This is a genomic window from Kosakonia sp. YIM B13571, from assembly GCF_042788095.1.
GTDB classification, from domain to species: domain Bacteria; phylum Pseudomonadota; class Gammaproteobacteria; order Enterobacterales; family Enterobacteriaceae; genus Kosakonia; species Kosakonia quasisacchari.
Genome location: NZ_JBHZPL010000003.1, coordinates 230687 through 459279 on the forward strand (window position 1 = coordinate 230687; position 228593 = coordinate 459279).

Consider the following 228593-nt stretch of genomic DNA (forward strand, 5'->3'; position numbering starts at 1 on the left):
CATTGGGCTGCGCGTCAGCCAGGGGTGCATCCGTTTGCGCAGCGACGACATCAAATACCTGTTCGACAATGTACCAGTGGGAACGCGGGTGCAGATTATCGACCAGCCGGTCAAAATAACCACCGAGCCGGATGGCAGCAGTTGGGTGGAAGTGCACGAGCCGCTATCCCGCAATCGCGCCGAATTTGAGTCCAGCAACAAAGTGCCGCTGCCTGCCACCCCGGTGCTACATGCGCTGATGAAAGGCGAAGGCATTGATGCTAACCGTGCAACCCAGGAACTGGAGCGCCGTTCCGGTATGCCGGTAAATATTAGCGTGGCTGGTGTGAATACCCCGATTGATAAACAACCGCTATAGAATGGTTAATCAATTAATTTGAATCATTAGGTTAAACAATCGGTATTTATTCTTCGCATGGAGTGCGTAGAGTAGGGCAATCTTGGGCGGGAAACGACACTCCGTCTGCTGATTACCTCTCTGAACAGAAGGACAACAACGCCATGAAGAAGATCGGATTTTTGTCATTTGGTCACTGGACACCTTCGCCGCAATCCGCGACGCGTTCGGCGGCTGATACGCTGCTGCAATCTCTCGATCTGGCGGTTGCCGCTGAAGAACTCGGTGCGGACGGCGCGTATTTTCGTGTCCACCACTTTGCCCGTCAGCTCAGTTCACCCTTCCCGCTGTTGGCTGCTATTGGTGCCAAAACGCACAAAATAGAGATTGGCACCGGCGTTATTGATATGCGCTATGAAAACCCGCTGTATATGGCAGAAGATGCCGGTGCGGCGGATTTGATTTCTGGCGGGCGTTTGCAACTGGGTATCAGCCGGGGTTCACCGGAACAAGTTATTGATGGCTGGCGCTATTTTGGCTATCAGCCGGCGGAAGGCGAAACCGATGCGGATATGGCGCGCCATCATACGGAAACGTTTCTGGATGTGCTGCGCGGAGAAGGGTTTGCGAAACCTAACCCGCAACCGATGTTCCCGAACCCGCCTGGGTTGCTGCGCCCGGAACCTTGGTCTGAAGGTTTGCGCGAACGCATCTGGTGGGGCGCAGGCTCGAATGCGACAGCGGTTTGGGCGGCGAAACTGGGGATGAATCTGCAAAGCTCGACGCTGAAAGATGATGAAACCGGCGAACCGTTCCATATCCAGCAGGCGCAGCAGATTCGTGCCTACCGTGAAGCCTGGAAAGCGGCAGGACACCTGCGCACACCGCGCGTTTCTGTCAGTCGCAGTATCTTTGCGCTGATGAACGATCGCGATCGGGCTTACTTTGGTGGCAGCCGTGACGATAGCGATAAAATCGGCTTCCTTGATGAGAAAACTCGCGCTGTTTTTGGCCGCAGCTACGCCGCAGAACCGGATAAATTGATCGAACAGTTGAAAAAGGATGAAGCCATTGCTGAAGCGGATACGCTACTGCTGACAGTGCCGAATCAATTGGGCGTGGATTATAATGCGCACGTGATTGAGTCGATTCTTAAGCATGTGGCACCTGAGATGGGCTGGCGTGATTGATTTGAAACTCTGCGCGAGTTCACAAATTAACGTCGCCATGTATTACGAGACTTGTCAGTGAATTAAAAGCCAGTATTCTGTGGCAAGACAAGTTGGATTGTAACCGTATTCGTTATTACCCGATGCGGGCAAAACCTGAATCATTTTCTGAGCGTAACAGCGCCGGAAAGCGATTCAGGTTTTTTTTTGCTTGCTTAATGGCGGCAAACAATTTTTAGGGGATAAACAGTCATCCTGATGGCGGATTTGTTATGCAAAAAATTTAAGCGGTAACACCACTGTAAAATAACCGGTGCGGGCATCGCACTGGCGATGAAAAAATAATGAATAACCGGATACGAATTCAACGTGTCAGGCGGAATTTTATTGCTCAAAAAAACTCAGTCACCTTACTTTATCGGGGCTTTACTTATGGAAAAAAAGATAATAAATAAAAAATACCAGTTGAAATGGATTGTCGTGTTAATCACCTCGGCGATTATCTCTAATAGTGCGATAGCCGCAAAATTAACCGTTGAACAACGGCTGGAATTACTGGAGAGACAACTCGCGGAAAACCAGCAGGAATTAAAAGCCACGAAACAAGAACTACTGCAATATAAAAAATATGTTGATAAAGAGTCGCAGAGTAGTGCTTCAGGCATAGTGGCAAATAACAGCATTAAAAGTGTCGATAAAACACCGACTACCTTATCAACACATGTGGTTCCTGCTAGTGCGACGAAAGTCACTGGCGCAACGCCCGCGCAGGACGTGACGCTGGCGGATATCAGTAAATATGTGAAAAACGATATCGGTTTTGAATATTCAGGCTATTTTCGTTCGGGTTGGTCAACCGGTACGCGTGGCGCGCCAAAATCTTATGCGATAGGGTCTTTGGGCCGTTTTGGACAGGAAAACAGCGCCTGGTTTGATCTGCAATTATCGCAGAAGGTTTACGATTCTGGCGGTAAAGTGGCGAAAGCGGTTGTGATGCTGGATGGCAACGTCGGCCAGCAATATAACGCAGGCTGGTTTGACAGCACCTCGGAAAACGTATTGCAGTTCTCCGATATCTATCTGACAACGAAAGGTTTTCTGCCATTCGCCCCTGACGCCGATTTTTGGGTAGGCAAGCATAACTTGCCGGTGTACGAAATCCAGATGCTGGACTGGAAAAGCCATCGCACCAATGCGGGTTCTGGTTTGGGGATTGAGAACTGGCAGCTTGGTCCGGGTAAGCTGAATATCGCGGTAACACGAGAAGATGTTAAAGCTCACGCGGTGGATTACACTACTTCAGGTTATTCTCAACAGGTAAACGCCAATAGCGCGGAAGTGCGTTATAAAGAAATTCCCTTGTGGGAGAAAGCCACGCTGGAGGTCTTTGGTCGTTATGCCATGCCGAACGAAACCGATGATAATCATAAAAACGAGAATGACGGCAGTTATTACAGCGTGAAAGACGCCTGGCATGCTGGGCTTATTCTGCGGCAGAATTTTAACAGCGGGGGATTTAATGAGCTGACACTGCAGGGAGCGGATAATTCGATCGCCAGTGGCTTTGCGCTTATTTCTGACTCGAACCCGACCTATGGTTATAACGATCAATACTATGGCGAGCACACCAACGGTAAAGCATTTCGCGTTGTTTCACAGGGCGAGAATTACTTGCGCCCGGATGTCATTATGGCGCACGCTTTGGTTTATGCACACGGCAATGATATTTACGACTATAACACCGGTGCGCATACTGATTTTAATTCCGTACGTGCCGTCGTTCGCCCGGCCTATATCTGGGATAGCTTTAACCAAACCGGTGTAGAGCTTGCCTGGTTCGATCAAAAAAATAAAGCAGGTGGGGATGAATTTCATGAGTCAGGCTATAAAACCACGCTTTATCACGCCTTGAAGGTGGACACTAGTTTATTGACCTCGCGCCCGGAAATTCGTTTCTACGGAACATACCTGAAAGTGAAGGATAACGGCATTAGTCAGTTTGAATTCGCCGATGCGAAAAGCGACCAATTTACTGTCGGTGTACAGGCAGAAGTGTGGTGGAAATAATCGGTCGCTAAAACATGAGACCTGTACAATGATTTGAACCCATCATTCACGCGGGTATGTATCACCTGAGTTTGGCCGTGTGCCAGACTCAGTTTTTTATGCCTTTCAGATTCTTCCTGGTAGTATATTTTCATCGCCCCCTTTTTTTGGTAGCTAAATGTATTTTCTATCATTTTGCTTAAAGAGCATAATTGTGCCGAAATGCAGGATTAATACTTACTGGGGATACAAATGCACAGAGTGTTAACGCTATTGCTGTCGGTTTTACTTGCCGGGTGCATCAGTTCCCCGCAAAAAGCGCAATATAACGCAGAATACGCGAACCGCCAGGATATCCGGGCGCATGACACCTACCGCTTCATGACGAAACCTGTCAAAGCCAGTGGGGAAAAATATTGGGGCGCAGGGGACTTAGCCCAACTTTTCTATGTTATTGATGATAAAGCGGTAGTGGTTGATTTACGCTTTAACTATCCGGCGAAGTCAATGCAGGTCACAGCACGCGACGCGCAAAACAACGTGTTGCGTGAGAGAACGTTTATCCTGCTGGATGAATCAGCGAGTAAACCGGCTGACACGGATATGAGCTACTTTTATCTGGCAAAAGAGGGTGAGTTATTCACTAAGTCCCGAAATTGCACCCCCGATATGAGTGCGGGTTGCCGGTGGTGGAACTATAAACTGTTTATTACTCACAACGCAGACCTGGCGGTGCAATATGAGCACGGTGCGGCGGGTTTAGCTTTTTTAGTTTTCCCTATGTACGATGTCAGCCAAAACCTTGAGATTTTCCCGAAAGCGACGGGCGGCTGAACCTGGCTGCCGTTAAAAGTATAACCTTCCGATTGTGCGGCTCTTTTATCAAGCGCCGCACTCCGCTTTGCAGTGCAGAAATTTATCACCAACACTTAAGCCAAAGACGTAGTCGGCGCAGGCATTGTGTTTTACACTGCGCGCAGCAAAAACAGAGCAAATGAACGATTAAGTAGGTGGTAAGGCGATGAACGGAAAGATCACAACCTGGTTTAAAGATAAAGGTTTTGGATTTATCAAAGATGAAAACGGGGAAAACCGTTACTTTCATGTGATTAAGGTCGCCAACCCTGAGTTGATAAAAAAAGATGCGGCGGTAACTTTCGAACCCACGACAAACAACAAAGGGTTGTCTGCTTATGCAGTGAAAGTGGTGCCGGAAAGCAAATACATTTTTATCGCAGGTGAACGAATTAAGCTCACTTCGATCAAATCTTATCTGGTGTACAGCGAGGAAGTTTCTGCCGATACCCGCATCGATAAAGAGAATGCGGTGCTGTCTGTTGGCGCGCTGATGGGGAGTATAAGACCGAAATCGGATACTAAGCCTGGTGAAATGCGCTCGCTAAAAAAACTGGCAATCACCACCTTTCAGGGAACGACCTTCATCTTTTCTGAAGACGAGATAGACGTGGATGCAACGGTCAAGCTGCTTAAAGTCTAAAAGCAGATTGGTTTGCTGCCGAAACCGGCGTTTTTATAAACCGTGTTTCGGCATCGTTTACTGTGCGCCATGCGCCATGGTATCCACTTTTCTGCTCAATCTGGCCCGCCAGGGCAAAGCTTTCGCGCCATGGTGTATGTGGAATGGCGAGCGCAATGTCTGCTCTTCGCGGGTAATGAGTAGATTCCGCAATCTGGTCTCCTGGCAGTAATTACAGCTATAATCCGACACATTGTTCAACCGGTTTACAGACGAAAATGACAAAACTCACCTTACAAGAGCAGATGCTCAAAGCGGGATTAGTAACCAGTAAGAAAATGGCCAAAGTCCAACGCACTGCCAAAAAATCACGCGTCCAGGCCCGTGAGGCAAGAGAGGCAGTGGAAGAAAATAAAAAAGCACAGCTTGAGCGCGATAAGCAGTTAAATGAGCAACAAAAACAAGCTGCGTTATCAAAAGAATATAAAGCGCAGGTGAAACAACTTATTGAAATGAACAGGATCACCATTGCCAAAGGCAATATTGACTTTAATTTCACCGATAATAAGTTAATTAAAAAAATAGCGGTGGATAAAAATACACAGGCACAACTGATCAGTGGCCGCCTTGCGATTGCTCGTTTAGTTGTGGATACCAATGGTGAGAGTGAATACGCGATTATTCCTGCAGTCGTAGCCGATAAAATCGCCCAGCGGGATGCGAACAGTATTGTATTAAACAGTGCGCTCAGTCAGGAAGCGCAAGATGAAGATGATCCGTATGCCGATTTTAAAGTGCCCGATGATTTGATGTGGTAATAACCACTGTACAATATCTACCTCTGGGGGAATTTATGAATAACGAAGTACCGCTTAAATTTTATGACATCGTGGATGAGTATTCGACGGAAACCGAAAAAACGGTAAAAGAATCAGAACGCGATGCGCTGGCACACTATTTCCAACTGCTGATTACCCGTTTGATGAATAACGAAGAAATCAGCGAAGAGGCGCAGCAAGAGATGGCTAATGAAGCGGGTATCGACGCGCTTCGTATTGATGAGATTGCGACGTTTCTGAATCAGTGGGGCAACGAGTAAGTAACCTCTATTACTGTGATTTCCGAAAGCACGAAAGTGCATTTTTTATGTCCGCTCACAGCTGGAAGCGGACATCGCAAACATCCCCGAACGTGGAAAACATTAGTAGAGGATATTTGCCATCGCTTTGTACCGTTCGGGTAACGCACTGTTTAGCGCCAGGACTTTTTCAAGAATAGAGAATGTCGGTGTCCCTTTAGCGCGTTCGCAATCGACAATCGCGGAACGTATTGTCGCCGCCGCCGAAGAAATGTTGTTGAAATAGTCCTCTGATTCCGCGGTTTGTAATTCGCCTGAAACAGCGTAGCGGACAATTGGCCAGTCTGTAAAATCAATTAATGGGAACGCTTCTTTGTCGGGTGATATGTTGGCTAACAACATCTCTTCTGCTTTTTTTGCATCTGTTTGTGCAGTTGAAAGTAGCTGTAAGCGATATTTCATTTTTGACAGAATATCGGCATTTGCTTTTTTTGACGAGAATGCCGAAATAAAGGCGGATAACTCATCATCAGGCGGGCTGTGATCATAATGCGTTTTTTTCTGTTCTTCTGAGAGAGGTGTGGTGTTATTTGATGCGATCTGAATGAGATAATTTAAAATTTCTAACGTCATTTGATTGGCCTTATAATTTCTCTTGTCGCGATCTGCGTGCGCGGAAGTAAAAATGGTGATGACAGCTTTTTATTGCTGTTAATAAAGCCCCGAATTAAAAATAACTCATAGCATGCGATAATATGTCAGGTTCTTTATATAAACGTTTTTAAAAACGTCCATCAGATCCTATTTCATATTTAAATAGCGTCGCTCAACCAGGCTTACAATATGAGTATCATTGATGGTGTGTCGTTTGAAAAACGAAAAATAGTGCTGCCTGGTGTGAGTTCAACTCAACATGGCTAACCACAATGGGGCTTCCTCTGCTGACGAGCGACTGCCCCTGCGAGAGGTGATACCACCGGTATTCCACTGTTTTGTTTTCATCAACTACGTCCCGGTGTTTCGCAAGCCGCAAGCATTTTGTGGCTTAACGGTTAACGAGGCAGAAGCGCCTCAAAAGGAGGGCTTAGCTCACCAGGATAGCGCAGCAGACTAGCCCCAATCATGAGGCATTGTGCGATAAGAACCGTTAGTCACCGCGCTGCTATGCCTTATTTTGCGGCTGCAGTTGATAAATCCATGCCGTCACTTGCTTGCCATCGAGCGTCTTCACATCCACCTGAACACGATCGTAGCCCGCTTCAAATTCGTCCAGCATCGGCCAATGCCCCGCCAGGTTAGTGGACAAAAACAGATAACCATCAATCCGGGGGCCATCTTTATCCAGCACAAGGCCAGGGTAATCAGCGGCGGCTCCCCAGCCAAATTCGTAAAACGTTCCCGTAACGTAACCCGGTACCCACTCTCCACCGATATTTTCCAGAATATAAGCATTCGCATGGCCGGGGCGAAGTGTACCGTAAACAAATAATGATTCCATTTTTCCTCATTATCTAACGCAATGAATAACCAGCAGAATGATTATCAACATACGTTTAAGTGATGCGGTTCGCAACTGTCTGGAATCGGGCAAGCGGTAGTGGCATAGCGGGGAAATGATTAAGATAATTACCGGGATGGGGAAAGTACTTACTAATAGAATCATTATTTATGCAGGATCAACTGATAGTGTGCTCCTGAAAATCCGCAAGCCATGGCAAACGGTCTATCCTCTTTCCTCAGGATCAGAGTCTTACCCACGTTATTAACCTTACCGGCGGGATTATGAGGCTGACACAAAGCGAAAAGCAAAATTTGCGGCAATGGGATGGGCAGTATGAAAATTGATGTGTTAATGCGCCTCGGACCCCGTTTCTTCTTATTACAGACAGGTACATCGCTGGGCATGGTTTCGGGGCATATTTTTCGCCTGGCCATGGCCTGGTGGTGCCTGCAAGCCACGCACTCGGCAGTCGCTTTTTCTTCACTGAGTGCGATATCCGTGGCGGCAGAGATTTACCTTAAACCGTTTCTGTCGTCATTTGGCGATCACTTCCATCGAATCAAGTTTATTATCGGTTGCCAGTTCGCTGTTTTAGGGGTAATCGCGTTATTCTGCCTGGCAAGTTATCTGGGTTATTTCAACCTGGTGGCTATCACCTCGGGGCTGGTCGTGATGAGTGCTATCTCATCTGTGCGTGAACCGACAATTATGGGGTTAATTCCCGATCTCGTTGCAGAAGGGGAAGTAACGCAAGCCGTATCGCACCGCTCGACCATCAATTCCCTTATTATGTTGATAGGCCCAGTGATTGCGGCTTCGTTTATTTCGCTTTTTTCAGCAGGCGTCGCACTGTCTATTTCGGCGTTGTTTTATGTTTTGTCCTGCATTGCATTTGTTATTTTATTCTTTAAATATGATATTGACGCCATTTCAACGGGTGAAAAGGAGACCTGGTTTCATAAAACGAAAGGGGCATTTAAAGCGATTTATCATGTTAAATCCGAGTTTCATATTGCATTGGTCTCTTCTGTCATTAACTTTACAATGTTCCCTTTCTTTTCCGTGACGATACCATACTGGATTAGCTCTGAATTAAAGCTTCCCGCCAGCTATCTTGGCGCATTCGAATTCTCATTTGCTCTGGGGCTGATTGTTAGCAGTCTTTATATTAACGCCATTGTAAGAGAGTGGGTGGGGCGGCTCAATAATGTTTTATTCGGCTTTATCCTGTTGGGCTGTAGCGTTATGGCGATTGTATTGATGGGAAATATCTATATTTCTATTGTGCTGGCGTTCTTGTGCGGCATGTCGTTTATTTTTATTAATGTCAACCTCAGTACGCTGCGTTCAACGGCCACACCGCGGGATTACCGAACGAGAATGAGCGCTATGGCCGGCTTTTTATCCAGCCTGGCGAATCCTTTTGGCGTGGCCATTGCTGGCTGGTATATCAGTTTATTGGGCGTGGTTCCGTTTACCGTGATTTCCGCTGCCGTTGTGGTGTTCATTGCCCCCGTTATTTTATGTTCGTTTCATTTGCGTCAGGCTCTTTCACTTGATGAAGGTGAAATGAAAGGGTATTACGAGAAAACTTATCCGGCAGCATTTTATAAACGTGGGTCACGCAAACAAGATGCATAAACGATATTCAATAGAAGCACCTTCGGGTTATGACCAGACACCGAATGGGTTGCTGTTCTGGCAACCCATGGTGAATGCGTTTTCTCTGCGACGAGGTTCTGTTCGGGTCTAAGGCGTCTTTTCGGTTACGACACGGTTATTAATGGCGTACACCTTGCATTTTGCTGCGCCCGGACGTTGCTCCTGTTGACAGATACTTAGCGCCGTTTTTGCGGCTTCATGGCTATTTCTGGCCCAGTACGCAGCGCCCCAGTCACCGTCCTCGTCCGTGGCAAAGGCTTTTTCATAGCGTTGTGCTGCTGCATATTCTGAGAACGCCTTCTTCCCGGTGGCATTGAGTGCGGGCGGTGCAGCCAGCTGCGTTTTGGGTAGAGGCACAGCTTCGCTGACCGGTAAATGCTGCTGTTTTAGAAAGGCGGCCACCGTCTGCCACCAAAAATTCTCCGGCGCTGAATCCATAAAGACATGGCCGTTATTGCCGAAAGCGGGCATCGTGATGAATTGCGCCGTATGGTTTTCTTGCTGATAGGCATCGAACATCTCTTTACCCATCGCCGGCGGGAAGGATTTATCATTTTTAGCATACAGCCACAGGGACGGGATCTGCGCTGTTTTCCCGTAACGTGCGTAAGCTTGCAGCAGACCGGCTTTATCGCAGAGTGATTTCCCGTCAATTGCGCCCCTTCCGCCGTCGAAATTAATTAACGCCTTAACGCCCGGTGGATTAGCCGCGCCAGCGGCAATCACCGCAAAACCGCCTGCGGACATCCCGGCGAGGATCGCGTTATCGGGTGCAGCCCACGGCTGGCGGCGCACAGCATCGAGGGCGGCAAGCAGGTTACGGGTGTCTTGCTCCCCAGCCTGCTGATGTAAAGGTTGCGCGCATGAGCCATCGGCATACTCCGCCGCACCGCTTGATTGCCCGTAGCCCTGGCGCAGAACCACAACCGCTGCATAACCGTGGCGCGCAAAGGCGATAGCCGTTGCGGCATAACGGTTCGGGTTGATTATCCAGCGATCAAATTCTGCAGTGCCAACGGTTCCATTAGTGATTAACACCACAGGCTGAGGCGTTTGGCTGGTCATGCGGGTCACAAACGCATCCAGCACGGCCGGCTGACCATTATCTAAGGTCACCGTAAGCAAAAGCGGCTCTCTTACCAGCCCGTCAATCTGTTGGTATTCCGGGGGGTGCCCAATAACATCAGCATGGCCTGCAACAGTAAACAGGAGGAGTGCGGTGGCGAAAAAACGTTTTGCCAGACGAGTCGTAAAACGGTTGTGCATGGTGGTTAACCCTGAAATGTTTGGCCTTGATAGACGCTGCGTGATTGGCGAGCAACTTTACCTGTCGTGCTGGTCACACGTTTTTGTCGTTCTGTCGCGCGGTATTGATTACGCATGTCGATAATTTCTGCAAGCAGTGAGCACTGGATTAAGGTAAGTAAAAATTTTTCAATAGATTACGTTACAGATTCAGCGCGAGGTTGCGCAGGTGGCATGCGCTTTCTGGAAGGGGGAAAACCTTATCGCTCTGCTTAGCGGAGCGATAAAAGCAAAAAGCCTGCTTAAAAGCAGGCTTTTCTCAATCTGGCTCCTCTGACTGGGATCGCCTTTACCAGTAACTGGCTAATAAGTAAACTAAACCTGAATTCCTTTTCTGTCAAGACCACCAGAATGACCACTAATTTCTACGTCAATGGACTGCATGAACCGGTGCGCTGGAGTGGTGTCAAAGGCCGCCTGAATCGCGAGATGAAAGTGACATTTGGATGTGAGGATTATGTTTATGAGGAATTGATTGCCGAGTTGGGAAGCGCGTTTCTGATGGCGGATCTGGGGATTGTCGAAGAGGTCCAGCACGAAATATTGCTTCCTAGTTGAAAGCACTTAAAAACGACAAACGCTATGTATTCAAGGCAGCCAGTGCCGCATCAAAAGCGCAAAGGTTTTTGTTCGTAATGAACTGATTCCACTTCAGGAACGGAGCAGCGAAATTAACAAATGGTTTGGCGACGACATCGTTAAGTTTAAAAATATGCACTTCAATAGAAGTGTATGAACAACTGTCGAATTTTTCATCGGCGGTTATAACTAGACAATTTCGACCGCAATAATTGAATAGTTATCCTTAGTTTTCATTTCTTCAGTACGCTTTGCAAGCTCGGCACCAAAATCATCAAGATTTTGGTGTTTTTTAGAGATATCTCTAAGCTCTCGCTTACTAAGAACGGAAGAAACCCCATCCGAGATCAGCACAATTCTATCATCTGGCTCAAGTTCGAAAAGTGTTTGGTACAATTTCAATGGCTTATGCGCACCTAAAGCACTTTCAAGTATGTTCTTTCTTGGATAGTCAACTGCGGCTTCCGCTGTTAGGCGGCCTTCCCTAAGCAACCTTGCGACCTCACTATGGTCTTGAGATAATTGCATAAGTCCATTTCCTCGGAGAAGATATGTTCTCGAATCGCCACAATTTATAGCCTCTAGCTGCATGTCTTTTATGATGACAGCAGTAAGGGTTGTGGCCATTCCAGCTAATTCTCCATCTTTTTCAGCGGCATTAAGTATCTCCTCGTGGGCGAAGCGCACTACATCTGCGAAAGCAACCGAAAGATCATTTTCAAGAGTTTTACTGATAATATCTACTGCCATTTTAGACGCAGTTTCCCCGCCCTGATTACCTCCAACACCGTCAGCAACACAGCATAGAAGACCTCTGTCAGGTATGTCACAAACTAAGATTGCATCTTGGTTTGTAGCTCGGGGTCCAGGTGACGTAAATGAGTAAATGTTAATCAATGGCACACTCTTAGTATCATATCCGCAATCACAGGGTGTAAGTCACGATAGGTTACACCGATTGAGCGTTCAAGATGACCTATCGCACCACACATCTTCCTTTCAAGTATACTCAATTCTAAAGCTAGCCGCCTAGCTAAATCGGGATGCATGGATGCTCCACATTCAGACACAAATTTCCGCTCAACATACCAGCGATTATGAGATGTTCCCATTAGCAACATTGAAATTAAGATCTCTGATTTACAATTAAGGCTTTCAAGATTTAAAAACTCACTTAATCGATTACAAACACCATCGCACTGCTCAAATGGGAATGAGTAATCAGATGCCCATTTAGCATATGCTTCGCCTAAACGAGTTGCAGCAGCGCTATCTAGCTGAATGATTTTTTGTATTGCTCCTAGAGTTAGTCTCTGGAAAATTGCAGTCGAATTATCATTGGTTATGTTGTCCTCGACATAATCGACTAATTGACGACATACCTGAGAGGCTAAATTCGCTTCATTGGCAAGTGCGTTAATATATGTTGACGCCTCTGCATTTATATTCGTTATTACCGAAGGGTCTATACTAAGAATCGCATCTCTAAGCATCGCGACAGATTGGAAGCGTCGTGAGGGATCTCTTCTGGTGCATACACGCATTATGTGGGCATAAGGACCGGTGTCATTATCAATCTCGCCGCAGGGTATACGGTCTGCTGTACCTACGAAATCATGAAGTATGCATCCGACAGAGTATATGTCAGAAAGCGAACTTGCTTTCTTCAAATCAGAAACTATTTCAGGGGCTGTGTAATAATCAGAGCCCATTTTCATACCCGTATGGGTTAGAGCAGATATTTGAGTATCTTTTACGGACATTAGTCCGAAATCACTGATAGCGTAATAAGACCCTTCAGGAGTATTAAAACCAAGAACGTTTTGTGGTTTGAGATCTCTGTGGTAAATTTGCATTGAGTGTATTTCTTCAAGTCCAGATAATATGTCCATAATGGCCCGAAGAAAATTACCATTTAAGTTTCGATTGATGGCAATGTCTTTATCTAGGCTTGACGTCGCAACTGGCATAAGAAACGATGGCGGATTACTTGTGAGATCTTTAAATAAAACAGGGACTATGTTTTTATGCTTAAGTTGATATTGAATGCTTGCTTCTCTAATAAATCGTTTTCTTACATTTTCTGCTAACTCAGGTGGTAATTCTTGGGGTTGGTTGATTGAAAATGTTTTCCTTGCATATTGGTTTCCATTAGCAATATCTTGAACTAAATCAACATTTCCGAATCCACCACTACCAATACGTTTGATTTCGCTGATCACCATGCAACATTCCTTAGTGGTTATCTTTGAACACAGTTTTAATGCTACTACCGTATCTTATAAAAGGTATGAGAAAGAAAAAAGACCCTCGTTGCGCGCAATGCTATCGCCGCCACGCCTGCCTGCTTTATGGGGCGCTGTATAATGCAACTGTAACAATCCTCTCTCCCCGTATCTAGTGGGTCGGTGAGGGGATCGTCAGGTGATCAATAGAACATGTGGATCCATGCACATTATAGATGCGTGGCTAAATTAATTGAATAATCGTGATCTGGGTGGGATTTTTTAACGCCTCTTGGAGCGAGTTGTTCTGACCTGCTCCCCATTGATTGTCACACCTTGATGTCAGTAGTGTCCGCTCTTGGCTGTTTGCAGACATGCCTCAAGGCTGACGTCGGTCTCGATGAGTTCTTCCCGCAGTTGTGGTACAAATGCATCTGGCGCGGGGTGAGGTTACTGGCAGTGGCCAGTTAGGAACCTAGCAGTAAACGCTGCAGTTCATGTCGTGAAATCAATGACAATCTGATACTGGCCATACAAACATGGATATGCCCCAGCTGTGGCTCCGGACATTACAAGTGGGTCCTACTTAATTCGGGAATATGTAATGCCATCGATTACCCTGATAACCTGCTCAACATCCTTCGCCCCAATACGAGTAAAAATCTCCTCTGCTGAGAATTCTTTCGCCAACTCTCGGATTGCACGTACCTGCTCTACGGACAATCTGCCATCTTGACCACAAATCTGGGCGATAGCCCAGTCATTATCGCGCCATTTTTCCGCAACCCAAGGCGCCGGCAGCCCCTTTCTCGGATGTTCCTTGAGCCATGTACTTATGATGCCATCACGCTCATCCGTCATTGGGGCAATTGACGATTTAATCATGCCATTTTCACGCAGGTAACGCAGCCCTGATTTTCCTCCTGGGATCATGTTTAGGCGACGCTGGTCGTCCCAGTGACCCTCAACCATAAATTCTTCGGCGGCGTAGAGTTTTTCAAGATCATCAGTGATTGCCATTACCTTATGATGCAAATAGGAAACACGCCCCTTCTGCTTTTCTTCCCGAAATTTGCTATGGAAAAGAAGTGGACTTCCATTATTGATGGCGCGCTTATGTTCAGACCATCGTTTCTGCCAACTGCGGGTTGTCACCCCAACATAAAAGAAACCATCAAAAGGATACGAGCCTCCATTACCAAAAATATGCTGGTAAAGGACATAAGCATTAGTCGGGAAGAGCTTGGGAGATAACAGGTAATGCGCCGGAATGGAGAAAAGCAGGCTGGGTTGTGTTATCAAGCTTTCATCAATACGTGTTTTACCTTGGGCAGAGGCTTGAATGAGCAGCGGATCGGTAGCAATATCGATAGAAATCATCGGCTGAAGCGCAAATTCATCCGCACCAAGTGCTTTTCCCGACTCGTATTCGGAAGCTTGCCTAACAGTACGATGCCCATTCCTTAGCTTGTCAAACGGGGCAATAAAGCCAGGACGTTTTCCGACAAACACCATATGTAGGCTAGGGACGACCTGGCCAGGTTCCACCCGAAAAATACCATTCGGTTGTTGGGCTTGCTTGAACCATGCGGCACCGTAACTTGAATAACTTATAAAATCATTGATGAGAAATTCAACTTCATGGCGGCGACAGATAAGCTGCTTTGGAACTAAATGTTCCCACCATGATTTGTTTAAGGTGACAGGTCTGCTCATGTCTGACAAGTCCTCTGAATTGATGTTAGTAACTGTTCCGGTTACTTAATTTTTGTTTGCCGCTGTAATTATCATATAGTCTTAGGCGGCCATCTCGTTTAGTGCAAATCAGTGTCAGTGCTGATGTGGTTAGGGGGTAATTTGGTGATGACCAAATTAAAACCGAAACTTGATTTGGTACGTCCGAGCGTGTTTTGCCGAACGGCCATAGCAGTAAGCGCTGTAGTACATGCGGTGAAATCAATGCCGATCTTACTGATAGCCCTTCACATATCGGGGAATCCTTGTCGAGTTTGTGAAGGATTGAGCAAGCCCATCGGCGTGGTAGCGTTTTTCACCTCTGGTCAGTAATTGTCCCCAGGAAGGCCATTTACCCTAGACTACTCTGCATCAATAGCTAACCGATACATGGTCGCCAGTGCAGCAGGGGATTTGAGCACCATTCTCTGTTGATCATAAGCCACCTGGCCAAAGTTCTACATATCTGGACTCATACATAGCCTGCCAGAAGTATGTACCGTGTAAACGGTATTGCTCACGAGCATAGGCCGTAGCCATCACGAGTTGGTTAAAGGGGTTTCATGTTTTCATAAAATGTTATCTGAAATCCCGAGGGAGAATCTCGCGTCTTCCAAACAAATCCTATTATCACGACGTTTCTTTTACCAACAAAACAATCAGGACCCAACCGAGCCTAATTTGAAACTGCAATCCTCAGGGTAGTGGGTGCATTTTAGTAACGCGTGCAGATGTTTAACTCATTAGGCTTCACCCAATAACGAACCAATGCGTTACTTTAAAAGCTATAAAATTCATAATGTTAATAATATTTTGATATCAGATCGACATTAGTAACGCATATGAGTTACTATTCATCATGTTCCGAGTATACAGAAACTCATCATTGCTGAAACGCAGTGACATGGTGGCTCTCTGTGGCCACTCTATTTAGTGGCCATGATTTGTTCAACCCAATGCATCGCACAGTTGAATGCTACAGTTCCTAATATTCGTACATAAGATAAGTAACGCATAACTCTGTGTCATGGTTGAAAAATATCTCATAAAACCTCAAATGAGTTACGATAAAACACATAATATTCAAATGGTTACAATGTTTATTCGGTCTCTTTTGTCATAGTAACGCATATGGGTTACTATGGCAAAATGACTATGAAATAAGATGAAGAGGCTTTAAATGGAGAAATTGATCACTGACGCAATGGAGTACCTTTCTTCATTCTTTCTGGTAGAAACAGAGGTTCGACAGGGCATAGAAGACATTTTGCCTTTCCAAATAAGGCAAAAGGCATCTGCCTATATAATAAGAATAGAAGGCACCGATTTCATATGTATAGCATCTGATAAGCTATCTGTGCTTACTTCAAACAACTTCCTCTACATTAGAAAGATAGTTTCAAAAATTGACCTTCCGTTAATTATAATTAGCGAAGAGTTAGATTTTGAAACAAGAAGGATGATTAAAAAAATAGGTGGTGGCTGGATTATACCTAATAAGTATTCCTTTATATCATCTTTATTTATTCATAAAGAAGCAAATGAATTAAAAGAAAAGAAAATCACTGTTGATAATGAAAAAAAATTTGGTGTCATTCCATCATACTTAATGGCGTATTATCTATGTGGTTATTTTGATGATGAATTTGTTAGTTTTGATATTATAGATACTTTAAAAGTATCAAAAATGGCCGTGTCGAGAGCAATTAAAGAGTTAATAGAAAGAAATATTATTGTTGAAACAGGTGAGGGTAAACTTCGCTCGTTTGAGTTCTCCTGCGACAGGCAAACACTTTGGAATCGACATCGAAATAATATAGCAGAACTTTCTACCGGTTTCATTCCTGTCAGAAATGGGAAGATAAAAAATCTTGACACATTTTTGACAGGCGAGTCGGCGTTATCTAAATATACACTAATATCCCCTCCGTTCTACCAGCAACTGGGAATATCGATGAGCGACACTGATAGATACATGAGACCAATTACGCCAGCAACTATTGAGGGTGATTATTTTTTCAAAGCTTTGAGTCTACTTGAGGAAACCGACGAACATGTAAGTGACGATGTTTGCTTATTACAAATATTCCCTTATGCACCTGTGGTTAATAATGGTTATCTTGACAAGATATTTTTATCTCTGTCTAGAGTTAATAAAAAAGAAGTTCGCGTAAAATCATCATATTTCGAACTGGAAACGGATATATTTCAAAATCTTAAGAATGTAAGGAGTAAATCATGATTGGCATTGAATTTCTTTCTGACTACATGCGAGATTACTCAGATGGTTATATATTGATCGGCGGGAATGCCTGTGCATTACATTTTGAAAAACTCGATGTACAGTTTCGTGAAACTGTTGATCTGGATATTGTTTTGATTATAGAAAGTAATGACGAAAACTTTTATATCCACTTAAGAAACTACATTGAAGAGAATGGATATAAAGGTAAGGTTTTCAATGGCAGTAACCCCGGTGGTTCAGCCTATAGGTTTAAGTTACCTGATGACTTGAAAGGCGGGAATAAGCCGGGTCAAATAGAGCTATTTTCAAAGAAACCAGATTACTTTGATGCAGCCGAGTCAGAAAAATTACATATCACCCCCATTGAAGCTGGCGAGGGAGTTTCAAACTTCTCTGCTATATTGCTCGACGACGAAATTTATAGTTTCATTTTGGGTTCAAAACAAGAAATTAAAAATGTATCAACAGTAAATCTGGAGTGTTTGTTAGGGTTGAAATCAATTGCATGGCATGGTAATCAGGAGTTATACGATAAAGAGGAAATAAAGAACTACGGTGATGTGATTAAACATCCAGATGATATGCTATCAATTATAGCTGTTATTGACATCGAGGAAATGTCATGTCCAAAAATTGTGTTCGATAGTCTTGAAACATCAAAAAAGTTATTTTCTGAGGACAGAATACGCCAAGAACTTTCAGCTCGTGACGCATCTGAATTCGAGGGTGCAATCGAGTTTATAAATGAGTTTGTCAAACAAAAAATCAGTTGAGAAAACCACTATAAACATACCCTATGCATATATAAGCACCATAGATGTGCATAATGAAGACGCCATCTTTAGTGGTTTTTTTATGCCTTTTATCTAGATAGTAAACGGTTCTGAACGATAGCAGCTAGAAAGGATGTGGTGCCAATGGTAGGTTAGGTATCTCTGCGTAGGATGTATGTAACAGGTGGGGAGTTATTAAACGGCTTTCATCTCCACGACGCTTTAATTAGCTTTGCCTGGATATACAAAATTATAAGAAGGGGAACCGTAAGATTCCCCTTTTGTCTTTATTGCTTTGGTATCATCGCATTGCGCGTATACATTCTTGTCAACCATTCTTCAACACATTCCAGATCAACAGGCCTGTTTTGAAGTCCTTCAGAAGGGCTAACGTTGAAATGCCAGTAATCTCCATCGTCAAGCATACTTTTGCTTTGCCAGGACAAATAGCCTGTTGCTGCGTATGAGACACCGGGGATGAACTCTTCAAAACGATAGTCAATGCCTCCATTTCCATTCACGTTTGGACTAAAACGAAAACGAACTACTTCTTCTGTCAGTAAAACAGGTAGAGTTGAACTTGGTTCTTGCTCAGCACTGTTCTTGAAGCGGGGAACCTTATGCACAATTGAGAACGTTGGCACCGGGAAAGAAAAGAGATCTGCTTTTTCCTCTTTCAAAGGAGAATGACACAGCAGGTTTCTTTCACCAGTGAAAACGATGCTAAAGCCTAAACTGCTGTAACGTGTGATTACCTGGCTTAGTATCTTGAAAAGAAGGTTTTGTCGGTGGGTAAGCTCGTTTCTGCGGCGCTCACAGCGATTGTCTTTATCCATCAAGCTGGTAAGTCTTTCCTTCAAAAGGCCGACTTTCACATCTGTTTTCACTAGTAATTCCTTCTTTTTCGGTGGTAGACTGATCCTACCCGCGTAATATGGACACGGCCCTAAGTGAAGTTCTGGTTTTCAAATTGTTCAGGGCTGAGACCGCCACAGGCACTGTGACGTCGTCAGTGATTGTAATCACACTCGATATAATTAAACACCGTCATCCGCATTATTTCCCGGCTGGCAAAGCGTTCTCCATGGATACATTCCACCTTCAGCGAGTGGAAGAAGCTTTCCGCATAGCCATTATCATAGCAGCACCCTTTCGCGCTCATACTGCCCCGCAGATTATGCCGTTTCAGCAGTCCCTGATAATCCGCTGAGCAGTACTGGCCGCCACGGTCGGTGTGAACGATAACATTCTGTGGTCGCTTACGTCGCCAGAGCGCCATCTGTAGGGCGTCGCACGCCAGTTGTGCTGTCATCCGCGATGACATTGACCAGCCGATAACAGCCCGTGACCACAGGTCGATGACCACGGTTAGGTAGAGCCAGCCTTCATCTGTATGTAAGTAGGTGATGTCTCCGCACCACTTCTGGTTAGCGCCGCTAGCATAAAAATCCTGCGGCAGCAGGTTCTCTGACACCGGCAGGCCATGCTCACGGTAGCTGACCGGGCTGAACCGCCGCGAGGCTTTTGCCCGCAGCCCCTGATGGCGCAGGCTGGCGGCGATGGTTTTAACTTTGTACTCCGGCAGTTCATCAGCGAGACGAGGTGCGCCATAAAGCTGTTTTGCCTCAGTGAATGCCTTACGGACAGCAGCATCACAGATGAGCCGGAACTGCTGGCGCTGGCCGGGCTGATGGCGGCGCAGACGCCAGGCATACCAGCCGCTGCGGGCAACCCGCAGCACACGACACATGGTTTTGATGCTGAACTCAGCCCGATGCTTTTCGATAAAGACATACTTCATTTCAGGCGCTTGGCGAAGTATGTCGCGGCCTTTTGGATAATGGCCAGCTCTTCTGCCTGCTCCACCGATTGCCGTTTCAGGCGGGCAATTTCAACAGACATTTCCTGCTCACGTTTGGAAGAGAAATGTGCATTCTTCAGCTTGTTGCGCCAAGCATAAAGCTGTGATTCATACAGACTGAGTTCCCGGGCAGCAGCGGCAACACCGATACGCTCTGCAAGCTTGAGAGCTTCGTTGCGAAATTCAGGCGTGTGCTGTTTACGGGGCTTTTTGCTGGTTAATGCTGGTTTTGTCATGAGTCAGCTCTGATTGAGAGTTTACTCACTTAGTTGCGTGTCCACTATTGGTGGGCAGGATCAGGATACAGCCCTCATGAAATCTGCAAATTGTACTCAGATTATCAGCTGGCGCTGTTTTTGATATACCACGCTGCATGCGGTGGGATTACGTATTTCTAGAGATCTTACTTAGTAAGATATGTATGTGTACTGGAAAATCGAAATAAATATAACCCAGCATTTGTCTATATGATAGATAGGCAGATGCTGAATTATGTTAATACTGAAATGTATAATTTTTTCACTGTGACTTATAGTCGTTGATTAAACCATAATCATAATTTGAATCATGTTTGCTGAAACGTTTTGCTATATGGAACTCATGTGGTCTATTTGCAGCAAACTCGGCAAGATCATTATCAACAATGATAACTTGAAATTTACGCGATTTTTTATTAGCTAGTTCATTAATTTTAGATAGTTGTTCATATACTCTTTCATATATTTTTTGATCAGAGGCTATTTCATCTCCATTGGTATTGACTGTACGATAGCGGCCAATGTTGTTACCTGGGGTATCTATCATCAGAAGCGAAGGTATGTTAGAGTCATTAGTAATAGAAAATATTAGGAATGACATATAAGTACTAAGAGATGTTATGGTTCTTACTCCACCGGATGTTAATTCTGTTAAAATTTTATCGCGTACAATGAAATCAAGATTATCATTGACTTGTGAATTACTTACATTTTGCAAAAGGCTATTTTTCATTAACCATCGGAATATTTTGCTTAACTTTGATATTATTTTATCTTTCCCTTCACTTTTTTCTTTGGCCTCTATAAGTCTTACATTCAATATATCTATTGCTTTTTGAAGATTTTTTTCCTCGGAAGATAACATGTCAATTTTATTTTGTATTATAGTGTCTCGCTCTTTTATTTTATTCTCTGCTATCAAGTTTGCTTTATAATTTTCGAGGAGTGAAATGGTTTCAACTAGTTCAGAAACTTGCCTTGCATAACTATCATCAAATGAATATTGTAAATCATGTATTTCGCCCCTTGTTTTCTGGAGGGTTTTTATGTTTGTCTCCAATTTATTCCTGGTTTTTTCTATGTAATCATTAAGGCTCAATATTTTTTTATTTAACGAGGATTTTTCAGAATTCATATATTCTACAGATATGGTACTATCAACTTCGTTGGAGCGTTGGATGTGCTTGCAAAGTGGGCATTTGATATCAATATCAAGTGGTGTATGAAAATCCTTATGTAATTTTAATGATAAGGTGATTGATTGTTTCTCCTCATTATAACTATTTCTTAGTTTAATGAAATTAGACAGATCATCATTCAAATTTGAAATAACTTCATTACATGTAATGACTATATCATTCAATTCTTTTAGCCTTCTCTCGACTAATTCTGTAGTTCCTGAGGCGGAATTATAGTCATTTTTTATTTCCGTTATTTTCTTCTCTAAATCAGTCAATTCAATTTCATATGATTCGTTAACGAAAGTATCTTCAGAAAGCTGTTCGAATCCTATATTACCTAAAAATTTAAGTATATCCTTTCGTTCGTTTTTTTTTGAATTTAATTCCTTTTGATTCTCAGCTAATTCCGCCTCAATTTCTGAGATAAGATCATTGTGAATGTTTAGAAGAAATTTTAATATTTCTTTATTTTTCACATATCTATATTTTTCACTCATATTTAACATTGTATCTGACGCTATTTCTTTTTGCTTTAAATACAGAAATTTAAGAACATCTTTAAAGCTGACTCTATTAAGGGTTGAGTCTGTTTTACTTGGTGATACCTTTATTTTTGCTATAGGGAGTCCCATTAGACCCATAATGTAAAAAGCAATGTATCCGTCAGGGGCGTCCCCATCTAAATCCGGAGATAAGATCACGGATGGGCCTGCAGGGTTAATTTTTTTCTTGAACCCTTTAATATACGAGTCCGGGTTGAATAGACTCCTTTCAAATATATATTTATCGCCATTAATTGTCACACTAACGCGTGCAGAATGTGCCTTTGTTTCAAGTTCCTCATAAGAATCTAGGTTTGAAGCTCCAAGGCAATAGGCTATAATTCCTAAAATACTACTTTTCCCACAATCCAAATCTCCCCATATTATATTTATACCATCCTTGAAAAAAATCTCATAAGATTTTGTAAGACCCATAATTTCAAGTTTATCTATAATTAGCGTAGGTGAGTTATTCATAAATCAATCCTATGAGCAAATTAAATAGTTCTCGGTCACTTTTTTTTAAGCAAAATCGTATTAGATTAATGTTTTTAAGCCATTTGTCAGTCAAATCATATCCATCATAAAAAACCATGTCTTTTTTTAAATTAAGATAGAGATCATGGTTTACATTTTCAACAGATACTTGTTCTAAACTCGATAGTTTTAATATCATATCACGAATGCTTTCCCCTTCAAAAGCCTCCCGGAGATGCTCTTTATTATGATATGAGTAACCTTCATCATAATTGTCATCATCTATCCCTACAACGGTATCTCCATAATATCTAAGTACTGAATCTGTTAAACTATCACTGACGATAATAGCATTGAAGAAACAAAGTTTATTGATAGTCAACTGCTTTCGCTTTAACTTATTATATTGCAACTCTCTGATAATAATGCATAACCGTAAAGTATTAATGTGTGGTTCTGATAAAACATCGTGATAAATATTCATCTTAAACCTCATAACGGGTTTCTGGAATATCGTTTTCTCCCCAGTAAACCTTACTTTCTTTCTTGTTTGCTAATTGATGTAACATGCCAATCTTTTCAAGAAAAGAAAAGTGTTTTAAGGCCATCTTCAACGCTGAGTCGTTGTTATCTTTTATTTCTTTATGCACCTTGTACACTAATTCAGAACTAGTTATTTCGCCATTGCGTCGTCTGTAATATTCTTGCTGATATAAAAACTTTATCTTATCATAAATATCTTCTAATACTTTCGCTTCTTTTCTGTGAAGTCTACATGCTATCTCTGCTCGGAAAAAAGAATCCTTTGATGAATCAATGAGACCTTCATCAACATCGGCTAATATTAGCTTTATAACAAAAACCTCTTTCTCGTATAATGTTAGTTTCGTGGATTTCTCATCCAGCAAATAAGCATGCTCTAACATAGAAGTTATTTTATCTAATATGAAATTCTTAATGATGATAAAGTTTGTTTTTGTTATGTCCTCTGGTTTACATATGGAAGTATGATCTTCATCATTTATTTCGTAGCAAATACTCCTGTCAATTCCGGCAGGAATAGCGCAATGAGGTAATACAACTTCATCGTCCAAAGCTATCAAATATAATGAGTCAGGATGTGATTGGTTGTTTTTCATCCACTCAGTGTCTAAGTTCATAGTCTGTTCGTTTAAAGGCTCAAGTTCTTTGGCATGCTTGTTTTTGCTAAATTTGGTGAATAAAGCTTTAAGTGAACCATGATGAGGAGTTGCTATAGATATATAACCAGTAACGTTGTTAAGATTTCCATCCTCAATGCGTTTGAGTATTAGTTTTTTGGCGACAAGGCCTCCGAGACTGTGCCCAATCAAGATAATTTCACTGTGATCGTTGAAACGTACTCGTAACTCTGTTTCAAGACCACTTGCTAGATGAGAAATTGTTTTATTTTTTCTGTTCTTTTTCTCGCTCAATTTTTTGGGCACGAATGGGATTTTACTTAACAGATTACTTCCATATTTCGCAACTATGCCATCCATGAATTCTATTAATTTACTATAATAATTATATTCATAAAACTCACAGTGTTCCTCAATTCTTTTGTCACTTGTTTTAAGTAGTTTTTTTAGAGAGTTGCCATTGCTATGCACCCAAGTTTCATCGTTACCTGTTAAGCCATGTATGAGAACAACTGCGATTTTATTCATCTTCTGAATGTCCATTCACTGTGTCATCAGTGGTGGTTAATAATTTCCAGATATTTTCAATAACTTAAGTAATCTAATATCTGAACAGTAGAAGGATTTTCTATCATTTATGATGGTACCACATCAATGAATAAGTACTGCATTCTTATCTATCTGAGCTGCCGATATGCTGCTTGCTCTCCGACTCAACACCACCAATCTACTTTTCACCGCTGCGGAGCAAAGGGCGCTACGTCTGGCTATTCAGTGTCTAGTTTTTCTCCCGTGAGCTTTCCGTTCCCGTATCTACTTCCGGTTAATCGTTTCCCGACACAACCCGTCCCGCAAGGGTGAAGTGCACGCATGCTGCGCCCTTGCGGGACAGAACGAAGCCGGGAAAGCGAACCGTCAGGCGATACGAAGACGAAAATCACACCACTGACGGAGAAAAACCATGACGACTTCCCTACATACCCAGACCAGCGCCCCTAACACCGCAGCGACGACCAGCGTATCCCCGCTGGACCTGTCAGGCTCCTCAAAAACGAAATTTTCCAGAACCAAAACCGACATTTATCAGACCATCACCGACAGCATCATTGCCGCACTGGAAGTAGACGTTAAGCTCTGGGCGTGTCAGTGGCAGCGTGTAGCGGGTATGTCCGGATTACCCTCCAATTACGCCACCGGAGCGGCTTACAGCGGGATGAATATCATGTTGCTATGGTGCAGTGCGTCAAAGCAGGGTTTCAGCGATTCCCGCTGGATGACGTACAAACAGTCGCAGGCAGCAGGCGGACAAGTTCGCAAAGGTGAGCACGGTACGACTGCCATTTTCTACACCACGCTGGAGAAGGAAAACGACGCCGGAGACACTGAGCATATCCCGATGCTGAAAACCTTTACTGTGTTTAACGTCGAACAAATTGATGGTCTCTCACTGACGGCGGAAACTGTTGCCCCGGAAGTGACGTTTGACCCGTTGCCGCAGGCCGAAAACCTATTCCGTAACAGCGGCGCAAATATCATTGAGAAAGGACAAAATGCCTTTTTCAGACCCTCAACAGATGAGGTCTGGCTACCGGAGCGTCACCTTTTTTCTGATGCCGCTAATTTCTACGCCACCGGCCTGCATGAGCTGGTGCACTGGAGCGGTGGTAAAACACGTCTTAACCGTGAAATGAAAGGAAGATTCGGCAGTGAGGATTATGCTTTTGAAGAGCTGATCGCCGAGCTTGGAAGCGCGTTTCTGATGGCGGATCTGGGGATTGTCGGAGAGGTTCAGCATGAAAGCTATATCGCTTCCTGGCTGAAAGCACTGAAGAACGACAAACGCTATATTTTCAAGGCTGCCAGTGCGGCATCAAAAGCGCATCGTTATTTGATGGATAAAGCTTGAGGGCAGGGGGTAAGAAGCCGCAAAAGAATGCGGCTTTAACCTTATATTACAGTGGGCAGAGTCGCGGTGGTGCTATGGGTATAATCCCCTGCGAATTTTTAGTGGCACTGGTGTCAGGAAAAATTCACAGGTTGCGGGGGCGGGCGGCAAAGAGCCCGCTCATCCCTTTTGGATGTATTGGCTCAGACTTGATATGGCAGTATTCTCTGTTAGAACACGATTCAATCTGACAGTCTGCAACGAGCGATCAACGGTCATTGCTAACAGCGTTCTGTGTGAATCAACGGGGAGCAGGTCACCTGGCTTCCAGCTTATTGTCACTGAACACGCTAACCTTCGTGACGAGTGGTTTCAGAATGCATTGGTTGAAGACCCCTGGACTAAACCTCCAGCCCTTGTTCCTGAACACTGGCCATCTGAACCTCTTAATTGACCCGAAGTATAGCGTGCGCCTTTTTGTCCTGATGCTTCCTTATTTTCAGAAGGGGGGGCTAAGGGACCCAAAAAATATGTAGCTGAATTTTAGAATTAAATTTTCAAAAATTCAGCTGCCGTATATTCATGTCGCTCCCGCCTATATGCCCCGACTTCATCGGTCACCAGAACTTTGGGCTAACATCTGCAATGATACTTAACCGGGAGTTGTTCATCATGGGTAAGAGGAAGAAGGGCGCGCGGATCGGGAATCCGGTAGCACGCGCAGCTGCTGAAGCTGCTGAACGCAAGCGTAAGGCAAACACTCAGATAATGGCAGCCAGCAACAGCAACCGCGAGTTGGTTGAGAATGATCCGCTGAATGATGAGAATTTAGACGAATCAGATGATCTTATGGATGCTTTCATGGTGGAGTATCCACAGTGGTCAGTCGAAGTTAACCCTGATCAGCCGTGGGTAGTGACATCACAAATCATACGGGCGTTTGACAGCTTTGTGATGTGGCGTAACCAGGCTGCTGAGGATGGTAAGGCATTAGATCTCGAACAATGCTTTGAGGTAAATAAGGTTACTGACGTAGCGTCAGACGTGCGTGAATTTCTCATTAAGCACGATCACATCCAGGCTGAATAAATCCGGCGAGCCGTATATTTGCCATCGTCTGATGATCGTTTTTACGAATGGCTCCTCTCAGAAACAGACTTTCCTGAATCGGGTTGTCGTCCGAACGTCCTGTCGACGTGTTCCGGCCTGAGTGATCATTACAGACCGGATGTTGACTGCGTTTAAAGACGCCAATACCCCGTCACTTTTGAATTAACAGAACCCAGTACGTTTTCGCTAAATCTTCAGGATTTGAGGGGATCTGACCGGGCTTAATTGCGGACAATGCAGACGTGTCTGCCTGTTCAAGTACATTGGTCATCTGCCAGCCTTCCTGAGCAAGTGTCGGCACGGTGCCGGTCAGCCCGCCTCCGCAGGTAAATGATGTTGTGTCAGATAGCCCCGATTCCTTGTGAGATTGCGGCAGAGCTGCAGAACGGCAAACATGAGCTTCATTCGCAAGTGCTGTGGTGGAGAACATTCCAAGCATCAAAAGTAAGGCAAGGGGTTTTGACATCTTCATGGGTAGTATTTCCTTATAGGAGATTCGGATCATTGACACAGGTAACCGTGATTAGAGGCAGCGCCTCTCTCTTACGGTGAGGGCTGCAGCTAAAGACCCTAGCGAAGAACAAAGGGTACCGCCAGGGTAATTTCTGGTACCCCTTGTAGAGAAGCCTGAAACGCCGAAGTGGGGTTGTCGTTTTCCCTGATCAGATCAATTGATGTATACCCATGTGTGGCACCCCTCCGGCTTCCCGTCTGGCCGGGTCGTCAGCCCGACGGCGCTAACCGGCAAAGCCGGCAAGCTCTGCCGAATCGCCAACCTCGGCGTTTCGGGCCTGTCGGCTGGGGTCTGATTGAAACGTCCACACCCACTCCTGCAGCCAGCTGAGGCTGGCGCATTCACTGGCCACAGACGACAGTGGCCGCTAATGACCGGACCGGCATAACGCCGCCGTCCGGGGCTGTGCCCTGTTCATCTTCTGCTGTCCTGTTTTGTGCATCGAGTTTACCCGCCGTGCAGAAATCTGCCACCCGGGCGGCCTCCCGCAAAGGCCGCCTGGCTAAATGTCTGCACCTGTTCCTCCAGTCCGCGGCTTTGTCGTTACCCGCTGCTTTTACCCGATTTCCGCGCGTACGTTCTCCTGCGGGGAGTAGCGAGTTTGCCGAATGACTGAATTAACAAAAAAGACGTTGAGGTTTTCATTGAAACCGTGGTTAAAATTTATTAAGTATATTGAATAAGAATTATCTGTAATTATCATATTGGAAACTGGATTTAATAGAACGCTAGCGTGAAGTGAGAAATAAGTTAACTAACTGATCCGTAATTTAATTCGTCTGGGTAGGGATACGCATGAAGCTTGAAACGATTCGTTTATCTGGTTTTCAGTCTTTTGGACATGAACCAACCGAACTGAGCCTTGAAGATATTACATATATCATTGGTCCTAATGGTTCAGGTAAAACCGCAGTTCTTCAGGCTTTATGTCGGCTTTTTGCATTCGACCCCGCGTTAAGGCGGGTCCAGCGTTCAGATTTTCACGTCCCCTTTAATGAGGAGGAAGTTCCGCTTGAGCGCCAGCTGTGGATAGAGGCTGATTTTCTATTCCCCGAACTGGAAGAGGACGAGGACAACAGTACCGTGGCTCCTCATTTTAGTCATATGCGACTGGATGAGGCGGAAGGGATTCCACGCGTGCGTTTCCGCCTCACAGCAACTATGGGAGTGGATGGCGATATTGAAGATGATCTGGCTTATGTCCTGGAAGTTGATGAAGATGACTTGCCAGTGAGTTTTTCTAAGGTTCCACGCGCTGAACGTAATCATATTCAGGTACACTATTTGCCTGCCAGACGCGATCCCGCTGACCATATTACTTATGGTGCGAATGCCTTGCTCGGACGTTTACTTCGTGCTGTGCGCTGGGATGCTGAGCGCGAAACGATTAAAGGGCTGACAGATCAAATAAGTGACAGTCTTGCGGCAAATCCTTCAGTGAATGCTTTCAGTGAGAGTTTGAAGGCAACATGGGCAACGCTGCATAAAGGTAATTTTTTTACCGATCCTAAAATTACCTTTGTCGCATCAGAAATTGAATCGCTGTTAAGGCATCTGTCGGTTTCATTTACCCCCGGTCACGACGGCTCACTTGTCGATTTCTCCAGGCTTAGCGATGGCCAAAAGTCCATGCTTTACCTTTCTCTTGTCTTATCGTCTCAGGCAATTGGCAGGGCAGTTCTTGCAGAAGAAGTTGCATCATTTGATCCCGATAAATTACGTCCTCCGGTTTTTACACTGGTAGCCCTTGAGGAGCCAGAAAACAGCCTTTCTCCGCATTACCTGGGGCGCATTGTAAGCTCCCTAAACGCCATGACACAGAATCTGGATGCGCAAGCTCTCATTGCGACACATGCACCCACAATGCTGCGCCGGGTAGCTCCTGAGCGAATACGTTATCTTCGTCTCGATGGGTCACGAGAGACGTGTGTAAGATGTATCAAATTGCCTAAGACATCTGATGAGGCACATAAATTTGTGCGGGAAGCCGTACAGGCATTTCCGGAAATCTATTTTTCACGGCTGGTCGTGCTTGGTGAAGGTGATAGCGAAGAAATTGTGTTGCCACGCTTGCTTCAGGCCAAGGGTGCGCCCGTTGATGAGTCCGCGATCACGATTGCTCCACTGGGAGGGCGGCATGTAAACCATTTCTGGCGTCTGCTCGCAACATTAAGAATTCCTTATTTCACACTGCTTGATCTTGATGTTGCCCGCTATGCGGCAGGGTGGGGACGAATTAAGTATGTGAATGACCAGCTTTCGTTACACCAACGGCGTAAAAAACTTCCCGATGATTACGTAATACCAAAATGGAATGATGGTGAACATAGAATTAGGAACTCCGAAAATTACCTCGACATGCTTGAAGAGCGCGGCGTGTATTTCTCCTTCCCGATGGATTTAGATTTTTCAATGTTACTCGCCTTTCCGAAAGCCTATGGCGTTAAGAAAGAGGCGCCAGACGCGACAACGCTTAAAGCTGTTCTTGGAAAAAGTCATAACGATTCATCTCAATACAGTGAAGATGAATTAGCGCTTTTTAACACCTACCATCAGCGCTTTAAACTTGGCAGTAAACCCGCAGCACATATTGAGGCGTTAACTAATTTAGACGATGCTGATTTGCTGACAAGCATGCCGGATTCACTGAACAGGCTGGCTGATGCGGTTATTGCTAAACTCACGGAACTGCCAGAATGATTACTGTAGATGAATGGCAACCTGCGGATGGATTGACGCTTGAACCTAATGCGAAACGAGCAGCAAAAGCGCGTAAACGTTGCCTGGCATTAACTGCCGGACCGGGCGCGGGGAAGACGGAAATGCTCGCACAGCGTGCTGACTTCCTTTTGCGAACAGGAACGTGTCGATACCCCAAAAGAATTCTGGCGATCTCATTTAAGGTTGATGCCAGCAGAAACCTTGCAGAGCGCGTTGAACGCAGGTGTGGACAGGATCTGGCTTCACGCTTTGACAGTTATACCTTTCACGCATTTGCCAAGCGCATCATCGATAGATTCAGGCCGGTACTCACAGGAGAATATGCCCTGGATGCCGGTTACACGCTTGTGGACAAGAAAAGCGGGGCGTCTCGTAGCGAAATAGTATTCGCCGACCTGGTTCCCTATGCAATTAAGATATTAAGAACCTCAAAAGTAGCCCGAAATGCAATCCGGCAAACTTATAGTGACATTTTCCTTGATGAATTTCAGGACTGCACCAATCTACAGTATGACCTGGTAAAGCTAGCATTCCAGGGAACCCAAATTCGGCTGACTGCAGTCGGTGACACAAAGCAGAAAATTATGGGCTGGGCAGGTGCTCTGGACGGTATTTTCAAATCCTTCACTCAGGATTTTGATGCAGTTCCGCTCAACATGTATCGCAATTTCCGCTCAAAACCAACATTGCTGCGTGTTCAGAATGAAATTATTCGCAAGTTAGATCCTGACTCGGTAATGCCTGACGAGCAAATTGAGGGTGATGAAGGGGAGGTTTTTGCATGGGAATTTCATGATAGCCAAAGTGAAGCTATCCATTTGGCTGATTTAATTGGAAAATGGATAAACACAGAGAAGTTACCTCCAGCAGAAATCGCAGTCCTGATTTCTAAGCAGCCAGATTTATATGCTGACCATCTTTTCAAAGAATTAGAGCAACGCGGAATTCCTTACCGCAATGAGCAACAATTGCAGGACATCACGGTCGAACCTGTGGCTCGACTGATCGTTGATTACCTCTCCTGTCTTTATGGGCAGCGGGAACCTAAAGCCTGGATTCGCCTGATGAATCAGTTGGTTCCTTTTGCTGATGAAGAAATTCAGGCCAGCGCAAGAAAAGATTTAGATCAACTAATAAGAAAGCAGCGTAAGCAAGTGTCTGAAGCAAAAAAAACGGACGCTCCTTTTTCTGAATGGTGGACATTCGGTCGCGCTTTCTTAAACCATGTAGGCTTACAGACGATTGTTGCATTATCGCCGGACTATGAGTCCCAAGAGCGTCTTAAACAGGTTGTTCGCGATGCCCGAGCTCGCATCACAGAATTGCTTGAGATTGAATCTGATTTACCCCTCGCATTAAAGCTTTTTTCTGATGATCAAGCTGTACGCATTTTGACCATTCACAAAAGCAAAGGATTAGAGTTTGATTCGGTTGTCATTATGGCTGTAGAAAATGAGATTTTCTTTGGCGATAAAGATGAAAACCGTTGTGCATTTTTTGTCGGTGTTTCGCGAGCAAAGAGACGCCTCATTTTAACGCATACTAATAAGCGTGATGAACCTGCCAATGCCAGGCGATGGAAAGTTTCTCGGACTGCTCATTTAGAGTATTTCGATTATGTTACTCCGTTCGTAAAGTGACGACAGACCCAGTTTTTCCTGAGTTTGGGTTCATCTTCACAAACTTCAAGGGATTGATGAAGGGCGGTGAATCATACGTTATTCAATGAACAGTTCGGAGCGTTGCTGGTATCGCTGGCAACTCATATGTAGCTGAGAATCATAATTACGGCACTGCTGGCCCCCTCCAGCTCCCCGTTCATGGCGGGTCGTCAGCCCGACTGCGCTACCCGTTAAAGCTGGCAAGCTTCGCCGAACCGAGAAGGGATGCGTTTCGGGCCTGCGGCTGGGGTCTGATGGCAACGCCCACACCCATTCTGACCTGCTCCCCGTCGTTACACTCAGACTGCTGTTAGTTGCTTCCGCTTTTGGCACAAAGCTGCCTGTCAGATTAGGTTATGGCCTTGAGTCATAAAAGTGTTAGTTCAAATCTGAGCTAACACTGTTAGAGACATTTAACCCAACTTCAACAATTAATGTGCCTTTCTGCATCACTAGAACGAATCATGGTACTACGTGCTGCCGCAATACGCCTGCGAGCAATGTTCACATAATCCTCTTCTCGTTCGATACCGATGAAACAGAAACCTTCGATCGCCGCAGCTTTACCGGTGCTTCCACTCCCCATAAAGGGATCAAGTACAGTGCCGCCCGGAGGGGTAACGAGACGGCAGAGGTAACGCATCAGCTCTGTGGGCTTTACACATGGATGATTGTTACGCTCACCACGGTCCTTTCTGCTGGCTTTCGCACAATAAAAGAACCGACTGGCGTTACTAATTTCTGCCTGCTGAGGCGTATACGGAAACATAGCAATTACTGTAGCACTGCCATCATGGATAAGATTGGCAGGCCAGCGACCATCAGGGCTTCCTTGTTTGGCGATACCGCCATCACCTTTATTTTTGCCTCGCCACATGTGGTTGGGATCGGAACCTCCCGGTCCATTCGGATAATCATAGGGTGGTTCTCCTTCTGCCAGAGGGATCCTGCATTCTTTGACATTCAGAGCGCCGGTACCATACACGCGCACATTCGATGCCATGGATCCCCTCAATGGCTTACGGGCAAGGGTAATGGGCTCCAGTGCCGGTTTTAATGCGTGGTGAGATTTCGGAAAACCCGAGCCGTATATCCAACCCAGCATTCCGTCATGTCCAAATACCGCATCCAGCAATTTGAGCTGGTCCGGCGACAAACTTTCAATGAGGACCTGAGCAGCAGTGCTGGTCTCATAGAGAAATACAATCAGGTCACGTATTTCAAAGCCCGCATCCTCAATACGCGCGGCCATCCGGTGTTGAGTGCGGGAGCCCGCGAAGGACAGCAGATGACCACCGGGTTTGAGTACGCGCAGACATTCTTGCCAGATGGCCGGTGAAGGGACATCGTAGTCCCATGTCTTCCCCATGAATTTAATACCATAGGGCGGGTCGGTCACGATGCTGTCCACAGAGTTGTCCGGCATACTGCGCAGAACGTCGAGGCAGTCGCCATGAGTCAAAATGTCATGCATGGCGTTCCCTCCCGTTATCACCACCAACTGTTGAAGAGGGGGCACTCTGTTTATCACTGTTTTTTTCTTCCAGCTCATCTATGGTGCGTAAGAGAAACATTTCCCGGTTCTTCGCATCAAACGGGGCGGGAACGTTGTTCCTCATCACCGTTCTGATGCTGCCAAACAGCCTGACCAGCGATTCTTTCGTTTTATCATCCGGCATAACATACATCGCATAGTGCCAGCGTCCGGCGTCGCTGGCGGCCAGATGACTGTTAATGATGCTGATGTAACGGGCGCGGGTTTTCAACGTTCGCTCTGTTTCCACCGCAACGATGGCACCGCTACTTAAGGTAATAATGCCGTCCGGTCGGTGTCGGACACCCGTATATCGCGCTATAAACTCTCCCCGATCGCCGTTAAGCCAGCCCGTACCGCCTTTTTCCTCCAGGGCGATTCTGACCCGCTGGTTTAACAGGCGATGCTCCAGCGTCCAGTGTCTGAGTTTGCCCGGCTCAAAATAGGCAGGGAAAACCTTGTCATTAGCGCTAACCACCATCGCGAGTCCCTGCATGGTGATCCCCCACAATGATTTTTTCCCGGTCAATACCGGGTATTCGTGTTTATTCAGGAAGCCCGTCGCAACTGCTTTATTAAGCAGGTTATACATCGCATGGTTATGTTTTCCTTTATATCCGACAACTCTTTTTAAGGTCCGGAAATCAGAGAATGTTTCTTCCTTGAGGAAATACAGCAATGTCCGCATTCTCCGTTTTGCGGCTTCATTTCTTTCAGCAACGTTATGAACAAGCATTGATAGCCTCACAGGTTGATGGACGGTTTATGAGTATGGTTTTCTTTTTCGGTATGCAGAGGGGGTTTATGCTCAAATGAAAACAGGTCGATATATTGCTTCTTCGCCGGTATGTGGAATAGTTTGGTTGCCTTCGCCAGATCGTTCTGAGTAAAAACAAAACCAACAAATTGGGGTAGGTTAATCAACATGTTGCTGTCTATATAATATCTCTCAGCCTGGCGGATCATCCTGTCCGTTTCTATTTTCTCCGTCAGGGATATATCCGTTTTAACTTTCCTCATTTCATCGTCTACCAGAATAGAGCCGGTCATCCTTGCCACCCAGTCGGCGGTGTCCGGATCGCGAAGGCGATAAACCAGCATAAACTTGCAGTTCTCAATCACCGAACCGGCAACGGCATCACCCTCCAGGTCTGCCGGGCAGTCATACAAATCTTTTACCGACTGGTGAGCCATGATGATATGCACGCCTTTATCCCTCGCTGCGCCAAGTCCTTCAAGCGCAGGGCGGGACAGGTGATACTTGAGTTCATCAAGGAAAATAGCGATCGGGCGAGGTTTGCCTTTTATTCGATCACGCGTTTCGGCTATCTGAATCAGGCGAGTTAAAATCATTCTCTGAGCCGATATGATTTTCTGATTACGCATCGAGCCGATGATGTAACAGCATCCACCTCCATCAAAAATGGTCTTTAAGGAAAATCCCTTATTGGCATTAATGGAGTTCACTAAAGCGATTTCCTCAAGCTCGCCATAAAAAGCAGGCACATCTTCACTGAGGGATTTCACAAAGTCAGTGTTAAATAAGTTGCGTAACGTCATTTCCTTTTCATAAATAGCTGCCGTATTTCTGGCTGCACGACGGTCGGCAATACGATAAAAGTCAGCACCTTCGCCTTTTTTACCCAGGCTGAAACCTGCATTAAACAACTCCTCCAGCTGTTCATGAGAAATATCAGCCAGTAAATCAAGCTGAAAATTAAGGTCATTCAGGTTAATAAGAACAAATTGTTTTCCCGCTTTCTGACAGGCTTCCCGCAAAACATGTGGTGCCCACTCATCATTTTTGGGATCTTCGACAAATACGCCTTCACCTGAAAGTATTGCCTGATAAAGCAGCACACAGGCACTGACGCCTTTACCGGAACCTGTGGTGCCGATAAGGTCGGCGTGCTGAGTTTGAAATTCTTCGGGGGTGATATATTGCGGATGATTATCTTTATCCAGCCCGATAAAGATACCTTTACTCAGGTCAATATAATCCAGCGGGTTATACGCAATACTGTCAGGTAACATGTCTCTGACTTCACGAACATCCGTTCTGACATTTCTTTCCAGTTTGCTTTTTTTAATCATCCTGTGTTTTAGACTGTCGACTTCTCCGGCCAGCAGTCTTCGGGCAGTAATATGAAAAGCCAGACCGGCAAGCGTAAATCCGACAGTCAGTATCCAGAGTGATAATCTGAGCAGAATGTTATTGTCGAGTACTTTAAAGAAAAAACTCAGCCCCTGAATGGTTAGCGGTGACAGGGTGCCAAATATGAGAAAGAAGGTGGATACACCCGCCACCAGTTTTAACCAGAAGGTGGCATTTTTTCTTTCTTCACGTGGCAGATGAAAAATAAATGGCAGTGTCAGCCCGGCAAATATGGACAGTATTACCGGGTTTTGTTGCAGCCAGAGCAGAAAAACAGAAAAGGCATCCGAAAAGGCATTCAGCCTTTGCATCAGATGAGTTCCCATTGCAGTGATCTCCGGTCTGATTTCGGTGTGGCGGGCGCATCATATGGGCGTCACCGATGGACGTTAAACCCCACGCCCATTCGCGACGCCTATTGATGACGCCCATAAAAGGATGAAAAGCACTGAACGTCTCCGACGCTCATGCCCATTATCCGCGCTTTCAGAAAACAGTCGACGCATGGTCGTCAGTCCCCTGAAACGCCCGAATGACGGGCAACGGAGTAGGACATTACGCTCGGGCTGGACGCTCTCACTGCATGTCACATGAGGGTAATGTCGTGGCTGGACGCCGCGCCAAAACCCCCGACGTCAACGGCGGCACACCGTCGTCCGCTACGCGCGACCACCCCCTTTAAGACGTTCGCTTTGGCCTTTTTATTCTCTCTGCTCGTTCCTCTCAGGGTGAATAAAAGGGAAGCTGAACTTTAAAGGGGGTGGTCGCGCCACGCTACCGGCTTTTGGCCGGAGACTCAGGTGCGACGGTGTGCGGGGCTTAAGCCCCCCAAATAAACCGACGCGTGGGCGCGTCTTTTTGCTCGCTGGGGCGGCAAAATTTATTCGGCTCCCCCCGGCCTGCAAAATCCGCGTGGGCGCGGCTGTTTGCAGATGGGTTCGGTGACGCAAATTAGCAATTTCTGCGAAATTGAATTTACTCGCCTCACGCCATTTTTTCATTCCAGCTATTTGCCGGAATGAAAAAGCCTGAAAACCGCCACGCCCCGAGCGAGACTCGCCAAAATTGTTTGCACAATTTGCCCTCCTGAATGGGCAGTTTCACCATCCTTTGCAGAGCAATTGCATGCGGAATTCTGATTTATGGGGGAAATAACTATCTGAGCTCGATTTTATTTGCACATTAATATTGGCTCTCCTGTATTTCACATAGAGTTTTCTGATAACTCAGGCGGATATTCTCTGTATTGAAATTGTCGAGAATAAAACCACGCCTGGTAGCCTCTTCTCTGAGCGTTGCCCGGTCAGTAGTATTAAGTTTTTTTAGTATTTGTCGTAGCTGTATTGTGACTCTGTAATGGAAAATTTCGTAATAAAGGCCACATCCACGCATGGTTTGGCTTTCAATGTGACGGATAACGCTGTCGGCACGGATGGAGTCACCCCGTTGATTTGACCATGGATGCTGAATAAATCTCGGTTTTGTCATATTGGATACCTCGAAGTCTAACCACGAATGCGACCAAATTTGCTGATTATCTTGTTAATAATGTCTGGATCCACCGATTTACAGCCGAGTAAAAATGACTTGCGGGCATCGGCAGTATGACCGGGAAGAAAACCATTTTTGTCTCTTTTGACGATGTCAAAGAAGGCACGTTCAGCGGTATGACAATGATTTCCGCCGCTGCTCCCAGTTGTTTTACCGTACATACACAAAACAACTTCACAGGCATCTGAGGCTATGACTTGGGCGGAAAATAATGCTATTGCGCAAAGCAGACTGGTGGGAAGAAGTGCCTTATTCATCTGTATCACCTTTATCAATAAAACAATTCAGAATTCTTCTTTCATCTTTTCTAAATGGAGTGGTTTGAAGTAAATATCGCTTATTCGACGAGTGTCTCCGTGAATATCCAGACTGATAATGATATCTACGTTTTTGAGCACCTTGCGTAACAGCACGGCAAATGGGATGTTTTTACAATCAGGGTTCTCGTAGCAGCGGTCGATAATCCCTGTGATACATTCTTCAGGGCTACCCGCGTGCATTGAGGTTATAAGCCCTTTGTGACCTGAACCTATGATCTTGAGTGCATCCCAGGCTTCACCCCCGCGAATTTCCGCCAGCAGAATACGATCAGGATTCATTCGGTAATTTGCGCGAATAAGTTTACTGGGAGTAACAATGGCATCGCCCCCAGCATCGGCGGGATAAAACAAATGTACGTAGTTGGTATGACAGTAAAAACGGATCTCCGGGTTGTCTTCAATGGTCGTCACCCTGAGGTGCTGCGGAATATAATGCAGTAACGTTTTCATATAGGTGGTTTTGCCGGAACCCGTTTCACCAACGATAAAGATTGTCTTGCCGTACTCTACGGCTTTTTCAAGGAAGTGAGGGATGTCTCTATTGCAGTAATACCGGGTTAATTCTGCATCATTGCTTTCCGAATACTCGTTACCGGTGAACCGCTTATAAAAACCAGCATCGATCCAGGACTGATGCGTTTTCTGCTCGAATGACGGTTTTCGCAGCGTGATGGATATGGTGTTGCGCTCGCATGCCGGAGGAAGGATTGTCTGGAGGCGTTCACCTGACTCTAATGTTGCCGAAAGAATAGGGGACGTATCATCAACGTTATCCTCATTCCAGGAAGCCAGCGCTTTCGCAAACGCATGGCATTGGCGCAGTGTCACCGGCGAATCGTGCATTTGCCATTGTCCCTGTATCTTTGTGTGGATTTCGCCGGGTCGGTTAATGGCAATTTCGGTCAGATTATCCAATGCCAGGAAATCACCGAATAACTGATTTTTCATGAAATCGAGAGACAGATTTTCAGCGCTCATACCACCTCTTTTTCAGTCGCAGTTGCCATACCGAAGAGAAATCGATATCCGAACCGGTCATGATGCCAATGACGTCGCCCTGGTTGAGATACATGGTGGGTGGAATATTGATACTGTTTTCCAGAGTAGTTCTCGCCATCTCCGATGCTGCTGCCCGTGAATTCTCGGTATAATCGATATTGCGATCTTTTCCGGGGGACGAATTTGTTACTCCCGCAGCTACATCCTGAATGGTACTCAGCATCAAAGCATTGCCGAACCGTTCCCAGAAATGGGTATCAACCCAGCCCGCAACCCCAGCCTCGCCCAGTGGGCCGCTGGCCTCTGTATCGATTAGCGGGATTTGTAGGCTATCAGGTTCAGGTGTTCGTAATTCCGTCCACAGTACGAGCATACGACTGCGACCATGTTGCAGCGCCCCGGTTTGGTAAATCCCCCTGGCTATTGTTCCCTGCGGAACCAATTTCACATTTCCGCTGGCGCTGTAGACATCTTCGCTGATGAGGCAGGATATTCGTCCGCCAACATCAGAAACGAATCGCTGCATCATTGAACAAGGAATATAACGATCCACTGGAAGATAGAGATCCGGATTGAGACCGAGTCGCTGGACGCTGGTGATTTTCGCAACGCCATCGTTTTCCTTTTGGGCTATATCTCCAGAAGCAGAGGCTTGTACTTCTGTACCTTGTTCATCATGCGCCGGTTGTGCGTTGTTTCTCTGGGGTACAGCTGATGCACCGTTTAGCCCATCAGCGAGTGCTGCTGCTTTGTTTAAGGTTGAGGGGGGAGGTGATGGTGAAGGAATCTGAGTATTGTCCGTGACTGCATCCGGTTCAGCCAACCCAAATGGGTTATGATCCATACCGAGGTTTTTACGCTCATGCATAAGATTGCCTGTTGACGAGTTTGGCAATGTTCCTGCCGCTTCACCATCACTTTGTTTTAATGCTCCAAAAAGGTGATCGCCACTTAGTGCCAGCACAATTAATCCCGCAAAACTCAACAAAGTGACCAGTATTGTCCGGCGATTAGAGGGTTTCCTGAATCGGGTCACTTCAGGCTGACCAATATGCGAGTTCTGCTCGGGCTGCGGTGTTGCCACCGTTGACCGTGCTCGTTCCCGGGCTTCTGTCTCAAGTTCAGCCATGGATTTTTCCTGACTGGAATTGTCAGTCATTTGGCCTCCAGCGTGATGTCTGGAGAAATCGTGTCACCATTGGTGATTATGGTTTTGCCAAATGCGGTGTTATCAATACCGACCACCGCGTTGCCGTAGCGCAACACCAAATGTGGTGACGTGGCGCGTACCGCCATCACGCTGTAATCTCCTTGTCTGGTGATTCGGGGAGTAACTGTCTGTTCCTCTTTGTTAATGACATAAAAAATAGATGGAAGGCGCTTGAGAGGTGAAAAACCGAAGAAGATAAAACGGCCATCATCGTAAGTAAAATCAGGTGCAATGAAGGCCGAGCCGGTTGAGACCCGTTTGGTATAACGCCAGTTACGTGGCGCAGTAGTTTGTTGGAATCGTGCAGCTATCTGCTGTTTCTGTTGGGCTTGATGCAGTAACTTTTGGCGAGCTGCGCGGGCGTCTTCTGATTCGTGCCTGACATCATCTGGGTAGAGGTAACGGATAACAAACGCTTGAGATGGCGAATCGTTATCCAGTACGTTCAGTTCCAGACTGTAATCATGTTTTGATGTCACCACAAAAAGGTTCGTCTTCCAGTCCCTGGCTGTTGGCAGAAATACTTTATTAGTGTTGTTACCGCTGCTGTCCGTCACCGGTTGGGTTATTGGATTTGGGCTGATACCAACCCGGTTATTGCTTTTTGTGACAGTCCAGCCTTTTGGAAAGCCTGCTTGCGCGTCGATAACCTCTTCGCTGCCGCCAAACAGCAGTGTGGTGATATAGCCGGGGCGGGTATTAACAACGGCGGTGTTTTGGCTTTGGTAAACGACGGTCTGCATCCGGCTATCATTGGTGCTGCCATGAGGAACTGTTGCTCCCCAGACAGTGCAGGATGCCATGAGAATGCAGAGGGAAAGTATTCGTTTGAGCATCATTCACTCCTTAGCTCTTTATCGCGTTGGTAACTGGTCACGATGAAACCCAGTGGGTTTATTTCACGCTGGCTATCCGTCAGCTGTTTGCGGGGCAGATAACGATAAGTGAGGCGGATATTCCAGAAGTCCGTTTTGACGGAGTTGTCAGCAATGCGGCGGATAGTACGTTTGATACGCAGAGTTGCCAGATGATCAGGGGCGGTTGCGGTGGCATGAACATTGGAAATAATGTCGATATACACGACATATTCCGCTTGATTGAAAACGGTGTCGGGAGCCAGGTCGCCGTTAAACCAATCGAGATACTCTTTATTGACGTTGTCGCTGTTAAATAACTGAAGATCGTCGTAATCTCGCTGGAGGGCGAAATAGTTATAACCCTCACGTAACGTGACGTAATGTGCGGCAAGCGCATGCGCCAAACTTTCCTCGCTGGCGATATCTCTCTCTTTAATGCGCGTCATGTATTCATAGCGCCCGGTTTGCTTATCCACAGACCAGAGTTCGATTTCTGTTGTTTTCAGCGGTAAGAGGATAATTAGCGCGACAACCGCCATCGCGGCCAAAATAAATCCAACTGCTGCCATTAACCACGCACCCTTTCTTGCACGCTCATCTTTTTCCAGAATGACGGATTCAAAGGTTTGCGATGAGGCAATAAGTTTTTCAGTTTCAGACATGTGGAGTCAGCTCCTGAATTATTGCGGGAGTATTAACCGGTTCGGGATCACCTGAAACAGATGGAAGGTTGTGTTGGCGCTGTATGCAGCCCGCAAGGGCGCACACAATCAGAACGATAATGCTGATTTTCATGGAAAGGCCTTCAAGGTGTGGAATAGGGAATATTGCAGTGATCAGCGATATGGCACTATAAGGAGAGGGAGCGCCCGTGGCGGATCAGCGGAGATGCTGGTGGTTGGCGCGCTTCATACCTTCGATAGCAGCGGCACGTTTTTGCCATGCTGATGTCATGTGGTTAGTTGATTCGGCATTTCTTCTCGTTGCTGATTGGCTTTCCTGCCTTTCGGTTTTGACGATGTCCTTGGCGGGAGGATAGGTTTTTTTGACCAGCCCTTTCATGCCGCTTAAAGCCGCGCTTTGTAGTGCAACCTGAACGGATGCAGCGCCTAATTCGCTGGCAACCTTTGCGGAGAACCAGATGATGACACCCGAAACGACTCCGGCAACACAGCATTGGACGCCTAGCGTGATGATATTGGCGCTATCAGCGAAATTTACCGCTTTATCTAATATGCCATTGAGGTAATTAATGACGATCCTTATCGATAAAGCTGAAAACATAATCGTCAGGATCACCGTAAAGATGACTTTCAGCCAGTTGTTAAACATCGGTGTCAGGAAACCATACAGCAGGCAGAAGATGAATAGCGGTGCCGTAGTGGTCATTAATACCATGATAATTTCCGCCAACAGATTTACCGCTGAACCAAATAACAGGGTGACTATGGCACCAATCCAGACCAGGATCTCAGCAAAACCTCCGTTGAGTTTGACGTATGTGGAATCATCTTGTTGATAGAGTTTTTGTCCAATGGTTTGGGCTTTCGCCCAGACCGTGTCCAGTAACACCCAGACATTGTCATCGCCACTGACACCTTCCTTTAAACCATTGATAGCTGAAATGGTTAAATCCAGCCAGCCATCAAGGTTTAAAACGAACGTCATGATCAACAACAGTCGCCCAACGTCCCACATAACATCTTCTAAGGGAGTGCGAAGTTTTCCGGCCAGAGTTTGATAACCGCGATACATCACAAAAAGAGAGAAGGAACTGACGGCGATTGTGCTTATCATGCTGCCGTATACGGAAGTTTGCTCGTATAACAGGCTCTGTAAACCGTCAGTGATAGTACTGTTCATTCCAACAAACATACCATCCGACATGGAGCGCCCCTTTAATTTAAATCGGGAATTTTGGCATTTCCCTGGCGCTGCTCGAATCGTGCTTGTCGTGCATTTTTGCAGTCCTGGTTATCATCACCTGATGACTCGCACGATATATAGTGCTGGTTCATTTCTTGCGGATGTTCTTTGTACCATTGTATTGATTTCGGGTTATCGCACCCCGTCAGCAATAATATGCCCAGCATGACCGAAAAAGTGAAATGTGAGATTTTCATAACGATCCTTTCAATTATTAAAGTTAGATACCGGTGCGGTGAGTTGCTGCTTATTGAAGGCTTTTTGTCTCTGCTGAGCCAGCATCGTGGTACGTTGTTCCGCCTGTTTGGTTGACATCTCCCACTGGTTTGTCAGTGCATTTAATTGAATGCTTTTTGCCGCAACTGCGTTGGTAAGATCTTGGGATTCTTTCGTGTCTCTTGCGCTGGCAATACGGTCGGATAGGCTGGCTATGTCGTCGAGTGTACTATTGATTTTATCTTGCACATCGTTGGTATTTTCAATTGATATCGCCTGGTTAAGTACAATTTGCTTACAGCTTTCTAAATATCGGGGTGAGGAGTTCGAAGGGTTACAAATATCGAACGACTTATATTTATCGTATAAATTATTTAGCTCGGAAGAATAACTTTCATTAGTATTTGTTAACAGGTTATCCAGTGAAATACCGCTCTTGCGAAGGTTCTCAATATCAGTTTTTAAACTTTTTGCATCGTGGAGAAATGTCTGAATATCTCGTACGCCTGTTGCAGTCGCTAATTGCTGCTTATAAGCATTGAGCTCACTTTTGTAGTGAGTGACAGTTTCTTTCCACTGCTGGAGTTCTTGTGTCCATTGTTTAATAGATTCGGTGTTACCCACTGCATCGAAGACCGGGATCCCGGCCCCTATTGCCTGTGCAGAAAGGCATAGTGATAGCGCCAGAATGATGTTGCTGGTGTGCATAGTTGTTACCTCGACAGTGTTTACTAGATGGATTTTTGCAGAAAGGTCTCTTTCCATTCATCAGGCTGCATACCGTCCTGATAAATGGCATCGAAAATTTTCAGGTTATCCTCACTGCCGCTCAGGATTTTGGTCAGTTTCCCGAGGCCTGATAAATCCATTTTGGCCATAGCGATGAAATGGCGTGTTTCACCACTGCGTAGTGGTGTTTTAACTATAACCATGTATCGCTCTGCTGGATCCAGACTTCTTACTACCTGATAAACGTTCTCCGGGATCTTCATTTTCTCGACATAATCCGCACGGCTCGCTTTCGGATTCGCGAGGAAAATTTGCGTGCTGCACTGCTCAATGATTGCTGGAGCAATGGGGTGTCTGACGATCTCATCGGGAGATTGTGTGGCGGGGATAAATATGCCGTTGAGTTTACGGATCACCTTCAGCATATTGAGTGAGAATTTGGAAAACTCGATGTCGGCCAGCCATTTCCAGAACTCATCCATAAACATTACCAGTCGGCGACCATCTAATAGGCTGGTGACACGGTATAACAAATAAAACGTAATAGGGCCGCGAATGTCTTCATCATCAAGAAACTCCGTGCCATCAATGCCGAAGTTATCGATATCACCAATATTAAATGTGTCCTCTTCGTTATCGAAAACCCAACCGAATTCTCCACCCTGAGCCCACTGTTTTAACCGAATGCGTAACCCGTTGGTTCGGGCTTCTTTGGTTGGGGGCTCAGGCAAGACTTCCAATAAGCGAGTGATACCATAGCGCCGGTATTCCGCAGGGTAATCCAACATGATGGTATCGACCGCCGTACTGATACGTTCCTCATCCCTGGGATCAAGCGGTTTGCCATTACGGCGACATAACATCCGTATCAGCCGTTTTACAAAGCCGATGTTCCGCTTGGTTGGCGCAAGTGAAAACGGATTGAACCCCGTGGGAACGCCTGTTCTAATGCGAAAGTAGCGCCCGCTCATTTGACGAATCACCATCTCTGCCGCCCGGTCTTTATCAAAGTAAACAGTCGTCAGCCGCTTAACAGTAGCCGCAGCGGAGAATGTCTGCGGGTTACGGTATTTCTGCATTAGCTGAGCCATTATCGCCATCAGCATCGTCTTTCCCGAGCCCGTTTTACCGATAATCGCCGTATTGCCCGGCGTTTTTTCGTTGAAGTCATCCCGTCCGACCTGGCTGTCATGCAGATTCAGATAATAAGCACCACCGCTGGAAGATTTCATAATGGCAATTGCCTCACCCCAAGGATTGTGGTTGCGTTTATGTGGATGAAAATTATGCAGGCTTGCCAGTTCGGCATAGTTCTGGCTACTAACCACGACTAAGCGAGGACGTAAGGTATACACGCCCGGGAGTTGGGCCAGATAAGCGGCGGGAAGGGATAATGTGGATAGTGATGTCATGATCCCGAGATCACTAAAAGGTTGGGCCAGCGTATTGGTCTCTTTTACTACCTGTTCTGCATCGTCTGAGGATATCAGTAGGGAAAAATGGTATTTGCCACATGAGACATGCCCGGACTGGAGCAAGTCGCGCAGTACAATCAGTTCTTCTCGTTGCGATATGGCATCATCAGCAGTCGAGTTCAGCCGTTTCTCTGCCAGCCGGATATAATTTTGTGCTTCATCACGTGCCATGCAGGTGAAAGACTGCGTCAGTACGTACTCGCTTTCAGCAAACAATAGTGCATCCAGCAAACCGGTATAGGTTTCCGGCGAGTAATCTTTAATTTCAAGACTGCGAAAGAAGCGGGAACCGGAGACGGTCTGGCATTCGGCGGTGTCCGTCGTAAAAAAGATATCTAGTGTGCTGAGCGTGCTATAGAACGGTGCGCGAGTCACCGCCACTTTTTGCCATTTGCCAGTTATCAGCCGGTGGTAGAACGCCAACTGTGAAGAGTAAACACGCCCTTTGTCCTCATATGTCCCAAGAGGTGTTGCCATGTAACGTGACAAGGCAGAGCTTAGCGCTTCATGCTGCTCCAACATCATCTTAAGTGCGCCATCAAGTGCCGCTCGCTGCTTCCATGCTGGTTGTCTTTTCATGGTTTTTTTCTCCAGTATGGAGAACGGTGCATAGCAGACGGTGAAAAAAAGCCGGTGCCGCCAGAGTGGCTTATCTCTCAGAGTTTGGTAATAGCGCCCAGCAATTTCATCTGCAAAAGGGATGCCTGAATTTGCATCGAATGTATCTTGGTGTTTCTCTCGGATGCGGTGAATGTAAAATGTGACTGGCTGTCCTTCATAGGCGCGGATAAGGTTATTGAGATGGGAGACCAGCAAAGTGAGGTGATGCTCATCCTCACATTCGAAAACAGTTCCGCCCAATTCCCAGGTAGCAACGAGATCGCCATGGCGGTTTCTGATGATGTGGGGGTGAATATGCGAGGAGTAGGGAATATATCTATCCAGCGTGATGCGTTCGTTTAATTTCATCTTGTCGATAAACTCCGAAACATCAATGGCGTCATAATGACTTGCCAGAATGGTATTTGTGCCGAAATGCTTATTGGTGGGAAGCCGTCCCCGGGTTTTAAACGCCAGCCACAACAAGCCAAAATAATGAATATCCGTTCTGGCCTTTGCCTTCATTTCTATCCATGCTGGGATCAGCAGTAACGCCAGATAGTAGCTGGTATAGACAGAAAGCAGGACAATGGCTCCGCTGATGATCACGAATGGTATGAGTGGGATCCCCATGATGGCTGCGGGGCGGGTAAGAGCTTTATTCAGGGTAGTCATCAGTTTCCCCTATGCAGCCCAATAGGCACCAAAGCCTGATGCACCAGCAATCAAAATGGCTCCGATAATAACGTTGCGCATCTCATGCAGACTCTTGCCGTCATACAGCACTTTGTAACCAATCCACATTGTTGCCAGCGTGATGGTGACGCCAACCAGCCCCAGCAAACCGGTAGCGGTATTACTCAGTGTCTCGTTGGTTTTATCAAATCCACTTTCCGCTGCCAGCGTTCGGAAGGGTAGAAGAAAAAGAGTCGTCGCTGACGGATATTCGAGCTTGCGCATGTCATTTCTCCTCATTAAGAACAGGGATGGATAAATCGCCGCGCATAACAGCGTTGGGATATTTCAGGGATGGCAAAGCTTGTTGAGGGGGATCAGCAAAGACCCCACGTATGATGAAGGATGGATAGCGAATATTCAGTATGGGGCGGCTGGTAGTATAGCGTTCAATTTTTTGCCGTGTTGACGGAACGGCATAGCCAATTCGCTGGAGATAGCTGGTCTGGTTAAAAGCGGGTTCTGGCTGTTGACCTGTTTCAAAATTGCCGGAGTAGTAGCAACTGAGCGCTCTTGGTAACGTGCCGCCTCTGCGGTAACAGTCGGTAAGGATGCGTTCAAAAATGGACAGATTTATGCAGGGATCTAACAGGTCTTTGGCTGCTACGCTAAATTTCTGAAAATTGGTACTGGTAATTTGCATCAGACCGACTGAATAGCGGCGTCCTTTTGCTGCGATTTGCTTCGCAATGTTGAGAGCGGCTAAGCGGCTGGTGGGCTGATGAGAAATAATGACGGATTTACCTGGCGTTATCTCACTCTTTGGTACAATTTCAGCAATAGCGTAAGGGTTGAAACCAGATTCCACCCTCGCTACGTCGAATGTTGTGGATGGGGGAATGCTTGCGGCGCAATGCATAGCCGCAGCAAGAAAGGCTGAGGAGGAAAGCATAGTGGCCTCAGAAGAGTTATACAGAGCACTCGTATTACCATCTGGCGACACGGAGTTCTGCAAGGAATAGGTGAGGGAGATTCCGTTATGGAAGATTAAATCGATCACATCCCAATTCTGCATTCCGGTTTTAACGGGTTAGCGAGAACATTCAGCGGCAACCTGAATTGTGGTTACATGACAGCCTGGTGCGCATTATTAAAGAACGATGTCCAATCTGGGTTAAACATCACCAGCACTGCTGGCGCGGTCAGAGTGCAGCATTTGTCGAAAGACGGGAATAATAAAATCAAACAGAAAAATAAAAGAAAAAAGGTGAGATACAGTTTTGATTTAATCCTTAGTGCTACTGAAATACCCCCGCATTGTTACTAAAAAATTGTGCAGGGAATATTCTTCCCTGCACGAGCCTCACGAAATTTTAGCTTTTACGGCGTTCAAGAGCGGTCTGGCATTCGATACAAGTTGTTATTCCAGGAAGGGTCTGGCGGCGCTTCTCAGGAATGGGATTACCACACAGGCGGCAGTGCAGTAATGAGGGCTTCGTGCCGGGTTTGAATCGATTTTGTTCAATCATGTCCTCCAGACGTTGTTCATTAAATTCTTGGTCGCGATCGATCTCATCAGGCATGTGGTTCCCTCCTGTTCATGGCTGTTTTTTCGCAAAGGGTGATTCGGTTCCAGACGACGGTTAACGAAGGGCTATTTTCCTGAGCGGAAAAGGATTCAGTTATCAGCATCATCGCTTCCAGTGCAGCGGGGGATTCGATATTTTCCGGACGGGTCTTTTTCCATCGATGCCAGATCTCTGCATCGACTTCTTCGTTAGGGATAGCGGTTCTGCCGTGGGGAATCGTCACACCCAGCAAGCGGCGGCGGGTACAGACATCATTGGAAGTCAGACCAAAATAGTGGCTAAGAAATGCAATTGAACCGCCAAGTCGGATTGCCCTATTAATCTGCTGCTGACGTTTCGACTCCAAATGGGACGATGCTATAAGCTTATGTAAAACGTCGTGGCGGACGGTGAGTGTTATTAATTGTGCTGGTGCACGGCTGAGGGAAAAGAGTTCATCAAGGGAGAGTTGATTGAGAGCGTTTAGTTCGTCAAATGTGAATCCTAAGGTTTCACCGTATTGAATATTGCCTTCTTTCAGAGCGTGCAGTGTTGCGGTTAAAACAGCGTAATTCAAGGATGGGATCATAATTGCTTACCTCCCATCAACGCGTTGACCGGTTGGTTAACTTGAGATTGATCCATTCGTCAATTTCAGATTCAAGCCATGCCACGCTGGATGGGCCGATCTTGATGGAACTGGGGAAATTTCCCTCCTTCATATACAGGTAAATTTGCGAACGTTTCAGGCCAGTTTTTGCTTCAACGCGTTTGATACGTAGTAATTGATGAGATGTCATTAGTTCCTCCAGTGCAGAAAAGGGGATGCCCGGCACCGCCAAAAAAACACACTGGAGGATGAAGTTAAAGTCAGTAAACCCTTATTACGGGAACAATTACTCGTAATGCGGATAATGAACTACTTATTCTTTGTACTAATGGATGTTGGGGAGCCTCGTTCAAGCGCATTCTTTAATGTATCACCACTTAGTCTGTCGGAAATACCTGCATCAATAGCCCATTGTTCAAATATCGACAGCAGTTTATACGGTTGGCTAATCAATGGATTAATTATTTCGTTATTTTTACAGGCTAACCAAAACAAGCGAGATAAAGGTGTGGAAATGCGAGAGGAAGATTGCGATGAATTATTGTTTGTGCCAGATGGGTTAATAAGTTTTGCCAGCTCCGCGTGTCTAATAACAAAGCAGGCATCCTGCGGCAAATGGTACTGAGGGAAGTATTCTCTTGCATAGTATTTCTCCATGGATAGGTCATGCAACTGTTCAGTCAGGTACGAAGAAATATTCATTGGTAGCCGGGCGATTTGCAGTTTTATCCTCTCTGACCAAGTCATTTTTTCAAAGATTTGAAATAGGTTTCCACCAAAGTTGACTGTTATTCCATAATTAATCCGATTTTCACCTAGCACGGGGAGTGGGATGCCAAGTGTATGAGCCAGCAGGCGTTGAACCCAAACGTATTCGAAGCCTGTCAGTGCGGTATCCAGAATCTGTTGTGTCGGGTAAATGTACTTTCCATCCGTACTAACGATCAGCTTACGATCATTGAGGAAGCAATTTTTTTCCAGAAAACAGAATCGATTGATGAGTGATTCGTTTACAGGTTTAAGTTTTATTTTGGTGTTTGATGTCTGTATTTTTCGTAAAATCACTGGGGATTGAAAGTAGATTGAAAGATTAATGTTTCCATATAGAGCCCGCCGGTAAATATCACCTGCAGTAAATTTTATGTTTCTCAATTTATTAGCTATTTCTACGGCTTCTGTTATTGTTAGCCATTTGATTTCGTCACTCATGGTTTTTAAACGCATGTCGCTTTTCATCATGATTTACATCCTTATAAATGACAGGTTTTCAATGCGATGAAAGCTATTTTTCCGTTGTATGACTACATCGTATATGTGCAAGGATAATAAATTTTCTGGAATTGATGTTATATATAATATATCCGCAAAGGAAGCTGCTTAGTGTTTTTTATATTTCTCTGAATAGATCATTTTAATAAATGCAAAGCAGGGAGGTAATAGGCTGCGCAAATTATTTCCTTATTAGCAATAGTGGGAAAGTTAACATGCGCAGCGAAAAAGAATCATTCAGTTATTGGTGCCTTTTCTCGTTGGGAGAAATTCAGCTGTTAGCTTGATCTGATTGTTGGTTTCTGCGTCGGCGTTTGCGTGGGATTAATTGCCCTCCAGAATCAAAGTACCGGCTCGGCCAAATCTCATTGGCTGCGACGCCAATGGCGTCGGCAATGAGCTGTTCTCCTTTTGGCCATGGTCGGGTAAGTGCATTAGCGAGAGTCGATGAGCTAAGACCAGCCGCGCGTGAGACGGCTGCCAACGAGGTGTTGCGTTTATGCAGTGCCGCAATGATATCAGCAGGGTGCCAGCCCTTTCTTTCTTGGTCAGTATTCATAAAGCCTCCTTTGTAAAATTTCAAACATCCTTCTCTTAATGAATTTTAGCTTCATTTTTGAGTAAAATACAATCAATAATAAATTTAAAATTTATTAGAGAAAGAAATAATTTAAGCCAGAGCTGACGTGAATAGGGATAATCGCTGTATGTAATCAGAGCCGTAGGTAACACAGTGATTGGTAAGCGATTAAGACTGGCCCGAGTGAACATGGGATTAAAACAGATAGAGCTTGGCTGTCTTGCGGGTCTGGATGAGGAAACGGCAAGTTCACGCGTAAGCCAGTATGAGAGGGAAGTCAGTTCGCCTGATTTTGCCTTGGTGTGTCGTTTCGCTGGGGTACTGGACGTACCAGAGGCCTATTTCTATGCTGTAGACGAGGATCTTGCTACGTTGATACTTCAATACTACCGCTTCAAAAAAACCAACCCTAATTCCACATTGATAATCACTCCCCAATGACGCAGATTTGCGGCATGTTGGTGCTAAATCATTTGTGTTCTTTATCCGGATTTAACAATTAATTCATTGAATGAATTATCTCTCTATTGTTGTATCAAAAATAACAAAAATTGAATTATTTATTTATTAATCAAAGAAATACTTCATGATTTGAGTCGCTAGGAAGGTAATAATTGGCCGACTTTCATCAGGGATGAAGACCATACAATGATTGGTAAACGCTTAAGATTGGCAAGGGTCAACGCGGGATTAAAACAGGCAGAATTGGGTTGCCTGGCAGGGCTTGATGAAGAGACGTCAAGTTCGCGGGTAAGCCAGTATGAAAGAGAAGTGAGTGCGCCAGATTTTGGCTTGGTTTGTCGGTTCGCGGTTGTGCTGGATGTGCCGGAAGCCTATTTCTATGCTTTGGATGACGATCTCGCCACGTTAATCTTGCAATACCACCGCTATAAGAAAAATCATCCCAATACGACGTTGCTGATTACTCCACAATAAATCGGAAAAGCAGAACCCATGCGTCTGGATCTGACTTTGTTAGTGAAATTATTCTCGACTGTTGTTGCCGCAGTGTATACATATGCAGCGCGACATGTATTCACTATTTACATATTTTATTGCCATAACACCATTGCTTAAGGCCGCTCAGGTACTCCCTTTATGAAGGTGATAATATTTGCATTTGTGACATCATTAAATAGATGGTTTGAATATTATTTATTAGGTTAATAAATATATCAATCATTGTATGTTACTAATATTCTTTCAATTGAATAAACATTATCATTGGTGATTCGTTCTTGGTTTTATGTTATCAGTTGGTTTATGCTTGGTTAGTATTTAAGACGCTATATTTGAAATGAGCTTTTTTGTGCATATTTTCCTTGCTTTAAAGGTTAATTAAATAGTTTATATCATGGATATTATATCAAGGAGTTAACATGTCTGGTTGGTTTGAATTAAGCAGGAGTAGCGATAATCAGTACCGTTTTGTTCTCAAGGCAGGAAATGGCGAGATTATTTTAACTAGTGAACTTTATACGACAAAAAGCTCTGCAGAAAATGGCATATCATCCGTATATGCAAATAGCCCTCTGGATGAACGTTATGAAAAGAAAATCGCGTCAAATGGTAAATACTACTTCAACCTTAAAGCCGCTAACCATCAGGTTATTGGTACAAGTCAGACGTATCCCTCTCAGCAATCCCGTGATACGGGTATTGCCTCAGTAAAAAATAATGGCAACAGCAAGATAATCAAAGATAATACATAACATATCAACCTCAGAGGCAGAACTGATATGGATGATCTGCCTTTATTCTTCTTTCGTTAATTTTAATCATCCCACGCTTACTAAGTATTTTTGACATTAAATCTTCCTGTTTGCAGTGTTTTTCTTCCTGCATCTAACTGCCAGGAACCTATGTCATCCAAAGTATTTAATCCTGAATCTGCTGTGCAACACGAGTCATTGTGTTATCTATCGGATTTCCAGACCGTAGGAAATCGATATCACCCCATTTTCGTATACCGATTATTCCCGGTTGTCCTTGCAGCCCTGTGATCTACATGGATTGCTAGACTTATTCGGAATAAGCTAGTTGACCATTGTTAGATCCTGAATCGAGGCTCGTTGAACCAATGATCAGGATCTGGTCTTGCTATTTAATTAAGCTGTTACCTAGTTCCGTTGTTCCCGCGCATTAATATAGGGTGCGACGAACCTCTCCCGACATGTATCAAGATAATCCGACCACCACTGCATCATCGCTTTACGGGCATCAAGATATTCCGCTTTATGGATATACGCCGCCCGCACACTGTTCCGTTCCTGATGGCTCATCTGACGTTCAACCGCATCTTGCGACCACAATCCGGATTCCATCAGTGCACTACATGCCATTGTGCGAAAACCATGGCCGCAAACCTCGTTTTTGGTGTCATATCCCATCAGGCGCAGCGCCTTGTTGATCGTATTCTCGCACATCGGTTTAAAGGGGTTATGATCCCCGGGGAATACCAGCGTCTGATGTCCGGAAATTTCCTTAATCGTTTTCAGAATAGCAATAGCCTGGCGCGAGAGTGGCACAATATGCGGTGTGCACATTTTCGCTCCGCGCCCTGAATAGCGAACCCCCGTAATCGTTTCACGGGTGGCAGGGATCGTCCAGATTTTGTTTCTGATATCAATCTCTGACCAGCAGGCGAATCGCAACTCGCTGGAGCGGATAAACAGGTGCAGAGTTAATGACACTGCCAGTCGCGTTAATACCCTTCCTTGTTGGTAAGCATCAATACGGGTCAGAAGCTCCGGTAATCTCTCGAGCGGTAGGGCTGGATAATGACGTGTAACGGGAACTGCTGTAATGCCATTCAGGTTTGTCGCCGGATTATTTTCAATCAGTCCCAAGTGGATGGCATGCCGCATTATGTTGCACAGGTGCTGTCGTGTGCGGGACGCAACTTCCAGTAAGCCTTTTTTCTCAATACCTTTTAACAGGTCGATAAAATGCCAGGTTTTGAGTTTGCTGACGGGGAAGTGGCCTATCACCGGAAAAATATGATTATTCATGCTCGCAAGCAAACGTAATGCATGGTTTTCTGACCATGTTTTGTTGCCTTTATGCCAACTCAAGGCCACTGATTTAAAGGTTTTTTCGAGTGAATGGCTGGCTCGTTCTTCTATACGCTGATGCGCGGGGTTGATGTTCAGTGCCAGCAACTTGCGGATGCCATCGCGTTGTTGTCGGGCATGTGACAGAGATACTACAGGGTAGGGCCCCAGACCAAGCCGGGATTCTTTTCCATTAATACGATATTTGAGATACCACAGACGGGAGCCGCCAGGATTGACGAGAAGATATAGACCATGGGAATCGGAGACTTTAAAAGGTTTATCAGAAGGTTTGAGGCTGCGGATTTTTGTATCGCTAAGAGACATATGGTGGTCACTCCATAATCGAACTGAAATGACCCCAAATCAGACCACCAATGTTTCCTGATGCGGAGGGAAAACTGAAAATGCATCAGGAAGAGTTTTCACGCTATCCTTTTGAATCGAAAACGAATATGGACTTGCGAGAATGCATGAGAACAAAAATATGGCTCCTCTGACTGGACTCGAACCAGTGACATACGGATTAACAGTCCGCCGTTCTACCGACTGAACTACAGAGGAATCGTTGTGGAGGCTTATCTTAGCGGCGAAAAATCTTTTGTCAAACCTCATTTCTCGCAGGGTGTTTTGACTGCTGAATCCATCGACAATTTGAGCTCGTCATCATTGTTTTCTGCGGAAATGCTTTGCAGGATCAGGGTTTCTCCCCCATCATTTGAAATGTAATTTCACCTTTCGCGGCTAAGGACCAATTTGAACGTCGTTACTCCTCTTCGCCAGGCTGTTATGCGCACGCCGTGGTACAGAAAGCGTAAAAGCTACCGTGTTTTGTTCTGGCGAGAAATCACCCCCCTTGCCATACCTATCTTCCTCGAAAACACCTGTGTTCTGATGATGGGCGTGCTCAGCACCTTCCTCGTAAGCTGGCTGGGCAAAGAGGCGATGGCGGGGGTCGGGCTTGCCGATAGTTTTAACATGGTGGTGATGTCGTTTTTCGCGGCTATCGACCTGGGAACCACGGTGGTGGTGGCGTTCAGTCTCGGTAAGCTGGACGGCGAACGGGCGAGGGCGGCGACGCGTCAGTCGCTGGTGATCATGACTCTATTTTCGATTGTGCTGGCGGCGGCCATTCACTACTACGGCACGGGAATCATCGATTTTATCGCCGGGGCGGCAACGGCGGAAGTTAAAGCGCTGGCGCTGACCTACCTTGAGCTGACGGTCCTCAGCTATCCAGCCGCGGCTATTGCATTGATTGGCAGCGGTGCACTGCGCGGCGCGGGTAACACCAAAATCCCGCTGCTGATTAACGGTGGCATGAACATCCTTAACATTATTATCAGCAGCGTGCTGATCTATGGCCTTTTCGGCTGGAAAGGTATGGGTTTCGCCGGGGCTGGGCTGGGGCTGACCATTTCGCGTTATATTGGCGCGGTGGCGATTATCTGGGTACTAATGATTGGTTTTAACCCGGCACTGCGCATTCCGTTAAAAAGTTACTTCGAAAAGCTCAACTTCGGCATCATCTGGGAAGTGATGGGGATCGGTATTCCTGCCAGTATCGAATCGGTGCTGTTTAACGGCGGCAAGCTGCTGACGCAAATGTTCGTTGCCGGAATGGGCACCAACGTTATCGCCGGTAACTTTATCGCTTTTTCCGTGGCAGCGTTGATCAACCTGCCAGGTAATGCGCTGGGTTCCGCCTCTACGATTATCACTGGTAAGCGGTTGGGCAAAGGGCAGATAAGTCAGGCTGAGCGCCAGTTGCGCCATGTATTCTGGCTATCGACGTTGTTACTGACGATGCTTGCCTGGGGAACCGCACCGTTTGCCGGGCTTTTCGCCTCGTTTTACACCCAGGAAGACGATGTAAAAGAGGTGGTTAAAGTGCTTCTCTGGCTTAATGCGGCGTTTATGCCCATCTGGGCGGCGTCATGGGTTTTGCCTGCCGGACTAAAAGGCGCCCGCGACGCCCGTTTCGCCATGTGGGTGTCGATGCTTGGGATGTGGGGCTGTCGCGTTGTTGCCGGTTATACCCTGGGGATTATGCTCGGTATGGGGGTGGTTGGTGTCTGGCTCGGCATGTTCCTTGACTGGGCGGTGCGCGGTGCGCTTTTTTACTGGCGAATGGTAAGTGGGCGTTGGCTGTGGAAGTACCCGAAGCCGCAAAAAAGCACCATTTCTGCGCAGAATGGAGAATAATTCGGCAAACGCGCCAAAATGTGAAAATCAGGCTTTGACAAGGGCCTGGGGCATCGCTAATATTCGCCCCGTTCACACGATTCCTCTGTAGTTCAGTCGGTAGAACGGCGGACTGTTAATCCGTATGTCACTGGTTCGAGTCCAGTCAGAGGAGCCAGATTTAGAAAAGCCTGCTTTTAAGCAGGCTTTTTGCTTTTCTGCGTTCTTACAGCCCGCCTTACTTTCCTGCCCATCACAATGCGTTTTTGCGGAGCGTTGTTCCGGTAACAAACAAAGATGCTGTTGCCCGCTTTAAACTCGTCGGCGTGAAAAGCCTGCACAAAGACGTTCTTATCGGTAGTGATTCGTCATGCCGAAAACGCTCGCCACTCCCAAACCGATGATTGGCAGAATATCTATGCTCGCGTCCTTAAATTGTCACCACGAAGGCGCTATTTTTTCCGGAAGCCAAAAATAATCCACAGAATAAAAAGGATCGACACCGTAACGCTGAACACCATGCTTAGCAGTTCGAGCGTCGATAAGCTGGCAAAAAAAACGCTGAATAGTCATTACGCCTGCGCTGTTAAAATAAAAACCCGCCGCAGCGGGTTTGTGAATGAAACGGACACTTAGCTTGCCTGTACGCGCAGTGGCGCAGTGGCGGCAAACAGCCACGAGCGGGCGTCGTCATCAATCAGTGGTGACAACGTTTCGCGCACTCGCTGGTGATAGTCATCCAGCCACTGCTGCTCTTGTTCGCTCAGCAGGTTCCACTCCACCTGGTTTAAATCAATGGGGACAAGCGTCAGCGAAGCAAAGCGGCAGAATCCCGGCTGGCTTTCCACCACTTCCACCTGGTTTTCAATGCGGATGCCGTAGCTGTCCGCCAGATAGTAGCCCGGCTCGATGGTCATGATATTGCCCGCCGACAGCGGCCACGGGTTGACCTTTTTCGCAATGCGTTGCGGCTGCTCGTGGATCAGCAACTGATGACCAACGCCATGGCCGGTGCCGTGGTCGAAATCCAGCCCTAAGTCCCACAGCGCGCGGCGAGCAAAGGCATCCAACTGGTGCCCGTGCGTGCCGGCAGGAAATTGCAGAGTAAGCATCGACAAAAAGCCTTTCAGCACGGCGGTGTAGTGCAGCCGCTGCTGGGCATTGAGTGCGCCAAACGACAGCGTACGCGTCGTGTCAGTGGTACCGTTATGGTACTGGCCGCCGGAATCATTCAAATAGAAGTTAGCGCGAGTGATGGCTTTGTTCGTTTTTTCGCTGCTGTGGTAATGGCACATCGCTGCGTTGCTGGCGGAGGCTGAAATGGTACTGAAGCTCTGTTCAATAAAGCCGGGTTGCTGCTGGCGGAAGGCCAGTTGCTTTTGCTGTGCTTCCAGTTCGGTCACCGGGTTACCCGCCGCTTCGCGCGCTGGCACTTCACGCGCTAACCAGGCGAGGAAATTCACCCACGCCGCGCCATCCTGCTGATGGCTTTCGCGGTAGCCTGCCAGTTCAGTCGCGTTTTTATGCGCTTTGATAAAGGTAATGGGATCGGCGCTCCACAGCACTTCGCCACCCTGTTGTTCAATGGCGAAACGCAGCGCCACCGGCGCGAAGTCGCCATCAAGCAGGATGCGTTTTCCGGCGGCGATTTGCTGGCAACGCGGCAGGAAGTCCTCGAAATCGTGCAGTGTCAGCGTTGAGGTCAGTTGCGTTGATAAACCGGCGGTTTTCTGCGGGTTAACAAACCATTCGACCTCTCCCTCGCGGCTGAGCAGGGAGAATGAATGCACCACCGGGTTCATTGCAATGTCCGAACCGCGAATGTTCAGCAGCCAGGCGATGTTATCCGGTAGCGTGATTGCCAGGTAATCAGCCCCTTTTTCCGCCAGCACCTGCGCGATGCGCGTGCGCTTATCGGCGCTGCTTTCACCGCTGATCTCCAGCGGCATTTCACGAATCACACCACACGGTGCCGCCGGGCGATCGGCCCAGATCGCATCGAACGGATCGCTATCCAGGGCGACCAGTTCACAATGCGTGGCGTTCAGCGCCTGAAACTGGTTGTTGACCATCAGCAGCGGCTCAAAGCCGATGCGGCTGCCGGCAGATAGCGAGGCGTTTAACCACTGGTCCAGCGGCTCGTTGTGCAGATGGTGGATCTCGAAATCATGGCGATTCACTTCGCTGCGCACCTGCACCTGATAGCGGCCATCCACGAACAGCAGCGCCTTATCACGCAGCACCAGTGCCAGCCCGGCAGAACCGGTAAAGCCGGTGAGCCACTGGAGTTTATTGTCATGCGGCGCGCAATCTTCGCTCTGGTGCGCGTCGGCGCGCGGAACAATCATGCCGTCAAGCTCCAGCGCGACCAACTGATCGCGTAACGCTTGTAACGGTGAAGGGGTTTGCATGGTTAATCCTTTTTAATTGTTATCTGAATGGCGGTTCGTTAAAGGTGCGTAATTTACGCGAGTGCAGGCGGTCGCCCTCTGCGCGGAGCAGGTCGATGGCGCGGATGCCAATTTGCAAATGCTCGGAAATTGCCCCTTCGTAAAAACGGTTGGCCTGGCCGGGGAGTTTGATCTCGCCATGGAGCGGTTTATCCGAAACACAGAGCAGAGTGCCATACGGTACGCGGAAGCGATAACCCTGCGCGGCAATGGTGGCGCTTTCCATATCTATCGCCACCGCGCGGCTTAAGTTAAAGCGCAGTGAGGAGGCAGAATAACGCAGTTCCCAGTTGCGATCGTCGGTGGTCACCACCGTGCCGGTACGCAACCGCTGTTTGACTTCCTCGCCCGGCATGTCGCTCACTTCTTTGGTGGCGTCGTACAGCGCACGTTGCACTTCGGCGATGCTCGGGATCGGAATATCCGGCGGCAGCACGGCGTCCAGCACATGGTCGTCACGCAGATAAGCATGCGCCAGCACATAATCGCCAATCGACTGGCTTTCACGCAGGCCGCCGCAGTGGCCAATCATCAGCCAGACATCCGGGCGCAGCACGGCCAGATGATCGCAAATCGTTTTTGCGTTCGACGGGCCAACGCCAATATTAATCAGCGTAATGCCCTGGCCGTTGGCGGTGACCAGGTGCCAGGCCGGCATCTGGTGTTTTTTCCACGCCAGGTCGGAAATGGCTTGCTCCGGCGCTTCGGTATCAGCAGTGATCCAGTTACCACCCGCGCAGGAGAGCGCGACGTACGGGCTATCCGGGTTGAGGATCTCGCTGCAGGCCCAGCGCACAAACTCATCGACATAACGCGTGTAGTTGGTGAACAGCACAAACGGCTGGAAATGTTCAACCGGCGTGCCGGTGTAGTGGCGCAGCCGCGCCAGCGAGAAATCCACGCGGCGCGCATCAAAATGGGAAAGCGGGTAAAGCTCGGTCGGGTGGAACAAGCCATCGGCGGTCTCATCGCCAATCTGCGCCAGTTCGGTAGTGGGGAAGTGGCGCGTCAGCCCTGCGCTCATTGACCTGTCCAGTGTCAGCTCCGAACCGTCAATCACGTAAGGGTACGGGATTTCATGGGCGGATAACCCCACCTCAATATGTGCGCCGTAGTCCTGGCACAGCAGTGTTAATTGTTCGAGTAAATAGGGACGAAACAGCGAAGGGCGGGTGATGGTGGTGGTGTAACAGCCCGAATGGGTGAAGCGGGCGTAGGCGCGGGTTTTCGGTGGGTTCGTCGCGCTACCATTCCAGCTTACGGATAACTGCGGATAGACAAATAACCCTTGTGCGCGGGCTTCGGTATCGGGAAGCTGACCGTCGTCGATATAGCGAGCGATCGCCTGACGAAGGGCTTCAACGGAACGATCATACAGCGCTTCAAGTTGATCCAGCGCTTGCTCCGGGGTCAGATTTGCACCCTTATTATTCATCTTTATCTCCTTATCTGCTCTACGGCTGTAGCCGATAGTATGTCACAGGAATGTGAAACGAAAGCAATGCGCAACGGGATTCGGAGGAAACGGATGAGGGAAGGATCCGGCGCGACGGCGCACGCCGGAAAGCAGGTTAGCCGCTGATTTTCACCAGCGTACGGCCCTGGATTTTATTACTCAGAAAATCGGCGGCGATTGCCGGAGCCTGTTCCAGCGCAATTTCGGTTGCGGCCTGCTGGTAGTAACTTTCTGGCAACGTGCGTGCGAGATTTTCCCACACGGCACCGCGCTGCGCGGTGGGCACCATCACGGAATCCACGCCCTGCAAACGGACGTTTCGCAGAATAAACGGCATGACGGTGGTCGGCAGCTCGAAACCGCCAGCCAGACCGCATGCGGCAACGCAGCCACCATAGTTAGTCTGTGCCAGCACTTTTGCCAGCACGTGGTTGCCAACGGTATCAATCGCACCGGCCCACAGCTGTTTTTCCAGCGGGCGGGTCTGTTCAAAATCGCTGCGCGGCAGGATCTCATCAGCACCTAAATTACGCAGAAAATCATGGGTCGATTCACGCCCGGTCACGGCGGCAACGGTGTAGCCCAGCGCCTTCAGCAGCACGACAGCGGTGCTGCCCACGCCGCCGCTGGCACCGGTGACCAGCACGGTGCCATCCTGCGGTTTAATCCCGGCCTCTTGCAGCGCCATTACGCACAGCATCGCCGTAAAACCTGCGGTGCCGATGATCATCGCATTACGCGCACTTAAGCTTTCCGGCAGGGCAACCAGCCAGTCACCTTTTACGCAGGCCTGGGCGGCAAGCCCACCCCAGTGATTTTCGCCCACGCCCCAGCCGGTGAGGATCACGGCCTGGCCGGGAACAAAGCGCGCATCGCGGCTTTCGCTCACGCGGCCGCAAAAATCAATGCCTGGCACCATGGGGAACTGGCGAATGATTTTGCCTTTACCGGTGATAGCCAGCGCGTCTTTGTAGTTAAGGCTGGACCAGTCAATATCGACCCGAACGTCGCCCTCGCCCAGTGCAGGCAGGGCGATCTCTTTCACTTCCGCCAGGGTTTTATTCTCATTCTGTTCCAGAACTAATGCTTTCATGACTGCGTTTTCCTCGTCGGATGAGGTGTGTTTTCGGCGTTTTGCCGTCCTGTGCAGATGCTCCATCCCCTGTCATGCTTCACGCTGCAGGGGCAGTTGTTATGCTGTGGCGAAAGAATTCCCAGTACTGATCCAGCGGTTTGACGGAGCGGAACAGCTTGGCGCGCATCACTGCGCCTTCCCAGCCGGACCAGAACACACTGGCCAGTTCATGGCTGGCAGCGTCTGGCGGCAATTCGCCGCAGGATTTTGCTTCATCCAGACACGTTGCGACGCGCGTTTCCCAGTCGGCGAGGATGGCTTTCAGGCGCGCCGGGAAGACTTCCGGTAAAAGTGGCGTTTCCTGCAACAGGTTGCCCACCAGACAACCACGGCGGAAAGCGTATTTCGCCATTCCCAGGCCAGCATGGTGCACAAAAGCCGCCATGCGTTGCAGCGGGGAGAGTTGGGTATCCGTTAAAAATTTATCCAGTTTATGGGCGAAAAAGTCGCCATAGGCAGCCAGCACCGCCATGCCAAACTCCTGCTTACTTTTAAAGCAGTGATAGAACGAGCCTTTAGGAACTGCGATATTTTTGATCACCGCGTCAATGCCCGCCGACAGATAGCCAGTTTCCGTTAGCACCTCAAGACCCGAGCGGATCAGCTCCTGGCGGGTATCGGTAAAGTCGCGCTCGACTTTCGGCGGCCGCCCACGGCGGGGTTTTTGCAGTGCTGCTGTTTCGCCATTCATAATTTAGACCGATAGGTTTTAATTCGGCAGAGGCTACGCCGATTTAACATCCCAGGCAAGTGAAGAAACAAAAAAGCCCGCACGAAGCGGGCTTGCAAGCGTTGCCGGTTGGCGCTGTTACCACAAACGTCAGCCAGCAAACCGGACTATGCGGTGGTATTAATATTACGACCGATTGCCGGGTTGGAAGGTAACTGCGGGATCTGCTGAATCAAGTCGCTGGCGATCGATTTCTGTGTATCAAGCGCTTTTTTCAGCACCAGCGTATTGACTTGATTATCAAGCTGATAAGAGTCAAGGCTGCTGGCTAATGATGCAATTTGTATCGGATCCATGCTGTAAATCCTTTATTGTAGAAAAAACAACCAGAGAACAGCTATAAGTATAACTGCACAGTTTTTATCGGCAGCAAGTGCCGGATCTTTAAGCGAGGCGTGAGACGAACCCAATGAACGGTAAGCAAAAACCCGCCGTGGCGGGTTGACGAGGAAAGATTAAGCGCGGGGGCTTTCGGCGAATTTCAGCAGGGCTTCGCCATCCAGACGGTAACGCACCCATTCACTTTGCGCTCGCGCGCCGATGCTCTGGTAAAAATCGATGGCGGGTTGGTTCCAGTCGAGCACACTCCATTCCAGCCGTCCGCAGCGACGCTCAACGGCGTACTGCGCAATCTTTTGCAGCATCGCTTTTCCTGCACCGTTACCGCGAAAATCGGGCGAAACGTAGAGGTCTTCCATATAAATGCCGTTGCGGCCAAGCCAGGTCGAATAACTGGTAAAGAAAACTGCATAACCCACGGTTTTACCTTCGATTTCACAGATTAAGGCTTCCGTTTTACTCTCTGCACCAAACAGGGTTTCGCGGATCTCATCCGCAGTGGTGATCACTTCTTCAGGCGCTTTTTCATACACCGCCAGTTCATAAATCATCTCAAAAATGGCGTTTGCGTCTGTCGGGCGTGCTGGGCGGATGGTGATGCTCATTGCTTTTCCTGTTGTTTTACCGGGCGTTCAAAATTGATGGCCGCAAGCATAAGCGGTATTGTGCAAAGAATTAAGTGCAATGAAATCACCGGTCGATGAATATTATGCATCCAACGTTACGGCGTCTTGATTTAAACCTGTTACCTGTTTTCGACGCGATCTATCGCCATCGCTCTGTGCGCCAGGCGGCGGAAGAGTTGGCGATGAGCACCTCGGCGCTGAGTCACGCGCTTTCAAGGTTACGTGTGACGCTCAATGACCCGCTATTTTACCGGGAAGGGCACTTTATGTGTCCAAGCGTCTATGCCACTCAACTGGCGCCCGCCATCGCTTCGGCATTAGCACATCTCAACCACGAGCTCACCCCACAAGCGGAATTTAATCCCACGACGACAACAGACTGTTTGCAGGTTGCGATCACTGATTTCACCGCGTTTGGTATTTTTCCCGCGCTAATGGCTGAATTGCAGCATACGGCTCCCGGTCTGCGTTTCGAATTTCGCTATTTGCCTCATCGTCCGGCGCTCAATGAACTGCTGGCAGGAGAAGTGGATTTTGCGCTGGGGTTTAGCGCGCCGCAGGATATTCGCCACGCGGAGCTCGACGAGATCGGCTGGTTTGCAGATGAATATGTCGTTATCAGCAATCAACTCAGGCAACAATTAACGCTGGAAGATTACCTTGCCGCGCGCCACCTGGTGGTGACGCCGTGGAATGAGGACAAAGGCGTGCTGGATAGTGAACTTGAACGCCTGGGTTATACGCGGCAGGTGGCAATAAAAACGCCCTCGATGCTCAGCGCGCCTTTTATTATCGCCAATAGCGATCTGCTGATGGCGCTTCCGCGTTCGGCCGCGGAGACATTGAAGCAGTCGGCCAAAATCACCATTTTTGCGCTGCCTTTTGCGGTTCCCCCGTTTGAGGTGAAGATTTATTCCCATAAACGCAGCGGCAAGCGAGGGGCGGCACAGTGGTTGCAGAAGATGTTGAAAAAACTGTCGCATACGCAAGCTCAGCGCAACACGTCAAAAGCCTGCTCGTAAGCCCGTTTCTGAGCAGGCCGCACAAAAACGGTGATGACCCATCAGCTAATGCTGCGGGATTGCCGAAACCCTCCCTGTGGCGCCTTCGCGCGCGAGTGTGACCGCGTTCTTATTTATGAATAAGACTTTCGTCGGATGAATTAATCCGGCGAAAAATAACACTTTATTTATTAGATGGTTACTTTCTTTTAACCTAAAAACAATTAAGTTGGAAAAAATATACAACTTCTATCGATTAACTCGTTTTTTTTTATTTCCGATATAGGGATAAGGCGCGGTTCGAACTCCCGAAGCCGATGCTGTACCCGCCATATAAAACAACAATAGGTACTCATGCCATGAAACTATCCCTCGCGCAAAAACTTTGGCTCCCTCTCATCGTGGCACTGGTATGCCTTGCCGGAACACTGCTCTACAGCTCTTTTACGGTCAAAGAAGACCAACTGGCACTGCGGAAAAACGAGTTGCAGCATGTTTCTCAACTGGCGCTCAGTATCGTAAAAACGCAGGCCGCGCTGGCTGACAAAGGGGCAATCACCCAACAGGAAGCGCAGCAGCGCGCAACCCAATTAATTAAAGATTTACGCTATGGGGAGGCGGGATACTTCACCATTCTGAATACCCAGGCGCAGGTGATTATGCATCCGATCAACGCCAAGCTAATTGGCCAGGGACCGGAGGTTATAGATGCGAATGGCGTTTATATCTTCAGAGATATGGTTGCGGTTACTCGTAATAATGAGGGGGGGTTTACCGCTTACGTTTTTCCACGCCCTGGCGATACGCAAGCTCAGCCGAAGATCGCTTACAGCATTCCATGGACGCCCTGGGGATGGATAATTACCACCGGTCTTTATGTGGATGATATCGACGCGGCATTCCGGGTTTCGCTCTACCAGAACCTGATTGAGTTTGTGGCTATCAGTATTCTGTTGTCGGTCATCGTCTATCTCATCAACCGGGGAACATTGCTGGCGCTTGGGGGCGAACCCCGCTATGCCGTTGATGTTGCCGCGCGGATTGCTGCCGGGGATCTTTCGCAGACGGTGGATAAAAAAGCCGGGGACAGCTCAAGCCTGATCCATGAAATGGGTGTGATGCGCGAGCAACTGACCGCCGTGATTAAAGACATCCGTGAAGGGGCGGAGATAATCAACACCAGCACGCATGATATTGTCGCCGGAAATCAACAGATTGCCTCGCATTCTGAGCAGCAGGCGGTGTCGCTGGAACGTACTTCTTCCAGCATGGAACAGATCACCGCCGCCGTGAAACAAAACGCGGAGAACGCCGGGCAGGCACGTCATCTGGCGAGTGAAGCCGTGGACATTGCCTCGCGCGGCGGGGTGGTAATGCAGAGTATGAATGAAACCATGAACGGTATTTCCGAAAGCGCCGGGAAAATCGCGAGCATTATTGAGGTGGTCAATGGCATCGCGTTTCAGACCAACATCCTGGCGCTGAATGCGGCAGTTGAAGCGGCCAGAGCGGGGGAACAGGGCAGAGGGTTTGCGGTGGTTGCGGGTGAAGTGCGCAGCTTGTCATTACGCAGTTCGCAGGCGGCGCAGGAAATTAAAGGGCTGGTGGAAGAGTCTGTCACGCGGGTTAACAACGGCTCGTCACAAATCAAAGTTGCCGGGAGCAGTATCGACGAGATGATTGTGGCGGTGCGACGTGTGTCGGACATCATGTCGGAAATATCTGTCGCGACCGAGGAGCAGAGCAAAGGCATCAGCCATGTTAACGAAGCGATTGTGCAAATTGATGCAGTCACTCAGCAGAACACCTCGCTGGTTCAGCATGCGGTATCAGCGGCCAGTGCGCTGGAAGAGCAGACCCGTCGGCTGACGCAAACCGTGGCCTTTTTTAATACCGGCAGGTAATGGCCGCAACATCACGCTTATGGGCCTGTCGATGACAGGCCCATTTATTCTTATCCCAGCCAGCAACTCCATTGCAGACAAACCACAACCCGTAACCAGGTTGATTTATCTTCACTTTCACTGCGATGAAAACCTTTATGCCTGAATCAAGGTAAGCGTTAGCCTTGAGCGAGACAATGCGCTGACCAGGAATGCCAGAACCCTTAGAGGGGGAAACTGCGTCTGCGTCGGGGACGCAAGCGTTCAGCTATCAAAGCAATGTTTTGTCTGAATGAAAGGTGAGTGGTGTATTGCGTGCAGTCGGCAGAAAAGCAAAAAGCCTGCTTAAAAGCAGGCTTTTCTAAATTTGGCTCCTCTGACTGGACTCGAACCAGTGACATACGGATTAACAGTCCGCCGTTCTACCGACTGAACTACAGAGGAATCGTGTGAACGGGGCGAATATTAGCGATGCCCCATGCCCTTGTCAAAGGGTGGATCGTTCTGCCGCGATCGTTTGCCGACTATTTCAGCAATCTGTTGCCGGGATAAGCACTTAAACGCGCATTTGCACCAAAACTGTGCAATGCATCTTTTATGGGGCATCACCCGAACCACTGTTTCAGTAATAATTACCCCGGTTGTAATTAGAATCTCTTATTATCCAGCCTGTTAGCACCTTTCATTTGGCCTAACTAAAACTGGCAAGCATATTGCAACTCCTTCGACTACATCACATCCAGCGTTGGCACTGGTATCCGTACAGGAGGCAAAATGAACTTAAGACGACTGAAATACTTCGTAAAAATCGTCGATATTGGAAGCCTGACTCAGGCAGCCGAAGTATTACATATTGCGCAGCCCGCGCTGAGCCAGCAGGTAGCCACTCTGGAAGGCGAACTGGATCAGCAATTACTCATTCGCACCAAACGCGGCGTAACGCCGACGGAGGCGGGCAAAATCCTCTACACCCACGCCCGGACGATTTTGCGTCAGTGCGAACAGGCGCAACTGGCGGTAAACAATGTCGGTCAATGCCTGCGGGGACAAGTCTCCATTGGCCTGGCACCGGGCACTGCCGCTTCTTCCGTCACCATGCCGCTGTTGCAGGCTGTGCGTACAGAGTTGCCGGAAGTCATGGTCTATCTGCATGAAAATAGCGGCACAACGTTGAACGATAAATTGTTCAGCGGGCAACTGGATATGGCCGTGCTGTATGAACGCGCGCCTGGCGCGGGGATTAACAGCCTGCCGCTGCTAAAAGAAGATTTGTATCTGGTGGGAACGCGCGACTGCCCGGGCCAGAGCGTCGATCTGACGGCGGTTGCTGATATGAACCTTTTCCTGCCGCGCGACTACAGCGCTGTTCGCTTGCGTGTTGATGAAGCGTTTTCGCTGCGTCGATTGACCGCGAAAATCATTGGCGAAATTGAGTCGATCGCCACGCTGACAGCAGCGATTGCCAGCGGAATGGGGGTGACGGTGCTACCGGAGTCTGCCGCTCGTTCGCTGTGCGCCGCGACCAACGGTTGGATGGCGCGTATCACCACGCCTTCGATGAACTTGTCATTGTCGTTAAACGTTTCCGCGCGCGGTACGCTCTCGCCGCAGGCACAAGCGGTGAAAGATATTTTAATGTCTTTAGTCAGCCGCCCGGCGATGGAAAGCCATGAGTTGCAGCTGGTGAGTTAATCATTATTCCTTAATGGAATAAGATGCTGGTTTTTATTATTTGTTCTGCCTGGCCGCAGACTTTAACAATAACGTCATGTCTGACAGGCCAGGAGCAGCGAAGGGTGAATTTCCAGCAACTCAAAATTATCCGCGAGGCGGCGCGGCGGGATTACAACCTGACCGAAGTCGCCAACATGCTTTACACATCACAATCCGGCGTGAGCCGCCATATCCGGGAGCTTGAAGAAGAGCTGGGGATTGAGATCTTTATCCGTCGCGGCAAGCGTTTGTTGGGCATGACGGAACCCGGTAAAGCGCTGCTGGTGATTGCCGAGCGCATCCTTAACGAGGCGAGCAATGTACGCAGGCTCGCCGATCTTTTTACCAATGACACTTCTGGCGTGCTGACCATTGCCACGACGCATACGCAGGCGCGCTACAGTTTGCCATCGGTGATTAAAGCTTTTCGCGCGCTGTTCCCGGACGTGCGGCTGGAGTTAATTCAGGGCACTCCGCAAGAAATTGAATCACTGTTACATAACGGTGGCGCAGACATCGGCATTGCCAGTGAACGCTTAAGCAATGACAACTCACTCGCGGCTTTCCCGTGGTTTCGCTGGCATCACAGTTTACTGGTGCCGTCGGATCACCCGTTGGCGCAATCCTCACCGCTGACGCTCGAAGATATCAGCCGCTGGCCGCTTATCACTTATCGCCAGGGGATCACCGGGCGTTCGCGCATTGATGAAGCGTTTGGCCGCAGAGGGTTAATTCCGGATGTGGTGCTGAGCGCGCAGGATTCCGATGTTATCAAAACCTATGTTGAGCTGGGGTTGGGCGTCGGGCTGGTGGCGGAGCAATCGGGCGGTGAAAACGAAGAGGGCAAACTGGTGCGGCTGGATACACAGCATCTGTTTGATGCAAATACCGTCTGGTTAGGGTTAAAACGTGGCCAGTTACAACGAAATTATGTCTGGCGCTTTATTGAGCTGTGTAATGCCGGACTGTCGGTGGAAGATATCAAACGCCAGGTGATGGAGCCGGACGAAGCGGCCATCGATTACCAGATTTAGCGATAGACTAAACAACGAAACAAAGCCTCCGCATTCGGAGGCTTTGTTTTTATTGATGTGTGTGCGGCGGTGTTTTCATCAGCGTTGCTGTCAGGGCGGAGAGCAGGCAGCCCGCCAGCAGATAAATGGCGACGGCATGCCACTCGCCGCCGGAAAAGTTCAGCAATGCGGCGGCAATAAAGGGCGTAAAACCACCGCCGACCACGCTGGCGACCTGGTAACCGACACCCGCGCCGCTGTAACGATAGCCGGCGCCGAACATTTCGGTGAACATCGGCTGTTGTACACAAACCACCATATCGTGGGCAATATTGGCCAGCAATAAAGAGAAGATCACCACGCCGGCAATGGAGCGTGCTTCCAGCGCCATAAAGAACGGGAACGCGCTCAGCGCGCCGAGTAATGCGCCGGTGATGTAGATGCGCCGTCGTCCATAACGATCCGCCATCCAGGCGAATAGCGGAATGGTCAGGCAACTTATTCCGCCGACCAGCAAGCCGATATTAAGGAACAGTTCACGCGGTAAACCCAGATTTTGCGTGGAGTAGTTCAGCGCAAACGCGGTGACGATATACATGGTCAACAGTTCGCACAGGCGCAAGGCGATTATTTTCAAAAACGCGCCCGGATGGCGAAACAACGCTTCAAACACCGGCGGGCGTTTTTTTGTCTGCTCCGGCTGTTGCGTTTGCGCACGTTCAAACTCAGCAGATTCTGCCATGCCGTTTCGCACCCACAGCGCGCCAAGCACCAGCACGATGCTGAACAAGAAAGGCAGACGCCAGCCCCAACTCAGAAACTGCTCGTTAGTGGTCAGGCTGCTGATGAGCGACACAAGACCCGTGGAGAGCAACAACCCGACGCCATACCCGACCTGAACGCCGCTGCTGTAAAAGGCTTTTTTCCCGGAGGGCGCGCTTTCTACAGCCAGTAACGCCGCACCGCCCCATTCGCCGCCAACGGCGAAACCCTGGATTGCGCGCAGGATGACCAATAACGCCGGAGCCCACCAGCCGATGGTGGCAAAGGAGGGCAGAATGCCAATACAGGCAGTGGCGATGCCCATCATCCAGACTGTCGTCATTAGCATTCGCTTACGACCGAGCCGATCGCCAAAATGACCAAAAACAATGCCACCGAGCGGGCGGAATAAAAACCCAACGCCGAAAGTGGCGAAGGCGGCAAGCGTGCCCATCGCCGGGTCAATCTGCGGGAAAAATTCGCTGTTAAACACCAGCGCGGCGGTGATGCCATAAAGTAAAAAATCGAACCAGTCGACCACTGCGCCAGCGAAGCTGCCCCAGGCCGCACGGCGGGCGCGATTCAGTGGTGGTGTCTCTTCATCGGGGCGGGTTGTGATGAGCGTGGAGTCCATAGTTGTTCTGTCCGTTCCTCAAAATTGCAAAATTTTCTAGTTTTAATAGGGAGAAAAGGTTACTCACATCGTACGCAGCCAAAAAAAGCCGCTATTGAGACTACAGCGACAGCGGACAGGTGAAAACTCTTTTGCAGAGCGGGCGCCATGAAAGGGGGAATTTAACTCAGGTGGCGTTAATGCACAGAAGATTATTCGGTTCTTGAATGATTTGCGTGAGTGGCATTTGGTTGGTCAATGTTCAACAGCAGACCCCATCCATATGCCGTTATCTTCCTGCCGGATGCCCGGCCTGTCATGCGCACTGGCAGGCCGGGTACGGGTATTTTTCATCGCGTACGGTATTGATGGCTAACGTGCGCGATGAATAAGGCGTAAAGCAGAAAGAAGGTTGTTTTTATCCGCTTCGCTAAGATTCGGAGCCATAATTTGTGCCGACAGCCATGCGGTGTCTGCTTCAGTGAAAGGGCCGGTGAGCAGCCGCTGGCTGATGGCGGTGAGCAACTGGCTATCCAGTTGATTTATCTGTTGCCGGGTTGCGTCCAGACTTCTGACAGTGCTGTTAGCATCCGGTGTGGCTAACCAGTCGGCCAGATAGCGATACTGAACGGCCTTGCTGGCGCTCATCAACGCGCGGAAAAAAGGCTCCACGGAGCGGGGATCCAGACCCGCGTCCTGGGCATTTTTCACTGCTTCTGTCAGCACTTTTTGTTCCCGCGCCACATCTTCCACAGGTGAATGATGCTGTGCCTTGTAACTGGCCACGTCTTTCATTATCAGCATGCGTTCATTGAGCGCAGATGAAAGTGTGCTGAGCGATACCGACGCGACAGAACCTGCAAAAACATTGCCGCACATAAACAGTGATGAAAGGAAAACAACCGCAGACTGGAACATCAACTTACCCTCCTGTCAAATCCCAAAAAAAAGCCGTTCTTGGGGAAGAACGGCGAATCGACCATCACGGCTAAAATCACTAACACGGTTCATATTCTATTAGTTGCGTTAATGAATTATTTCGTAACGGTCGTTTTATGTAAGTAAATGAAACGATGTAAATAAGGTACAAAGAGTGAGGGCGCTGCGTGAAATGGTGCTGGCGCATTCAGGATGTACAATACGTGGCGCGAGACAGTGCGGGAATGCCTGAAGCTGTCGTGTCGATCAGGCTTAACGCTTGTTACCATTGGGAACATTCAGATGACAGATATCACAATCAGACCCGCGCGAAGCGAGCACCTGGCGGCGTTAAGGGCCATTGAATTGGCATCGTTTGAAACGCTGCGCGAGGCGGGAGCGGTGACCGGATCTCCTGTCGCTAGCAGCCTGGAAGATTTGCGCGAGCTATGCAGGGAAGGGGTGTTACTCGTTGCTTTCGCGCCGGACGATATCCCTGTTGGGTTTGCCGGAGCCGTGATTACGGAAAACTGGCTGCACATTGCCGAAGCGGATGTTCACCCGAACTGGCAGCGGCAGGGAATTGGCCGACGCTTGATGTATGCGCTTCTGTCGGAAGGTAAAGCGCGCGGTTTATACGGCGCTTCGTTAACGACCGATCGTGATGCGCCCTTCAACGCACCTTTTTACGCCTCGCTGGGTTTTGACATTGTTGAAGGCAACGCCATTTCGCACCGGTTGAACGCGGTGCTTACCGCGGAAACCCGCATTGGGCTTGATCCGAAACGCCGCGTAGCAATGCAATTATTGTATTGAAATCAATGGCCGCGTTTTTTATGTGCAGGTGTGCGCGAACGCTGCACGTTGACGGATATACATTCATAAACAATTGGTTAACTCAGACAGGCGATATATTTCTGAGCTGACTGGCGCACAATGTCCGCAGCATTTTGCGCGATCTCTCGTCCTTCAAATGCACCGTAGAGTTTCTCGAATTTCACCGCATCTAGCCGACGCGTCATATCACGAACTGTTTCTGCCGGTAGCGGCAACATATTGGGATAGCTCCACATAAAGGAGACGGCATTTGCGCCCGGCGCGACCTGAACGATATCGCCGGACAGCAGCACACCTTCATCCCGCGCCCAGTGAAGGACGCAGCCACCGGCAAAATGGCCGCCAAGGCGCATGATGCTTACGTCCGGGGTCAGTTGCAGGGTATCGCCGTCCCAAAGGGTGATGTGCGGGCTGTCACGCATGATCCAGTCGCGATCGCGTTCATGCAGATAAACCGGCGCGTTAAACGCGGCGGCCCAGTCTTGCACGGTAGTGTAAAAATGAGGATGCGAGATGGCGATGGCCTGGAGTCCGCCCAGAGAGTTGATCAGTGTTTTTGTGGCGGCGTCGAGGGTGGAGATACAGTCCCACAGGATATTGCCTTGCGCTGTTCTCACCAGAAACGCGCGCTGCGCAATGGCGAAATCAGGCACGGTTTTGATGCTGAAGAGATCGCTCTCGTGCTGTTGCCATTTATTAGCATGTGAGGTCAGAAGGGTAGGGAAATCAACCCATTTCTGCCCTGTTACCGGCACGAACTGGCGCTCATCTTCGCAGATTTTGCAGCGGTGTGGGGGAGTGGCGGTTATCTCATATGATGTGCCGCACGCGTTGCATAAAGTGATCATTGGCGTCCTCGCTGTTCCGGTTGCGTCATGCTAAAGGCGCTTTGCAGAGAATGGCTTCTTTTTGTCGGGTGATGCCCGTGCCATTAATTGAGTAATTAGCATGGCACATTGAGGCGGCGGTATGTGCTGGATTGTGCGGCCAAAAAAAGAAGCACTGCCCGATGCGCGGGAGAACGGTTGAACGCGAATCGGGCTGTATCAGAACGAAGGAAAAAGATTATCGCCGGATTTAAGGTTCGTCTGGTGAGAAGGTTTCGCGTTTTTCTGCCCATTTCAGCATGGCATCCAGCGCAGGACACAGGGCTTGTCCCCAGTCCGTGAGCCGGTATTCCACCTTCGGAGGGATCTGCGGATAAACCTTGCGCGACACAATGCCATCCGCTTCCAGTTGCCTCAGTTGCTGGCTCAACATCTTTTGCGAAATGCCAGGAATAAGCCTGCTGAAATCGGAGTAGCGCTGCACTTTTCCGTCAAATAAATGAAACAGAATGACCAACTTCCAGCGGCCTTCCAGTAATCGCAGCACCTGTTCTACGCCAATCGCTGCGGTATCGGGGGTATAAATCTTACTCATATGCCTGTTACTAACTTTTTTGTGCGTTCTTGATGGTTTGACACTATATGGTGAAAATGAAAGTACCGCAAACAAGAGGAGTCCATCACCATGTCTTTGTCATTACCCGAAGCTGTTGCGACCTACTTCGCCATCAGCAATGGCGCAGATATCGCCAACGTCAACCACTGCTTTACACCTGACGCCGTTGTTATCGATGAAAGAAAGACGCATCGCGGCCTTGAGGCCATCCAGGCCTGGCAACGCGACGTGCAAAATGCTTTTGAGTACACCGTTGAGCCGATCCGGGTGGCTGAAGACGGAGCGCGGTTAACGGTGACCTCTCATGTGGCGGGCAATTTCCCCGGCAGCCCGGTGCAGCTTAGCCATGCGTTCACTTTGTTGGACGGGAAGATCGCATCACTGGAGATCGTTTGATGAGTATGAATCTGGACTTACAAGGAAAACGTGTTCTGGTCACGGCGGGCACCAAGGGCGTCGGAAAAGCAGTTGTTGGCCTGTTTCATGAACAGGGGGCAAACGTATTAACCACCGCGCGAACCGAACCTGATGAATCTTTAGCGGATCACTTTGTGGTGGCTGATCTGACCACGGTCGAAGGTTGTCATCGTGTCGCGCAAGCGGTGCAGGCCAGCTTTGGTGGCGTTGACATTATTGTTCATGTTGTTGGTGGCTCGACTGCGCCCGGCGGCGGTTTCGCGGTGTTGGGTGAAGATGAATGGCAGCAGGAACTGAGCCTTAATCTGCTGCCTGCGGTCCGGCTTGATAGAGCGCTCTTGCCCGGCATGCTCGCTCAGGGAACGGGGGTCATTATTCATGTGACCTCCATTCAGCGCGCGCTGCCGTTGCCGGAGTCGACAACAGCGTATGCGGCGGCAAAGGCCGCACTCTCGACGTACAGTAAAAGCTTGTCAAAAGAGGTTTCGCCAAAAGGAATTCGTGTGCTGCGTGTGGCGCCGGGCTGGATCGAAACCGAAGCCTCCGTCGCACTGGCTGAACGGCTCGCTCACCAGGCGGGTACCGATTACGAAGGCGGTAAGAAGATCATCATGGATTCGCTTGGCGGCATACCGCTGGGGCGTCCATCAAAACCTGTTGAAGTGGCCAATCTCATCGTGTTCCTGGCTTCGTCCTGCGCGGCCGCGATCACAGGAACAGAATACGTTATCGATGGAGGCACAGTGCCAACCGCGTAATCGCGGCGAGCATTGCCCGAACAGTCGCAGCTGGATCAACACAGTGCGGCTGTTTTCTGGCGCTGAATGATTATCGCGTACGAACTGAAGTACCTGTAAATCCGGCCGCCCGAATCAGCCAGGAAGGTTGGCGGACCAGAAAAGCAAAAAGCCTGCTGGAACGCAGGCTTTTCTCTATCTGGCTTCTCTGGCTGCGATCGCCTTTACCATTCACTGGCTCATAAAATAGAGCAGGCCATCTACGTCGATTAACGGAATGCAGATCAAAAGGGCCTCAAGCAGAAACCGCCTCGCGCAGCCATCTGGCTTACCTTTTCCTTCGTTAACATGGGCATTTGCCTACTTTGCCAGAGAGAATTTTCCGTTTCTTCCTTCACAAAAATCAGAAATCCCGGTTTTTGTTTGCTTCCGTTTTGCTAATTAAGCTATGAGCATCATCACTATTTAATCAGTTTTGTGCATTTATTCTGAATATGAAGAAGGTGGGTGAATATGTTTCTTGAAGAGCGGCGGCAGCAAATCCTGGAATATCTGGATAAGAATGAGCGGGTAAAAGTGGAGATTCTGGCGTCTCTGTTTGCCGTGACCAGAGAAACCATTCGCAGTGATCTGAATGCTCTGGCGGCTGAAAAATTGGTTCAGCGCTGTCACGGCGGGGCAATGGTAATACGGCGGAGTTTGCAATCAAAGCTGATTACCGACACTGGCGACAACTTTGAGGTGTTGCTACAACGGCTGCAGAGCCAGAAAAGGAAGCAGACTGTGCAACAGAATAAAGGAAAGAGCATGACGGGTAAGGTTTGCATTCTGGGTTCATTTAACGTCGATATCGTGGCGAAGGTTGAACGTTTTCCAAAAGGCGGTGAATCCCTGTTGGCGCTGGGCAGCACGCTCGGCCCTGGCGGTAAAGGGGCAAATCAGGCCACGGCTGTGAGTCGTGCGGGGGCTAAGGTGCATTTCGTTTCTAAGGTGGGCAAGGATCAGTTCAGCCAGTTTGCTTATGATCACCTGACCTCTTCGGAGATTCACTCCTTTACCCTTTATCAGTCGGAAACCGAGCCGACTGGTAACGCCATTATTTATGTCTCGCAGGAAAACGGCGAGAACATGATTGCCATTTATTCTGGGGCCAATAAAACCATCAGCGAAGACGAAGTGGTGGCGATCACCCCCGAGCTTGAAGATTCGAACGTGCTGCTGGTGCAGCTCGAAAACAACTTTGCCGCGACCTTGAGCGCGATGAAGTTGGCAAAAGCGCTGGGCGTGAAGGTGATACTCAACCCGGCGCCTTTCTCAAGCCACGCGCTTGAGTGTCTTGAATATGTGGACGTTATTACACCTAACGAAACGGAGGCATCGCAGCTGTCCGGCATTGACGTGAAGGATTTAGCCAGTGCCAAAGAGGCTGCACAGCGTATTGTCAGCCAGGGGGCCCGGCGGGTCATTATTACGATGGGATCGCGCGGCGCGCTGCTGCTCGATGGTAATCAGTTCCAGCACATTCCGGCTTTTCCGGCCCTGAGCGTTGATACCACCGGCGCAGGTGACGCTTTCAACGGTGCGTTGGCCTCAAGCATTGCCAATGGGCAAAATCTGGTGCAGGCGGCGACCTATGCTTCGGCGTTTGCCTCGCTGGCAGTCGAGCGCGAAGGTGCATCAAACATGCCCGATCACGCACAGGTTTTAGCACGTTTGGCGCAGCGATAAATGCTGCGTTCACTCTTTAGTTTCTTGTTGCGGTCGCTGCCTTAATACATTGAGTTTAGCGGCCACGTAATCGATTCTGTTTTAAGGAGCAGTAATGACTAAAAGTATCGAAGGTATTGTGCCAGTGATGTTGACCCCATTCACTGACGACAATCAGATTGATTACCCGGGTCTGACTCGTTTGATCGACTGGTATCTTGAAAAAGGTGTTGATGCGCTGTTTGCCGTGTGTCAGTCGAGCGAGATGCAGTTCCTGACCCTGGAAGAGCGCGTTGAGCTGGCCGCGTTCGTGGTGAAGCACGTGGCAGGGCGCATACCGGTGATTGCCTCGGGCCATATCAGTGATGATATCAATGACCAAATCAATGAGTTAAACGCGATGGCGAAAACCGGAGCCGACGCACTGGTGCTGGTCACCAACCATCTCGACCCGAAAAATCAGGGCACTGAGACCTTCTTTGCCACTCTGGATACGTTGCTGAGCGCATTGCCTGAATCCATGCCGCTGGGGCTGTATGAGTGTCCTGCACCGTATCGCCGCCTGCTGAGCGACGAAGAGTTAACTTACTGCGCCAACACCGGCCGCTTCGTTGTGCTGAAAGACGTGAGCTGTGACCTGGCAACGGTTACCCGCCGCGTGAAGCTGGTGGCGCATACGCCGTTGAACATCATTAATGCCAACGCCGCCATTGCTTATCCGGCGATGCAGGCAGGGTCCAAAGGATTCAGCGGTGTGTTCACCAACTTCCACCCCGAGCTTTACAGCTGGCTGTACCACAAGGCGGCAACCCAGCCGCAACTCGCCGACGAGTTAGCCATTTTCCTGTCGCTGGGCGCGGTGACTGAGACATTGGGTTATCCGAAGAATGCCAAGATTTATCATCAGCGTCTGGGCACTTTCGACAGCGAATTCTGCCGTGTGAATAAAGACAATGTGCTGGAAAAATTCTGGGGGCTGACGGTATTGCTGGATCAAATTCACAGCGGCACTGCGCTGTGGCAGAAAAAAATTGCTGCCGAGTAAGATGCGATAGCGGTGAGAGATGCGGATAAGTTGCCGTCTTATCCGCTGATGAATTGCCTGGTCGAATATTCTATTCAAAGGATTATGCTTCCAGGCAGTAAGTTTTAATTGACTAACAATTTTAGCTGTAATCCGACCCTCGATATAAATATAAAAGGATTATTCAACATGATCGTATGTTGCCTAAGAGATTGGGAGCGCGAAAAATTCGCTTTCCATTCGATTATTAATAAAGGTATTGAGTATATTACTCAAACTGATTTTTCTACACTAACACCAGGGAAATTCGATATTATTCCGGGCAAAATGTTTTGCCTTTTTCAGGAAATGAATACCGTTCCTGCTCATGAAATGAGAGCTGAATCACATTTCAAGTTTGTAGATATTCAATTTCTCTTGCAGGGAGAAGAAACCATCGGCGTGGCGCGCGGTGCGGCAGAACATGAGGTGGTTGAAGACCGGGCGGAGAAGCATGACATCGTATTTTATCAAGAAACGAATAATGAATCGCTGATTCATTTGGAACCCGGCATGTTTGCCGTTTTCTTTCCGCAAGATTTACATCGCCCTTGCTGTAATACCCAAAGTGAGTCTTTTATTCGTAAGGCTGTAATTAAAATTCACCTGAGTCTGTTCAATGATGACTTATTTATGAATAACCAATAGTGGATAATTAAAATTATGAAAGACGCTACCTCTTCTCTCGATGCACCTCTGGTTAAAACGGCCACGCCTGTGGTTTCACGTTTGCGCTGGGGAATTATTTTCATTTTGTTAATGGCGGCGGTGATTAATTATCTTGACCGCGCCAATTTAAGTATTGCCAACACCACTATTTCCAGGGAGTTTGGGTTCAGCCAAACGGAAATGGGCCTGCTGTTGTCGGCGTTCTTGTGGCCTTACGCACTGGCAAACCTGCCTGCGGGTTGGTTGGTTGATCGTTTTGGTCCTAAAAAAATGTTCTCGTGGGGCGTGGGCCTGTGGTCCACCTTCACGGTGATGGCTGGTTTCGTTAATGGTTATTCCATGTTCTATGCCCTTCGTGTGCTGTTGGGCATTTCCGAATCACCGTTCTTTACCTCCGGCATCAAGATTACTCACCGCTGGTTCTCTGACAAAGAGCGTGCACTGCCGACTTCCATTATCAACACCGGTTCGCAGATTGCGAATGCCATTGCGCCGCCAATCCTGACCGTGCTGCTGTTAACGCTCGGCTGGCGTGGCATGTTTATCGCCATTGGTCTGGCGGGGATTCCGCTGCTGCTGGTCTGGCTGAAATTCTATCGCAACCCGACGGCGTCAGAAGAAAAGGTGATCCACGCCAATTCTCAGCTGGTGCAGAAATCGGTAACCGACGTTAACGGCAATAACAAGGCGAGTTGGGGGGCGCTGTTCAAGCATAAAACCACCTGGTTCATGGTGATTGGCAACTTTTCTATCATGTTTACCATCTGGGTTTACCTGACCTGGCTGCCGGGCTATCTGGAAAAATCGCTGGGCTTTAGCCTGAAACAAACCGGCTGGCTGGCCGCAATCCCTTTCTTTGCGGGTATTTTGGGTGTGCTGTGCGGCGGAGCCATTTCTGACCGTCTTATTCGTCGCGGTGTGAAAACCATTACGGCGCGTAAAGTCCCGATTGTTGCCGGTGCTGCGCTGGCGGCCTGTTTTGTCGCACCAATACCGTTCGTGCAAAGCACAACATTGAGTATTGCACTGCTGTCGATTGGCTACTTCTTCTCGCAATTGCCGCAGGGGGTGATCTGGACGCTGGCTTCAGACATTGCGCCGAAAGAGCAGGTGGCATCAATGGGGGCGATTCAGAATTTTGGTGGCTTCCTTGGCGCGGCCTGTGCGCCGATCGTAACCGGAATTATCCTTGATGCAACCGGACAGTTCACCAACGTCTTTTTCCTCGGCGCCGGTTTACTGATGCTGGGGGCGCTTAGCTACGGACTGTTCGTGAAGAAGCCGATTCAGGTGACAATGTCGAAGTAATAGCAATCGTAAACTTCATGAAACGCCTGGCTATTGGGGCGTTTCATGATTCTTAATTCGGTATCTCCCCGCGAAAGGGCGCTCTGTTACCGTGCGCCTTTTCTGCTGAAATTTAGCATTCTTGCTAGTAACTTACGGATGTCATTACATTGTTGCCGGGCATCGACAGAGATACTACAGGATAGGCACTCAGATCAGGTCGGGATTCGTTGCTATTGATACGTTATTTGAGATACCACAGACGGGAGCCGCCAGGATTGACGAGAAGATACAGACCATGGGAATCGGAGGCTTTAAAGGGTTTATCAGAAGGTTTGAGACTGCGGATTTTTGTAGCACTAAGAGACATAAGGCGGTCATCTCATAATCGAACTGAAATGACCCAAATGTTTCCCGATGCGGAAGGAAAACTGAAAAAGCATCAGGAAGTGTTTTCACGCTAACTTTTTGAATCTTTATCAGACTGGGATTCGCCATGATGCATGAGAACAAAAATATGGCTCCTCTGACTGGACTCGAACCAGTGACATACGGATTAACAGTCCGCCGTTCTACCGACTGAACTACAGAGGAATCGTGTGAACGGGGCGCATACTACTGGCCCCGTACTTGAGTGTCAACACTAAATTTAACACACTGATTCAATTGGCGAATTAAAACACAGATGCCATTTTAATGTACCTGTCTTGCACTGTCGCTATTGCGGCCCGCCTGCCCACGCAAACGGTTTAGCGGGTCCTGCCCATAAAAATGGCAGAAGCGCTGCCACAGCGCCGGAAAGCGCGGAGCAAACAGCTCTGGCGCGCTAAAGAAATACTCTGAAAGTACGGCGAAACATTCTGCCGGATCGGTTGCCGCATAGGCGTCGATGCTGGCGGCGCTTTCACCAACCAGATCGATCTCATCCTGAATGTTGTCCATCGCGGCGCGCAGATCGTGTTCCCAGCCTGCCACTTCACGCAAAGGAATCAGCGGAATGCCGCTGGCGCGATCGCCGTTGCGCGTATCCAGTTTATGCGCCACTTCATGAATAATGAGATTGAAGCCTGATGCGTCGAACGAATCCTGAATATCGAGCCAATTAAGAATGATGGGGCCTTGTTGCCAGCTCTGCCCGGACTGAACCACGCGCTGATTGTGCACCAAGCCAATATCGTCTTCCCACTCGTCATCGACAACAAACGGCGCTGGGTAGATGAGCACTTCATGGAAGCCATCCAGCCACTCAAGGCCAAGCTCCAGCACCGGCAGGCAAAACAGTAAGCTAATGCGCGCACTTTTCAGCGCATCTAAATCGAATCCTTGCAACGGAACCAGGCGTTTTTGCTGCAAAAAGCGGTCAGCCAGATGAACAAGTTTCTCCTGTTCTTCCGGTGACAAATTTGCTAACACAGGGGCATTTAACGCTTCTTCCCAAGGGTATTCTGCGCCTTCGGCAGATTCCCTTGTCTTCCAGGGCCACTTAATCATTGTTTTGCTCGCAAACTCGCCACTTGAACCAAATTAACGGGACAGGGTCTGTTAAAATGCCAAATTACCTGGCATCATGGCAACCATCTGAACGGAGAGATGCCGGAGCGGCTGAACGGGACGGTCTCGAAAACCGTAGTTGGGGCAACTCAACCGGGGGTTCAAATCCCCCTCTCTCCGCCATTATTCAAACAGTTACACGCTTCGCTTTCAACGACTCCCGTCACAGTTGCTTTTCCACCCTTGCATTTGCACATTTTATAACCTTTTTTTAACATAATCGACAGAAATGATCGCCGCTTTTATCATTAATTTTTGTCGCGTTTCCGTCGGTCTGGAAATGTCATTGCTAGCGCGCTGATAACACTTTTCTTATTAATTTTTATCCCGTTACGTCTGTTTGTCATTTTCACATGACACACTTTTTCTTGGCCTGCGGCCGTTGCAGGTTAGGGGATTCATCAGTCTCGCTGATATATCTTTAAAATTCATCAACAGACGATATGATGAGAGAGTAGTCACATTTATGTTGAGACAATTCCATTCTTTGCATCCCTTAACCTATGCGGAAAAAAACATTATGGAAGATAAAGCGGTTCGCAGCCTCGGTGGCAAACTGGCACTCTGGGTGTTCTGGATTTTCTGCGTTTATTTTATCTGGTCTGTGCTAAACGATATCTGGCCAGTCAGCCAGACGAATTCGCCAGCCGGGTTTAATACGGGCACAGTTGGAACGGCGACCGGAAACTGGCTGAACTCGTTTTTTGGTGTGCTGGTTTTAGCTGTCGTTGGTGCGATACTTGGCGCTATTGCCTGGTATACGCGCCCACAAGATCCGGATGCCTGAAACCGCAACTCATGGCTTTCATTGACGGGAACAAGAATGAACTTAAACGACTGGCAGCGCCGTTTTGACCAATGGATTTCTCAGCATTTTAATCACGGCGACGCCGCGCATGATGTCTCACACTTTCGCCGGGTCTGGAAAACGGCACAAACGTTAATGCAAGGCCAGCAGGTTGATGCACTGGTGGTGCTGACAGCCTGTTATTTCCATGACATCGTGAGTTTTGCCAAAAATCACCCACAGCGTCATCAATCTTCGGTAATGGCAGCAGAAAAAACGGCGGCTATTCTCGCCAGCGATTTTCCTGATTTCCCACAAAACGCCGTTGCTGCCGTGCGCCATGCCATTGAAGCGCACAGCTTTAGCGCTGGCATTGCGCCACAAACGCTGGAAGCGAAAATTGTTCAGGATGCCGATCGGCTCGAATCGCTTGGGGCGATTGGCCTGGCGCGCGTATTTGCCGTTTCCGGCTCGATGGGCGCGGCCTTATTCGATGGTGAAGATCCGTTTGCCGCGAAACGTGAACTGGATGACAAAGCCTTCGCCCTTGATCATTTTCGTTGCAAACTGCTGAAATTACCCGCCACCATGCAGACTGACCAAGGGCGTAAACTCGCCGAACACAACGCAGATTTTTTGGTGCACTTTATGGCGAAACTCAGCGCCGAACTGCAAGGTGATCACCAGCGCGTTGATGAAGAGGTGTTGCGCCGCTTTAGCTTTCACTTGGCCTGATGGAGACGTGCGATGGCGGATGTGCATGACAAAGCAACGCGCAGTAAAAATATGCGCGCCATCGGCACAAAGGATACGGCGATTGAAAAGCGGCTTGCCGCGAGTCTTGCTTCGCTGGAGCTCGATTTTCGTGTCCAGGACGCCGCCTTACCGGGGCGGCCTGATTTTGTGCTCGACGATTATCGCTGCGTTATCTTTACCCATGGTTGTTTCTGGCATCACCACACCTGTTATCTTTTCAAAGTGCCTGCCACGCGCACGGATTTCTGGCTGGAGAAGATTGGTAAAAACGTTGAACGCGATGCACGCGACACTGCGTTGTTGCTGGAACAGGGCTGGCGAGTTCTGGTGGTCTGGGAATGTGCGCTGCGCGGGCGGTTAAAACTCAGCGATGAGGCGTTATGTGAACGACTGGAAGAGTGGATCTGCGAAGGGCAACAGACTGCGCAGATCGACACTCAAGGGATTCATGCGATGGCCATTACTTCTCTGCCTCGCAAGGCGTAACCACCGGGCGTGCCGGGAAGAGATATTTACCCAGCGTCACCAGCACCACCGCCATAATAATAATGCCCAACGCCAGCCATTCCACAGACGAAAGATGTTCCCCGCCAAAACTTGTCCCGAGCAGCACGGCGACCACCGGATTGACATATGCATAGCTGGTTGCGACGGCCGGCGAGACATTGCGGATCAGGTACATATAGGCATTGATGGCGATAATGGAGCCAAATAACGCCAGATAACCGACGGCGAAGAAACCGGACAGCGGCGGTACTGCGCTAAGTCGCTCGCCACTTAATGCCGAGGCCGCTAACAACACAATGCCTGCGGCCAGCATTTCAATTGCGCCCGCCATCATGCCGCTCGGCAGTTCAATTCTCGAACCGTATACCGAGCCAAATGCCCAGCTTAGCGAACCGACCAGAATCATCACGGCACCCCACGGATTGCCGCTTAAATTCCCACCACTATTGAGCAAAACAATGCCCACCAGGCCAATGGCAATGCCAAACCACTCAAGTTTTCGCGTGGCAATGCCGAAAAAGTGACTGAAACACAACGTGAAAAGTGGAACGGTAGCAACTACCACGGCGGCGATACCCGACGGTACATTTTGGTGTTCGGCGACGGTAACAAAACCGTTGCCCACCGCCAGCAGCAGCACGCCAATCAGCGCGGCATTCAACATCGGGCGCAGCGGCGGCAATTTATGGCCGGTCAGTAATAAGACGCTGGTCAGAATGACGCCCGCAGATAAAAAGCGTGTACCGGCCAGCATAAACGGCGGCCAGCTTTCAACGCCAATGCGGATAACAAAGTACGTGGAACCCCAGATAATATAGAGCGCGAAAAGGGCGCCAATAAGCGGTAAAACTTGCCTGAAACGCATAACCCACCACGGCAAAAGATAAGAGGCTTATAGTAAACGTTAAAACTATCGGCCTGGCGAGTGGTTAATTGCGTAAGAAGTGTTAAATTTTTGTTGACTCAAAGAGGTGATTTTCGCCTTGGGGTTTTTTCCATCATACTGAGAAGCGTTACGTCATAAATTCAAAAGGAAGACATTTTGGCAGGAAGTAGTTTATTAACATTACTCGATGATATTGCGACATTGCTGGATGATATTTCAGTGATGGGCAAACTGGCGGCGAAAAAGACTGCCGGTGTGCTGGGCGACGATCTTTCGCTTAACGCGCAGCAGGTTACCGGTGTGCGCGCCAACCGCGAATTGCCGGTGGTGTGGAGTGTCGCGCGTGGGTCGTTGCTGAATAAGGTGATTCTCGTGCCGTTGGCGTTACTGATTAGCGCCTTTATTCCCTGGGCCATTACACCTCTGCTGATGCTCGGCGGCGCATTTTTATGCTTTGAAGGTGTGGAGAAAGTGCTGCACACGTTTGAAGCGCGTAAGCATAAAGAGAGCCCGGAGGCACGCCAGCAGCGTCTGGAGGCGCTGGCGGCGCAAGATCCGCAGCAGTTCGAGAAAGATAAAATTAAAGGCGCGGTGCGTACCGATTTTATCCTCTCTGCGGAGATTGTCGCCATCACGCTTGGCATCGTTGCCGACGCGCCGTTGCTGAACCAGGTGCTGATCCTGTCGGGCATCGCGGTGCTGGTTACCATTGGCGTTTACGGGCTGGTTGGCATCATCGTTAAGCTCGATGATATGGGGTTCTGGCTGGTAGAGAAACCGGGCGTTCTGGCGCAGGGGTTGGGGAAAGGGTTGTTATTCACCGCGCCCTGGCTCATGAAGATCCTTTCTGTTGTCGGTACGCTGGCAATGTTCCTGGTCGGTGGCGGGATTGTGGTGCACGGTATTGCACCGTTACATCACGCCATTGAGCATTTTGCTGCGAACCAGCCTGCACTGCTGCAAGCGCTGGCTCCAATGGTAGCAAACCTGGTGCTGGGCTTTGTGATTGGTGCCGTGGTGGTCACGGTAATGAAAGGTGTGGAACGTTTACGTGGCGGCAAAAAATAAAATCTTGCGTCAGGCATTACGCAAATTTAAGCAACTTCGTCTAAGGTGAAAAAGTTTCGCCCTGATACCGGAGGCAAGAATGGTCTTTTTGGTCAGCGATGAAGTGCAGAGTAAAAAGGGTGGTCCGCTCATGATTGTTACCGGATATGCCAGCGGTATGGTTGAGTGCCGCTGGTATGACGGCCACGGCGTCAAACGGGAAGCCTTTCGTGAAGATGAACTGATGCCTGGCGACAGGCGGCGGATCCACGAAGAAGCATAACCACTAAAACGCCCGGCATTGCTGGGCGTTTTTATTGCCGCATTACACGAGCGGGGCGAAAGAGCACTCACAGACATCTCAGGGAGCCCGTGTGCGGCAGAACCGTGTCGTAAAACAGCCCAGGTCGTTTAAACAACTGCAGCGCTATTTTGTTCCGGCTCAGGTGGTTAACCTGTGCTTCGTGATCGTGATGGTGTGCTCAACGATCCTGACGTGGCGCGAAGTTATCGTGCTGCAGGGTGCTTATGTTGCCAGCCAGCGTAGCGCACTGGAAAACGTCAGTAATGCGCTGGATATGCAGATTCAGGTCGGTGTAGACCGGTTGCTCTTTTTTCGAAATGGTATGCAGGCGGCACTGCAGAAGCCGTTGGGATTTGAGGCATTAAATTCCGTGCAGGGCGAGTTTGATCGTAAACGCACCTTACCGTACTGGCAGATTGGGCTTGATAACAGCCGGACGCTGCCTATTTACGGCGTTTCAGATTCTTTAGTTGAACAGAGCGGGCTGCTGCGTCGCGATGAGGAACGGTTACACAACGAACTCACGGCGGCAATGGAGCTTGGCTATCTGTTTCGCCTCTCTTATGAGGCCTCCATGTTGCCGCGTCAGGCTTATTATTTCTCACGTGCCGGCTTTTTCCTCTCCACGCGCGCTGTGGAACGTGAGCAAGACATTATTTCTACCTATTACCGCTTATTAACGCGCCCATGGTTTAGTGGCCAACAGCAGCAGGAAAACCGTGCGCGTGGCGTTCGCTGGTTCACGCTGTTAACCAACCCGGAAACCAACAGTTTTGTCGCCGCCAGCGTGCCGCTCGATTACGAGCACTATTGGTACGGCGTGCTGGTAATGAGCTTTCCGGTGAGTGCCATTAAGCCGTTACTGGTTGGCGAACAACTCCAGCAGGATGGCGGGGAATACCAGCTTTACGATAACCATTTCCGGCTGCTGACCAGTACGCAACCGCTACAGAATGCCAGCGTCGAGTTTAATCAGGATGAGGTCGCGAAGCTACAAGCAGACATGGCTCGTGATACCGTCGGCGGCCTGCATTTGGGTACCCGCTATGTGAGCTGGCAAAAGCTGAAACATTTTGGTGGCGCCCTGCTGCGTGTTCACTCTTTGCGCGAAGGGCTCTCCGGGGATTTCGGGCGTATCAGCATTGCGCTCTCGCTGCTGTGGGTGTTGTTTACTGGCATGCTGCTTTTTTCCTGGGTGGTGATCCGCAGAATGGTGAACAACTTGTATAGCATGCAACACACGTTGCAATGGCAAGCGTGGTTCGACCCGCTGACGCGTCTCTATAATCGGGGATCGTTCTTTGAGCAGGCGAAGTTGTTATCTGAACAAGCGCGAGTTAAGCAAAGACCATTCTCGATCATTCAGCTTGATATTGACCATTTTAAGGGGGTCAACGATCAGTTCGGCCATCAGGCTGGCGATTTGGTGTTATCGCACGCCGCAGGGCTTATCAGCAGTACCATCAGAGAACAGGATGTCGCAGGGCGTGTCGGCGGCGAAGAGTTCTGTATTTTATTGCCGGATAGCACGCTTGAGCAGGCGGCACAGGTTGCCGAGCACATCCGTTCCCGCATTGAAAGTAAAGAGATCCTCATTCACAAACGTACGACTCTGCGTATCACCGTCTCGCTCGGCGTCAGTGATGCGCAGGAAAGCGGCAATTACGATTTTGAGTACCTGCAATCCATTGCTGATAGCCGCTTATACCTGGCGAAAAACAATGGTCGCAATCAAGTCTGTTCAGTTGATGAGATGCCAAAGAGGTGATCCATGCCTTCGCACCAGCCCGCTGATCCTTCTTGTTGCGTGTGGTAAACCCGTGGCGGTGTATCCTGGCGCAGCGTTACACCCTGGCGATTAAGACCTTTTACGACCACGGCGTAGTCAACGTTATCAAGCAGCGGCGCATCGTTTGGTCCATCGCCCAGCCCAACCGTGACGGCGCGTTTACCCTGGTAATGGCGATATTGTCGGGTCAGCCAGTTGACGGCCTGGTCTTTTCCGCCGCGCTCATCCAGCACATGCCAGAATCGTGCTCCCTGAACAACACGTAAGCCCAGTTGCGCCAGCGCATCATCAAAAGCTGCCATTCGTTCATCGCTGTCGCGCCAGATCAGCGTTTCAGATGCTTCCTGCAACTTAGCAAGGTTAGCCTGCGCAGGCGTAAGACCCGTTAACTCTGCCAGCACATGCTCATCCAGCTCGCTAAACGTCGTGAATTTCCAGCCATTGCTCAGGCGTAATTGAGTCAGCACGCGGGCGATTTCCGCATGGGGGGAACCGGTAATAATCCGTGGGTAGTCGTCGTGATCTTGCCAGTGTTCATCTAACTGAATCACCGCGCCGTTTTCAGCAATAAACGGCAGGCCTTGTAGTTGCAAAGTGTTCTGCACAGCAATCATTTCTGCAGCTGTTTTGCTGCTACAGAGGATCACGGGTATCTGCCGCTGACGTAGGCGCGCAAGCCACTCAGCAGCATGTTGCCATTCACCGGTATGACTATCCAGCAGTGTTCCTTCTATGTCAGTAAAAACCAGTAATGGGTCGTCCAGGCTCGGCATAATGAGCTCCTTTGGAAGTATGAGTCGGGAGACTTTTGTCGCGCATTGTATGCAGTAGAATACAGTTGTATGTGCTAATTTATTGATTTATAGATAGTTCTTGTCATAACAAAATTTTCTCTATAGAGTTGTCCCCACATCAGATTCCCTGGTGTACGAATTTTAAGTGCTTCTTGCGAGAGCAAGTTTGTCCCGGCCGTTTCGGCGGCCGGGATGTTTTCTTCAGCGATTCGCCTCTGTAATACTGAAGTCATGCACATCCAGCTCAAATGCTTCCGCCAGTTCCCGCCAGGTATGATATTCCCGACCATCAACGCTCACGCGCTGGCCATCTTCGTCGTCGACGCGATGCACTTCGCTTTCGCTGATTTCGTTAATCGCAGCCAGCAGGGCATCGACATCAATATGCACGTCCCGCTTTGCGGTCTCGCTGTACTCTTTAACTGTTTTCACACCGTCACCTCCTTCATAAATGCAGTTTAAGTATAGCCGGTAGAAAAAATCGCCAGCTAAACGCAGGCACGCTGTCAGGGCAGCGGTTTTGTTCTACACTGGCGTAAATGCGAGAGGAGGGTACTTATGAAGGTTAACGATCGGGTAACGGTCAAAACGGACGGGGGTCTACGCCGTCCGGGGGTGGTATTGGCTGTCGAAGCGTTTAATGAAGGTACAATGTACCTGGTCTCACTGGAAGATTACCCGCTCGGGATCTGGTTCTTTAATGAAAAAGACCACCCGGATGGCGTATTTGTAGAACGTGCAGATTAATTTTTCGCCCTCCGGTTGGAGGGTGAATATATAACAATACCTTCAACGCATATTAACAAATATACCAGTGGTAACATTATCTGTTAGCCGTACTACATGATAGATGACCTGCTTATTATGCGTTTTAATTTTTCTTTTAATATTACCCTTATGTGATGATACTGTTTTCGCTTTGATATTCATCTGATCGGAGATTTGAATCGTATCTTGCCCAGACATCCACATTTTCAACATGCTTGACTCGGTACGACTTAGTGAAAGCGTTGGTAAATTAATGGTCCCAACGCTTTTTTTCTCTTTGTTGAGACAATCTCCCAGAATATTATCCAGCGACTCAGGCTTGATTGATTTAGAACTAATCAATAAGTTTTTGCGAACCAAAAGATATTCATCAAAGTGGATATTGGCGATAGCCATAAACACAATAAAAAGTGTGCGGGGATGCTGATTAATGACTTGCTTAATGTGTTGACTGCTGCTTGGGTCATGAATAAAGCAGTCCTCATTAATAAACACCACGGTTGGCTGGAGTGTGGCGCAAGCTGATTCGAGTTCATCAACAGTTTGGATGTCGTTGATATCTCGCTTTTTAACCCCCCGGCTTGTCAGATACCCTGTTAATCCCAACCGGGTATAACTGCATAAATCCATAATAATCGTTGACATGGCATACCCTCACTCAATGCGTAACGATAATTCACCACCCGCCAGAAGCTTCAGAAGCCATACAGGAAAAACTTATATTACTGAAGTACGACGCGAAACTTCAGGCGAACCCACTATCCCGTAAAGTTAGGTATAATTTGCCAGGAATCATCTTAAAGTAAAGTAAATGTTGCGTTCTGTGAGAAGGCTAAAAACAAATAAGCCGCGCCAGATATATGGTGGGGGATGTTTTGCAAATTTAACTTTAGGAATATCCTCAGAAAGGCATTACTAAAGTCAGGGATTACTATTCTGTGGAAGCTCGCTAACAATATCAGCTAACAGATTGAAAATCTCACTGAATAAGCGCTCACAATAAGGGGCGATTAACGGCATCATTGCCGCCATCAGTAAAATCCCAACGCTTAACGTAACGGGAAAACCAATCACGAAGACCGACAATTGCGGTGCCATGCGGTTCAGTAAACCAAGGGAAAGGTTAATGGTCAGCAGCAGTGTGATAACCGGTAACGCCAGCATTAACCCATTGAGGAAGATCATGCCCGCCGCGCGCGTGAGCGCCAGGTATGCATTACCGTTTACCGGGTTACCGCCAATTGGCAAGGTGTGGAATGTATCGACCAACATCGAAATTAACCACAAATGCCCATTGAAGGTGAGAAACAACAGCAGCGCCAGCATATCGAGGATTCGCGCCAGCACCGGCATGTTTAAGTGGCTGGTGGGGTCAACAAAGGTGGCGAAGGAGAGACCCATTTGCAGGCCAATCAGTTCACCGGCGGTACGAATAGTCGCAAACGCGAACTGCATCGTGAAACCGAGCGCAACGCCAATCAGGATCTGCTGCAGTGCCAGCCAAAGTGCCGCCGGGGCGAATACCGGTACATCCGGCGTTGGCGGCAAGGTTGGGGCGATAACAATGGTAATAACAATCCCCAGCCCCACTTTTATACGGCGTGGAATACGTGATTCGCTGAGAATCGGCGCGGTCATAATTAACGCCATCACGCGCAGCAGTGGCCAGAAATACATACTGATCCAATGTAGCCACTGGTCGCTGGTGACGTTCAACATAAGTCGGCTTACCCGATGATATAAGGAATGTTGTTGAACAGGGCGCGCATGTAATCAAGCAGTAAATTCAGCATCCACGGACCGGCAACCACAATCGTGACAAACACGGCGATGATTTTTGGGATAAAGGAGAGCGTCATTTCGTTGATCTGCGTCGCCGCCTGCAAAATACTGATAACCAGGCCTGTGACCAGCGCAACCAGCAGCAGGGGGGCAGCGAGCGCGAGCGCGACTTTCATCGCCTCGGTGCCCATCATCATGACCGATTCTGGTGTCACGGCTTACTCCTAACTGTAAAAGCTCTGGGCGAGTGAGCTGACAAGTAACTGCCAGCCATCCACCAACACAAACAGCATCAGTTTGAACGGCAGGGCAATGGTTGCGGGCGGTACCATCATCATCCCGAGCGCCATCAGGACGCTGGCGATCACCAGGTCGATAATCAGGAACGGGATAAAAATCGTAAAGCCTATCTGAAAGGCGGTTTTCAGCTCGCTGGTCACATAAGCGGGCAACAAAATACGCATCGATACGGCTTCCGGCCCCTGAATTGGCGGGCTATTAGAGAGACGGGCAAACAGCGCCAAATCGGCTTCACGCGTTTGGCGCAGCATAAATTCGCGCAGCGGTTGCGCGCCGCGTTCCAGCGCCACATCCACGGAAATTTTATTTTCGCTAAACGGCTGATAGGCGTCGGTATAAATCTTGTCGATTACCGGCGACATAATAAAAAAGGTCAAAAACAGCGCCAGCCCAAGCAGCACCTGGTTTGGTGGCGCAGAGGGGGTACCCAGCGCGTTTCGCAGCAGGCCAAACACAATGATGATGCGGGTAAAGCTGGTCATCATCAGCAAAATAGCGGGCAGGAAGGTGAGCGAGGTAATAAACACCAGCGTCTGCACCGGCAGCGACCAGCTCTGACCACCACCGGCTATCGGCTGGCTAATCAAACCCGGAAGTTGTGCAAATGCCGCAGGGGCAACAAGCCATAACCCGGCCAGCGCTAAAGAGAACAAACGGCGCATCAGGATCTCCCGGAACGCTTAAGCAAATTCTTCATCACGGTCTGGAAATCCACATTTTTCACGTTCACGTCTTCACTTTCTGCGGGTGCGGGAGGAAGTTTGTGCAACAGATTGATGTTAGTGGGCGTAACGCCCAGCACCAGGCGTGCATCCTCAACATCCACGATTACCACGCGTTCACGCGTGCCGACCGTGGTGCTGGCGGTCACTTTTAAACCCCGGCCACTGGCGGTTTTGCCGCCGAGGCCAAGGCGTTTGGCGAGCCACGCGATAATCAGGATTAACGCGATCATGCCAAACAGCGCGCCACTGACCTGCAACAGTGGCGAACCGGAAAGGGCAGACGGTTGGGAAACCGTGGCCTGTGTTTTCATGCTCGACTCAGCGGCTCAAACGGCGCATACGCTCGGAAGGGGTGATGATATCGGTGATACGTACGCCGTATTTATCCGCAACAACCACCACTTCACCTTGAGCAATCAGATAACCGTTGATCAGGATATCCAGCGGTTCGCCCGCCAGCCCGTCAAGTGCCACCACGGAACCCTGCGTTAAACGCAGCAGCTCTTTAATTGTCATACGCGTACGACCCAGTTCCACGGTCAGTTTGACCGGGATATCCATAATCAGGTCGATATCCTGGAGAGTGCCGCCAACATCACCACCGCCGAGTTGCTGGAACACGGCATCCGCCGCGCTTTTTGTCGCGGGAGTGGTTTTTTGTTCGTTCAACGCGTCAGCCCACAGATCGTCCAGTGCTCCGCTGTTCTCATCGGACGGATTGTTCATATCACTCATTTGGGCTGTTCCTCATTCAGCGAATTCAAAATCGGGTTTATCAAGTGCTCTACACGTAACGCATATTGTCCGTTGACCGTACCATACTGGCTCGTTAGCACCGGTACGCCATCCACATGAGCGATAATGCGATCGGGTTTATCAATCGGCAGCACATCACCGGGTTGGAGCTTAAGTATCTGCGACAGACGCAGGGGAATATCCGCGAAATTGGCAATCAAATTCAGTTCAGAGTGCTGAACCTGACGCACCAGGTTGTCACGCCAGTTCTGGTCTTCATTACGGGAGTTTTCCAGCGGCGGGTTAACCAGCGTTTCGCGTAGCGGTTCGATCATGCTAAACGGCAGACAGATATTGAACTCACCCGTCAGGTTGCCGATTTCAACATGGAACGGCGTGTTCACAACAATGTCGTTTGGCGATGTCGTGATGTTGGTGAATTTCACCTGCATCTCTGAACGCACATATTCCACATCAAGCGGGTGAATCGCCTTCCATGCATCGCTGTAGGCTTCAAGCGCCAGCTTCAGCATGCGGTTGATAACGCGCTGCTCAGTGTGTGTAAATTCACGGCCTTCCACTTTCGTTGGAAAACGCCCGTCGCCGCCGAACAAGTTATCCACGGCGATAAACACCAGGCTTGGCGAGAAAACAAACAGGCCGGTGCCGCGCAGTGGTTTCAGGTGGATCAAGTTAAGGTTGGTCGGAACGGGTAAGTTACGCGCAAACTCGTGATAAGGCTGGATGCGGATCGCGCCGACGGTGATATCCGGGCTACGACGCAGCAGGTTAAACAACCCCATACGGAACTGACGCGCAAAACGCTCATTGATGATCTCCAGCGCTTGCAGACGCTCACGCACCACGCGGCGCTGGGTATTGGGATCATAGGGGCGAATATCGCTATCGCCACCCATACCCGGTTGCGGATCATCACTCTTATCGCTGTCTCCGTTGAGCAGCGCATCGATTTCGGCCTGAGAAAGAATGCTATCGCCCATGTCTTTACCGCAAAATGAAAGCTGTATAAAGAACGTCAGTGACTTCCTGCTTCGGTTGTCCTGGCACTAACGGCGTTGCGATTGTCTCTTTAATCGCGGTAGCAAGGTTCTGCTTGCCTTCGTTGGTTGCAAGCTGTGCTGCGTCCTGACGTGAGAACAACATCAACAAGCGACTGCGTACTTCCGGTAGATATTCGCTAAGTCTGGCGCGCGTAGCGTCATCTTTCAGACGCAGTGTGATACCGACATACAACACACGGTCAGCATCGCCCAGATTCACTGTGAAGGTGTCGAGAGCGAAGAAAACCGGCGCAGGCGGAGGAGGCGCTTCCACTTTTGCGTTAGCCGCAGGTTTCTGTTGCATACGCCAGTAACTATAGCCAGCGGTGGCGCAAGCTGCGAGTGTGATTAACACCAGCAGCGGGATCCAGATAGAACGCTTACGTTTTTTGTTAATAGCGGAGTCAGTCATCTGTTACGGGCTTCCTGTTAGTACTGCTTATGAGCTGATTATCCCGTGTCCTGCTCCCGTCAAAGCGCGGAAAAGACGGGGATAATCATGCTACCTCTGGCGTTTAGGCAAAGATGTCGACTGCGCCGTTACCGCGAGCCGCAGATTGCAGGCTCGCCGGAGCGACTAACGCGTCGCCATCATCCGTGCCAAACAGATCGCCTGCGCCAGAACGCGAAGCCTGTTGCTGCTGCTGAGAGGCCTGTTGTTGCTGTTGCTGACCCGCAAAAGACTCACTGCTGATATTGCTCTGACCCAGTTGAATACCGCTTTCTGCAAGCGAGGTACGCAGCATCGGCAGCGCCGCTTCCAGTGCCTGGCGAACATGGCTGTGCGCCGAAACCATCTGCAACTGCGCCTGGTTATCTTCGAGCTTAATAGAGATCTGCACTTGACCCAGATCTTCTGGGTGCAGACGCAGCTCCGCGCTCTGCTGGCCCTGGCGGGTAAAGAGCGTGACATGCTGGCTGATATTCTGCTGCCACTCATGACTACCGAGCGGGGCGCTAATCACCGACGCGGCGACTGGCGTGCTGGCGTGCGCGGCACTGGCAGTGGTGGTCACCGGCGCGATGCTGGCGGTGGTATTGGTGGTTTGCAGCGCATTATCATTATCTTTCTTCACCGCCGCAGAAGAGGAGGCGAGTGCCGCCGTCTGCTGGGCATCATCCGCTACCTGGAACGGCGTGGTGCTGGTGGTGTTGTCATTTTTCGCACTGCCGCGCGGTAAGTCAGCATCGGTAGTCAGCGAATTGGTATTCAGTGCGCGGTTCGCCGCCCTGGCAACATCTACGCCGCTTGTGGTATTAGCCGGTTGTGCACTGGCGTTATTTAACTGCGCGGCTTGTTGATGCGGGAGCATCGCCATCAGCGCGCTTAAACCTGCCAGCTCTTCATCACTTAAATCGGTTTTGTTTTCGCTGTCACCGGCTTTAGCGGTTTTGCTCAACGCAGCCAGCACATCGGTTTTCGCCGCAGGCGTCAGGCCAGAAAACAGTTTTTGCACGTCAGCGTCGCTTGCTGCCGAAGCAATCAGATCGCTTTTCGCACTCTGGCGCGCCAGCAGTTCCGCCAGTTTTTGCGCCGGAGTCTGAGCCTGCGCCTCTTCGCCTGTGGCTGCCGTTGCCGCCAGGTTGCCTTTCGCCAGCTTGCCGCTCAGGGCGGCAGCTTGCAGATCGGCAAGCGTAATCGGCGCGTCGCTCTCCTGCCCTTGGCCGCCGGTCATTGCACCCGTCAGCAGAGCGAGGAAATCTTGTGCAGAATCGCCGCCGCTTTTGCCGGCTTGCACACCGGTGGTGGCATCGGATTCTGTCATTAACAGTTTTGACAAGTTGATCATTCTATTTTCCTCAGGGACGCGCGCTGTGCAAATTCATCCATTTTTTTCTGATCGAGACGGTTTTCCGCCAGTAACGCCGCGGCGCTTTGCCGCTCCTGCAATGTCTGCCAGGCCTGTAAGCGTTGTTTCTTTTCACGCCAGCTACCCAGGGCACTATCGACTTTTTCATTCCACTGCGCTAACTGCAGACGGTGCTGCTCAATCGCTTTTTCCAGCGTCTGAATAAATTGCTGATAATTCTGCCAGCGTTGGTTATCAATCCCCTGGCTCATGTTGTTATTCAGACTGCTGCGATACTCATGCTGATATTCAATCAGCATTTTTAATTGCTCTTCCGCTTGCTGGCAGCCGCGACGCATCTCACCCAGTTTCAGGGCGGCGTCGTCAACTTCTTTCTCTGCCAAATCCTTTAGCGTCGTTAATGCGCTGTTTTGCGTCATAAGTCAGCTCTCCACTACCTTAGACTGTCGGGAAGATCAGCTCTAATGCCTGTATTGAATCTTCCCACCCGGCACGTTCAAAAATGCCCTGCTGCAGGAAGGCTTCCAGGTGTGGCCACAATGTGATGGCTTTATCCAGCATTGGGTCGCTACCGCGCGCATATGCGCCAACACTGACCAGATCGCGGTTACGTTGGAAGCTCGACAGCAACTGTTTAAAGTTCCGGACTCTGGCGTAATGTTGTTCCGTAATTAACGCTGTCATCGCACGACTGATGGAGGCCTCAATGTCTATGGCCGGATAGTGACCGGCTTCCGCCAGGCGGCGGGACAAGACAATGTGTCCATCAAGAATTGCGCGTGCGGAGTCAGCGATCGGATCTTGCTGGTCATCCCCTTCGGTGAGAACGGTATAAAACGCGGTGATCGAACCGCCGCCGTGAATACCATTCCCCGCGCGTTCCACCAGCGCCGGTAATTTGGCGAAGACAGAAGGGGGATAGCCTTTCGTCGCTGGCGGTTCGCCAATGGCCAGCGCGATTTCACGCTGCGCCATGGCATAACGCGTCAGGGAGTCCATGATCAGAAGCACATGCTGACCGCGGTCACGGAAATCTTCAGCAATGCGCGTCGCGTACGCAGCGCCCTGCATACGCAATAAAGGAGAAACGTCTGCCGGGGCGGCAATGACCACCGAACGTGCGCGACCTTCCGCGCCAAGGATGTTCTCGATAAAATCTTTTACTTCGCGGCCACGTTCGCCAATCAGCCCGACGACGATAACGTCAGCCTGGGTATAACGGGCCATCATGCCTAACAACACGCTTTTACCGACGCCGGAACCAGCGAACAGACCCATACGCTGGCCACGACCAACGGTCAGCAGTGCGTTAATGGCGCGCACGCCGGTATCGAGCACATGCTCAATCGCCGTACGTTGTAAGGGGTTAAACGGCTGCGTGACCAGCGCGCCGGTTTCACCGGTTTCCGGTGCGGGCAGACCGTCGAGCGGCTTGCCGCCGCCATCCAGCACGCGGCCAAGCAGGGCAGGGCCGAGCGGCAGTTGTTTACTGCTTTGCAAACCATCACCTAACACGCTGCGGGCATAAACGCGTGCGCCAGGCAAAATACCTTCGACTTCTTCCAGCGGCATCAAAAACAGGCGCTGACCGTTGAAGCCCACCACTTCACATTCGACTTCGCGTGTTTCGACACCGTCCTGACGCTCAATAATGCAGGTCGCACCCAGCGGCAGTTGCAGGCCGGTCGCTTCCAGCACCAGACCTGTCGCGCGGGTCAGACGACCATAACGGCGCACAGAGGGCAGCTGCGCCATCTTGACTTCAAAGTTATCCAGCGTCGTTAGCCAGCGGGTCAAACGTGCGGTCATTAAACTACTCCCGGCGCCGCCAGACGGCACAGTTCTTGCCAGCGTGTTGCCACGCTGGCGTCGAGATCGCCTTCATCGGCGGACACTTTGCAACCGCCCGGATGCAGGGTCGGGTCGCCACGCAAACGCCAGCCGTGCAGGCTGAGGGTTGCGCCAAGCATCTCTTCCACGCGCTGCAAATCGTCCGGATGCACGCGCAACTGCGGTTTACCGCTGAACAGCGGCTCTTGCTGAATTAAATGTTGGATCTGCTTAATCAGCGCGCTGTTATCAACAACCGGCACCTGGCCTAACACCTGGCGTGCGGCCTCCAGCGCCATCTGCATCAGACGCGACGCGATAACGCTGTCCAGCGCATCCAGCGTGTACTGGAATTCGCTGACCAGTTGCTGCATGCGGGCATGTATCGGAGCCTGTTGCTGGCGCGCCTGGTTGAGGCCATCTTCGCGCCCTTGCGCCAGACCTTCCTGATAGCCGACGTCGTGACCCGCTTTGCGGCCTTCTGCCAGACCGGCGTTATAACCGGCGTCGTGTGCCTGCATCTGGATCTGCGCCAGTTGCTGTTGCAACTTCTGTTCTTGTGATATCTCGTCTTCTTCGCCGTCCGCCTCAGCGGCTGACGAGGACTCTTTCATCAGCAGGGGAGCGAACTCAGCCGCCAGCGGGAGAGCCAGATCATCCGGCGTCCAGATTTTCCACGGCAATTCATTAGACATAGGTATCCTCGCCGCTGCCAATTACCATCTCGCCGGTCTCCGCCAGACGGCGAACGATGAGCAGGATGGCTTTCTGTTCGTTTTCCACCTGAGACAGACGCACCGGCCCACGGTTGGCCAGGTCGTCGCGCAGGATATCTGCCGCACGCTGCGACATGTTGCGCAGGAACTTCTCGCGCAGCGGCTGCTCGGCGCCTTTGAGGGCAACCAGCAGGGATTCGGAATCCACTTCCTGCAGCAGGCGCTGGATGCTGCGGTCGTCCACATCCACCAGGTTTTCGAACAGGAACATCTCGTCGATAATTTTCTGTGCCAGCTCGCCGTCGAACTCGCGAACGGCGGTAATAACCGCTTCTTCCTGCTGCGTTTTCATCAGGTTGATGATTTCCGCTGCGGTTCTCACGCCGCCCATTTTGCTGCGCTTGAGATTCTGGCCGTCGAGCAGGTTGTTCAGCACTTCGGTCAGCTCCGCCAGTGCAGCAGGCTGTACGCCGCCGAAGGTGGCGATACGCAGCATCACATCGTGACGCATACGCTCATCAAACAGCGCAAGGATATCCGCCGCCTGAGAACGTTTGAGGTGCACAAGGATAGTGGCGATGATCTGCGGGTGTTCGTCGCGAATAAGGTCGGCGGCGCTCTGCGGCTCCATAAAGTTGAGCGTTTCGATGCCGCTGGTGGTATCGCGCGTTTCGAGAATATCTTCCAGCAGGCTTGAAGCACGCTCTTCGCCGAGGGCTTTTACCAGCACCGAACGCAGGTAATCGTTGGCGTTGATGTTCAGCGCCGCGAATTGTTCTGCTTCGTTCTCGAACTCCTGCAATACGTCCATCAGCTGTTTGTTGGAGATCTGACGTACGCTGGCCATCGCGGTACTCAAGTGCTGGACTTCGCGGGCGGAGAGGTGTTTGAACACCTCAGCCGCGCGATCTTCGCCAATGGTCATTAGCAGGATGACGCTTTTGTCCGTTCCGGAAAGATTATTGCTCATGTTCGTTACTCATCCACTGGCGAATGACCAGCGCCACGACGCGCGGATCGTTATCTGACATTTCGCGAATACGCTGGCTCATCACCTCGGCGCTCAGGCGCTGATTAGAGCGACGCTGCTGTTGCTGTTCGTCTTTGCTGAGGCGAACTTCCACGGATTCTTCGATTTCCGCGCGGGTTTGTTGCGCTTCCTGCAAGGCTTTCGCCTCTTCCTGGCGGCGTACCAGTTGCGGACGTACCGCTTTACGCCACAGCAGCCACGCGACGATGAGTACCAGCAACCAGCGACCTGCGGACATCAACTGCTCGATAAACGACTGCTGCTGCCAGAACGGGAGCTGACCACCGACATCATCCGTTGCGTTGAACGGCGAGTTGACGACGTTCAGGGTGTCACCGCGTTTCTCGGTGTAGCCCATCGCTTCACGGGTCAAATCTTCAATCTGTTTAATCTGGTCGGCTGTCAGGGCAGCGGTTTTGCCACCAGGCAGCGAACGGTAGTTGACCACCACCGCGACAGAAAGGCGCTCGATATCACCCACGTTCAATTTGGTGTGGCGAATCGTACGGTCAACTTCGTAGTTATTGGTTTCGTTATGGGTAGTGTTACGTGGCCCGGTAGTGGTGCTTGCCGTGCTCGTGGCTTGTTGACCCTGTGCATTTTGATTCTGCTGACCGTTCTGCTGATTGGCCGGCGGTGTGGTGATCGGCGCGGCATTTGCCGGAGCAGGCTGGTTCGACAGCGCACCCGGAACGCCGCCTGGATACTGGCCGCCAATCTGTTCGCTGCTATTTACCTGACGTGAACGCAGCACTGCCTGTGATGGATCGCCGCCGTTTGGCGTGTATTGCTCTTCCGTCTGCTCTTTATTCGCAAAGTCGAGTTTCGCCGTAACCTGCGCGTGAACGTTGCCGTTGCCAACGATAGGCCCAAGGATCGCTTCGATACGACGCTGGATACGGCCTTCAACGTCGGCAGTGTATTTCAGTTGTGCATCATTCAGATCGCGACCGGCAGCGCCGGATTGGGTCAGCAGACGACCGCTCTGATCGACAACGGTCACGTTGCCCGGCGGCAAACCTGCCACCGCACTGGAAACCAGGTGTACGACGGCACTGATCTGGCCGTCATCCAGCGCGCGTCCCGGTTGTAAATTCACCGTTACGGACGCGGAAGGGGATTTCTGCTCGCGCACGAACAGCGACGGTTTTGGCATCGCGAGGTGAACGCGTGCGCCTTTTACCGGGCCGAGTGCTTCGATGGTGCGGGCCAGTTCGCCTTCCAGCGCACGCTGGTAGTTCACTTGTTCGCTGAACTGGCTGATACCGAATTTTTCCTGATCCAGCAGTTCAAAACCCACAGCGCCGCCTTTCGGCAGACCCTGCTGAGCCAGTTTCAGGCGCAGTTCCTGGACTTTATCGGCGGGAACTTCAATAGCGCCACTACCGTCAGCAAAGCGGTAGGGGATGTTCATCTGCGTCAATTGGGTGACGATAGCGCCACCGTCCTGATCGGACAGGTTGCTATAAAGTGTGCGGTAGTCCGGGCTTTTCGCCCACAGTACCATCGCAACAACAATGGCAACCGCTGCTGCAGCGGCCACCATTAAAGGGATTTTGGGGTTCGCGCGTAAGCGGTTAAGCCACTCAAGAGATTTATTCTGCGGTGCAGTTGTTGCAGTCGCACTCATTGCGCACCTCGTAACTCTAGGTGGATGTTGTTATTTGAGTTGAGAAACAAAACAGACTCCCGGGTCGGCAAACTCGACAAATGTCCATTAACTGGCAGTGTCATTATTTGATGAATCTGAATTTTCTATGCCTCAAATAACCTGGTTTTTTGTCGCTATTTACCGCCATTATCCCATTGACAAGCTGTTAACCTTGTCAGGTATCAAACCATCCGGGGATTTACCATGGCTATACAGGGCATTGAAAGCGTCGTCAGTCAGCTGCAGGCAACTGCCGGGATTGCGCGTAATCAGAGCGTGGAAAGTGAACCGTCTATCAGCTTCGCCGGGCAACTGCATGCTGCGCTGGATCGCATTAGCGACACGCAAAACGCAGCGCGTACCCAGGCGGAAAAATTTACACTCGGTGAGCCGGGCGTAGCGCTGAACGACGTGATGACCGATTTGCAGAAATCATCGATCTCGTTGCAAATGGGCATTCAGGTACGTAACAAACTGGTTTCTGCATACCAGGACATCATGAACATGCAGGTGTAGTGAGCGTTGCTCACGCATGATCACGAATAATGGGAAGATAACCACCGCCTGGCGGTTATTTTCCCTTCTTTTCCATTTCGCGCGCTTTCCCTCCCGACCCTTTTTTCACTCTCACAGCCACCTTGCGTGGGCACAGACGATCACATCAACCATTGCCGTTACGGATAAAGTCACGCTTACCGTTTTCAACTGACAATATCCGAAGGAACAGATTACGCATGTTTGCTCATATGAGAATCGCCCGGCCCGTAACCGATCTTGAACTGACCTGCCGCATGTATTGCGAGGCGCTTGAACTGCGTAAGATTGCGTATTTCACCGATCACGATGGATTTAGCGGTGTGATGGTGGGACATCACTCTGTGCCCTGGCACATTGAATTCACCCTTTGTCATCACCATCCGGTTAAACCTGCTGCGACGGCAGAGGATTTGCTGGTGCTCTATTACCCGGACGCTGATGAGTGGGCTGCGCGCTGTGAAGCCATGCGTAAAGCCGGGTTTGTAGAAGTCATTTCGTTTAACCCTTACTGGGATGTTTCAGGCAAGAGCTGGCAGGATAATGACGGTTATCGTGTGGTGTTGCAAAACAGAGCATGGGTTACTGATTGAATGCGGTGAGTTTTATCATAAGCGTACTTTAAAATGTCCAGGAATAAGTAAGCGGGCGAACTCCGCTTTCGTAAATATTCCTTGTGACGAAATATCTGATTATTGCGCCGACTTTATTATATTGACATAAATATACATTTTGTTTTTTACACTGTAGCGCCTGTAACGCAGCGGTGAGGAATATCATGTATCGAAGTACGGAACAAATTGATAATATTCTTTTTGATCTCAATAAGGCAGTTGACGCGCATTATGATTGGTTAATCAATATGTTCGCCTCTGTGGTCAATAATAATATTGAACAGTCGCAAAGCATTAACGCGCATTCGCACCATCTGTGCCATTTTGGTCGCTGGCTGGATGGGCATCAACCAGCGAATCCGGAGGAATCCACCTGCCTTCAGGCGATTGATGCGACGCACACAAAAATGCATAACTGCGGTCGTGAATTGATGTGCATCATTAGAGACAAAAAAACAAATATTGATAAGTTTTCAGAATTTAAGCATCGGCTTGCGCTATTTTCTGCAGCGGTAACCGCCTATAAAACGTATTTGTTAAAGATGCGAGGTGGCGTTGATATATTAACTGGGTTGCCAGGTCGCCGAATGCTGGATGAAAGATTCGAACTGCAATTGAAAGAGGTCTCAGACCAGAATGTTTATATGCTGCTGCTTGATATCGATAGATTCAAGAATGTGAATGATACATACGGGCATCTGGTTGGCGATGAGGTTTTACGGGAGCTGGCGCAGCAACTGCGCGATCGGATCCGTGGGGGTGACACCGCCTACCGCTACGGCGGTGAGGAGTTCATCATTATTTTGCAGGCGCCTTCGGATAGAGAAGCGTGCCAGGCCGCGCTGCGCCTGTGTGAATCGGTTGCTGGCACAACCATTCATTGCGACGATAAAGCGCTTAACATTACGGTGACCATTGGCGTGACTCAGGCATGGGCAGGCGAGTCCATCGGCATCGTCGCGAAAAGAGCCGACGCGGCGATGTACCGAGGAAAACAGACCGGGCGCAATCGCTGTATGTTTATGGATGAAGGTGGTGAGATTCACCTTATTACCGACTAATACTTCGTTATCTCAGGTTTGATTTGTTTATATCACGTTCATTGCTTTAGGAAGGGTTCTGTCATCAACGGTGGTTGACTCTATTTTTAATCATAATAAAAAAGCCCTTGAAAGGGCTTTTTTATGGCAGAAAATGCTCGGCGAATTACAGATTTTGGTAGCGATCTTCCAGGCCGATATAGTAAGAAGAGTTGACCAGCGCTTGTTTAAGAGCATGCCGATTCTGGCTGTCAAAAAAGGCATAATTAATTTTACCGGCCAGCGCAAGTCCGGTCGGGCGCATCATATGATACGTGTTGTCGCCCGAGCCTATTTTCGGCGCAACATAATTTTTAAGCAGGTCATTACCTTGCAGATCGAAATTCTCGTTAATACCCAGCGATTTGTGATAAATCACCTGTAATAACAAACTCAAATTATAGTTATCCGGGTGACTTACCGTTGAGTAGCAATCTGGATTAGCGGAAAGCGTGCGGAAATACTCTTCTGAATAATCGAAGTAAAGTTTACCCTGTTGAAATAACGAGCGGTATTTCAACGCATCTTCTTTAAGCATAGTTGTTTGTTTTTCATTGGAAAAACTCACGGAATGGTACGCTTCTACTACGTTTTGAATACTCACATTGGTGAGATAAAGATGCAGCATGCGGTAATCGACGTAGACCATAAAATCAGGGATTTTATCTTTATAGTACCCGAGTTGTGGGGTTGAAACGCGGGATTCCATGGTCGGTAGCATGGTGATATCAAAGAATTGGCTTAAGGCCGCGGTTGAAAACGGGCCCCATTTTTCTGTGTGATGCTGCATAAAAATGAAATCACACTGTTCTAATTCGTGATAGAAGTTAATGAAGTCATTATTTTCGTTAAGTTTATAAATCGGCATATTGTAAATGCCATCGAACTTTCCTTCATGCAGCCCGCTGACGTTCATTATCAAATTTCCCAGAACTTCAAGTTGGCAATTACCAATTAATGCTAATTTCATTTTATAAACGCCCCCAGGCTCATGCATTTCGTCGTAATTACAGCGTCTAATTTTATCGTTAGCCTGGGGGCGGAGTACAGGTAAAACCTTATTTTTGTATCAAATAACGGATCGTCGGCCCATCTTGTTGAATATCCAGCACGGTATAGCCGTGATTACGCGCATCCAGCGGAATATTGTTAATAGATTGCGGGCAGTCGCTGATCACTTCCAGAATCTCGCCTTTTTGTAACTGCGGCATCGCTTCAAGCGTAGCAACGGCCGGATAAGGGCAGGGCTCGCCGCTCATATCAAGACGGTAATCGGGCACGATATTCATGCAGTCTCCTTAACGGTAGTCGCTGTGTTGGCGCGGCGGAAGAAACGTTTTTCCCACCCGACAACGAACAAGAATGCGGCCAGCAATAAAAGATAAGTGACCAGCAGGCCACCCAGCGGGCCGAAGGTATTCAACAGGTTGATTTTGTCCCAACTGGTGGCCAGCGCTGGTGATAAATCATCCCAGTAGTAGGCGAGGATCGTTGAGCCAATCACGTTTCCAAGCCCAACCCACCAGTAATGCACCTGGCCTTCCACCGCGCGGTACATCCAGCCGGTTTCACAGCCACCCGCCAGCACAATGCCAAAGCCGAACAGCAACCCGCCGAGCACAGCATTTGGGCCCGCCCACATAATTTTGGCTTCCATGCCCAGTTGGACATAGCTAAAGATGCCAATGGCGCTTGCCGCCATACCGAAAATAATGGCTTTCGCCATCATTGTGCGCCCGGTAATCCACATATCGCGGAAGGCCGAGGTAAAGCAGATTTGCGCACGTTCAATAAGCAGACCAAAACCGACACCAAACAGCATCGCCAGACCTAATTTCGGTTGATGCATTGCCGTCAGCAGCGCCCAACCTACCATGCCCACGAACACCAGCATCCCGATGCGAAAGCGGCGTTTTGCCTGGGCAGGTTTTTGCGTCAGCGGCGAGGCGGCTGAAACTTTTTGCATTTTGACCGGGATGCGAAACAGCGGCAGCAACGTGAAGCGTGCGCCAAACCACGAGCCAATAGCAGTGGCGATGGCAAAAAACCATGCGTGCAATGAGAACTGCGGAATACCGGTAAAGAACGCGGCGAGGTTACAGCCCATCGCCAGACGTGCGCCGAAACCAGCAATCATCCCGCCGATAATCGCCTGCATAATGCGGATACGGCTGTGCGGTAAACGCAGTTTGACGTTGTTCGCCCACAGCGCGGCGGCGAAACATCCGCCAAACATGCCGATGATCATCATGCCGTCGATACGGGTGAGCGGCGTGCCGTCGAGGTGGATCAATTTGAAGTAGCCCCACTCTTCGGTATGCACTCCCGCCAGCTGTAATAATTGACCGCCCCAGCGGGTAAATTCGCCGGTGACCGCCCAGAACGTGCCGGTGATACCAAAATAGTAAGTGGAGAGGATGCCCGCAGCGATAACCGCCGGGACGGGAGACCAGAACTTAATCAAAAAGCGGTCTTTGAACTGTTGCCATGACATAGAAATGAGCCTCTGAACTCAGAAGGAACGGGTAATGCAAAAGAACCCGGATAATACACGGGCGAGATGACAAGCTAACGTAAAAAAGGCGAAAAACCTGGTACAGATCAAACTTGGTGGCGGTGGGGGAAAGGGTGGCGATGATAATGCTTTAATGCCACAATATTTTTTTCTTCGCGAGCAGGATAAATAATGAAAAAGCGAGTGATTATTGGCGCGGCAATGCTGCTGAGCGGCTGCGTCCAGGTGGACAATTATGATGCGGTGGTGAAACAGCCCGCACCGGCAGATCTGGTGGGTTACTGGCAGTCATCCGGGCCGCAAAGCAGCCTGGTGAGCCCGGAAGCCATCGCCAGCCTTATCGTGACAAAAGAGGGGGATACGCTTGATTGCCGCCAGTGGCAGCGCGTGATTGCCGTTCCGGGTAAACTGATGCGTAATGGCGATAAGCTCTACAACGTGACGCAAAAACGCGATATTTACCGCCTTGAGCGCGAAGGTAACGCGCTGGAGTTTGATAGTCTGACATTGCAACGCGTCGATAAACCCACTGTTGAATGCCAGGACGCTTTAACAAAAGCCGGGCTGAAAGCCACGCATTAAATGTCACGCCGGGTCTGCATGCTGCCGCCCGGCGCACTTTTCATATTGCATCCTCAATGACCCACACGCTAACGCTACCGGCAGGGCAGGTGAATGTTCCTTCACCGTATTCATCGGTCGTGATGGTTTCCTCGCGGTTGCCAAGAAAATCCCGCCACACTTTGTTGGCGTAGTTTTTCCCCAGCATAAGCTGTTTTTCTCCCTCTTCACCATTGGACATCACCACCACGCAACCCGGCTCGCATTCGGTGCCGCTGCGGCTAAAGGCAATACAGTTTGGGTGATCAAACCACAGCGTTTGCACACCGTGGGCGAAACGCTGGCGGGCGAGAATCAATCGATCGAGCTTGTCAATAACGGGCATATCAACGTGATACATTTCGCCATCACCGCTGGTATCGTCGTAACTTGCGCCAAACAGATCGGGGTAAAACACTGACGGCACGCCATTTTCGCGCAGCAGGATCAGCGCATAGGCCAGCGGTTTGAACCAGGCTTCGACCGGCGCTTCGAGGGCTTGCAAGGGTTGCGTATCGTGGTTGGCAACCAGCGTTACCGCATGAAACGGATCGGCTTCGACCAGTGTGCCGGCGAAGATCTGGCGCATATCGTAATCGCGTCCCTGTTGTGACGCTTCGTGAAATTTCATATGCAACGGCGCGTCAAAGAGCATCGTTTTGCCCTCAACCTGACCAATATACTGTTGCAGCTTTTCCACTTCATGGGACCAGTATTCAGCAACAATAAACAGCGGTTTTGGCGCGACTTCCTGCACATGTTCGATCCACTCCTTATAGAACCAGGCCGGAATGTGTTTGACCGCATCCAGACGAAAACCGTCGCAGCGGGTTTGCTCCATAATCCAGCGCGCCCAGTATTTGATCTCTTCCGTCACGGCATGATTACGAAAATCGATATTGGCGCCCATCAGGTAGTCGAAATTGCCCAGCTCGTCGTCAACCTGGTCATTCCAGCCGTCGCCGGTATAGTCGTTAACGATTTTAAAAACGCCGTCTTCGCCCGGATTTTCGATATGATCGACGCCGCTAAAGCATTTGTAATCCCAGATAAAGCGCGAGTATTGCCCGGCGCGGGCAGGGAAGGTGAAGCGCGTCCAGGCTTCGCATTCAACCGCATTATCACTGATTTGCGTGCGATCTTGTTGATTGACCCGGTTCACGCGTACTGCTTCTTTTTCATCAGCGCCCATTTTGTGGTTCACCACCACATCCAGCAGCACGGCAATGCCGTTCGCCTGCAGCGCGTCTATCGCGGCGAGCAGCTGCGCTTTTTCACCGTATTTGGTGCCGACAGAGCCTTTCTGGTCAAACTCGCCTAAATCAAACAAATCGTAGCTGTCATACCCTACGGAGCCGCCGCCCGCAGCACCTTTGTACGCAGGCGGAAGCCAGGCCATATTGATGCCGATATCGTTCAGCATGCCTGCGCGCTCACGCAGTTCCGGCCAGAGTTTGCCGCCTTGTGGGGAGTACCAGTGAAACGTTTGCAACAGGGTGGGGTTTTTCATCTTCCGTGCTCCAGAATGAGACGTTGGAAGTATGGCTGAGATTTCAGAAACGACGAGCCGTCCGGCACATATCGGCGGAATTAGCTGTGTTGGGAGATAAGAAAGGGAAGATGAGTGAAAGCGAAAACCGTAGCGGGTGATGGACTGTTCCTGCATCACCCGCCGGGCATGAGATTAGATCTCATTGGGGAATAAAATGTTTCCAGAGAGACGTCCATATGTCGAATGCAGGTTATGTTGTCGGGATGTCTGTCCAACCAATGTCCGCAGCTCGTCCATTCGCTGGCTTAACAGTTCTTTGAGTGAAACTTCATTTTCCAGAATTTGCTGGAGCAACGGGCGAATTTGCGCCTGCATTTGAGGCGCGACTTCACTAATGTCCTGGAACTGTGTCAGTTTCTCCACAGCGGTAATGTACTTCAACTCGTGCTCAATCAGTTCATCCCAACGCCCTTCCTTCGCGAGGTTAAGCATGGTGCGGCTGGTGACCAACAGCTGCTGATAGTGGTGGAGCAACCCGAAATTTGCTTCCATTAGTAAGTGTCCCGCGCGTTTTGATTATTGGGGCCAATTTCTTTCCAGGCATCAGCAATGTTGTTGAGCAACGTTGAAACTTCATCAATGGCGGAGAGGTCATTGTGGAGATTAGCCTGTAAAAGACGTCGTGTCATATAGTCATAAAGACTGTCCAGGTTTGCGGCGATCTCGCCACCGACTTCGTGGTCGAGACCGGCACGCAAACCGTTGGTAATGATATTAATAGCCTTTGAAAGCGCCTGTCCTTTACCGGGAATATCTCCCTGCTCAATCAGGATCGCAGCCCTTTTCATGGCGCTTAACGCGCCATCAAAAAGCAGTACCACAAGTTGATGCGGGCTGGCGCTCAGGACGGCGCTTTCCACGCCGACCTGAGCATAAGCCTGAGTTCCCGATTTCGTATACATTTCAAACCTCAACGAATACTTTATTAATTGGTCTTGTTAAATTGCTGGGTCAAATAGTTACCGGTTGACTCCAGTGACGACACCAGCGTACTTAAACTTGTAAATTGCGCTTTATAACGGGCCATGGTTGCCGTTATCTGATCGCTAACGCGGTCATACTGATCAGACAGCTTTTTCAGCGTCTTGTTAATCCCATCTGTTGCATTCTGCACAGTGCCGTCAGAACCCAGGAAATCTTCCAGCAGATTGCTGGCCTGAGTCGCAAAACCTGTTGTTTTGCCATCACCGGTCAGGAAAGAAATCACGTCAGTCGATTTTTCCGTCAGCGCTTTGTCAAGCTTGGTGCTGTCTACGGTCAGTTTACCGGACGTATCCTGAGTAATACCCAACTGCGACAGGATGTTGTAGCTGCCGGTATTGCTCTGGGAAGAGGACAACAGAGAGCGCAAACGCGTCTGAATGTTACGCAGCGTACCGTCACCCAGCAGATCACCGTTCGAGTTGTCCTGAGACGTACTACCCTGATCCACCTTCGTGTATTTTGTCTGGTTGGCAATGGTCGTTTGCAGTGAGTTATAGGCATCAACAAACGACTGCACCGCCGCAGTCATTGGCGCGTTATCTTTGGTTACCGCCAGCGTTTCGGGGCTGCCGATATTGGTCTTGTTCAGCGTCAGCGTTACGCCTTCCGGCGCATCGGTGATGGTGTTACTGCTACGCGTGATCGCAATGCCGTTGATCTTCAGGTTGGCGTCAGCGGCAGCAACCTGCTGCGTCATGGTATTGCTGGCGCTGCCGGCATTGCTTGAGTCGTAGCTGATGTAATTCGCCAGTTGCGTATCATTGGTCGTGATCGTCATCTGGTTGGTGGTGCCGCTATCACGCGAGGTCAGCGACAGATAGTAGCTGCTGTCATCGGCTTTAATGATACTGGCGGTCACACTGCCAGCTTTCGCGTTAATTGCATCACGGATATCCGCCAGGCTGGTCTTATCGCTTGCCAGCGTAACGGTTAGCGGATCTTTTTGACCCGGCTGCGTGATCGTAATGGTACGCGAGCTCAGGCTGCTATCACCTAACTCCGTATCTTTACTTGCCGCTTTCGGGCTGAGCAGAGACTGCGCTGCTGCCAGCGAAGTGACTTCAACAGAATAGGATCCTGCTGTTGCACTGGTCGCCAGTGAGGCGGTAAACGCCGTGTTGGTACTGGACACTTTGGCCGATGCAATTTTGGAAGTGTCTTTCAGCGCGTTGGCCGCTGTTTGCAGCTTGGTCAGCGACGTCTGGACGATACCCCATGCAGTGAGTTTTGCTTTATACGATGTCTGCTGAGTGGTAATTGGCGTCAGCCTTGTCTCTTCGGCCGTCTGCAGCTGGCTATAAAGTGTACTAAGTGACGAACTTAAGCTGGTGCCTGCTCCGATAGAACTAATAGTTGCCATTTCTTTATCCTTCAGTTTTAGACAATCACTGTGGGGATTATCGGCAGCGACTGCGAAAAGATTAGAGGGTTTTTTTTAAAACAATGGCGAAATAAAGATAAAGAATAGCGGGCAGTTTGCGGCTTTAAAAAAATGATCTTTTTTTCTAAAGGTTGCTAAGAGGCGGTCGATAATCAGGGTGACGGTGAGACTACCGTAGGCAGATGCCTGAATCTGATAACTTTTTTAAGGAATTACATCATGGCTGTTATTAATACTAACACCCTGTCTCTGATGACTCAGAACAACCTGACTAAATCTCAGTCTTCTCTGGGTACCTCGATCGAGCGTCTCTCTTCCGGTCTGCGTATCAACAGTGCAAAAGATGATGCTGCTGGCCAGGCGATTGCTAACCGCTTTACTTCCAACATCAACGGTCTGACCGTTGCTGCACGTAACGCGAACGACGGTATATCGCTGGCACAGACCGCTGAAGGCGCGCTGAGCGAAATCAACAACAACTTGCAGCGTATCCGTGACCTGACCGTTCAGGCGCAGAACAGCTCTAACTCTGCATCTGACATTGACTCCATCCAGGCTGAAGTTAACCAGCGTATGGAAGAAGTGAACCGCGTGACCACCCAGACCGACTTCAACGGCATCAAAGTGCTGAACACCGGTTCCGGCTCCAGCAGCTACAACTTCCAGGTTGGCGCGAAAGATGGCGAGCAGATCTCCATCAGCCTGACCTCTTCTGACTCTTACAACCTGTACAACGCTACCGGTGCAACGTCCCAGACTTCCGGCCAGACCATCAACGGTACTGCACGTACTACCGCTGCTGAAGGCTTCGACGTTCTGAGCGGTACAGTAAGCAGCGCTGGTGTGACCAACGGTAGCCCGCTGGCAGATATCGATGCGGCAATCAAAGCGGTTGACACTCAGCGCAGCCTGCTGGGTGCGTCCCAGAACCGTTTCGAATCCACCATCACCAACCTGAACAACACCGTGAACAACCTGTCTTCCGCACGCAGCCGTATTCAGGATTCTGACTACGCGACTGAAGTGTCGAACATGTCCCGCGCGCAGATCCTGCAGCAGGCTGGTTCTTCCGTACTGGCCCAGGCCAACCAGGTTCCGCAGACCATGCTGTCCCTGCTGCGTTAATCGCAGATTACGTAGTAGCAGAAAAGCGCCGCTTGTCGGCGCTTTTTTATTTGCCTGAAAAATAAGACGAATAAAAATTAAAAAACTCCTAAAGAGTTCGTTAACCCCGTCGATAACAATTAGGACGGTGATGAAGCCGCTGGCGCTTACCGGAATATAAATTTCTCAATGAAGGATAATTATCATGGCTGTTATTAATACTAACACCCTGTCGCTGATGACCCAGAACAACCTGACTAAATCTCAGTCTTCTCTGGGCACCTCGATCGAGCGTCTCTCTTCCGGTCTGCGTATCAACAGTGCAAAAGATGATGCTGCTGGCCAGGCGATTGCTAACCGCTTTACTTCCAACATCAACGGCCTGACCGTTGCTGCACGTAACGCGAACGACGGTATTTCTCTGGCGCAGACCGCTGAAGGCGCGCTGGGCGAAATCAACAACAACTTGCAGCGTATCCGTGACCTGACCGTTCAGGCGCAGAACAGTTCTAACTCTGCATCTGACATCGATTCCATCCAGGCTGAAGTTAACCAGCGTATGGAAGAAGTGAACCGTGTGACCACCCAGACCGACTTCAACGGCATCAAAGTGCTGAACACCGGTTCCGGCTCCAGCAGCTACAACTTCCAGGTTGGCGCGAAAGATGGCGAGCAGATCTCCATCAGCCTGAGCTCTTCTGACTCTTACAACCTGTACAACGCTACCGGTGCAACGTCCCAGACTTCCGGCCAGACCATCAACGGTACTGCACGTACTACCGCTGCTGAAGGCTTCGACGTTCTGAGCGGTACAGTAAGCAGCGCTGGTGTGACCAACGGTAGCCCGCTGGCAGATATCGATGCGGCAATCAAAGCGGTTGACTCACAGCGCAGCCTGCTGGGTGCGTCCCAGAACCGTTTCGAATCCACCATCACCAACCTGAACAACACCGTGAACAACCTGTCTTCCGCACGCAGCCGTATTCAGGATTCTGACTACGCGACTGAAGTGTCGAACATGTCCCGCGCGCAGATCCTGCAGCAGGCTGGTTCTTCCGTACTGGCCCAGGCCAACCAGGTTCCGCAGACCATGCTGTCCCTGCTGCGTTAATCGCAGATTACGTAGTAACAGAAAAGCGCCGCTTGTCGGCGCTTTTTTATTTTGTGATTTGCATATATTTTCGACGAAAATTGCTTAAAAGATGCAAAAACTCCTAAAGAGTTCTGCAAGGCCGTCGATAACAATTAGGACGGTGATGAAGCCGCTGGCCCATACCGGAATATAAATTTCTCACTGAAGGATAATTATCATGGCTGTTATTAATACTAACACCCTGTCGCTGATGACCCAGAACAACCTGACTAAATCTCAGTCTTCTCTGGGCACCTCGATCGAGCGTCTCTCTTCCGGTCTGCGTATCAACAGTGCAAAAGATGATGCTGCTGGCCAGGCGATTGCTAACCGCTTCACCTCCAACATCAACGGTCTGACCGTTGCTGCACGTAACGCGAACGACGGTATCTCTCTGGCGCAGACCGCTGAAGGCGCGCTGGGCGAAATCAACAACAACTTGCAGCGTATCCGTGACCTGACCGTTCAGGCGCAGAACAGCTCTAACTCTGCATCTGACATTGACTCCATCCAGGCTGAAGTTAACCAGCGTATGGAAGAAGTGAACCGTGTTACCACCCAGACCGACTTCAACGGCATCAAAGTGCTGAACACCGGTTCCGGCTCCAGCAGCTACAACTTCCAGGTTGGCGCGAAAGATGGCGAGCAGATCTCCATCAGCCTGAGCTCTTCCAACTCTTACAACCTGTACAACGCTACCGGTGCAACGTCCCAGACTTCCGGCCAGACCATCAACGGTACTGCACGTACTACCGCTGCTGAAGGCTTCGACGTTCTGAGCGGTACAGTAAGCAGCGCTGGTGCGACTGACGGCAACCCGCTGGCAGATATCGATGCGGCAATCAAAGCGGTTGACTCACAGCGCAGCCTGCTGGGTGCATCCCAGAACCGTTTCGAATCCACCATCACCAACCTGAACAACACCGTGAACAACCTGTCTTCCGCACGCAGCCGTATTCAGGATTCTGACTACGCGACTGAAGTGTCGAACATGTCCCGCGCGCAGATCCTGCAGCAGGCTGGTTCTTCCGTACTGGCCCAGGCCAACCAGGTTCCGCAGACCATGCTGTCCCTGCTGCGTTAATTCGCAACCCTTTAAAAAAGGCATCTTCGGATGCCTTTTTTTATGTGCAATCGCCAGATATAACGCCTTTTCTGTTAGCTGTTTTGCCTCTCGATCTTTCTTCCGTCCTCCAGAATATTGCATAACGACAGGAACGCCTTTTGCTATCACCCCGGTGGTTTACCCGGTGATATGAGGATGACAGATGCAAAGCATACTAATTAGCGTTGATCAATTTGACGCTTTTACCCCCCATACCTCCGAACTTCTCGACATTGCAGACGCCTTGCTGGCCAAAGGCTGGCGCGTGGATGTTATTAGCTCAACCGCCGGGCAGAAATTAACGAGTGAAATAGCACGCCTGAGCGCGACAGGGCGTTTTACTGTCATCACTGAAAAGCAGGTCGCGCTGGACACCTATTACAACATCATCTGGATTTACCGCGGTTTCTTTAGCGAAAAGTTACTCGATGCCATCGAAGCCGGAAAACTGGACGGCGCGATGGTTTTCCGCCATTTCAGTGACTACAACGATCTCTACCTACCGTGGGGCGTGGCGCTGGAAAACCAGTTTGCCGCGCTGACGCTGGATCTCTCCCCGCGCACGTCTGCCATCCTGTTACAGACCGGAGTGGAGAGTGCGCAGCTCAAACATTTGCCGTGGTCAGTACCGGCCAGCTTTGGCGCTTTTACCCGCACGCGCGACGCGCAAACCTTGTCTCGCGTACTTTATATGGCGGGCAAAATATCGGCGGAAATGTATGAAGTCCAACAGCAGGCGAGGGAGGCAGGCATCCAGATTGAGTGGTTCGATCTGAGCCAGCAGGTGCAACGCCTCGAACCGGCGTGGCTGGAACAGTATGACGTGATCATCGGGAATGACGAAAGCGTGTCGAAAGCACTGACGCTTGGGATCCCGCTGTTCCTGGTTAACGAAGGTTACGTTGAAGGGTATCTGAATGCCGATAACCTGGCGCGTCATGAAGCCGATCATTTCTGCGCACTTACGTTGCACAACTGCCCGGACGCCAATGAATGGGTAGAACTGCTGCAAAGTGGTTATGCCAGTGCGCGCGAGTGGGCACTGGCGCAGCGCGCGACTTTTGTCAGTAAATGGACACTGGATACCGCGCTGGAGGCGATTTTTACGCTGCCTTTGGCGGAAAAAAAACGCCAGTTGGATGACAAAGCGCGTTATACGCTGAACTTCCACAGTAAAGCCGTGCTGGCGCAACAGCAGACCAGCGAGTACTCCTTCAGCCGCTGGCTGGAGGATCGCCAGATTAGCGATGCACGGCGGGAAGCGCTGCGCTCTTTCGCCGGTGCAAACCCGGACAAAGCCAGTATCGGCGTGATTATCCTTGGCGATAACGACCGCAGCACGCACACGAGAACCTCAGTTGAAAGTCAGTCGCTGGCTGCCGCCAGCATTGATGTCATTGCTGATGATAACGCCTGGCCTGCGGCAGTAAATGCGCTGCTAAGTACGCGTGATGCCGATGCGCTGTTACTTATCCCCGCCGGTTTTACGTTGCGAGACGATGCGTTGTTACGCTTTGCCGAGCAACGGATGCAACAACAAAATGCCTGGTTGTTTTACTGCGATGAAATGACGCGCGCGGAAAATGGCGAACCGCTACTGACGCTGCGCCCGGATGTAAACATTGATCTGCTGCGCGGTGTGCCGTATGTCGGCCGCGTTTTGCTTTTTTCGCGTGATATTGCCCGCCAGCTCGGTGGATTGAATAGCCAATATCCGCAGGCGGCGATGATCGATCTGCTATGGCGCTTTGTTGAAGGGCAGGGAACACCAGCGTTGGGCCGCGTTGCTGAGGTGCTGGTGGAAAGCCCGGAAGTAGCGTCATGCTGGAGCGAAAACCCGGAGGTGGTAGGCGAGTGCGAAGAGATTTTGTTGGCTCACCTGCAACGGCTTGGCATTCAGGCCTCGCTGGACGAGGGGTTATCGGCGAACATCAAACGCTTGCGCTACCACTGGGACGCAAAGCCGCTGGTGTCGATCATTATTCCCACCCGCGATCGCTTTGCGCTGCTTAAACGCTGCATTGAAAGTTTGATGGAGAAAACGCGTTATCAACACTATGAGTTGTTAATTGTCGATAACCAGTCGGTAGAAGAGGATGCCTGCCGTTTCCTCAATGATCTGGCGGCATCAGGCATCGATCAGGTACGCATTTTGCGCTACGACGCGCCGTTTAACTTTGCTGAAATCAACAATGCGGCGGCGCAACAGGCGCGCGGTGAGGTGCTGGTCTTTCTCAATAATGATTGTGAAATTATTGATGGCGGCTGGCTTGAGGCCTTGCTGGAGCAAACGTTACGCCCGGAAGTGGGGCTGGTTGGCGCGCGTCTGGAGTATCAGGATGGCCGTATTCAGCATGGCGGCTTTTTGCTCGGTGTGCAGCATGGTGTGGACGTGGCTTTTGACGGTGCAGATGGCGAAAGCAACGGCTTTCAGCACTATCTGAAAACGCCGCGCAACCTGGCGGCAGTCAGCGCTTCCTGCATGATGGTGCGCAAAGAGGTCTTTTTCGCCCTCAACGGTTTTAACCAGGAAACGTATCCGGTCTATTTTGCCGATGTCGATCTTGGGCTACGCGCGCAGCAACACGGCTATCTCAATGTCTGGACACCGTACGCCCGCGTCAAACATATGGGCGGGGCGACACGCCTGCTGGGCAATAAGATTGATGTGCAGGAACGCCCGCTGCTGCCGGACTTTGCCACGCTGCGTGAAGAGTGGCGGCAAGGTCTGCTCGCAGAACCGTCATACCACCCGTTAATGCAAAAAGCAGGGCAGGCGTTCACGCTCAGCGCGAGCCTGGCGCGCTTGCATCAGCCGTTGCCGGGACGCCCGCTGCCGGTGGTACTGGCGCACCATGTTAACTGGGTCGGCGGTGGGCACCACCGCGTAATGCAACCCTTCAAAGCGCTGGAACGCCATTTAATGATTGAAGGCGGGCTGACCAACACCATTCCTGGTGTGATGGAAGCCGCGCAGCAGCAGCCGGATGTCATTTTGCTAGAGCTGATTACCGGCAGCCGTTTCCCGCAGATTATTCAACAGTTGCGCAGCACCAGTAACGCCAAAATCGTGCTCGAATATGATGACTACCTGCTCAATGTGCCGATCAAAAATGGTTCTCGTCAGCACTTCCCGCAGCAAATGGTGAAGAATTTTCGCAAAGTCGTCGACAGCGCCGACTGGCTGGTGGTTTCCACCGCGCCGCTGGCGGATGCCTATAGCCGTTTCCATAGCGACATTCGCATTGCGCAAAACCGCCTTGCGCCGAACCAGTGGGAACATCTGTTCAGCGAGCGCGGCACGGGCAAAAAAGTGCGTGTTGGCTGGGCTGGCGGCAGTTCTCATGCTGGCGATCTGGAGATCTTATTGCCGTTGATTAAAGAGCTGGAAGGGAAAGTCGAATGGGTCTTTATGGGTATGAAGCCGCGCAATGTACGCTGCGAATTCCACCCTGGCGTGCCGTTTGAAATGTATCCGGAAAAACTGGCCAGTCTCAATCTCGACCTGGCGTTGGTGCCGCTGGAAATCAATCAATTCAACGAATGTAAAAGTAACTTGCGTCTGCTGGAAATCGGCACCTGCGGCGTGCCGATCATCGCCACCGATATTGTGCCTTACCGTTGCGATCTGCCGGTTACGCTGGTGGAAAACCGCTTCAAAGACTGGATGAACGCGGTTCAGGCTTATATTAATGATGCCGATTTACGTCATCGTCAGGGCGATGCGCTGCGTGAAGCGGTGCTGAATAACTGGTATTTGCGCGGCGCAGGTCTGGATGACTGGCAGCAGGGCTGGTTACCGAAAGCATAATTTTCTCTGCCAGGCCGGCGGGCCTGGCAAACGTTCAAGGAATATCGATGAATAACCTCGCTCAGTACCCCTATCTGATTGTGGCACCCGATTACTCGGAGGCGTCTGCCGGGATACAAGTGCTGCATTTTTTTTGCCAGACCATAAACAACTCGGGCGGCAAAGCGTGGATTGTGGGGGGAAAGGTGAATCCGAAATGGAACACGCCGCGCCTTACCGAAGAAGAGTACGCACATTTACAGAAATCAGGCGAGCCGTGGATTGCGGTGTACCCGGAAGTAACGAGTGGCAACCCGCTGCGTGCGCCGGTGGTGGCGCGCTATATGCTCAACAGAGAAGGGGTGATGAATGGCAATCGCCTCGATTTTTCACCTGATGATCTGTTTTTCTGGTATCGCGTGGAGTTCGCCGAAAAAGAGTATCAACCGGCGCTGTTAAATATTGAGAATTACGATCTCGATCTGTTCCAGGATGATAATCCGCATAAGGATCTGGACTTACTCTATATTAACCGCTTACCCGCCAGCGTTATTGAATATGACAAACTGCCGAAAAATCTGACGGTACTGAGTATGCAAAACCCGCTGCCGCTGGATGAATTGGCAAAAGTTCTCAAGCGCGGACGCGTGTTATATACCTATGAATCTTCCGGTACCTGTCTGCTGGCTAACTTATGTGGTTGCCCGGTCGTTGGGTTAATCGCGCCAGGCTACGAAAGCTATGCGTTGAGTGAAAAAACGATACGCGAAAACGGCAATGCAGGTTATACGCTGGTTAATACCCCGGAAGCTATCGAACATGCACGCCAAAACCTCTACAAGTCCCGCGAGCAATTATTGCTGAGACGTGAAAGATCGCTGGTGCAATTCAGGGACTTCATAGAAAAAACACAATCTAAAGCGCAAGAAAAAGCACAAGAACATTACCGCAATACGTTTCAGGGGTGGCTTGAAAATAGAGTGGCGGGAAAACGCATTGATATGCGCTCTTCGCAGGCGTTGTTGTTCGTTATTCTGAATCCGCATGGCGATCGCGCCTCTGTGACTCTGACCGTGGATTCTTTGCGTGCACAATTAGGTGATTTGCCGAATGCCAGAATCCTGATCGTTGAGGATGGCGTTGATCATGACGAAACGGATAGCACCCTTTCCGTTGTCGATTTTCAGCATTACCAGCACAATTTTGCCAACCTTGTTCAGGCGGTCGCTGCCGACTGGTTACAGGTGGTTCCTGCCGGTGTGATTTATACGCAAGACAGCGTGTATCGCTTAGCGCAGACACTGCAAGAACGTTCTGCTGTGCAGGCTATTTATGCTGACGAAGCAGTCAGACATGCGGATTCAGTGACACATTTTTTCAAGCCAGAGTTTAATCTCGATCTGTTCTTTAGTGCGCCGTCCCGTTATTTGCAACGGGTTTTCTTCCGCGCGTCGGCATGGCTGGAATGCGGTGGCTGGGACAATAACGCAGGGTCGGCTTTTGAATTCGACCTCATTACAAAATTAATTGCCCGTTATGACATTGCCTCCATTGGTCATTATGCGGATATCGTCAATATTGTTGATGAGAAGATACTCACTCCCGCAAGTATTGAAATTGAGGGCGGCATCGTTGGTTCTTTCGCCGCGCAGCGTAATTTGCCAGTAGATCATGTGGAGTATAACGACGGTGTCGCGTGGCGGATCCATTACCCCCTGAATAATATGGGGCGGGTGAGTATTATCTTAACCCATAATCATGATGCTAATTTGATGACGCGCTGTATCGCGTCGCTGGTGGATAACACCGAATGGCATGATTATGAAATTATTATTCCTGTGATAATCACAGCCGACGCGATTGTTTTGCAGACCGCGCGGGAAGTTGAAAAACTGTTACCCGGCAAGGTTCAGGTGCTTGATCTGGGTAAGTGCAGTGAGGTGCAGGCAGTAAACATTGCGGCGTCACACGCTGCGGGCGCCTCTTTGTTGTTATTAGACGTCAGATCGGTTTTCGTCTTAAAAAGCTGGTTAAACACTTTACTCAATCCTATGGTGCGACCCGAAGTAGCGTGCAGCGGGCCGAAGATTATTAGCTTTGATAAAAAGCTCATCAGCGCAGGGATGATTGTCGGCGCAGATAACGGGATCGCGAATGTCGGTACTGGAGAAGACTGGCAGTCTTTCGGGTATCAGGCTCGGTATCAATGTGAACAAAACTACTCCGTGCTCAATAGTCTGTGTCTGCTTATCAAAAAAGAATGTTTTGCGCAGGCAGGCGGATTGGATGAAAAATACACGTCGCTTGAAGTGAGTTCGGCGGCATTTTGCCTTGCGCTGCAAAAAATGGGCTACGTTTCTGTCTGGTCGCCTTATAGCATTATTGCCTCGGACAATTATCACTTTATGGATAATGAGTACCGGCAATCTCTGTTATCGCAAATGACGGCGCTGATGAAGGATTTCAGCGAGGTATTTGCAAACGATCCCGCTTATAGCCAGCATTTGTCGCTAAGTTCACCTCTCTTTACGCTGGACGCTAGCGTTACACAAAAACGTGTTTCCGTAAGCCCGGAACAAATGCCAGTGGTGTTGTTGGTATGGCGTTCGCAGACCGTTTATACAAAACGGTTAACACACTATTTCCGCATGATGGAAGAAGCCGGAGATATTACGTTCATTATCAAGGATGCGTTGCCTGCGCTACCTGCGTTACTCAGAACGCGCCCCGCTATCACCATTTTGGACGCCCAGTTGAGTGAAAGTGATATCAGCACCATTACGCAGTTTCGCGCGCTGACGGGGCAGGTTGTGCATTGTCTTTTCGATGAAAATGCCGAGCCGCTGGTTTCTCGCCAGAGTAGCCAACCTCTGCCGTTTGATCGCTGGCTGGTATTAAATTCCGCGCTGGAAAAATGGGGACGGGGCAAGGGGCTGGACGTTTTGCGAATTCCTGATTATCTCCCGCAGGCATGGTTTGCACAGAATAAACCCGTAGCGGTAAATTCTCCCTGTCGCGTGTTATGCCCCATTTTTTCCCTCACCGGGAAAGAGCGGGATTTCATCTGGCAGTTGATCGAAAAAACGCATCACATTGTTGACTGGTATATTTTTGGCGAGTGTCCAGCCAACTGGAACCCGCTGGTGAAGGGCACCTTTAAATACCATGCTAACCCTGTCTCGGTGGAGACGCTGGATGCACTGAATCCGGATGCGGTGATTTTGTTCCGCGATAACAACCATGAGCATCGGTTTGCGGAAAGTTATGCCGTGTTGCAATACGCCGCCCGTAATATCGCCGTTCTCTGCAGCGATTTTCCTTGTTTCAGCGAGTATGACTTCGTGACGAAACTGAAACCTAAAATGGCGCTCTGGACGCAGGCCATTGAGGATTTCGCCAGGACACGCAACCCGGCCTGTGAGAATCAAGAGCAGATCACTACTCTGCTTAATGACCGCTACCTCTTTGATGCGTCTCGCCAGCAAGCACTGCTCGCAATGTTGAAATAATGCGCTCTTTTGCGGCAATGAAACCCGGTAGCGTCTTATTACCGGGGTTTCTGCTGAATAAGCGATTATTTCAGCCCCACCATTTTCCTACCGCCTGCGCAGGCTCTGGCAGTTTACCTTTAGCACGCAAGGGGAAAAGCGTAACAAAATGCCCCCTGTTTCACCGATAGCTCGCCAGGCGCGTCGTTATGATGAACAGATAATTCCTACGCGCGCAGGTTTGTCTATGGACAATAATATCTTTGTTACCAGCCCTCTTTTGCCACCGCTGGAAGAGTTTATTCCTTACCTTGAGAAGATCTGGAACAACCGGATCCTCACTAACGGCGGTGTTTTCCATCAGGAACTTGAGGAGGCGCTGGCAAGTTACCTGGGCGTGAAATATGTCTGCTTGTTCGCAAATGGTACGCTGGCGCTGCTCACCGCCTTGCAGGCGCTTCGGGTCACCGGGGAAGTGATTACCACGCCTTACTCCTTTGTAGCCACCTCGCATACACTCCTGTGGAATGGCCTGACGCCGGTTTTCGCTGACATCGATCCGCAAACGTACAATATCAATCCTGAGCGTGTCGAAGAGCTGATCACCCCGCAGACCACGGCGATCATGCCGGTTCACTGCTACGGCATTCCCTGCGATGTAGACAAAATCCAGCAGGTCGCGGATATCTACGGCCTGAAAGTGATCTATGACGCGGCGCACGCGTTTGGCGTGAAGAAAAACGGCGTCAGTATTTTGAATCACGGGGATTTGTCGGTTCTGAGCTTTCACGCAACGAAGGTGTTTAACACCTTCGAGGGCGGTGCGATTATTTGCCACGATGCGCGTACCAAGCAGCGCATCGATTATTTGAAAAACTTCGGTTTTGCCGGTGAAACACGCGTAGTGGCCCCGGGTATCAATGCCAAAATGAACGAAGTTGAAGCGGCATTCGGCTTGTTACAGCTTAAACATATCGATCAGGCGCTGGCCGATCGTCAGGCGCTTTACCTGCATTATGTGGAATTACTGCAAGGAATTGGCGGGGTGCATCTGCTGGATGTGCCTGCTGATGTGACCTGGAACCATGCCTACTTCCCGGTGTTGATTGAGCCAGAGTTCGGCATCGATCGCGATTCGCTCTATGACGTACTAAAAAGCGCAGGTATTTTAACGCGCCGCTATTTCTACCCGCTGATTAGCTCCTTCAGTATGTATCGCGGGCTTGCTTCCTCGCAGAAAGAGAACTTGCCGTGCGCAAATGTTATCGCTGACAAAGTGCTGTGCTTGCCGATTTATCCGGGGCTGGCGCGCGAAGATCAGAAACGTATTACCGACATCATTCGCGGCGTTGCGGCCACAGCGACACCGAGTGCGCCGGTTATTTCGCTGGAGGGCGCATGACGGCTATGCGCACGGCGATGATCCTCGATGCGGGATTTGCTTCGTTACCTTTACAGCGAGCGGTCAAAACGGCGGGTTTTACCACGCTGGTGTGCAGCGGTAAGCCGCACGATGCGGGGATGAAATCTGCGGATATTGCCAAAGTCCAAAATTACGCAGATTGCGATGCAGTGTTAGCCATTGCACGCGAACACAATATTGCGGCCATTACGCCTGGTGTTACCGATGTCTCGTACCTGACGGGAAGCCGCGTCGCTGCTGAGTTGGGCTTACCCGGTTTCGACACGCCGGATGTCAGCGACACGCTTTTTCTTAAAGATCGCTTCCGCGCCTGGGCAGAACAACAGGGTTATCCGATACCGCGTGCGGTTAGAAGCGTTGAGGAAGCGCGTCATCTCCCGTTTCCGTTGCTGGTAAAACCGATTGATGCTTATAGCGGTATCGGCATTACCCTGGTGCAGCAGGCTGAAGAACTTGACGATGCGGTGGCAAAAGCCCGTAGCGCTTCGCAAAACGGCGAGTGCGTGATTGAAACCTTTTGCCAGGGCGCGTTGTACAGCCACTCCGCGTTTATCCGCGGCGGGGAGATTGTCTGCGAATTTTTCGTCGATGAGTTTTGCACCGTTTATCCCTGGCAGGTCAACAGTAGCAGCTTGAGTCTTTCCCTGACGGAAAGCATGCGAGACCGCGTCAGCGAATGTATGCAAACCCTGGTGCGCCAGCTTCAGCTGGTCGACGGTTTGCTGCATACCCAGTTTATCGCCAATGACGATGATTTTTGGCTTATAGAACTTACCCGGCGCTGCCCGGGCGATCTCTATTCCCGTTTGATTGAGCTTTCAACCGGCGTTGATTATTCCAGCGCATTTGTTGCCCCATTCCTGGGTTGCCAGCATACCACTGCGTTTTCAGCGCGACGCCCTGCGCCTCTGCGCGCCATTGCGCGCCACACCATTTCCAGCGACATAGATACCCACTTTACCGGCTACCTTTTTGCGCCGCTGGCGGCACGCATTATCGAAACTATTCCGTTGAAATTGCCTGGCGATCGGCTGGAACCTGCGCCGCGTGACAGGGCGGGGTTGGTGTTTGCTGAATTTGATGATTTTGCTGAACTGGCGCGTTTGACGCCGCAGCTTAAAAACTATTTTTCTTTTAAAACGACGTAAGGACCGGATTATGGCAAAGCCCTTATCCCTGGCATTTATCGGCGGCGGCCTCAACTCTGCCATCGGTATGACCCATAAAATCGCCAGCCAGATGGATGGTCATTTCCAGTTATCTGCCGGTTGTTTCAGCCGGGATGACGCCCTTAACCGGCAAACCGGCATGGCCTGGGGGCTTGATGAGAGCAGGATTTACCAGGATGCGTTGACGCTGCTTGAGAAAGAGCACGCGCATCTGGATGCGGTAGTGGTGCTAACACCTACGCCCGCACACCGCGAAATTCTGATGGCGTGTCTGGAATATCCGCTGCCGATCATTTGTGAAAAAGCCTTAGTGGCGAGCGTCAAAGACGCTGAGGACATTCAGCAGCGCGTTGACGAGGTGAATAGCCAGCTCTATGTGACATTCAACTATACCGGTTACCCGATGGTGCGCGAATTACGCCAGCGCTTGCAAAGCGGCGCGCTGGGTCGGATTCAGCACGTAATGGTTGAGATGCCGCAAGAGGGTTTCAGCCGTTGTCGCAACGACGGCAGCATCGCGCTACCGCAAACCTGGCGGCGCACGGATAACGCGATCCCGACAGTATCGTTGGATCTTGGCGTACATGTCCATCAACTGGTGGAGTTCCTCACCGGGAAACATGCGCTGGATGTCTATGCCGTTAACAGCACCTTTGCCCGTGTGCCGGGCGTGGTGGACACGGTGAATATCGTGTCACGTTATAGCGATGATGTGGTGTGCAATTACTGGTATGGCAAGGCGGCGCTGGGTTATCGCAACGGTTTGCGGATCAGGGTTTACGGCACAGAAGGCAGTGCGGAATGGCTGCAAATGGAGCCCGAGTATTTACGTGTTGCCGATATCCACGGCAACGTCAGCATTATTGACCGCACGGCGAGTGACAACACGGTGGCGAACCAGGAGCGGTACTGCCGCTTTAAAGCAGGCCATCCCGCCGGGTTTATTGAAGCCTTTGCGAACTATTACTGTGACATCGCGGCAGCATTACGCGGCGAAGCGAATAGTTATGCTATTGGCTCGCAGGTGGCTTTGAAAGGATTAGCTTTCCTTGAAAGCGCCAACAAAAGCGCATTAGCGCAACAAAAAATCATACTGTGATTGCCACTTATTGTGTACTGAATGAGTCTCTGAGGTAGATATGTCTATTCTTGAAAAAATTTGCGAGTCCAGAAACCATTTTCTCGATACGATCGACGAAATGCAGAAGAATGGTCGTCCGTTGGTATTATGCGGTGCCGGTTATTTAGGGCAAAAAACGTGGGAATTTTTAACCAGCAAGAATGTGAAGGTTGATTATGTCGCAGTCAATGAGAAATATTTCACCGAAGGTTCAACCTTTTACGGTTACGATATCATCAATTTAGACCAGCTGACCCGGCAAGAAGGCACCTATAATTACATTCTGGCTATCCAGTATGTGAGCGCTGAATTAGAAGCGATGCTTGGAAACAACGCCGAAAGCATATTGATCTTTGATCACTCTTTTATTGGCGTGAATACCGATACGCTTTATACCGCCGAATTTTGTCAGGAAAATGAAGCTGTTTTGACCGAATTTTATAACTCTTTAGGCGATGAGCGCTCAAAAGAAACGCTGGCTGCGTTTATTAATCAGCGTATTTGCGCGCGTAGCTTGTACTATGGCAAGTATTTCGATCCTAACCACTACCTGGCAGAAGACCTGGTGCGCTTGCAGGACAATGAAGTGTATGTCGATTGCGGCGCCTACGACGGTGACAGCGTGGTTGCGTTCCTGAAAGCTGCACAGAAGCAGGGCGTGAAGAAACCCGCGAAAATCCTCGCTTTTGAACCGGAAGCAAAAAACTTCGCCTTATTACAACGCGCAGATATTGGTGATGTGGAACTCAAAGCCATCAATAAAGGTGTCTGGTCGGAAAATACAACATTGCGCTTTGATTCCGGAATGGATACCTCGTCTCGCTTAAGCGAAGGGGAAGGCAACACCTCCATTGATGTGGTCAGCATCGATAATGCCCTTGAAGGCACGAATTACGCTACATTTATCAAAATGGATATTGAGGGGGCGGAGCTGGAAGCCCTAAAAGGTGCGCAACATACCATTCGTGCATCTTTGCCTGTTCTGACGATTAGCTTGTATCACAAGCCGGAAGATTTGCTGACGATCCCGCAATACATTCGTGAACTGTCGGATAATTATCGTTTTTATTTGCGCGGGCATCATCCGGCGCTGGCTTTTGAGCTGGTGTTATATGCATTACCTGTCGGGAGAACGGTTCAATAAAGTCAAATAACCCCCATTTCACCCACTATTCATCCGATTAAAACCACTCCAGAATCGGATAATCGTGCCGATAACTCAATTAACGCAGGGCTGTTTATCGTGAATTCACTCTATACCGCTGAAGGTGTAATGGATAAACACTCGCTGTGGCAGCGTTATGTACCTCTTGTGCGTCACGAAGCATTGCGCCTGCAGGTGCGTTTGCCGGCGAGTGTGGAACTGGACGACCTGCTACAGGCGGGCGGTATCGGTTTACTGAATGCAGTAGACCGATATGACGCTCTGCAAGGAACGGCATTTACCACTTACGCAGTACAGCGTATTCGTGGGGCGATGCTGGACGAATTGCGCAGCCGCGATTGGGTGCCGCGCAGCGTTCGGCGTAATGCCCGCGAAGTGGCGCAGGCAATGGGGCAACTTGAGCAAGAACTGGGACGTAACGCGACGGAAACAGAAGTGTCGCAGCGTCTTGGAATTCCTGTAGAGGAATACCGTCAGATGCTGCTCGATACCAATAACAGCCAGCTTTTCTCCTACGATGAATGGCGGGAAGAGCATGGCGACAGTATCGAGCTGGTGACGGACGATCATCAACAGGAAAACCCGTTATTCCAGTTACTGGAAAGTAATTTACGTCACCGGGTCATGGAAGCGATTGAATCGCTGCCGGAACGTGAACAACTTGTCCTGACACTGTACTACCAGGAAGAACTCAATCTGAAAGAGATTGGTGCCGTTCTGGAAGTCGGGGAATCACGAGTCAGCCAGCTCCATAGCCAGGCCATTAAGCGCTTACGTACCAAGCTGGGTAAGTTATAGGTCAGTGATTCTGCATCACTCCTGGTAAATGCCGAACAACGCATTGACAACCAGGAGTTATCATGACGGTGCAGCAACCTAAAAGACGGCCTCTAAGCCGCTACCTTAAAGACTTTAAACACAGCCAGACGCATTGCGCACACTGCCACAAGCTGCTTGATCGCATCACACTGGTACGCCGGGGCGAAATCGTGAATAAGATCGCGATCTCGCGCCTGGATATGCTGTTGGATGAAGCGGCCTGGCAACAAGAGCAAAAAGAGTGGGTTGCACTCTGTCGTTTTTGCGGCGATCTGCACTGCAAAGAGCAGAGCGATTTCTTCGATATCATCGGTTTTAAACAATATCTTTTCGAACAAACCGAAATGAGCCACGGTACGGTGCGCGAGTATGTCGTGCGTTTGCGCCGCCTCGGCAACCATCTCACAGAACTCAACATTTCCCGACAGCTGCTTGAAGAAGGGTTCCTCGACGAAAATCTGGAACCGTGGTTACCTGCGACCAGTACCAATAATTATCGGATTGCCTTGCGCAAATATGCGCAGTTTAAAACCCAGATGCGTTTTGCTTCCGTGCAAAAAATCGCTGTGGGCGCAACATCTGATTTATATTAAAAAGGAATAAGATGTAGCCGAGTCGTGCTTGTACTTAGCGTCAGGCACCTTACACTACAGCCAATTTCTTTATCGGGGTAACTATGAAACTAGCACTTTTGGGACGTCAGGCGTTGATGGGTGTAATGGCCGTCGCGCTGGTAGCAGGGATGAGCGTGAAAACGTTCGCGGCGGAAAACCTGCTCAATAAAGTCAAAGAGCGTGGCACGCTGTTGGTGGGTCTGGAAGGCACGTATCCGCCGTTTAGTTTCCAGGGCGACGACGGCAAGCTAACTGGTTTTGAAGTGGAGTTCGCCGAAGCGTTGGCACAGCATCTTGGCGTAAAAGCATCCCTGAAACCCACCAAATGGGACGGCATGCTGGCATCGCTGGATTCTAAACGCATCGACGTGGTGATTAACCAGGTCACCATCTCCGATGAGCGTAAGAAAAAGTATGATTTCTCAACGCCGTATACCGTTTCTGGTATCCAGGCGTTGGTGAAGAAAGGAAACGAAGCGGGGATTAAATCCGCAGCGGATCTGAAAGGCAAAAAAGTGGGCGTTGGGCTTGGCACCAACTATGAAGAGTGGCTGCGTAAGAACGTGCAGGGCGTTGATATTCGCACCTATGATGATGACCCGACTAAATATCAGGATTTACGCGTTGGCCGTATTGACGCCATCCTGGTCGATCGTCTGGCCGCGCTGGATCTGGTGAAGAAAACCAAAGATACGCTGGCAGTGGCGGGAGATGCTTTCTCGCGTCAGGAATCCGGCGTTGCGCTGCGTAAAGGTAATGACGATTTGCTGAAAGCTATCGACGCAGCCATTGCCGAGATGCAAAAAGACGGCACCATGAAAACGCTGTCAGAAAAATGGTTTGGAGCGGATGTGACGAAGTAAACGTTGCCCGTTAAAAAAAGGCGCTTAATCAAGCGCCTTTTTTATTTCATCGATTTTAGCGTGCATAATAAAAACATTGGCTAACGTTACCTGGTCTTCGGAGATTTTATGTCCTTGCACAATGTGACCCGCTTTCCGCGCCTGGAGTTGATTGGCGCACCCACGCCGCTGGAGTATCTGCCGCGGCTTTCCGACTACCTCGGGCGCGAAATTTTTATTAAACGCGATGATGTGACGCCTGTTGCGATGGGCGGCAACAAGCTGCGCAAACTCGAGTTCCTGGCGGCGGATGCATTGCGCGAGGGCGCTGATACGCTAATTACCGCGGGGGCGATTCAATCCAATCATGTTCGCCAGACGGCGGCGGTAGCGGCGAAATTGGGCCTGCACTGTGTTGCGCTTTTGGAAAACCCAATAGGTACCACGGCGGAAAACTACCTGACCAATGGCAACCGCTTGCTGCTGGATCTGTTCAATGCGCAGATCGAAATGTGTGACGCATTGACAGATCCCACCGCACAACTAGAGGAACTGGCGACACGCATAGAGGCGCAGGGTTTCCGCCCTTATGTGATCCCGGTTGGTGGCTCAAACGCGCTGGGCGCAATGGGGTATGTGGAAAGCGCGCTGGAAATTGCACAGCAATGCGAAGGTGCGGTTAGCCTTTCATCGGTGGTGGTGGCTTCTGGCAGCGCGGGTACGCATGCCGGTCTGGCGGTTGGGCTGGAGCAACTGATGCCGGATGTGGAACTGGTTGGCGTGACGGTTTCGCGCAGCGTGGCGGATCAAAAACCGAAAGTGGTGACGCTGCAACAGGCTATCGCGAGGGAACTCGGATTGCAGGCCAACGCCGATATTCTGTTGTGGGATGACTACTTCGCGCCGGGCTATGGCACGCCGAATGATGAAGGAATGGAAGCGGTGAAATTGCTTGCCCGCCTGGAAGGCATTTTGCTCGATCCGGTTTATACCGGGAAAGCGATGGCCGGGTTGCTGGATGGTATTGAGCAGAATCGCTTTAAAGATAACGGACCCATCCTGTTTATCCATACGGGCGGCGCACCGGCGCTGTTTGCCTATCACCCCCATATTTAATTCCCAGGCAGAGCAAAAATAATGCAAGAAAGTCTACAACTGGTTATCGACTCTGCGCCTTACCTGTTAAAGGGCGCGGTATTTACACTGCAACTCAGTATTGGCGGGATGTTTTTTGGTTTATTGCTCGGCTTTCTGCTGGCTCTGATGCGCATGTCGTCGCTCTTACCTGTGCGCTGGCTGGCGCGTTTGTACATCTCGATTTTTCGCGGTACGCCGCTTATCGCACAGTTGTTTATGATCTATTACGGTCTGCCGCAGTTTGGTATTGAGTTGGATCCTATCCCGTCGGCGATGATTGGCCTGTCACTTAATACGGCAGCCTACGCGGCGGAGACGTTGCGCGCGGCTATTTCGTCTATCGATAAAGGGCAGTGGGAAGCGGCGGCCAGTATTGGTATGACGCCGTGGCAGACATTGCGTCGCGCTATTCTCCCGCAGGCCGCGCGTGTCGCGCTGCCGCCGCTGAGCAACAGTTTCATTAGCCTGGTGAAAGATACGTCACTGGCGGCAACCATTCAGGTGCCGGAGCTGTTCCGCCAGGCGCAATTGATAACGTCCCGCACGCTGGAAGTGTTCACCATGTACCTTGCGGCATCGCTGATTTACTGGGTGATGGCGACGGTACTCTCTTCCCTGCAAAACTATTTTGAACACCAGCTTAATCGTCAGGAGCGTGATCCGAAATGAGTGCTATCGACGTGAAAAATCTGGTGAAAAAATTCCACGGCCAGACGGTGTTGCACGGTATCGATCTTGAGGTGCAACAGGGCGAAGTGGTGGCGATTATTGGCCCGAGTGGCTCCGGTAAAACCACATTGTTGCGCAGTATTAACCTGCTTGAACAGCCGGAGAACGGCACTATCCGTGTTGGCGAAATCACCATTGATACCGCGCGATCGCTTAGCCAGCAGAAAAGCGCTATCCGTCGGTTACGCCAGCATGTTGGTTTTGTCTTTCAGAATTTCAATTTGTTCCCGCATCGGACAGTACTGGAAAACATTATTGAAGGGCCGGTGATCGTGAAAGGTGAGCCCAAGGAAGAGGCTGCTGCGCGCGCGCGCGAACTCTTGGAAAAAGTGGGGTTGAGTGGCAAAGAGAACAGTTACCCACGGCGTTTATCGGGTGGGCAGCAGCAGCGTGTAGCGATAGCTCGTGCGCTGGCGATGCGCCCGGACGTGATTCTTTTTGACGAGCCGACATCTGCGCTCGATCCTGAGCTGGTGGGCGAAGTGCTTAATGCCATTCGCCAACTGGCGCAAGAAAAGCGCACGATGGTGATTGTCACGCATGAGATGAGCTTTGCGCGTGACGTGGCGGACAGGGCAATTTTTATGGATCAGGGGCGTATTGTGGAACAGGGGCCCGCGAAAACGTTGTTTGCCGACCCGCAGCAACCGCGTACGCGTCAGTTTCTGGAAAAATTCCTCATGCAATAATGCTTTCGCGGTTCAGCACACATTACGGCTGAATCGCGTTAATTTCACTTAAGTTAAAATTCACTGTATTTATTACATGTACGTTTTGCAGGGATATTTCCCGACTATATGCTGTGTGTCTGAAACGCCCACCAGTTATTCTTTCCTAAGATGCCGTTAACGCTGGCGTTAAGCGCAACTTATTTCCAGATACATCGATATTTTATATTTATAATTAAGTTTTATGTGTTAGCTTATTGTATACAAAATAATGATTATTAAAACCAGGGGTATTACCGGTCGGTATGCAGGATATAGAATTCTTTACCTGGCGTCGTGACATGATGTCGCGGTTCCAGGAGATGACAACAGCCCAGGATGTTTATTCCGAATTACAGCGGCAGACACAGCTGCTGGAATTTGATTATTTTTCGCTTTGCGTTCGCCACCCGGTGCCTTTTACCCGGCCGAAGTTGAGCGTTGAAAGCTCTTATCCACAAGCGTGGATGCAGCATTATCAGGCAGAGAATTACTTTGCTATTGACCCGGTGCTTAAGGCTGAAAACTTCATTCAGGGACATCTTCCCTGGAATGACAAACTCTTTCACGATGCTATGGTTTTGTGGGATGCTGCGCGGGATCATGGATTGCGCAAAGGTATTTCGCAGTGCCTGATGTTGCCGAATCATGCAATGGGTTTTTTGTCCGTGTCGCGCACCAGCCTGTTTGGCAAAATGATGTCGGATGATGAAATTGAATTGCGCATGCAGACATTGGTGCAGTTAAGCCTGCTGGCATTAACTCGTCTGGAAGATCAGATGGTGCTGGCACCTGAAATGAAATTCAGTAAGCGTGAACGTGAAATTCTCAAGTGGACAGCGGAAGGTAAAACATCTGCAGAGATTGCGATGATTTTATCCATATCCGAAAACACAGTTAATTTTCATCAAAAAAATATGCAGAAGAAATTTAACGCGCCGAACAAAACACAGATCGCATGCTACGCAGCGGCAACAGGGATGATTTAAATAACCCTTCTGTTTTGCCCGGCAAAGATAGCCAGCTGACAAATCTCTTTTGGCAGCCGGTTATTATTTACTGGCGATAGGCTTGTTTAATTTGCTTAACAGTACCGGAAAATACCGCAGCCTGAGCGTCGTCTTCCATTTGTTCGATTTGCTTTTCCATTTTGATGATAACGCGTCCTGCGTCTGCCTGGCCCATCGCCTGCAGCATCAGTGTAATCATTGATTTCAGGCAGGAGACTTCCAGCGCCAGTTCCTTTGCATTATCAGCAGTGGAAAAATCAGGTGTGCTCAATTTATTTTCCTCGTTACGGTGTCGCGCAGGTGCGCGACGGACACTGTCAAAGCGGCGGAGTATACCATAATGACGGCAAAAGAAAGCAGTGGTTGTTTTTTGATCATTATTTTCAGTTTATTAAATTAAACCTGACGGTAATAAGCCGTGCTGTTTTTAATTGTCGAAGAATATATGTTTAAGCAAGGTTTAGTAGCAGTTAATTGTTGTTACATGTGAAGCGTGCTAATAGTCATATCTGCAAACACAATTTCGAGTAACTTTTTGAAAAGGCGGGCTAAAACTTTTTTAGCGCTGCGCTTGAAAAGATGGCGGAACTTTCCACGCTCTGTACAACTTAATTTCCAAAAACGCGAACAAAATCGAAAGTTACGGGTTTTTTAACCTTTCACTGTTAGATGAAAAAAAGTTAATATACGTTGAATTAGGCTTTTGTCGCGTTATCCCTATTCCGGAGATACTCCATTGATCAACGTACTACTTGTTGATGACCATGAACTGGTGCGCGCAGGGATACGACGCATTCTTGAAGACATTAAGGGCATAAAAGTTATCGGCGAGGTTAACTGTGGTGAAGATGCCATTAAATGGTGTCGCGCTAATACGGTTGATGTCGTTCTGATGGATATGAACATGCCTGGTATCGGCGGCCTCGAAGCGACGCGGAAAATCGCGCGTGGTAATGCTGATACCAAAGTGATTATGCTTACTGTCCACACGGAAAACCCGCTGCCCGCGAAAGTGATGCAGGCGGGAGCTGCAGGATACCTCAGCAAAGGTGCAGCGCCGCAGGAAATGGTGAACGCTATCCGCTCCGTGCAGTCTGGTCAGCGTTATATCGCTTCCGACATTGCTCAGCAAATGGCGCTTAGCCAAATCGAACCCGAAAAAACGGACTCGCCGTTCGACAGTTTGTCTGAACGTGAATTGCAGATTATGCTGATGATCACCAAAGGCCAGAAGGTCAATGAGATCTCAGAACAGCTACATCTGAGCCCCAAAACGGTGAATAGCTACCGCTATCGGATGTTCAGCAAATTGAACATACACGGTGACGTCGAACTGACGCATCTCGCTATTCGCCACGGGTTATGCAATGCGGAGACGTTATTAAGTCAGTGACTGAAGTTTTTGATTCGAAAGCATTTCTGAAAACGGTTACCAGTAAACCCGGCGTCTATCGTATGTATGATGCCGGTGGAACTGTTATCTATGTAGGTAAAGCGAAAGACCTGAAAAAACGGCTTTCCAGCTATTTCCGCAGCAACCTTGCCTCGCGTAAAACGGAAGCGCTGGTTGCACAGATCCAGCAGATTGATGTCACTGTTACCCATACGGAAACCGAAGCGTTGTTGCTTGAGCATAACTACATCAAGCTCTATCAGCCCCGGTATAACGTGCTGCTGCGTGACGATAAATCTTACCCGTTTATTTTTCTCAGCGGCGATACGCATCCTCGTCTTTCCATGCATCGCGGCGCTAAGCATGCGAAAGGGGAGTACTTCGGGCCTTTCCCGAACGGCTATGCCGTGCGCGAGACGTTGGCGCTGCTGCAGAAAATTTTCCCTGTTCGCCAGTGCGAGAACAGTGTCTATCGCAACCGTTCACGCCCCTGCCTGCAATACCAGATTGGCCGCTGTCTTGGGCCGTGTGTCGCCGGGTTGGTCAGCGAAGAGGAGTATGCGCAGCAGGTTGACTATGTGCGTCTCTTTCTTGCTGGTAAAGATGACCAGGTACTGACTCAGCTTATTGCTCGTATGGAAAAAGCCAGCCAGGCGCTGGAGTTTGAAGAAGCGGCGCGTGTCCGCGACCAGATTCAGGCCGTACGCCGCGTGACGGAAAAACAGTTTGTTTCTAATACTGGCGATGATTTGGATGTTATCGGCGTGGCTTTTGATGCCGGAATGGCCTGCGTACATGTGTTGTTTATCCGCCAGGGAAAAGTGCTTGGCAGTCGCAGCTATTTCCCGAAAGTGCCGGGCGGGACTGAGATTGGCGAAGTGGTAGAGACCTTTGTTGGTCAGTTCTATTTGCAGGGTAGCCAGATGCGTACCTTGCCGAGTGAAATTTTGCTCGATTTCAACTTGAGCGATAAAACTCTGCTGAGCGACTCGCTTTCCGAACTCGCTGGCCGGCGGGTGAATGTGCAAACCAAACCGCGCGGTGACCGTGCGCGTTACCTTAAGCTGGCGCGTACTAATGCCGCCACGGCGTTGGCAACTAAACTTTCTCAGCAATCCACGGTTCACCAGCGGCTTGCAGCACTGGCCAGCGTGCTTGAGCTGCCGGAAGTGAAACGCATGGAGTGTTTCGATATCAGCCACACGATGGGTGAGCAAACCGTGGCATCATGCGTTGTATTTGATGCCAATGGGCCATTGCGGGCGGAGTATCGACGCTACAACATCAATGGAATCACGCCGGGTGATGATTACGCAGCGATGAATCAGGTGCTGCGTCGTCGTTACGGTAAAGCGATCGAAGAGAGCAAAATCCCGGATGTGATCCTCATTGATGGTGGTAAAGGGCAGTTAGGGCAGGCGAAAGCCGTTTTTGCCGAACTGGATGTGGCGTGGGATAAAAATAAACCTTTGCTGCTGGGCGTGGCGAAAGGGGCCGATCGCAAAGCGGGTCTGGAGACGTTGTTCTTCGAGCCGGAAGGGGAGGGTTTTAGCCTGCCGCCGGACTCGCCAGCGCTGCACGTTATCCAGCATATTCGCGATGAGTCACACGATCACGCCATCAGCGGACATCGCAAAAAACGCGCGAAGGTGAAAAACACCAGTTCACTGGAAACCATTGAAGGCGTCGGGCCGAAGCGACGCCAGATGTTGTTAAAATACATGGGTGGTTTACAAGGTTTACTCAATGCAAGTATTGATGAAATCTCAAAAGTGCCGGGGATCTCGCAAGGACTGGCAGAAAAGATCTACTACTCGTTGAAACATTAAGGGCTCTGTAGCACCATAGAGCGAATATTTACGGACAACAGACAGTTAACGCCACTATGCGATTTAATATCCCTACGTTGCTTACCCTATTTCGCGTCATCCTGATCCCGTTTTTCGTGCTGGCGTTTTATCTTCCCTTTCCGTGGGCACCGTTTGTTTGTGCACTGATTTTCTGTTGTGCTGCGATAACCGACTGGTTTGACGGTTTTCTGGCGCGTCGCTGGAATCAAAGCACCCGTTTTGGTGCCTTCCTCGATCCTGTTGCTGACAAAGTGCTGGTCGCGATTGCGATGGTGCTGGTCGCCGAGCACTATCACAGCTGGTGGGTGACGCTGCCTGCGGCAACGATGATCGCACGAGAGATCATTATTTCCGCGCTGCGTGAATGGATGGCGGAAATGGGTAAGCGCAGCCGTGTGGCCGTTTCGTGGATTGGTAAAGTCAAAACCACTTCGCAGATGGTCGCGCTGGTATGGCTCCTCTGGCGTCCGAATATCTGGGTTGAATATGCCGGCATTGCGCTGTTTTTTGTTGCCGCAGTGTTAACGCTATGGTCAATGTTGCAATACCTCAACGCTGCGCGTGGCGATCTGCTTGAACCGTGATCGTTTCGTCGCAATTTTCAGCAAACGATCTGGGTTTTGAAAAATATCGTTGACTCAGTGCGTCAGGTAAGTAGAATGCAACGCATCGGAAGGCGGCATAACTCGCCAGATGATAGTAAAATCAAGTGATTAGAACAGAACTTGATAATGCGGGAATAGCTCAGTTGGTAGAGCACGACCTTGCCAAGGTCGGGGTCGCGAGTTCGAGTCTCGTTTCCCGCTCCAGTTTAAAGCATCGGCTATATTAGCGGGTGGGGGTTGCAAAACCTGTAGTATTCAGGCGCGTTAGCAAAGCGGTTATGTAGCGGATTGCAAATCCGTCTAGTCCGGTTCGACTCCGGAACGCGCCTCCAATTTCCTTCCCGAGCCCGGATGGTGGAATCGGTAGACACAAGGGATTTAAAATCCCTCGGCGTTCGCGCTGTGCGGGTTCAAGTCCCGCTCCGGGTACCATGGGAAAAAAGAAAAAATCAATGATAAGCAGTGTCGTGAAACCGCCCTTCAAGGCGGTTTTTTTATGCCTGTTTCCCCGCCTTCACCATTCGTTCTCCACTCGGTTTCACCTTATAAAGGGAGCATTGCTGCCCTACAAACCACAGGAATTATTGAAACCTTGCGGTTGTTTCTCTGCGTTGGCGATGCGTTTTTATGTCCTTATATTTCCTGCTCTCATTTCACCTTTCTTTCGAAGCGGCAATATAATCCGTGTTTTTGCTGGTGCGAGTAAGCTTCACCGTGTTTGTGCGATGGCAAGCTTCTGTATAGAACGTCGTGGGGAGTGCGCAAGATGCTGACCGATTAACGAGGGGAAGGGCGGTGTGAGCATGTACATTGAACAAGCCAGCACTCACACCTGATGACGGTAATTAACCGACTTCCGGCAACAACCCGGCGACAATAGAGAATTGAATGCCAATAATCGCGATACCGCAGGCAAAAATCAGACACAGCACCGGTTTGCCGCCGAGTACGCGATAACTGCTTTGCGGATGATGCTTGCGGCTTTGCCATGCCAGCATTGAAGGCAATAACAGCGCCAGTACGGAAAGTGCAACGCCGGCGTAACCCAACGCCATTACGAACCCACGTGGATAAAACAGCGCGAACGCCAGCGGCGGCAGAAAAGTGACGACTCCTGTCTGTAAACGTCCTGCGACATTGTTGCGGCGCTGGAACAAATCGGCAAGGTAATCAAAAAGACCGAGCGATACGCCAAGGAAAGAGGTCGCAAGCGCGAGGTCGGCAAACAGATGTACCGCTAACTCAACATGTGGCGACGCCACTACCTCGCGTAATGCCTGCAACAGACCGTTAAGCCCAGCCTGGCTGGCCAGCAGTCCGATGAACGTTGAGGAATCAATACTGCCAAGCGTCGCCAATTGCCAGAAAATATAGGTCACCAGCGGGATGGCGCTGCCAGTGATAAACACTCTGCGCAGTTTACGAATATTTCCGCCCATATAACTGACGATGCTTGGTACGCTGCCGTGAAAACCAAATGAGGTAAAAATGACTGGAATAGCAGACAGCGCCAGACCTTTTTCCAGCGGCATGGTCAGCAAATTAGCCTTATGAATATGTGGCATCAGCAGCGCCAGCATCACTATCAGAAACAAGAGTTTGGCGCTGAACAGAAAACGGTTAAACAGATCGACCAGGGAGGTTCCTGCGCACACGACGCCACCGGCAACGAGAGTGAACAGCAACACGCCAGTGATGGGCGAAAGCGAAATGTTAAGCCACGCACTGATGCTTGCGGCTAGCAATTCGCCTGCGCCGCTGATATATGCCGCCGTCAGCGCATACATCAAAAACATCATGCTAAAGCTTGTCACCCACTGACCATATTTCCCCAGATAACGTCGGGCCAGCGATCCAAGCCCGGTATCTGCCGGAACATGCTGATAAACCTCCAGCAGAAGAAGGGCGGTGTAACACATCACTGCCCATAAGGCGAAAAGTAAAACAAAAGTGGTCGCAAAACCTACGCCTGCCGCTGCCAGCGGCATTGCCAGCATTCCCGCGCCGATGGTTGTTCCGGCGACGATAAAAACACTACCAAGTGTTCGATTCTTCACGCTTTCCTCTGTAATAAAACGCACTGACAGCTCAAGATGCGGCGCAGAGTAAGACAATTCAGTGATTTCGTCAAACAACCGTTACATGCACTGTATTTATTTCTTTACAAATGTGACTCTTCGGGCCGTTGCACAGAGAAATTGCCGGATTTGCCCACTTCATCAGGAGCGTGTTTTTACGCGACAATCCGGCGTAACTTAAAAAATATTATAAGTTTTTAAAAATATTGAGGTTTGACAATGCCGGGTACTAATCCCTTTACAGCACGATGGTCGCGCAGCGGAAACCTGCTTTGTCACGGTCACTGGAAAATTAGCTGGCAAGGGGTAGAGATAACGTTGCCAGAGCCCCGGCAGGAAAAAGATATGGGAACGTGGGCAATCTATTCGATCATTGACCCGGATGATGAAACCTTTGTCCAGGGGCTGCCGGAAGATGAGTGGATTATTGATAACGTCGACTGGCTGACCGATCTGTTTTTCGAAAATGACATTCCGCTGGAAACGACAAATTATCGCTACTTTTACCATGCCGTGAATAAGCAGGACTGGCGATGCACCAGCTGTGCCGGATGCATGTAAACCTGTTTTAACGCAACGCCCGCATGAAATGTTGAGTTTATGATGCATCTTTTGGGGAGGATCTATGACATCCATTCACGGTCATGAAGTGTTGAATATGATGATTGAAACAGGTGAGCGCTATTCAAACGAGAGCCTGACGGCGGCAATTATTCATCGGTTTGGCGAAGCGGCGCGTTTTCATACCTGCTCAGCTGAAGGAATGACGGCGGCTGAACTGGTCGCGTTTCTGGCATCACGTGGAAAGTTTATTCCGGCGGAAGAGGGTTTTTCTACTCACGAAAGTAAAATTTGCAAGCATTAATAAAAAGGCGGTAAAGAATGTTCTTTACCGCCCGTAATATTAGTTTTGCGTGTCCAGCGTCGCCAGCTCTTTATCGATGAAATAGAGACCTTCACCGCTTTTACCTGCCAGTGTTAATTTATCAATCACTGATTTAAACAGTTTTTCTTCTTCATGTTGTTCCGCCACATACCATTGCAGGAAATTAAATGTTGGATAATCCTGAGTGGTCATCGCGACATGCGCCAGTTCGTTAATTTTCTGCGTGATCAGCTGTTCATGCTCGTACGTTGCGCGGAATAGAACATCAAGCGAAGCATAATCAGCTACCGGCGATTCAATGGTATTGATACGTGGCAAGCTGCCAGTGTCAGTCAGGTAATCAAACAGGCGCTGCATATGTGTCATCTCTTCCTGCGCGTGGCGACGCAGAAACGCGGCCGCACCTTCAAAACTATGGTAGCTGCACCAGGCGCTCATCTGCTGATAGAGCAGTGAAGAAAACAGTTCCAGATTCATTTGTTCATTTAATTTTTCGATCATCTCTGCTTTTAACATGGCGCGGCTCCATAAATATAATTATCAGGCGAAAGGTGCGCTCACTATAATTTGTTATTTAATTATTTGCAAAAGGTAAAATAAAAAATAAATATATTAAGAAGAGAATGAGAATAACACGCATTGCCAGGAATTAATTAAATAAATGAGAATTGTTTTTATCTTTAATAAAAAGAGAAGCCAGTAGAATTATACTGGCTTAAGAATTTACCAGGTCGGTTTGGTTTGTGTAAAAGCCACACCACGACACTGGTATTGAATAGTCACTTTCGTATTCATACAGACCGAGCCGCTAATCAGGCTACAGGTTTGCACCGGCTGACCGTAAGGCACTGCGGTGGCGTAACCCATCTGCTGGCACTGTTTATTAGCAGTCCCCTGCGCGGTGTAGTTATCATACTTGGCGGTTTGCATCATCGACTGGTTATAGCTCAGGCGCACCAGACCGCTGATGGTATCCACGCTACTGACTTCCGCTTCTTTCGTCATCGAGCATCCCGCGAGCAGGAGCAGCGAGGCGGCTACAACGATTCTCTTCATGAAATCACTCTGTTTCATTTTGGCATGATCTCATCTTATCGCGTTGATTTGCAGGCAATCGACAGAATAACCCGCCGAACAGCCTCTACTAATCGCGACGGCACTGCGCGAAGAGCAAAAACTGTGAGCCTGCTTCTGATTTTTAAAACCATTTTTCATTAAATTTGAAAGTATGTTTGTCAGGTAGTAAGGTTTAGCCAACCTTTGCTATCTGAAGCATGTCACAGGAGATCTAAAATGAAAATTGCACTGATGATGGAAAACAGCCAGGCGGCGAAAAACGCCATCATCCTCAAAGAGCTGAAGACGGTTGCCGATGAGAAAGATTTCCCGGTATTTAACGTCGGGATGAGCGATGAGAACGACCACCATCTGACCTATATCCACCTTGGTATTATGGCCAGTATTTTGCTGAATGCCAAAGCAGTGGATTTCGTGGTAACCGGCTGTGGCACTGGCCAGGGCGCGCTGATGTCACTGAATATCCACCCGGGTGTGGTGTGCGGTTACTGTATCGATCCGGCGGATGCTTTCCTGTTCGCTCAGATCAACAACGGTAACGCACTGGCGCTGCCGTTCGCGAAAGGTTTTGGCTGGGGCGCAGAACTGAACGTGCGCTTTATCTTTGAGAAAGCCTTTACTGGCCGCAAAGGGGAAGGTTACCCGCCGGAGCGCAAAGAACCGCAGGTGCGCAACGCGGGCATTCTGAACCAGGTCAAAGCGGCAGTGGTAAAAGAGAACTATCTCGATACACTGCGTGCGATCGACCGTGAACTGGTGAAAACCGCCGTTTCTGGTGAGCGTTTCCAGAAATGCTTCTTTGAAAACTGCCAGAACAAAGAGATTGAAGCCTTCGTTCGCGAAGTCCTCGCCTGATAATAAAAAGCCGCAACGTCTGTTGCGGCTCTCTTCTTTTTCCTTTCCTGCATCAGGCTTTCTGTTTACGCGACACGGCGCTACCCGCATCCTTCGTTAGCCGCAGCGTATCAAACATGCCTACCAGACAAATCAGCGCAATAAACACAAACGCCAGTCGAAAGCTGATCCCCTCAACGGCGGTTATATGTAACCACGTACTGAGATGCTCACCAATTCGAATACCAATTGCACCCAGCGTGATGCCTAAGCCCACTGCTAATTGTGTCGCCGTGCTGAATAACGTATTGGCATAACTCATTTGCGGCGACGGTACATCGGCAAACGCCAGCGTGCTGACGCCGGTGAACTGTACCGAACGGAACACGCCGCCGAGATAGAGGATCACAAATGTCAGCCACACCGGTGTATGCGGAGTCAATAATGCGCAGGCCAGCAGCGCTAACACATTGAGTGCGCCATTGATTAACAGCAGCTTTTTGAAACCCAGCCAGCGAATAAGCGGCGTAGTGGCAGGCTTGATGGAAAGGTTACCGGCAAACACCGCCAGCACTAACAACCCGGCGTGGAACGGATCCAAGCCGAATCCTACCTGAAACAGCAGCGGCAGCAGAAATGGCACGGCGCTAATTGAGGCGCGAAACAGGGAACCGCCGTACATAGTCACGCGAAATGTCGGCACTTTCATCGCATCGAGGCGGATCATCGGCCATTTTGCTCGCCTGAAATGGCGCAAAGTAAAAATAAGCATTGTCGCGCCGAGCACCAACAAACCCAGGGTTAATGCGCCTTGCGGATGTTCAGAACCCACCGCTTCCAGTGCATACACCAGGCTGACCATCGCGACTGCGGTAGCGATAAAACCGGGCAGATCAAACGGGCGGCGTTCCTCTTCACGAATATTAGGGATAATGCGTAACGCCAACGCAATCGCCAGCAGGCCCAACGGCACATTAATAAAGAAGATCCAGCGCCAGTCGGCATAGTGGGTAATAAAACCGCCGAGCGGCGGGCCGATAATGGGTGCGACCAGCGCGGGCCAGGTCAGCGTGGCGATGGCCGTGATTAATTGATGTTTCGGTGTGGTGCGCAGCACCGCAAGGCGGCCGACCGGCACCATTAACGCACCACCGATGCCTTGTAAAATCCGCATTGAGACAAACATATCAACGCTGGTCGAAAGCCCGCAAAGCACCGAGGCGAGGGTAAAAATAGCCAGCGCCAGCGAGAAGACGTTGCGCGCGCCAAAGCGATCGGCAATCCAGCCGCTGGCGGGGATCAGCACTGCAAGCGTTATCAAATACGCGCTAATACCAATATTGAGCGCAACGGCTTCCACGCCAAAGGTTTTTGCCATATCCGGCAACGCCGTGGCGATCACCGTACCGTCGATAAACTCCATAAAGAAAGCGCCGGCTACCAGTAGCGCAGCGGGAGAAAGACCTCCTGTCTTTCGCGAAAGGGTGCTTTCACGCATTGTGGGGCTGCCATTTAAAAAATAATTGAAGGAGCTAAAAAATGTTTTATAGCGCTAACTGCAGGATTCACATGTGAATTTTTAACAAAGCTACTGCATTTTTGATTTTTGAAACGTGATTCCTGTCACATTGAACTTGCTTTTTGTGATGCGCGTCATATTATATGTGCATTGAGACGTAACACCTGCATAACAAATCGCTGGAGTAAAAGATGAAACTGCGTAAAATCCTGAAGCATATGTTTGAAACCTATTGCAAAACTTTCAAAGACGTACCGCCAGGCGCTATGTTCTGATGATAAAAAAACCTGCCACGCGCAGGTTTTTTTATGCCCAAAATCCGCAGGAACAAGGGCGCAAAACTACTCTTACCCGGCATTTACCGCTACTATGACGCCCACCATTAAAGGAGCCTCATATGTCGCAAAATCTTTCGGCTGATCAAGAGCTGGTCTCGGATGTCGTGGCCTGCCAACTGGTCATTAAACAAATTCTCGATGTTATCGACGTTATCGCGCCAGTTGAAGTGCGTGAGAAAATGGCGAATCAATTAAAAAGCATCGATTTTTCCACCCATCCGGCAGCTGCCGATCCGGTAACGCGCCGCGCTATCCAAAAAGCCATTGCCTTAATTGAACTGAAATTCACCCCGCAGGGCGAAGCGCACTGATTTATTCTTGCTGTGTTGCGCCTGTCGGTCTGTGACACAGCGGGGATTTTGAAACGTTGTTTTGATCAACAATAAAGCCACTGAATTCAACCAACCTTGACCAGAAGGAGTCGGGAATGAAAAAAGTGGCGGTGTTGTTGGCCCCCGGTTTTGAAGAGGCGGAAGCGATTATCACCATTGATATTCTGCGCCGCTTGCAGATAGAGGTCGAAACGCTGGCCTGCGCGGAGTCCCGCGCGGTGGTCAGCTATCACAATATCCCCATGGTGGCAGACAGTACGCTAGCCGAGCGGCAGCATACGCTGTATGACGCCATCGTACTGCCCGGCGGTCCGCAGGGTAGCGTCAATCTCGCCGCCAACCCGGCGGTGCTGCAATTTGTTGAACACCATGACGCCGCTGGGAAATTCATTTGCCCAATCTGTTCGGCCGCCGCGCGCGTGCTGGGCGCTAACGGCTTACTGAAAGGTCGCCGCTATGTTTGCTCCGGCGATTTATATGAAAACGTGCGCGACGGTGAATATGTTGATGCACCGGTCGTGGAAGATGGCAACCTGATCAGCGGCAAAGGTCTGGGGTTGGCTTTCGATTTTGCCTTAACAATAGCCGCGCGGCTGCAAGGAAACGAAATTGCGGCGCGAGATCACGCCGAGCATATCTACTATAGCTGGTGATTTTTCCGCCCGGGTACGCTCTGTATCCGGGCACAAGGATAAGCTGGCTGACGTTATGGATTATTCAGCTTTCGCCCTTTCTATTTGTCAGACAAAAACGGCTGATTTTATGTGATAAATCGCTGAATTTATGTACGGAATTACTGTAATTCTGCCGTGTGATGCCGCTCTCCTATGGAGAATCAATTTCCCGCTAAAACTATTTCCAGCACAGAGCTCCAGGGGCGTATGGACTCTAATGCCTTGTTTTATGAACTTTTAAAAAAACTTATGAGTTGTTTTCCCTACATAAAAGAATGCTAAAGCTGGAGTTTACCATGCACAAATTCACTAAAGCGTTGGCGGCCATCGGCCTGGCTGCCGTTATGTCACAATCCGCTATCGCTGAAACCATGAAGCTCGGGTTTCTGGTTAAACAGCCGGAGGAGCCCTGGTTCCAGACGGAGTGGCGGTTCGCCGACAAGGCAGGCAAAGATTTAGGTTTTGAAGTGATCAAAATCGCCGTTCCCGACGGTGAGAAAACCCTGAACGCCATTGATAGCCTGGCGGCAAGCGGGGCGAAAGGTTTTGTTATTTGTACTCCCGATCCAAAACTGGGTTCTGCAATTGTGGCCAAAGCCCGCGGCTACGATATGAAAGTCATCACCGTGGACGACCAGTTCGTTAACGCCAAAGGTGAGCCAATGACGTCGGTGCCGTTAGTGATGATGGCGGCGAGTGAGATTGGCGCGCGTCAGGGCGATGAGTTGTACAAAGAGATGCAAAAACGTGGCTGGGATGTGAAACAGACCGGCGTGATGGCAATTACCGCCAATGAGCTGGATACTGCTCGCCGCCGCACTACCGGCTCCATGGACGCGCTGAAAAAAGCCGGTTTCCCGGAAAAACAGATCTACCAGGTACCGACAAAATCGAACGATATCCCCGGTGCGTTTGATGCCGGCAACTCCCTGCTGGTACAGCATCCGGAAGTCAAACACTGGCTGGTGCTGGGCATGAATGACAACACCGTGCTTGGTGGCGTGCGTGCTACGGAAGGTCAAGGCTTTAAAGCGGCGGACGTTATCGGTATCGGCATTAACGGCGTGGATGCGGTGAGCGAGCTGTCCAAAGCGCAAGCGACGGGCTTCTTTGGTTCTCTGCTGCCAAGCCCGGACGTTCACGGCTATAAAACCAGTGAGCTGCTGTACAACTGGGTGACCAAAGGTGTGGAACCGCCAAAATTCACCGCCGTTACGGATGTGGTGTTGATCACCCGCGATAACTTCAAAGAAGAGCTGGCGAAAAAAGGACTGTAATTCTCTGTTGGTTGCGCTCCCCGCATCTGCGGGGAGCCAGACGTACAATGAACTGTTTTGCGGAGACGTTATGCAACAGTCTACTCCTTACCTCTCGTTTCGCGGCATCGGTAAGTCTTTCCCCGGTGTGAAAGCGCTCAGCGAGATCAGTTTTGATTGTTATGCCGGGCAGGTTCACGCCTTGATGGGTGAGAACGGTGCCGGTAAATCAACGCTACTCAAAATCCTCAGCGGCAACTACGCGCCGACGACCGGTACGCTGGCAATAAAAGGAGAAGAGGTCTCCTTTGCCGATACGACCGCCGCGCTGAACGCTGGAGTAGCCATTATTTACCAGGAGCTGCATCTGGTGCCGGAAATGACCGTCGCCGAGAACATCTACCTGGGCCAGTTGCCGCATAAAGGCGGCATTGTGAACCGTTCACTGCTCAATTATGAAGCGGGTTTGCAGCTTAAGCATCTGGGGCTGGATATAGACCCACAAACACCGCTGAAATACCTCTCCATCGGCCAATGGCAGATGGTGGAAATTGCCAAGGCGCTGGCGCGTAACGCCAAAGTTATTGCCTTCGATGAACCCACCAGTTCCCTTTCGGCGCGTGAAATCGACAACCTGTTTCGCGTGATCCGCGAGCTGCGTAAAGAGGGGCGCGTCATCCTTTATGTCTCCCACCGTATGGAGGAGATATTTGCCCTGAGTGATGCCATTACGGTGTTTAAAGATGGCCGCTATGTGCGTACTTTTGCCGATATGCAGCAGGTGAACCATGACCAACTGGTGAAGGCAATGGTCGGGCGCGAGCTGGGCGATATTTACGGCTGGCAGCCGCGCGAATATGGCGAGCAACGTCTGCGCCTGGAGCAGGTGAAAGCGCCGGGCGTACGCACGCCGATTAGCCTGAGCGTGCGCAGCGGGGAAATTGTCGGCCTGTTTGGCCTCGTCGGTGCCGGTCGCAGTGAGTTGATGAAAGGGCTGTTTGGCGCAACGCAAATTACCGAAGGGCAGGTGTTTATCGATGGCGAGCTGGTCAATATCCACAAACCCGCTCACGCGATCCGTGCTGGCATGATGCTATGCCCGGAGGATCGCAAAGCCGAAGGCATTATCCCGGTTCACTCGGTGCAGGAGAACATCAATATCAGCGCCCGGCGCAAATACATTCGCGCAGGGTGTCTCATCAATAATGGCTGGGAGAGCGAAAACGCCGAACACCATATTCGCTCGCTCAATATCAAAACGCCGGGGGCGGATCAGCTGATTATGAATCTTTCCGGCGGTAACCAGCAGAAAGCCATTCTCGGGCGTTGGTTGTCGGAAGAGATGAAGGTGATCCTGCTCGATGAGCCTACGCGTGGGATTGACGTCGGGGCGAAACATGAAATCTACAACGTGATTTATGCGCTGGCGGCACGTGGTGTGGCGGTGCTGTTTGCTTCCAGTGATTTGCCGGAAGTCCTCGGCGTCGCCGACCGTATAGTGGTGATGCGTGAAGGCGAAATAGCCGGTGAGTTGTTACACGGTCAGGGCGATGAACAGCAGGCGCTGAGCCTTGCGATGCCGAAAGTGAGCCAGGCTGTCGCCTGAGTAAGGAGAATACGATGTCATCTTTAACTACGTCCCGTGCGCCGAAGTCGGCGTTCAGCTTCGGGCGCATCTGGGATCAGTTCGGCATGCTGGTGGTGTTCGCCGCACTGTTCATTGGTTGCGCTGTTTTCGTGCCGAACTTTGCCTCTTTCGTCAATATGAAAGGACTGGGGCTGGCAATTTCCATGTCCGGCATGGTGGCCTGCGGTATGCTTTTTTGCCTGGCGTCCGGCGATTTCGACCTCTCTGTCGCGTCTGTGATTGCCTGCGCCGGGGTGACCACGGCGGTAGTCATCAACCTCAGCGAAAGCCTGTGGATTGGGGTATTTGCCGGGTTGCTACTCGGTGTGGTGAGCGGGTTTATTAACGGCTTTGTCATTGCGCGTTTGAAAATCAACGCTCTGATAACCACGCTGGCAACAATGCAGATTGTGCGCGGGTTGGCCTATATCATCTCTGATGGTAAAGCGGTGGGGATTGAAGATGAGCGCTTCTTCACGCTCGGCTATGCTAACTGGCTTGGGTTGCCTGCGCCTATCTGGCTGACGGTCGGTTGCTTGATTATTTTTGGCTTCCTGCTTAATAAAACCACCTTTGGCCGTAATACGCTGGCAATTGGCGGTAACGAAGAGGCAGCAAGGCTGGCGGGTGTGCCAGTGGTCAGAACCAAGATCATTATCTTTGTGCTCTCAGGCCTTGTGTCAGCAGCGGCGGGGATTATTCTTGCTTCACGTATGACCAGCGGGCAGCCAATGACCTCGATCGGTTATGAGCTGATTGTTATTTCAGCCTGCGTGCTGGGGGGCGTGTCGCTGAAAGGTGGGATTGGTAAAATTTCCTACGTTGTGGCCGGTATCTTGATTCTGGGTACCGTGGAAAACGCGATGAACCTGCTGAATATCTCTCCCTTCTCACAATACGTTGTGCGCGGTTTGATCCTGCTGGCGGCGGTGATTTTCGACCGCTATAAACAAAAAGCCAAACGTACTGTTTGATGCTTATTGCTTAAATTTCGCACACAACCTATTAGTTTAACTCCAGACCTTACCAGCCGCTAATCCGGCTGGTAAGTCATGTTTAAAATGGCGAGCAGCGTCACACTGTCTATACTTACATGGCTAATGATAATGAGACGTTTGTGAAAAACGGCTCTCATCTAACACTGTAAGGAGGAAACCAGGGTGGAAGACGCACTATCGATACCGCCTCTCACTTCCGGTAATTTTGCCTTTTTTTTCGATTTGGATGGCACCCTCGCGGAGATCAAACCGCACCCGGATGATGTTTTTATCCCTGAAAATGTGCTGACCAGACTTTCATTGCTTGCTGAGCTAAATGACAGGGCGTTGGCATTGATTTCAGGGCGTTCAATTGCTGAGCTGGAACAGCTCGCCAAACCGTATTGTTTCCCGCTTGCCGGGGTACATGGGGCGGAGCGCCGCGATATCAATGGTCGAACCGAACGAATGACGTTACCGGAGGCGGTTTTGCAACCGCTGGAGCGTGAACTTCGGCATGGGATTGCCTCGCTTACCGGCGTTGAACTTGAAACTAAAGGGATGGCATTTGCACTGCATTATCGCCAGGCTCCGCAACATGAAGATGCGGTCTTTGCCCTGGCAAAATCGCTTATCTCACACTACCCGCAACTGGCGATGCAGCCGGGAAAATGCGTGGTAGAGCTGAAACCCACGGGCATTCATAAAGGCGCAGCTATTGAAGCTTTTATGCAAACGCCGCCCTTTCTCGGCAAGAAACCGGTGTTTCTTGGCGATGATCTGACTGACGAACATGGGTTTAAAGCCGTTAACAAACTTGGCGGCATATCGATAAAAGTCGGCCCGGGCGCAACACAGGCAAGGTGGCGTCTGGCTGGCGTAAATGATGTCTATCAATGGCTTGAAAAACTTGTCGACCATCAACAACAAGAACAACGGGCGCTAACAAACAGGAGAGATGGCTATGAGTCGCTTAGTCGTAGTATCTAATCGTATTGCTCCGCCTGATGATAAAAAATCCAGTGCTGGCGGGCTGGCTGTAGGGATCCTCGGGGCGCTAAAAGCGACCGGTGGGCTGTGGTTTGGCTGGAGCGGAGAGACCGGTGACGAAGATAAACCGCTAAAAAAGGTCACGAAGGGGAATATTACCTGGGCCTCGTTTAACCTCAGTGAAGAGCATTACGATCAATATTATTCGCAGTTTTCGAATGGGGTGTTGTGGCCCGCTTTCCACTATCGTCTGGATTTGGTTAAGTTCCAGCGGGAAGCCTGGGAAGGCTACCAGGATGTCAATGCGTTGCTGGCAGACAAGCTGCTGCCGCTGATTAAAGAAGACGACATTCTGTGGATCCATGATTACCATCTGTTGCCGTTCGCCAGCGAGCTGCGTAAGCGCGGCGTTAACAACCAGATCGGCTTCTTCCTGCATATTCCTTTCCCGACCCCGGAAATTTTCAATGCCTTGCCGCCGCACGCTGAGTTGCTTGAGCAACTGTGTGATTACGACTTGCTGGGCTTCCAGACTGAAAGCGATCGCCTGGCCTTCCTCGATAGCTTGTCGATGCAAACAAGGCTAACCACCCGCAGTGGGAAAGAGCATGTTGCCTGGGGCAAAACCTTCCGCACGGAAGTCTACCCAATCGGTATTGAGCCACAAGAAATCGCGCAACAAGCCGCCGGGCCATTACCGACCAAACTGGCGCAGTTGAAAAATGAACTGAAGAATGTGAAAAACATCTTCTCGGTGGAGCGTCTGGATTACTCCAAAGGCTTGCCGGAACGCTTCCTGGCATATGAAACCCTGCTTGAGAAGTTCCCTCAGCACCACGGTAAGATCCGTTATACGCAGATAGCGCCCACCTCGCGTGGCGAAGTGCAGGCCTACCAGGATATTCGTCATCAACTGGAAACAGAAGCCGGGCGCATCAATGGCAAATACGGTCAGCTTGGCTGGACGCCGCTTTATTACCTCAACCAGCATTTTGATCGCAAAGTGTTGATGAAGGTATTTCGCTATGCGGAAGTCGGGTTGGTGACACCGCTGCGCGACGGTATGAACCTGGTGGCGAAAGAGTACGTGGCGGCTCAGGATCCTGAAAATCCGGGGGTGTTAATTCTTTCTCAGTTTGCCGGTGCGGCGAACGAACTGACATCGGCGTTGATCGTCAACCCTTACGATCGCGATGATGTCGCGGCGGCGATGGACAGGGCATTAAGGATGCCGCTGGCGGAGCGTATTTCGCGCCATGCGGAGATGCTCAAAGTTATCAAGGAGAATGATATCCATCGCTGGCAGCAGAGGTTTATCAGCGATTTAAAGCGCATCACGCCACGTAGCGTACAAAGCCAGCTACAAAGCAAAGTGGCGACCTTTCCAAAGCTAGCCTGACGTAACGAACGCTCCCGCATCTGTCGGGAGCGTTTTACTCATGTAAAGGCACCAACAGCACATCCACTTCGCTGGACTGGACAATACTTTTCGCCGAGCAGACGGCGCGCGAGAAGAACGTCTGATTATGATTACCACACACCACTAAATCGACATCCTGGGTGCGACAGGTATGCAGAATATGCTTACTTAGCTCGCCGGAGGCAATCAGCGCCTGTTCGATGGGATAATTCGCGTTACGAACCAGTTCATCAAGAAACTGTTGTGTCTCTTCCAGCAGGACATCTCGGACGTTTTCCATCATTGGTGCTGCAAGCTGGTTATACAGTTCCGGGTCGGCGGCTAAGGTAATAAGGGTAATGCGGGCACTGGAAGGGCGGGCAATATCGACCGCTTTTGCCAGCAATTGTTGGCTCTCTGGCGTAACGGCTACGGCGACCAAAAGATGTGCATAAGCCATTTTCACTCCCCGATTTGAATCAAATTTTTCTCACCATTACTCCGATTCTTAAACCAGTGCAACCTGTGAATATGGCATGGATGTGAAGGTTATCATAAATATTCATTAATTATTCTTACGTAACGCTCTGGTCGCGCTTTAATCACCTTAATCGATTTTAAAAGCTTAACTAAAATTAAGAGAATTTAAGATCGAATTGTTAAATTATCGACCATGTTGATTAACAAAACTGCAATGGTTGCTTTGGGTGATTAATTAACTTTACTTAAAACATAATATATTGTTTTATATCACTTTTTAGCTTTGTTTCTTCAGTAGATACATATTGTCAAATGTAAATAGGGCAGCATCCTAATCCTCCGACCAGTTAACGTAGGTAAGAGCGCGTTTTGCATGCCTATTCGGGCAATTGGAATAGAAAAAGGGGTTGATCGCGCAAAAAAACATCAATTCACAAGCGAGACTGATAGATTTATTGTCCATATTCGGGTAAATTATGTGACGTGGATCACAAAAATTTCAAATTTCCGCACTGGTCAGATTGTATGTGGCAGCACCTACGAGTACAGTTGCGTCGAATTAGGAAAAATCTTAGTTCTTTGTAAGAAATGATTAAGAACGTTGTAAGGCAATTAACATTTGAGCGAAGCGCCTTATCGCAAGATCCTAGTCAGTTATGCATTTAGCCTTTCTTTTTTATACCGGGTTTTTTCCCGGCGACATCACGGGGTGCGGCTTAGCCGCATAAGATACAAGTTGGTTATTCGGGATGGGAAAAATGCATACATCCGAGTTGCTGAAACATGTTTATGACATTAATTTGTCGTATTTACTTCTTGCTCAGCGTTTGATCAGCCAGGACAAAGCGTCCGCAATGTTCCGTCTCGGTATTAATGAAGAGATGGCGACGACACTGGTTGAGTTAACCCTTCCGCAAATGGTGAAATTGGCTGAAACCAATCAGCTGATTTGCCAGTTCCGTTTTGACAATCATCAGACTATCACTCGTCTGACCCAAGAATCACGCGTGGACGATTTACAGCAAGTTCACACCGGGATTTTACTTTCAACCCGCCTGCTGAATGAGTCTTCACAGACTGGCGACGCGGCCAGGAAGAAAAGGGCATAAAGATGGGCGAAAAAAGCATTGTTCAGGAAGCTCGCGACATTCAGTTAGCAATGGAACTGATTACGCTGGGTGCGCGTTTACAAATGTTGGAGAGTGAGACGCAGCTTAGCCGCGGTCGTCTTATCAAACTCTACAAAGAGTTGCGTGGTAGCCCGCCGCCGAAAGGTATGCTGCCATTCTCCACCGACTGGTTTATGACCTGGGAACAAAACATCCACGCGTCTATGTTCTGTAACGCATGGCAATTTTTGTTGAAAACAGGCCTTTGCAGTGGCGTTGACGCAGTCATCAAAGCATACCGACTTTACCTCGAACAATGCCCTCATGCTGAGGAAACCCCGTTACTGGCGCTTACTCGTGCCTGGACGTTGGTTCGCTTCGTGGAAAGCGGAATGCTGGAGTTGTCACACTGTAATTGCTGTGGTGGTAATTTTATTACTCACGCACATCAGCCTGTTGGTAGCTTTGCCTGCAGTTTATGCCAGCCGCCGTCCCGCGCGGTAAAAAGACGTAAACTTTCCCAGGATGCTGCCGATATTATTCCACAACTGCTGGATGAACAGATCGATCAGGCTGTTTAACCGAATACAGGTGGAAACACTCCAGCAGCGGTGCAGTTATGCCGCTGCTTTTTTTTGCCTGTTACTCGCGTTAACCCTTTGAAATGTTTATCCCGAGCCTTAGTCATTAGCAGAAGGATGATGTCGTGCTTATCGTATTAGGTTACCTGGTTGTTCTTGGTGCAGTCTTTGGCGGTTATATGATGACCGGCGGAGAACTTGGGGCACTTTATCAACCGTCTGAACTGCTCATCATCGGGGGCGCGGGGATAGGTGCATTCATTGTTGGCAACAACGGTAAAGCTATCAAAGGAACGCTGAAAGCAATGCCTTTGCTGTTTCGCCGTTCGAAGTACACCAAAAGTATGTATATGGACTTGCTGGCGCTGCTGTATCGCCTGATGGCGAAATCACGTCAGCAAGGCATGTTCTCGCTGGAACGGGATATTGAAAACCCGAAAGAAAGCGAGATTTTCGCCAGCTACCCGCGCATTCTTGCGGATGCGACGATGCTTGAATTTATCGTGGATTATCTGCGACTTATCATCAGCGGCAATATGAATACCTTCGAAATTGAAGCGCTGATGGATGAAGAGATTGAAACCCACGAAAGTGAAGCCGAAGTCCCGGCGAACGCACTGGCAATGGTCGGTGACTCACTTCCTGCGTTCGGTATCGTGGCGGCGGTAATGGGTGTGGTACATGCGCTGGCCTCGGCGGATCGTCCGGCGGCGGAGTTGGGTGCGCTGATTGCGCATGCGATGGTGGGAACTTTCCTCGGTATTTTGTTGGCGTATGGTTTTATCTCTCCGCTGGCAAGCGTGCTTCGCCAGAAGAGTGCGGAAACCGCCAAGATGATGCAGTGTGTGAAGATAACCCTGCTGTCGAACCTGAACGGTTATGCGCCGCCGATCGCGGTTGAGTTTGGTCGTAAAACACTTTACTCCAGCGAGCGTCCGTCGTTTATCGAGCTGGACGAACATGTTCGTGCGGTCAGAAACCCTAACCAACAGACGACGACTGAGGACGCATGAAAAACCAGTCCCATCCAATCGTCGTCGTTAGACGAAAAAAACATAAAGGCCACGGTGGCGGCGCGCATGGCTCCTGGAAAATCGCCTATGCCGACTTTATGACGGCGATGATGGCATTTTTCCTGGTCATGTGGCTTATATCCATCTCAAGCCCGAAAGAGCTTATCCAGATCGCGGAGTATTTCCGCACGCCGTTGGCAACTGCGGTCACCGGTGGGCAGAGAATTTCGAACAGCGACAGCCCCATTCCGGGCGGTGGCGATGACTACACACAGCAACAGGGCGAAGTACAAAAACAGCCCAATATTGACGACCTGAAAAAACGCATGGAGCAGTCGCGCTTGAGTAAATTGCGCGGCGATCTGGACCAGTTAATTGAAGCCGATCCCAAACTGCGCGCATTGCGCCCGCATTTGAAAATCGACCTGGTGCAGGAAGGGTTGCGCATACAGATTATCGATAGCCAGAACCGGCCGATGTTTAAAACCGGCAGCGCGGAAGTCGAACCTTATATGCGCGATATTTTACGGGCGATTGCGCCAGTACTGAATGGCATTCCGAACAAAGTGAGCCTCTCCGGTCACACCGATGATGCCCCTTACGCTAACGGCGATAAAGGGTACAGCAACTGGGAGCTTTCCGCCGATCGCGCCAACGCGTCGCGCCGTGAGCTGGTTGCCGGTGGCCTGGATGATGGCAAAGTGATGCGCGTCGTTGGCATGGCGGCAACCATGCGCCTGGTCAATCGCGGCCCGGATGAAGCCATCAACCGTCGAATTAGTCTTTTGGTGCTGAACAAACAAGCAGAAGCGGCCATTCTGCATGAGAACGCCGAAAGTCAGAGTGCGCCAATAAGCGCGATTACACAGCCAGAGCCAGCGGCAGCGGCAGCACCCGCGCCAGCAGCCTCGTCTCCGGCAGCAGTTCCTACGTCGCCACAAGCCAATCCGAGGTGATAGCGTGAGCATGGATATTAGTGATTTTTACCAAACATTCTTTGATGAGGCCGACGAACTGTTGGCCGATATGGAACAACATTTATTGGACCTGGTGCCGGAAGCGCCGGATTCAGAACAGCTCAACGCCATCTTCCGTGCTGCACACTCTATTAAAGGCGGTGCGGGGACATTTGGCTTTACCATCTTGCAGGAAACAACCCACCTGATGGAAAACCTGCTTGATGAGGCTCGGCGTGGCGAGATGCAGCTAAACACCGACATTATCAACCTGTTTTTGGAAACCAAAGATATTATGCAGGAACAGCTCGATGCCTATAAAAGCTCGTCAGAGCCAGATGCCGCAAGCTTCGAATACATCTGTAATGCCCTGCGCCAGTTAGCGCTGGAGGCAAAAGGAGAGGCCGTTGCTGCTGCGAATGGTGCGAAACTCTCTGTTGTAGAGACAGCTGCGCTGGCCTCTGATGCGACAGCGCCCGCCGCTGAAAACGACGGCAAACTGCGAATCGTCCTTTCACGCCTGAAAGAGAGCGAAGTTGACTTACTCGAAGAAGAGCTGAGCAACCTCGGCACGCTGAGCGATGTCGTGAAGGGGAAAGATACCCTGAGCGTGACCATCGACGGCGGCGTGGGCGAAGACGACATTATCGCGGTGCTGTGCTTTGTTATCGAAGCGGATCAAATCGCTTTCGAAAAAGCAGCCCCGGCACCCGCGGCGACAGACGCTGAGGTCGAAATCCCGGTTGAAGTGGCTGACGCGTCGGCAACAACGGCTGTCCCGGCGGTGCAAGCGGCTCCGGCTGCGGCACCAGCGCTGAAAGCGGTGGCGAAAGAGCAACCGGCAGGTCGTGAGAAACCGGCAGCCCGCGCCAGCGAATCGACCAGTATCCGTGTTGCGGTCGAAAAAGTTGACCAATTGATCAACCTGGTCGGTGAACTGGTTATTACCCAGTCGATGCTGGCACAGCGCTCTAACGAGCTGGATCCGGTAACTCACGGTGACCTGATAACCAGCATGAGCCAGCTGCAACGCAACGCCCGCGACCTGCAGGAATCGGTGATGTCCATCCGTATGATGCCGATGGAATACGTCTTCAGCCGCTTCCCGCGCCTGGTTCGCGATCTGGCGAGCAAGCTTGATAAACAAGTAGAACTGACGCTGCAAGGCAGCTCAACCGAACTTGATAAGAGCTTGATCGAACGTATTATTGACCCGTTAACGCACCTGGTGCGTAACAGCCTCGACCACGGTATTGAAACGCCGCAAAAACGTGTGGAAGCAGGGAAGTCGCCTATCGGTAACCTGATTCTGTCGGCGGAACACCAGGGCGGGAACATCTGTATTGAAGTGACCGACGATGGCGCAGGTCTGAACCGTGAGCGTATCCTGGCGAAAGCGATTTCGCAGGGGATGGCTGTGAACGAGAACATGACCGATGAAGATGTGGGCATGCTGATTTTCGCCCCGGGCTTCTCGACTGCTGAGCAGGTGACGGACGTTTCCGGACGCGGCGTGGGCATGGACGTGGTGAAACGTAACATCCAGGAGATGGGCGGCCACGTTGAAATCAAATCCAGGCAGGGCACTGGCACGACCATTCGTATTCTGCTGCCGCTGACGCTGGCGATCCTTGACGGCATGTCAGTAAAAGTGAACAACGAGGTCTTTATCCTGCCGTTGAACGCGGTGATGGAATCGCTGCAACCGCGCGAAGAAGACCTGCATCCGCTGGCCGGCGGTGAGCGCGTGCTGGAAGTGCGCGGTGAATATCTGCCGCTGGTGGAACTGTGGAAAGTCTTTGACGTTATGGGCGCAAAAACCGAGGCCACGCAGGGGATTGTCGTTATTCTGCAAAGCGCGGGTCGTCGCTATGCATTGCTGGTGGATCAACTGATTGGTCAGCATCAAGTGGTGGTGAAAAACCTGGAAAGCAACTATCGCAAAGTGCCGGGCATTTCTGCTGCCACTATCCTTGGGGATGGTAGCGTTGCGCTGATCGTTGACGTATCAGCGTTGCAGGGATTGAATCGTGAACATCGTATGGCGCACACAGCCGCCTGATTTAGTTAAGAAGGTATAAAACATGACCGGTATGAGTAATGTAGCAAAACTGGCGGGCGAGCCATCAGGTCAGGAGTTCCTGGTTTTCACTCTGGGCGATGAAGAATACGGAATCGATATTCTCAAAGTGCAGGAAATTCGTGGCTATGATCAGGTGACCCGAATCGCCAATACCCCCGACTTTATCAAAGGCGTCACCAACCTGCGCGGTGTGATTGTGCCGATTGTCGACCTGCGCGTGAAGTTCAGCCAGGGCGATGTCGAGTATGATGAAAACACGGTCGTTATCGTGCTGAATCTCGGTCAGCGCGTGGTAGGGATTGTGGTTGATGGTGTTTCCGACGTCCTGTCGCTGGCATCTGACCAGATCCGTCCGGCTCCGGAATTCGCGGTAACCTTGTCGACAGAATACCTGACCGGCCTGGGCGCGCTCGGCGACCGTATGCTGATTCTGGTAAATATTGAAAAACTGCTCAACAGCGATGAAATGGCGCTGCTGGATATGGCAGCCACGCACGTAGCGTAATAATCGCGCATGTAGCGTAATAATAAAGGCGGGTGAAGTTGCTTCTCACGCCTTTATTTTCGCCCTTGTTCTGCCGCGATAATATATATCTCTCATGTCCGCTTAATTTCTATTTCATAAAATCTTCTGACTTCTCTTTACCCCTGTCCATATATTGTGATGTTTATCGCAAATCACGTTATATATCTTTCGATGACTTAATAAGTCAGTTGATTGTTGTTATCTAATAAATTGATTTAAAACAATAAATTTATTATACCCCATGGGTTTTACCGCGTTGGGTTTATCTGGCGGCGAGTTGCGACAACCCGCAGGCGAGTGGACACTTGCCTTGTCTCTGCAAATTCCAATTGGCGATATGAATAACGCAGCACGTAATATGGTCTGCGGTCGCAACCGGCTCAGCGATGAGGTTTACAAAGGGACAACGACTAACCGTTGCGGCAGCGCTGGTCGAGCGGCGTGCCATCGCAAGTGAGCAGCGATGGCTTGCTGCGAACCTACAATGACACCGCGCAAATCCTGACTTCGCAGGCCACGACACCAGGGGGAACGTATAGCGATACGTTAACTGTGGAGATTGCGCTTTAAGTCATAATTTAATTCCCTTTCGCAAATGTAAAGTTCCGTGGCCCCATGCCGATAACACCGTTAAGAACTTATCAAGAAGGTGTTGCATGTTGAACCGTATCCGCGTCGTTACTCTACTTATGAGCGTGCTGGTGGTCTTTGCCTTGTTACAGCTTGTCTCTGGCGGCCTGTTTTTTTCGTCACTTAAGCAAAACCAGCAAAGTTTTGCGGTCTCCAATGACCTGCGCATGCAACAAACGGAATTAGGTAAAGCCTGGGAGTTGATGCTGCAAACGCGTATCAACCTGAGCCGTTCCTCAGCGCGGATGTTGCTGGATCCGAGCAACCAGCAGAGCAGTGCGAAAACCGATTTGCTGAACAGCGCCAAAGCGTCGCTTGCCGATGCGGCAAAACACTACGATGCCTTCCGCGCGCTGCCATCGCTGCCAGAAACCGATGCAGCGCGACAGACGCTGGATGAAAAATACCGGACTTATAATGCCGCGCTGGCGGAACTGGTGCAGTTCCTCGAAGGCGGCAATATTAACGGCTTTATGGCGCAGCCGACGCAAGGCATGCAAAACGCCCTTAGCGACGCGATGAAGAAATACGCGGATTTGAGTGAAGGCTTGTATCGCAATGCCTGGGAACAGAGCGTCAGTGATTACACCTTTGCCAAATGGCAGATGGCGATCCTGGCGCTGGCGCTGGTGATCGTGCTGACCGGTGTCTGGTATGGCATTCGCCGTATTCTGCTGTCGCCATTGTCGTCAGTTATTGCCCATATCCGCGAAATCGCCGGTGGCAACCTGACCCATTCGCTGACCATTGCCGGGCGCAGTGAAATGACGGAACTGGCGCAGAGCGTTGATCATATGCAGAACGCGCTGATCGAAACGGTTACTAATGTTCGCCAGGGTTCCGATGCTATCTACTCCGGCACCAGCGAAATCGCCGCCGGCAACAACGATCTCTCTTCCCGTACCGAAGAGCAGGCTTCCGCACTTGAGCAGACCGCCGCCAGTATGGAAGAGTTGACCGCCACGGTGAAACAGAACGCCGATAACGCCCGTCAGGCCTCATTACTGGCGCAAAGTGCGTCGGAAACGGCAGAGCGCGGCGGCAAAGTGGTTAACAGTGTTGTAAAAACAATGCACGAAATTGCGGGCAGTTCGCAAAAAATTGCCGATATTATTAGTGTGATTGACGGAATTGCTTTCCAGACCAATATTTTGGCGCTGAACGCCGCGGTTGAAGCAGCGCGGGCGGGCGAGCAGGGGCGTGGTTTCGCCGTGGTCGCCGGAGAAGTGCGCAATCTTGCCAGCCGCAGTGCGCAGGCGGCGAAAGAAATTAAAGGCTTAATTGAAGATTCTGTCTCCCGTGTCGATACCGGTTCTGTGCTGGTGGAGAGCGCAGGGGAGACGATGTCGGACATCGTTAACGCGGTAACAAGGGTGAACGACATTATGGGTGAGATCGCCTCGGCTTCTGATGAACAGAGCCGCGGCATCGATCAGGTTGCGCTGGCGGTATCCGAAATGGATCGCGTCACGCAGCAGAACGCGTCACTGGTACAACAATCGGCAGCCGCAGCGGCCGCCTTAGAAGAACAAGCCAGTTTGTTGACGCAGGCGGTATCTGCTTTCCGCCTTTCTTCTGTATCCGGCAAACCGGCGTCGCGTGCTACAACTCCGGCAGCAGGCAGCGCTCAGACCCCGGCGCGGAGTCGCCAACTTGTAACCGGACAAGAGGATAACTGGGAAAAATTTTAGCTGTTCTTAACCGCGGACTTTTTCCGCCAGATGGGGCGTTAATGTTAAATCGTATTCGCATCTCGACAACACTTTTTTTGATTTTGATCGTGTGTGGCATTTTACAGGTTGGCAGTAACGGGTTGTCTTTCTGGGCATTTAAACAGAGCACTTCACATTTACAAGAAGTTGAAAACAGTACCCATCAGCGCAGCGCATTAATGCAGATGCGGGCCACGCTGCTTCAGGCCAGTACCGCGCTGAACAAAGCCGGGACGTTAACGGCGCTGAGTTATCCGCCGGATGACATCAAAGCGCTGATGACACAGGCGAAAGCCAGTCTCAAGCAGTCGGCAGAAGTAGAAAAAGAGTTTCTTGGCCTGAAGGTGATGACACCGGAAGGTAAAAAGTTACAGGAAATCACCCAGGCCAGTTATACCGCCTGGCGTGGCGACCTGGAGCACCAGGCAACCTGGCTTGAGAATAACCAGTTGTCGGACTTTATGACCGCGCCGGTGCAGGAGTCGCAGGATAAGTTTGATGCCAGTTTCAGTGCGTGGGAGAAACACATTAACCACTTTACTGAACAGGCGAGAGCCGATGGTGAAAGCAACTACCATCGCTCGGCGGTGATTTTTGCCGTGGTAGTTATTCTCGCCGCGTTATTGACCAGTGCCGCGCTGCTCTGGTCGCGCAAGATGATTGTCCAGCCGCTGGCGGTTGTCAGCAGCCACTTTGACAGCATCTCCGAAGGCAATCTGGCACGACCGATTGCCGTTGACGGGCGTAACGAGATCTCGGCGATTTTTACCAGCCTGAAAAAGATGCAAACCGCGTTACGCACCACGGTGAGCGATGTCCGTCAGGGCAGTTATGCGATGCATACCGGCATTTCGGAAATTGCGGCGGGTAATAATGATTTATCGTCGCGAACGGAACAGCAGGCAGCGTCGCTGGCGCAAACCGCTGCCAGTATGGAGCAGTTAACGTCAACGGTAAGCCAGAACGCCGATAACGCGCGTCAGGCTTCCGGGCTGGCGCAGAGCGCGGCAGAAACGGCGAGAAAAGGGGGACAGCAGACATCGAGCGTGGCAAGTACCATGCAACAGATTGCCGGCAGTTCCCAGAAAATTGGCGACATCATTAGTGTGATTGATGGCATCGCGTTTCAGACCAATATTCTGGCGCTGAACGCCGCCGTTGAAGCGGCTCGTGCCGGTGAACAGGGGCGCGGTTTCGCGGTTGTCGCCGGAGAAGTGCGTAACCTGGCAAGCCGCAGCGCGCAGGCGGCAAAAGAGATTAAGGGCCTGATTGAAGAGTCGGTTTCCCGCGTTCAGCAAGGTTCCGCTCTGGTGGATACCGCCGCGCAGACGATGACGGAAATCGTCCGCTCTGTCACTCAGGTCAACGATATCATGGGCGAGATCGCCTCCGCGTCCGATGAACAACGTCGCGGGATAGAGCAGGTGGCTCAGGCAGTAACACAGATGGATCAGGTGACACAGCAGAACGCTGCGCTGGTAGAAGAGGCAGCCTCCGCCACCGACCAACTGGCCAACCAGGCAGATAATCTTACCGCGCTGGTGGCTGTATTTAAGATTGAAGAGCATGTCGCAATACCCGAAATGGCACCGCCTAAGGCTGTGCCCGTTGCATCCTGAACCTAGTTGAGAAGGCGCTATGACATCATCCATGCCTAACGGGCAAACGTCATCAATATTGCAACAGATGACACAGCGCCTGGCGCTGTCCGACGCGCATTTCCGTCGGATATGTCAATTGATCTACCAGCGTGCGGGGATTGTCCTCGCGGATCATAAACGTGACATGGTTTATAACCGCCTGGTTCGCCGTTTACGCTCGCTTGGGCTAGATGATTTTGGCCGCTATCTGAGCATGCTGGAAGCGAACCAGAACAGCGCCGAGTGGCAAGCGTTTATTAACTCGCTGACCACTAATCTCACCGCTTTTTTCCGGGAAGCGCACCACTTCCCGGTTCTCGCGGACCATGCGCGTAAGCGCACGGGGGAATATCGGGTATGGAGTGCAGCGGCGTCGACAGGCGAAGAGCCGTACTCTCTTGCCATTACCCTCGCCGATGCGTTGGGAATGGCACCGGGTCGCTGGAAAGTTTTCGCCAGCGACATTGACACAGAGGTACTACAAAAAGCGCGTAGCGGCATTTACCGCCAGGACGAGTTGAAAACCCTCTCGCCCCAGCAGATGCAACGCTACTTTATGCGCGGTACTGGCCCGCATGCCGGGCTGGTGCGCGTACGGCAGGAACTGGCGAACTACGTCGATTTCTCCACGGTCAATCTGCTGGATAAGCAGTACAACGTTCCGGGGCCTTTCGACGCAATTTTTTGCCGTAACGTAATGATTTATTTTGATAAAACGACGCAACAGGACATTTTGCATCGTTTCGCTCCACTGCTTAAGCCAGACGGATTAATGTTTGCCGGGCATTCGGAGAACTTCAGCAACCTCGTGCGTGAGTTTACCCTTCGTGGGCAAACAGTTTATGCGCTGAGTAAGGATAAAGCATGAGTAAAATCAGGGTGTTGTCCGTCGATGATTCCGCATTGATGCGCCAGATCATGACAGAAATTATCAATAGCCACAGCGATATGGAAATGGTGGCGACGGCGCCAGACCCGTTGGTTGCCCGGGATTTAATTAAAAAATTCAACCCGGACGTGTTAACGCTGGATGTGGAAATGCCGCGCATGGACGGGCTGGATTTCCTCGAAAAATTAATGCGTTTGCGCCCAATGCCGGTGGTGATGGTCTCCTCGCTGACCGGAAAAGGCTCCGAAGTGACTCTGCGTGCGCTGGAACTGGGGGCGATAGATTTTGTCACCAAACCGCAGATTGGCATTCGCGAAGGCATGCTGGCTTACAGCGAGATGATTGCTGAGAAAGTACGTACCGCCTCCCGCGCGCGCATCGCGGCGCATAAAACGATGGAGGCCCCGGCCATGCTGAAAGCCGGGCCGTTGCTCAGCTCGGAAAAACTGCTGGTGATTGGTGCGTCAACCGGAGGAACAGAGGCAATTAGGCATGTACTCCAGCCATTGCCGCTCTCAAGTCCGGGTATTCTTATCACTCAGCATATGCCGCCGGGCTTTACCCGCTCATTTGCTGAGCGTTTGAATAAGCTCTGTCAGATCAGCGTCAAAGAAGCGGAAGATGGCGAGCGCGTATTACCCGGGCACGCGTATATTGCACCTGGCGATCGGCATATGGAGCTGGCGCGTAGCGGGGCGAACTATCAAATTAAGATCCACGATGGGCCGCCGGTTAACCGGCACCGTCCTTCGGTGGACGTGTTGTTTAATTCGGTGGCGAAACATGCGGGGCGTAACGCCGTGGGAGTGATTCTCACGGGGATGGGCAACGATGGCGCGGCCGGAATGTTAGCAATGCACCAGGCTGGTGCCTGGACGATTGCGCAAAATGAAGCAAGTTGTGTGGTGTTCGGCATGCCGCGTGAGGCCATCAATATGGGTGGCGTCAGCGAAGTGGTCGATCTTAGCCAGGTAAGCCAGCAGATGTTGGCGAAAATCAGTGCCGGACAGGCAATACGTATTTGAACCAGGAGTAATTTTTTATGGCGGATAAAGAGCTTAAGTTTTTGGTTGTGGATGACTTTTCCACCATGCGTCGAATTGTGCGTAACCTGCTGAAAGAGCTGGGATTTAACAACGTTGAAGAAGCGGAAGACGGTGTTGATGCGTTAAACAAATTGCAGACGGGTGGCTTTGGTTTTGTTATCTCCGACTGGAACATGCCAAACATGGACGGTCTGGAACTGCTGAAAACGATTCGTGCCGACAGCAATATGGCTTCCCTGCCAGTGCTGATGGTTACAGCAGAAGCGAAAAAAGAGAACATCATCGCAGCGGCACAGGCCGGTGCGAGCGGCTACGTGGTGAAACCGTTTACCGCTGCAACCCTGGAAGAGAAACTCGGGAAGATCTTCGAGAAACTAGGCATGTGAGGACTGGCTAATGATTCAACCTTCAATTAAACCAGCGGACGAACATTCACCCAGCGACATCATTGCCCGGATCGGCAGCCTGACGCGTATGTTGCGTGATAGCCTGCGAGAATTAGGTCTTGATCAGGCGATTGCCGAAGCTGCGGAAGCGATTCCTGATGCGCGTGACCGTCTGGATTATGTCGTGCAGATGACCGCGCAAGCGGCAGAACGCGCGCTTAACAGCGTTGAAGCTTCTCAGCCGCACCAGGATGAGATGGAAAAAGGTTCGAAAGCGCTGAGCAAACGTTGGGACGAGTGGTTTGAAAACCCAATCGAACTGGCGGATGCGCGTGAACTGGTGACCGATACGCGCAAGTTCCTTGGCGAAATTCCGGGGCACACCAGTTTCACCAACGCCCAACTGCTGGACATTATGATGGCGCAGGATTTCCAGGACCTTACTGGCCAGGTTATCAAACGCATGATGGATGTTATCCAGGAGATCGAACGTCAACTTCTGATGGTGCTGCTGGAGAACATCCCGGATCAGTCCGCGCGTCCGAAGCGTGAAAACGAAAGCCTGCTCAATGGCCCACAACTCGACGCGACCAAAGCGGGGGTGGTGGCAAGCCAGGATCAGGTCGACGATCTGCTCGATAGTTTGGGCTTCTAAGCCTGTATTATCAGTAAGTTAATGGAAAGTGGGCAAGCATAAGGCTGCCCACTTTCTTGTTTTCCCCTCTTTTTCCCACGCGTTTTCTCACGCGTAGCGTCATGTCAAATGGCGAAAACCCCCTGTTTTTATGCCTTACTCTGCCCATTAGACAGCCTTGACTCTGGCAATATGTCACCAAACCTGTAATCCGTGGATGTGTTGGCCGTGGCCTCTGAAGACAACGACGACAAAACAGAAGCCCCCACAGCGCACCGACTAGAGAAAGCGCGCGAAGAAGGGCAGATCCCCCGATCCAAAGAACTGACATCGCTGCTGATCATGTTGGTCGGTATCGGCATTCTGTGGTTTGGCGGTGAAGCGTTTGGTCGCAGGCTTACGATGGCGCTCTCCTCCGGGCTGCGTTTCGACCACAAGATTATCAACGACCCGAACCTGATCCTCGGACAGGTCATCATAATGTTGAGAAACGTGCTGATTGGCATGTTGCCGCTACTGACGGGCGTGGTGATTATCGCCCTGATCGCGCCGGTAATGCTGGGCGGGCTGGTATTCAGCACAAAATCGCTGGAATTTAAGTTTTCCAAACTCAACCCACTGAGCGGGTTGGGACGTTTGTTCTCCGCACAAGTGGGCGCGGAGCTGGTTAAAGCGTTGATGAAAGCGCTGCTGATGGGCAGCGTAGCGGGCTTGTTTTTATGGCATCACTGGCCGGATATGATGCGCCTGATGAGCGAATCGCCGCTGACGGCAATGGCGAGCGCTCTCAACCTGGCCGGGCTGTGCGCCATGCTGGTGGCGCTAAGCATCATCCCGATGGTGGGCTTTGACGTTTTCTGGCAGATCTACAGCCATCTGAAAAAACTGCGCATGTCCCGCCAGGACATCCGTGATGAATTTAAGCAGAGCGAAGGCGACCCGCACATTAAAGGCCGCATCCGGCAGATGCAGCGTGCGGCGGCGCGTCGTCGCATGATGGCCGATGTGCCAAAAGCGGATGTCATTGTCACCAACCCGACGCACTACTCCGTCGCGCTGCAATATGACGAGAATAAGATGAGTGCGCCGAAAGTGGTGGCGAAAGGCGCGGGGATGGTTGCGCTGCGTATTCGTGAACTGGGGACGGAGAACCGCGTGCCGATCCTCGAAGCGCCGCCGCTGGCGCGTGCACTTTATCGCCATTCTGAAATTGGTCAGCAAATCCCGGGTCAGCTGTATGCGGCAGTAGCCGAAGTGCTGGCGTGGGTATGGCAGTTGAAACGCTGGCGTCTGTCCGGCGGGCAACGACCTGTTAAACCTGAGAATCTCCCGGTGCCTGAGGCGCTGGACTTTTTGAACGAGAAGGACACTGATGGCTAATCTGGTAGCAATGCTGCGTCTGCCCAGCAATCTGAAATCGACCCAATGGCAGGTTCTGGCCGGGCCGGTGCTCATTTTGCTTATTTTGTCGATGATGGTGCTGCCGCTACCGGCGTTTGTCCTCGACCTGTTGTTTACCTTTAACATCGCACTTTCCATCATGGTGCTGTTGGTGGCGATGTTCACCCAGCGCACGCTGGAATTCGCCGCATTTCCGACCATTCTGCTGTTTACCACCTTGCTGCGCCTGGCGCTGAACGTAGCCTCAACCCGTATTATCCTGATGGAAGGCCATACGGGTACTGCGGCGGCAGGGCGTGTGGTTGAAGCCTTCGGTCACTTTCTCGTTGGCGGTAACTTCGCCATCGGTATCGTGGTGTTCGTTATCCTCGTTATTATCAACTTTATGGTTATCACCAAAGGTGCGGGGCGTATCGCTGAAGTGGGCGCGCGTTTCGTACTGGATGGGATGCCCGGTAAACAGATGGCGATTGACGCCGACCTCAACGCCGGGATCATCGGTGAAGATGAAGCGAAACGCCGCCGTTCTGAAGTGACGCAAGAAGCGGACTTCTACGGTTCGATGGACGGTGCGAGTAAGTTCGTTCGCGGTGACGCCGTCGCCGGTATTCTCATCATGGTTATCAACGTTATCGGCGGCTTGCTGGTCGGCGTTTTGCAACATGGCCTGTCAATGGGCGATGCGGCGGAAAGCTACACCCTGCTGACCATCGGTGACGGCCTGGTTGCGCAGATCCCGGCGCTGGTTATCTCTACCGCGGCGGGTGTGATCGTGACGCGCGTCAGTACCGATCAGGACGTCGGTCAGCAGATGGTTGGTCAGCTGTTCAGCAACCCGCGCGTAATGATGCTCAGCGCCGGGGTACTCGGCCTGCTCGGTATGGTGCCGGGGATGCCGAACTTTGTGTTCCTGTTGTTTACCGCCGCGTTGCTGGGGCTTGCCTGGTGGCTGCGTGGTAAAGAGCAAGTTGCGCCTGCCGAAGCCGCGCCAATGAAGCTGCCGGAAAACACCCAGGCAGTGGAAGCGACCTGGAACGACGTGCAGCTTGAAGATTCCCTCGGTATGGAAGTGGGCTATCGCCTGATCCCGATGGTGGATTTCCAGCAGGATGGCGAGCTGTTAGGCCGTATTCGCAGTATTCGTAAGAAATTCGCCCAGGACATGGGCTTCCTGCCGCCGGTGGTACACATCCGCGACAATATGGATCTGCCGCCAGCGCGTTACCGTATCCTGATGAAAGGGGTGGAAATTGGCAGCGGCGAGGCTTATCCAGGTCGTTGGCTGGCGATTAACCCAGGCACCGCGGCGGGCACGCTACCGGGTGAGCAAACCGTGGATCCGGCCTTTGGCCTGGCCGCTATCTGGATTGAGAGCGCATTGAAAGAACAGGCGCAGATCCAGGGCTACACCGTGGTGGAAGCCAGTACCGTGGTAGCAACGCACCTTAACCACCTGATTGGTCAATTCTCGGCGGAGCTGTTTGGTCGCCAGGAAGCGCAGCAACTGCTTGACCGGGTAAGTCAGGAGATGCCGAAGCTAACGGAAGATTTAGTACCGGGCGTGGTCACGCTGACCACGCTGCATAAAGTGTTGCAAAACCTGCTGGCTGAGAAAGTGCCGATCCGCGATATGCGCACCATTCTGGAAACGCTGGCCGAGCATGCGCCGCTGCAAACCGATCCGCACGAACTCACGGCTGTGGTGCGCGTGGCGCTGGGTCGCGCCATTACACAGCAGTGGTTCCCGGGTAATGACGAAGTGCAGGTTATTGGCTTGGATACGCCGCTTGAGCGTTTGCTGCTGCAAGCGTTGCAGGGCGGTGGTGGTCTGGAGCCGGGTCTTGCCGATCGCTTGCTGGAACAAACCCAGGAAGCGTTGACGCGTCAGGAGATGTTGGGTGCGCCGCCGGTGTTGCTGGTTAACCACGCGCTGCGTCCGCTGTTGGCGCGCTTTCTGCGCCGCAGCCTGCCGCAACTGGTGGTGCTGTCGAATATGGAGATGTCGGATAACCGCAGCATCCGTATGACCGCCACCATCGGAGGCAAATAATGCGTTTCCTGGCGTGGCTGATCGCCCTACCGTTATTTACCCATGCGGCGGGAAACGGCATTGGCGAAGGCATGTGGCAGGCCAGCAGTATCGGTATCCGGCTGGATAACCGTGGCGTGGTCTCTTCATCGCGACCGCTTGGCCCGTCGCAGCCGGTAAACGGGCTGATGACGGATGTCTCCTGGCGCTATGAATTGAATGGCCCCACACCTGCCGGGTTAGTGGTTCGACTCTGTTCGCAAGCGCGCTGTGTCGAGCTGGATGGGCAGAGCGGCACCACGCGCGGCTTTACCGATGTCCCGGCGCTTGAATCGCTGCGTTTTGTTTGGGAAGTTCCAGGTGGTGGACGCTTATGGCCGCCGCTGGATGTGCGCAGTAACAAAGTGCTGGTGAACTATCGCCAGCCAGATCATCAAAACTAACCGCTTCGCTTCAATCAGTTAGCTCGTTTTCTGCTCGAAAATCCCGCCACCCAGGCGGGATTTTGCTATTCGCCCCGCATTTTTGGCCACTCCTTTTGAAGCAAAAGAAACGCTGTTTTATAAATCAGTGATGCGCGTATCGGCACTCTTTGCATTTTTGCCAGCCGCGTAATTTTGATGGCAGAAACAGAAAGGTTTCCCGTTGCACATCCTCTTACTTTAGCCGTGTAAGAAATTCCTTTGGCTAAGCCGGATCGTCAAAGGTCCCCCAAAATGAACAGGGTTGACGGCAATGAAAACACGAAAAATTGGATTGGCAAATTATCTCGCCTATGGCTCGGGCGATTTTCTGGGTGCGGGCACAACCGCGTTAACCGCAGCATGGTTACTCTATTTCTATACAACCTTTTGCGGTCTGACGCCTATCGAAGCGACATTTATCTTCGCGACTGCAAGGGTGCTGGATGCGGTGGTCAGCCCGTTGATGGGCTTTTTAACCGATAATTTCGGTTCGACCTGGCTCGGCAAACGCTTCGGTCGGCGTAAGTTCTTTATTATGCTGGGGATCCCATGCGTGTTCAGCTACTCAATAATGTGGGTAGGGGATATGGGGTTCTGGTATTACCTGCTGACTTATCTGCTGTTTGATGTGGTCTACACCATGATTCTGGTGCCGTACGAAACGCTGGTACCGGAAATGACCGATGATTTCAAACAGAAAACCAAATTCTCTGGTGCGCGTATCTCGATGGCGCAGATGTCGGCGATTCTGGCCTCGTTTCTGCCGGGCGTTTTGCTGACACACTTTGGGAAAGACAACCCGATCTCCTTTTTCTACGCAAGCCTGGTCTTCTCGGTGCTTTGCGCGCTGATGCTGACGTTTGTCTGGTGCTTCACCTGGGAGCGCCCGCGCGAAGAGTGGACCGAGGCAGCGTTGCGTGCGGAAGAAGAGAAAAAGAGCCTCACGCTTGGGCAAAGCTTGCGTCGCCTGTTTGTGGAACTCAGCTCCACGCTGCGGATCAAGATTTTCCGCCAGCACCTGGGGATGTACCTCGGGGGTTATATCGCACAGGACGTGTTTAACGCGGTGTTCACCTATTACGTGGTGTTCGTGCTGATGCAGGAAGCGTCGCTGGCGTCCAACTTACTGGGAACAATGGCGATTTTCCAGTTCATCGCAGTTATCGCCATGATCCCGCTGTGCATCCGATTCGGACCTGCACCGTCTTACCGCATGGTCGTCGTGCTGTTCGGTCTGAGTGCGGCGTCTTACGCAGTGCTTTACTACGCCGGTTTGAGCGATGTTTATTCGCTGCTGTTGTTGGTGTCCGCCGTTGCTGGTCTGGGACGCGGGGGTATCAACTATGTACCGTGGAACACCTACACCTATATCGCGGATATTGATGAAGTGGTCACCGGCCAGCGCCGCGAAGGGATCTTCGCCGGGATCATGACGCTGACCCGTAAAGCCTCTCAGGCTGGTGCGGTGATGCTGGTGGGGATCGTGATGCAGGCTTCTGGTTTCGTCTCCGGGCAGAAAACGCAGGTGCCAGAAGTGAGCCACACCATTTTGATGGTCATGTGCTTTGGCACCATCGCCGTGTTGTGCTGCGGCTTCCTCGTTTCCTTGCGCTTCAAGCTGAATCTGAAAACCCACGGTGTGTTGCGTGAAGAAACCACCAAAATGCGCCAGAGCGGCCGCCCGATGCCTGAAAGTATCACCCCGCAAGCACGTGAAACCGTCGAAATGCTGGCAGGCATGCCTTACGAATCCCTGTGGGGGAACAACAACATCGGCTACCTGAATCGCAATAAACCTGCCGCGCCATTGCTGAAAGATGCATCACTGAAATCGACTTACAACTGAGGTTAAGAATATGAAGGTTTGGCCTGTCAAACACAGCCCGTTATTGCGTCAGCCAGAGCGTTTTATCGCCCGTGATGAACTGAAAGCGTTGATCCGTAAGGTAACGCATAACCTGGTCAATATTCACGACAGCACCGGTGAGTTTTTACTCCGTCTCGACGATGGGCGCGTGATTGATACCAAAGGCTGGGCTGGCTGGGAATGGACCCACGGTGTGGGTCTGTACGGGATGTACCAGTATTATCACCAGACCGGGGAAGAGGACGTTCGCGAGGTGATTGATAACTGGTTCGCCGACCGCTTTGCGGAAGGCGCGACCACCAAAAACGTCAACACTATGGCGCCGTTCCTGACGCTGGCGTATCGCTACGAAGAAACTGGCAATCCGGGCTATTTGCCGTGGCTGGAAAGCTGGGCCGAATGGGCGATGAACGAGATGCCACGCACCGACTGTGGTGGTATGCAGCACATTACGCTGGCGGAGGAGAACCACCAGCAGATGTGGGACGACACGCTGATGATGACCGTGCTGCCGCTGGCGAAAATCGGCAAATTGCTTAACCGCCCGGAGTATGTGGAAGAGGCGGTCTATCAGTTCCTGCTGCATGTACAGAACCTGATGGACAGGGAAACCGGACTGTGGTTCCACGGCTGGAATTATGATGGGCACCATAACTTTGCCAACGCCCGCTGGGCGCGCGGTAATAGCTGGCTGACCATTGTTATCCCTGATTTTCTGGAGCTGGTCGATCTGCCGGAAAACAGTGCGGTGCGCCGTTACCTGGTACAAGTGTTGAATGCGCAAGTTGCTGCGCTGGCGAAGTGCCAGCATGAAAGCGGGTTATGGCATACGCTGCTCGACGATCCGAATTCTTACCTTGAAGCCTCGGCAACCGCCGGGTTTGCTTATGGCATCCTGAAAGCGTTGCGTAAGCGTTATATCAGCACCGATTACACCGACGTGGCGGAAAAAGCGGTGAAAGCGGTTGTGAGTCATATTTCGCCGGAAGGGGAGCTATTGCAGGTGTCGTTCGGCACAGGAATGGGCAGTAATCTGGAGTTTTACCGCCAGATCCCGCTGACCTCAATGCCCTATGGCCAGGCGATGGCGATGCTCTGTTTGACGGAGTATCTGCGAAAATATTTCTGAGACGCAATAAAAGAAAAACCCCGGATGACCGGGGTTTTTTATGGCTAAAAACTGCGGCGATTACATACGCTCAACGGTTTCAATACCCAGCGTATCCAGACCGAGTTTCAGCGTTTTTGCCGTCAGCAGGGCCAGTTTTAGACGGCTTAGGCGGATTTCATCGCTTTCCGCGCTGAGAATCGGGCAGTGTTCGTAGAAACCGGAGAACAGGCCCGCCAGATCGTATAAATACGCGCACATCACATGCGGCGTTCCTTCACGCGCAACGACGGAGAGCGTTTCTTCGAACTGTAACAGACGTGCCGCCAGTTGGGATTCGCGCTCTTCGCCAATTACCACCGGTGCGTTTTCCAGCACATTCTCTTCGATGCCCGCTTTACGGAATACCGACAGCACGCGCGTGTAAGCGTATTGCATGTACGGCGCCGTGTTGCCTTCAAAGGCCAGCATGTTATCCCAGTCGAAGACATAATCGGTGGTGCGGTTTTTCGACAGATCCGCGTATTTCACCGCGCCGATAGCGACTGCGTTGGCCAGTTTTTCCAGTTCGTCGGCAGACATATCCGGGTTCTTCTCCGCCACCAGGCGACGCGCGCGTTCCAGCGCTTCATCCAGCAGATCGGAAAGCTTCACCGTACCGCCCGCGCGGGTTTTGAACGGCTTACCGTCTTTGCCGAGCATCATGCCGAACATGTGATGTTCCAGCGGCACGGAATCCGGAACATAACCGGCTTTGCGCACGATGGTCCAGGCCTGCATCAGGTGCTGATGCTGACGGGAATCAATGTAGTAGAGCACGCGATCGGCATGCAGCGTTTCATAGCGGTACTTCGCACAGGCGATGTCGGTTGTGGTGTACAGGTAGCCGCCATCCTTTTTCTGGATGATGACGCCCATCGGTTCGCCTTCTTTGTTCTTGTACTCATCCAGGAACACCACGGTCGCGCCTTCGCTCTCGACCGCCAGACCTTTGGCTTTCAGATCGGCAACGATGCCCGGTAACATCGGGTTATACAGGCTTTCGCCCATCACATCTTTGCGGGTCAGCGTCACGTTCAGGCGTTCGTAGGTTTTCTGGTTCTGACTCATGGTGATATCGACCAGCTTGCGCCACATTTCACGGCAATATTCGTCGCCGCCTTGCAGCTTCACCACGTAAGCGCGTGCGCGTTCAGCAAACGCCGCATCTTCGTCGTAATGTTTTTTGGCTTCGCGGTAAAAACCTTCGAGATCGGCCAGCGCCATTTCACCGGCATTCTCTTGCTGCTGCAGCTCAAGGTAGGCAATCAACATGCCGAACTGGGTGCCCCAGTCGCCGACGTGGTTGGCGCGAATCACGTTATGACCGAGGAACTCCAGCGTACGAACCGACGCATCGCCAATGATGGTAGAGCGCAGGTGGCCGACGTGCATCTCTTTCGCCACGTTCGGCGCGGAGTAGTCGATAACCACGGTTTGTGGCTGCGGTGTTGTTACGCCCAGACGATCGGATTTCAGCGCCGCATCTACCTGCGAGGCGAGAAACTCAGGCGCGAGGAAAATATTGATAAAGCCAGGACCGGCGATTTCAACTTTATTGGCAATCCCGTCGAGAGAAAGGTGAGACAGAACCTGCTCGGCCAGTTGTCGCGGCGCCATGCCCAGTTTTTTCGCCACTGCCATCACGCCGTTAGCCTGATAGTCGCCAAACTGAATTTTTGCTGACTGACGAACCTGCGCTTCACAATCGGCTGGCGCGCCTGCTGCAATCATGGCCTGACTGACTTTTTCTGAGAGAAGAGCCTGAATATTCACCGGGATACCTTACTTTTAGGACACCGCGTCGCTGAGGCGGCGTCCGGGTGTTTAATAAAGGCGGGAGTATACTGCAAATGCCCGGTGGCGTCAGCACTGCATAACACGGTAGATTATGCGCTTTGTTATGACTTGCGAGCACTGTTATGCGTACCTGGCAAACCATCGAAGAGTTGCAGGATATCGTGGAAGATTTGCCACGGTTTACCCAAGATTTGCAAAATTTCACTACCCGTCTGGGGCTGGATATCGCACCCTTAAATGCGGATCACATCTCGTTGCGCTGTCACCAGAACACCACGGCGGAGCGCTGGCGGCGTGGCTTTGAGCACTGCGGCGAACTGCTGTCGGAAAACATTATTAATGGTCGGCCGATTTGCCTGTTCAAACTGCGTGAACCGGTGTGCATCGCCCACTGGCAGTTTACGGTGATTGAGTTGCCGTGGCCGGGCGAAAAGCGCTACCCGCACGAAGGGTGGGAACATGTTGAAATCGTGCTGCCGGGAGATATCGCCACGCTCAACGCGCGTGCGCTGGCGCTGATGGCCGATGAGGGGTTAAGCCAGCCGGGTATTTCGGTGAAAACCAGTTCACCAAAAGGCGAGCGTGAGCGGCTGCCCAACCCAACGCTGGCGGTGACGGATGGCAAAGTCACCGTGAAGTTTCATCCGTGGACCATTGAAGAGATTGTCGCCAGCGAGCAGTGAAGCGCGCGGGTGTGAAGGCGCGCAAATCTGCATTTGCAAAAGCATGCCATGCTGAACAGAGGGAGATGAAATGACATTACTGGAAATCTGCTGTTACGGCGTCGATGACGCGGTAACTGCTGAGCAAAATGGGGCCGATCGCATTGAATTTTGCGCTGCGCCGAAAGAGGGCGGTTTAACCCCTTCCTTTGGTGCGCTGAAAGCGATTCGTCAGGCGGTGGCGATTCCTGTACACCCGATCGTGCGTCCGCGTGGCGGGGATTTTTGCTATCGGGCCGATGAGTTTTCTTCCATGTTGAGTGATATTGAGATGCTCCGTGAGCTGGGTTTTCCAGGGCTTGTCACCGGCGTGCTGACGGAAGAGGGGGATGTCGATGTTGTGCGCATGCGGGAAATTATGCAGGCCGCACAGGGGATGGCGGTAACTTTTCATCGCGCGTTCGATATGTGTGCAAACCCACTTCAAGTGTTTGATAGTTTAGCGGAATTAGGCATCGCTCGTATTCTCACATCCGGTCAGCAGTCGTCGGCAGCAAAAGGACTTTCATTAATCAGGGAACTAAATACCCGGTCTGGTGTTCCAATCATTATGGCCGGCGCAGGCGTGCGCCCGGATAACCTCGGAACCTTTCTCCATGCGGGAATAAAAGAGGTGCATAGCTCGGCAGGATGCTGGACAGCGTCGCCGATGCGCTATCGCAATCCAGGATTATCGATGTCGTCAGATACCAGTGCGGATGAATATGCCCGTTACGGTGTAGATGGCGATGCGGTGGCGGTGATGAAAGAGATGATTTTGCACCATCGCCCGTAACAGTTTTTACCGCGCATCATGTCGCCCAATATGATGCTTGCTTGTACCAGGCCCCTGCCATTAACAGGGGCCTTTTTTTATCTTACGGTTTGCGGGCAACCAACACCGCGCGTATCGGGGCCGGATAGCCTTCAACGGTTTTACTGTTATCAGCCGGGTTAAGAAAATCGGCCAGTGATTCCGTGACCATCCACGACGTGCGACGTTGCTCGTCGGTACTGGTAACGCTTATATCCGCAATGCGGACATCGACAAAACCACACTTCTCAAGCCAGTTTTTCAGCGCCAGCGCAGAAGGGATGAAATAGACGTTTCGCATTTGCGCGTAGCGGTCACCGGGCACCAGCACGGTATTTTCGTCACCTTCCACCACCAGCGTTTCCAGCACCAGTTCGCCCTCTTTTACCAGTTGATCTTTCAACTGCCAAAGATGTTCAAGTGGTGAGCGGCGGTGATAAAGCACGCCCATAGAAAACACGGTGTCGAAAGCGTTCAGCGCCGGAAGTTGCTCAATGCCGAGCGGCAAGAGATGGGCACGCCGATCGTCACCCAACAACTTACGCACGGCTTCAAACTGGCATAAGAACAACTGCGTCGGATCGATACCAACGGCAAGCTGCGCACCCGCACCGACCATGCGCCACAAGTGGTAACCGCTGCCGCAACCGACATCTAAAATTGTGCGACCTTTTAGATCGGAAAGGTGCGGCAGGACGCGCTCCCATTTCCAGTCCGAACGCCATTCGGTGTCGATATCAATGCCATACAACGAAAACGGCCCTTTGCGCCACGGCATCAGGTTACGCAGCAACGTTTCCATACCTTTAAGCTGCCCGGCGCTGAGTGGCTCGGCACTTTGCGCGCTGACGCTGTGCAGCAGATCCAGCTTGGCGGGCGTGATGGTGGGCAAAAATTCTACGGCGTTGTTCCACTGCTTAAACTGCCCGTGCAACGCTTCACGCTGCCAGGCGGAGAGTTGAGCGGGTAATGTTTCCAGCCAGTGTGCGAGCGTACCGGTGGCGATTTGCTGATAAAAACGACCGAACTCAATCATGCCTCAACCGCCTTCAGTGCAACCAGTGAACCAAAATTAAAGCACTGGAACCACAGTTCGCTGTGCTCAAACCCGGCAGTGCGCAGGCGTGTTTTATGCGCTTCAACAGAATCGGTCAGCATGACGTTTTCCAGCATGCTGCGTTTCTGGCTGATCTCCAGTTCGCTGTAACCGTTAGCGCGTTTAAAATCGTGGTGCATATTGAACAGCAGTTCGCCGACAGTACGGTCTTCAAAACTGAATTTTTCCGATAACACTAACGCACCGCCAGGATTCAGCCCCTGGTAAACCTTCTGCAGCAATTTCAGGCGGTCGTCCGGTTCAAGGAATTGCAGGGTGAAGTTGAGCACCACCATCGAGGCGTTTTCGATGTGAATATCGCGAATATCGCCTTCAATCACTTCGACGGGCGTTGGTGCTTTATAGGCATCGATATGACGACGGCAGCGCTCTACCATGGCGGGCGAGTTGTCGACGGCGATAATTTTGCAATCAGCGTGATGAATGTTACGACGCACTGAGAGCGTGGCGGCGCCCAGTGAGCAACCGAGATCATAGACCTGCGTCGTAGGCTGGACAAAGCGCTCCGCCAGCATGCCGATCATTGAGATAATATTGGAGTAACCCGGTACGGAACGCTGGATCATGTCCGGGAAGACTTCGGCTACCCGTTCGTCAAAAGTCCAGTCGCCCAGGCTGGCGATAGGCGCAGAAAAAAGCGTGTCGCGGTGAGACATAGTGTAAATATCCGGGAAAACAAAGGGGCGTATTGTGCGCTAATGCAGGGAGAAAACCAACTCCCAGGGCATGTACCACAGATTTGCCAGCACCATCAGCAGCAGTGAGCAAAAGGTTGCGCCCATGCCGGAACGACGCCAGCGGATCAAACGGTGGTGAAAGCCGTAATAATGCATCAGGCGACCCACGATCAGCAGCAGCCCGCAAACGTGCACTAACCAGGTTTGTGCACCGTCCATCTCCATAAAAAGAAGCAGAATAAGGGCGATGGGAATGTACTCGACCGCATTGCCGTGAATACGTATCGCGCTTTGCAGTTCGCTAAACCCACCGTCGCCATAGCTCACACGGTATTGCGTGCGCAGGCGAATAACGTCAAAAGAAAATTTTATCAGTAACAAAGCACCCAGCACGGCGTAAAGCGCGCTAACCATACTAACTCCCTTTAAGGCTCTGGTGACCGCTTAACAATGATAGGTGGTTCGTTCAGAAAAGAGAAGATTGCAGCGGAAGAGAAGGGGCGTCGCCAACGCCTGGCGCGGCGGCTTGCAAACCCTGCCACAGCGTTTCCACCAGTTCCGGTGCCTGGGCGATATCCGGCGTATGCAAAAACAAATAGGGCGTGGTGGTCTGTTCCCACAACGGGAGTTTTTGCAGCCATACGGCAAACAGCTGGCGATTCTGTTCCATATTGTCGCTGCCGATAAAACGCACCATTGGATGGTTGGCGGTTACCAGCGCATGCACCGGTACTTTCGGCTTTTTGCGCTGCGCTTCAATGATCGCTTCACTATGAGGAACAGCGCTATGCACCGGTCGGCTATCAAGGATCACGCGGTTTACGCCGCGCGCATGTAAGCCCTGATTGAGCGCTTTTTCCTCTTCGTCTTTAGCGAAAAAACTCGGGTGGCGTACTTCAACCCCATAAGTGAAACCTGCAGGCAACGCGTCCAGAAATGACCACAGAGCGGGTAAGTCGCGCGGGCCAAAGGTTGCCGGAAGCTGTAACCAATACTGGCCTATCCGGTTGGCGAGCGGCGACATCCGCGCAAAAAATTCCTCGGTGAGATCGCGACAGTTACGCAACGATGCCTGGTGCGAAATGGTGGCGGGAAATTTAAAACAGAAGCGGAAATCATCCGTGGTTTGTTCGTACCAGCGCGCCACGATCTCGGCTTTCGGTAGGGCGTAGAGCGTGGTATTGCCTTCGACACAATTAAAGTGCCGGGCGTATTCTTCGAGGCTGGTAATACCAAGGCGCACCCATTTCGGGTGCGACCATTGCGGCAGGCCGACATAAATCATAACGCGTTAAGGATCTCGTCCGTGCTGCGAACACGGCTAATGCGCGGGAAGATATGCGACAGGCTGCTCTGATGCTGTTCGCTGCTGCCTGCGCTGCAGGCGTCTTCTGCAATCACCAGTGAAAAACCTAATTCCCAGGCGTTGCGCGCGGTAGACTCGACGCCGATATTGGTGGAAATACCACAAAGCACGATGGTATCGATGCCCCGGCGGCGCAGTTGCAACTCAAGATCGGTGCCGTAAAAGGCGCCCCACTGGCGTTTGGTCACTTCGATATCGCTCTCTTTTTTGCCCAGAGCCTGCGGGTAAACCCACCAGTTTTCTGGCAGCGCATGTCCGCCTGTTGCAGCGTCAACCGGCTGTTTCAGCGCTTCGGCAAAATCCGCCGACCAGCCAACGCGCACCAATACAACCGGCGCACCGTTGGCGCGAAATTTTTCTGCAAGCTTGGCGGCGCGTTGAACAACGTCCTGCGCTGTGTGCGGGCCACCGGCAAAAGGCAGGATGCCTTCTTGTAAATCGATCACCACCAGTGCGGTTTTCTCAGCGTTGAGCTCCAGCATAATAACTCCTGAAAAATGAATGACGTCGGCGGATACCTTACGCGTTATGTTGGTGCGGACGGTGTACAAATTTTGTTAAATTTTGTGAGAATGCGCAATAAGCGCGCAGCAAACGCGCGTACAGTCGGTCGCGGGCTTATCGTCAGTCAGAATTTCCAGTATAATAGCCCCCTTTTTTCATCCAGTTGTGTCATACGAAAATAGCTGCCACCAGAGTGCCTGCCGCCGCAGGCGGCGGGTCGCGCGCAGCTAATTAAGGGATATCTCATGCGTACAGTATATTGCGGGCAGCTCAATCAGTCCCATGTGGGACAGCAAGTAACGCTTTGTGGGTGGGTCAACCGTCGTCGTGACCTCGGTAGCCTTATCTTTATTGATATGCGCGATCGTGAAGGTATCGTGCAGGTGTTTTTCGACCCGGACCATCAGGATGCGTTCCAGCTCGCCTCTGAACTGCGTAATGAGTTCTGCATTCAGATTACCGGTACCGTGCGCGCGCGCGATGGCAAAAACATCAACAAAGATATGGCAACCGGTGAAGTGGAAGTGTTCGCCACTGAGCTGAATATTATCAACCGCTCTGACGTGCTGCCGCTGGACTCCAACCACGTCAACACCGAAGAAGCGCGTCTGAAATATCGCTACCTTGACTTACGCCGCCCGGAAATGGCTCAGCGCCTGAAAACCCGCGCGAAGATCACCAGCTTCGTGCGTCGCTTTATGGATGACCACGGTTTCCTCGATATTGAAACGCCGATGCTGACCAAAGCGACGCCAGAAGGCGCGCGCGACTATCTCGTGCCTTCGCGTGTACATAAAGGCAAATTCTACGCACTGCCGCAATCTCCGCAGCTGTTCAAACAGCTGCTGATGATGTCCGGCTTCGACCGTTACTACCAGATTGTCAAATGCTTCCGCGACGAAGACTTGCGTGCTGACCGCCAGCCGGAATTCACCCAGATCGATGTGGAAACCTCCTTTATGACCGCGCCGCAGGTGCGTGAAGTGATGGAAGCGCTGGTACGCGAGCTGTGGCAGGAAATTCGTGGTGTGGATCTGGGCAACTTCCCGATCATGACTTTCGCCGAAGCCGAGCGCCGTTATGGTTCCGATAAACCAGACCTGCGTAACCCAATGGAGCTGGTGGACGTGGCCGACTTGCTGAAAGCGGTCGAGTTTAAAGTGTTCTCTGGCCCGGCAAACGACCCGAAAGGCCGCGTTGCTGCGCTGCGTGTGCCAGGTGGCGCACAACTTAGCCGTAAACAGATTGACGACTACGGCAAATTCATCGAAATCTACGGGGCGAAAGGCCTTGCTTACATTAAGGTCAACGAAGCGGCAAAAGGACTGGAGGGGATCACCAGCCCGGTTGCGAAATTCCTGAACGCTGAAATTGTTAGCGCCATCCTTGAACGCACTGGCGCACAAGATGGCGACATGATTTTCTTCGGCGCAGACCACAAAAAAGTGGTTGCCGATGCGTTGGGTGCGCTGCGTCTGAAACTGGGTAAAGACCTGAATCTGACCGACGAAGCCAAATGGGCGCCGCTGTGGGTGATTGACTTCCCGATGTTTGAAGATGACGGCGAAGGCGGTCTGACCGCGATGCATCATCCGTTCACCTCGCCGAAAGATATGACCGCAGCTGAGCTGAAAGCTGCGCCAGAAGAGGCCGTCGCGAATGCTTACGATATGGTTATCAATGGCTATGAAGTGGGCGGCGGTTCTGTGCGTATCCATAGCGGTGAAATGCAGCAAACAGTATTCGGCATTCTGGGCATCAATGAGCAGGAACAGCGCGAGAAGTTCGGCTTCCTGCTGGACGCGCTGAAGTACGGTACGCCGCCGCACGCAGGCCTCGCGTTTGGTCTGGATCGTCTGACCATGCTGCTGACCGGCACCGATAATATCCGTGACGTGATTGCGTTCCCGAAAACCACGGCTGCGGCCTGTCTGTTGACGGAAGCGCCAAGCTTCGCCAACCCGGCGTCGCTGGCTGAACTGGGTATTTCTGTCGTCAAAAAAGAGACGCCGGAGAATAAATAAGATGGCTTTTAAGCACCCGGTTTCCGTGCTGGTGGTGATTTACGCCGAGGACACGAAACGGGTGCTGATGTTGCAGCGACGCGACGATCCTGATTTCTGGCAGTCGGTGACCGGCAGTCTTGAAGCAGGAGAGGTAGCGTCGCAAGCCGCCATGCGTGAAGTAAAGGAAGAGGTCGAGATCGATATTGCTTTCGAGCAACTGACCTTAATCGACTGTCAGCGCACGGTGGAGTTTGAAATATTTAGTCATTTACGTCATCGCTATGCGCCGGGCGTTACGCACAATACCGAATCCTGGTTTTGTCTTGCGCTGCCCCATGAACGGCAGATTGTTTTTACTGAACATCTGGCGTACCGCTGGCTTGATGCGCCCGCAGCGGCGGCATTAACCAAGTCATGGAGCAACCGGCAGGCGATTGAAGAATTTGTTATTAACGCCGACTAATTTCCCTGGAATTTCAATTCTCAGGAAGGTGGCAATCCCCGGCGTCGCCAGCAGCTTACTGTGGTAAGGAGCGGGCGCGAACGGGAGCAGCCAACGCGCCTGAGGGCTGAAAGCCGCCGGGAAAAGGCTTTATTGGAGAGTTTTTTATGGCAGGTCATAGTAAATGGGCCAACACCAAACACCGCAAAGCGGCACAGGATGCTAAACGCGGTAAGATTTTTACCAAAATCATCCGTGAACTGGTAACGGCCGCTCGTCTGGGCGGTGGTGATATCGGTTCTAACCCGCGTCTGCGTGCGGCGGTTGATAAAGCGCTGTCTAACAACATGACCCGCGACACCTTAAACCGTGCAATCGCGCGTGGTGTAGGTGGTGATGATGACGCGAACATGGAAACCATCATTTATGAAGGTTATGGTCCTGGCGGCACGGCGGTGATGGTGGAGTGTCTGAGTGACAATCGCAACCGTACCGTGGCGGAAGTGCGTCATGCTTTCAGCAAATGCGGTGGTAACCTCGGTACCGACGGTTCTGTCGCGTATCTGTTCAGCAAAAAAGGGGTTATCTCCTTCGACGCTGGCGACGAAGACACCATTATGGAAGCAGCGCTGGAAGCCGGTGCTGAAGACGTAGTGACGTTTGATGATGGCGCAATCGACGTTTACACCGCGTGGGAAGAGATGGGTGCGGTGCGTGACGCACTGGAAGCCGCGGGTCTGAAAGCGGACAACGCTGAAGTCGCCATGATCCCGTCGACCAAAGCCGATATGGATGCAGAAACTGCGCCGAAACTGCTGCGTCTGATCGATATGCTGGAAGATTGCGACGATGTGCAGGAGGTTTACCACAATGGTGAGATCTCTGATGAGGTTGCGGCGACACTCTAATGTCGCTGATTAACTCGCCTGTAACCGGAGACGCATAATGGCGATCATTCTCGGTATCGATCCGGGTTCGCGCGTCACCGGTTATGGCGTGATCCGCCAGACGGGGCGGCAACTGACTTATCTGGGCAGTGGCTGTATCCGTACCAAAGTGGATGATTTGCCGTCGCGTCTGAAGCTGATTTATGCGGGCGTGACGGAGATCATTACCCAGTTCCAGCCGGATTTTTTCGCTATCGAACAAGTCTTTATGGCGAAAAACGCCGATTCGGCACTCAAGCTGGGACAGGCACGCGGTGTGGCGATTGTTGCCGCCGTGAATCAGGATTTACCGGTGTTTGAATATGCCGCACGGCAGGTAAAACAGACGGTGGTTGGCATTGGGAGCGCGGAAAAAAGCCAGGTGCAGCATATGGTGCGCACGTTGCTGAAACTGCCCGCCAACCCGCAGGCGGATGCTGCAGATGCGCTGGCTATCGCCATTACGCATTGCCATGTCAGCCAAAATGCTTTGCAGGTGAGCAGCACAAGGCTCAATCTGGCTCGCGGACGATTACGCTAAAAAGCGCCGGTTTACCGGCGCTTTTTTTATAGCAGCGAACTTATCTTGCGCGCGTCCTCGTCGGTTGATGGGTTATAGACCACCATTGTCAGGTCCGGTTGCCCTTCCACCGAAAAACTCGAGAACTCCAGCGACAACCTACCGACAGCGCCATGCAGCAGGATCTTGGTGCCTTCTTCCATTACGTCTATATCATTATTCTGCCAGAGTTCGGCGAACTCAGCAGAAGCCGCGCTGAGCTCTTCGACCAGCGGACGAATTTCAATCGACGCACCCGCGCGGGTTGCGTCTGCGCGAAATGCGGCAACCAGAAAGCGGGCGAGCGAATGCCAGTCCACCTGCGCGGCGCGTGCCTGAGGATTAAGAAAAATGCGCCGCAGAATATTACGTTCATGTGCGGGCTGACTGGGGTAATCGGATAACACCACCGTAGCGGCTTTGTTCCAGGCGAGCACATCCCATGTTGCATTGCGGATCATCGCCGGGCTCAGGTGCATACAGTCCAGCACCTTTTGCAGCCTTTCCGTCACTGTCCCCCTCGACATGGAAAGCATGCCCGGTGCGCGGCCTAATGCCAGATGAAAAGCGTGTTCGCGTTCGCGCTCGGAAAGACGTAGCGCCTGACAAATGCGTTCCAGCACTTCTGCTGAAGGCGTACCTCCTCGCCCTTGCTCAAGCCAGGTGTACCAGGTGGCGCTAATACAGGCCAGATGCGCCACCTCTTCACGACGCAGCCCTGGCGTTCGTCGCCGCGCGGTATGAAAACCCAGCGCCGCAGGATCAAGCTGCGCCCGGCGCGATTTCAGATAACTGCCCAGATCTTTAGGCTGAGTAACGCTCTGCATCCTGTTAGTCCTTATACCCCGATAAAGTCACTACTTTTCACTACCACGGATATTTATAAGGATAACGGCGCGAGTCAACATCAGGAGGCACACGCATGCATGTTTTTCTAACGGGCGCGACCGGTTGGGTCGGCGCAAAAGTGGCGGCAGAACTGATTGCTGCCGGGCACCAGGTGAGTGGCCTGGCAAGAAATGCGGACAAAGCACAAGCGTTGCTGGCCGCAGGGGGGCAGGTCATTGCCGGAACGCTGGACGATCATTCCGTTTTGTTTGACGCGGCTTCGTGTGCGGATGCGGTGATCCATACCGCCTTTAATCACGACTTTTCCCGTTTTGCGGAAAATTGCGAACAGGACAGGCGCGCCATTGAAGTCATGGGGGAAGCGCTACTCGGTAGCGAACGCCCGTTACTGGTGACCTCGGGGCTGGCAAGGTTGGTTCAAGGGCGGGCAGCAACTGAAAAGGATAAACCTGTTAGCGACCCGAATTACCTGCGCCGTTCCGAATTTGCGGCACAGGATCTGGTCGAAAAAGGTGTCCGGACTGCCAGCGTGCGCTTGGCACCAACGGTTCATGGGGTAGGTGATCACGGTTTTATCCCGATTTTGATCGCGCTGGCGAAGAAAACCGGTGTATCAGCCTGGCCGGGTGAGGGCAATAATTGCTGGGCGGCGGTGCACCGCCTGGATGCCGCGAAGGTCTACCGGCTGGCACTGGAAAGTGGCGTAACGGAAACGGTGTACCATGCGGTAGCGGAGGAGGGGATTCCCATGCGGGAAATTGCTATCGCCATTGGCAATATGCTGGGCCTGCCCGCTGAATCACGTGATGCAGAACATTTTGGCTGGTTTGCCACCTTTGCCGCCGCGGATATGTCGGCGACCAGCGAGCGAACCCGTGACGTTTTAGGTTGGCAGCCTGCGCAATGCGATTTGCTGACCGATCTTGCGGATGCGGCCTATTACGCGAATTCCTGAACCACGCTCGCGTTTTCCTGTATATTCGGCTGGATATCTATCCAGCCTTTTTTTATGATACGGCATTACACTTTCAGCCGTTAACGCAGGAGCGTCACGTGATAGGCAGACTCAGAGGCATCATTGTAGAAAAACAACCCCCATTGGTTCTGCTGGAAGTAGGGGGCGTAGGATATGAAGTCTATATGCCTATGACCTGCTTTTACGAGCTCCCGGACGCTGGAAAAGAGGCGGTTGTTTTTACACAATTTGTGGTACGCGAAGATGCTCAGCTGTTGTACGGCTTTAATAACAAGCAGGAACGGACGCTGTTTCGTGAGCTCATCAAAACCAATGGCGTTGGGCCAAAGCTGGCGCTGGCGATTCTGTCCGGCATGTCGGCGCAGCAGTTTGTCAACGCGGTTGAACGTGAAGACCCTGCTGCGCTGATCAAATTACCTGGCATTGGGAAGAAAACCGCCGAGCGTTTGATTGTCGAGATGAAAGATCGCTTTAAAGGCTTACACGGCGATCTCTTCACTCCGGCCGCCGATTTAGTACTGGCCTCTCCGGCAAGCCCGGCGACGGATGATGCGGAACAAGAAGCCGTTGCTGCGTTGGTGGCGTTGGGCTATAAACCTCAGGAAGCCAGCCGGATGATAAGTAAGATTGTGCGTCCGGATGCCAACAGTGAAACCCTGATCCGTGAAGCGCTGCGCGCGGCATTGTGAGGTAGAGGATGATTGAAGCAGACCGTCTGGTCACGCCCGCCAGTACCAATATAGAAGAAGTCGCAGACCGCGCTATTCGGCCAAAAATGCTCGACGAATATATCGGTCAGCCGCAGGTGCGCTCGCAGATGGAGATCTTTATCCAGGCGGCAAAACTGCGTGGTGACGCGCTGGATCATCTGCTTATCTTTGGCCCACCGGGCTTAGGTAAAACGACGCTGGCGAATATCGTGGCAAACGAGATGGGTGTCAATTTGCGCACTACCTCAGGGCCAGTGCTGGAAAAAGCGGGCGATCTTGCCGCGATGCTCACTAACCTTGAGCCGCATGATGTGTTGTTTATCGATGAAATTCACCGCCTCTCGCCGGTTGTCGAAGAGGTGCTTTATCCGGCGATGGAAGATTACCAACTGGATATCATGATTGGTGAAGGGCCAGCCGCACGTTCTATCAAAATCGATTTACCGCCGTTTACCTTGATTGGCGCGACAACACGCGCGGGTTCACTGACCTCGCCGCTGCGCGATCGTTTCGGTATTGTGCAGCGTCTTGAGTTCTATCAGGTTGCGGATTTACAGCACATTGTGGGACGCAGCGCGCGTTATATGGGGCTGGAGATGAGCGACGAGGGTGCGCTGGAAGTAGCGCGCCGCGCACGCGGTACGCCGCGTATCGCAAATCGTCTATTGCGGCGTGTGCGTGATTTCGCCGAGGTGAAGTATGACGGCGATATCACCGCTGATATAGCGGCCCAGGCACTGGACATGCTGAATGTCGATGCCGAAGGATTCGACTATATGGATCGTAAACTGCTGCTGGCGGTTATCGATAAATTCTTCGGCGGCCCGGTCGGGCTGGACAACCTGGCAGCAGCCATTGGCGAAGAGCGCGAAACGATTGAGGATGTGCTGGAGCCGTATCTTATCCAGCAGGGCTTTTTGCAGCGCACGCCGCGCGGTCGGATGGCGACGGTAAGGGCGTGGAACCACTTCGGTATTACGCCACCGCAAATGCCATAAAGCGAAAGGCCGGAGAGCATTTGCTTCCGGCCTTTCGCTTTAACTGGCGGGTTTCTTCATCATGCTGAAGATAAACAGCAGCGCCGCGCACAACACCACGGATGGGCCAGCGGGCGTGTCATAAAAGGCCGAAAATGTCAGTCCGCCAGTCACGGCGATCATCCCGATACCGACCGCGATGCCCGCCATTTGCTCCGGCGTACGAGCGAAGCGTCGCGCCGTCGCGGCAGGAATAATCAGCAGTGAGGTGATGATCAGCGCACCCACGAATTTCATGGCAACGCCAATGGTTAATGCGGTAATCAGCATCAGCAGCAGCTTCACTCGTTGAAGCTTAACGCCGTCAACAAATGCCAGCTCGGGGCTAATGGTCATAGACAGCAGATTGCGCCATTGCCAGAACAACATCCCCAGCACCACAACAACGCCCAGGGCGATCGCCACCAGGTCGCCTGGTGTCACTGCCAGTAAGTCCCCGAACAAATAGGCCATTAAATCGACACGGATATTTGACATCAGGCTGACAACAACCAGACCAAGCGATAGTGCGCTGTGCGCCATGATTCCCAGCAGAGTATCAATTGCCAGATGTGGCCGTTTTTCCAGCCACACCAGTCCGGCGGCCAGCAGCAACGTAACGGCGATCACTGCATAAAATGGGTTTACGTCCAGCAATAATCCGAAAGCGACACCCAACAGAGAAGCATGCGCGAGCGTATCGCCGAAATATGACATTCTCCGCCAGACGACAAATGAACCCAACGGGCCCGCCGCGCAGGCGAGCATAACCCCGGCAAGCCAGCCGGGCAGTAACAATTCAATCATGAGTGTCCATTACCCTGGCGCAGCACAATGCGGCCTTGTAAATCGTGGCGGTGGTTGTGATTGTGGCGATAAATTCCCAACTGTTCTGCACCACGCTGACCGAACATGGAGATAAATTCCGGGTGCATCGAAACCACTTCCGGCGTTCCGGAACAACAAATATGGTGATTCAGGCAGAGCACTTCATCAGTCTTTGCCATAACCAGATGCAGATCGTGAGACACCATCAGTACAGCGCAGTCCAGCTCTTTACGCAGCTGGTCTATCAGGTTGTACAGCGCCACTTGCCCATTGACATCAACGCCCTGGGTTGGCTCATCAAGAACCAGCAATTGCGGGCGATTAAGCAGAGCTCGCGCCAATAATACGCGCTGGGTTTCGCCGCCAGACAGTTTTTGCATTGGCGCATCGACCAGATGTGCAGCCTGCACACGTTTCAGCGCGGGAACAATATCGTCCTTACTTGTGCCCGGCCGGAGACGCATAAAACGGCCAACGGTGAGTGGCAAGGTAGCGTCAAGGTGTAACTTCTGCGGCACATATCCAATGTGCAGCGTTTTGTCACGCTTGATCAACCCGGAGTCGGGTGCTATCAGCCCAAGCACAACGCGCACCAGCGTTGATTTGCCCGCGCCATTAGGGCCCAGCAGGGTTAAAATTTTACCGGCGCGTAAATTCAGCGAAATATCAGACAGGACGCGCCGTTGGCCGAATGCGACGGTGACATTTTCGAGCGTTACAAGATTCGTCATAGCATTTATGGGGTTGCACAAGTTGTCGAATGTTATAATATCACATTCCACTTATTCATTACGATTAATAGTCGCATTATGTTACATAAAAATACGCTTCTTTGCGCAGCGTTATCCGCTGCGCTTCTCGGTGGGACAGCACAAACGGCTAACGCCGCAGTTGTAACGTCATTAAAGCCGCTGGGGTTTATCGCGTCAGCAATCGCCGATGGGGTGACGTCCACGGAAGTATTATTGCCGGACGGCGCATCAGAGCATGATTATTCCCTGCGTCCGTCGGATGTAAAACGCTTACAGAACGCGGACTTAGTATTTTGGGTCGGGCCTGAAATGGAAGCTTTTATGGTGCGTTCCGCGCAGCAAATCCCGGCGAAAAAATTAGTGACGATGGCGGAACTGGATGGCGTGAAAACGCTACTCATGAAGGGGTCGGAAGAAGATGAGCACGACCATGATGACGGACATCATCATGATGAAAAAAGTGACGAGCATCACCATCACGGTGAATACAACATGCATCTGTGGCTCTCCCCAGAAATTGCGCGGCTGTCGGCGGTTGCAATCCACGATAAATTAGTGGAAGTTATGCCGCAAAGTCGAGCCAAGCTGGACGCCAACCTGCAAGCATTTGAGGCATCATTAGCCCAGTCCGATAAACAGGTCGGTAACGAGCTGGCACCGCTGAAAGGGAAAGGGTATTTCGTTTTTCATGACGCCTACGGCTACTTTGAAAAACACTACGGACTGACTCCGCTGGGTCACTTTACCGTCAACCCCGAAATTCAGCCTGGTGCGCAGCGTTTACATGAAATCAGAACACAGTTGGTTGAGCAAAAAGCAACCTGCGTTTTTGCTGAGCCACAGTTCAGGCCAGCGGTCGTAGAAGCTGTTGCCAGGGGGACATCCGTTCGAATGGGAACGTTGGATCCGCTCGGTATCGGCATCAAGTTAGGCAAAGAGAGCTATCCGCAGTTCCTTGCCCAACTTTCACATCAGTATGCGAGCTGCCTGAAAGGAGAATAACGAGGAAGTGAATACGTGCAACAGATAGCCCGCTCTGTCGCCCTGGCATTTAATAATCTGCCCCGACCCCACCGCGTTATGCTGGGGTCGCTTACAGTTCTCACTCTCACGGTCGCCGTATGGCGCCCGTACGTTTACCACCCCCAATCCGAATCCGTTACACCCATTGTTAAAGCGATCGAGCTGCCGAAGAGTGAAATTCGTTCATTGCTGCCGGAAGCCAGCGAACCTATTGACCAAACTGCCTCGGATGATGATGTTGATGACATTCCGCAGGATGAACTTGACGAGAAAACAGCCAGTGAAGCCGGCGTACATGAATATGTGGTATCCACGGGCGATACGCTGAGCAGCATTCTTAACCAGTACGGTATTGATATGGGTGATATCAGCCAGCTTGCCGCTGCGGATAAAGAACTGCGTAACCTGAAAATCGGCCAGCAGATCTCCTGGACTCTCACCGCAGATGGCGATTTGCAGCGTTTGACCTGGGAAATGTCCCGCCGCGAGACCCGCACTTATGACCGCATTGATGGCGGCTTCAAAATGAGTAGCGAAACGCAGCAGGGCGATTGGGTAAACTCGGTGATGAAAGGGACTGTCGGTGGGAGTTTTGTTTCCAGCGCGCGCGACGCCGGGTTAACCAGCGCTGAAATCAGCGCGGTGATTAAAGCTATGCAGTGGCAGATGGATTTTCGCAAGCTGAAAAAAGGCGATGAATTCTCCGTTCTGATGTCGCGCGAAATGCTGGAAGGCAAGCAAGAGCAAAGCCAGTTGCTTGGTGTGCGTCTGCGTTCCGACGGTAAAGATTATTATGCAATCCGCGCGGAAGACGGTAAATTTTACGATCGCAACGGTACAGGCCTGGCAAAAGGGTTTTTGCGCTTCCCGACATCCAAGCAGTTCCGCGTCTCTTCGAATTTTGACCCCCGCCGTCTGAACCCTGTCACCGGTCGAGTTGCGCCACATAAAGGTGTTGATTTCGCGTTGCCACAAGGGACGCCTGTGCTTGCAGTCGGTGATGGCGAAGTAGTCGTGGCGAAACGCAGCGGGGCCGCAGGCAACTATGTCGCTATTCGTCACGGACGCACGTATACCACGCGTTATATGCACCTGCGCAAGCTGTTGGTAAAACCGGGGCAGAAAGTGAAACGTGGCGATCGTATTGCACTCTCCGGTAATACCGGGCGTTCTACCGGGCCGCACCTGCACTACGAAGTGTGGATCAACCAGCAAGCGGTTAACCCGTTAACGGCGAAACTGCCGAGAACCGAAGGATTAAGCGGTTCGGATCGCAAGGATTATCTGGCACAGGTTAAAGAAGTTTTACCCCAGTTAAAAGTCGACTGATTCGTTTAACAAATGTGCGTCCAAAGCCGATGCCTTAACCGCATCGGTTTTTTCTTTTGTGCGATGGATGGCGCCTCGCTACACTATCCCATTACTTTATGTGAACTGATTTCTCGCCTGCGGAAGATGCATGGAAACGAAAAAAAATACCGCTGAATATATTCCCGTGTTTGAAAAAGAATTTCGCTACCCGCGTTACTGGGGCGCGTGGCTTGGAGTGCTGGCTTTTGCTGGCGTAGCGCTGATCCCGCCGTCGGTGCGCGATCCTTTACTCGGTAAACTTGGGCGTCTGGTCGGAAAGTTTGGCAAAAGCGCGCGTCGCCGTGCGCAGATCAATCTCTACTACTGCTTCCCTGAAAAAAGCGATGCGGAAAGAGAGGCCATTATTGATGAGATGTTTGCCACTGCGCCACAAGCTATGGTTCTGATGGCGGAACTGGCGCTACGTGGCCCGGAAAAAGTCATGCCGCGTGTGGAATGGCAGGGGCAAGAAATTATTGATGAAATGCGCCGCAACGAAGAGAAGGTTATTTTCCTTGTTCCGCACGGGTGGGGCATTGATATCCCGGCGATGTTAATGGCATCACAAGGGCGAAACATAGCAGCGATGTTTCATAATCAGGGCAACAAAGTATTCGATTATGTATGGAATACCGTGCGATGTCGTTTTGGCGGGCGTTTACATGCGCGTAATGATGGCATCAAGCCTTTTATCCAGTCGATACGTCAGGGTTACTGGGGTTACTACCTGCCGGACCAGGATCACGGAGCGGAGCAAAGCGAGTTTGTTGATTTCTTTGCAACCTATAAAGCAACCCTGCCTGCTATTGGCCGGCTGATGAAAGTGTGTCGCGCGCGCGTGGTGCCGATGTTCCCAATTTATGATGCGAAAACACACCGGCTGATTATTCAGGTGCGTCCGCCGATGGATGACCTGCTCACCGCCGATGACAATACGATTGCCCGCCGTATGAACGAAGAAGTTGAAAAATTTGTTGGTCCGCATCCTGAGCAATACACCTGGATCCTCAAATTGCTAAAAACGCGGAAACCGGGTGAGACCGAGCCTTACAGGCGCAAAGATTTATTTGTGAAAAAGTAGCCTATAAAAAAGGCCTCTCAGTGAGAGGCCTTTTGCTTTTATAAACGCTTATTCAACGGTCAGAATACGCGTGGTATTCGTGGTACCGATGGTACTCATCACATCACCTTGAGTCACAATAACCAGGTCGCCGGACAGCAAATAGCCTTTATCACGCAGCAGGTTTACTGCGTCGTGAGCTGCTGTCACGCCGTCATTTACGCTGTCGAAATAGACCGGGGTGACGCCGCGATACAGGGCTGTCAGGTTGAGGGTACGTTCATGGCGAGAGAGGGCGAAAATCGGCAACCCCGAACTGATGCGCGAGGTCATCAGCGCGGTGCGACCCGATTCTGTCATTGAAATGATAGCGGTCACACCTTTCAGGTGGTTTGCCGCATACATAGCCGACATCGCAATCGCTTCTTCCACGTTGTCGAATTGAATATCCAGGCGGTGCTTGGAGACATTGATACTTGGAATTTTCTCCGCGCCCAGACATACACGCGCCATTGCAGCAACGGTTTCGGACGGATACTGACCTGCGGCAGTTTCGGCAGAGAGCATGACCGCATCGGTGCCGTCGAGCACAGCGTTGGCAACGTCCATTACTTCCGCGCGTGTTGGCATCGGGTTCGTGATCATCGATTCCATCATCTGCGTCGCGGTGATCACCGCACGGTTCAGTTGGCGCGCACGGCGGATCAGCGCTTTCTGGATACCAACCAGTTCCGGGTCACCGATTTCAACACCGAGATCGCCGCGGGCGACCATCACAACGTCGGAAGCAAGGATCACGTCATCCATCGCATCCTGGCTGCATACTGCTTCCGCACGTTCAACTTTTGCCACGATTTTGGCATCACAACCGGCATCGCGCGCCAGACGGCGAGCATAGTTAAGATCTTCACCGCAGCGCGGGAAGGATACGGCCAGGTAGTCAACGCCAATCAATGCAGCTGTTACGATATCCGCTTTGTCTTTTTCAGTCAGCGCTTCAGCAGAAAGGCCGCCACCCAGCTTGTTAATACCTTTGTTGTTAGATAGCGGGCCACCGACGGTCACTTCGGTAAACACTTTCATGCCCTGAACTTCCAGCACTTTCAGCTGTACGCGACCATCGTCCAGCAGCAGGATATCGCCCGGAACAACATCGGCAGGCAAACCTTTATAATCAATGCCCACTTTCTCCTTGTCGCCTTCACCTTTACCGAGGTTGGCATCAAGCAGGAATTTATCCCCGATGTTCAGGAAAACTTTGCCTTCCTTAAAGGTGGAAACACGAATTTTTGGCCCTTGTAGATCGCCAAGGATAGCAACATGACGTCCCAGTTTTGCCGCAATCTCACGCACCTTATCCGCACGTAATTTATGATCTTCAGGTGTTCCGTGTGAGAAGTTCATACGTACCACGTTAGCACCTGCAGCGATCACCTTTTCAAGGTTGTTATCGCGGTCAGTAGCCGGGCCTAAGGTGGTTACGATTTTGGTTCTGCGAAGCCTTCTGGACATGTAATACTCCGTTGACTGAAACAACTTGGTGTTGCGTGAACATAAATCCGGTCATTTGGCGCCCTGCTGTGAAGGGCGATGCGTCAGATCGGACAGCGTAAGAGGTTACCGCTTTTTTATTAACTATTAGTGGTTATCGCTTTTAATAAGCAGCTCTTTATCAAAGCGCGATTCTTTCAGTGCTTCTTTGACTCGCTTCAAGTTATCCCTGAATTTTGCTCCCCGACGCAGTGTGAAACCTGTTGCCAGCACGTCAATGACCGTGAGTTGCGCAAGACGAGAAACCATTGGCATATAAATATCTGTATCTTCCGGAACATCCAGAGTGATAGCAAGCGTTGCCTCACGCGCCAGCGGCGTGCCTGCAGACGTAAGGGCTATCACCATGGCATCGTTTTCACGCGCCAGTTGCGCAAGTTCCACTAAATTCTTGGTTCTTCCGGTATGTGAAATCAACACAACCACGTCATCGTCGCTACAATTCATACAGCTCATGCGCTGCAGCACTATGTCGTCGGAGTAGACCACCGGCACATTAAAGCGGAAAAATTTGTTCATGGCATCGTGCGCAACGGCGGCAGAAGAACCGAGACCAAAGAAGGCAATTTTTTTTGCCTGCGTCAGTAAATCTACGGCGCGGTTTACCGCTGCCATATCCAGTGACTGACGCACATGGTCGAGACTGGCCATTGCGGATTCGAAGATTTTACCGGTATAGGCTTCAACGCTGTCATCTTCATCAACATTTCGATTAACATAGGGCGTGCCATTGGCGAGGCTTTGCGCCAGATGCAGTTTGAAATCGGGGAAGCCTCGGGTATCAAGGCTGCGGCAGAAACGGTTGACGGTTGGTTCGCTGACATCCGCTTCTTGCGCAAGTGCGGCAATGCTCGAGTGAATGGCCTGGTCCGGCGCGGCGAGGATCACTTCCGCCACTTTACGCTCGGATTTGCTAAGGTGTTCCAGTCGAGACTGGATTTTTTCCAGCATATTCATGGGTGATAAACGCTCATGGTAAAACGATTACACCGATAGATGGAATCGTGATGCGATTTAGCTAGATATTACCCCTGCGGCACGCAGAAAGGTAAGTCGTGATGAGAAATGTTGTTGTTTTTTTTCATTACATGATCAGAGTCGGATTTTACCGGATGTAAATTGGGCAAATATCCCGCTTTATCAGGGCGAAAGAACAGTTTTTTCGTCACAACAGAATAACGCACGTCCTGACAAGGCTTAACAGTTTCGGGAATTACGTAAAAGCAGTACAGTGCACTGTAATAAAATTACAACTGAGGCCTGGCTGAAGCTCCAGGATAGCCAACTGAGGAGAAAGACATGGCGGTAATACAAACAGCCCAGGCGTGTGACCTGGTCATTTTCGGCGCTAAGGGCGACCTTGCCCGCCGGAAATTGCTGCCTTCCCTGTACCAACTGGAAAAAGCGGGCCAGATTCACCCAGAGACACGAATTCTGGGCGTGGGTCGCGCTGATTGGGATAAGGAAGCGTATACCAAGGTTGTTCGCGAAGCGCTTGAAACCTTTATGAAGGAAAAGATCGACGAGAGCCTGTGGGACAAGCTGAGTGGGCGTCTGGATTTTTGCAATCTGGATGTCAACGATACCACGGCATTCAAACGTCTTGGCGAGATGCTGGATCAAAAAAACCGCACCACCATCAACTACTTTGCCATGCCGCCGAGCACCTTTGGCGCAATCTGCAAAGGCCTGGGTGAAGCGAAACTGAACGCCAAACCCGCGCGCGTGGTGATGGAAAAACCGCTGGGTACTTCGCTTGCGACATCGCGAGAAATCAATGACCAGGTGGGCGAATTTTTCGAAGAGTGCCAGGTTTATCGTATCGACCACTACCTCGGTAAAGAGACGGTACTCAACCTGCTGGCGCTGCGTTTTGCTAACTCTCTTTTCGTCAATAACTGGGACAATCGCACCATCGATCACGTTGAAATTACTGTGGCGGAAGAAGTGGGCATTGAAGGGCGCTGGGGCTATTTCGACCAGGCCGGGCAGATGCGCGATATGATCCAGAACCACCTGCTGCAAATTCTGTGCATGATTGCCATGTCGCCGCCGTCCGATCTGAGCGCAGACAGCATTCGTGACGAGAAAGTAAAAGTATTGAAGTCGCTACGCCGTATTGATCGCACGAATGTGCGTGAGAAAACCGTACGTGGCCAGTACAGCGCCGGTTTCGCCCAAGGTAAAAAAGTGCCGGGCTATCTGGAAGAAGAGGGCGCGAATAAGACCAGCAATACCGAAACGTTCGTTGCTATCCGTGTCGACATCGATAACTGGCGTTGGGCGGGTGTACCGTTCTACCTGCGCACCGGTAAGCGTCTGCCGACCAAATGTTCTGAAGTGGTTGTTTACTTTAAAACACCGGAACTGAATCTGTTCAAAGAGTCCTGGCAAGATCTGCCGCAGAACAAGCTGACTATTCGCCTGCAGCCGGACGAAGGGGTGGATATCCAGGTGCTGAACAAAGTGCCGGGTCTCGATCACAAGCACAATCTGCAAATCACCAAGCTGGATCTGAGCTATTCCGAAACGTTCAATCAGACGCATCTGGCAGATGCTTATGAGCGTCTGTTGCTGGAAACGATGCGCGGCATTCAGGCGCTGTTTGTTCGCCGTGATGAAGTTGAAGAAGCCTGGAAATGGGTGGATTCCATCACGGAAGCCTGGGCGGCGGATAACGACTCGCCGAAGCCTTACCAGGCGGGAACCTGGGGGCCAGTGGCCTCGGTGGCGATGATCACCCGTGATGGCCGTTCCTGGAACGAGTTTGAGTAATTAGCCAACAGTTAGCGTTGCGCAATTTTACCGGTAACATGATCTAACTCAGCTATCCGAACAATTTTTCATCTTTCAAGCCCCGACTGGATTCACCAGCGGGGCTTTTTTTATTACACTGGCTGAAGCGATTTTGCCTATGGGGCGCGGCGCTCTGGTGTTTTCAGCTTGTTACGCAAAGCTAATCACACTGTTAACGCGGCCTCCCGGACAGATAAATTTCAGGAGCCTTTATGAACCCTACAATGTTACGCGTAACAAATCGAATTATTGAACGTTCGCGCGAAACCCGCTCAGCCTATCTGGCGCGTATTGAACAAGCGAAAAGCGACACCGTACGCCGTTCAACTCTCGCCTGCGGTAACCTGGCGCATGGCTTTGCCGCGTGCCAACCCGACGATAAAGCTTCCCTCAAAAGCATGTTGCGCAACAACATAGCGATCATCACGTCTTATAACGACATGCTCTCTGCGCACCAGCCTTACGAGGTGTATCCGGATATCATCCGTAAAGCGCTGCATTCCGTGAATGCCGTGGGCCAGGTGGCGGGCGGTGTTCCGGCCATGTGCGATGGTGTAACGCAAGGCCAGGACGGGATGGAATTGTCTTTACTGAGCCGCGAAGTGATTGCCATGTCTGCCGCGGTCGGCCTGTCGCACAATATGTTTGATGGCGCGTTGTATCTGGGCGTGTGTGACAAAATCGTCCCAGGACTGGCGATGGCGGCATTGTCATTTGGCCACCTGCCTGCTGTATTTGTGCCATCAGGCCCAATGGCAAGCGGCCTGGCAAACAAAGAGAAAGTGCGTATTCGCCAGCTTTATGCTGAGGGTAAAGTTGATCGTATTGCACTGCTTGAGTCTGAAGCCGCATCCTATCATGCTCCAGGCACCTGTACGTTTTATGGCACCGCCAACACCAACCAGATGGTGATTGAGTTCATGGGCATGCAATTGCCCGGTTCCTCATTTGTGCATCCGGATGCGCCGTTGCGCAAAGCGTTGACGGAAGCTGCTGCTCGCCAGGTGACGCGTCTTACTGGCAACGGCAACGAATGGATGCCGCTTGGCAAAATGATTGATGAAAAAGTGGTGGTTAACGGTATCGTTTCGCTGCTGGCGACCGGGGGGTCTACAAACCATACCATGCACCTGGTGGCGATGGCGCGGGCGGCGGGCATCATCATTAACTGGGATGATTTCTCCGATCTCTCTGATGTCGTTCCTTTGCTGGCGCGCCTCTACCCGAATGGCCCGGCAGATATTAACCACTTCCAGGCAGCAGGTGGTGTGCCGGTATTACTGCGCGAGCTATTAAAAGGTGGCCTGCTGCATGAAGATGTTAATACCGTGGCAGGCTTTGGTCTGACGCGTTATACCCACGAGCCGTGGCTCAACGATGGTGAACTGGACTGGCGTGATGGCGCAGCCGTGTCGCTGGATGACAACGTGATCGCCAGCATTGATAAACCGTTCTCTAAACATGGCGGCACCAAAGTGCTGAGCGGCAACCTCGGACGTGCGGTAATGAAAACCTCCGCCGTACCGGTAGAAAACCAGGTGATTGAAGCGCCAGCGGTGATTTTTGAAAGTCAGCATGACGTGCTGCCCGCTTTTGAAGCAGGGCTGCTGGATCGCGATTGTGTGGTTGTTGTTCGTCATCAAGGGCCAAAAGCGAACGGTATGCCAGAATTACATAAACTCATGCCGCCACTTGGTGTATTATTGGACCGCCGTTTCAAAATTGCATTAGTTACTGATGGACGGCTGTCAGGGGCATCAGGTAAAGTGCCGTCGGCAATTCACGTTACGCCAGAAGCATATGATGGCGGGTTGCTGGCAAAAGTGCATGATGGCGACATGATTCGGGTTAACGGGCAGACCGGCGAATTAACGCTGCTGGTTGATGACAACGTTCTTGCCGCACGTCAGCCACATATTCCTGACCTTAGCGCGATGCGCGTGGGCACAGGGCGCGAAATGTTTGGTGCACTGCGGGAGAAACTTTCCGGTGCGGAGCAGGGCGCGACCTGTATCACTTTTTAAGACGACAAGATTTTAGTTCTGGCGAGAGAAAAACACTGATGAAAAACTGGAAAACGAGTGCAGAAGCAATCCTGAAAACGGGTCCGGTAGTGCCGGTAATCGTAGTGAACAAACTTGAGCACGCCGTACCGATGGCGAAAGCGTTGGTTGCGGGCGGTGTTCGCGTTCTGGAAGTGACTCTGCGTACGGCTTGCGCTATCGACGCTATTCGCGCTATTGCGAAGGAAGTACCAGACGCGATTATCGGTGCTGGTACCGTGCTGAATCCGCAGCAACTGGCAGAAGTGACCGCTGCTGGCGCACAGTTCGCTATTAGCCCAGGCCTGACCGAGCCGCTGCTGAAAGCCGCGACCGAAGGCACTATCCCGCTGATCCCGGGTATTAGCACCGTTTCTGAACTGATGCTGGGTATGGACTACGGTCTGAAAGAGTTTAAATTCTTCCCGGCGGAAGCTAATGGCGGCACCAAAGCGCTGCAGGCCATTGCAGGTCCGTTCTCTCAGGTACGTTTCTGCCCGACTGGAGGTATTTCTCCGGCTAACTACCGTGATTACCTGGCGCTGAAAAGCGTGCTGTGCATTGGTGGTTCCTGGCTGGTGCCAGCCGATGCGCTGGAAGCAGGCGATTACGATCGCATCACTACACTGGCTCGCGAAGCGGTTGAAGGCGCGAAACAGTAATTTTTTTGGCGGGCGTTAAGTCCGCCAGATAAAAAGCCCGGTAGTATAATACTGACCGGGCTTTTTTTATGGTTTTGATTCGTCCTGGGCTACGGACATCAAAAGATGTGATTCCGTTTATTGCCCCCGGATTTAGCTCTCAAGGGGGCGGCAAATGCTTCTTTGAGAGCTGTGTAGGCCTTCAGGAAACAATCAATGTCGCCTGTTGGGAGAGGCTGATTTTTATCCGCTGACTTTCACCGCCGCGGCAGCTGCAACTGCGTATTCCACCGCTTTTTCAACGTTATCTGCCACAGCCAGCGCGACGCCCATACGGCGAGAACCCTCAATTTCCGGCTTGCCAAACAGACGCAACTGCACACCCGCACCTACGGCGTTGTGCACGTTGTCAAAGGTGACATTCTGGCTGGTCAGGCGCGGCAGGATCACCGCAGAAGCGGACGGGCCATACTGGCGAATCGCACCAATTGGCATGCCGAGAAAAGCGCGGACATGCAGGGCAAACTCGGAAAGATCCTGCGAAATCAATGTCACCATACCGGTATCGTGCGGGCGTGGAGAGACTTCGCTGAAGATGACGTCATCGCCGCAAACAAAAAGCTCAACGCCAAACAGGCCGTATCCGCCAAGCGCCAGCACCACTTTACTGGCGATCGCTTGCGAGCGCTCCAGCGCCAGAGGCGACATCTGCTGCGGTTGCCAGGATTCGCGATAATCGCCATCTTCCTGGCGATGGCCGACCGGTGCGCAGAAATGAACGCCGTCAACGGCGCTGATGGTCAGCAGCGTGATTTCAAAATCAAAGTTGACCACGCCTTCAACAATCACCCGCCCGGCGCCTGCTCGGCCGCCTTGTTGGGCATATTCCCATGCTTTCGCTAATTGATCGGCGCTTTTAATAAAGCTCTGACCTTTACCGGAAGAACTCATTACCGGTTTTACGATACAGGGCAAACCTATCTCCGCGACGGCTTGCTGAAATGCGGCTTCACTGTCGGCAAAGCGATAGCTGGAAGTAGGCAACTGTAACTCTTCAGCCGCCAGACGGCGGATACCTTCACGATTCATCGTCAGTTTGGTGGCGCGCGCGCAGGGAACAACATGTTGACCCTGCGCTTCCAGCCCAATCAGCGTATCCGTGGCGATAGCTTCGATTTCCGGCACGATAAAGTGAGGTTTTTCCTGTACAACCAGCGCCTTTAACGCCTCGCCATCGAGCATATTGATGACGTGAGAGCGATGCGCGACGTGCATCGCGGGGGCATCGGGATAGCGATCAACAGCAATCACTTCAATACCCAGACGCTGGCATTCGATCGCAACTTCCTTGCCCAGTTCGCCAGAGCCTAATAACATCACGCGTGTTGCTGCAGGTCGCAGCGCAGTTCCTAAAAGAGTCATAGCATCGTACCGTGAGAAAAAATTTGCGCGCAGTATAAACGAAAACGTTTGCGTCTGTCTTTTATCACTTGCGGTGGTTTTTTCATCGCGCTACTATACTGTATAAATACACAGTTAAATGAGGCTGCATCATGGCGGTAGAAGTTAAATACGTTGTTATTCGTGAAGGTGAGGAAAAAATGTCTTTTGCCAGCAAAAAGGAAGCCGATGCTTACGATAAAATGCTCGACCTGGCCGAAGTTCTCGGCGATTGGCTTGCAACAGGGCCGGTAGATCTGGAAGACAATGCACGCGACCAGATGGCGCTGTGGCTTGCCGAGCAAAAAGAGGCGCTTAACGGCATCCTGAAGTCAGGCAAATTACCAGGCACTGAAGCTGAAGACGCGGCAGCACCGGCCGACTCTTCTGATTCGGATGCGGCTGAAGCTGTTGATATCAAAACTGCAGCGAAGCGCGTAAAAGTCGCCTGATCTTGCACTGCCAGCAATTTGTACCATGCTTTGAAGGGGTAAAAACCAGGAGATAAGCATGAAAATAGCAGGAGTTTTCACCGGTCTGCTTTTGCTGGCAGGCAGCATGACGGTGCATGCCGCCACGGATAAATCGGTTAAATTTCCCTCGTGCGAGGGGCTCAAGGCAGACGGCATTGCCGCGAGTGTTAAGCGGGATTATTTGCAGAACCGCATTGTCCGATGGGCTGATGATCAAAAGAGACTGGGGCAGGCCGATCCGGTCGCCTGGATCAATCCGAAAGAAATCACCGGCAAGGATGATAAATGGGTTGTGCCGTTAGCCGTAAGAGGGAAAAGCACGGACCTTCACTATCGCGTAGTCATCGATTGTAAAGGTGGAACCGCAGAGTATCAGCCGCAATCATAACATCGCATTTTCCCAATCTTTCCAGATATAGACACTTCCTGACATCCCCCTCGCTTACTCTGTGCTCACAACTGTCATGGTAAGCGAGGGTTCTATGAGCTGGTTAAATCAACTGCAGTCGTTGCTTGGTCAAAAAAACGATACACAAACGCCGTCTTCAGGTGGACAGGGGCTCAACAATTTGTTGGTGCCGGGCGCATTAGGTGGCCTGGCGGGGCTGCTGGTCGCCAGTAAATCATCGCGTAAACTGCTCGCGAAGTATGGCACCGGTGCTTTGCTGGTGGGCGGAGGAGCCGTTGCGGGTAGCGTGTTGTGGAATAAGTACAAGGATCGCATCCGGGATGCGCATCAAAGCGAGCCACAATTTGGCCAGCAAAATACGCCTCTGGATGTACGTACTGAGCGGCTGATCCTGGCGCTGGTGTTCGCCGCCAAAAGCGACGGACACATTGATGATAAAGAACGCGCGGCGATAGAACAGCAATTGCGTGACGCGGGCGTGGAAGCGCAAGGGCAGCAACTGGTGTCGAATGCTATAGACCAGCCGCTGGACCCCGCGCGTCTGGCGCAGGGAGTGCAAAACGAAGAAGAAGCGCTGGAAGTTTACTTCCTCAGCTGCGCCGTTATCGATATTGATCATTTTATGGAACGCAGCTATCTGAACGCGCTGGGCGAGGCGTTAAAAATTCCGCAAGATGTGCGAGAAGATATCGAGGCGGATCTCAAAAAGCAGAAATTAGCGCTTAGCTCATGATCTAAATTACGTTTCGCTTGCATCGCGCGTGGGTTTTGCCACCCTTATAGGTATGTAAAACCAAATAAGAATTGTGCTATGTCGCCGAAAGCAAAAAAAATCCCGCACGCCATGACGATGCATGGTGATACGCGTATCGACAACTATTACTGGCTGCGGGACGATACGCGCTCGCAGCAAGATGTTCTGGATTATCTCCATCAAGAAAATGATTACGGGCGTGAAGTGATGGCCTCACAGCAAGCGTTGCAAGACAACGTGCTGGAGGAAATTATCTCGCGTATACCTCAGCGCGAAGTCTCCGCGCCTTACATCAAAAATGGCTACCGTTACCGGCACATCTACGAGCCTGGAAGCGAATATGCGATTTATCAACGTCAGTCTGTTCTCAGCTCTGAGTGGGATGAGTGGTCGGTGTTACTGGATGCCAACCAGCGCGCGTCACACAGTGAGTTCTACACCCTTGGTGGCATGGAGATTTCGCCGGACAACACGATTATGGCGATTGCGGAAGATTATCTTTCCCGCAGGCAATATGGTCTGCGCTTTCGCAATCTGGAGACGGGCAACTGGTATCCGGAAATGCTGGATAATGTCTCGCCAGAATTTGTCTGGGTTAACGATTCAGAAACGCTCTACTACGTGCGCAAACATGCCACAACATTACTGCCGTACCAGGTCTGGCGACACACCATAGGCACGCCTTCACAACAGGATGAATTGGTCTATGAAGAGCAGGACGAAACCTTTTATGTTGGTCTGAGTAAAACCACATCTCAGCACTACATTACGATTCATCTTGCCAGCGCGACCACCAGTGAAGTTCTCCTGCTTGATGCAGAACTGCCGGATGCTCAGCCGCTGCGTTTTCTGCCAAGGCGCAAAGATCACGAATATAGCCTTGATCACTACCAGCACACCTTTTATTTGCGATCCAATCGGGATGGTAAGAACTTCGGCTTGTATCGCACCAAAGTGCGCGATGAACGGCGCTGGGAAGTGCTGATCCCGGCGCGCGAACAGGTGATGCTAGAAGGGTTTACGCTGTTTACTGATTGGCTGGTTGTGGAAGAACGGCAGCGTGGCTTAACCAGTTTGCGCCAGATCAATCGTAAAACCCGGGAAGTTATCGGTATTGCGTTTGATGATCCTGCCTACGTCACCTGGCTTGCTTACAACCCGGAACCGGAAACATCCCGCCTGCGTTATGGCTACTCATCAATGACCATGCCAGATACGTTATTTGAACTGGATATGGATACCGGAGAACGGCGGGTTCTAAAACAAATGGACGTGGCGGGTTTTGATTCCGGTGATTATCGCAGCGAGCATTTATGGATCCACGCCAGAGATGGTGTCGAAGTGCCGGTGTCGCTGGTTTATAACCATAAACATTTCCGCAAGGGAGAGAACCCGTTGCTGGTTTATGGTTATGGTTCTTACGGCGCCAGTATGGATGCAGATTTTAGCAGCAGTCGGCTCAGCTTGCTTGATCGTGGGTTTGTCTGCGCTATCGCGCATATTCGCGGCGGTGGTGAATTGGGCCATTCCTGGTATGAGGACGGAAAGTTCCTCAACAAAAAAAACAGCTTTAATGATTTTATCGATGTCACCGACAACTTGCTGGCGCAGGGTTACGGCTCGCCATTGTTCTGCTACGGCATGGGGGGGAGTGCGGGCGGATTACTCATGGGCGCGGTAATCAACCAACGTCCATCGCTGTTCCACGGTGTCATTGCCCAGGTACCGTTTGTCGATGCCTTGACCACAATGCTTGATGAGTCCATCCCATTGACCACCGGAGAATTTGAAGAGTGGGGCAATCCGCAGGACGAAACCTATTATCACTACATTAAAAGTTATAGTCCTTACGACAACATTGGGGCACATGCCTATCCACATATGCTGGTAACGACCGGTCTGCACGATTCGCAGGTACAATACTGGGAGCCTGCAAAATGGGTCGCGAAACTGCGTGAATATAAAACCGATGATAATTTGCTGTTGTTATGCACGGATATGGATTCCGGACACGGTGGGAAATCCGGCCGGTTTAAATCCTATGAAGGCGTTGCGCTGGAATATGCATTTTTAATCGCCTTAGCGCAGGGAACACTGCCTGGAAAGGAAGCACATTACTCCTCGCCCAGGTAGTGTTTTAACGTTAATCGCAGTTCAGGGCTCATCCGATCAAGGTTGTTAAACAGCCAGCGCAGATAACCCGGATCGCGATCGGCGATTTCAGAGACAGCTTTACCCCGGTATTTACCAAACGTAAACGTCGTCAGCAACGCGGGGCGTCCGGTTACCGTGGCCATCTGATCGGGTGTCCAGCCGGACACCTGCATAATATCGATTAACAGCGCAGCGGTGATGTAGCAATCATATAACGCACGGTGGTGATGCAACCCGGCAGGTGTTTGAACGCTCAGTTTGCGGGATTTATACAGCGCCATATTGCTGTATTTAATGCCGGGCCACAGGCGGCGTGCCATTTTCATGGTGCAAATCCATTCTCCTGGCATTTCAGGCAGCACCCGGCGGTCAAAACTGGCATTGTGCGCCACATACCAGTCGCTCCCGTAATAGTGCGGTACGATCTCCTCAATCCACGGCTGATGAGCGACCATCGCTTCGGTGATATGGTGTATCGCCATGGCCTGCGGACTGATTGGTCTGTCCGGGCGAACCAGATGGCTCATGGGGTTGACGATCTGTCCGTCGACAACATCAACGGAGGCAATTTCAACAATGCCTCCTTGCAAATCGCAGGTTTCGGTATCGATAACGCGTAACATGCCTGGCTCCCTTATTTTACTTTGGGCTCGTAAGGCAGGCGGGAGAGCGACACAGAGGCCAGACGGTGGGCTATCAACCGCTCTCTAAACCAGTTTCGCAGATGTTCCGGTTGCTCGCGTTCAACGGCTTCGGCAATCACCGGCATGTTGTAACGCTCTTTAAATGCGACACCAGCCGCAGCAAGGTCAACGTTGACCTTGTCCATCTCTTGTTGTTCGAGCTGCGCAAGATTGGTAATCATAATTTTCTCCTGGGTTCACGCGGCAAAAGTTACTAAGCCTGTCGCAGAAAGACAAGCGCGCCGACGATGCGACTCGACGCGATTATTGTACAGCGTTATTCTTTGTGTCATATGCATAACTAAAAGGAATGAACACTATGCCTGTTGCAACCTGTCGCCACTGGCGAGCCATCGTATTGATTGTCAGCCTGTTCGCTACGCCTGCTGTTCTGGCGCATGCCCATCTTAAAGGCCAGTACCCGGCCGCAAATGCTGCCGTTACCGCAGCGCCACAAGCGTTAACACTGAATTTCTCTGAAGGCATTGAGCCTAAATTTAGTGGCATCACGGTGACCAACGCACAGCAGCAAATTATCAAGACTGGCGTGGTAAAGCGCAATGAGAATGACAAAACGCAGATGATCGTTCCGCTGGAAGAGCCGCTGCTGCCGGGAAACTATACCGTTAACTGGCATGTCGTTTCAGTTGATGGGCATAAAACCAGCGGCCAGTACGCTTTTTCTGTGAAGTGACTGATGTTGGCAGCGGCGTTGGTTGGATTAAGATTTGTGCATTTTGCAGCCCTGATGTTGGTTTTAGGCTGCACGTTATTTAGCGTGTGGCTCGCGTCGGGTAGCTTGCAACGACTCCTTGCGCAACGCTTTCTCTTTTGGCAACGAGGGTGTTTGTGGCTTGCCGCAGTAAGCGCAGCAGCAATGTTTACGGTGCAGGGTGGAGTAATGGGCGACGGCTGGCAGGATGTGGCGCGTCCGGAAATCTGGCTGGTAGTTGCTGGCACACAAACCGGGGCCGTGCTGGCGTGGCAAGTTATTGTTGCGTTTCTGGCGCTTGTTGTCGTGCTTATGCAACCGTTACAGCAACGTAAAATACTGCTATTGGTGATTCTGCAGTTTGTACTGGCCGCAGGAATAGGGCATGCCGCGATGCGAGAAGGCGCGATGGGCGTCGTACAGCGGAGTAATCATGCATTGCATTTGTTATGTGCCGCGATGTGGCTGGGCGGGTTGGCGCCAGTATTATTCTGCATGAAGCTCGCTCGCGGTCCCTGGCGTGCAGCAGCGATTGCCGCCATGATGCGTTTTTCCTGGTACGGCCATTTCGCCGTCGCGGGCGTCATCCTCACTGGCGTTGTCAATACGCTCTTAATCCAGGGGTTGGTCTGGCCATGGCAGAGCCACTGGGGGCAAGTACTATTGTTGAAATGTGCGCTTGTGGCGTTGATGGTGGTAATTGCCGTTATGAATCGGTATGTTTTGGTGCCGCAACTGAACCTCAGAAACGACACTGCTCAGCAACGTTTTATCGCGTTGACATGGGCCGAAGTAGGGCTGGGCGCACTGGTGCTGGCGGCAGTAAGTTTGTTTGCAACATGGGAACCTTTTTGAATGAACCTGGCGGGAAAAATGAAGAAGAGTTTATTAGTTCTGTTAATGCTGGCATGTTCAGGTACGGCACTGGCTTCGCCGCAGGTCATTACGGTAAGCCGCTTTGAGATTGGCAAAGACAAATGGGCATTTAACCGTGAAGAAGTGATGCTGACGTGCCGGCCAGGCCATGCATTATATGCCATCAACCCCAGCACGCTGGTGCAATACCCGTTGAATGACGTTGCTGAAAAAGAAGTTGCCAGCGGTAAGACCATCGCCCAGCCAATTAGCATCATTCAGATCGATAATCCTGGCAAACCGGGTGAAAAAATGAGCCTCGCGCCTTTTATTACGCGAGCTGAGACGCTTTGTTAAAATCCAGCGTTAATCCTCTGATCCACAATAAAAAAACCGCAAGCCTGAATAAACAAGCCTTGCGGTTTTTGCATTTTATAAGCGTGACGGTAACCCAATTTTTCTGACCACTTTTGTCGCGGACTGGAAAACCTGACGCCGTCATCTATTCTTAAAGTGCAAGGCGACTTAGCCTGCATTAATGCCAACTTTTAGCGCACGGCTCTCTCCCAAGAGCCATTTCCCTGGACCGAATACAGGAATCGTATTCGGTCTTTTTTTATCTCTGAGTTATGCAGGTTTCTTTATTTCGTCCTGAAAATTCCCAAAACCATACATCGCCACAAACCATAACATATTCTGCACCGCGTGCGTCCAGGTATTTTTGGGTCGTTATGGGGATTTTCATCGCAATAAAGGGCGTGAGCATGAGCTGTTACTATGCTTAAGCTTGAAAAAAACAGCTGGCATCCGGGAGAAATTTAACCATATCGGGCAACTATCTTTTTGTATTTTTCTGGCGAGTTTTCAGCGTTTTCTTAATGCGTTTCAAAGGAGTAACCCCATTCCGTTTCACCAGGCATTGCTGCACCAAACGTTTACAGAATTTAATAATATCCTCGTTGTCTTTTCTGACCTCAAATTGCGCAGTAGTGAAGTCAATCTGAGACAAGTGGATTTACTGCTACCGGGTTATAAGGCCATGATAAGGATCAGCTTAATGAGTGTGAATTATAGCTTGTTGTAAATTATGATTTTTAAGTTAAAGAAGGAGGTAAGACAAATAGGCGACAGGTTAAGCTCATCTGCATGCGGATAATAGAGCGTCAGAAGAGCACAACAGGCTCTTCTGTGCGAACTGGCGGTTATGCGGAGAACAAATCGTTAATTTTTACAATCACATCGTCCAGTAATTCGAAACGGCGGCGGTATTCAGCCCGTTTTTTACTGGCAATCGCTTCCAGTGGTTTACGCGCAAATTGCACCGGTAAACGCCAGCGCCATGCACTCTCTTTTTCGCCTTCAATTGAAGCCCAAAACTCATCATAGCTGGCGTGGAAATGGCGGCCTTTGCTCAGTCGATAACGCAATGCACGGAAGACATGTCCGTTATCACTGACACCATAAATTGCCGAAACGCCGGTAAGCAGGGAAATTTGGCTAATGACTTCAAGCAACATCTTTTTCGGGAAAATACCGTGGCAGGCACGGGTTGCGACTTTAATCACTTCATGGCTGACGCTTCGGCGCGGACCTTGCAAGCCACCAATAACCAGCGTGCGATGACCTTCTTCACCTACCACACTAAAAGTCACGCTTGCCAGCAAAGTCTGCTCACCATCGTACATCCACAGGGTGGCTTCACCCTCGCGCTCAGCTTTGCTGGCGCAAGACGCATAGACGCTAAAACGCGCTTCATCTTTGCCGGAAAACTCAATTATCTGCACCGGTACGGGCGAACTCAGCGCTTCAGCCAGTTTCGGCGATACTTTTTCATCAAGCCAGGCGTAGTGGCTGATGATGGCATCCGCACGTTGCGAAGCGTTTAACCCGAGCGTTAAGTATTGGCGATGAGATTTGCTCGGTAGCGTTATTTGCGCGTCAAGTAAGCGGCTAAAATCCGGGCGCTGCGAAAGCGCCGTAAGCATCCGCTTTGTAGACGACCAGAACAGCAGCGAGCGTAACAAAAACTTAATGCGGTAATTACGTTTTTTCCAGATGGGGCCTGGCACAAGACGTCCGCTTACCAGGTCGGAAATAATATGCGCATTATGATTTGAGTTAAGTTCTGTTTGCAGGCTGGTATTTGACACGGAGAAAGACCTCTAAAAATTCAGCGCTTAGTTTAGAGGCCAGGGGAATACAAATTAACCTTGCTTCCGGCTTTATTTCCGTTCGGTTTAAGTTCTATTTAGAAATAGAGACAAAACCGATTCTATTCGCTGCGGGCAGGATTTTCCTATACTGGTGATACAGGGGGAATGAATATGTATCAACGTATTGAAGGCATTCACTGGCGGCATATATGGATTGTCGGCGATCTTCATGGTTGCCACCGGCGCTTAATGCAAGCTTTACGGGACCGTCACTTTGACCCCTATCAGGATTTACTTATCTGCGTTGGGGATTTAATCGATCGCGGCCCGCAGAGCCTGCAATGCCTTGAATTACTCAAGAAACCCTGGTTTCGAACCGTGCGGGGTAACCATGAACAGATGGCTATCGACGCGCTACGTTACGGTGAGATGACTATGTGGCAACTTAATGGCGGCACTTGGTTTAGCGCGCTTGATGAAGCTCAGCAGCAACAAGCGCTGGACGCACTGCGTATTTGCGCTGAATTACCTTACATTATGGAGTTGCGCTGCAAGGGGGAGGTGAATGTGATTGCCCATGCAGACTACCCGGCACAGGAGTATCTGTGGGAGCAGGAGGTGGATAGCGAATCCGTGCTCTGGCGTCGCGACAGGCTTAACCAGCTCTTAGCAGGTAAAGGGAATCGCATCGCGGGGGCCGATCATTTCTGGTTTGGTCATACTCCCCTCAAGCAGCGGTTTGATGGGCAGAATCAGCACTATATCGATACCGGTGCCGTTTTTGGCGGCGAACTGACGCTAGTACAGGTCCAGTGATCAGAAATCACTGAATTCGTTGGCAGGGTGCCAGAACCCATCAATAAACTCTTCAACAGGGAAACAGCCGCCGTGGCGCATCCGCTGATCGTCCATTGCGATGAGACACTGTTTTTCCGTGTTATAGATATCAACCACGATGTCATCACATCCACCGTCCAGGTAGCAAACAAATAAAACCAGAGCGAACATTCCATCCTCGGCGCTGTACAACGTAACGATAAGTGTAGGGGATGAATGAGGGCAGGGGAAATCAGGCAGGTAAATAACCCGTCTTGCGGACGGGTTCCCTTTGGGTCAGGCAAGACGCATAACCCAGGTATCAGATTTCTGATCGTAATGTTCGCGATAAAGCACCGAGTGTTCGCCATTCAGGATCGCGGGAATGCTGGTATCCGCGTCCCAGGCATCAAGCTGCATACATAAATCCGGGTCTGAACTGCAGGGAATACGTAACGTTCGCTCGCCCTGATTATCTCCCTGCAACTCGGCATCATCGATTTCAAATGCGCCAATACGCACGCTGGTTTTCGTCATAATGCTCTCCGTTGATCGTCAAAAAATGTGGTATGACCAGTAAGGCCATCCACATTTCAGCCTGGTACAACACTGAGCAAGTCGCCAGTCAAAAAATGCGTTTTTTTAGCGTACCGTCATGCATTACCAGCGAACAAACGGCCATCACGTACCAGTTCACGGGGATAACTGTTTTTCAGGCGGGAACCGATTTTTTTGGCAAGCCCCAGTGGCTGGCCCTGGAAAGTGACAATGACTTCATCACGTTGGGGAGGATTTTGTGGGTAAATATCGCGCCCACGATACCACTCCTCCGCTTCAGCGAGCGTCAGCGCAAATGCCAGCGGGTTATCATGGCCGGAGAGGGCAATTACGGCTTCATGTTGCCAGCGATACCCTTTGTTATACGTCTCAGCAAGACGAATGCCGATACGTGAAAAACGGACTTTACCAATCAGTGGCTCGATCTGGGCCGGAAACAGCCAAATCTCTTTATCCCGTTGCCATAGATGCAACTCGTCATTCCATTGAAGGCCAACGTGCGCGGCAGCCGTTGCCACAAGAGCGGCTTCTTTGGGTTTTAACGGGGTAAAGGGGAAATTACCGACCTTGTAAGTCGGCGCGGGCATCGACTCAATCGCGGCGGTTTTGCGCAGGCGGGCGACAAAAAAACCTTCACAGTCGTAAATCTGTGGAAACACATGCAGAAAACCTTCTGCGGTCAGCGCCTGGCTTGCTTGTGGGAACAGTTCACCGAGCGGCAAAAATTGCACGGCGTGCGGGTATTGCGCCTGCAGCCAGTGGCAAATCGCTTCGTTTTCGTCACGATTGAGAGTGCAAGTGGAGTAGACCAATGTTCCGCCGGGTTTTAAGGCGTGGAATGCACTGTCGATGAGCTCGCGCTGGGTGGCGGCGATCTCAAGGTTACTGGCAACAGACCAGTTTTTTAGCGCGTCAGCATCTTTACGTACCACGCCTTCGCCGGAGCAGGGAGCATCAAGCAAAACAGCATCGAACATTTCTGGCAATGCCGGACCGAATACGCGCCCGTCAAAATGGGTCAGCGCCACGTTGCTGATGCCATTGCGGCTGATATTGGCATGTAATACTTTTACCCGGCTGGCGGAAAACTCATTGGCGAGGATCGCGCCATCGTTGCCCATGCGGGCTGCAATCTGCGTTGTTTTAGAACCGGGGGCCGCGGCGACATCCATCACCCGCTGCGGTATTTCGCCGTCGGCAAACAGCGCCGCGACGGGCAACATTGAGCTGGCTTCCTGAATATAAAACATGCCGCTCAGGTGCTCTGCGGTGCTGCCCAGTGGCAATGCATCTTCATCATCTCGCTCAATCCAGAAACCTTCTGCACACCACGGCACCGGCGTTAATTGCCAGCCATAAGGCGCGACCAGTTCCAGAAAGTCGTCAACGGAGATTTTCAGCGTATTGACGCGGATACTGCGCCGCAGCGGGCGTTGACAAGCAGCGATAAATTCATCGAACGAGAGATGTTCCGGCATGGCTTGACGCATTTGCGCCAGAAATTCATCCGGAAGATAGACAGCGTTTTGAGCCACGGGGCGTACCACAGGAGTAAAAACAGGCGCGCAGTGTAACATAAAGGCTCCGGCGCAAGCACGCCGGAGCCAGCAGCCTTAACGCGGCAGGGCGGTGCCCCACTGGCGCCACTCTTTGGGTTCGCTTTCGAGCAGCAGGAAGTGTTTACCCGGTTGCGCTTTCGGTGCCAATGGTGTTTCCGGCGGTGTCGCGAAGGCGATGCCACCACGAATAAACTGGTTGAAAGTCCCTGTTTTCACTACGCCACCGACCAGACCAAAGTCCAGCGAGTAACCGGAAGCGAGCCAGAACACCGAATTATTCCGTACCAAGTGCTGATAGCGTTTACTGATCCGCATGCCAATCATCACACGATCGGAGAGCGTTCCCAGCATCATGCCCGTAACGGTGCCAACTTCGATGCCACGGAACAACACCGGAGTGCCGATGTTGATCGAACCGGCTTCCGGCGCTTCGACAACAATATTCAGGCCATCGAGGTAGCGCGAATCCGTAATGGTGGCTTCTGAAATCTCAAAGTCGCGTCGCGCATCCCCACGACCAGGCTCCACATTAATATAGGGTTGCAACAAGGTATCGAGATGTTCGACACCCGCAGCAGAGATTTGTGGCGTGATCACTGAGAAGCGTGAGCCTGCGCGGGCGAAGGTCTGGACATATTCCGGATACAACACCGCACTAGCCTGGACTTCGTTCTTATCGGTAATCAGTTGCAGATCCTGAATCTGCCCGATATCAATGCCCAGATAACGGATAGGCATGCCCGCCGCCAGTTTTCCGGCGTCAAATGCATGCAACGTAATCTGTCCCCCGACCGCGCGAGCCGCAGTTTCCGAAGCGTAAAGCACCCGTTTATCGCCTTTGCGCACACGCCCACTGGCGCCACTAAGGTTATCGAAACTGATTGCGCCTTTTATTGCGCGAGCGAGCGGGGAGGCCTGCACAGTCAGCCCGCTACCGTTCAACTGCACTTTCGCGCCACCTTCCGCCCAGAAAACGCTATTGCTGGTCAGTAAGTTGCGATATTCCGGTTTGATATGCAGTTCGATATCAAAAGCATTAGCGCGCGGACGCACGGTAATCACTTCGCCGACTTCAAACTTGCGGTACAGCACTACAGAACCGGCCTGCACGTCTGGCAGCGTGTCTGCCGTCAGCGTCAGCGTGGTGGTTGGCAGGTCGCTCAGGCTGTTTTCGAGGGCCTTATCGAGGTTAGCGAATAGAGGGTAGCTGTTTTTCATCTCGCCTTTGGCACCAGGCAGAATACGGATACCACCGCTGAGCCACTCGTTAGCGCTGGCGGCGAGGAACTCAACGCCATCCAGCCCCACTTTGACGTCTACACGGCTATTGACGACGAACTTGCTGTCACCGTGCACTAAATCGCGATACTGGGGATCGATAGCGATGGCAAAAGTTACGCCCTGGTTAGTCAACTTGCGCTCCAGTACCTGGCCGACTTGCACACCGTGGAGCACCAGCGGTTGCCCGGCGTCGATACCATAACTTTCCGGCGCGGTGAGTGTCAGTGTCACAACGCCAGGCTCCTGCAGCAGGTTTTTGTCCGCAGGCAGCACAACAAACTGACTACGCGGTTGACCTTCACCCGGCACCAGTTCCAGTGTGCTGCCGGTCAGCAGAGAACTGAGATTGGTATTGCTCAGGGAGATTTTTGGATTGTGCATTTCGATACGCGTGTTATCGCGCAACAGGTTGACCACACTCGGATCGACCGTTAACTCGCCGCTGACTGCACCACCAGGGTTGAGATTAATTTTAGTCAGCTGACCAACTTCCAGCCCCTGATACATCAGCGGTGTTGAACCCGCTTTTAATCCCTGCCCGCCAGGCAAATCGAGTTTGACCAGCACACCGCGCTGGCTGTGCGCCAGATCTTCATATAGGCCATATTCGTCGTCCTGTACCGCGGGTTGCGAAGCTTCGGGTGAGTCAAAGGCTATTGCGCCGTTGACCAGTGCCGCCAGGCTTTCAAGCTGGACTTTTGCACCGCTCAAACCGACATCGGCTTTCACACCGGAAACGTTCCAGAAACGGCTGCCTTTTTTCACCAGGCTGGTAAAACGGCGCTCAATCAGCACATCGATAGTCACGCCCTGTTTATTGGCATTAATCGAGTAGTCGTAAACACGACCGACCGGTATTTTGCGGAAATAGACCAGCGAACCGCTGTTCAGCGCACCTAAGTCCGGAGCATGAAGGTGGATCATCAATTCGCCGTTGTTCAGGCGATATTTCGGTTGCGTATCCAGTGCGGTGAAGTGCTCTTGCGGATCGCCTTTACCTGGCATCATGCCAATATAGTTACCGCCTACCAGCGCATCCAGGCCGGAAACGCCCGCCAGCGACGCTTTCGGCGTAACCAGCCAGAACTGGGTTTCACTGCGCAATGCATCTTTCATATTGGATTTGATGCTGGCGCGGACTTCGATTTTTTTCAGATCTTCGCTCAGGCGGATGTCTTGCACGGTGCCGACTTCAACGCCCTGATAGCGAACAGGGGTACGCCCTGCAACAATGCCGTCAGCGGACATAAAATCAATCGTGATGGTATTGCCACGATCTTCGTAGCTGCTCCAGATAAGCCAGCCCGCAATAAGCAAGGCGATGACCGGGAGCAACCAGAAAGGCGATATGCGCCGTTTAGTTTTAATGCGCGCTTCAGTCGGCGAAGCGGGGGTTTCCTGACTCATGTGCATCCCAAAGTAAGCGGCTGTCCAGCCATTCCACAGCAAGAATAGTCAAAATTACCGCTGCACCGAAATAAAACGCAGCGGGTCCCATAGTAAAAGCGAGGAGTTGGTCGCGGTTAATCAGTGACATCATTAGTGAAATGACAAACAGATCGAGCATCGACCAACGCCCAATCCAGGTCACAAAGCGCAAAAGTAAAATACGAGTGCGTAACCCCTGTTCAAATTTGAAATGGATGCTAAGTAGCAGTGTAAACAGCACGATCACTTTGGTAAATGGCACCAAAATACTGGCGATAAATACCACACCTGCTACAGCAATATTGCTGTGCGCCAGCGAAATAATCCCCGACAAAATCGTATCTTCTTGTCGCGTGCCGTTGACGTAAATAATGGAGATCGGCAACAGGTTCGCCGGGAACAGAAAGATTAACGATGCGATAAGTGACGCCCAACATTTCTGCAAACTCTGTTTACGGCGATGCGTTAACGGAATGTGGCAGCGTGGGCAGCGGCCGCGAACATCAGGAAAACCGGTAAAATGGCAACCCAAACAGACCTGTAATTTGGCATCGGGACGTTTCGCCGGGCGTTGCGGATAAAAGCGCTCCCAGAGCTGTTCAACGTTTAAATGGATGAGCGTCATTACGCTTAAAATCACGAGCGCGCCAAATGCAAACAACCCGATGCCGGGTTGTAGGTAGGCGTAGTCCTGCACTTTGATAGAGGCGACGCCAACGCCAACCAGATAGATATCCAGCATCACCCACTCTTTCAGTTTTTCCAGCATTAACAACACGGGGCGCAGGTTCATGCCGAGGATGTTGCCAAGCCATAAATAGGCAATCGATGTAACCAGTATCAGTGGCGCACCAACGGTGCAAAACAGCACCATCGCGCCCGTAATGGGCGAGCCTTGCGCGGTCATTTGCCAGATGCCCTGCAATAAATTGGCGTCAATACGTACGCCGAGCAGATAGAGATGCAGTAGTGGTTCGCCCCAGGCAAATGGCATCAGGAGAATTATGGTCACTGCCATCGCACCGAGGCGCGTTAAGGACCAGTCCCGTCCGTCACGGACTTTGGCATCACAACTGGGGCAAAATGCGCTTTGGTGCGATTTCATAACCGGTAACGCAAAAAGCGTATCGCACTGGGGACAGCGCTGGTAATGTGCGCGTGGCAGCGCTTCGCCCACGCGATGAACGGCGATTTTTTTCCCCGGCGTAATTTGTTGTATCTTTAGTGCCATTGCGTGTATCAGAAAATGTTTAGATGAATCTATCTTAACTCATGAATGGAACATCTTGAGCATCAACGCATTTAATGCTTATTTTAATAGGCTAAGCAGTTCTTCGAAGTAAGACACCAAAATGGTTGGATAATGAGCAAAACAGAATTTTACGCGGACCTAAACCGCGATTTTCAAGCGTTAATGGCAGGTGAAACGAGTTTTCTAGCGACGCTCGCAAATACCAGCGCGCTGCTGTTTGAACGTCTTGATGGGGTGAATTGGGCCGGTTTTTATCTTCTGGAAGCTGGTACGCTAGTATTAGGACCGTTTCAGGGCAAAATTGCCTGTGTGCGCATTCCGGTTGGCCGTGGAGTTTGCGGCGCAGCGGTCGCGCAAAAGCGCGTACAGCGTGTGGAAGATGTGCACCAGTTCGATGGTCATATTGCCTGCGATGCAGCAAGTAATTCTGAAATCGTACTGCCGGTAACGGTAAATAATCAGATTATTGGCGTGCTGGATATCGACAGTGTCGTCTTTTCTCGTTTCACCGCCGAGGATGAACAGGGGCTGCGCGAACTGGTTTCGCATCTTGAAAACGTTCTTGCGGCGACCGATTATCAAAAAATCTTTGCCCCCGTCGCAGGATAATCAACGGATAACGTAGCATTTACCGATAGCGTCATTATAATGACGCCTGTTCATGCCTGCGCTTGTTGGCAACGTCCGTTGTAATCAGGAAATTTCATGGAAAATCAACCTAAGTTGAATAGCAGTAAAGAAGTTATCGCTTTTTTGGCCGAACGTTTCCCTCACTGTTTCAGTGCTGAAGGCGAAGCACGCCCTCTGAAAATCGGTATTTTTCAGGATTTAGTTGAGCGTGTTGAGGGTGAGATGAATCTCAGCAAAACCCAACTTCGTTCCGCTTTACGTCTTTATACTTCAAGCTGGCGTTACCTGTACGGTATCAAAGCTGGCGCGGCGCGTGTGGATCTCGATGGCAACGCTTGTGGCGTGCTGGATGAGCAACACGTAGAACATGCCCGCAAACAGCTTGAAGAAGCCAAAGCGCGTGTTCAGGCACAACGTGCTGAACAGCAAGCTAAAAAACGAGAAGCCGCTGCTGCTGCAGGTCAAGAAGAGGCGCCGCGCCGTGAGCGTAAAGCCCGCCCGGCTCCGCGTCGTAAAGAGGGTGCTGAACGCAAACCTCGTACTGACAAACCTGTCGCGAAAACCCAGGGTGCACCTCAGCAGGAAGAGCGCCATACACCAGTTTCAGATTTATCTGTACTGAGCGTTGGTCAAAACCTGAAGGTGAAAGCGGGGAACAATGCGATGGACGCCACGGTGTTGGAAATCACCAAAGATGGCGTTCGCGTACAGCTTAGCTCGGGTATGTCGATGATTGTACGCGCAGAACATTTAATGTTCTGAAACGGAGGCCTGGCCTGGCATGAACACTTTGTTTAAGCGCACAGCATTGGCTGGTCTGTTATTCGTAACAGGCCATGCTTTGGCTGTGGAAGATATTACCCGTGCCGATCAAATTCCGGTATTAAAGGAAGAGACCCAGCACGCGACGGTGAGCGAACGCGTAACTTCGCGTTTTACCCGCTCTCACTACCGTCAGTTTGATTTAGATGCCGCTTTTTCGGCGAAAATTTTCAATCGCTATCTCAATCTGCTCGACTACAGCCACAATGTGCTGCTGGCGAGCGATGTCGAACAGTTTTCCCAGAAAAAAAGCCTGATTGGCGACGAGTTGCGCACCGGTAAACTGGACGTATTTTACGACCTGTACAACCTTGCGCAGAAGCGTCGTTTTGAGCGCTACCAGTACGCACTGAAAGTGCTTGAGCGCCCGATGGATTTTTCCGGTAACGACACCTTTAATCTTGACCGTAGCAAAGCGCCATGGCCGAAGGATGAAGCGGAACTGAACGCACTGTGGGACAGCAAAGTTAAGTATGATGAACTTAGCCTGAAGCTGACCGGGAAAGATGAGAAAGAGATCCGCGAAACGCTGACGCGTCGCTATAAATTTGCGATTCGCCGTTTGGCGCAAACCAATAGCGAAGATGTTTTCTCGTTAGCCATGACCTCGTTCGCGCGGGAAATTGACCCGCACACCAACTACCTTTCTCCGCGTAATACCGAACAATTTAATACCGAGATGAGTCTGTCTCTGGAAGGGATTGGTGCAGTGTTGCAGGGGGATGATGACTATACCGTGATCAATTCCATGGTGGCAGGTGGTCCGGCGGCGAAAAGCAAAGCTATCAGCGTTGGCGATCGTATCGTGGGCGTGGGGCAAACCGGCCAGAATATGGTTGATGTTATCGGCTGGCGTCTTGACGATGTGGTTGCACTGATTAAAGGACCAAAAGGCAGTAAAGTGCGCCTTGAAATCCTGCCGGCGGGTAAGGGCACCAAAACGCGTATTGTTACACTGACGCGTGAACGGATTCGCCTGGAAGACCGCGCGGTGAAAATGTCAGTAAAAAGCGTCGGCAAAGAAAAAGTTGGCGTTCTGGACATCCCTGGCTTCTATGTTGGTCTGACTGACGATGTCAAAGTTCAGTTGCAAAAACTTGAAAAACAAAATGTTAGCAGCGTGGTTATTGACTTGCGCACTAACGGCGGCGGCGCGCTGACGGAAGCTGTATCGCTCTCCGGTCTGTTTATTCCGTCCGGCCCGGTGGTACAGGTGCGTGATAACAACGGTAAAGTGCGTGAAGACAGCGATACCGACGGCGTGGTGTATTATAAAGGCCCACTGGTGGTGCTGGTTGACCGCTTTAGCGCCTCTGCATCAGAAATCTTTGCCGCTGCGATGCAGGACTATGGCCGTGCATTGATTGTTGGTGAACCCACTTTTGGTAAAGGCACTGTCCAGCAGTACCGCTCGCTCAACCGTATTTACGATCAGATGCTTCGTCCTGAATGGCCGGCGCTGGGATCGGTGCAGTACACCATCCAGAAATTCTATCGTGTTAACGGTGGAAGCACGCAGCGTAAAGGCGTAACGCCGGACATTATTATGCCGACGGGGACGCAGGTTACTGAAACCGGTGAGAAATTTGAAGACAACGCACTGCCGTGGGACAGCATCAACGCTGCTACGTTTGTGAAGTCTGGCGATTTAAAACCGTTTGGCGCGGAATTGCTTAAAGATCATGAGGAACGAATCGCCAAAGATCCTGAGTTCCAGTACATCATGAAGGACATTGCGCGTTTCGATGCATTGAAAGATAAACGTAACATCGTTTCTCTTAACCTGTCGCAGCGCGAGAAAGAGAATGCGGAAGATGATGCCATTCGTCTCTCTCGTCTCAATGATCGCTTCAAACGCGAAGGCAAGCCGCTACTGAAAAAACTGGACGATTTGCCAAAGGATTATCAGGAACCCGATCCGTATCTCGATGAAACGGTTCATATTGCCCTGGATCTGGCACATCTCGAAAAAGATCAACCAGCGGAACAACCCGCTCCCGCGAAGTAAAAAAAACAGGCACAAGAGATTGTGCCTGTTTTTTTTAACAACTCTTCTTTGGCGTAAGCAATGTACTACAAAATGTAAAGTTGTGTTTTTCTCGTGACTTACGCTGCTCTGATGCTTGAAAATAACTGCTATGCCCATACGATGTGGGTAATCGCATAGTGCGTTTTGTTAAGTCGAGGTTAAAAGAAAATTATGATGCGAATCGCGCTCTTCCTGTTGACTAACCTGGCCGTCATGTTGGTGTTCGGTCTGGTACTGAGCCTGACGGGCATTCAGTCGAGCAGCGTTCAGGGCTTGTTAATTATGGCGCTGCTGTTTGGTTTTGGCGGCTCGTTCATTTCGCTGTTGATGTCGAAATGGATGGCGCTGAAATCTGTTGGTGGTGAAGTGATTGAACAGCCGCGTAACGATATGGAGCGCTGGCTGATGGACACTGTTGCCCAGCAGTCTCGGCAGGCAGGTATCGCGATGCCGCAGGTGGCCATTTACCATGCACCGGATATCAATGCCTTCGCAACCGGCGCGCGCCGTGATGCTTCGCTGGTTGCTGTCAGCACTGGCCTGCTGCAAAACATGAGCCGCGATGAGGCTGAAGCTGTTATCGCCCATGAGATCAGCCATATTGCGAATGGCGACATGGTCACCATGACGCTGATTCAGGGTATCGTGAACACCTTTGTTATCTTCATTTCACGCATCATTGCGCAGATTGCTTCAGGTTTCCTCAGCGGTAACCGTGATGATGGCGAAGAAACTAACGGCAACCCGCTGATCTACTTCGCTGTTGCAACTGTGCTGGAGCTGGTGTTCGGTATTCTGGCGAGCATTATTACCATGTGGTTCTCGCGTTACCGTGAATTCCATGCCGATGCCGGATCTGCAAAATTGGTTGGTCGTGAGAAGATGATTGCTGCGCTCCAGCGTTTGAAAACCAGCTATGAACCGCAGGAAGCAAGCAGCATGATGGCTTTCTGTATCAATGGTAAGTCAAAATCGCTGAGTGAACTGTTCATGACCCACCCGCCGTTGGACAAACGTATTGAAGCATTGCGTTCTGGCGAATATCTGAAATAACAGGTCATCTGGAATAAAAAACGCGTCTAAGGACGCGTTTTTTATTGCCAACTTAAAATCACGTTCTGTGGACGTGATAAGCAACAGATTTTAGTTTTGCCATACTGCCTCTGGATTCAAAGCTGACAGAACGGGCAGGGCGTGAATCCCTTCGACGACGTTATCAATATCTTTCTATACAAGGGATTTTTTACTCACTGGCGCGCGGCTGTGTAATACGTAGACTGCTGATTCCGGCGGCGATCGTGGCGAGTGTTCCTGCCAGTAGCAATGAGGTATGCGTCCCATGGGTTTCAAAAAGATTAAACATCAACGCTACCAGTGCGGCACCGGAGCTTTGTCCCAGTAGACGCGCTGTACCCAGCATGCCACTGGCACCGCCGCTGCGCTGGCGGGGTGCGGCAGTGATAATAGTGTGGTTGTTGGGCGACTGAAACAGGCCGAAACCCGCACCGCATAACGCCATTCGCCAGATGATATCAATATCTGCCGGTGCCGACGGAAGCAACGCTAGTGCAAATAAGCCGCCTGCCATCATGACCATTCCTAATCCTCCGAGAAGCCCGGCATGAACGCGTTCAATCAGATATCCTGCCAGCGGAGCCATTACCATAGTAGCCAGCGGCCAGGGCGTTAACAGCAACCCCGTCTCCACTTCACTGCGCCCAAGTACCGTCTGTAAAAAGAAAGGCAATGAGACAAGTGCCAGCATCTGTGCGCAAAATGAACAGACAGAAGTGCCAATCGACAGAGAAAAAAGCGGGATCCGCAGCAAATCTACAGGTAATAAAGGTACGGGTAATTTCAACTGCCTGCGAACAAAAAGCGAGCCAATGAGCAACAATGCGGCCAATTCCACCAAGACTAACATCGTGGATTGCCCCTGAGCGAAGCTGCTAAGGGCCGTGATTAACAGACCGAATGTCAGTGCATTCATTACCGCGCTGGGCAGGTCGAATTTAGGTTTTGCACTGCGTGTCGCATTGGGCGGCAAAAATTTTATTGCCAACAGCAAGGCGAGAATACCCAGAGGCACATTGATCAGGAATAACCATTGCCAGGAGGCAACAGAAAGAATGGCCGCTGCAATGGTCGGTCCTGCAGCAGATGATACAGCGACAACGAAGGAGTTGATGCCCATACCGCGCCCCAGGCTTCGCTGGGGATAAATCAGCCGAATGAGCGCAGTATTAACGCTCATCAGCGCTGCACCGCCAAAGCCCTGCGCGACACGCGCCAAAGTTAAGGTCAATAACGAGTCGGAAAGCGCGCAAAGTAACGAGGTAAGCGTAAAGAGCATCAGGCCACATTGATAAACTCGGCGATAACCAAACATATCGCCAAGGAATGAAAGGGTCAGTAATGAAACGACGATCGCAATTTGATAGGCATTAACAATCCAGATTGAACTGGCAGCGGAAGCATTGAGATCCCTCGCAATGGTCGGTAGAGCAACGTTAGCAATTGCGCCGTCCAGCACGGCCATGGCGATGCCAACAATAATGGTCAGAATTGCGCCGTAACGCTGTGGAATGGGCAAGCCATCAAGGGAGGATTTATCCATGGAAATTTCAGGGCTAGTGTCACAAAGTTATTTGTATAATGATTCTATCATTGGCATTCCGGTTTTATGTCGCAGATTTGTAACGAAGTTGACAAACGCGCATTGCGGTGACCGGATGACGAATTTATAATAAAAACCGATTCTGAATTTTATAAAACACAGGCGATGAGGTGATTAATGGCAATCGCAGATTTGGACAAGCAGCCAGATTCTGTCTCTTCTGTATTGAAGGTATTTGGCATTCTGCAGGCGCTCGGAGAAGAGCGTGAAATCGGCATCACCGAGCTTTCGCAGCGTGTCATGATGTCGAAAAGCACCGTTTATCGCTTTTTGCAAACCATGAAATCGTTAGGTTATGTCGCACAGGAAGGGGAGTCAGAAAAATATTCCCTGACGCTGAAGCTTTTTGAGCTTGGGGCGCGCGCATTGCAAAACGTTGATTTGATCCGCAGCGCGGATATCCAAATGCGTGAGCTTTCTCGTCTGACGAAAGAGACCATCCACCTGGGTGCGCTGGATGAAGATAGCATTGTCTACATCCATAAAATTGATTCAATGTACAATCTGCGCATGTATTCGCGCATTGGTCGCCGTAACCCGTTGTACAGCACTGCGATTGGTAAAGTCCTGCTGGCATGGCGCGATCGTGACGAAGTGCAGCAGATTCTTGAAGGTGTTGAGTATAAGCGCAGCACTGAGCGCACTATCACAAGTACCGAAGATCTGTTGCCGATGCTGGATATTGTGCGTCAGCAAGGTTATGGCGAAGACAACGAAGAGCAGGAAGAAGGCTTACGCTGTATTGGCGTGCCGGTTTTTGACCGTTTCGGTGTTGTGATTGCTGGTTTAAGTATTTCTTTCCCAACATTGCGCTTTTCAGAAGAACGCCTGCATGAGTATGTTGAAATGTTGCACAATGCCGCGCGTAAAATTTCCGAACAGATGGGTTATAACGACTATCCGTTCTGAATGAAGACAAAAAAACCGCCTGAAAAAAAGGCGGCTTTTTTGTGCAAAAGATTAGCCGTTATCGATAACGGTATCGCTTTTACGCAACAGCGGGCAATTTGCCAGACCAAAAAAACCATTACTGGAATGCACATATTGTGCGGTACTGGTGCCTCGCGCAGTAGCATATTTACATTGCAAGCCCAGCCCAGCCGCGTTTTCCGTACTGTTGATCAGCACCCCGTAACCGCTCAGCAAGAGCCCAATCCACAGCAGCGCCAGAACGATAACGCTTCGTATGAGTGTACGCATATTTGCTCCTTGCATATCGGTAGACTGTATCACAAGGCTACGGTATTTACCTGGTGAAACAAGTCCAGCATTCCTAAAAATACCGAAAGGAGATACAGTTAGTCGCGGTTTAAGGAAGCCATGTTAACCTGGTTACACCTTGCAACGTATCGGAGAGTGGAGTGAGAAAATATAGATGGCTGATTCTGGCTGCCGTATTGGTAGTCTGCCTGCTACTCTGGACTCAAATGCTTAACGTAATGTGTGATCAAGATGTACAATTCTTCAGCGGCATCTGCGTCATCAATAAATTCATCCCCTGGTAATGGCATTTTTTCAGTGAGAGATTTCCTTCCTTGACGTCAGTGGTAGAATGCCGCGTCTATATAGAGGTGGTGAAATGAACGAAGTATTAAATTCAGGCGCGATCAACCTTGCGTCCATAGTCCTTTCTTTGGTGGTTCTTCTTGTCGGTCTGGTTTTGTGGTTCTTTATCAATCGCGCCAGTTCACGCACGAATGAACAAATCGAGTTACTTGAAGCTCTGCTGGATCAGCAAAAACGACAAAATGCTTTGCTGCGCCGGTTGTGCGAGTCAAATGAACCTGAAAAAGACGAAGCAGTTGAGCCAGTAAAAGCGCAAGAAAAAGGTGATGATGACTTCATACGCCTGGTTGCTGAGCGTTAGCCTGCCTGGGAGTGCGAGATGGCGTGGAAAAACCCCTGGTATAATCCTGCAATCTCGCACCACACGCCGGAAGGTTTTAGCAATTCGGCATCTTTTGCCCATCAACCCGGAGATGTTAAGCGCTGGCGAAAAGAGCGCAAAGCCGCCGGGCTTCCCCGACCACCCTCCTGCGGCTACCCAGGATTTATCGAACAGTGGTGGCAAAAAGCCGATATTGCTGGTGAGGACGATGGCCTCTGGTGGTTAGGACATGCCAGCATGCTATTGCGTCTGCAGGGCCAATATCTCCTCACAGATCCCGTCTTTTCTCGTCGTGCTTCGCCTGTAAGCTTTGCTGGTCCACAACGTCGGACACCGATAGCGCTAGCGATTGCCGACATTCCGCAACTGGACGCGATTCTTATTTCTCACAATCACTACGATCACCTGGATACGTGGACGGTGCGTGCGCTGCTGCGTCGCTTTCCGGATGTGCACTTCTTTGTGCCATTGGGGGTTGGCGGTTGGCTTCGTCGACGCGGTGCGCAACATGTTACTGAGTTAGACTGGTGGCAAAGTTTTATATTTCAGGGAATGACCTACACCGCGGTGCCTGCACAACATTGGAGCATGCGCACATTATGGGATCGCAATCGCTCATTGTGGTGCGGCTGGGTCATTGAATCATCAGCGCAGCGTTTTTGGTTTGCTGGTGATACAGGTTACACGCCAGAATTGCTCACCATTCCTCAACGGTTAGGTCAACTGGATACTATCGCGTTGCCAATTGGTGCTTATGCACCGCGCTGGTTTATGGCGATGAATCATATGGACCCACAAAGTGCTATTGCGCTTTGGCAACAGTTGGGGGCGCCGCTTGCAATCCCCATTCATTGGGGAGTATTTGAGCTGGCGGATGAATCGCTTGATGAACCAGTGAAAGAGTTGCAGTGGGCATTAACCGAAACGGCTGCGGAGAATGATAACTTCAGGATCTTAAAAATTGGGCAGTATTTGCCTCTTTGTTAATTCCGCCAGCACTCCAAAAAGATGCGTTGCTTTATTATCACGCTGTTTTATTTTTATCGAAACGATTTCTTTGCCTTTTTATGAGGCAGTGTCATCATAATTTCATTATTTTGGTGCACAACTTTGCTTATTTGCACAAGAAATATCCATAGTGGTTTGAGGTAATAGTTTTTACTGGGTTTATATTTGTTTAAGAATCTTCCTGGCCTAAGAAAAAAGCATAAGTATGCGCAAAAAGTTCTTACGATATACGCTATATGCATAGCGGTATGGGAACTGGCATGGATCGACGGAACTTATTGAGCTATAGTAAGAAATTCGCTTCTGTGAGCACAAATATTGATGTTCAGAGCGTCTGTTATAGCGTTCAATGTTATGCATAAACGTGCGCAACAAGTCTTGATAACCATAGAATTTGTGCGACGGATCCAGACATGTTTAAAAATGGCTTGCCATAATTTACGTATTATGTGATAACACGTTTTGGGTCAATCGAGGTACAGCTCTGTTTATGTGTGGCATTTTCAGTAAAGAAGTCCTGAGTAAAACGTTTCGTTGAATACAGCTTCTCTGCCGAACCTTATATTAGTGCCTCAAGCAGTAATGTCTCAGTTTTCTCAGTCAATGCCTGCGGGCGAAGTATATACATTAAGGAATTTTGCAAATGGCAAAGATTAAAGGTCAAGTTAAGTGGTTCAACGAGTCTAAAGGTTTTGGTTTCATTACTCCGGCTGATGGCAGCAAAGATGTATTCGTACACTTCTCTGCAATCCAGGGTAACGGCTTCAAAACTCTGGCCGAAGGCCAGAACGTTGAGTTTGAAATTCAGGACGGCCAGAAAGGCCCAGCTGCAGTTAACGTAACTGCTATCTGATTTCGACACCCCTGAGCTTGAAGCGCATTTAGCGCGTCAATGTCAGACATAAAGCCTCGCCTTAGTGCGGGGCTTTTTAATTTCCACGACATAACAAATGGCGGTACACTTTTGCCCTTTAAGAACGCCCCGGAGTTTTTATGGCTTTCAGTTGTCCGCTTTGCCACGCACCTTTACATCGTCGAGATAGATCCTTCTTTTGCGCGCAGCGGCACCAGTTTGATATTGCGAAAGAGGGTTATGTCAATCTTTTGCCCGTTCAGCATAAACGCTCGAAGGATCCTGGCGACAGTGCGGAGATGATGCAAGCGCGGCGCGCTTTTCTGGATGCAGGGTATTACCAGCCATTGCGTGATGCGATTGGTGACATTTTGCATGCGCGGCTACCGCCGGTGGCCGATGCTGTGCTGGATATTGGCTGTGGGGAAGGGTATTACACCCAGGCATTTGCCGCGATTGCACAGCAACATGGTGCGCAAATGCTAGGACTGGATGTTTCAAAAGCGGCGATTCGTGCGGCGGCGAAGCGCTATTCGGCGATCATGTTTTGTGTTGCATCCAGCCACCGCTTGCCTTTTGACGACAGCAGCATTGACGGGTTGGTACGTATTTATGCGCCCTGTAAAGCGCAAGAGTTGTCGCGCGTAATGAAGCCAGAAGGTATTGTCATTACCGCATCACCAGGACCACGCCATCTGATGGAATTAAAGGGGCTCATCTATGACGAGGTGCATTTACATGCGGAAAATAGCGGCGATATCTTAGGATTCAGAGTGCTGGAACAGCAATCACTCTCCTATGATATGACATTGACGGGCCAGCAAGCGGTTACGCTATTGCAAATGACGCCTTTTGCCTGGCGGGCAAAACCGGAGGTGTGGGAAAAGTTAGCGGCAATGGAACAATTCCACTGCCAGACCGATTTTACGATCCACTGCTTACAGCGGGAAAGTTAAGCGGCAAAGTGGCTCCACAGGATCTGCGCGCCAATGCCAATCAGCACGATACCACCGAGAATCTCGGCTCGCTTTCCAAGAAGCGGGCCAATAAAACGGCCAATCATCATTCCTGTTGTCGACATAATTAGCGTTGCACAACCAATCGCCAGCGCAGTTGCGAGAATATTGACTTGCAAGAAAGCGAGGCCAACACCAACAGCCATAGCGTCGAGACTGGTAGCAATTGCGGTGGTTACCAGCAACCAGAAACCATGGCGGTGCGGCGTTTCCGCTTCACTGTCGTCTTCGCCGCGTATTCCCTCAAGCACCATTCTGCCACCGAGAAACACCAGTAGCACAAACGCTATCCAGTGATTCCATTCCAGTACAAATTTCGTTGCCAGCAGGCCCAGCCCCCAGCCGATCAGCGGCGTCAGGGTTTCAATCACGCCAAAGATAAGACCGGTGCGCAATGCTTCAGAAAACTTCGGTTTATGTAATGTGGCACCCTTACCAATAGAAGCTGCGAAAGCATCCATCGACATGCCAAAAGCGAGGAGAAGAGTAGCAGATAAATTCATGTGAGCGTCCTGACCGGGAGTTCCATATAACACATCTCTGCCCCCCGTAAACAGCAGTTGATGTGCCAATGGTCTCGCCTGACTGATGACTTCAGTCCGTACGTGCCACGTTTTGCAACGAGTATGTTGACACGTACATTTCCAGTAGTGGAAATCGGCTACTCCCCAACGACGGACGCACCTTAACATATTTTGAGAATATAAAACAACAGCAGCAATATATAATGTTGTTTACTTTTCGATAACGATTAGCATTTAGATTTATCGGTAAAAATTACGTTAATAAATATAAGTGCTTCCCCCAGTAATATAGCAATGGCTATAAGTCTGCTGATTATTAACGCGGAGTAATTTTCGCGGAAATAGAGCTTAACTCACTGAGTTTTAAGTAAAATGGTAGAGATTTTTTCCAGGTCGTCGATATTTCGTACGCGAATAAGCAAACGTCGTTGTTCTAATTGCATCACTAACACACCATCTTCCGATAAATTCATCTCTTTTATACGGCTATATTCAATCCATGCATTAGCAAAGAAAAAACCGCGCATTTTAAAAATGATTTTGGGGGCGCGGATCCAGAAGAGATAAATGCCCAACAAAGTCAGCGCAAATAATAACCACAGGGTTAATGATGAACCGCCATTAGCTGTGTTGTTATAGATAAGGATCACAAGCAGACCGACAAAAATAGCCCCATCGGTACGGCTTCTGCGTAATAGGGGAACCGCAAGGAGCGTAGCACCATTGCGGCGTGGCATGATGAATTCATCATAGATAGCGAAAGCCAGCAGGGCAGCGATAAACAGTACCAATACGATATCCGCAATCGTCATTGTTTCTCCTTACATAAAAAAACCGGGGGCAAGCCCCCGGTTATTACATCACAAATTAAAGACCCAGAAGACCAATGGCGTAACCCACAATCCCGATAACGAAGAAGCCAACGATAATCCACAGCGGGTTAACTTTCTTACGCAGCAGCCACATGCAGGCGAAAGTCAGCAGTAGTGGTACCAGGCCCGGCATTAACTGATCGAGAATGGTTTGCACTGTCGTGACGTTGGTTTTACCGGTCTGATCGGTAATTTCGGATACGACAAGTGGAATGTTCACATGCGTCCACTTGTTAACCAGTGCCCCCATCACAAACAGGCCGAGAATTGACGCCCCCTCGGTCAGTTTTTGCAGGAAGCCACCGCCCATATCTTTAACAATGTCGATACCTTTACGGTAGCCGTACGCCACGCCGTAGTAACGTGTCGCCAGACGGACAATATTGAACAAGACGAAGAACAGCAATGGTCCGAGCAAGCTGCCGCTCATGGCGATCCCAGCACCGAGCGCTGCAAAGACCGGGCGCACCGTACCCCAGAAAATTGGGTCGCCAACCCCTGCCAGCGGCCCCATCAGACCAACTTTGATGCCGTTAATCGCACCATCGTCGATCTCTGCGCCGTTTGCACGCTGCTCTTCCATCGCAAGCGTAACGCCCAGTACCGGCGCTGCGACGTATGGATGGGTGTTAAAGAACTCCAGATGACGTTTAATGGCCTGACGGCGCGCTTCGTTATTTTCCGGGTACAGGCGTTTAATCGCCGGCACCATTGAGAAGCAGAAGCCCAATGCCTGCATACGTTCGAAGTTCCATGACCCCTGGAACAGGTTAGAACGCAGGAACACGCCACGAATGTCACTCTGGGTGAGTTTTTTCTCAGTCGGAGTTTTTGTCATATCAACCATGTCGTTCACCTGTTAATCCAGTTCGTTATCAAGATCGTTGGAACCAGCCGGAGCAGCGCCGCCTGCTGAACGGTTATATTTCGGGCTGAGCTGAATGTAGAGAATCGCCATGACTGCACCGATAACACCCAGCGAGACGAGGTTGAAATTGGTGAATGCCGCTGTCACGAAGCCGAGATAGAAGAACGGCATCAGGTAGCCTGCGCGCATCATATTGATGACCATCGCATAACCTACCACCACGATCATACCACCGGCGATATTCAGACCACTGGTCACCACTTCCGGAATGGCGCTAAGCATGCTCTGTACTTCACTGGTTCCGACAGAGATAGCGACAATTACCGCCGGGATAGCGATACGCATAGCTTGCAGGAACAGGGAAGAGACGTGGATCCAGGAAAGTGCCGTCAGGTTGCCGGTTTCGGCTGCCTTATCTGCGGCATGCTGGAAGCCGACGGTAATGGTACGAACGATAATGGTCAGAACCTGGCCTGCCGCCGCCAGAGGAATGGCCAGCGCGATACCGGCACCGATGCTCTGATGACCGCCAATGACCAGAATGGTCGAGATAATCGACGCCAGCGCCGCATCGGGTGCGACCGCCGCACCGATGTTCATCCAACCCAAGGCAATCATTTCCAGCGTACCGCCGATAATGATACCGGTTTTCATATCACCCAGAACGATGCCCACCAGCGTACATGCCACCAACGGACGGTGGAACTGGAATTCATCGAGTATCGACTCCATACCGGCAATACACGCGACGACGAACACCAGCACAATCTGAAGAGTGGTAATCTCCATTGTACTTCTCCTATAGCTAAATCAGACGTAAGTGTGAAAACTGAATCAATCAGGCCGCCGCGGTTATTTCGCCACTTTGCTGATTAAATCCATCATTTTCAGTTTCGGATCGTTTGAAACTTTGCGGACTTCCAGCTCAATATTGCGTTCGTTCAACTGCTTGAATGCGACAATATCTTTCTCATCCACCGAAACCGCGTTATTCACCTGGGTTTTACCCTGACGATAAGCCATACCGCCAATGTTGACGGAGGTGATTTTTACCCCCTCTTCAACGACGCGCAGTACATCCGTCGGGTTGGTGAACAACAGCATCACGCGCTCACCCGCATATTTAGGGTTGTTATACACACGCACCATTTTGGCGACATCAACGACATGTGCCGTCACGCCTGGAGGCGCAACCTGAGTCAGCAGGGTTTTACGGACATTATCTGCTGCCACTTCGTCGCTCACCACGATAATACGCGTAACGTTAGTCTCTTTTGTCCAGCGGGTAGCAACCTGGCCATGGATCAGACGGTCATCGATACGGGCAAGGCCGATCACCATATAATCATTAGGTCCCATGGGTTTGGCAGGTGCTGCCGCTTTCGGTGCCACAGGTGCAGATGTGGGTTTTGCTACCGGTTGCGCTTTCAGCGCTTTCACGCCTTCACGTCCGGTTTCTACCGCCAGCGCCACCAGTTCGTCAAACGTCGGGTTGTCATCCCGGGCCATCAGTGTTTCCACCAGCATCGGAATATTGACGCCAGCAATGACTTCATAATGCTCTTTATCGACGACAATGCGACTGGCAGCATTGAACGGGCTGCCGCCCCATGTATCAACGAGAAACAGCACACCTTTGCCGGTATCCAGCTTCTCCAGCTGTGCGTTGTACTTTTCGATCAACGTTTCCGCATTTTCACCGGGAACAAAATCAATCCAGCCGACATTCTCCTGCTCGCCCAGCAGCATCTCGGCGGTTTTGATCAATTGTTCCGCAGCCCAACCATGTGTGCCTATAACAATAGCAATGGTCACTTGCTACCTCCTTCTTCTTGTCGTTAACACACCAGTAATTGATGTATTGTGAATCTGTCCCGGTAACGGTAAACCGAATCGATTCAGATAAGGGTTAAAGAGAACACCTATGACTTTCGGGATTTATTTTAGATAGTGAAAAAATAATTTATGTGATGAAGATCCGTAATTTAGGTTTCCTCTTCGTGAAATTTCGAAGCGCAAAATATCCACACAAATTGCAAATTCCGGTAAATCTTTGCAAATGCCAAACTCACTCTGATATGTTTATCCTCCGTTTAATTAGTCAGGAGTATAGGGCAGCAGCCCACCGTATGGATCGTCACCGACGTCAGTTCACTTTTTGGCCTTCTCGTGCCTCGCAGCCCGGCGTTTTCCGCCATTTTCCAACGACGTTTAATGTCATATTTGTGCGTTTCCGCACACTGAATAACGCATCTCTTGTCAGGAGCCTGTCATGGAATTCTTAATGGATCCCTCGATTTGGGCGGGATTATTGACGCTGGTTGTTCTGGAAATTGTTCTCGGTATCGACAACCTGGTGTTTATTGCCATCCTTGCCGACAAACTGCCGCCGAAACAGCGTGATAAAGCGCGTCTCATTGGTCTGTCGCTCGCGTTGGTGATGCGACTGGGGCTGTTGTCGCTGATCTCATGGATGGTAACGCTGACAAAACCGCTTTTTTCCGTCTGGGATTTTACCTTCTCCGGGCGTGATCTGATTATGCTGTTCGGTGGTGTGTTCCTGTTATTCAAGGCGACGACGGAGCTGCATGAACGGCTGGAAAACCGTGAGCATGTCAGTGGCGACGGCAAAGGCTACGCCAGTTTCTGGGTGGTCGTCGTGCAGATCGTTATTCTTGACGCGGTCTTCTCACTCGATGCGGTAATCACCGCAGTAGGTATGGTCAATCATCTGCCGGTGATGATGGCGGCCGTCGTTATTGCGATGGCAGTGATGTTGCTGGCGTCAAAACCGCTGACGCGTTTTGTGAACCAACATCCCACAGTGGTCGTGCTCTGCCTGAGCTTCCTGCTGATGATCGGTTTGAGCCTGGTGGCTGAAGGTTTTGGCTTTCATATTCCGAAAGGCTATCTGTACGCGGCGATTGGTTTCTCCATCATCATTGAGTTCTTTAACCAGATTGCGCGCCGGAACTTTATTCGCCATCAGTCACATCTGCCGCTGCGTGCCCGTACGGCTGATGCCATCCTGCGTTTGATGGGCGGACGCCGCCAGTCGAACCCGCAAATTGAAGCGGATAGCCAGGCCTCTGTACCGGTGCCGGAAGGGGCGTTTGCGGAAGAAGAGCGTTATATGATTAACGGCGTATTATCGCTGGCCTCACGCTCGCTTCGCAGCATTATGACGCCGCGCGGTGACATTAGTTGGGTGGATGCCAACCTCGGGGTTGAACAGATCCGCCAACAATTGTTGTCTTCACCGCACAGTCTGTTCCCTGTTTGCCGTGGTGAGCTGGATGAAGTCATTGGCATTGTGCGCGCGAAAGAGATACTGGTCTCGCTGGAAGCGGGCGTGGATGTTGCGGCTATCGCTTCGGCAACCCCGGCGATTGTTGTGCCGGAAACCCTGGATCCGATCAAGCTGCTGGCCGTATTGCGCCGGGCACGCGGTAGTTTTGTTATCGTCACCAATGAGTTTGGTGTCGTGCAAGGTCTTGTGACCCCGCTGGACGTACTGGAAGCCATCGCCGGTGAATTCCCGGATGCGGATGAAACGCCTGAAATCATTGGCGACGGTGACGGCTGGCTGGTCAAAGGCACCACAGACTTACATGCGTTGCAGCACACGCTGGGTCTGGACAACCTCGTCGATGAAGACGAAGACATTGCCACCGTGGCCGGTCTGGTGATTGCCGCGCGAGGGCAAATCCCGCCAGTGGGCGAAACCTTCGAAATGGCACCGTTGCATATCACCGTGATTGAAGCCAACGATTACCGTGTTGATCTGGTACGTATTGTTAAAGAGCAACCTGCTCACGACGAAGAAGAGTAATCTTTACCCCGGCATTAACGGCGCGACATGGCCGTTATGCTGTTCCGGCGGCGGGGAAACATTCCCCGCCAGCCAGGCCGGAAAATCCGTCACCGGCATCGGTGCTGCAAAAAGAAACCCCTGCAACATGTGTACACCTTGTTGACGTAAATACAGCGCTTGCTGCGTTGTCTCCACGCCTTCCGCTACCAGCTCGATATTCAACCGTTGGCCGAGCGCGATAATCATATCGGTCACCGTCGAGTTCACCGCATCCGTACCGATAGCCGCGGTATAAGATTTGTCGATTTTCAGGATGTCCGGTTGCAATTTCTCCAGCCACGAAAGCGAACTGTTGCCGGTACCAAAATCATCAATGGCTATCTTCGCGCCATGGCGATGAAGTTCACGCAACATCCGTGATTCAACATCCAGCAAGGCATCGCGCTCCGTGAGTTCAATGGTTAATTGCTGGGCGGGATTTTTGTTAAACCAGAGCTGGACGAGATCTTTTAGCAATTCGCCGTGGCGTAAATGGCTTGGTGCGGCGTTGATGCCGATATGAAAGTGAGGATCATCAGGAAAGAGCGCCAGTTGACGCTGGGTTTCTATCAACACATAACGCGTCAGCGGGGCAATCAGATGCTGCTCTTCGGCGAGCGGAATAAATATTTCTGGTGAGATCCATCCCTGGCGCGGGTTATGCCAGCGCAACAAAATTTCGACACCTGCGCACTGCATGTCATGTGCGTTAAGTAATGGCTGGCAAAATAGCTCAAATTCGCGCCCGGCAAGCCCAAGGTTGATCTCTCTGGAAAAACTCATGCGGTTGGCGGTGGCAAACCAGGCAATAAAACCGGTCAATAAACTCATCATCAGCG

224 protein-coding genes, 8 tRNA genes, 5 pseudogenes and 1 riboswitch (2 of these 238 running past the window's edge) are annotated in these 228593 nt (G+C 50.7%); of the genes and pseudogenes, 132 read left to right on the forward strand and 105 right to left on the reverse strand.

Features of this window, described 5'->3' with window-relative positions; genetic code table 11:
* The 7 genes from ldtA to ACFX4O_RS09500 form a co-directional block, all read left to right on the forward strand.
* Window positions 1–358 carry the 3' portion of a L,D-transpeptidase gene (gene ldtA, locus ACFX4O_RS09470; protein ID WP_380208853.1) on the forward strand. Its footprint begins 593 nt before the window's first position, so the window shows 358 of its 951 coding nt (coding positions 594–951); its start codon lies off the left edge, out of view; the stop codon is at window positions 356–358.
* Between the two features lie 143 nt (window positions 359–501).
* Window positions 502–1527 (forward strand): LLM class flavin-dependent oxidoreductase, encoded by a 1026-nt coding sequence (locus ACFX4O_RS09475; RefSeq protein ID WP_380208322.1) that lies wholly within the window; start codon window positions 502–504, stop codon window positions 1525–1527.
* Window positions 1528–1938: 411 nt separating this feature from the next.
* Window positions 1939–3573 (forward strand): carbohydrate porin, encoded by a 1635-nt coding sequence (locus ACFX4O_RS09480; RefSeq protein WP_380208324.1) that lies wholly within the window; start codon window positions 1939–1941, stop codon window positions 3571–3573.
* A gap of 231 nt (window positions 3574–3804) precedes the next feature.
* On the forward strand, window positions 3805–4386 hold the full coding sequence (locus tag ACFX4O_RS09485) for a hypothetical protein (protein WP_380208325.1): 582 nt from the start codon (window positions 3805–3807) through the stop codon (window positions 4384–4386).
* Window positions 4387–4573: 187 nt separating this feature from the next.
* Window positions 4574–5050: a cold-shock protein gene (locus tag ACFX4O_RS09490; protein WP_131412096.1), complete on the forward strand. Its 477-nt coding sequence runs from the start codon at window positions 4574–4576 to the stop codon at window positions 5048–5050.
* A gap of 257 nt (window positions 5051–5307) precedes the next feature.
* Window positions 5308–5847 (forward strand): DUF2058 domain-containing protein, encoded by a 540-nt coding sequence (locus ACFX4O_RS09495; protein WP_380208328.1) that lies wholly within the window; start codon window positions 5308–5310, stop codon window positions 5845–5847.
* Between the two features lie 35 nt (window positions 5848–5882).
* Window positions 5883–6128, forward strand: a complete 246-nt coding sequence (locus tag ACFX4O_RS09500; RefSeq protein ID WP_131412100.1) for a DUF2543 family protein — start codon at window positions 5883–5885, stop codon at window positions 6126–6128.
* Window positions 6129–6230: 102 nt separating this feature from the next.
* On the opposite strand, the gene ACFX4O_RS09505 is transcribed toward ACFX4O_RS09500, so the two are convergent.
* Together ACFX4O_RS09505 and ACFX4O_RS09510 are read right to left on the reverse strand one after the other, a co-directional pair.
* Entirely contained in the window at window positions 6231–6740 is a 510-nt protein-coding gene (locus ACFX4O_RS09505) for a hypothetical protein (RefSeq protein ID WP_380208330.1), read from the reverse strand.
* A 529-nt stretch (window positions 6741–7269) separates the two neighbouring features.
* Window positions 7270–7605 carry a gamma-glutamylcyclotransferase family protein gene (locus tag ACFX4O_RS09510; protein WP_380208331.1) on the reverse strand — a complete coding sequence of 112 codons (336 nt, stop codon included), beginning with the start codon at window positions 7603–7605 and terminating at the stop codon, window positions 7270–7272.
* Window positions 7606–7941: 336 nt separating this feature from the next.
* On the opposite strand from ACFX4O_RS09510, the gene ACFX4O_RS09515 reads away from it, so the two are divergent.
* A complete protein-coding gene (locus ACFX4O_RS09515; protein ID WP_380208333.1) occupies window positions 7942–9249 on the forward strand; it encodes an MFS transporter in 1308 nt (435 codons plus the stop codon).
* Between the two features lie 108 nt (window positions 9250–9357).
* On the opposite strand, the gene ACFX4O_RS09520 is transcribed toward ACFX4O_RS09515, so the two are convergent.
* Window positions 9358–10536, reverse strand: a complete 1179-nt coding sequence (locus ACFX4O_RS09520; protein WP_380208335.1) for a dienelactone hydrolase family protein — start codon at window positions 10534–10536, stop codon at window positions 9358–9360.
* 399 nt (window positions 10537–10935) lie between these two features.
* Between ACFX4O_RS09520 and ACFX4O_RS09525 the strand changes: the two are divergent.
* Together ACFX4O_RS09525 and ACFX4O_RS09530 are read left to right on the forward strand one after the other, a co-directional pair.
* Window positions 10936–11219: pseudogene (locus ACFX4O_RS09525) on the forward strand (zincin-like metallopeptidase domain-containing protein); the annotation flags it as partial.
* Window positions 11186–11311, forward strand: a pseudogene (locus ACFX4O_RS09530) (Presumed portal vertex protein); the annotation flags it as partial. The pseudogenes ACFX4O_RS09525 and ACFX4O_RS09530, both read left to right, overlap by 34 nt.
* A gap of 32 nt (window positions 11312–11343) precedes the next feature.
* Here the strand turns inward: ACFX4O_RS09530 and ACFX4O_RS09535 are convergent.
* From ACFX4O_RS09535 to ACFX4O_RS09545, 3 genes are all read right to left on the reverse strand, one after another.
* Complete coding sequence (locus tag ACFX4O_RS09535; RefSeq protein WP_380208336.1) at window positions 11344–12057, reverse strand: PP2C family protein-serine/threonine phosphatase; 714 nt, start codon at window positions 12055–12057, stop codon at window positions 11344–11346.
* Entirely contained in the window at window positions 12048–13379 is a 1332-nt protein-coding gene (locus ACFX4O_RS09540; protein WP_343517410.1) for a serine/threonine-protein kinase, read from the reverse strand. The genes ACFX4O_RS09535 and ACFX4O_RS09540 overlap by 10 nt, the downstream gene beginning before the upstream one ends.
* 582 nt (window positions 13380–13961) lie before the next feature.
* The gene (locus tag ACFX4O_RS09545) at window positions 13962–15095 is read right to left on the reverse strand and encodes a hypothetical protein (protein ID WP_380208339.1); all 1134 of its coding nucleotides are present in this window, start codon (window positions 15093–15095) and stop codon (window positions 13962–13964) included.
* 1198 nt (window positions 15096–16293) lie between these two features.
* Between ACFX4O_RS09545 and ACFX4O_RS09550 the strand changes: the two genes are divergently transcribed.
* Window positions 16294–17355, forward strand: coding sequence for a hypothetical protein (locus tag ACFX4O_RS09550; RefSeq protein WP_380208341.1), 1062 nt, complete (start codon window positions 16294–16296; stop codon window positions 17353–17355).
* Window positions 17352–18131, forward strand: a complete 780-nt coding sequence (locus ACFX4O_RS09555; protein ID WP_380208343.1) for a hypothetical protein — start codon at window positions 17352–17354, stop codon at window positions 18129–18131. Before ACFX4O_RS09550 ends, ACFX4O_RS09555 begins: the two co-directional genes overlap by 4 nt.
* Before the next feature lie 287 nt (window positions 18132–18418).
* Here the strand turns inward: ACFX4O_RS09555 and ACFX4O_RS09560 are convergent, their stop codons facing one another.
* The 5 genes and pseudogenes from ACFX4O_RS09560 to ACFX4O_RS09580 all read right to left on the reverse strand — a co-directional run bounded on the left by ACFX4O_RS09560 (window position 18419) and on the right by ACFX4O_RS09580 (window position 24137).
* Window positions 18419–19018, reverse strand: coding sequence for a hypothetical protein (locus ACFX4O_RS09560; RefSeq protein WP_380208345.1), 600 nt, complete (start codon window positions 19016–19018; stop codon window positions 18419–18421).
* Window positions 19019–19143: 125 nt separating this feature from the next.
* Window positions 19144–20228 (reverse strand): annotated as a pseudogene (locus ACFX4O_RS09565) (IS3 family transposase); the annotation flags it as partial.
* Window positions 20229–20511: 283 nt separating this feature from the next.
* Window positions 20512–22449, reverse strand: a complete 1938-nt coding sequence (locus ACFX4O_RS09570) for an AAA family ATPase (protein ID WP_380208347.1) — start codon at window positions 22447–22449, stop codon at window positions 20512–20514.
* Window positions 22442–22933, reverse strand: a complete 492-nt coding sequence (locus ACFX4O_RS09575; protein WP_380208349.1) for a hypothetical protein — start codon at window positions 22931–22933, stop codon at window positions 22442–22444. Before ACFX4O_RS09575 ends, ACFX4O_RS09570 begins: the two co-directional genes overlap by 8 nt.
* A 1-nt stretch (window position 22934) precedes the next feature.
* Entirely contained in the window at window positions 22935–24137 is a 1203-nt protein-coding gene (locus ACFX4O_RS09580; protein ID WP_380208350.1) for an ABC-three component system protein, read from the reverse strand.
* 433 nt (window positions 24138–24570) lie between these two features.
* Here ACFX4O_RS09580 and ACFX4O_RS09585 point away from each other — a divergent pair, with 433 nt between their 5' ends.
* Together ACFX4O_RS09585 and ACFX4O_RS09590 are read left to right on the forward strand one after the other, a co-directional pair.
* A complete protein-coding gene (locus tag ACFX4O_RS09585) occupies window positions 24571–25515 on the forward strand; it encodes an ArdC family protein (RefSeq protein WP_380208352.1) in 945 nt (314 codons plus the stop codon).
* A gap of 651 nt (window positions 25516–26166) precedes the next feature.
* The gene (locus ACFX4O_RS09590) at window positions 26167–26583 is read left to right on the forward strand and encodes a hypothetical protein (protein WP_380208354.1); all 417 of its coding nucleotides are present in this window, start codon (window positions 26167–26169) and stop codon (window positions 26581–26583) included.
* Window positions 26584–26755: 172 nt separating this feature from the next.
* On the opposite strand, the gene ACFX4O_RS09595 is transcribed toward ACFX4O_RS09590, so the two are convergent.
* Entirely contained in the window at window positions 26756–27076 is a 321-nt protein-coding gene (locus ACFX4O_RS09595) for a hypothetical protein (RefSeq protein WP_380208356.1), read from the reverse strand.
* Between the two features lie 837 nt (window positions 27077–27913).
* Between ACFX4O_RS09595 and ACFX4O_RS09600 the strand changes: the two genes are divergently transcribed.
* Entirely contained in the window at window positions 27914–29818 is a 1905-nt protein-coding gene (locus ACFX4O_RS09600; RefSeq protein ID WP_380208358.1) for an ATP-dependent endonuclease, read from the forward strand.
* Window positions 29815–31479 carry a UvrD-helicase domain-containing protein gene (locus ACFX4O_RS09605; protein WP_130016506.1) on the forward strand — a complete coding sequence of 555 codons (1665 nt, stop codon included), beginning with the start codon at window positions 29815–29817 and terminating at the stop codon, window positions 31477–31479. Before ACFX4O_RS09600 ends, ACFX4O_RS09605 begins: the two co-directional genes overlap by 4 nt.
* Before the next feature lie 445 nt (window positions 31480–31924).
* Here the strand turns inward: ACFX4O_RS09605 and ACFX4O_RS09610 are convergent, their stop codons facing one another.
* The 19 genes from ACFX4O_RS09610 to ACFX4O_RS09700 all read right to left on the reverse strand — a co-directional run bounded on the left by ACFX4O_RS09610 (window position 31925) and on the right by ACFX4O_RS09700 (window position 49753).
* A complete protein-coding gene (locus ACFX4O_RS09610; protein WP_380208360.1) occupies window positions 31925–32974 on the reverse strand; it encodes a DNA-methyltransferase in 1050 nt (349 codons plus the stop codon).
* On the reverse strand, window positions 32967–33770 hold the full coding sequence (gene mobC / locus ACFX4O_RS09615; protein ID WP_380208362.1) for a MobC family replication-relaxation protein: 804 nt from the start codon (window positions 33768–33770) through the stop codon (window positions 32967–32969). Before mobC ends, ACFX4O_RS09610 begins: the two co-directional genes overlap by 8 nt.
* 8 nt (window positions 33771–33778) lie before the next feature.
* Entirely contained in the window at window positions 33779–35515 is a 1737-nt protein-coding gene (locus ACFX4O_RS09620; protein ID WP_380208364.1) for a type IV secretory system conjugative DNA transfer family protein, read from the reverse strand.
* A 1179-nt stretch (window positions 35516–36694) separates the two neighbouring features.
* Entirely contained in the window at window positions 36695–36997 is a 303-nt protein-coding gene (locus tag ACFX4O_RS09625) for a conjugal transfer protein (RefSeq protein WP_380208366.1), read from the reverse strand.
* Window positions 36998–37024: 27 nt separating this feature from the next.
* Complete coding sequence (gene virB11 / locus ACFX4O_RS09630; protein WP_380208368.1) at window positions 37025–38038, reverse strand: P-type DNA transfer ATPase VirB11; 1014 nt, start codon at window positions 38036–38038, stop codon at window positions 37025–37027.
* Window positions 38028–39218: a VirB10/TraB/TrbI family type IV secretion system protein gene (gene virB10, locus ACFX4O_RS09635; protein ID WP_380208370.1), complete on the reverse strand. Its 1191-nt coding sequence runs from the start codon at window positions 39216–39218 to the stop codon at window positions 38028–38030. Before virB10 ends, virB11 begins: the two co-directional genes overlap by 11 nt.
* Window positions 39215–40108 (reverse strand): P-type conjugative transfer protein VirB9, encoded by an 894-nt coding sequence (gene virB9, locus ACFX4O_RS09640; RefSeq protein ID WP_380208372.1) that lies wholly within the window; start codon window positions 40106–40108, stop codon window positions 39215–39217. Before virB9 ends, virB10 begins: the two co-directional genes overlap by 4 nt.
* On the reverse strand, window positions 40105–40788 hold the full coding sequence (locus tag ACFX4O_RS09645) for a virB8 family protein (RefSeq protein ID WP_380208374.1): 684 nt from the start codon (window positions 40786–40788) through the stop codon (window positions 40105–40107). Before ACFX4O_RS09645 ends, virB9 begins: the two co-directional genes overlap by 4 nt.
* 217 nt (window positions 40789–41005) lie before the next feature.
* The gene (locus tag ACFX4O_RS09650; RefSeq protein ID WP_380208376.1) at window positions 41006–42013 is read right to left on the reverse strand and encodes a type IV secretion system protein; all 1008 of its coding nucleotides are present in this window, start codon (window positions 42011–42013) and stop codon (window positions 41006–41008) included.
* Between the two features lie 11 nt (window positions 42014–42024).
* Entirely contained in the window at window positions 42025–42249 is a 225-nt protein-coding gene (locus tag ACFX4O_RS09655) for an EexN family lipoprotein (protein ID WP_380208378.1), read from the reverse strand.
* A 10-nt stretch (window positions 42250–42259) separates the two neighbouring features.
* A complete protein-coding gene (locus ACFX4O_RS09660; RefSeq protein WP_380208380.1) occupies window positions 42260–42976 on the reverse strand; it encodes a type IV secretion system protein in 717 nt (238 codons plus the stop codon).
* Between the two features lie 23 nt (window positions 42977–42999).
* Window positions 43000–45747 carry a VirB3 family type IV secretion system protein gene (locus ACFX4O_RS09665; RefSeq protein WP_380208382.1) on the reverse strand — a complete coding sequence of 916 codons (2748 nt, stop codon included), beginning with the start codon at window positions 45745–45747 and terminating at the stop codon, window positions 43000–43002.
* 9 nt (window positions 45748–45756) lie between these two features.
* Window positions 45757–46032 carry a TrbC/VirB2 family protein gene (locus tag ACFX4O_RS09670; protein WP_380208384.1) on the reverse strand — a complete coding sequence of 92 codons (276 nt, stop codon included), beginning with the start codon at window positions 46030–46032 and terminating at the stop codon, window positions 45757–45759.
* A 1-nt stretch (window position 46033) separates the two neighbouring features.
* Window positions 46034–46699 (reverse strand): lytic transglycosylase domain-containing protein, encoded by a 666-nt coding sequence (locus ACFX4O_RS09675; RefSeq protein WP_380208855.1) that lies wholly within the window; start codon window positions 46697–46699, stop codon window positions 46034–46036.
* A gap of 421 nt (window positions 46700–47120) precedes the next feature.
* Window positions 47121–47330 carry a TraR/DksA family transcriptional regulator gene (locus tag ACFX4O_RS09680; RefSeq protein WP_380208386.1) on the reverse strand — a complete coding sequence of 70 codons (210 nt, stop codon included), beginning with the start codon at window positions 47328–47330 and terminating at the stop codon, window positions 47121–47123.
* Window positions 47323–47904, reverse strand: a complete 582-nt coding sequence (locus tag ACFX4O_RS09685; protein WP_380208388.1) for a DUF2857 domain-containing protein — start codon at window positions 47902–47904, stop codon at window positions 47323–47325. Before ACFX4O_RS09685 ends, ACFX4O_RS09680 begins: the two co-directional genes overlap by 8 nt.
* A gap of 16 nt (window positions 47905–47920) precedes the next feature.
* Window positions 47921–48115, reverse strand: a complete 195-nt coding sequence (locus tag ACFX4O_RS09690; RefSeq protein ID WP_380208390.1) for an AlpA family transcriptional regulator — start codon at window positions 48113–48115, stop codon at window positions 47921–47923.
* A 119-nt stretch (window positions 48116–48234) separates the two neighbouring features.
* Complete coding sequence (locus ACFX4O_RS09695) at window positions 48235–49164, reverse strand: hypothetical protein (RefSeq protein ID WP_380208392.1); 930 nt, start codon at window positions 49162–49164, stop codon at window positions 48235–48237.
* A gap of 301 nt (window positions 49165–49465) precedes the next feature.
* Window positions 49466–49753 carry a helix-turn-helix domain-containing protein gene (locus ACFX4O_RS09700; RefSeq protein WP_380208394.1) on the reverse strand — a complete coding sequence of 96 codons (288 nt, stop codon included), beginning with the start codon at window positions 49751–49753 and terminating at the stop codon, window positions 49466–49468.
* Between the two features lie 210 nt (window positions 49754–49963).
* Between ACFX4O_RS09700 and ACFX4O_RS09705 the strand changes: the two genes are divergently transcribed.
* From ACFX4O_RS09705 to ACFX4O_RS09715, 3 genes are all read left to right on the forward strand, one after another.
* Window positions 49964–50215 (forward strand): helix-turn-helix domain-containing protein, encoded by a 252-nt coding sequence (locus ACFX4O_RS09705; protein ID WP_380208396.1) that lies wholly within the window; start codon window positions 49964–49966, stop codon window positions 50213–50215.
* A gap of 207 nt (window positions 50216–50422) precedes the next feature.
* Window positions 50423–50710: a helix-turn-helix domain-containing protein gene (locus ACFX4O_RS09710; protein WP_380208398.1), complete on the forward strand. Its 288-nt coding sequence runs from the start codon at window positions 50423–50425 to the stop codon at window positions 50708–50710.
* Window positions 50711–51153: 443 nt separating this feature from the next.
* Window positions 51154–51486 carry a YegP family protein gene (locus ACFX4O_RS09715; RefSeq protein WP_380208400.1) on the forward strand — a complete coding sequence of 111 codons (333 nt, stop codon included), beginning with the start codon at window positions 51154–51156 and terminating at the stop codon, window positions 51484–51486.
* Window positions 51487–51894: 408 nt separating this feature from the next.
* On the opposite strand, the gene ACFX4O_RS09720 is transcribed toward ACFX4O_RS09715, so the two are convergent.
* Entirely contained in the window at window positions 51895–53154 is a 1260-nt protein-coding gene (locus tag ACFX4O_RS09720; protein WP_380208401.1) for a tyrosine-type recombinase/integrase, read from the reverse strand.
* Window positions 53155–53315: 161 nt separating this feature from the next.
* Window positions 53316–53391, reverse strand: a tRNA-Asn gene (locus ACFX4O_RS09725).
* A 6-nt stretch (window positions 53392–53397) separates the two neighbouring features.
* Here ACFX4O_RS09725 and ACFX4O_RS09730 point away from each other — a divergent pair.
* From ACFX4O_RS09730 to ACFX4O_RS09740, 3 genes are all read left to right on the forward strand, one after another.
* Window positions 53398–53556 carry a DUF5951 family protein gene (locus tag ACFX4O_RS09730; protein WP_380208403.1) on the forward strand — a complete coding sequence of 53 codons (159 nt, stop codon included), beginning with the start codon at window positions 53398–53400 and terminating at the stop codon, window positions 53554–53556.
* 27 nt (window positions 53557–53583) lie between these two features.
* The gene (locus tag ACFX4O_RS09735) at window positions 53584–55032 is read left to right on the forward strand and encodes an EmmdR/YeeO family multidrug/toxin efflux MATE transporter (RefSeq protein ID WP_380208405.1); all 1449 of its coding nucleotides are present in this window, start codon (window positions 53584–53586) and stop codon (window positions 55030–55032) included.
* An 81-nt stretch (window positions 55033–55113) separates the two neighbouring features.
* Window positions 55114–55189, forward strand: a tRNA-Asn gene (locus ACFX4O_RS09740).
* A gap of 454 nt (window positions 55190–55643) precedes the next feature.
* On the opposite strand, the gene ACFX4O_RS09745 is transcribed toward ACFX4O_RS09740, so the two are convergent.
* From ACFX4O_RS09745 to ACFX4O_RS09770, 6 genes are all read right to left on the reverse strand, one after another.
* Window positions 55644–57422, reverse strand: coding sequence for an aminopeptidase P family protein (locus ACFX4O_RS09745; RefSeq protein ID WP_131412112.1), 1779 nt, complete (start codon window positions 57420–57422; stop codon window positions 55644–55646).
* Window positions 57423–57441: 19 nt separating this feature from the next.
* Window positions 57442–58896 carry an AMP nucleosidase gene (locus ACFX4O_RS09750; protein ID WP_380208408.1) on the reverse strand — a complete coding sequence of 485 codons (1455 nt, stop codon included), beginning with the start codon at window positions 58894–58896 and terminating at the stop codon, window positions 57442–57444.
* 136 nt (window positions 58897–59032) lie between these two features.
* The gene (locus ACFX4O_RS09755; RefSeq protein ID WP_131412116.1) at window positions 59033–60010 is read right to left on the reverse strand and encodes an MDR family oxidoreductase; all 978 of its coding nucleotides are present in this window, start codon (window positions 60008–60010) and stop codon (window positions 59033–59035) included.
* Window positions 60011–60089: 79 nt separating this feature from the next.
* Window positions 60090–60743 (reverse strand): TetR family transcriptional regulator C-terminal domain-containing protein, encoded by a 654-nt coding sequence (locus ACFX4O_RS09760; RefSeq protein WP_380208410.1) that lies wholly within the window; start codon window positions 60741–60743, stop codon window positions 60090–60092.
* A gap of 146 nt (window positions 60744–60889) precedes the next feature.
* Window positions 60890–61078, reverse strand: coding sequence for a YjfB family protein (locus ACFX4O_RS09765; RefSeq protein WP_131412120.1), 189 nt, complete (start codon window positions 61076–61078; stop codon window positions 60890–60892).
* A 159-nt stretch (window positions 61079–61237) separates the two neighbouring features.
* Window positions 61238–61726: a GNAT family N-acetyltransferase gene (locus ACFX4O_RS09770; RefSeq protein WP_131412122.1), complete on the reverse strand. Its 489-nt coding sequence runs from the start codon at window positions 61724–61726 to the stop codon at window positions 61238–61240.
* A 95-nt stretch (window positions 61727–61821) separates the two neighbouring features.
* Here ACFX4O_RS09770 and ACFX4O_RS09775 point away from each other — a divergent pair, with 95 nt between their 5' ends.
* Both ACFX4O_RS09775 and ACFX4O_RS09780 read left to right on the forward strand, forming a co-directional pair.
* Window positions 61822–62769 carry a LysR family transcriptional regulator gene (locus ACFX4O_RS09775; RefSeq protein WP_131412124.1) on the forward strand — a complete coding sequence of 316 codons (948 nt, stop codon included), beginning with the start codon at window positions 61822–61824 and terminating at the stop codon, window positions 62767–62769.
* Between the two features lie 338 nt (window positions 62770–63107).
* Window positions 63108–64652 (forward strand): methyl-accepting chemotaxis protein, encoded by a 1545-nt coding sequence (locus tag ACFX4O_RS09780; protein WP_170312074.1) that lies wholly within the window; start codon window positions 63108–63110, stop codon window positions 64650–64652.
* 347 nt (window positions 64653–64999) lie between these two features.
* Here the strand turns inward: ACFX4O_RS09780 and ACFX4O_RS09785 are convergent.
* Window positions 65000–65075, reverse strand: a tRNA-Asn gene (locus ACFX4O_RS09785).
* Between the two features lie 330 nt (window positions 65076–65405).
* Here ACFX4O_RS09785 and nac point away from each other — a divergent pair.
* Window positions 65406–66323 carry a nitrogen assimilation transcriptional regulator NAC gene (nac, locus tag ACFX4O_RS09790; protein ID WP_380208413.1) on the forward strand — a complete coding sequence of 306 codons (918 nt, stop codon included), beginning with the start codon at window positions 65406–65408 and terminating at the stop codon, window positions 66321–66323.
* A gap of 104 nt (window positions 66324–66427) precedes the next feature.
* Window positions 66428–67378 carry an HTH-type transcriptional regulator Cbl gene (gene cbl, locus ACFX4O_RS09795; protein ID WP_131412130.1) on the forward strand — a complete coding sequence of 317 codons (951 nt, stop codon included), beginning with the start codon at window positions 66428–66430 and terminating at the stop codon, window positions 67376–67378.
* 49 nt (window positions 67379–67427) lie between these two features.
* On the opposite strand, the gene shiA is transcribed toward cbl, so the two are convergent.
* Window positions 67428–68753: a shikimate transporter gene (gene shiA / locus ACFX4O_RS09800; RefSeq protein WP_380208416.1), complete on the reverse strand. Its 1326-nt coding sequence runs from the start codon at window positions 68751–68753 to the stop codon at window positions 67428–67430.
* A gap of 351 nt (window positions 68754–69104) precedes the next feature.
* On the reverse strand, window positions 69105–69650 hold the full coding sequence (locus tag ACFX4O_RS09805; RefSeq protein ID WP_380208418.1) for a chorismate mutase: 546 nt from the start codon (window positions 69648–69650) through the stop codon (window positions 69105–69107).
* Between the two features lie 303 nt (window positions 69651–69953).
* On the opposite strand from ACFX4O_RS09805, the gene ACFX4O_RS09810 reads away from it, so the two are divergent.
* Window positions 69954–70466, forward strand: a complete 513-nt coding sequence (locus tag ACFX4O_RS09810) for a GNAT family N-acetyltransferase (RefSeq protein ID WP_380208421.1) — start codon at window positions 69954–69956, stop codon at window positions 70464–70466.
* Window positions 70467–70543: 77 nt separating this feature from the next.
* Here the strand turns inward: ACFX4O_RS09810 and ACFX4O_RS09815 are convergent, their stop codons facing one another.
* Complete coding sequence (locus ACFX4O_RS09815; RefSeq protein ID WP_380208423.1) at window positions 70544–71335, reverse strand: MBL fold metallo-hydrolase; 792 nt, start codon at window positions 71333–71335, stop codon at window positions 70544–70546.
* 229 nt (window positions 71336–71564) lie between these two features.
* Window positions 71565–71909 carry a winged helix-turn-helix transcriptional regulator gene (locus tag ACFX4O_RS09820; RefSeq protein WP_380208425.1) on the reverse strand — a complete coding sequence of 115 codons (345 nt, stop codon included), beginning with the start codon at window positions 71907–71909 and terminating at the stop codon, window positions 71565–71567.
* Window positions 71910–71999: 90 nt separating this feature from the next.
* On the opposite strand from ACFX4O_RS09820, the gene ACFX4O_RS09825 reads away from it, so the two are divergent.
* The 6 genes from ACFX4O_RS09825 (at window position 72000) to ACFX4O_RS09850 (ending at window position 77831) form a co-directional block, all read left to right on the forward strand.
* Window positions 72000–72326 (forward strand): nuclear transport factor 2 family protein, encoded by a 327-nt coding sequence (locus ACFX4O_RS09825; protein ID WP_380208427.1) that lies wholly within the window; start codon window positions 72000–72002, stop codon window positions 72324–72326.
* On the forward strand, window positions 72326–73105 hold the full coding sequence (locus ACFX4O_RS09830; protein WP_380208429.1) for an SDR family oxidoreductase: 780 nt from the start codon (window positions 72326–72328) through the stop codon (window positions 73103–73105). The genes ACFX4O_RS09825 and ACFX4O_RS09830 overlap by 1 nt, the downstream gene beginning before the upstream one ends.
* 492 nt (window positions 73106–73597) lie before the next feature.
* The gene (gene rbsK / locus ACFX4O_RS09835) at window positions 73598–74812 is read left to right on the forward strand and encodes a ribokinase (protein ID WP_380208431.1); all 1215 of its coding nucleotides are present in this window, start codon (window positions 73598–73600) and stop codon (window positions 74810–74812) included.
* A 94-nt stretch (window positions 74813–74906) separates the two neighbouring features.
* Window positions 74907–75836: a dihydrodipicolinate synthase family protein gene (locus ACFX4O_RS09840; RefSeq protein ID WP_380208433.1), complete on the forward strand. Its 930-nt coding sequence runs from the start codon at window positions 74907–74909 to the stop codon at window positions 75834–75836.
* A gap of 168 nt (window positions 75837–76004) precedes the next feature.
* Complete coding sequence (locus ACFX4O_RS09845; protein ID WP_380208435.1) at window positions 76005–76502, forward strand: YhcH/YjgK/YiaL family protein; 498 nt, start codon at window positions 76005–76007, stop codon at window positions 76500–76502.
* Between the two features lie 15 nt (window positions 76503–76517).
* On the forward strand, window positions 76518–77831 hold the full coding sequence (locus tag ACFX4O_RS09850) for an MFS transporter (RefSeq protein WP_380208437.1): 1314 nt from the start codon (window positions 76518–76520) through the stop codon (window positions 77829–77831).
* A 110-nt stretch (window positions 77832–77941) separates the two neighbouring features.
* Here the strand turns inward: ACFX4O_RS09850 and ACFX4O_RS09855 are convergent.
* The 3 genes and pseudogenes from ACFX4O_RS09855 to mtfA all read right to left on the reverse strand — a co-directional run.
* Window positions 77942–78180, reverse strand: a pseudogene (locus ACFX4O_RS09855) (Arm DNA-binding domain-containing protein); the annotation flags it as partial.
* A gap of 148 nt (window positions 78181–78328) precedes the next feature.
* A tRNA-Asn gene (locus ACFX4O_RS09860) sits at window positions 78329–78404 on the reverse strand.
* Window positions 78405–78503: 99 nt separating this feature from the next.
* Window positions 78504–79301, reverse strand: a complete 798-nt coding sequence (gene mtfA / locus ACFX4O_RS09865; protein WP_131412154.1) for a DgsA anti-repressor MtfA — start codon at window positions 79299–79301, stop codon at window positions 78504–78506.
* 93 nt (window positions 79302–79394) lie between these two features.
* Here mtfA and ACFX4O_RS09870 point away from each other — a divergent pair.
* The 4 genes from ACFX4O_RS09870 to ACFX4O_RS09885 all read left to right on the forward strand — a co-directional run bounded on the left by ACFX4O_RS09870 (window position 79395) and on the right by ACFX4O_RS09885 (window position 81390).
* A tRNA-Ser gene (locus ACFX4O_RS09870) sits at window positions 79395–79484 on the forward strand.
* 397 nt (window positions 79485–79881) lie between these two features.
* The gene (gene drpB / locus ACFX4O_RS09875) at window positions 79882–80148 is read left to right on the forward strand and encodes a cell division protein DrpB (RefSeq protein WP_380208439.1); all 267 of its coding nucleotides are present in this window, start codon (window positions 79882–79884) and stop codon (window positions 80146–80148) included.
* A 36-nt stretch (window positions 80149–80184) separates the two neighbouring features.
* Window positions 80185–80883, forward strand: coding sequence for a phosphohydrolase (locus tag ACFX4O_RS09880; RefSeq protein ID WP_380208441.1), 699 nt, complete (start codon window positions 80185–80187; stop codon window positions 80881–80883).
* 12 nt (window positions 80884–80895) lie between these two features.
* On the forward strand, window positions 80896–81390 hold the full coding sequence (locus ACFX4O_RS09885) for a very short patch repair endonuclease (RefSeq protein ID WP_380208443.1): 495 nt from the start codon (window positions 80896–80898) through the stop codon (window positions 81388–81390).
* On the opposite strand, the gene yedA is transcribed toward ACFX4O_RS09885, so the two are convergent.
* Window positions 81365–82276 carry a drug/metabolite exporter YedA gene (gene yedA, locus ACFX4O_RS09890; RefSeq protein ID WP_131412162.1) on the reverse strand — a complete coding sequence of 304 codons (912 nt, stop codon included), beginning with the start codon at window positions 82274–82276 and terminating at the stop codon, window positions 81365–81367. The genes ACFX4O_RS09885 and yedA overlap by 26 nt on opposite strands.
* Before the next feature lie 177 nt (window positions 82277–82453).
* Between yedA and ACFX4O_RS09895 the strand changes: the two genes are divergently transcribed.
* The 3 genes from ACFX4O_RS09895 to dgcQ all read left to right on the forward strand — a co-directional run bounded on the left by ACFX4O_RS09895 (window position 82454) and on the right by dgcQ (window position 85416).
* Window positions 82454–83365, forward strand: coding sequence for a DUF808 domain-containing protein (locus tag ACFX4O_RS09895; protein WP_131412164.1), 912 nt, complete (start codon window positions 82454–82456; stop codon window positions 83363–83365).
* Between the two features lie 79 nt (window positions 83366–83444).
* Window positions 83445–83627 (forward strand): YodC family protein, encoded by a 183-nt coding sequence (locus tag ACFX4O_RS09900; RefSeq protein ID WP_131412166.1) that lies wholly within the window; start codon window positions 83445–83447, stop codon window positions 83625–83627.
* Window positions 83628–83718: 91 nt separating this feature from the next.
* Window positions 83719–85416, forward strand: a complete 1698-nt coding sequence (gene dgcQ / locus ACFX4O_RS09905) for a cellulose biosynthesis regulator diguanylate cyclase DgcQ (RefSeq protein WP_380208445.1) — start codon at window positions 83719–83721, stop codon at window positions 85414–85416.
* On the opposite strand, the gene ACFX4O_RS09910 is transcribed toward dgcQ, so the two are convergent.
* Window positions 85380–86210, reverse strand: coding sequence for a mannosyl-3-phosphoglycerate phosphatase-related protein (locus ACFX4O_RS09910; RefSeq protein WP_131412170.1), 831 nt, complete (start codon window positions 86208–86210; stop codon window positions 85380–85382). The genes dgcQ and ACFX4O_RS09910 overlap by 37 nt on opposite strands.
* 222 nt (window positions 86211–86432) lie before the next feature.
* Window positions 86433–86663 carry a YodD family peroxide/acid resistance protein gene (gene yodD, locus ACFX4O_RS09915; protein ID WP_017458383.1) on the reverse strand — a complete coding sequence of 77 codons (231 nt, stop codon included), beginning with the start codon at window positions 86661–86663 and terminating at the stop codon, window positions 86433–86435.
* Between the two features lie 126 nt (window positions 86664–86789).
* On the opposite strand from yodD, the gene dsrB reads away from it, so the two are divergent.
* Entirely contained in the window at window positions 86790–86978 is a 189-nt protein-coding gene (gene dsrB / locus ACFX4O_RS09920; protein ID WP_380208448.1) for a protein DsrB, read from the forward strand.
* A 42-nt stretch (window positions 86979–87020) separates the two neighbouring features.
* Here dsrB and rcsA read toward each other — a convergent pair whose 3' ends face one another.
* From rcsA to fliF, 14 genes are all read right to left on the reverse strand, one after another.
* Complete coding sequence (gene rcsA / locus ACFX4O_RS09925; RefSeq protein WP_017458381.1) at window positions 87021–87644, reverse strand: transcriptional regulator RcsA; 624 nt, start codon at window positions 87642–87644, stop codon at window positions 87021–87023.
* A 276-nt stretch (window positions 87645–87920) separates the two neighbouring features.
* Window positions 87921–88718 (reverse strand): flagellar biosynthetic protein FliR, encoded by a 798-nt coding sequence (gene fliR / locus ACFX4O_RS09930; protein WP_131412172.1) that lies wholly within the window; start codon window positions 88716–88718, stop codon window positions 87921–87923.
* An 8-nt stretch (window positions 88719–88726) separates the two neighbouring features.
* Complete coding sequence (gene fliQ / locus ACFX4O_RS09935; RefSeq protein ID WP_131412174.1) at window positions 88727–88996, reverse strand: flagellar biosynthesis protein FliQ; 270 nt, start codon at window positions 88994–88996, stop codon at window positions 88727–88729.
* Window positions 88997–89005: 9 nt separating this feature from the next.
* Complete coding sequence (gene fliP, locus ACFX4O_RS09940; RefSeq protein ID WP_131412176.1) at window positions 89006–89743, reverse strand: flagellar type III secretion system pore protein FliP; 738 nt, start codon at window positions 89741–89743, stop codon at window positions 89006–89008.
* Window positions 89743–90117, reverse strand: coding sequence for a flagellar biosynthetic protein FliO (gene fliO / locus ACFX4O_RS09945; protein ID WP_131412178.1), 375 nt, complete (start codon window positions 90115–90117; stop codon window positions 89743–89745). The genes fliP and fliO overlap by 1 nt, the downstream gene beginning before the upstream one ends.
* 7 nt (window positions 90118–90124) lie before the next feature.
* On the reverse strand, window positions 90125–90541 hold the full coding sequence (gene fliN / locus ACFX4O_RS09950; protein WP_020454200.1) for a flagellar motor switch protein FliN: 417 nt from the start codon (window positions 90539–90541) through the stop codon (window positions 90125–90127).
* Complete coding sequence (gene fliM, locus ACFX4O_RS09955; RefSeq protein ID WP_017458375.1) at window positions 90538–91542, reverse strand: flagellar motor switch protein FliM; 1005 nt, start codon at window positions 91540–91542, stop codon at window positions 90538–90540. Before fliM ends, fliN begins: the two co-directional genes overlap by 4 nt.
* Before the next feature lie 4 nt (window positions 91543–91546).
* Window positions 91547–92014: a flagellar basal body-associated protein FliL gene (gene fliL, locus ACFX4O_RS09960; RefSeq protein WP_017458374.1), complete on the reverse strand. Its 468-nt coding sequence runs from the start codon at window positions 92012–92014 to the stop codon at window positions 91547–91549.
* Between the two features lie 103 nt (window positions 92015–92117).
* On the reverse strand, window positions 92118–93392 hold the full coding sequence (gene fliK / locus ACFX4O_RS09965) for a flagellar hook length control protein FliK (RefSeq protein WP_380208453.1): 1275 nt from the start codon (window positions 93390–93392) through the stop codon (window positions 92118–92120).
* Window positions 93389–93832: a flagellar export protein FliJ gene (gene fliJ, locus ACFX4O_RS09970; protein WP_131412182.1), complete on the reverse strand. Its 444-nt coding sequence runs from the start codon at window positions 93830–93832 to the stop codon at window positions 93389–93391. The genes fliK and fliJ overlap by 4 nt, the downstream gene beginning before the upstream one ends.
* 19 nt (window positions 93833–93851) lie before the next feature.
* Window positions 93852–95222 carry a flagellar protein export ATPase FliI gene (fliI, locus tag ACFX4O_RS09975; RefSeq protein ID WP_131412184.1) on the reverse strand — a complete coding sequence of 457 codons (1371 nt, stop codon included), beginning with the start codon at window positions 95220–95222 and terminating at the stop codon, window positions 93852–93854.
* Entirely contained in the window at window positions 95222–95938 is a 717-nt protein-coding gene (gene fliH, locus ACFX4O_RS09980) for a flagellar assembly protein FliH (protein WP_131412186.1), read from the reverse strand. Before fliH ends, fliI begins: the two co-directional genes overlap by 1 nt.
* Window positions 95931–96929, reverse strand: a complete 999-nt coding sequence (gene fliG / locus ACFX4O_RS09985; protein ID WP_020454194.1) for a flagellar motor switch protein FliG — start codon at window positions 96927–96929, stop codon at window positions 95931–95933. Before fliG ends, fliH begins: the two co-directional genes overlap by 8 nt.
* Window positions 96919–98619 (reverse strand): flagellar basal-body MS-ring/collar protein FliF, encoded by a 1701-nt coding sequence (gene fliF, locus ACFX4O_RS09990; protein WP_131412188.1) that lies wholly within the window; start codon window positions 98617–98619, stop codon window positions 96919–96921. The genes fliG and fliF overlap by 11 nt, the downstream gene beginning before the upstream one ends.
* A gap of 225 nt (window positions 98620–98844) precedes the next feature.
* Here fliF and fliE point away from each other — a divergent pair, with 225 nt between their 5' ends.
* The 3 genes from fliE (at window position 98845) to ACFX4O_RS10005 (ending at window position 100849) form a co-directional block, all read left to right on the forward strand.
* Window positions 98845–99156: a flagellar hook-basal body complex protein FliE gene (fliE, locus tag ACFX4O_RS09995; RefSeq protein ID WP_017458367.1), complete on the forward strand. Its 312-nt coding sequence runs from the start codon at window positions 98845–98847 to the stop codon at window positions 99154–99156.
* A gap of 218 nt (window positions 99157–99374) precedes the next feature.
* Window positions 99375–99767: a VOC family protein gene (locus ACFX4O_RS10000; protein ID WP_380208457.1), complete on the forward strand. Its 393-nt coding sequence runs from the start codon at window positions 99375–99377 to the stop codon at window positions 99765–99767.
* A 185-nt stretch (window positions 99768–99952) separates the two neighbouring features.
* Complete coding sequence (locus ACFX4O_RS10005) at window positions 99953–100849, forward strand: diguanylate cyclase (RefSeq protein ID WP_380208459.1); 897 nt, start codon at window positions 99953–99955, stop codon at window positions 100847–100849.
* 145 nt (window positions 100850–100994) lie between these two features.
* On the opposite strand, the gene ACFX4O_RS10010 is transcribed toward ACFX4O_RS10005, so the two are convergent.
* The 3 genes from ACFX4O_RS10010 to yedE form a co-directional block, all read right to left on the reverse strand.
* Entirely contained in the window at window positions 100995–101837 is an 843-nt protein-coding gene (locus tag ACFX4O_RS10010; protein WP_380208461.1) for a WcbI family polysaccharide biosynthesis putative acetyltransferase, read from the reverse strand.
* 88 nt (window positions 101838–101925) lie between these two features.
* A complete protein-coding gene (gene yedF / locus ACFX4O_RS10015; protein WP_039058458.1) occupies window positions 101926–102156 on the reverse strand; it encodes a sulfurtransferase-like selenium metabolism protein YedF in 231 nt (76 codons plus the stop codon).
* Window positions 102153–103361 (reverse strand): selenium metabolism membrane protein YedE/FdhT, encoded by a 1209-nt coding sequence (yedE, locus tag ACFX4O_RS10020; RefSeq protein ID WP_380208464.1) that lies wholly within the window; start codon window positions 103359–103361, stop codon window positions 102153–102155. Before yedE ends, yedF begins: the two co-directional genes overlap by 4 nt.
* A gap of 192 nt (window positions 103362–103553) precedes the next feature.
* Between yedE and yedD the strand changes: the two genes are divergently transcribed.
* The gene (gene yedD / locus ACFX4O_RS10025; RefSeq protein WP_131413625.1) at window positions 103554–103964 is read left to right on the forward strand and encodes a lipoprotein YedD; all 411 of its coding nucleotides are present in this window, start codon (window positions 103554–103556) and stop codon (window positions 103962–103964) included.
* Window positions 103965–104004: 40 nt separating this feature from the next.
* On the opposite strand, the gene amyA is transcribed toward yedD, so the two are convergent.
* The 4 genes from amyA to fliD all read right to left on the reverse strand — a co-directional run bounded on the left by amyA (window position 104005) and on the right by fliD (window position 107878).
* Window positions 104005–105492 carry an alpha-amylase gene (amyA, locus tag ACFX4O_RS10030; RefSeq protein ID WP_380208466.1) on the reverse strand — a complete coding sequence of 496 codons (1488 nt, stop codon included), beginning with the start codon at window positions 105490–105492 and terminating at the stop codon, window positions 104005–104007.
* 174 nt (window positions 105493–105666) lie between these two features.
* A complete protein-coding gene (gene fliT, locus ACFX4O_RS10035; protein WP_131413623.1) occupies window positions 105667–106026 on the reverse strand; it encodes a flagella biosynthesis regulatory protein FliT in 360 nt (119 codons plus the stop codon).
* A complete protein-coding gene (gene fliS, locus ACFX4O_RS10040) occupies window positions 106026–106436 on the reverse strand; it encodes a flagellar export chaperone FliS (RefSeq protein ID WP_017458358.1) in 411 nt (136 codons plus the stop codon). Before fliS ends, fliT begins: the two co-directional genes overlap by 1 nt.
* A gap of 23 nt (window positions 106437–106459) precedes the next feature.
* A complete protein-coding gene (gene fliD / locus ACFX4O_RS10045) occupies window positions 106460–107878 on the reverse strand; it encodes a flagellar filament capping protein FliD (protein ID WP_380208469.1) in 1419 nt (472 codons plus the stop codon).
* Window positions 107879–108118: 240 nt separating this feature from the next.
* Between fliD and ACFX4O_RS10050 the strand changes: the two genes are divergently transcribed.
* The 16 genes from ACFX4O_RS10050 to sdiA all read left to right on the forward strand — a co-directional run bounded on the left by ACFX4O_RS10050 (window position 108119) and on the right by sdiA (window position 129232).
* Window positions 108119–109024: a flagellin gene (locus ACFX4O_RS10050; RefSeq protein ID WP_380208471.1), complete on the forward strand. Its 906-nt coding sequence runs from the start codon at window positions 108119–108121 to the stop codon at window positions 109022–109024.
* A gap of 184 nt (window positions 109025–109208) precedes the next feature.
* A complete protein-coding gene (locus tag ACFX4O_RS10055; RefSeq protein ID WP_380208473.1) occupies window positions 109209–110114 on the forward strand; it encodes a flagellin in 906 nt (301 codons plus the stop codon).
* Window positions 110115–110313: 199 nt separating this feature from the next.
* Complete coding sequence (locus ACFX4O_RS10060; RefSeq protein ID WP_380208475.1) at window positions 110314–111219, forward strand: flagellin; 906 nt, start codon at window positions 110314–110316, stop codon at window positions 111217–111219.
* Window positions 111220–111403: 184 nt separating this feature from the next.
* Window positions 111404–115051 (forward strand): glycosyltransferase, encoded by a 3648-nt coding sequence (locus ACFX4O_RS10065; RefSeq protein WP_380208477.1) that lies wholly within the window; start codon window positions 111404–111406, stop codon window positions 115049–115051.
* A 47-nt stretch (window positions 115052–115098) separates the two neighbouring features.
* A complete protein-coding gene (locus tag ACFX4O_RS10070) occupies window positions 115099–118539 on the forward strand; it encodes a glycosyltransferase family 2 protein (protein WP_380208479.1) in 3441 nt (1146 codons plus the stop codon).
* A gap of 226 nt (window positions 118540–118765) precedes the next feature.
* On the forward strand, window positions 118766–119920 hold the full coding sequence (locus ACFX4O_RS10075; RefSeq protein ID WP_131409453.1) for a DegT/DnrJ/EryC1/StrS aminotransferase family protein: 1155 nt from the start codon (window positions 118766–118768) through the stop codon (window positions 119918–119920).
* Window positions 119917–121089 carry an acetyl-CoA carboxylase biotin carboxylase subunit family protein gene (locus tag ACFX4O_RS10080; protein ID WP_380208481.1) on the forward strand — a complete coding sequence of 391 codons (1173 nt, stop codon included), beginning with the start codon at window positions 119917–119919 and terminating at the stop codon, window positions 121087–121089. The genes ACFX4O_RS10075 and ACFX4O_RS10080 overlap by 4 nt, the downstream gene beginning before the upstream one ends.
* A 10-nt stretch (window positions 121090–121099) precedes the next feature.
* Window positions 121100–122209 (forward strand): Gfo/Idh/MocA family protein, encoded by a 1110-nt coding sequence (locus tag ACFX4O_RS10085; protein WP_380208483.1) that lies wholly within the window; start codon window positions 121100–121102, stop codon window positions 122207–122209.
* A 40-nt stretch (window positions 122210–122249) separates the two neighbouring features.
* Entirely contained in the window at window positions 122250–123374 is a 1125-nt protein-coding gene (locus ACFX4O_RS10090; RefSeq protein WP_131409460.1) for an FkbM family methyltransferase, read from the forward strand.
* A gap of 99 nt (window positions 123375–123473) precedes the next feature.
* A complete protein-coding gene (fliA, locus tag ACFX4O_RS10095) occupies window positions 123474–124193 on the forward strand; it encodes an RNA polymerase sigma factor FliA (protein ID WP_131409462.1) in 720 nt (239 codons plus the stop codon).
* Between the two features lie 62 nt (window positions 124194–124255).
* Complete coding sequence (fliZ, locus tag ACFX4O_RS10100) at window positions 124256–124807, forward strand: flagella biosynthesis regulatory protein FliZ (protein ID WP_017458347.1); 552 nt, start codon at window positions 124256–124258, stop codon at window positions 124805–124807.
* A gap of 83 nt (window positions 124808–124890) precedes the next feature.
* Window positions 124891–125691 carry a cystine ABC transporter substrate-binding protein gene (gene tcyJ / locus ACFX4O_RS10105; protein WP_017458346.1) on the forward strand — a complete coding sequence of 267 codons (801 nt, stop codon included), beginning with the start codon at window positions 124891–124893 and terminating at the stop codon, window positions 125689–125691.
* A 108-nt stretch (window positions 125692–125799) separates the two neighbouring features.
* Window positions 125800–126786, forward strand: a complete 987-nt coding sequence (dcyD, locus tag ACFX4O_RS10110) for a D-cysteine desulfhydrase (protein WP_380208487.1) — start codon at window positions 125800–125802, stop codon at window positions 126784–126786.
* 21 nt (window positions 126787–126807) lie between these two features.
* Window positions 126808–127476 carry a cystine ABC transporter permease gene (gene tcyL / locus ACFX4O_RS10115; RefSeq protein WP_380208489.1) on the forward strand — a complete coding sequence of 223 codons (669 nt, stop codon included), beginning with the start codon at window positions 126808–126810 and terminating at the stop codon, window positions 127474–127476.
* Window positions 127473–128225 (forward strand): L-cystine ABC transporter ATP-binding protein TcyN, encoded by a 753-nt coding sequence (gene tcyN, locus ACFX4O_RS10120; RefSeq protein WP_131409468.1) that lies wholly within the window; start codon window positions 127473–127475, stop codon window positions 128223–128225. Before tcyL ends, tcyN begins: the two co-directional genes overlap by 4 nt.
* A gap of 284 nt (window positions 128226–128509) precedes the next feature.
* Entirely contained in the window at window positions 128510–129232 is a 723-nt protein-coding gene (gene sdiA / locus ACFX4O_RS10125) for a transcriptional regulator SdiA (protein ID WP_131409470.1), read from the forward strand.
* 67 nt (window positions 129233–129299) lie between these two features.
* Here sdiA and ACFX4O_RS10130 read toward each other — a convergent pair whose 3' ends face one another.
* A complete protein-coding gene (locus ACFX4O_RS10130; RefSeq protein WP_131409472.1) occupies window positions 129300–129524 on the reverse strand; it encodes a DUF2594 family protein in 225 nt (74 codons plus the stop codon).
* Between the two features lie 465 nt (window positions 129525–129989).
* Between ACFX4O_RS10130 and uvrY the strand changes: the two genes are divergently transcribed.
* The 6 genes from uvrY to ACFX4O_RS10160 all read left to right on the forward strand — a co-directional run bounded on the left by uvrY (window position 129990) and on the right by ACFX4O_RS10160 (window position 133533).
* Window positions 129990–130646, forward strand: a complete 657-nt coding sequence (gene uvrY, locus ACFX4O_RS10135; RefSeq protein ID WP_131409474.1) for a UvrY/SirA/GacA family response regulator transcription factor — start codon at window positions 129990–129992, stop codon at window positions 130644–130646.
* Window positions 130643–132475, forward strand: a complete 1833-nt coding sequence (gene uvrC, locus ACFX4O_RS10140) for an excinuclease ABC subunit UvrC (protein WP_380208492.1) — start codon at window positions 130643–130645, stop codon at window positions 132473–132475. Before uvrY ends, uvrC begins: the two co-directional genes overlap by 4 nt.
* 56 nt (window positions 132476–132531) lie before the next feature.
* Complete coding sequence (pgsA, locus tag ACFX4O_RS10145; protein WP_380208494.1) at window positions 132532–133080, forward strand: CDP-diacylglycerol--glycerol-3-phosphate 3-phosphatidyltransferase; 549 nt, start codon at window positions 132532–132534, stop codon at window positions 133078–133080.
* Between the two features lie 149 nt (window positions 133081–133229).
* Window positions 133230–133305: transfer RNA gene (locus ACFX4O_RS10150), tRNA-Gly, on the forward strand.
* Between the two features lie 54 nt (window positions 133306–133359).
* A tRNA-Cys gene (locus ACFX4O_RS10155) sits at window positions 133360–133433 on the forward strand.
* A 13-nt stretch (window positions 133434–133446) separates the two neighbouring features.
* Window positions 133447–133533 (forward strand) — tRNA-Leu (locus tag ACFX4O_RS10160).
* 413 nt (window positions 133534–133946) lie between these two features.
* Here the strand turns inward: ACFX4O_RS10160 and tyrP are convergent.
* On the reverse strand, window positions 133947–135158 hold the full coding sequence (gene tyrP / locus ACFX4O_RS10165; RefSeq protein ID WP_380208496.1) for a tyrosine transporter TyrP: 1212 nt from the start codon (window positions 135156–135158) through the stop codon (window positions 133947–133949).
* Between the two features lie 240 nt (window positions 135159–135398).
* Between tyrP and ACFX4O_RS10170 the strand changes: the two genes are divergently transcribed.
* Complete coding sequence (locus ACFX4O_RS10170; RefSeq protein WP_131409482.1) at window positions 135399–135740, forward strand: hypothetical protein; 342 nt, start codon at window positions 135399–135401, stop codon at window positions 135738–135740.
* A gap of 64 nt (window positions 135741–135804) precedes the next feature.
* The gene (locus ACFX4O_RS10175) at window positions 135805–136044 is read left to right on the forward strand and encodes a YecH family metal-binding protein (protein WP_131409484.1); all 240 of its coding nucleotides are present in this window, start codon (window positions 135805–135807) and stop codon (window positions 136042–136044) included.
* A 39-nt stretch (window positions 136045–136083) separates the two neighbouring features.
* Here ACFX4O_RS10175 and ftnA read toward each other — a convergent pair whose 3' ends face one another.
* Together ftnA and yecR are read right to left on the reverse strand one after the other, a co-directional pair.
* On the reverse strand, window positions 136084–136581 hold the full coding sequence (gene ftnA, locus ACFX4O_RS10180; RefSeq protein WP_017458333.1) for a non-heme ferritin: 498 nt from the start codon (window positions 136579–136581) through the stop codon (window positions 136084–136086).
* Between the two features lie 207 nt (window positions 136582–136788).
* Entirely contained in the window at window positions 136789–137121 is a 333-nt protein-coding gene (gene yecR, locus ACFX4O_RS10185) for a YecR family lipoprotein (protein WP_165501904.1), read from the reverse strand.
* A 237-nt stretch (window positions 137122–137358) separates the two neighbouring features.
* Between yecR and ACFX4O_RS10190 the strand changes: the two genes are divergently transcribed.
* Entirely contained in the window at window positions 137359–137997 is a 639-nt protein-coding gene (locus ACFX4O_RS10190; protein ID WP_017458331.1) for an RpiB/LacA/LacB family sugar-phosphate isomerase, read from the forward strand.
* A gap of 52 nt (window positions 137998–138049) precedes the next feature.
* On the opposite strand, the gene ACFX4O_RS10195 is transcribed toward ACFX4O_RS10190, so the two are convergent.
* Window positions 138050–139474, reverse strand: coding sequence for an MFS transporter (locus ACFX4O_RS10195; protein ID WP_380208499.1), 1425 nt, complete (start codon window positions 139472–139474; stop codon window positions 138050–138052).
* Window positions 139475–139686: 212 nt separating this feature from the next.
* Here ACFX4O_RS10195 and azuC point away from each other — a divergent pair, with 212 nt between their 5' ends.
* The 8 genes from azuC (at window position 139687) to otsA (ending at window position 147088) form a co-directional block, all read left to right on the forward strand.
* A complete protein-coding gene (azuC, locus tag ACFX4O_RS10200; protein WP_017458329.1) occupies window positions 139687–139770 on the forward strand; it encodes a stress response protein AzuC in 84 nt (27 codons plus the stop codon).
* 122 nt (window positions 139771–139892) lie between these two features.
* The gene (locus ACFX4O_RS10205; protein ID WP_017458328.1) at window positions 139893–140144 is read left to right on the forward strand and encodes a DUF2766 family protein; all 252 of its coding nucleotides are present in this window, start codon (window positions 139893–139895) and stop codon (window positions 140142–140144) included.
* Window positions 140145–140260: 116 nt separating this feature from the next.
* Complete coding sequence (locus ACFX4O_RS10210) at window positions 140261–140818, forward strand: DJ-1 family glyoxalase III (protein WP_131409490.1); 558 nt, start codon at window positions 140261–140263, stop codon at window positions 140816–140818.
* Between the two features lie 317 nt (window positions 140819–141135).
* Entirely contained in the window at window positions 141136–142116 is a 981-nt protein-coding gene (locus ACFX4O_RS10215) for an arabinose ABC transporter substrate-binding protein (protein ID WP_131409492.1), read from the forward strand.
* A gap of 70 nt (window positions 142117–142186) precedes the next feature.
* Window positions 142187–143701 (forward strand): L-arabinose ABC transporter ATP-binding protein AraG, encoded by a 1515-nt coding sequence (gene araG / locus ACFX4O_RS10220; RefSeq protein WP_380208502.1) that lies wholly within the window; start codon window positions 142187–142189, stop codon window positions 143699–143701.
* A gap of 14 nt (window positions 143702–143715) precedes the next feature.
* Complete coding sequence (araH, locus tag ACFX4O_RS10225; protein WP_131409496.1) at window positions 143716–144696, forward strand: L-arabinose ABC transporter permease AraH; 981 nt, start codon at window positions 143716–143718, stop codon at window positions 144694–144696.
* A 186-nt stretch (window positions 144697–144882) separates the two neighbouring features.
* The gene (gene otsB, locus ACFX4O_RS10230; RefSeq protein WP_380208505.1) at window positions 144883–145689 is read left to right on the forward strand and encodes a trehalose-phosphatase; all 807 of its coding nucleotides are present in this window, start codon (window positions 144883–144885) and stop codon (window positions 145687–145689) included.
* On the forward strand, window positions 145664–147088 hold the full coding sequence (gene otsA / locus ACFX4O_RS10235; protein ID WP_131409500.1) for an alpha,alpha-trehalose-phosphate synthase: 1425 nt from the start codon (window positions 145664–145666) through the stop codon (window positions 147086–147088). Before otsB ends, otsA begins: the two co-directional genes overlap by 26 nt.
* 34 nt (window positions 147089–147122) lie before the next feature.
* Here the strand turns inward: otsA and uspC are convergent, their stop codons facing one another.
* Entirely contained in the window at window positions 147123–147548 is a 426-nt protein-coding gene (gene uspC, locus ACFX4O_RS10240; protein ID WP_131409502.1) for a universal stress protein UspC, read from the reverse strand.
* A gap of 778 nt (window positions 147549–148326) precedes the next feature.
* On the opposite strand from uspC, the gene flhD reads away from it, so the two are divergent.
* The 18 genes from flhD to ACFX4O_RS10330 all read left to right on the forward strand — a co-directional run bounded on the left by flhD (window position 148327) and on the right by ACFX4O_RS10330 (window position 167663).
* The gene (gene flhD, locus ACFX4O_RS10245) at window positions 148327–148677 is read left to right on the forward strand and encodes a flagellar transcriptional regulator FlhD (RefSeq protein WP_017458320.1); all 351 of its coding nucleotides are present in this window, start codon (window positions 148327–148329) and stop codon (window positions 148675–148677) included.
* Between the two features lie 2 nt (window positions 148678–148679).
* Complete coding sequence (flhC, locus tag ACFX4O_RS10250) at window positions 148680–149258, forward strand: flagellar transcriptional regulator FlhC (RefSeq protein ID WP_380208508.1); 579 nt, start codon at window positions 148680–148682, stop codon at window positions 149256–149258.
* Window positions 149259–149383: 125 nt separating this feature from the next.
* Window positions 149384–150271 (forward strand): flagellar motor stator protein MotA, encoded by an 888-nt coding sequence (gene motA, locus ACFX4O_RS10255; protein ID WP_380208510.1) that lies wholly within the window; start codon window positions 149384–149386, stop codon window positions 150269–150271.
* Window positions 150268–151227, forward strand: coding sequence for a flagellar motor protein MotB (gene motB / locus ACFX4O_RS10260; protein WP_131409508.1), 960 nt, complete (start codon window positions 150268–150270; stop codon window positions 151225–151227). Before motA ends, motB begins: the two co-directional genes overlap by 4 nt.
* Before the next feature lie 10 nt (window positions 151228–151237).
* Window positions 151238–153289 carry a chemotaxis protein CheA gene (gene cheA / locus ACFX4O_RS10265; RefSeq protein WP_235855231.1) on the forward strand — a complete coding sequence of 684 codons (2052 nt, stop codon included), beginning with the start codon at window positions 151238–151240 and terminating at the stop codon, window positions 153287–153289.
* Between the two features lie 22 nt (window positions 153290–153311).
* On the forward strand, window positions 153312–153815 hold the full coding sequence (cheW, locus tag ACFX4O_RS10270; protein ID WP_131409512.1) for a chemotaxis protein CheW: 504 nt from the start codon (window positions 153312–153314) through the stop codon (window positions 153813–153815).
* Window positions 153816–154277: 462 nt separating this feature from the next.
* Entirely contained in the window at window positions 154278–154406 is a 129-nt protein-coding gene (locus ACFX4O_RS10275; protein WP_380208513.1) for a hypothetical protein, read from the forward strand.
* Window positions 154407–154492: 86 nt separating this feature from the next.
* Window positions 154493–156157, forward strand: coding sequence for a methyl-accepting chemotaxis protein II (gene tar, locus ACFX4O_RS10280; protein ID WP_380208515.1), 1665 nt, complete (start codon window positions 154493–154495; stop codon window positions 156155–156157).
* Between the two features lie 41 nt (window positions 156158–156198).
* On the forward strand, window positions 156199–157797 hold the full coding sequence (gene tap, locus ACFX4O_RS10285; RefSeq protein ID WP_380208516.1) for a methyl-accepting chemotaxis protein IV: 1599 nt from the start codon (window positions 156199–156201) through the stop codon (window positions 157795–157797).
* Window positions 157798–157816: 19 nt separating this feature from the next.
* Entirely contained in the window at window positions 157817–158686 is an 870-nt protein-coding gene (gene cheR, locus ACFX4O_RS10290) for a protein-glutamate O-methyltransferase CheR (RefSeq protein WP_131409518.1), read from the forward strand.
* Window positions 158683–159732 carry a chemotaxis response regulator protein-glutamate methylesterase gene (locus tag ACFX4O_RS10295; RefSeq protein WP_131409520.1) on the forward strand — a complete coding sequence of 350 codons (1050 nt, stop codon included), beginning with the start codon at window positions 158683–158685 and terminating at the stop codon, window positions 159730–159732. Before cheR ends, ACFX4O_RS10295 begins: the two co-directional genes overlap by 4 nt.
* 17 nt (window positions 159733–159749) lie before the next feature.
* Window positions 159750–160139, forward strand: a complete 390-nt coding sequence (gene cheY, locus ACFX4O_RS10300; RefSeq protein ID WP_090138042.1) for a chemotaxis response regulator CheY — start codon at window positions 159750–159752, stop codon at window positions 160137–160139.
* A gap of 10 nt (window positions 160140–160149) precedes the next feature.
* Entirely contained in the window at window positions 160150–160794 is a 645-nt protein-coding gene (cheZ, locus tag ACFX4O_RS10305) for a protein phosphatase CheZ (protein ID WP_131409522.1), read from the forward strand.
* Between the two features lie 207 nt (window positions 160795–161001).
* Complete coding sequence (gene flhB / locus ACFX4O_RS10310; protein WP_170312062.1) at window positions 161002–162153, forward strand: flagellar biosynthesis protein FlhB; 1152 nt, start codon at window positions 161002–161004, stop codon at window positions 162151–162153.
* Entirely contained in the window at window positions 162146–164224 is a 2079-nt protein-coding gene (gene flhA, locus ACFX4O_RS10315; protein ID WP_131409526.1) for a flagellar biosynthesis protein FlhA, read from the forward strand. The genes flhB and flhA overlap by 8 nt, the downstream gene beginning before the upstream one ends.
* Window positions 164224–164646 carry a flagellar protein FlhE gene (locus ACFX4O_RS10320; protein ID WP_380208521.1) on the forward strand — a complete coding sequence of 141 codons (423 nt, stop codon included), beginning with the start codon at window positions 164224–164226 and terminating at the stop codon, window positions 164644–164646. The genes flhA and ACFX4O_RS10320 overlap by 1 nt, the downstream gene beginning before the upstream one ends.
* A gap of 292 nt (window positions 164647–164938) precedes the next feature.
* Window positions 164939–166513 carry an MFS transporter gene (locus ACFX4O_RS10325; protein ID WP_131409530.1) on the forward strand — a complete coding sequence of 525 codons (1575 nt, stop codon included), beginning with the start codon at window positions 164939–164941 and terminating at the stop codon, window positions 166511–166513.
* Between the two features lie 10 nt (window positions 166514–166523).
* A complete protein-coding gene (locus tag ACFX4O_RS10330) occupies window positions 166524–167663 on the forward strand; it encodes a glycoside hydrolase family 105 protein (protein WP_380208522.1) in 1140 nt (379 codons plus the stop codon).
* A 60-nt stretch (window positions 167664–167723) separates the two neighbouring features.
* Here ACFX4O_RS10330 and argS read toward each other — a convergent pair whose 3' ends face one another.
* Complete coding sequence (argS, locus tag ACFX4O_RS10335) at window positions 167724–169457, reverse strand: arginine--tRNA ligase (RefSeq protein ID WP_380208524.1); 1734 nt, start codon at window positions 169455–169457, stop codon at window positions 167724–167726.
* 146 nt (window positions 169458–169603) lie between these two features.
* Here argS and ACFX4O_RS10340 point away from each other — a divergent pair, with 146 nt between their 5' ends.
* Together ACFX4O_RS10340 and cutC are read left to right on the forward strand one after the other, a co-directional pair.
* The gene (locus tag ACFX4O_RS10340) at window positions 169604–170164 is read left to right on the forward strand and encodes a VOC family protein (RefSeq protein ID WP_380208526.1); all 561 of its coding nucleotides are present in this window, start codon (window positions 169604–169606) and stop codon (window positions 170162–170164) included.
* A 70-nt stretch (window positions 170165–170234) separates the two neighbouring features.
* Window positions 170235–170978, forward strand: coding sequence for a copper homeostasis protein CutC (gene cutC / locus ACFX4O_RS10345; RefSeq protein ID WP_380208528.1), 744 nt, complete (start codon window positions 170235–170237; stop codon window positions 170976–170978).
* A gap of 82 nt (window positions 170979–171060) precedes the next feature.
* Here the strand turns inward: cutC and cmoB are convergent, their stop codons facing one another.
* The 5 genes from cmoB to ACFX4O_RS10370 are packed head-to-tail and all read right to left on the reverse strand — an operon-like array spanning window position 171061 to window position 174638.
* Complete coding sequence (gene cmoB, locus ACFX4O_RS10350; RefSeq protein WP_380208530.1) at window positions 171061–172032, reverse strand: tRNA 5-methoxyuridine(34)/uridine 5-oxyacetic acid(34) synthase CmoB; 972 nt, start codon at window positions 172030–172032, stop codon at window positions 171061–171063.
* On the reverse strand, window positions 172029–172769 hold the full coding sequence (cmoA, locus tag ACFX4O_RS10355; RefSeq protein WP_380208532.1) for a carboxy-S-adenosyl-L-methionine synthase CmoA: 741 nt from the start codon (window positions 172767–172769) through the stop codon (window positions 172029–172031). Before cmoA ends, cmoB begins: the two co-directional genes overlap by 4 nt.
* A gap of 39 nt (window positions 172770–172808) precedes the next feature.
* On the reverse strand, window positions 172809–173204 hold the full coding sequence (locus tag ACFX4O_RS10360) for an MAPEG family protein (RefSeq protein WP_131409544.1): 396 nt from the start codon (window positions 173202–173204) through the stop codon (window positions 172809–172811).
* Between the two features lie 52 nt (window positions 173205–173256).
* The gene (locus tag ACFX4O_RS10365; protein ID WP_380208535.1) at window positions 173257–174075 is read right to left on the reverse strand and encodes a DUF72 domain-containing protein; all 819 of its coding nucleotides are present in this window, start codon (window positions 174073–174075) and stop codon (window positions 173257–173259) included.
* The gene (locus ACFX4O_RS10370) at window positions 174072–174638 is read right to left on the reverse strand and encodes a hydrolase (RefSeq protein ID WP_131409548.1); all 567 of its coding nucleotides are present in this window, start codon (window positions 174636–174638) and stop codon (window positions 174072–174074) included. The genes ACFX4O_RS10365 and ACFX4O_RS10370 overlap by 4 nt, the downstream gene beginning before the upstream one ends.
* A gap of 267 nt (window positions 174639–174905) precedes the next feature.
* Here ACFX4O_RS10370 and aspS point away from each other — a divergent pair, with 267 nt between their 5' ends.
* The 4 genes from aspS (at window position 174906) to ruvC (ending at window position 178575) form a co-directional block, all read left to right on the forward strand.
* The gene (gene aspS / locus ACFX4O_RS10375) at window positions 174906–176684 is read left to right on the forward strand and encodes an aspartate--tRNA ligase (protein ID WP_380208538.1); all 1779 of its coding nucleotides are present in this window, start codon (window positions 174906–174908) and stop codon (window positions 176682–176684) included.
* Window position 176685: 1 nt separating this feature from the next.
* A complete protein-coding gene (gene nudB, locus ACFX4O_RS10380; RefSeq protein ID WP_017456927.1) occupies window positions 176686–177129 on the forward strand; it encodes a dihydroneopterin triphosphate diphosphatase in 444 nt (147 codons plus the stop codon).
* Window positions 177130–177275: 146 nt separating this feature from the next.
* Window positions 177276–178016, forward strand: coding sequence for a YebC/PmpR family DNA-binding transcriptional regulator (locus tag ACFX4O_RS10385; RefSeq protein ID WP_131409552.1), 741 nt, complete (start codon window positions 177276–177278; stop codon window positions 178014–178016).
* Window positions 178017–178053: 37 nt separating this feature from the next.
* Window positions 178054–178575, forward strand: coding sequence for a crossover junction endodeoxyribonuclease RuvC (gene ruvC, locus ACFX4O_RS10390; protein WP_020454125.1), 522 nt, complete (start codon window positions 178054–178056; stop codon window positions 178573–178575).
* A 26-nt stretch (window positions 178576–178601) separates the two neighbouring features.
* Here ruvC and ACFX4O_RS10395 read toward each other — a convergent pair whose 3' ends face one another.
* A complete protein-coding gene (locus tag ACFX4O_RS10395; RefSeq protein ID WP_380208541.1) occupies window positions 178602–179420 on the reverse strand; it encodes a helix-turn-helix transcriptional regulator in 819 nt (272 codons plus the stop codon).
* A gap of 95 nt (window positions 179421–179515) precedes the next feature.
* Between ACFX4O_RS10395 and ACFX4O_RS10400 the strand changes: the two genes are divergently transcribed.
* The 3 genes from ACFX4O_RS10400 to ruvB all read left to right on the forward strand — a co-directional run bounded on the left by ACFX4O_RS10400 (window position 179516) and on the right by ruvB (window position 182126).
* Window positions 179516–180397, forward strand: coding sequence for an SDR family oxidoreductase (locus ACFX4O_RS10400; protein WP_380208543.1), 882 nt, complete (start codon window positions 179516–179518; stop codon window positions 180395–180397).
* A gap of 98 nt (window positions 180398–180495) precedes the next feature.
* Complete coding sequence (gene ruvA / locus ACFX4O_RS10405) at window positions 180496–181107, forward strand: Holliday junction branch migration protein RuvA (RefSeq protein WP_380208545.1); 612 nt, start codon at window positions 180496–180498, stop codon at window positions 181105–181107.
* Between the two features lie 8 nt (window positions 181108–181115).
* Window positions 181116–182126: a Holliday junction branch migration DNA helicase RuvB gene (gene ruvB / locus ACFX4O_RS10410; RefSeq protein ID WP_131409560.1), complete on the forward strand. Its 1011-nt coding sequence runs from the start codon at window positions 181116–181118 to the stop codon at window positions 182124–182126.
* A gap of 39 nt (window positions 182127–182165) precedes the next feature.
* On the opposite strand, the gene znuB is transcribed toward ruvB, so the two are convergent.
* Together znuB and znuC are read right to left on the reverse strand one after the other, a co-directional pair.
* Window positions 182166–182951 (reverse strand): zinc ABC transporter permease subunit ZnuB, encoded by a 786-nt coding sequence (gene znuB / locus ACFX4O_RS10415; protein WP_131409562.1) that lies wholly within the window; start codon window positions 182949–182951, stop codon window positions 182166–182168.
* Complete coding sequence (gene znuC, locus ACFX4O_RS10420; protein ID WP_380208548.1) at window positions 182948–183703, reverse strand: zinc ABC transporter ATP-binding protein ZnuC; 756 nt, start codon at window positions 183701–183703, stop codon at window positions 182948–182950. The genes znuB and znuC overlap by 4 nt, the downstream gene beginning before the upstream one ends.
* Window positions 183704–183781: 78 nt before the next feature.
* On the opposite strand from znuC, the gene znuA reads away from it, so the two are divergent.
* The 3 genes from znuA (at window position 183782) to lpxM (ending at window position 187178) form a co-directional block, all read left to right on the forward strand.
* On the forward strand, window positions 183782–184726 hold the full coding sequence (znuA, locus tag ACFX4O_RS10425) for a zinc ABC transporter substrate-binding protein ZnuA (RefSeq protein WP_380208857.1): 945 nt from the start codon (window positions 183782–183784) through the stop codon (window positions 184724–184726).
* A gap of 15 nt (window positions 184727–184741) precedes the next feature.
* On the forward strand, window positions 184742–186076 hold the full coding sequence (mepM, locus tag ACFX4O_RS10430) for a murein DD-endopeptidase MepM (RefSeq protein WP_380208550.1): 1335 nt from the start codon (window positions 184742–184744) through the stop codon (window positions 186074–186076).
* Window positions 186077–186206: 130 nt separating this feature from the next.
* Window positions 186207–187178 (forward strand): lauroyl-Kdo(2)-lipid IV(A) myristoyltransferase, encoded by a 972-nt coding sequence (lpxM, locus tag ACFX4O_RS10435; RefSeq protein ID WP_131409568.1) that lies wholly within the window; start codon window positions 186207–186209, stop codon window positions 187176–187178.
* Window positions 187179–187226: 48 nt separating this feature from the next.
* Here the strand turns inward: lpxM and pyk are convergent, their stop codons facing one another.
* Window positions 187227–188669, reverse strand: coding sequence for a pyruvate kinase (pyk, locus tag ACFX4O_RS10440; RefSeq protein WP_131409570.1), 1443 nt, complete (start codon window positions 188667–188669; stop codon window positions 187227–187229).
* 126 nt (window positions 188670–188795) lie between these two features.
* Window positions 188796–189665, reverse strand: a complete 870-nt coding sequence (locus ACFX4O_RS10445) for a MurR/RpiR family transcriptional regulator (RefSeq protein WP_017456940.1) — start codon at window positions 189663–189665, stop codon at window positions 188796–188798.
* A 342-nt stretch (window positions 189666–190007) separates the two neighbouring features.
* On the opposite strand from ACFX4O_RS10445, the gene zwf reads away from it, so the two are divergent.
* The 3 genes from zwf (at window position 190008) to kdgA (ending at window position 194208) form a co-directional block, all read left to right on the forward strand.
* The gene (gene zwf, locus ACFX4O_RS10450; RefSeq protein WP_131409572.1) at window positions 190008–191483 is read left to right on the forward strand and encodes a glucose-6-phosphate dehydrogenase; all 1476 of its coding nucleotides are present in this window, start codon (window positions 190008–190010) and stop codon (window positions 191481–191483) included.
* A gap of 233 nt (window positions 191484–191716) precedes the next feature.
* Window positions 191717–193528 carry a phosphogluconate dehydratase gene (gene edd, locus ACFX4O_RS10455; protein WP_380208553.1) on the forward strand — a complete coding sequence of 604 codons (1812 nt, stop codon included), beginning with the start codon at window positions 191717–191719 and terminating at the stop codon, window positions 193526–193528.
* A gap of 38 nt (window positions 193529–193566) precedes the next feature.
* The gene (gene kdgA, locus ACFX4O_RS10460; RefSeq protein WP_380208555.1) at window positions 193567–194208 is read left to right on the forward strand and encodes a bifunctional 4-hydroxy-2-oxoglutarate aldolase/2-dehydro-3-deoxy-phosphogluconate aldolase; all 642 of its coding nucleotides are present in this window, start codon (window positions 193567–193569) and stop codon (window positions 194206–194208) included.
* A gap of 222 nt (window positions 194209–194430) precedes the next feature.
* Here the strand turns inward: kdgA and purT are convergent, their stop codons facing one another.
* The gene (gene purT / locus ACFX4O_RS10465; protein ID WP_380208557.1) at window positions 194431–195609 is read right to left on the reverse strand and encodes a formate-dependent phosphoribosylglycinamide formyltransferase; all 1179 of its coding nucleotides are present in this window, start codon (window positions 195607–195609) and stop codon (window positions 194431–194433) included.
* 131 nt (window positions 195610–195740) lie between these two features.
* On the opposite strand from purT, the gene ACFX4O_RS10470 reads away from it, so the two are divergent.
* The 4 genes from ACFX4O_RS10470 to ptrB all read left to right on the forward strand — a co-directional run bounded on the left by ACFX4O_RS10470 (window position 195741) and on the right by ptrB (window position 199396).
* Window positions 195741–196079 (forward strand): YebG family protein, encoded by a 339-nt coding sequence (locus ACFX4O_RS10470; RefSeq protein ID WP_380208559.1) that lies wholly within the window; start codon window positions 195741–195743, stop codon window positions 196077–196079.
* 58 nt (window positions 196080–196137) lie between these two features.
* On the forward strand, window positions 196138–196488 hold the full coding sequence (yebF, locus tag ACFX4O_RS10475; protein ID WP_380208561.1) for a protein YebF: 351 nt from the start codon (window positions 196138–196140) through the stop codon (window positions 196486–196488).
* A 94-nt stretch (window positions 196489–196582) separates the two neighbouring features.
* Window positions 196583–197242: a tellurite resistance TerB family protein gene (locus ACFX4O_RS10480; RefSeq protein WP_380208563.1), complete on the forward strand. Its 660-nt coding sequence runs from the start codon at window positions 196583–196585 to the stop codon at window positions 197240–197242.
* Between the two features lie 78 nt (window positions 197243–197320).
* The gene (ptrB, locus tag ACFX4O_RS10485) at window positions 197321–199396 is read left to right on the forward strand and encodes an oligopeptidase B (RefSeq protein ID WP_380208565.1); all 2076 of its coding nucleotides are present in this window, start codon (window positions 197321–197323) and stop codon (window positions 199394–199396) included.
* Here the strand turns inward: ptrB and exoX are convergent.
* Together exoX and ACFX4O_RS10495 are read right to left on the reverse strand one after the other, a co-directional pair.
* A complete protein-coding gene (gene exoX, locus ACFX4O_RS10490; protein ID WP_131409586.1) occupies window positions 199378–200040 on the reverse strand; it encodes an exodeoxyribonuclease X in 663 nt (220 codons plus the stop codon). The genes ptrB and exoX overlap by 19 nt on opposite strands.
* 11 nt (window positions 200041–200051) lie before the next feature.
* Entirely contained in the window at window positions 200052–200282 is a 231-nt protein-coding gene (locus tag ACFX4O_RS10495; protein WP_017456949.1) for a DNA polymerase III subunit theta, read from the reverse strand.
* A 137-nt stretch (window positions 200283–200419) separates the two neighbouring features.
* On the opposite strand from ACFX4O_RS10495, the gene yobA reads away from it, so the two are divergent.
* Genes yobA through ACFX4O_RS10510 form a run of 3 tightly spaced genes read left to right on the forward strand, consistent with a single transcriptional unit; the run spans window position 200420 to window position 202024 of the window.
* Window positions 200420–200794, forward strand: a complete 375-nt coding sequence (yobA, locus tag ACFX4O_RS10500) for a CopC domain-containing protein YobA (RefSeq protein ID WP_380208568.1) — start codon at window positions 200420–200422, stop codon at window positions 200792–200794.
* A gap of 3 nt (window positions 200795–200797) precedes the next feature.
* On the forward strand, window positions 200798–201667 hold the full coding sequence (copD, locus tag ACFX4O_RS10505; protein WP_380208570.1) for a copper homeostasis membrane protein CopD: 870 nt from the start codon (window positions 200798–200800) through the stop codon (window positions 201665–201667).
* Between the two features lie 18 nt (window positions 201668–201685).
* Window positions 201686–202024 carry a YebY family protein gene (locus ACFX4O_RS10510; RefSeq protein WP_380208572.1) on the forward strand — a complete coding sequence of 113 codons (339 nt, stop codon included), beginning with the start codon at window positions 201686–201688 and terminating at the stop codon, window positions 202022–202024.
* 845 nt (window positions 202025–202869) lie between these two features.
* Here the strand turns inward: ACFX4O_RS10510 and ACFX4O_RS10515 are convergent.
* On the reverse strand, window positions 202870–203817 hold the full coding sequence (locus ACFX4O_RS10515) for a VirK/YbjX family protein (protein ID WP_380208574.1): 948 nt from the start codon (window positions 203815–203817) through the stop codon (window positions 202870–202872).
* A gap of 174 nt (window positions 203818–203991) precedes the next feature.
* Here ACFX4O_RS10515 and pphA point away from each other — a divergent pair, with 174 nt between their 5' ends.
* Entirely contained in the window at window positions 203992–204636 is a 645-nt protein-coding gene (gene pphA, locus ACFX4O_RS10520) for a protein-serine/threonine phosphatase (RefSeq protein WP_380208576.1), read from the forward strand.
* Here the strand turns inward: pphA and ACFX4O_RS10525 are convergent, their stop codons facing one another.
* The 5 genes from ACFX4O_RS10525 to yebS form a co-directional block, all read right to left on the reverse strand.
* Window positions 204637–204828: a YebW family protein gene (locus tag ACFX4O_RS10525; protein WP_380208578.1), complete on the reverse strand. Its 192-nt coding sequence runs from the start codon at window positions 204826–204828 to the stop codon at window positions 204637–204639.
* Between the two features lie 105 nt (window positions 204829–204933).
* Entirely contained in the window at window positions 204934–205173 is a 240-nt protein-coding gene (locus ACFX4O_RS10530) for a YebV family protein (RefSeq protein WP_017456958.1), read from the reverse strand.
* A 116-nt stretch (window positions 205174–205289) separates the two neighbouring features.
* Complete coding sequence (gene rsmF / locus ACFX4O_RS10535) at window positions 205290–206729, reverse strand: 16S rRNA (cytosine(1407)-C(5))-methyltransferase RsmF (protein WP_380208580.1); 1440 nt, start codon at window positions 206727–206729, stop codon at window positions 205290–205292.
* A 78-nt stretch (window positions 206730–206807) separates the two neighbouring features.
* Complete coding sequence (locus ACFX4O_RS10540; protein ID WP_380208582.1) at window positions 206808–209441, reverse strand: MlaD family protein; 2634 nt, start codon at window positions 209439–209441, stop codon at window positions 206808–206810.
* Entirely contained in the window at window positions 209410–210693 is a 1284-nt protein-coding gene (gene yebS / locus ACFX4O_RS10545) for a membrane integrity lipid transport subunit YebS (RefSeq protein WP_380208584.1), read from the reverse strand. Before yebS ends, ACFX4O_RS10540 begins: the two co-directional genes overlap by 32 nt.
* A 132-nt stretch (window positions 210694–210825) precedes the next feature.
* Here yebS and ACFX4O_RS10550 point away from each other — a divergent pair, with 132 nt between their 5' ends.
* The 4 genes from ACFX4O_RS10550 to htpX all read left to right on the forward strand — a co-directional run bounded on the left by ACFX4O_RS10550 (window position 210826) and on the right by htpX (window position 215248).
* Complete coding sequence (locus tag ACFX4O_RS10550) at window positions 210826–211323, forward strand: GAF domain-containing protein (RefSeq protein ID WP_380208586.1); 498 nt, start codon at window positions 210826–210828, stop codon at window positions 211321–211323.
* Between the two features lie 96 nt (window positions 211324–211419).
* Window positions 211420–212106 (forward strand): RNA chaperone ProQ, encoded by a 687-nt coding sequence (gene proQ, locus ACFX4O_RS10555; RefSeq protein WP_380208588.1) that lies wholly within the window; start codon window positions 211420–211422, stop codon window positions 212104–212106.
* Window positions 212107–212125: 19 nt separating this feature from the next.
* Window positions 212126–214174, forward strand: a complete 2049-nt coding sequence (gene prc, locus ACFX4O_RS10560; RefSeq protein WP_131409615.1) for a carboxy terminal-processing peptidase — start codon at window positions 212126–212128, stop codon at window positions 214172–214174.
* Window positions 214175–214366: 192 nt separating this feature from the next.
* Window positions 214367–215248 carry a protease HtpX gene (gene htpX / locus ACFX4O_RS10565; protein WP_131409617.1) on the forward strand — a complete coding sequence of 294 codons (882 nt, stop codon included), beginning with the start codon at window positions 214367–214369 and terminating at the stop codon, window positions 215246–215248.
* A 190-nt stretch (window positions 215249–215438) separates the two neighbouring features.
* Here the strand turns inward: htpX and ACFX4O_RS10570 are convergent, their stop codons facing one another.
* Complete coding sequence (locus ACFX4O_RS10570) at window positions 215439–216812, reverse strand: MFS transporter (protein ID WP_380208591.1); 1374 nt, start codon at window positions 216810–216812, stop codon at window positions 215439–215441.
* 177 nt (window positions 216813–216989) lie between these two features.
* Here ACFX4O_RS10570 and kdgR point away from each other — a divergent pair, with 177 nt between their 5' ends.
* A complete protein-coding gene (gene kdgR / locus ACFX4O_RS10575; RefSeq protein ID WP_131409621.1) occupies window positions 216990–217781 on the forward strand; it encodes a DNA-binding transcriptional regulator KdgR in 792 nt (263 codons plus the stop codon).
* Between the two features lie 51 nt (window positions 217782–217832).
* Here the strand turns inward: kdgR and ACFX4O_RS10580 are convergent, their stop codons facing one another.
* On the reverse strand, window positions 217833–218072 hold the full coding sequence (locus ACFX4O_RS10580) for a YobH family protein (RefSeq protein ID WP_131409623.1): 240 nt from the start codon (window positions 218070–218072) through the stop codon (window positions 217833–217835).
* A 161-nt stretch (window positions 218073–218233) separates the two neighbouring features.
* Here ACFX4O_RS10580 and mgrB point away from each other — a divergent pair, with 161 nt between their 5' ends.
* The 6 genes and pseudogenes from mgrB (at window position 218234) to rlmA (ending at window position 221577) form a co-directional block, all read left to right on the forward strand.
* Window positions 218234–218377: a PhoP/PhoQ regulator MgrB gene (gene mgrB / locus ACFX4O_RS10585; RefSeq protein WP_017456969.1), complete on the forward strand. Its 144-nt coding sequence runs from the start codon at window positions 218234–218236 to the stop codon at window positions 218375–218377.
* Between the two features lie 74 nt (window positions 218378–218451).
* Window positions 218452–218739, forward strand: a complete 288-nt coding sequence (locus ACFX4O_RS10590; protein WP_131409625.1) for a YebO family protein — start codon at window positions 218452–218454, stop codon at window positions 218737–218739.
* An 18-nt stretch (window positions 218740–218757) separates the two neighbouring features.
* Entirely contained in the window at window positions 218758–219747 is a 990-nt protein-coding gene (locus tag ACFX4O_RS10595) for an MBL fold metallo-hydrolase (RefSeq protein ID WP_380208595.1), read from the forward strand.
* A gap of 511 nt (window positions 219748–220258) precedes the next feature.
* Window positions 220259–220399, forward strand: a pseudogene (locus tag ACFX4O_RS10600) (DUF2627 domain-containing protein).
* 12 nt (window positions 220400–220411) lie between these two features.
* Window positions 220412–220621 (forward strand): transcription antiterminator/RNA stability regulator CspE, encoded by a 210-nt coding sequence (cspE, locus tag ACFX4O_RS10605; RefSeq protein WP_001062678.1) that lies wholly within the window; start codon window positions 220412–220414, stop codon window positions 220619–220621.
* Between the two features lie 140 nt (window positions 220622–220761).
* Window positions 220762–221577: a 23S rRNA (guanine(745)-N(1))-methyltransferase gene (gene rlmA / locus ACFX4O_RS10610; protein WP_380208597.1), complete on the forward strand. Its 816-nt coding sequence runs from the start codon at window positions 220762–220764 to the stop codon at window positions 221575–221577.
* Here rlmA and mntP read toward each other — a convergent pair.
* The 5 genes from mntP to manX all read right to left on the reverse strand — a co-directional run bounded on the left by mntP (window position 221574) and on the right by manX (window position 225716).
* Window positions 221574–222140, reverse strand: coding sequence for a manganese efflux pump MntP (mntP, locus tag ACFX4O_RS10615; protein ID WP_131409631.1), 567 nt, complete (start codon window positions 222138–222140; stop codon window positions 221574–221576). The genes rlmA and mntP overlap by 4 nt on opposite strands.
* Before the next feature lie 6 nt (window positions 222141–222146).
* A riboswitch (yybP-ykoY riboswitch) is annotated at window positions 222147–222319 on the reverse strand.
* Window positions 222320–222514: 195 nt separating this feature from the next.
* Window positions 222515–222973 carry a DUF986 family protein gene (locus tag ACFX4O_RS10620; protein WP_380208599.1) on the reverse strand — a complete coding sequence of 153 codons (459 nt, stop codon included), beginning with the start codon at window positions 222971–222973 and terminating at the stop codon, window positions 222515–222517.
* A gap of 55 nt (window positions 222974–223028) precedes the next feature.
* A complete protein-coding gene (locus ACFX4O_RS10625) occupies window positions 223029–223880 on the reverse strand; it encodes a PTS mannose transporter subunit IID (RefSeq protein WP_020454084.1) in 852 nt (283 codons plus the stop codon).
* A gap of 12 nt (window positions 223881–223892) precedes the next feature.
* Window positions 223893–224690, reverse strand: coding sequence for a PTS mannose/fructose/sorbose transporter subunit IIC (locus ACFX4O_RS10630; RefSeq protein WP_131409635.1), 798 nt, complete (start codon window positions 224688–224690; stop codon window positions 223893–223895).
* Window positions 224691–224753: 63 nt separating this feature from the next.
* Window positions 224754–225716: a PTS mannose transporter subunit IIAB gene (gene manX, locus ACFX4O_RS10635; RefSeq protein ID WP_131409637.1), complete on the reverse strand. Its 963-nt coding sequence runs from the start codon at window positions 225714–225716 to the stop codon at window positions 224754–224756.
* A gap of 314 nt (window positions 225717–226030) precedes the next feature.
* Here manX and ACFX4O_RS10640 point away from each other — a divergent pair, with 314 nt between their 5' ends.
* Both ACFX4O_RS10640 and yoaE read left to right on the forward strand, forming a co-directional pair.
* Window positions 226031–226186 (forward strand): protein YoaL, encoded by a 156-nt coding sequence (locus ACFX4O_RS10640; protein ID WP_380208859.1) that lies wholly within the window; start codon window positions 226031–226033, stop codon window positions 226184–226186.
* Complete coding sequence (gene yoaE / locus ACFX4O_RS10645; RefSeq protein WP_131409639.1) at window positions 226174–227733, forward strand: CNNM family cation transport protein YoaE; 1560 nt, start codon at window positions 226174–226176, stop codon at window positions 227731–227733. Before ACFX4O_RS10640 ends, yoaE begins: the two co-directional genes overlap by 13 nt.
* 3 nt (window positions 227734–227736) lie before the next feature.
* Here the strand turns inward: yoaE and ACFX4O_RS10650 are convergent, their stop codons facing one another.
* Window positions 227737–228593: the 3' portion of an EAL domain-containing protein gene (locus ACFX4O_RS10650; RefSeq protein ID WP_380208603.1), read on the reverse strand. Its footprint extends 742 nt past the window's final position; 857 of the gene's 1599 nt are visible here — the last part of the coding sequence; its start codon lies beyond the right edge, outside the window; its stop codon occupies window positions 227737–227739.

What these genes read in the sequence shown, in the direction of transcription:
- fliO (WP_131412178.1), bottom strand. Translation starts at nt 90,117, where the DNA reads ATGAAAACACAGGCCACGGTTTCCCAACCGTCTGCCCTTTCCGGTTCG.
- motB (WP_131409508.1), top strand. Translation starts at nt 150,268, where the DNA reads ATGAAAAACCAGTCCCATCCAATCGTCGTCGTTAGACGAAAAAAACAT.
- ACFX4O_RS09505 (WP_380208330.1), bottom strand. Translation starts at nt 6,740, where the DNA reads ATGACGTTAGAAATTTTAAATTATCTCATTCAGATCGCATCAAATAAC.
- cmoA (WP_380208532.1), bottom strand. Translation starts at nt 172,769, where the DNA reads ATGTCTCACCGCGACACGCTTTTTTCTGCGCCTATCGCCAGCCTGGGC.
- ACFX4O_RS10295 (WP_131409520.1), top strand. Translation starts at nt 158,683, where the DNA reads ATGAGTAAAATCAGGGTGTTGTCCGTCGATGATTCCGCATTGATGCGC.
- rcsA (WP_017458381.1), bottom strand. Translation starts at nt 87,644, where the DNA reads ATGTCAACGATTATTATGGATTTATGCAGTTATACCCGGTTGGGATTA.
- exoX (WP_131409586.1), bottom strand. Translation starts at nt 200,040, where the DNA reads ATGTTACGCGTTATCGATACCGAAACCTGCGATTTGCAAGGAGGCATT.
- ACFX4O_RS10070 (WP_380208479.1), top strand. Translation starts at nt 115,099, where the DNA reads ATGAATAACCTCGCTCAGTACCCCTATCTGATTGTGGCACCCGATTAC.
- ACFX4O_RS10495 (WP_017456949.1), bottom strand. Translation starts at nt 200,282, where the DNA reads ATGATTACCAATCTTGCGCAGCTCGAACAACAAGAGATGGACAAGGTC.
- flhC (WP_380208508.1), top strand. Translation starts at nt 148,680, where the DNA reads ATGGGCGAAAAAAGCATTGTTCAGGAAGCTCGCGACATTCAGTTAGCA.
- ACFX4O_RS10400 (WP_380208543.1), top strand. Translation starts at nt 179,516, where the DNA reads ATGCATGTTTTTCTAACGGGCGCGACCGGTTGGGTCGGCGCAAAAGTG.
- ACFX4O_RS09515 (WP_380208333.1), top strand. Translation starts at nt 7,942, where the DNA reads ATGAAAATTGATGTGTTAATGCGCCTCGGACCCCGTTTCTTCTTATTA.
- ACFX4O_RS10530 (WP_017456958.1), bottom strand. Translation starts at nt 205,173, where the DNA reads ATGACGAAAACCAGCGTGCGTATTGGCGCATTTGAAATCGATGATGCC.
- tcyL (WP_380208489.1), top strand. Translation starts at nt 126,808, where the DNA reads ATGCAAGAAAGTCTACAACTGGTTATCGACTCTGCGCCTTACCTGTTA.
- ACFX4O_RS09690 (WP_380208390.1), bottom strand. Translation starts at nt 48,115, where the DNA reads ATGACATCTCATCAATTACTACGTATCAAACGCGTTGAAGCAAAAACT.
- virB10 (WP_380208370.1), bottom strand. Translation starts at nt 39,218, where the DNA reads ATGACTGACAATTCCAGTCAGGAAAAATCCATGGCTGAACTTGAGACA.
- yobA (WP_380208568.1), top strand. Translation starts at nt 200,420, where the DNA reads ATGCCTGTTGCAACCTGTCGCCACTGGCGAGCCATCGTATTGATTGTC.
- rlmA (WP_380208597.1), top strand. Translation starts at nt 220,762, where the DNA reads ATGGCTTTCAGTTGTCCGCTTTGCCACGCACCTTTACATCGTCGAGAT.
- tap (WP_380208516.1), top strand. Translation starts at nt 156,199, where the DNA reads ATGTTAAATCGTATTCGCATCTCGACAACACTTTTTTTGATTTTGATC.
- ACFX4O_RS10055 (WP_380208473.1), top strand. Translation starts at nt 109,209, where the DNA reads ATGGCTGTTATTAATACTAACACCCTGTCGCTGATGACCCAGAACAAC.
- ruvC (WP_020454125.1), top strand. Translation starts at nt 178,054, where the DNA reads ATGGCGATCATTCTCGGTATCGATCCGGGTTCGCGCGTCACCGGTTAT.
- cheA (WP_235855231.1), top strand. Translation starts at nt 151,238, where the DNA reads ATGGATATTAGTGATTTTTACCAAACATTCTTTGATGAGGCCGACGAA.
- ACFX4O_RS09600 (WP_380208358.1), top strand. Translation starts at nt 27,914, where the DNA reads ATGAAGCTTGAAACGATTCGTTTATCTGGTTTTCAGTCTTTTGGACAT.
- ACFX4O_RS09840 (WP_380208433.1), top strand. Translation starts at nt 74,907, where the DNA reads ATGACTAAAAGTATCGAAGGTATTGTGCCAGTGATGTTGACCCCATTC.
- ACFX4O_RS10640 (WP_380208859.1), top strand. Translation starts at nt 226,031, where the DNA reads ATGGATCGTCACCGACGTCAGTTCACTTTTTGGCCTTCTCGTGCCTCG.
- zwf (WP_131409572.1), top strand. Translation starts at nt 190,008, where the DNA reads ATGGCGGTAATACAAACAGCCCAGGCGTGTGACCTGGTCATTTTCGGC.
- ACFX4O_RS09675 (WP_380208855.1), bottom strand. Translation starts at nt 46,699, where the DNA reads ATGCTTTCCTCCTCAGCCTTTCTTGCTGCGGCTATGCATTGCGCCGCA.
- htpX (WP_131409617.1), top strand. Translation starts at nt 214,367, where the DNA reads ATGATGCGAATCGCGCTCTTCCTGTTGACTAACCTGGCCGTCATGTTG.
- yebS (WP_380208584.1), bottom strand. Translation starts at nt 210,693, where the DNA reads ATGGCACTAAAGATACAACAAATTACGCCGGGGAAAAAAATCGCCGTT.
- ACFX4O_RS09745 (WP_131412112.1), bottom strand. Translation starts at nt 57,422, where the DNA reads ATGCAAACCCCTTCACCGTTACAAGCGTTACGCGATCAGTTGGTCGCG.
- ACFX4O_RS10470 (WP_380208559.1), top strand. Translation starts at nt 195,741, where the DNA reads ATGGCGGTAGAAGTTAAATACGTTGTTATTCGTGAAGGTGAGGAAAAA.
- ACFX4O_RS09620 (WP_380208364.1), bottom strand. Translation starts at nt 35,515, where the DNA reads ATGGGAACTCATCTGATGCAAAGGCTGAATGCCTTTTCGGATGCCTTT.
- ACFX4O_RS10215 (WP_131409492.1), top strand. Translation starts at nt 141,136, where the DNA reads ATGCACAAATTCACTAAAGCGTTGGCGGCCATCGGCCTGGCTGCCGTT.
- fliM (WP_017458375.1), bottom strand. Translation starts at nt 91,542, where the DNA reads ATGGGCGATAGCATTCTTTCTCAGGCCGAAATCGATGCGCTGCTCAAC.
- ACFX4O_RS10205 (WP_017458328.1), top strand. Translation starts at nt 139,893, where the DNA reads ATGTCGCAAAATCTTTCGGCTGATCAAGAGCTGGTCTCGGATGTCGTG.
- lpxM (WP_131409568.1), top strand. Translation starts at nt 186,207, where the DNA reads ATGGAAACGAAAAAAAATACCGCTGAATATATTCCCGTGTTTGAAAAA.
- ACFX4O_RS10010 (WP_380208461.1), bottom strand. Translation starts at nt 101,837, where the DNA reads ATGAAATTAGCATTAATTGGTAATTGCCAACTTGAAGTTCTGGGAAAT.
- mntP (WP_131409631.1), bottom strand. Translation starts at nt 222,140, where the DNA reads ATGAATTTATCTGCTACTCTTCTCCTCGCTTTTGGCATGTCGATGGAT.
- ACFX4O_RS10550 (WP_380208586.1), top strand. Translation starts at nt 210,826, where the DNA reads ATGAGCAAAACAGAATTTTACGCGGACCTAAACCGCGATTTTCAAGCG.
- rbsK (WP_380208431.1), top strand. Translation starts at nt 73,598, where the DNA reads ATGTTTCTTGAAGAGCGGCGGCAGCAAATCCTGGAATATCTGGATAAG.
- sdiA (WP_131409470.1), top strand. Translation starts at nt 128,510, where the DNA reads ATGCAGGATATAGAATTCTTTACCTGGCGTCGTGACATGATGTCGCGG.
- cheW (WP_131409512.1), top strand. Translation starts at nt 153,312, where the DNA reads ATGACCGGTATGAGTAATGTAGCAAAACTGGCGGGCGAGCCATCAGGT.
- yedF (WP_039058458.1), bottom strand. Translation starts at nt 102,156, where the DNA reads ATGAATATCGTGCCCGATTACCGTCTTGATATGAGCGGCGAGCCCTGC.
- ACFX4O_RS10065 (WP_380208477.1), top strand. Translation starts at nt 111,404, where the DNA reads ATGCAAAGCATACTAATTAGCGTTGATCAATTTGACGCTTTTACCCCC.
- ACFX4O_RS09715 (WP_380208400.1), top strand. Translation starts at nt 51,154, where the DNA reads ATGTCTGGTTGGTTTGAATTAAGCAGGAGTAGCGATAATCAGTACCGT.
- ACFX4O_RS09885 (WP_380208443.1), top strand. Translation starts at nt 80,896, where the DNA reads ATGGCGGATGTGCATGACAAAGCAACGCGCAGTAAAAATATGCGCGCC.
- fliZ (WP_017458347.1), top strand. Translation starts at nt 124,256, where the DNA reads ATGACGGTGCAGCAACCTAAAAGACGGCCTCTAAGCCGCTACCTTAAA.
- ACFX4O_RS10330 (WP_380208522.1), top strand. Translation starts at nt 166,524, where the DNA reads ATGAAGGTTTGGCCTGTCAAACACAGCCCGTTATTGCGTCAGCCAGAG.
- virB9 (WP_380208372.1), bottom strand. Translation starts at nt 40,108, where the DNA reads ATGATGCTCAAACGAATACTTTCCCTCTGCATTCTCATGGCATCCTGC.
- mtfA (WP_131412154.1), bottom strand. Translation starts at nt 79,301, where the DNA reads ATGATTAAGTGGCCCTGGAAGACAAGGGAATCTGCCGAAGGCGCAGAA.
- znuB (WP_131409562.1), bottom strand. Translation starts at nt 182,951, where the DNA reads ATGATTGAATTGTTACTGCCCGGCTGGCTTGCCGGGGTTATGCTCGCC.
- ACFX4O_RS10580 (WP_131409623.1), bottom strand. Translation starts at nt 218,072, where the DNA reads ATGCGTACACTCATACGAAGCGTTATCGTTCTGGCGCTGCTGTGGATT.
- yedD (WP_131413625.1), top strand. Translation starts at nt 103,554, where the DNA reads ATGAAAAAGCGAGTGATTATTGGCGCGGCAATGCTGCTGAGCGGCTGC.
- fliH (WP_131412186.1), bottom strand. Translation starts at nt 95,938, where the DNA reads ATGTCTAATGAATTGCCGTGGAAAATCTGGACGCCGGATGATCTGGCT.
- ACFX4O_RS09720 (WP_380208401.1), bottom strand. Translation starts at nt 53,154, where the DNA reads ATGTCTCTTAGCGATACAAAAATCCGCAGCCTCAAACCTTCTGATAAA.
- purT (WP_380208557.1), bottom strand. Translation starts at nt 195,609, where the DNA reads ATGACTCTTTTAGGAACTGCGCTGCGACCTGCAGCAACACGCGTGATG.
- pphA (WP_380208576.1), top strand. Translation starts at nt 203,992, where the DNA reads ATGTATCAACGTATTGAAGGCATTCACTGGCGGCATATATGGATTGTC.
- ACFX4O_RS10210 (WP_131409490.1), top strand. Translation starts at nt 140,261, where the DNA reads ATGAAAAAAGTGGCGGTGTTGTTGGCCCCCGGTTTTGAAGAGGCGGAA.
- nac (WP_380208413.1), top strand. Translation starts at nt 65,406, where the DNA reads ATGAACTTAAGACGACTGAAATACTTCGTAAAAATCGTCGATATTGGA.
- ACFX4O_RS10365 (WP_380208535.1), bottom strand. Translation starts at nt 174,075, where the DNA reads ATGATTTATGTCGGCCTGCCGCAATGGTCGCACCCGAAATGGGTGCGC.
- ACFX4O_RS09755 (WP_131412116.1), bottom strand. Translation starts at nt 60,010, where the DNA reads ATGAAAGCATTAGTTCTGGAACAGAATGAGAATAAAACCCTGGCGGAA.
- ACFX4O_RS09590 (WP_380208354.1), top strand. Translation starts at nt 26,167, where the DNA reads ATGGGTAAGAGGAAGAAGGGCGCGCGGATCGGGAATCCGGTAGCACGC.
- ACFX4O_RS09540 (WP_343517410.1), bottom strand. Translation starts at nt 13,379, where the DNA reads ATGGTGATCAGCGAAATCAAACGTATTGGTAGTGGTGGATTCGGAAAT.
- edd (WP_380208553.1), top strand. Translation starts at nt 191,717, where the DNA reads ATGAACCCTACAATGTTACGCGTAACAAATCGAATTATTGAACGTTCG.
- ACFX4O_RS09655 (WP_380208378.1), bottom strand. Translation starts at nt 42,249, where the DNA reads ATGAAAATCTCACATTTCACTTTTTCGGTCATGCTGGGCATATTATTG.
- ACFX4O_RS09555 (WP_380208343.1), top strand. Translation starts at nt 17,352, where the DNA reads ATGATTGGCATTGAATTTCTTTCTGACTACATGCGAGATTACTCAGAT.
- ACFX4O_RS10570 (WP_380208591.1), bottom strand. Translation starts at nt 216,812, where the DNA reads ATGGATAAATCCTCCCTTGATGGCTTGCCCATTCCACAGCGTTACGGC.
- ACFX4O_RS09670 (WP_380208384.1), bottom strand. Translation starts at nt 46,032, where the DNA reads ATGCGCAAGCTCGAATATCCGTCAGCGACGACTCTTTTTCTTCTACCC.
- araH (WP_131409496.1), top strand. Translation starts at nt 143,716, where the DNA reads ATGTCATCTTTAACTACGTCCCGTGCGCCGAAGTCGGCGTTCAGCTTC.
- flhD (WP_017458320.1), top strand. Translation starts at nt 148,327, where the DNA reads ATGCATACATCCGAGTTGCTGAAACATGTTTATGACATTAATTTGTCG.
- ACFX4O_RS09575 (WP_380208349.1), bottom strand. Translation starts at nt 22,933, where the DNA reads ATGAATATTTATCACGATGTTTTATCAGAACCACACATTAATACTTTA.
- cheZ (WP_131409522.1), top strand. Translation starts at nt 160,150, where the DNA reads ATGATTCAACCTTCAATTAAACCAGCGGACGAACATTCACCCAGCGAC.
- ACFX4O_RS10445 (WP_017456940.1), bottom strand. Translation starts at nt 189,665, where the DNA reads ATGAATATGCTGGAAAAAATCCAGTCTCGACTGGAACACCTTAGCAAA.
- ACFX4O_RS09610 (WP_380208360.1), bottom strand. Translation starts at nt 32,974, where the DNA reads ATGCATGACATTTTGACTCATGGCGACTGCCTCGACGTTCTGCGCAGT.
- ACFX4O_RS10170 (WP_131409482.1), top strand. Translation starts at nt 135,399, where the DNA reads ATGCCGGGTACTAATCCCTTTACAGCACGATGGTCGCGCAGCGGAAAC.
- ACFX4O_RS10630 (WP_131409635.1), bottom strand. Translation starts at nt 224,690, where the DNA reads ATGGAGATTACCACTCTTCAGATTGTGCTGGTGTTCGTCGTCGCGTGT.
- cutC (WP_380208528.1), top strand. Translation starts at nt 170,235, where the DNA reads ATGACATTACTGGAAATCTGCTGTTACGGCGTCGATGACGCGGTAACT.
- ACFX4O_RS10385 (WP_131409552.1), top strand. Translation starts at nt 177,276, where the DNA reads ATGGCAGGTCATAGTAAATGGGCCAACACCAAACACCGCAAAGCGGCA.
- proQ (WP_380208588.1), top strand. Translation starts at nt 211,420, where the DNA reads ATGGAAAATCAACCTAAGTTGAATAGCAGTAAAGAAGTTATCGCTTTT.
- ACFX4O_RS10595 (WP_380208595.1), top strand. Translation starts at nt 218,758, where the DNA reads ATGGCGTGGAAAAACCCCTGGTATAATCCTGCAATCTCGCACCACACG.
- ACFX4O_RS09765 (WP_131412120.1), bottom strand. Translation starts at nt 61,078, where the DNA reads ATGGATCCGATACAAATTGCATCATTAGCCAGCAGCCTTGACTCTTAT.
- ACFX4O_RS09770 (WP_131412122.1), bottom strand. Translation starts at nt 61,726, where the DNA reads ATGAGCATCACCATCCGCCCAGCACGCCCGACAGACGCAAACGCCATT.
- ACFX4O_RS09665 (WP_380208382.1), bottom strand. Translation starts at nt 45,747, where the DNA reads ATGACTACCCTGAATAAAGCTCTTACCCGCCCCGCAGCCATCATGGGG.
- ACFX4O_RS09500 (WP_131412100.1), top strand. Translation starts at nt 5,883, where the DNA reads ATGAATAACGAAGTACCGCTTAAATTTTATGACATCGTGGATGAGTAT.
- fliI (WP_131412184.1), bottom strand. Translation starts at nt 95,222, where the DNA reads ATGACCGCACGTTTGACCCGCTGGCTAACGACGCTGGATAACTTTGAA.
- ACFX4O_RS09695 (WP_380208392.1), bottom strand. Translation starts at nt 49,164, where the DNA reads ATGATGAAAAGCGACATGCGTTTAAAAACCATGAGTGACGAAATCAAA.
- ACFX4O_RS09645 (WP_380208374.1), bottom strand. Translation starts at nt 40,788, where the DNA reads ATGTCTGAAACTGAAAAACTTATTGCCTCATCGCAAACCTTTGAATCC.
- ACFX4O_RS10590 (WP_131409625.1), top strand. Translation starts at nt 218,452, where the DNA reads ATGAACGAAGTATTAAATTCAGGCGCGATCAACCTTGCGTCCATAGTC.
- ACFX4O_RS10340 (WP_380208526.1), top strand. Translation starts at nt 169,604, where the DNA reads ATGCGTACCTGGCAAACCATCGAAGAGTTGCAGGATATCGTGGAAGAT.
- fliL (WP_017458374.1), bottom strand. Translation starts at nt 92,014, where the DNA reads ATGACTGACTCCGCTATTAACAAAAAACGTAAGCGTTCTATCTGGATC.
- drpB (WP_380208439.1), top strand. Translation starts at nt 79,882, where the DNA reads ATGGAAGATAAAGCGGTTCGCAGCCTCGGTGGCAAACTGGCACTCTGG.
- znuC (WP_380208548.1), bottom strand. Translation starts at nt 183,703, where the DNA reads ATGACGAATCTTGTAACGCTCGAAAATGTCACCGTCGCATTCGGCCAA.
- ACFX4O_RS10060 (WP_380208475.1), top strand. Translation starts at nt 110,314, where the DNA reads ATGGCTGTTATTAATACTAACACCCTGTCGCTGATGACCCAGAACAAC.
- ACFX4O_RS10395 (WP_380208541.1), bottom strand. Translation starts at nt 179,420, where the DNA reads ATGCAGAGCGTTACTCAGCCTAAAGATCTGGGCAGTTATCTGAAATCG.
- ACFX4O_RS09475 (WP_380208322.1), top strand. Translation starts at nt 502, where the DNA reads ATGAAGAAGATCGGATTTTTGTCATTTGGTCACTGGACACCTTCGCCG.
- ACFX4O_RS09685 (WP_380208388.1), bottom strand. Translation starts at nt 47,904, where the DNA reads ATGATCCCATCCTTGAATTACGCTGTTTTAACCGCAACACTGCACGCT.
- yedE (WP_380208464.1), bottom strand. Translation starts at nt 103,361, where the DNA reads ATGTCATGGCAACAGTTCAAAGACCGCTTTTTGATTAAGTTCTGGTCT.
- fliK (WP_380208453.1), bottom strand. Translation starts at nt 93,392, where the DNA reads ATGATCAACTTGTCAAAACTGTTAATGACAGAATCCGATGCCACCACC.
- ACFX4O_RS09760 (WP_380208410.1), bottom strand. Translation starts at nt 60,743, where the DNA reads ATGAATGGCGAAACAGCAGCACTGCAAAAACCCCGCCGTGGGCGGCCG.
- ACFX4O_RS10175 (WP_131409484.1), top strand. Translation starts at nt 135,805, where the DNA reads ATGACATCCATTCACGGTCATGAAGTGTTGAATATGATGATTGAAACA.
- prc (WP_131409615.1), top strand. Translation starts at nt 212,126, where the DNA reads ATGAACACTTTGTTTAAGCGCACAGCATTGGCTGGTCTGTTATTCGTA.
- ACFX4O_RS09510 (WP_380208331.1), bottom strand. Translation starts at nt 7,605, where the DNA reads ATGGAATCATTATTTGTTTACGGTACACTTCGCCCCGGCCATGCGAAT.
- ACFX4O_RS09880 (WP_380208441.1), top strand. Translation starts at nt 80,185, where the DNA reads ATGAACTTAAACGACTGGCAGCGCCGTTTTGACCAATGGATTTCTCAG.
- ACFX4O_RS10510 (WP_380208572.1), top strand. Translation starts at nt 201,686, where the DNA reads ATGAAGAAGAGTTTATTAGTTCTGTTAATGCTGGCATGTTCAGGTACG.
- ACFX4O_RS09820 (WP_380208425.1), bottom strand. Translation starts at nt 71,909, where the DNA reads ATGAGTAAGATTTATACCCCCGATACCGCAGCGATTGGCGTAGAACAG.
- ACFX4O_RS09650 (WP_380208376.1), bottom strand. Translation starts at nt 42,013, where the DNA reads ATGTCGGATGGTATGTTTGTTGGAATGAACAGTACTATCACTGACGGT.
- fliN (WP_020454200.1), bottom strand. Translation starts at nt 90,541, where the DNA reads ATGAGTGATATGAACAATCCGTCCGATGAGAACAGCGGAGCACTGGAC.
- ACFX4O_RS09485 (WP_380208325.1), top strand. Translation starts at nt 3,805, where the DNA reads ATGCACAGAGTGTTAACGCTATTGCTGTCGGTTTTACTTGCCGGGTGC.
- ACFX4O_RS09580 (WP_380208350.1), bottom strand. Translation starts at nt 24,137, where the DNA reads ATGAATAAAATCGCAGTTGTTCTCATACATGGCTTAACAGGTAACGAT.
- uspC (WP_131409502.1), bottom strand. Translation starts at nt 147,548, where the DNA reads ATGGCTTATGCACATCTTTTGGTCGCCGTAGCCGTTACGCCAGAGAGC.
- ACFX4O_RS09550 (WP_380208341.1), top strand. Translation starts at nt 16,294, where the DNA reads ATGGAGAAATTGATCACTGACGCAATGGAGTACCTTTCTTCATTCTTT.
- znuA (WP_380208857.1), top strand. Translation starts at nt 183,782, where the DNA reads ATGTTACATAAAAATACGCTTCTTTGCGCAGCGTTATCCGCTGCGCTT.
- shiA (WP_380208416.1), bottom strand. Translation starts at nt 68,753, where the DNA reads ATGGACTCCACGCTCATCACAACCCGCCCCGATGAAGAGACACCACCA.
- copD (WP_380208570.1), top strand. Translation starts at nt 200,798, where the DNA reads ATGTTGGCAGCGGCGTTGGTTGGATTAAGATTTGTGCATTTTGCAGCC.
- ACFX4O_RS09595 (WP_380208356.1), bottom strand. Translation starts at nt 27,076, where the DNA reads ATGAAGATGTCAAAACCCCTTGCCTTACTTTTGATGCTTGGAATGTTC.
- ACFX4O_RS09750 (WP_380208408.1), bottom strand. Translation starts at nt 58,896, where the DNA reads ATGAATAATAAGGGTGCAAATCTGACCCCGGAGCAAGCGCTGGATCAA.
- amyA (WP_380208466.1), bottom strand. Translation starts at nt 105,492, where the DNA reads ATGAAAAACCCCACCCTGTTGCAAACGTTTCACTGGTACTCCCCACAA.
- fliT (WP_131413623.1), bottom strand. Translation starts at nt 106,026, where the DNA reads ATGGAAGCAAATTTCGGGTTGCTCCACCACTATCAGCAGCTGTTGGTC.
- ptrB (WP_380208565.1), top strand. Translation starts at nt 197,321, where the DNA reads ATGTCGCCGAAAGCAAAAAAAATCCCGCACGCCATGACGATGCATGGT.
- ACFX4O_RS10370 (WP_131409548.1), bottom strand. Translation starts at nt 174,638, where the DNA reads ATGCTGGAGCTCAACGCTGAGAAAACCGCACTGGTGGTGATCGATTTA.
- nudB (WP_017456927.1), top strand. Translation starts at nt 176,686, where the DNA reads ATGGCTTTTAAGCACCCGGTTTCCGTGCTGGTGGTGATTTACGCCGAG.
- ACFX4O_RS09710 (WP_380208398.1), top strand. Translation starts at nt 50,423, where the DNA reads ATGATTGGTAAACGCTTAAGATTGGCAAGGGTCAACGCGGGATTAAAA.
- ACFX4O_RS09900 (WP_131412166.1), top strand. Translation starts at nt 83,445, where the DNA reads ATGGTCTTTTTGGTCAGCGATGAAGTGCAGAGTAAAAAGGGTGGTCCG.
- ACFX4O_RS10540 (WP_380208582.1), bottom strand. Translation starts at nt 209,441, where the DNA reads ATGAGTCAGGAAACCCCCGCTTCGCCGACTGAAGCGCGCATTAAAACT.
- kdgA (WP_380208555.1), top strand. Translation starts at nt 193,567, where the DNA reads ATGAAAAACTGGAAAACGAGTGCAGAAGCAATCCTGAAAACGGGTCCG.
- ACFX4O_RS09490 (WP_131412096.1), top strand. Translation starts at nt 4,574, where the DNA reads ATGAACGGAAAGATCACAACCTGGTTTAAAGATAAAGGTTTTGGATTT.
- ACFX4O_RS09815 (WP_380208423.1), bottom strand. Translation starts at nt 71,335, where the DNA reads ATGATCACTTTATGCAACGCGTGCGGCACATCATATGAGATAACCGCC.
- ACFX4O_RS09910 (WP_131412170.1), bottom strand. Translation starts at nt 86,210, where the DNA reads ATGCCGAGCCTGGACGACCCATTACTGGTTTTTACTGACATAGAAGGA.
- ACFX4O_RS10075 (WP_131409453.1), top strand. Translation starts at nt 118,766, where the DNA reads ATGGACAATAATATCTTTGTTACCAGCCCTCTTTTGCCACCGCTGGAA.
- virB11 (WP_380208368.1), bottom strand. Translation starts at nt 38,038, where the DNA reads ATGAGCGCTGAAAATCTGTCTCTCGATTTCATGAAAAATCAGTTATTC.
- ACFX4O_RS10625 (WP_020454084.1), bottom strand. Translation starts at nt 223,880, where the DNA reads ATGGTTGATATGACAAAAACTCCGACTGAGAAAAAACTCACCCAGAGT.
- pyk (WP_131409570.1), bottom strand. Translation starts at nt 188,669, where the DNA reads ATGTCCAGAAGGCTTCGCAGAACCAAAATCGTAACCACCTTAGGCCCG.
- ACFX4O_RS09845 (WP_380208435.1), top strand. Translation starts at nt 76,005, where the DNA reads ATGATCGTATGTTGCCTAAGAGATTGGGAGCGCGAAAAATTCGCTTTC.
- ACFX4O_RS09495 (WP_380208328.1), top strand. Translation starts at nt 5,308, where the DNA reads ATGACAAAACTCACCTTACAAGAGCAGATGCTCAAAGCGGGATTAGTA.
- fliG (WP_020454194.1), bottom strand. Translation starts at nt 96,929, where the DNA reads ATGAGCAATAATCTTTCCGGAACGGACAAAAGCGTCATCCTGCTAATG.
- mobC (WP_380208362.1), bottom strand. Translation starts at nt 33,770, where the DNA reads ATGCTTGTTCATAACGTTGCTGAAAGAAATGAAGCCGCAAAACGGAGA.
- ACFX4O_RS09480 (WP_380208324.1), top strand. Translation starts at nt 1,939, where the DNA reads ATGGAAAAAAAGATAATAAATAAAAAATACCAGTTGAAATGGATTGTC.
- ACFX4O_RS10190 (WP_017458331.1), top strand. Translation starts at nt 137,359, where the DNA reads ATGAAAATTGCACTGATGATGGAAAACAGCCAGGCGGCGAAAAACGCC.
- ACFX4O_RS10000 (WP_380208457.1), top strand. Translation starts at nt 99,375, where the DNA reads ATGTTTGCTCATATGAGAATCGCCCGGCCCGTAACCGATCTTGAACTG.
- fliJ (WP_131412182.1), bottom strand. Translation starts at nt 93,832, where the DNA reads ATGACGCAAAACAGCGCATTAACGACGCTAAAGGATTTGGCAGAGAAA.
- ACFX4O_RS10620 (WP_380208599.1), bottom strand. Translation starts at nt 222,973, where the DNA reads ATGACGATTGCGGATATCGTATTGGTACTGTTTATCGCTGCCCTGCTG.
- cmoB (WP_380208530.1), bottom strand. Translation starts at nt 172,032, where the DNA reads ATGATTGAGTTCGGTCGTTTTTATCAGCAAATCGCCACCGGTACGCTC.
- ACFX4O_RS09810 (WP_380208421.1), top strand. Translation starts at nt 69,954, where the DNA reads ATGACAGATATCACAATCAGACCCGCGCGAAGCGAGCACCTGGCGGCG.
- yoaE (WP_131409639.1), top strand. Translation starts at nt 226,174, where the DNA reads ATGGAATTCTTAATGGATCCCTCGATTTGGGCGGGATTATTGACGCTG.
- yedA (WP_131412162.1), bottom strand. Translation starts at nt 82,276, where the DNA reads ATGCGTTTCAGGCAAGTTTTACCGCTTATTGGCGCCCTTTTCGCGCTC.
- ACFX4O_RS09705 (WP_380208396.1), top strand. Translation starts at nt 49,964, where the DNA reads ATGGGATTAAAACAGATAGAGCTTGGCTGTCTTGCGGGTCTGGATGAG.
- fliR (WP_131412172.1), bottom strand. Translation starts at nt 88,718, where the DNA reads ATGTTGAACGTCACCAGCGACCAGTGGCTACATTGGATCAGTATGTAT.
- ACFX4O_RS10005 (WP_380208459.1), top strand. Translation starts at nt 99,953, where the DNA reads ATGTATCGAAGTACGGAACAAATTGATAATATTCTTTTTGATCTCAAT.
- dcyD (WP_380208487.1), top strand. Translation starts at nt 125,800, where the DNA reads ATGTCCTTGCACAATGTGACCCGCTTTCCGCGCCTGGAGTTGATTGGC.
- ftnA (WP_017458333.1), bottom strand. Translation starts at nt 136,581, where the DNA reads ATGTTAAAAGCAGAGATGATCGAAAAATTAAATGAACAAATGAATCTG.
- ACFX4O_RS10050 (WP_380208471.1), top strand. Translation starts at nt 108,119, where the DNA reads ATGGCTGTTATTAATACTAACACCCTGTCTCTGATGACTCAGAACAAC.
- ACFX4O_RS10085 (WP_380208483.1), top strand. Translation starts at nt 121,100, where the DNA reads ATGGCAAAGCCCTTATCCCTGGCATTTATCGGCGGCGGCCTCAACTCT.
- araG (WP_380208502.1), top strand. Translation starts at nt 142,187, where the DNA reads ATGCAACAGTCTACTCCTTACCTCTCGTTTCGCGGCATCGGTAAGTCT.
- ACFX4O_RS10080 (WP_380208481.1), top strand. Translation starts at nt 119,917, where the DNA reads ATGACGGCTATGCGCACGGCGATGATCCTCGATGCGGGATTTGCTTCG.
- ACFX4O_RS09520 (WP_380208335.1), bottom strand. Translation starts at nt 10,536, where the DNA reads ATGCACAACCGTTTTACGACTCGTCTGGCAAAACGTTTTTTCGCCACC.
- tar (WP_380208515.1), top strand. Translation starts at nt 154,493, where the DNA reads ATGTTGAACCGTATCCGCGTCGTTACTCTACTTATGAGCGTGCTGGTG.
- fliF (WP_131412188.1), bottom strand. Translation starts at nt 98,619, where the DNA reads ATGAGTGCGACTGCAACAACTGCACCGCAGAATAAATCTCTTGAGTGG.
- azuC (WP_017458329.1), top strand. Translation starts at nt 139,687, where the DNA reads ATGAAACTGCGTAAAATCCTGAAGCATATGTTTGAAACCTATTGCAAA.
- ruvB (WP_131409560.1), top strand. Translation starts at nt 181,116, where the DNA reads ATGATTGAAGCAGACCGTCTGGTCACGCCCGCCAGTACCAATATAGAA.
- cheY (WP_090138042.1), top strand. Translation starts at nt 159,750, where the DNA reads ATGGCGGATAAAGAGCTTAAGTTTTTGGTTGTGGATGACTTTTCCACC.
- ACFX4O_RS09680 (WP_380208386.1), bottom strand. Translation starts at nt 47,330, where the DNA reads ATGCCTGATGAGATCGATCGCGACCAAGAATTTAATGAACAACGTCTG.
- fliS (WP_017458358.1), bottom strand. Translation starts at nt 106,436, where the DNA reads ATGTATACGAAATCGGGAACTCAGGCTTATGCTCAGGTCGGCGTGGAA.
- tcyJ (WP_017458346.1), top strand. Translation starts at nt 124,891, where the DNA reads ATGAAACTAGCACTTTTGGGACGTCAGGCGTTGATGGGTGTAATGGCC.
- pgsA (WP_380208494.1), top strand. Translation starts at nt 132,532, where the DNA reads ATGCGATTTAATATCCCTACGTTGCTTACCCTATTTCGCGTCATCCTG.
- ACFX4O_RS09830 (WP_380208429.1), top strand. Translation starts at nt 72,326, where the DNA reads ATGAGTATGAATCTGGACTTACAAGGAAAACGTGTTCTGGTCACGGCG.
- ACFX4O_RS09570 (WP_380208347.1), bottom strand. Translation starts at nt 22,449, where the DNA reads ATGAATAACTCACCTACGCTAATTATAGATAAACTTGAAATTATGGGT.
- fliD (WP_380208469.1), bottom strand. Translation starts at nt 107,878, where the DNA reads ATGGCAACTATTAGTTCTATCGGAGCAGGCACCAGCTTAAGTTCGTCA.
- ACFX4O_RS09825 (WP_380208427.1), top strand. Translation starts at nt 72,000, where the DNA reads ATGTCTTTGTCATTACCCGAAGCTGTTGCGACCTACTTCGCCATCAGC.
- otsA (WP_131409500.1), top strand. Translation starts at nt 145,664, where the DNA reads ATGAGTCGCTTAGTCGTAGTATCTAATCGTATTGCTCCGCCTGATGAT.
- ACFX4O_RS10480 (WP_380208563.1), top strand. Translation starts at nt 196,583, where the DNA reads ATGAGCTGGTTAAATCAACTGCAGTCGTTGCTTGGTCAAAAAAACGAT.
- ACFX4O_RS09775 (WP_131412124.1), top strand. Translation starts at nt 61,822, where the DNA reads ATGAATATTATGCATCCAACGTTACGGCGTCTTGATTTAAACCTGTTA.
- ACFX4O_RS09545 (WP_380208339.1), bottom strand. Translation starts at nt 15,095, where the DNA reads ATGAGCAGACCTGTCACCTTAAACAAATCATGGTGGGAACATTTAGTT.
- ACFX4O_RS10320 (WP_380208521.1), top strand. Translation starts at nt 164,224, where the DNA reads ATGCGTTTCCTGGCGTGGCTGATCGCCCTACCGTTATTTACCCATGCG.
- fliP (WP_131412176.1), bottom strand. Translation starts at nt 89,743, where the DNA reads ATGCGCCGTTTGTTCTCTTTAGCGCTGGCCGGGTTATGGCTTGTTGCC.
- yebF (WP_380208561.1), top strand. Translation starts at nt 196,138, where the DNA reads ATGAAAATAGCAGGAGTTTTCACCGGTCTGCTTTTGCTGGCAGGCAGC.
- cspE (WP_001062678.1), top strand. Translation starts at nt 220,412, where the DNA reads ATGGCAAAGATTAAAGGTCAAGTTAAGTGGTTCAACGAGTCTAAAGGT.
- ACFX4O_RS09700 (WP_380208394.1), bottom strand. Translation starts at nt 49,753, where the DNA reads ATGAATACTGACCAAGAAAGAAAGGGCTGGCACCCTGCTGATATCATT.
- yecR (WP_165501904.1), bottom strand. Translation starts at nt 137,121, where the DNA reads ATGAAGAGAATCGTTGTAGCCGCCTCGCTGCTCCTGCTCGCGGGATGC.
- fliE (WP_017458367.1), top strand. Translation starts at nt 98,845, where the DNA reads ATGGCTATACAGGGCATTGAAAGCGTCGTCAGTCAGCTGCAGGCAACT.
- cheR (WP_131409518.1), top strand. Translation starts at nt 157,817, where the DNA reads ATGACATCATCCATGCCTAACGGGCAAACGTCATCAATATTGCAACAG.
- ACFX4O_RS09605 (WP_130016506.1), top strand. Translation starts at nt 29,815, where the DNA reads ATGATTACTGTAGATGAATGGCAACCTGCGGATGGATTGACGCTTGAA.
- ACFX4O_RS09850 (WP_380208437.1), top strand. Translation starts at nt 76,518, where the DNA reads ATGAAAGACGCTACCTCTTCTCTCGATGCACCTCTGGTTAAAACGGCC.
- ACFX4O_RS10090 (WP_131409460.1), top strand. Translation starts at nt 122,250, where the DNA reads ATGTCTATTCTTGAAAAAATTTGCGAGTCCAGAAACCATTTTCTCGAT.
- aspS (WP_380208538.1), top strand. Translation starts at nt 174,906, where the DNA reads ATGCGTACAGTATATTGCGGGCAGCTCAATCAGTCCCATGTGGGACAG.
- tcyN (WP_131409468.1), top strand. Translation starts at nt 127,473, where the DNA reads ATGAGTGCTATCGACGTGAAAAATCTGGTGAAAAAATTCCACGGCCAG.
- ACFX4O_RS10525 (WP_380208578.1), bottom strand. Translation starts at nt 204,828, where the DNA reads ATGTTCGCTCTGGTTTTATTTGTTTGCTACCTGGACGGTGGATGTGAT.
- ACFX4O_RS09660 (WP_380208380.1), bottom strand. Translation starts at nt 42,976, where the DNA reads ATGCACACCAGCAACATCATTCTGGCGCTATCACTATGCCTTTCTGCA.
- dsrB (WP_380208448.1), top strand. Translation starts at nt 86,790, where the DNA reads ATGAAGGTTAACGATCGGGTAACGGTCAAAACGGACGGGGGTCTACGC.
- ACFX4O_RS10195 (WP_380208499.1), bottom strand. Translation starts at nt 139,474, where the DNA reads ATGCGTGAAAGCACCCTTTCGCGAAAGACAGGAGGTCTTTCTCCCGCT.
- ACFX4O_RS09585 (WP_380208352.1), top strand. Translation starts at nt 24,571, where the DNA reads ATGACGACTTCCCTACATACCCAGACCAGCGCCCCTAACACCGCAGCG.
- ACFX4O_RS09625 (WP_380208366.1), bottom strand. Translation starts at nt 36,997, where the DNA reads ATGAATAAGGCACTTCTTCCCACCAGTCTGCTTTGCGCAATAGCATTA.
- flhA (WP_131409526.1), top strand. Translation starts at nt 162,146, where the DNA reads ATGGCTAATCTGGTAGCAATGCTGCGTCTGCCCAGCAATCTGAAATCG.
- ACFX4O_RS09780 (WP_170312074.1), top strand. Translation starts at nt 63,108, where the DNA reads ATGAAACTATCCCTCGCGCAAAAACTTTGGCTCCCTCTCATCGTGGCA.
- ACFX4O_RS10325 (WP_131409530.1), top strand. Translation starts at nt 164,939, where the DNA reads ATGAAAACACGAAAAATTGGATTGGCAAATTATCTCGCCTATGGCTCG.
- kdgR (WP_131409621.1), top strand. Translation starts at nt 216,990, where the DNA reads ATGGCAATCGCAGATTTGGACAAGCAGCCAGATTCTGTCTCTTCTGTA.
- ACFX4O_RS09805 (WP_380208418.1), bottom strand. Translation starts at nt 69,650, where the DNA reads ATGTTCCAGTCTGCGGTTGTTTTCCTTTCATCACTGTTTATGTGCGGC.
- ACFX4O_RS10360 (WP_131409544.1), bottom strand. Translation starts at nt 173,204, where the DNA reads ATGGTTAGCGCGCTTTACGCCGTGCTGGGTGCTTTGTTACTGATAAAA.